Here is a 186,195-nt window from a genome sequence, read left to right as displayed (position 1 = left end):
GGCCCCCGTCAATTCCTTTGAGTTTTAGTCTTGCGACCGTACTCCCCAGGCGGGGTGCTTAATGTGTTAACTTCGTCACGGACCACGTGGAATGTGGCCCACAACTAGCACCCACCGTTTACGGCGTGGACTACCAGGGTATCTAATCCTGTTCGCTCCCCACGCTTTCGCTCCTCAGTGTCAGTATTGGCCCAGAGACCTGCCTTCGCCATTGGTGTTCCTCCTGATATCTGCGCATTCCACCGCTACACCAGGAATTCCAATCTCCCCTACCGCACTCTAGTCTGCCCGTACCCACTGCAGGTCCGAGGTTGAGCCTCGGATTTTCACAGCAGACGCGACAAACCGCCTACGAGCTCTTTACGCCCAATAATTCCGGACAACGCTTGCACCCTACGTATTACCGCGGCTGCTGGCACGTAGTTAGCCGGTGCTTTTTCTTCAGGTACCGTCACTTTCGCTTCTTCCCTGCTAAAAGAGGTTTACAACCCGAAGGCCTTCATCCCTCACGCGGCGTTGCTGCATCAGGCTTGCGCCCATTGTGCAATATTCCCCACTGCTGCCTCCCGTAGGAGTCTGGACCGTATCTCAGTTCCAGTGTGGCCGGTCACCCTCTCAGGCCGGCTACCCGTCGTCGCCTTGGTGAGCTTTTACCTCACCAACAAGCTGATAGGCCGCGAGCTCATCCTTGACCGAAATTCTTTCCACACCTCGGGATGCCCCAAGGTGTCGTATCCGGTATTAGCTACAGTTTCCCGCAGTTATCCCAGAGTCAAGGGCAGATTGCTCACGTGTTACTCACCCGTTCGCCACTAATCCACTAGAGCAAGCTCCAGCTTCATCGTTCGACTTGCATGTGTTAAGCACGCCGCCAGCGTTCGTCCTGAGCCAGGATCAAACTCTCCGTAAAAGTTAAGCAGCTTCTCGAGCAAGCTCGAAAAGCAAACTAGAACGAATGCCCCGGAAAATGGGGCAATCAATTTGATCTGACTAAATCAGATTGTCTGACAATCTGTCTAATCCAATTTGTTCTCTTCACTTCATTTGGCAAGCCAAATAAAGCCAAGAGGTTCTTGGCATCGACATTGTGCACGCTGTTGAGTTCTCAAGGATCGGATGCGCTTGGGAATTTCTAACTAAAGAAATCTCCAGGGCGATATCCAGATTCGTAATCTTCCAGAGTCGAAAAAACTTTAAAAAGTTTTACTTCTTTTTTAGATTACGGACCTTCAATCTTAGAGACGAAAACAGGGGACAAAAATCCCTTATTTCGACTTAGATTGGCTGTACTTGAGCCGGATTTCTATGCAGAAATCCAAGCTTTGGGCAACCTCACAAGATTACGCTGTGGACGGGCTTAAAGTCAAATCAAACCCTTGAAAATAAAGGGTTTCTGGAAAGATTCCCTAGCCCAAAAACACTGCCGCGAGGGTCTTTTTTCCGCGTCTCAAAACAGCGATATTCCCATGCAGCATTTGATCCAATCCTTGGGTTTCGTCGAGCACCTTTTCGTTGTTGAGGTAGACCCCACCCTCACGAATTGCCCTTCTGGCGGCTGAAACACTGGCCTCCAGCCCGCAATCCACCAGTAACTGGGCTATTGAGGACCCAATCGGAGCATTCACGCTGGGAAGCTCAGCTAGGGCTGAACGAAGATCTGCCTCTGAAAGGTCTGTCAGCGCGGCCTGGCCGAACAGGGCCTTGGAGGCCTCGATCGCGGCCAAGGCAGCTTGCCTGGAATGAACAATGGAGGTCACCTCTAGGGCCAAGGTCCGTTGGGCCTCCCGAAGGTGCGGTTCACTCGCCACATTCTTGGCCAGCTCATCAATTTCTTGCTTGGTCAAAAATGTGAACACCTTTAGTCGGTCAACTACATCGGCGTCTTCTACATTCAGCCAGAACTGGTAAAAAGCGTATGGACTAGTCATGGAATCATCCAGCCAAACGGCATTGCCTTCAGACTTTCCGAATTTTTTGCCATCCGAGTTGGTGATCAACGGTGTTGCAAGAAGCTGTGCGCTGGAGCCGGTAACTTTGTGAATCAAATCAGAACCCGACGTTAGGTTTCCCCACTGATCCGAGCCGCCGATTTGCATGGTGCAATTGTGACGCTGGAACAGTTCCAAAAAGTCATAGCCCTGCAGAATCTGGTAGCTGAACTCGGTGTAGCTAATGCCGTGCTCGGAATTCAATCTGGCGCTAACCGCATCCTTAGCAAGCATTTTTCCAACCCTGAAGTGCTTGCCAATTTCACGAAGGAAATCAATCGCGCTAAGCGACTGGGTCCAGTCCATGTTGTTCACAAGCTTGGCAGCGCTAGAACCTTCAAAGTCCACAAACCTCGAAGCCTGCTTAGAAAGTTTCTCAACCCATGCAGTGACAGTTTCTTTATCGTTTAGCACTCGCTCGGCAGTTGGACGAGGGTCCCCCACCAATCCGGTCGAGCCACCAATTAGAACGATCGGCTTGTGACCTGCAAGCTGCAGTCTTCGCATAACCAGAAGCTGAACTAAGTTTCCAAGGTGCAAGCTTGCAGCCGTTGGGTCAAAGCCGATATAAAAAGTAACCGAGGTCGAGTTGAGTTTTTTGGATAGTTCGGCCTCGTCAGTGGATTGCGAGATGAGTCCACGCCACTTCAGTTCTTCCCAAATCCCAGCGAAGGACTTGTCATTGGCTTGATTTGAAAGAGTCATTAGTTTTTGGCCCAACTTCTTTTTAGCTCGGTGATTTGCTCTAGGACTCGAGGAAGCGATGTTCCACCCACGCCCGAGCGAGACTTGATGGACCCAGAAACAGATAGCACTTCTCTTAGCTCACCGGTAAGTGATCTAGAAATCTTTGCAAGATCTGCATCTGGCACCTGGTGTAGTTCAAGATTGTTAGCCTCACAGTAAGCAACTAGCTTGCCGGTGATTTCGTGTGCCTCGCGGAACGGAACTTGCTTCTTCACGAGCCATTCGGCAACATCGGTTGCCAGGGAGAATCCAGACGAGGACAAAAGCTCCATGCGGTCAAGATCAAATTTCATGGTGGCTACCATTCCAGTAAATGCAGGAAGAAGAAGTGCCAGAGTGTCGATCGAATCGAAAACTGGCTCCTTATCTTCTTGCAGGTCTCGGTTGTATGCCAACGGCAGTGCTTTGAAGGTTGCGAGCAGTCCGGTCAGGTTTCCAATAAGTCTTCCGGATTTTCCGCGGGCAAGTTCTGCAACGTCTGGATTTTTCTTTTGCGGCATGATCGAAGAGCCAGTCGAATAGGCGTCGTCTAGTTTGATGTAGCCAAATTCTTCGGTAGCCCAAATCACTATTTCTTCGGCGAAACGAGACAAGTTAATTGAAATCATCGACAAGATAAACGCAAACTCAGCAACAACATCTCTAGAAGCCGTTCCATCAACCGAGTTTTGCGTGGTGCCGGTAAAACCAAGCTCGGTTGCAACCAGTTGTGGATCGAGGCCAAGGCTGGAACCAGCCAACGCGCCTGCTCCATATGGCGATAAGTTCGCTCGCGAGCGCCACTGGCGTAATCTCTCTAGATCTCTAGTTAGTGGCCAGGCGTGGGCCAACAGGTGGTGCGAAAGCAGAACTGGCTGTGCGTGCTGCATATGAGTTCTACCGGGAATTGAGGATCCAAGGTGCTCTTCGGCGCGTGCAATCAAAACCGCAATCAACTCAAGAACTAGCTTTTCGATCACGTTGGATTCCGAAAGAAGATACATGCGAATCAAGGTCGCGATCTGATCGTTTCGTGACCTTCCAGCACGCAGCTTTCCGCCGAGCTCGGCACCTGCGATTTCGATTAGTCCACGCTCGAGCGCCGAGTGGACATCTTCATCCTGTGGCTTTGGTGTGAAGCTGCCGGATTGAACTCTTTCAAGCAGTTGGTTTAGCACCTTGGTCAGCCGCTCTGCTTCATCGTTGTTTAGATACCCTGCAGAAAACAGGGCCTTAGCGTGAGCCTTAGATCCAGCGATATCGAAAGTGGCTAGTCGCCAATCAAAGTGAGTAGATCGTCCAAGGGCTGCGGCAGACTCTGCCTGAGTGCCATTGAATCTGCCACCCCAAAGAGAACCTGGACTATTTTCATTTGCCATTGGCACGCCTTGCCGAAATCTTGCTTGGAAGTGACCAAAGCTCAATAAAGCCCTTGGCTAGTGACTGGTCGAAGCTATCCCCGGTGTCATAGGTAGCCAGGTTGAAATCATATAGGCTCTGCTCGGAGCGGCGCCCGGTAACTACTGCCCTACCGCCAGCAAGTTTGAGGCGAACCTCACCAGTTACGTAGCGCTGAGTGTGGTCAATGAAAACATCGAGCGATCGCTTCAGGTCCGAAAACCACAGGCCTTCGTAAACCATCGTGGCCCACTTATCTTCAATGCCCTTTTTGAAGCGATTCACATCGCGCTCAAGAGTTAGGTTCTCAAGCTCTTCATGGGCCTGAATCAAAGCAATCGCGGCTGGTGCTTCATAGATTTCTCGGGATTTGATGCCCACCAGTCGATCTTCCACAATGTCAATTCTTCCAATGCCGTGGTGGCCTGCCAGCTCATTCATCTTTTTGATCATGGCAATCGGGCTGTATCGAACGCCATCAATTTCAACTGGGATTCCCTCATCAAACTTGATGATTACCTCAGTTGGGTCCCTCACTACATCTGGGTCTTGGGTGTACGTATAGATGTCTGCGATCGGTGCATTCCAAGGGTCTTCTAGTAACCCAGTCTCCACAGCTCGTCCCCAAACGTTCTGATCCACCGAATACGGGCTCTTTTTAGATTGTTCGATCGGCAAATTATGTTTTGCTGCATACTCAATGGCCTTGTCCCTAGTTAGCGCCAAGTCACGGTTTGGGGCAATTGAGACAAGCTCGGGAGCCAATGCTGCAACGGATGCTTCAAATCGAACCTGGTCGTTACCTTTACCGGTGCAACCGTGGGCCACGGTGTCAGCGCCAAGCTCGTGAGCTGTTTTGGCAAGATACTTTGCAATCAAGGGCCTAGAAATCGCCGACACCAGCGGGTACCGCTTTTGGTATAAAGCGTTGGCCTTCAATGACGGCATTATGTAGTCGCTGGCAAACTCTGCTTGAGCGTCGATAACAACGGCTTCAACAGCGCCGCAATCAAGAGCTCTCTGGCGAATAACTCCCATGTCTTCGCCGCCTTGGCCGACATCAACGGCCATGGCGACTACTTCTTTACCGGTAGCATCTTTGAGCCAACCGATTCCAACCGAGGTATCTAGACCGCCCGAATACGCCAGGACAACACGTTGGGCCATTTTGCTCCTACAAGCTCAAGTGATTCCCCAAAGCGGGGAAATCTAGTTCAATCTTAGGCTTTAGCTCGTTGAGCGAGCCAAACCATAAGCGCCTTTTGGGCGTGCAACCTATTTTCGGCTTGATCCCAAACAACCGACTGGCTGCCCTCAAGCACCTCATCGGTAATTTCTAGGCCTCGATAAGCAGGTAGACAATGAAGCACGATGGCTGATGGTTTTGCTATGGCTAGCAATTCGGCGTCTAGTCGGAAACCGTCAAAAGCTTCAATCTTCTCGGCCCTTTGATCTTGCTGACCCATCGATACCCAAGAATCTGTTGCCACCACATCGCTATCGACCAAAGCGAGCTTCGGATCGGTATAGCAATCTACTGAGCCGCCAGTTGTTGCCGCAATCAGCTTTGCCTTCTCCAAAACCTTGGCATTTGGTTGATAAATCGATGGCCCAGCGATTCGCACTTTCATTCCGGCGGTTGCACCAGCAAGCAAGTAAGAGTGTGACATGTTGTTTGCAGCGTCACCGATGTAACTCAAAACTTTTCCTTGCAAGCTTCCAAGTTTTTCGCGAATGGTCATCAGATCCGCAAGTACCTGGCAGGGGTGAAACTCGTCACTAAGGCTATTGATTACCGGCACCTTGGAGTTCTGGGCCATCTCAATAAGTCCACTTTGGGCAAAAGTTCGCCAAACAATCATCGCCACTTGCCGATCAAGAACCCTTGCAGTATCTGCGACCGACTCTTTAGAAGCTAATTGACTTGTTGCCGAGTCAATAACAAGCGGTGCTCCCCCAAGCTCTGTAACCCCAACCGAGAAAGAAACTCTGGTTCTAGTTGATGGCTTGTCGAAAATTAGCGCAACAGTTTGGGGTCCCACAAAAACTTTTGAGCTGAAACGGTCTTGTTTCAGTGAAGCTGCCAGATCTAGAATCTCCGCCTGCTCAGCAGGGCTTAGGTCATCATCACGCAGAAAGTGTCTGGTCATGTGTTTAATCCTTTACCTTTGCCAAATGCGCCTAACGGAACTAGCTAAGCCCTGATCTCAGCCTTGAATCTCTTGCTTGCAAGAGCAACCGCTCTGTCTCTGGCCTCAGAAGCTTCTACCTGAGTAAGAGTCCTATCCATTGCTCTAAAGCGAAGTGCAAAAGTGAGCGACTTAGAGTTTTCGGCGATGTTGCTTCCGCGGTAGTCGTCGGTCAGTGAGACATCTTCAAGAAGCTCGCCGCAACCTTCTCGAACTGTGTTCATAAGCTCCAGTGCTGGAACATCAAGGCCTACGACCAAAGAAAGATCCTGGGTCAAGGCAGGCAATGTGCCAAGTGGTTTTGCAACAACCGATTCAGGGGCTGCGTTTAGCAGCGCATCCAAATCAATTTCAAAAACTCCAACTGTTCTTGGTAAATCGGCTTGCTTAGTAATTGCTGGCGCAATCTCTCCAACAAATCCCACAACCTTGTTTCCTACCAGTAGTTCGGCAGATCTTCCAGGGTGATATCCGGTTGGTTCCGCCTGCTTGATATCAAACGAAACTCCAATTGCCTGGCCAACAAGTTTTGCCGCGTAAAGAGCGTCCTGGACACCAAAGCGAACTTGCTTCTGACCAGGCTGAGCGTCACATCTATTACCAAGGAAGATTCCGGCTAGATGTTTGGGTTGCAATGGAATGCTCGCACTCAACGCCTTTATGTCGGCTTCACTTGGGCGAGAAGACGTATCTGGGAAAGAAACTTTTGTTTGCTTTACGGAAAAGAACACCGAGCCTTGTTCCACCAGAGCCAAATCAGTAAAGCCACGAGACAGGTTCCTCTTAGCGGTTTCAATTAGACCTGGAATCAAGGACAACCTGAGCTGCCCTGCTTCTTCTTGAATTGGGTTCGCAAGGGTTACCGCCTGCTTGGCATCTTGGAACCAGCCATTTTGGTTTGCGGAAACAAACGGGTAACTGAGTACTTCAACGTATCCTGCGGTTGCTAGGGCATCTAGAGCACCAGATCTAAACTGCTGGGCTCGAGAAAGTCCTTTTCCTGGAGGAGCAATTGGCAATCTGCTTGGAATTCTGTCGTAGCCCAAGATTCGGGCGATTTCTTCAACTAGATCTGTCTTGTCAACAAGGTCTGGTCGCCAGCTTGGAGGTGTCACTTTTAGACCCGAAGTGTCTTTGGCTGTCACCGCACCGATTTCTGAAAGCACCTTGGTGATTTCATCATCGCTGTAATCAACGCCTACTAACGCAGCGGCAAAACCCTTTGGTAGCAAAATCTCTGGCTGCTTGGTTAGGTCGGTAAAGGTTGCTCCAAGTTTTCCAGCACTGGCTCCAGCTAGCTGCTCCAGTAGTTGCACCACTCTTGCGGCTGCATACTCTCCCACTTTCGGGTCCACACCGCGTTCATACCGCTTGGATGCTTCCGAAAATAGCTTGTGCCTTCTTGCTGAGCGCGCCACCGAAACTGAATCAAAATGCGCTGCTTCAATCAAAATGTTATTAGTGGATTCAGAAACCTCAGTTGAGAATCCACCCATTACTCCAGCTAGTCCAATTGGCCCGGAGTCATCGGTAATCAGCAAGTCTTCTTCGTGTAGCTTTCTTACCTGTCCATCAAGAGTTTTGAGTGTTTCACCTTTGGTTGCGCGGCGGACAACCAAGCCACCCTTGATCTTGTCCAGATCATAAGCGTGGACCGGTTGACCAAGCTCGAGCATTACGTAGTTTGTGATGTCAACTGCGAGTGAGATGGATCGAACGCCAGACAACTTTAGTCTTGAGCGCATCCAGGTCGGAGTTGCCTTTGTGGCATCAACATTTACTGCAGTGCGAAGCACAAAACTCTGCGATGTTTTTCTGCCTCTAATTGGCGCAGAGTCAGTGATTTTCAGCCCAAAGCCATCGCCCCTGACTAGCGGCGCAAGAGTAATTGGGTCCTTATAACTACTTCCTGTGGCATGCGAATACTCTCTGGCAATGCCACGAATCGAAAGACAATAACCGCGATCTGGCAAAACGTTTACCTCGGCTGCGGTGTCGGCTAGTTCCAACAACTCAATTGCGTCTGTGCCAACTTCTGGATCAAGGCCAATCGATGCAAGTCTTAGGATGCCATCGTGATCATCGCTAAGACCTAACTCTCTTCCCGAAGCGATCATTCCATCGCTTATGTGACCGTAAGTGCTGCGAGCTGAAATCGCAAAGTTATTTGGCAGCACCGCGCCTGGCAAGCTAACAACTACCTTGTCTCCGGATTCAAAATTTGAAGCACCGCAAACAATTCCCCGAACATCCGCGCCGCCATCGGCTGCCTTTTTACCCTTTGGCGCAACTCTTACCTGACACCAGCGAATTGTTTTGCCGTTGGATTGTGGCTCATCGACGAACTCAAGAACTTCTCCAACAACTATTGGCCCAGAAAGATCAAAGCTGTGAACGCCTTCTTCTTCTAATCCAACTTTTACCAAAGCTTCCATTACTGACTCTGCGGTTGAGCCCTTTGGTAAAGATGCGTATTCAGCAATCCAACTAAGTGGCGCTCTCATTAGAGCACCATCCCAAACTGCTTAGAAAAACGAATGTCGCCTTCAACCATGTCGTGCATGTCGGTAACTTCATTTCTAAACATCAGGGTGCGTTCGATTCCCATTCCAAATGCAAAACCTGAATAAACCTCTGGATCAATTCCGCTAGCGCGCAACACATTTGGATTAACCATTCCGCAACCGCCCCACTCCACCCAGCGAGCGCCGCCTTTGGCACCAGGGTGCCAAACGTCTAGCTCAGCCGATGGTTCGGTGAATGGAAAGAATGAAGGACGCAATCTGATTTTTGCTTCTTCACCAAACATGATGCGAGCGAAGTGCTCCAGTGTCCCGCGAAGATCTGCCATACTCAAACCTTTATCAATCGCCAATCCCTCAACCTGGTGAAACACCGGTGTGTGAGTAGCGTCAAGTTCGTCAGTTCTAAAGACTCTTCCAGGGCACAGCACAAAAATCGGTGGCTTGCGATCTAGCATTGATCGCACTTGCACCGGGGAGGTGTGGGTGCGAAGCACTAGCTTTTGATCCATTGGCTCAACAAAGAATGTGTCCTGCATCGCACGAGCTGGGTGGTCTTCGTCGAAGTTCAAGGCATCGAAGTTGAACCACTCGCTTTCAAGCTCTGGTCCCTCGGCTATTTCCCAACCCATGCCGACAAAGACGGAGGATATCTTTTCTTGCAGCAGGCTAAGTGGGTGTCTGGCCCCAAGGCGTGCTGGGCTTGCTAGGGCAGTTACGTCTAGGAACTCCCCCGCCAACTGGAGCTTTTCTTCTTCTAGGGAAAGCGCGCTCTCGCGCTTTTCAAAAGCTTCGGCGATTTGGGCCCTGGACGATCCAACTAGTTTTCCAGCTTCGGCTTTCTGATCAGCTGGCAATTTTCCTAGCCTGGCGCTAAGGCTTGCAAGGGCGGAAGAGTCTCCAGAGACTGCGGCTCGGATCTTCTTCAGATCCGCCATAGAACTGGCTCCAGCTATTTGATCGAGGGCGTTTTTAGTGGCAGATTGAACCTCTGCCGCGGATATTGCCTCTGAGCTTGCCATAAATAATAAGTGTAGCGATTAGCCATTCTGGGCAAAGGCTGACGCGTATAGGCAAACGCTGGCAGCTGTCGCAAGATTTAGTGACTCAGCGGCACCATAAATAGGCACCTGAACCAAAGCGTCAGCAAGAGCTGCTACCTCTGGCTCTAGACCCCAAGCCTCGTTACCAAAAAGCCAAACTGTTGGACTAGCCAAGGAAGATGTATCAACACCCGCAAGAGAGGAGCCATTGACATCGGCTGCCAATACCTGAAGCCCTGCTTGCTTGAGTGAGGCAATGGAGTGCTCGATGTCTGCTTCAACAACAAACGGAAGATGAAACATCGAACCGGTTGTTGATCTAACTACTTTGGGGTTATAGATGTCTACGCTTCCCTTGCTAAACACAACTGCATCCGCGCCCGCAGCGTCAGCTGCGCGCAAAACAGTTCCGGCATTTCCTGGATCACGTATCTGGGCTAGAAAAGCAATCAGCTTTGGCTTGGCCGCCAAGACATCCTCAAGGGATACGTGGAACTGCTGACAAACAGCAACTACTCCCTGCGGAGTTGTGGTGTCACTTAGGGCTTTCAATGCGGCATCCGAAACAATCGTGAGAGTTACTCGAGCCTGTTCGGCGCGCGAAATCAGGTCAGGGTATTTTTCTTGAAATGTTTCAGTCGCAAAGATTTTTTCAATCAACTTGGGTCTTTGAAGGGCTTCTTTGAGACCCTGTGGACCCTCAAGAAGAAAGAGCCCGGTTTCTAACCGGGACTCCTTCTTAGTAAGTTTTGCGACCCCTTTTATTTCCGCTGCCGAAGGGTCTTGAATCACTTTGGGCTAGCTCGCCTTTGGTGCTGAGGTGTCTTTTGGAAGTGCTGCCTTTGCAGTTGCAACCAATGACGCGAAAGTCTTTGGCTCGTTAACTGCAAGGTCGGCAAGAATTCTCCGGTCAACTAGCACACCAGCAAGACCTAAGCCCTGGATGAAGCGGTTGTAAGTCATTCCGTTTGCGCGTGATGCAGCGTTGATGCGCTGAATCCACAGTCTGCGGAAATCACCCTTGCGTGCTCTGCGGTCATTGAATGCATAGACCAGCGAGTGCAGCATCTGCTGCTTCGCCATACGGTAAAGCCTGGAACGCTGTCCGCGGTAACCCTTTGCGCGCTCTAATACAACGCGACGCTTCTTCAGCGAGTTGACTGCGCCTTTTACTCTTGCCATTTTCTAACTCCTAAAAAATTCGAGCCGGTTACTTACCGAGCTGCTTCTTGATGGTCTTGAAGTCGGCAGCCGAAACTACCTGGTCAGCGTTCAAGCGACGCTTGCGTCTAGATGACATGTGCTCAAGGTTGTGGCGCATGTTGATCTGCTGCTTCATGAGCTTGCCACTACCGGTAAAGCGAAAACGCTTCTTGGCACCCGAATGGGTCTTCTGCTTTGGCATTTACTTCTCTCCTGTTTCTTTAGCAGCCTCTAGGACTACTTCCTCGGTTGTTACCGCTTTGGCTTCAGCTTTTGCAGCCTTATCCGCAGCTTTCTTGGCGTCTGCCTTAGCTTCCGCTTTGTTTCTAAGTGGACCAATAACCATCACCATGTTTCGGCCGTCAATCGATGGTGTCGATTCAACTGCGCCAAACTCGGTAACTTCTTCAGCCAACTTCTGTAGCAACTTGATGCCCATCTCTGGTCGAGATTGCTCTCTTCCTCGGAAGACCACCATCACCTTCACCTTGTCGCCGGCTTTCAGAAACTTCTCAATTTGAGCCTTCTTAGTGCCGTAATCATGACCGTCGATCTTCAAACCAAAACGAACTGTCTTTAGAACAGTGTTGACCTGGTTCTTGCGGGCTTCACGAATTTTCTGTGCGGCTTCGTATTTGAACTTGCCAAAATCCATGAGCTTCGCAACTGGAGGGCTGGATTGCGGTGAGACCTCAACGAGGTCTAAGTCTGCTTGCTGCGCCATGCGCAGTGCGTCCTCAATCTTTACAACGCCAACCTGCTCTCCTAGAGCACCCACGAGGCGAACCTCGGGAACTCTGATGCGGTCATTGATGCGGGGATCGCTGATATTTACTCCTATACAGATATGACTTAGGCCACACTAAGGAGCATCTTGCCCAAAGGAGCAGAAACAAAAAAGCTTTACCCGGCAACCTATTTAGCGGAAGACGCGGGTGGGAAACTAATCCACTTCTGACCGAGATACAAGACCTCGGAGCCATGGGATAGCCTAGCATGAGACGCCCTGAAGGAGAATAGTTGTCTGATTACGACGAAATCGACCAGCAGATCACCGAGATTTCTGACCTGCCGGCAGTTGAGGTCATTGGCCGCTACGCCGTAGACCTTCTAAGCGTGGCCGCGGTCCAGTGTGGGCTAGCTGCCGATGGCCGAAAAGGCGACCTCGATGAGGCCAGAAAGCTAATAACTGCGGTGGCTGGACTGATTACCGCAGCCGCTCCTGACCTAGGTGATCACCACGCCAGGCCTCTAAGAGATGCCCTGCGCCAAGTCCAGCTTGCCTTTCGAGAAGCCTCCGTAATCAAGGACGCTCCGGGCCAAGGCCCAGGCGAGAAATTCACTGGACCAGTTAACTAGCCAACAGCTTTATTGAAACCGAGTCCACGGCCAGTGCAAACTCTTCACTTTCTGCCCAGTACTTACTAACTCGCTCCAATAACTGCCTCACATCAGCAGGGCTTGATCCATTTACTAACTTGAGAGCAACTTCTAATTCTGCGCCAGCTAACTTCGCTTCTGGATCTGCAGACCTAAGCTCAAAATCAACTACCTGACTCTCGCTTGCAACTGAGCGCTTGATAACTTCCCTAACTGAAGGTGTCAGCTCGGCTGGTTGCCAAGCAAGTGACTGTGCTATTCGAGCGATTGCGGGACGACGAATCACAAACTCGGTCTCGCTGCCCGGGTCAATAACCACCCTGGTACTTAGCTGCGAGGCAGCAGCTAAGCAAACTCTGATGGCGTCGGTTGGGACTGGTCTGGCACTTGGGTTCCAGCGCTGCATGGCAGCAACTGAAGAAAACACAACGAGCGCATCCTGATCATCCGGTGACTTTACGGTCACGATAGAAAGCTCTGCGCTCTTATCGACTTTGAGACCGTTGGCTCCAATTTCAGATTCACCAAGTTGTGCAAGCAGTGGCACCAGTAGCCTCGAAACCCTAAGGGCATCAACAACATCCGCCTGACCAAGATCACCTGATCGAAAACCTGAAATAGCAGTTACAAATTCTTCTGGTGCTGAGCCGTCATCGCCAGCAAAACGATTTTTTTCAAGCTCTCTACCCTCCCAAGGAACACCAGCCGAATCCGATAAACGATTTGGGTTAATTTCGTAGCTCACGAGTTAACAACCTTTAGTGCCTGCTCGAGGCTAAAGCGCCCCACATACAAAGCTTTGCCAAGGATTGCGCCGGCTAAACCCTTGGATCTCAGGCCCACAAGGGCCTCTAGGTCTGAAAGTTCAGCAATGCCACCGCTAGCAATAACTGGCTTGCCAGTTAGCGAAAGAACTTGTTCCAGCAGTTCAAGATTGGGTCCATTCAAAGACCCGTCTCTTTTGACATCAGTCACGACATATCTTGCGCAACCCAAATCTTCTAGCTGCTGTAGCACGGGTTCTAACTCACCCACGTCGTCGCCACTTCCGCGAGCAACCAATCTTGAACCTGAAACATCTAACGAAACAGAAATCTGCTTGCCATGGGTTGGGATCACAGACTTAACCCAATGCATATCCATCAGCGCAGAGGTTGCAAGATTAATTCTGCTGGCCCCTGTTTGCAAGGCTGCTGTAAGGGATTCCTGGTCACGGATTCCACCGGATACTTGCACATTGATTCCAGTGCAACGCGAAACCACTTCAGAAATTAGCTGTATGTTTTCACCCTTGCCGTATGCGGCGTCTAGATCGACTAGGTGGATCCAGTTGGCTCCCGAGGCAATCAACTCAGAAGCAATGTCCATTGGTGAGCCAAATGACTCATGGGAGTTCTCGTTGCCAGGTCGCACAGACAGGCTGTTGGAAATATCTATTGCAGGTAGCAGTTCGAATGAGGAAAGTTCGGGTGCTCCAGCTGCTCCAGTATCCTGGCGGCTTGAATTGCTATCTTGGCTACTCACCTTTTAACAGTAGCGCCAGGCTTTTACGGTCGCGCCTTGGTTTATCAGCGGCCCGCAGCAAAACCTACTAAGGAAGCGCGAGCCTGTCTCCAGCAACTAGGTCAGCGCTTTGCAGGTTGTTTAGCAAAATAATCTCGGTAACCCAGTCCTGCTGGTTTTGACCTTTGGCGTGAGTCTCAGCTAGCTGCCAAAGACTATCGCCTGGCATTACGGAGATGTAGTTGAAGGCGGTAGCTTGGCTGGAGCCTTGGTCAACCGCAGCGGCACTTTGGTTGAAGATCAGGCCAGCGATCATGATGACTAGGGCACTGAGCACGAACAGGGTCCGGGCTAGGCGGGCTCTACGCTTTGGGCTCATTGGGTGAATCTGGGCAGTTACTGTACTCATTTGGTTCCCTTTCCTGAGGTATTCGAACAAGTGTTCTACTTAGAACAAGATTACAAGGAACCACCGACATTTTGTCAAGAATATTGTCAATTATTCGAAAATATGTTTGATTTTGGGCTATTTTTAGAATACAGTTTCGATAAAGCCCAATAGGGCACCTCTGAAAGGGGCATTATGGACGCCAGCAAGCCTAGCCGCCGCGCCACCACTCTTAGCGCCATGCAGGAACGCATCCTGCAGGCCATCCAAAGATCCAAGACCGAGCGGGGCTATGTCCCCAGCATGAGAGAGATCGGCGATGAGGTCGGATTATCCTCACCTTCGTCGGTTACCCATCAGCTGAACCAACTTGAACTCGCCGGATACATCAGCCGTGACCCCAAGCGCCCAAGAACAATCGATGTGCTTATCGAAGTTCCAGGTTACGAAGGCGATGCCGGCTCAGAACCTGACAATGTAACTCCAATCGGCGATGCCGCGATGGTTCCGATGGTTGGAAGAATTGCCGCCGGTGGTCCAATCACCGCAGAGCAGAACATCGAAGAGATCTTCCCGCTTCCACGTCAACTTGTTGGAAAAGGTGACCTGTTTCTCTTGAAGGTAGTTGGTGAATCCATGATTGACGCAGCCATTTGCGATGGTGACTGGGTAGTAGTTCGCCAGCAACAAACTGCTGACAACGGTGACATAGTTGCTGCCTTGCTAGAGGATGAAGCAACCGTGAAAACCTTCAAGCAGCGCGATGGTCACACTTGGTTGCTACCAAGAAACTCAAGCTTTGAGCCAATCCTTGGAGACCGTGCGGTCATTCTTGGAAAAGTAGTTGCTGTTCTAAGAAGCATCTAACAAAAAGGCATTTAGCTCGCTGGCTAACTGAGGTTTGACGCGAGCTTCCATTAAGGTTCCATCATCTTTATGAATCACGCTAACTATCCGTGCTTCTGAATGGATTCTCGAAACTAGATCTCCTCTTGAGTAAGGAATCAGCGCCCTAACCAAAATCTCCGGCCTTGGCAGCAATCCCTCGATTTTCTCAAGCAGCTCAGGAATACCTTCACCAGATGCTGCGGATACCAAAATTGCTCCGGGCTCCATTCCACGAAGGGCTATCTGCTGCTCTAAATCAACTAAGTCGCACTTATTGAAAACCAGTAGCTCTTTCACGTTTTGAGCATCGACCTCGGCCAAGACATTTCGCACAGTCTGGATCTGCCCAGCAGGATCAGGGTGGGAAGCGTCAACGACGTGCACCACCAGGTCGCTGTTGGCGATCTCTTCAATAGTTGAGCGAAAGGCCTCAACCAGTTGATGCGGCAAGTCCTTTACAAATCCCACGGTGTCAGCAAGCGTGTATTCGCGGCCATCAGCGGTTTGGGTCTTTCGAACCGTTGGGTCCAATGTTGCAAACAGGGCATTCTCGACCAACACTCCCGCTCTAGTGATTCGGTTGAGCAAGGACGACTTACCAGCGTTGGTGTATCCGGCGATGGCGACAGCTGGGATCTCGTTTTTTGACCTGGAGGAGCGCATGGTTGCTCTCGCGGGAGCCATCTCTTTGATTTGCTTTCTAAGCTTTGCCATCCGGGTGTTGATGCGCCTTCTATCTAGTTCGATCTTGGTTTCACCAGGACCTCGCGAACCAATTCCAACTCCGCCACCGACTTGACCACCGGCCTGTCTCGACATCGACTCACCCCAACCGCGAAGCCTCGGAAGCAGGTACTCGAGCTGAGCTAGCTCAACTTGTGCTTTACCTTCTCTTGACTTTGCGTGCTGGGCGAAGATGTCCAAAATGATTGCGGTTCGATCAACCACCTTGACCTTGACAATGTCCTCAAGGTTTCTTCTTTGGCTTGGGGCCAATTCAGTATCGGCAATCACCGTATCTGCTTCGCAGGCAGCAACAATTGCTTTTAGTTCCTGCGCCTTACCCTTACCTAGATAACTTGCCGGGTCAGGAAATGCTCTACGCTGCAATAACCCGTCAAGAACTTGAGCACCTGCTGTTTCAGCCAAGGCTGCAAGCTCACGAAGTGAATTCTCCGCTTCTAGGACAGTGCCCCTTCCCCAGACTCCTATCAGGACGACTTTTTCTAATCTGAGCTGGCGATACTCAACATCGGTGATGTCCTGAAGTTCAGTGGATAAACCACTAACACGTCGAAGCGCTGAACGCTCCTCTAAATCGAGCTGATCACCATCAAACCCTGCGGTGTCGAAGGTGGTCGTGACAGCTTTCTTGTCTCGACCGAGAATGCGGTCAATCATCGACACTGATTGCTCCGATTCTGGTTCCATCCAACTAACACTAGTAATCAGAATTGGGATAAATTGAAGCCATGTCCTCGGATCACTACTTTTCCCAGGAACCTAAAAGCGAATACCAGCCCAAGCAAATTGAGCTCGATGTTGCTGGTGAGGTTTTCAAAGTAAGCACAGCCTCTGGAACCTTCTCTCCCCTGCGCCTCGATGTTGGAACCTCAGTTCTAATCGACCACCTCGAATTAGCTCCCAAAGATGGCAACATTCTTGACTTAGGTTGCGGTTGGGGGCCCATCGCCCTAAACCTTGCCAAGCACAGCCCCAAGGCCAAAGTGTGGGCGGTAGATGTAAACAACCGCTCGCTCGAACTAACAGCCGAAAACGCCAAAATCGTTGGGCTTGAGAACATTGAAACCGCCACACCGGACTCGGTGCCAGAAAAGCTCATGTTCTCTGGAATTTGGTCGAACCCACCGATTCGAATCGGAAAAAAGGAGCTGCACGAGCTGCTTCTATCGTGGCTTCCTCGCTTGGAGAAAAACGCATCTGCATATTTGGTAGTTCAGAAGAACCTTGGCTCCGATTCGTTGCAGAAATGGCTGACCGAAAAACTGGTTGATGGCTTCGAGGTGTCGAGGCTAACCTCGGTCAAGACTTACCGAATCCTAAAGGTACTACGAACCGCCTAAAGGCTTGCTAGATCTATTTCGCCGTCATAGGTAAGTTCCGCAGGACCGCTTATTGATACATGCTCACCGTCTTCAGTTGCAAACATACGAACCGAAACCACCCCACCCAAAGCCTGCACTTGCCACTGATTAGGAGCGGAAGCTCCTGCCCAGTACCTAGTGGCTAGCGCGGTAGCCGCGATACCGGTTCCGCACGACAGCGTCTCTCCAACCCCGCGCTCGTGGACTCTAAAGGAGAAGTAACCAACGCCATCTCTAATCATCGGCTCATTTGGAACCACAAACTCCACGTTCGCTCCATTTGCTGGAGCTGGCTCAACAATTGGTGCTTCAAAGAGCTTTAGTTGCTTCAGCTCTGAATCACTCGATAGGGCGACCACAACATGGGGGTTACCTATCTCGATTCCCTGGCCAGGCCTTGCTACTTCAATTCCACTAGCTTCCACGGTGAACTCACTTGTGAGCTTCCATCTACCAAGATCAACAGCAAACCCATTGGAGCCTTGAGTGAGATCTTTGACGCCTGCTCTGGTGCCAACGGCAAGAGTAGAGCCGCCTTCGATTTTAGCGAGCCCACGATCAAGTAGGTACCTAGCAAACACTCTCACACCGTTGCCACACATCTCAGCGGCACTGCCATCGGCGTTGTAATAGTCCATGAACCAAATGGCCGTCGGTTCAACTTCAAGAATCTCTTTACCTTCTGGAAGTTTTGCTGACTTCACGACCCTGATGAATCCATCAGCACCAATGCCAAAGCGACGGTCGCAGATCTTGGCTATTTGTTTTGAACTAAGAGATAGCTCACCTTCAGCATCTAAAACCAGCACGAAATCGTTTCCGGTGCCGTGACCCTTGGTGAAGTAGATACTTGTCATGCTCCAAGCCTACGGGCGAGAAGCAAGGAGGCCGTGACTTCGAACCAGAGCAATAGCCAAATTGGTTACCTCTGGATCTAAGGCATCGAGCCAGTTGATTCGGGTGTCACGCTTGAACCAAGACATCTGGCGTCTGGCATATTTTTGTGTCAACTTGGTGGTTGATTCAATTGCCTGCTCTTGGCTAAGCTCGCCATCCAATTGAGCTAGTGCTTGTGCGTAACCAATGGCGTAACCGGCGGTGACCGATTCACGCAGTCCCTTAGTAACTAGGCTTTGGGTTTCTTCAACCATTCCCTTACTCCACATCCCCCGCACCCGCTCCGCTAACTTGGCAACAAGTATCTCGCGATCTATTCGTAAGCCAATTTCAAGAGCCTCTTGCCAGGGCTCAATTTCATCTGGCAAAGCTGCGGCAAATGGTTCGCCGGTAAGTGTGACAATCTCAAGTGCCCTAACAATTCGGCGACCATTTTCTGGGTCAATGCGACTGGCAGCACTGGCATCGAGCTCAACAAGCTTTTGATGCATGGCGTTGGGACCTAGTTCAAGAAGCTCTTGCTCGAGGCTCGCGCGCAGATCCTTGTCCCGAACCGGAAACTCAAAGTTATTTAGAACCGCAGCAACATAAAGCATCGAACCGCCAACCAAAATTGGCATAACGCCACGGGATTGAATTTCTAGAATCTTAGCTCGAGCAATCTTTTGATACTCCGCTGCCGTTGACTCTTGCGTAACCTCCAGCACATCAACTAGGTGATGCTCTATTCCTCGTCGCTCAGCAATTGGCAACTTAGCGGTTCCAATGTCCATACCTTTATAGAGCTGCATGGCATCCGCGTTGACTATTTCAGCTTCTTGACCTTCTTGGCGCATGGCTTCAGCAATTCGAATAGCCAGTTCGCTTTTACCAGTGCCGGTCGAACCAACAACAGCAATTAGTTGCGCTGGCATTACTTTCGTTTCAAGGTGGGAAGACCGATGCTCACGCCTTTGCTGGCAACTGGGTCAACGGCGCAGGATGCGGCCTCAAGAAGATCGAATGCATCGCCAGCTCTCGTTGCAACCATTGCGTATCCAGCTGCTGGCTGATCTGCCAGCAAGAAATACGGCTTGGCGTCAGTTACCTGGACGGTGACTAGATCCCCTGGTCTTGGTTCGGTTTCGCCAGCCGGGAGCTCAAAGTGGACCAGTCTGCTATCTCGTGCTCGGCCGCTGAGTCGGTTGTTTTGCGAGTCCTTACGGCCCTCGTGGTTTCCAACCAACACCTCGACGCTCTTGCCAATCTGCTTCTTGTTTTCTTGCCAGGCGATGGCGTTCACGTGCTCGATTAGACGCTCATATCTTTCTTGAGCCACCTCTTTAGAGATTTGATCGGGCATCGTGGCAGCCGGTGTGCCAGGGCGCTTCGAGTACTGATAGGTGTATGCCATCGTGAATCGAGACAAAGTAGCAATTTCCATAGTGTCTTGAAAGTCCTGCTCGGTTTCGCCCGGGAAGCCAACAATGATGTCAGTAGTAATAGATGCTTCTGGCATAGCCGCTCGCACCCGATCCAGAATGCCTAAATACTTATCAGTTCGATAGCTGCGTTTCATGGCCTTCAAAATTGAATTCGAACCAGACTGCAGTGGCATGTGAAGATGTGGCATGACGTTGTGGGTTTCGGCCATGGCCTCAATTACGTCATCGGTGAATGCAGCAGGGTGAGGAGAAATGAACCGAACCCGCTCTAGTCCCTCAATTTCGCCACATGCCCGAAGTAGCTTTGCAAAGGCTCCGCGATCGCCAAACTCAACACCGTAGGTGTTAACGTTTTGGCCAAGCAGCATGATCTCGATAACCCCGTCATCGACCATGGCCTTGATCTCACTAAGGATTTCTCCGGGCCGACGATCTTTTTCCTTGCCGCGAAGGGCTGGGACAATACAAAAAGTGCAGCTGTTATTACAGCCCACCGAAATAGAAACCATGCCCGAATAGGTCGAATCGCGCTTGGTGGGTAGGTCGGACGGAAAAGTCTCCAGCGCCTCGATGATTTCAACCTGGGCTTCGCGGTTATGCCTGGCTCGCTCTAAGAGAACCGGCAGGGATCCCATGTTGTGAGTGCCAAACACCACGTCAACCCAAGGGGCTTTTTTGATAATCAAGTCACGATCTTTTTGAGCTAGACAACCACCAACTGCGATCTGGAAGTTCGGGTCCTCCTCCTTTTTGGCAAGGAGGGTTCCGAGGTTTCCATAGAGCTTGTTATCCGCATTCTCGCGGACGGCGCAGGTGTTGAAGATCACAACATCCGACTCCCCGGTTTCACCAGGCAGGTAACCAGCGTCTTCAAGCAGACCAGAAATGCGCTCAGAGTCGTGAGCGTTCATTTGACAGCCGTAGGTTCGAACCTCGTAGCTGCGAGTTTTGGTAAGCATCAGGCTTACGATTTTACCGCGTGGGACTCCGCTTCCCTAATGGCAGCAAAAACAATGCTGGAGCCAAAACCTCGCCTTTGCAAGAATCCAACCAATCGGCGGTTTCTCACATCGGAATCCAAGTGTGAAAGCTGCCCGTAGCGCTTGATTGCAAGCTCTGTGGCAACAGCTAGCTCGTCCTCGTCAGTTATCTCGGAGGCGACCTGATTGATTAGTTCTCGATCAAGGCCCTTGCTTTCAAGCTTGCGCTTGACCATGGAGCGTGCCAGGCCCTTGGTGCGGCGGCTGGCATCAGCTAAATCCTGGGCATAGACCTGGTCGTTGATTAGCTCTACTTCGGTGAATCGCTCGATTAGAGGCTTGGCGATCTCAATCGGAATCTCATTAGCTTCCAAAACCTCTAGAAGTTGAGCCGAAGACTTAGGGCCTTTTTCAAGTAGCCGCAAGACGATGTTTCTAGCTCGCTCTTCTAAGTTATCCACTGAGGAGAGCATGATTAGCCTGCTGACGCAGCCTTCTTAGGGGCCTCCGGGGCTACTTCTTCAACAGGTAGGTCGGCAACTGCACGAGGAACACCAACGCCAAGCTTGGACTTGATCTTCTTTTCGATTTCGTTAGCAACTTCTGGGTTCTCAATTAGGTAACTTCTAGAGTTTTCCTTACCCTGGCCTAGCTGCTCACCTTCGTAGGTGTACCAAGCACCGGATTTCTTGACCACTTCGTGCTCAACACCAAAGTCCAGCAAGCTACCCTCACGAGAGATTCCAGTTCCATAAATGATGTCGAACTCAGCCTGCTTGAATGGCGCGGCCATCTTGTTCTTGACAACCTTTACGCGGGTACGGTTTCCAACTGCCTCGGTACCGTCCTTTAGGGTTTCGATTCTGCGAATGTCTAGTCGAACCGAAGCGTAGAACTTCAAAGCCTTTCCACCGGAGGTGGTCTCTGGGCTTCCGAAGAACACACCGATCTTTTCGCGTAGCTGATTGATAAAGATCATTGTGGTGTTGGTGTTACTCAGGGCTCCAGTTAGCTTGCGAAGCGCCTGAGACATCAACCGAGCTTGCAAACCAACGTGGGTGTCACCCATCTCGCCTTCGATTTCTGCGCGCGGAACCAAAGCAGCAACCGAGTCGATAACGATGATGTCAACCGAACCGGAGCGAACTAGCATGTCCGCAATCTCAAGAGCTTGCTCACCGGTGTCTGGCTGGCTGACTAGTAGAGCGTCAGTGTCGACCCCGAGCGCCTTGGCATATTCCGGGTCCAAGGCGTGCTCGGCGTCAATGAACGCAGCAATTCCTCCAGCGCGCTGTGCGTTGGCAATAGCGTGTAGGGCAACGGTTGTCTTACCTGAAGACTCTGGCCCGTAAACTTCAACAATTCTTCCTCTTGGCAAACCACCGGTTCCAAGGGCTGCATCTAGTGCGATTGAGCCGGTTGGGATGACCTCAACAGGAGCCCGCTCGTCAGAACCGAGTCTCATTACGGAACCCTTACCAAACTGACGTTCGATCTGGGCTAGAGCAGTGTCGAGTGCTTTCTCGCGATCTGATGCTGATGGCATTTGGGTCCTCTTTCGAATTGATGTGGTTCCGAGAATACTTTTTGCTACCGACAACCTTTGGGTCAAAACACCAATTTGTGTATAACTTCGACCTTTAAACTGCCTTGGTAAGACCCTAGCAGAATTCGAACAAAATTTCGAGTATTTTTCTACTCGGCGTGTTGTTTTTTAGCTTTTTTGTCCAGACCCGCCCAACGCTCCTTTGGGACCTGCTGAACCCGGCAAATAGCCAGCCAGATCTGCTTTGGGTCTTCCCCTAAAGCCAGTAGTGAGGCGGCTGTAAGGTCTCCAAGCTCCATTAGGGCAAGGTCACGGATTAGGACATCGGATTGAGCTTTGCCGAACTCATCGGCCATTAGCTCCTGAAACTGGCTAAGACGCAAGGGTCTAGATGCGACCGCCGAGCAGGTCCTTTTCGAGCTGCTCGTTGAAGTCCTGGACGAAGCCAATTGGGACTATCAAATCAGATACTTCCTTGCCAGGCAGGCTGCTTGCCATGAATTCCTCTGGCAATACGCCTTCAACAAGGGCAATTCGGTCAGAAACCTCGCGCAACACTACAGAGAGCGGAACCTCTAGGGCCTCGGCAACGGAGGCCAAAATCTCGGAAGAAGCCTCTTTTTGGCCTCGTTCTAGCTCGCTCAGGTAGCCCAGGGCAACGCTGGCGCGGGAAGCGACCTGACGCAGGGTCTGGCCCTTCTGCAGCCTAAAGTCCCGCAGTACATCTCCGATTTCAGTTCTAACTAGTGCCACGCGACCCTCCTTTTACTTTCTTGGCTAAATCTACTCGTTGGCTCTGACATGGATAACTAGATTATCCCGCAATTTCATCCCACAGGTGTCCCACTCCCAGCAAAACCGCAGAATTCTGGATTTGGCCCCGCTCCCCAGCTAGCTGGTGGGCAAATACCTTGGTAGCCCCGGCCTGAGACACCGCAATGTACAGCTCCCCCACTGGCTTTTCGCCTTGGGCAGCAGGTCCTGCTACCCCGGTTGTAGATATGGCAATAATTTGATCAGAATCAATTCCAGTTTTGTTGGCAATTCTTGATCTCAGGCCGTCGGCCATTTGGGCAGCAACTTCTGGGTCAACCGGTCCTTGATTTTCCAACAGCTGATTCGAGACCCCGAGTAGCTCGTGCTTCAATCTCGTATCGTAAGCAACGATTCCAGTTAGCAAAACATCCGATGCTCCAGCAATTGCTGCAAACCGTGCGGTTAGTAACCCTCCGGTTAGCGATTCCGCTACGACTAAGTACTTGCTCTGGCTTCGAAGTTGATCCAGAATCTTTTCTGGTGTGGTCATTTTTTTCTAACTGCCACAAAAAACGAAATTCCAGACACCAAAGTTGCGGCAACCGCAAGGTAAATAGTGAATAGCTCGAACAGACTCCAGATCGGGAACCAAACCTCGAACGGTGCCAGCACCACTCCAATTGCAACACCTTGCAAAATTGTCTTTAGCTTCCCAGCCCAGCCCGCGGCAATCACTTCTTTCTTTGCTACCAAAGCGCGATAAGCAGTAACCAAAACTTCGCGAAGCAGGATAACTGCTGTAACCCACCAGTCAATCTCACCGAGAATCGAAAGAGCGACTAGAGCTCCGCCGATAAGAACCTTGTCGGCAACCGGATCCAAAAACTTTCCAAGATCTGTGACCTTGTCGGTTCGGCGGGCAATCATGCCATCGATACCGTCGGTTGAGATTGCTAACACAAACAAGAAAAGAGCCAGGAATCTCTGCCAAGAGGCAGGTTCAGGAAAAGCCAACAGTAAGAACACAAAAATCGGAGCCATCAAGATGCGAAGCATCGTGATGCTATTTGGCAGGTTCAAGGCCTACCCGTTAGCTGCCAAGCGTCTTCGTCGCCTTCGTCGTCATCGTTAGAAACCGTCAAAGTCTGTGGCTTGTCGCCTCGCAGCTGTGCAAGTACCGTGGCGAGCTCTTCGGGCTTTACCAAAACGTCCCTGGCCTTGGAGCCTTCGGAAGGGCCAACTATGTTTCTAGATTCCAGAAGGTCCATTAGCCTGCCAGCTTTTGCAAAGCCAACTCTTAGCTTTCGCTGCAGCATAGAAGTAGAACCAAATTGTGAGTTCACAATCAATTCGGTTGCCTGCAATAGAACCTCTAGGTCATCACCGATGTCAGAATCAACAACCCGTGCAGTTGCGGTAACCGCCACATCCGCTCGATACTCTGGCTCCATCTGGGCCTTCACGTGAGCAACAACCTGGTGTAACTCGACCTCGCCAACCCAAGCACCCTGCACTCGAATTGGTTTATTGGTGCCCATCGGGGAAAACAGCGCGTCACCTTGACCAACTAGTTTCTCAGCGCCGGTTTGATCCAAGATAACTCTGGAGTCGGTAATCGATGAAACTGAGAAAGCAAGTCGCGAGGGTACGTTTGCCTTAATCAAACCAGTAACCACATCAACCGAAGGTCGCTGGGTTGCCAACACTAAATGAATTCCGGAAGCTCGAGCGAGCTGGGTGATTCGAACAATCGAGTCTTCAACATCGCGCGGTGCGACAATCATTAGATCCGCTAGCTCGTCAACTACTACCAACAAGTACGGGTACGGCTGAAGTTTTCTTGTTGAACCTTCTGGAACGCTTAGCTCGCCTGCTACTACCGCCCTGTTGAAATCATCGATGTGCTTGAAACCAAAAGATGCCAGATCGTCGTAGCGCATGTCCATCTCTTTTACTACCCACTGCAAAGCTTCAGCAGCTTTTTTGGGGTTAGTAATGATTGGCGTAATCAAATGTGGAACACCTTGGTAGGCGGCAAGCTCCACTCGTTTGGGGTCAATCAAAACTAGCCTCACCTCAGCGGGCTTTGCCCGCATCAGGATGGAGGTAATCATGGCATTTACGAAGCTGGACTTACCGGCACCGGTAGCTCCAGCTACCAAAAGGTGTGGCATCTTCGCGAGGTTTGCCACCACGTAGCCACCCTCGACATCTTTACCGATACCGATGGTTAGCGGATGAGCTGACAACTTGGCATTTTGCGAGCGCAGCACATCGCCCAAAGAAACAGTCTCACGGTCAGTATTTGGTATCTCAATTCCAATTGCGCTCTTGCCAGGAATTGGAGCCAAGATTCGCACCTCGTTGGAGGCAACCGCGTAGGAAATATTGCTTGCCAGCCTTGTTACCGCCTCCACCTTTACTCCGGCGGCTAACTCCACCTCGTATCGAGTCACGGTTGGTCCTCTAGAAAAACCGGTCACGGTGGCATCGATGTCGAATTCTTGGAATACCGAGCTAATCGATGCAACAACTTCGTCAGTTACCTCGGATTTAAGCTTTGGTATTGTTCCTGGGCCAAGAAGAGATGGGTCGGGAAGCTTGTAAGCGCGTTGGGTCTTGCCAACTGGTGCCACAGGCTCTGAGTCCTGCTCGGGCTCATCAAATAAGACTTCTGGATCTAGCGGCTCTGCATCTAGCTCATAATCCTGCTCGGGTTCATCCTGCTCGAGCATGCCCTCAACCAAATCGATATCCTCAACAAGAGCAGAATCATAAGCGTTGTCGTCTTTTTTGGATCTTCTCCACCAAGGAGCCTTGGTGCCATCAAAGGCATCGTGCAGTTCCAATTCGCTATCGTCTTGGCTTTTTTTCTGAAGCGCGGAACCAAATAGGTACTCATAAAGCTCACCCAGCCGCTCCCCGATCTTGTTAGGAGCGGTTCGGGTCATAATCAAAACAGAACCCAGGCCAAACAGCACCAAAACTGGAACAGCGCCCCAGATCGAGATTGTAGAAACAAAAGGTATGGCAATTAGCCAGCCAAGCAGCCCGCCGGCTTCGCTAAGGGCTACTACCCCATCGGTTGGTTGCGGCTGAGCGCTAAATAGGTGAAAAAACCCTGATGCCACCATTAGTAGCAAAAACAATCCAATTCCAATGCGCGAGTTGTCCCGTGTGGTTGATGGGTGCCTTGCCAAATAGACAGCAAAAACAATCATGATTACCGGCAGCACAAAAGCCACGGGGCCAAAAAGCATCCCGAAGGTCCAGGCATGCAATAGCTGTGCCCAAGGCTCCTGGATCAAAAACCAGCTAAAGACAATCCCCAGAACACCAAGTAACGCCATGAAAAATGGTGGCCCATCACGGCGATCTTCCTTGGCTAACTTCTCATGGGAAAAAGCCCTGGCTGTGGCACCAAAACCGTGGGCTAGGGCCAGATAAAACCTGGTGGCTATAGAAACATTAGGCTTAGCCGACTTAGCCGAGCCAAGAACCTGGGTTTTGGCCGTGGCGCGCTTAGACGCAGGAGTCGATTTTCGAGTTGCCATGACTTTTAAACTACTAGCGGCCTGGCCAAAACCTGCGGAACCTAGGCGGCTAGCCGTGGATAACTACCGGAATGATCATCGGGCGTCTGCGGTGAGCTTTGGAAACCCAGCCTCCGACGCTTCGACGAATCACCTGCTGCAACTGATGGGTATCTTTGATTCCCTCTCTTGCAGCCAATAGCAGAGCCTTTTCTATCTGAGGCTTCACGTCATCAAAGACGTGATCTTCTTCAGCAAATGCCCGAGCTCTAATCTCAGGACCTGCGGTAATCAAACCTGTTCTAGGGTCGATAACCACAAATACCGATATGAATCCCTCTTCAGCAAGAATGCGACGATCTTTTAGGTCTTCCTCAGTGATGGTTCCAACCGTCTTACCGTCTACAAACAGCAACCCACATTCGACCTCTCCGACTACTTTGGCTACACCGTTAGCCAAATCGATCACAAAGCCATCTTCGGCCAAAATAATGTTTTCTGGCTTGACTCCAGTTTGCTCCGCTAGCCTGGCGTTAGCTATCAGGTGACGATACTCACCGTGAACTGGCATAACGTTTTTAGGCTTCAGGATGTTGTATACGTAGAGTAGCTCTCCGGCTGCGGCGTGACCTGAGACATGAACCTTGGCGTTACCTTTGTGAATCACATTGGCGCCAAGCTTGGTAAGCCCATCAATGATTCGGTAGACCGCGTTTTCGTTTCCAGGAATCAAGGAGCTTGCCAAAATCACAGTGTCACCTTCGGCAATTTCAATATCGTGCTCCAGATTCACCATGCGAGACAGAACCGCCATTGGCTCACCCTGGCTACCGGTGGACATAAACACTACCTGGCTTGGATCAAGACTGAGTGCGTCTTTCAATTCAATAAGCGCGCCGTCGGGAACATCTAGGTAACCAAGCTCGCTGGCGATGTGCATATTGCGCACCATCGATCTTCCAACTAGCGCAACTTTGCGGCCGTTATGAACCGCTGCATCAATTACCTGCTGGACTCTATGAACGTGCGAGGAAAAAGAGGCAACAATGACTCGCTTTTTGGCCCGACCAATTACGTCTTCTAAAACTGGTCCGATGTCTTTTTCCAAAGGAGTAAAGCCAGGAACATCAGCGTTGGTTGAATCACACAAAAACAGATCCAGCCCAGCTTCACCGATTCTAGAAAATGCCCGAAGGTCGGTAAGCCTGCCATCAAGTGGAATCTGATCCATCTTGAAATCTCCGGTATGCAAAATCGTTCCGGCCTTTGATTTGATTACAACCGCAAGCGCGTCAGGAATCGAATGATTCACCGCAACGAATTCAAGTTCGAAATCTCCCATGGTCTCCACGTCTCCTTCTGAGACGGTGTGGGTGAAAAGGCTCATTTTGTGCTCTTTGGCCTTGGCTTCAATGAAGGCCAAAGTTAGCGCAGAGCCAATGATTGGAATATCGCCTTTTAGGCGAAGCAGGTACGGCACTCCCCCGATGTGATCTTCGTGGCCGTGGGTCAAAACCAATCCGATGATGTCATTTAGCCGATCGCGAAGATAGCCAAAGTCAGGCAGGATTACGTCCACACCTGGCTGGTTCTCTTCGGGAAACAAGACACCGCAATCAACAATGAGTATCTTGCCGTTGATTTCAAAGACTGTCATGTTGCGACCGATCTCGCCAATTCCACCGAGTGGAATAATTCTCATGACATCTTTTTGAAGCTTTGCCGGTAGCGGCAGGGTCTGAACCACAGGTTCTACTTTCTTGCTTTAGCGGGTTGTGCCTGCCACCTTAGGCAAAGCACCGCCAGCGGCAGCGTTTCTATCTGGTCTAAAGTTCTCAAAAGAAAGTCCTGGCACAGTGCCGACTTTCTCTATTCCATCTTCAATGCGAGCAGCCTCGTCATCTTCTGGTCCAACTAATGGCAATCTAACACGGGCTGATGAAATCATGCCTAGGCCATCTAAGACATACTTTGCAGCCACAGTTCCTGGAACGTGAGTCATGATGGCTCGCTGCAGTGGTTCGAGTGCGTTGTGAACGCTTAGCGCATGGTTGAAATCATTGCGGTTGGTAGCATCAACCAGTTCTCGGTACGCGGCTGGGGCTACGTTTGCTGTCACGCCAATCAAACCGGTAGCGCCAATAGATAAGTGCGGCAATACGTTCGAATCATCGCCTGAGAAATACATCAAGTCAGTTTCATTCATCAATCTGGAAGCTTGAGCTAGGTCCCCCACGGCATCTTTTACCGCGATGATGTTTGGGTGCTTGGCTGCTCTATGAAAAGTTTGCTGCGAAATAGCAACACCGGTTCTACCTGGAATGTCATACAAGATAACCGGCAAATCAGTTGAATCCGCAATCAGGCGGAAATGAGTCAATATTCCAGCCTGAGTTGGCTTGTTGTAATAAGGAGTCACGATCATGACTCCATCGGCACCAGCTTTTTCACTTGCTTTGTAAAGCTGCATGGCGTGTGCGGTTTCGTTTGAGCCACCGCCAGTAATGATCTTTGCTCGTCCCGCTGCCACTGATTTTCCAACTTCAACGAGCTTGATCTTTTCTGGGTCAGTTAGTGTGCTGGTTTCACCGGTAGTTCCAGTCACCACAATTCCGTCTGCACCATTTGAGATCACATAATCCATGTGCTTTTCGACAGAACCCCAGTCGACCTCACCCTCAGGGGTCATGGGCGTCACAAGAGCAACGAGCACTTGCCCGAAGATACCTTGGTTTGTTTTGGCCATGGATAAACCTTAGCCCAGAGCTAAGTTAGGGTGCTACTCGACCGTTTTGGTTGAAGGTCTCGTAGGTAAATGGCATCAGCTTGGCCCAGAAATCTTCCATCTTCTCAGCACACATTTCTATTTCACGCTGTGGGAAAGATGGGAAGTGGGTGCCCTCGCGCTTGGTTCGAAGGCTTAGAAAGTTCATCAGTGCACGTGAGTTCATGGTCACATACATGCTCGAGTAAATGTTAAGAGGCAGCACGATACGAGCCACCTCTCTGGCAACTCCTGCTTCGAGCATTCTCTGATAGGACTCGTAGGCGCTAATTGAAGCAGTTCTAGATTCTTGCTCCACTAGTGCAATCTGTTCCGCTGATCCTGGCAAGAATTCGTAGTGACCAGTTTTGCCGGTTTGGACCAAGTTACGATCTGGTCCTGGAATGTAAAACACTGGAGAAAGCTCTTTGTAGCGACCCGACTCTTCGTTGTAGCTAGCAATTCGGTGGCGCATGAATTCTCTAAATACAAAAATTGGCGCCTGAACATAAAAAGTCATGGAGTTGTGCTCAAACGGAGAACCGTGACGATCGCGCATCAAATAGTTGATTAGTCCTCGGTCGCGAGAGTCAGCCTCAGCGTCCTTGTTGGCTGTTGCCGCCTCTAGGGATTGCTCTCCTTGGGTTGAAACCCTCGCGGCAAACAGCACATCCTGGTCACTGGCGTTGGATCGGACTAATTCGACCGTGACATCGGATCTAAAAACTACTTCGGACATTTGACCAGCTTATCTAGAACCAAGCAAGGAGCTGGCAAGGCCCCTCGTGAGCCCAAAAATTTCTCAAAAATCGGGCATAATCCGAACCGTAACCAAGTTGACTACAGGTGGAGCAAGAACCGACCGAATTGAGGAAGCTTTGGATTTTCGAATCACCATCATTGCCGCGCTGGTGCTGGTAGCCCTCTCGGCTGGATTCTGGTGGCGAGCAAGAACGGGCCGAGCCAAGCTGGTGCGCTCGGGGGAAATTGTCGATCTTGGAAAACTGAAGGCCACTAGGGCCGGCAAGCCCGTTACCAGCTTTGGAAAGAAGGCAACCTTGTTGCAGTTTTCCACCGAGGTTTGTTCAATCTGTGTCCAGACCGCCAAATACTTCAAAGAGCTGGAGTCAAAAAACCCAGATCTAACTCATATAGAGGTTGACCTAACAGACCGCATGGATCTGGCAGCTCACTTCAACGTCATGCAAACCCCCACCACTTTGGTCCTGGATCGAACCGGCAAGGTTCAAGCCCGAATCGGTGGCGCACCAAAACTAAACGTCATTCAACAAGAACTAGCGAAACTGGAGATCAAATGAACACATCAAACCAAACACCTGCGCCCAAAGGAATCGACCCAAGAGGCCCTAGATTTGGAGCCGCAATAACCTCAGTACTTATGGTTTTGGTAATTTACCTAAGCCTTGCTGCCGAAACAATCAACCTAGCTTTGGGAATCATGATTTTCGCGGTAACGATGTTTGTTTTCGGAACCGCATTGGGACCTGCCAAGCACCCTTACTCATACGTGTTCAAGTATCTAGTTCGACCAGCGCTAAAGCCGCCGACAGCACTTGAGAACGCAACACCGGTGCACTTCGCGCAGTTCGTTGGATTGCTTGTCACTGGAACCGGACTAGTGCTGCACCTTCTGGGTGTTGCCTACGCTCTGCCGGTTGCAGCAGCAGCGGCATTCACTGCAGCGTTTTTAAACGCTGTCTTTGCTTACTGCCTGGGCTGCCAGATGTATTTGGGGCTAAAAAGAATTGGTGTAATACCTTCAAAGAGTTAGCTAGTTCGTCCGAGGGCGATTGCTTGTCGCATCGCCTTTCGGGCTCTAGCCCTATCCCCCGCGGCATCATAGGCAAGGCCTAACGCAAACCAGGTTCTCCAATTAGATTCGTCGGCCTCAACTATCTCGCGATACTTGCCAAAGATTGCTTCTGCTGAATCTTTTGTTGGACGACCGCTTGGTTGAAGCTCAAACTCAAAGCGTGGCCAGGCGTTTTCTTGCTTTAGAACTTCGCCAAGTTTTTCAATCCTCAAACCAAATCTAAGCTCAAGAAAAATTCCCCAAGCCGCAACAACTGGAAGAAATAGCATCAAAGATCCAATAGCTACCGCAACTGGCTCACTCGAGCCAATAAGTGCCAAAGAGCGCTCTCCGACAAGGGTGAGATAGACACCCAATAGGCCAGTCATGACAATTGCCCCAAGTTTTGCGGAGGTCAAGCTAGTTCTCTTCCATTAAATCCAGCATGCCAACACTGAGTCCAGAAAGTTTCATGGTCTTATGCATTGATAGCAAGATGCCCTTGGCGTAGACCTCGTGAGAAGTAACTTCGTGGCGAACATATAGAAACTCATCGGGGCCAGTGAGAGTTACTTCTTGCTCAGCGTGCTTGTCTGGAAGCCGAACGCTCTTGATCGGAATTCCGTTGAACAAGGGGTCCTTAACCGCTCCCGTTTGCTCCAAAGCAGGCTTTCCTTTTCTTGCGTCTGAGATTGCAAGGGATGTGTAAAGAGCAGTTCCGGAAGGGGCATCAATCTTTGTGACGTTGTGAGTCTCAATGATCTCAATCCCGTCAAAATACTTTGAAGCGTCCGCGGCAAACTTGGTGGCTAGAACAGAACCAATTGAAAAATTGGGAACAATCGCAACAACCGCCGATGTTCCAGCCATCTTGGCTCTTATGCGATCAATCTTCTCTTTGCTCCAACCACTGGTTCCAACTAAGAGCCGCAAGTTGTTATCGATTGCGAAATCAACTATTCGCTCGGAAACTTCTGGATTCGTAAAGTCAATTACTAAATCAGCACCGATAGCTTCATTCAAGGAGTTTTCAGAACCCAAGGCGCTATGGAGAGTAAAGGAAGGGTCGTTTTCAATCAAGCCGAGCGTAAGTTGACCCATTCGACCGGAGGCGCCTATCAGGCTAACGCTTGTGCTCACGGTTTCAAACTTACCTTGAGCTAACTTACAAATTGATCAAACATGGCCTGATCAACATCGCCAACAGCCACTAGGGATCTTGGCCGGGAGACTAGGTCGGCCGCCAAGGACTGGACATCGTCTAAGCTCACTTGCTCGAATCGAGACAGCGACTCATCAAGGTCCATAAACTCCCCCGAGACAATTTCCGCGGTAGCTAAGCGGGACATTCTTGCTTGGTTGGTTTCAAACTTCAGCGCTAAGCTGCCTGAGATGTTGCCTTGCGCAAGTTCAAGTTCTGCCCTAGTGATGCCAGCGGTTGCGACCTTTTCTAGCTCTTCAAGCATCAACGAAGTCACTTCAACAGCCTTAGCCGCTGAGCAGCCTGCATACAAACCAAAGGTCGCAGCATCCGAGTAACCCTGGTTGAAAGAGTAAACCGAATAAGCAAGGCCGCGCTTTTCGCGAATCTCTTGAAATAGTCTCGAACTCATTCCGCCACCCAAGACAGTATTTAGTATTCCCATGGCGTGACGCCTTGGGTCATCGACCGATAAGCCTTCAGAGCCAACCAAGATATTGACTTGCGAGATTGGACGGTTTATTACCTTGACCTTTAGCCCACGTGAAATCTTGGCCGGGTGAAGTAGCCTTCTTGCTACTGGCTCAGCAGGAATCGATAGATCCCAACCGGCAGCCAATAAACCTTGCTCCACTAACCTCACTAGCTCTTGGTGATCGACGCTTCCGGCTGCTGCGACCACTAGATCTTGTGGGCGATAGTTTTGCTGGTAGTGCTCCCAGACCGCATCGCGAGTCACAGCAGATATGGTCTCTTGGGTTCCACCAATTGGTCTACCGAGTGGGTGATCTCCCAAAACAGCGGTGGAGAACTCCTCGTGCACCACATCGTGTGGATCGTCATCGTTCATGGCTAGTTCTTCAAGAATTACTGGGCGTTCGTTTTCAAATTCTGTTGGATCAATAAGGCTTGAAGTGAGCATATCGGCGATTACATCAACCGCTATCGGTAGGGCCTTGTCCTGAACTCTGGCGTAGTAGGAAGTGTGCTCTTTACCTGTAGAGGCGTTCGATGAGCCACCAACCGAGTCAAAAGCTACTGCGATATCTAGCGCAGTTCTTTTCTTGGTGCCCTTAAACAAAAGGTGCTCTAGGAAATGGGTGCTTCCAAAGTGGTTATTGGTCTCGTCCCTTGAGCCCACAGCTACCGAGAAGGAAACCGAGACGCTCTGAGCACCAGGGACTTGTTCCGTTAAGACGCGAACACCGCTTGGGAGGACACTTCTGCGAACAGAAGTGCCACCCGAAGCGGTGAACGATAAATCAGATTGTCCTAGTGGGAACAATACTTCAGTCATGTATCCCTGGAGTTACTTGTCTTCGGTCTCAACTGGAGAAAGCGATAGCTTTCCACGGTCATCGATCTTCGAAATTTCAACCTGGATGCGCTGGCCAACTTCTAGAACGTCTTCGACGTTCTCAACTCGCTTGCCACCTGCCATTTTCTTGAGTTCTGAGATGTGTAGCAGTCCATCGCGACCAGGAACCAAGGAAATGAAGGCTCCGAAGGTTGCCAACTTCACAACAGTTCCAAGGAATCGCTCTCCGATTTCTGGAACGTGTGGGTTTGCAATCGCGTTGATAGCAGCCTTAGCAGCTTCTGCAGAAGGTCCGTCAACGGCACCGATGTAAACAGTTCCATCGTCTTCAATCGAGATGTCAGAACCGGTGTCATCCTGGATCTGTTTGATCATCTTGCCCTTAGGGCCGATTACTTCACCGATTTTGTCCAGAGGAATCTTCACCGCGATAACTCGTGGAGCGGTTGGTGCCATCTCATCTGGGGTGCTGATTGCCTGGTTCATGACATCAAGAATCTTGAGTCTTGCTTCTTTGGCCTGCAGTAGCGCTCCATCTAGAACCGAAGCTGGAATTCCATCCAACTTGGTATCTAGCTGAATCGCAGTGATGAACTCGCTGGTACCGGCAACCTTGAAGTCCATGTCTCCCAGCGCATCTTCTGCACCAAGGATGTCTGTCAAGGCCGCGTAGCGGGTCTTGCCATCGATCTGATCGGAGATAAGACCCATCGCGATACCTGCAACCGCTGCGCGAAGTGGAACACCCGCGTTAAGCATTGCAAGAGTAGATGCACAAACAGAACCCATCGAGGTCGATCCGTTGGAACCAAGTGCCTCAGATACCTGACGAATTGCGTATGGGAATTCATCTCTAGCCGGAAGCACAGGCACAAGAGCACGCTCTGCGAGCGCACCGTGACCAATCTCACGTCGCTTCGGGGTTCCCACTCTTCCGGTTTCACCGGTTGAGTAAGGAGGGAAGTTGTAGTTGTGCATGTAACGCTTGGTCTTCACAGGTGACAGTGAGTCAATCTGCTGTTCCATCTTCAACATGTTCAAGGTGGTAACTCCAAGAATCTGAGTTTCGCCACGCTGGAAAATAGCAGAGCCGTGAACCCTAGGGATTACAGCAACTTCTGCATCTAGCTTTCTGATGTCGCGAAGTCCTCGTCCGTCAATACGAATTCCCTCTTCCAAAACGCGCTTTCTCATAACCTTCTTGGTTACAGACTTGTAAGCGGCGCTAAACATAGCCATGTCTTCTTCAGAAACAGAAGAAGCAAGCTTCTCTTTGACAGATGCCTTGTAAGCGTCATCTTGATCCTGACGAGACTGCTTGTCTGCAACCTGGTAGATCTTGGCTAGCTCTGCTTCGGTTTCTTTCTCAACCAATGCGTAGAACTCATCTGTGTAAGGCAAGAACACTGGGTAGTCGGCACTCTCGCGAGATGCTACCTTGGCTAGCTCCTGCTGAGCCTTGATTAGCTGCATGATGAAAGGCTTAGAAGCTAGCAGTCCTTCAGATACAACTTCCTCACTTGGAGCAGTTGCACCTTCAGACTTGATCAGATCCCAAGCGTTTTCAGAGGCTTCGGCTTCGACCATCATGATTGCGATGTCTTCTTTACCGTCTTCGATAATCTGACGCCCAGCAACAACCATGTTGAATACTGCGCGGTCTAGCTGAGAGTGCTTCGGGAATGCAACCCACTGGCCATCGATAAGTGCTACTCGCACTCCACCAATTGGACCAGAAAAAGGCAATCCAGCAATCTGGGTAGACATAGAAGCTGCGTTGATAGCTAATACGTCGTAAAGCTCGTCCGGCTCGATGGACATTACTGTCACAACAACCTGAATTTCGTTTCTTAGACCATCAACAAACGATGGGCGAAGTGGGCGGTCAATTAGTCGACATGCCAAAATTGCCTCGGTTGATGGGCGTCCCTCACGACGGAAGAATGATCCCGGGATTCGGCCCGCGGCATACATTCTTTCCTCAACGTCGATAGTCAATGGGAAGAAGTCGAACTGATCCTTTGGCTGCTTGCTTGCGCTAGTTGCCGAAAAGAGCATTGTTTCGCCGTCTAGGTAGATGGCTGCTGAACCTTGCGCCTGTTGCGCGAGTCTTCCAGCTTCAAAGCGAATGGTTCGCTTTCCGTACTTGCCGTTGTCAATTACTGCTTCGGCTGATTTAATTTCTGGACCTTCCATGGTCCCTCCTCTTAGTTCTTGTAATGCGCACTTATTTCACCCAACTGTTGGGTAAATGCGCATAGCGAGAATGAGGCGAGAGATTTTTTGCTTCTCAAGACTTGAAAAGCGTGCCTGATCGTCAGTAGAAAAACTTGGGATTTCCCAAGATCCACCACCGAGGACCAGCAAACCTATCCTCATCGCTCTATATGAGCCTAACAGGGCAGGGCAAAATTGCCTAGGAATCTAGGTCAATAACAGTGTTTTGCTAGTTAGCGGCGGATACCTAGGCGCTCAATTAGAGCACGGTAGCGACCAATGTCAACCTTCTGCAAGTAACCAAGCAATCTACGACGCTGACCTACTAGCAGTAGCAATCCACGACGAGAGTGGTGGTCATGCTTGTGCTCCTTTAGGTGCTCGGTTAGATCCTTTACGCGCTGGGTCAATACAGCAATCTGAACTTCAGGAGAACCGGTGTCACCTGGGTGAGTTGCATACTGCTGAATAATGTCGTTTTTAACTTTTGCATCTAGTGACATGGTGTCTTCCTTCTATTCGCTGCGCGGCGCAAAAACATTGAGTTATTTGCTCTATCTATCCGCGGCCGATACACGGCAACCCCAAAAGCTTACTCTAGGAAGCCGCCCTGACGCCAGCCCAAGAATCTATTCGGCGTAGCGGTTGCCATCTTCCTTAGATTTACTGCGCTTCAGGCACAAAACCAACAGAAAAACTTGCACAGCAAACGCCAGCAAGAGTGCTGGAACGAAGTAGGAAATCAAGGTAACTAAAGTCTCAATATCTGGGGTAACAACGTTTTCAAGATAGCTGATAACTCCAACCACGCCATAGACAAAAGGCACAATTGGCAACAATAGGGACCACAGCCACTTACCCGACCAACCGGCGTCTCGAATTCGTCTGGAAGTTATCGCAAGAGATGGAATCAGTATGACAATTGCGAAGATATTTGAAAAAGGGGTTGGCTGGTTTAGCGCTACCAGCACATCATCGGTTTCAACTGGGGGCCAAATAACCGAATCGATGGTTCCAAGGACAAGGGTCATCAAAACACTGAATAGCACGAAGTACCAATACTGAGCCCTGGTGCTCACACCACGAAACTGTGCGAAGTTCACGAACGCCGATTTCACGGCTCCAGCAAAAGTTACTTTCATTTCATCCCTAACTGTTTTCTGACTACTTCTAAATCTAGATTGATTTGGGCAACAAGTGAGTCAACCCCATCAAATTTCTCCACGGGTCTCACAAAGTCAATAAACTCCAAGGTCACTTCCTTGTCGTAAAGATCAAGCTCGGTTTCGTCCAAGACGTGCGATTCCACAAGCCTCGGTACCGCCTGAAAGGTCTCGTTGATGCCAACCGAGTGGGCTGCCGGATACCTGATGCCTTCAGACACTAACCATCCGGAATAGACGCCATCTAGTGGAAGATAACCTTCTGCCGCGCGCGATAAGTTCGCAGTCGGGAAGCCGATTTTTCTTCCAATCTTCAAGCCGTGCTCCACAATTCCAACCGCCACATGAACTCTTCCGAGCAGCCTGGCTACAGCCGACACATTTCCTTCGTCCAGGAGGTTTCTTACCCTTGTAGTGGATACAGTCTCGCCATCGATTTCAATTGGCTTCACTTCGAAAACACTAAAGCCATAATGCTGTCCTAGCTCTCGTAAGGTCTGGGTGTCCCCCGAACCTTGATTGCCGAATCGAAAACCTTGGCCGACCATAACCACCTGGGCATGCAAAGTATCAACCAAGATCTCTTTCACAAACTGCTCAGGAGTTTTGCTAGCAAGTGCTTGATTAAACTCGAGCTCGACTAAAACCGCTGCGCCGAGAGATTCAATTAAAGAATGCTTTTGAGACTTACCAATAATTGGCAACTTTGCCCGATCTGGGCGAAGCAGATGATCTGGGTGCCTATCAAAAGTCACTACCGTTGGCACCAGTGATGCATCCTTGGCGGCTTGAATCAAGTTTGAAAACAGCGACTGATGCCCCAAGTGGAGGCAGTCAAACTTGCCAATGGTTACGGCTGTTTTTCCGATATCGGATGGAACATCTGAAAGAACTGAATAAGTCTGCAAGCTAGTTGCCTCGTTTTGCTTTTCGAATCCAAATCAAACCAAGAATCGGAAGAACCAGAGGCAAGTAGCCATAGCCGGAGCCAAAGCCTGACCAAACGCTGGCGTGATCAAAAAGCTCTGGCGCAACAAAAGAAAGCGTTCCAACGCCAAGTACTCCAACCAGTTCAAAAACAACAGCCCCAATCGCAACTTTGTTCCAGGTCATTCCAGACCTAGCCAAAGAAACGGTTGCGAGAATGTAAACCAGAGCGCTAAGCAGTGAAAGTGAATACGCCAGTGGCGCCTCTTCAAATTTTGTAACGACCTGAAAGCTAGCTCGAGCGGTTGAGGACACAGCAAAGACTGCATAAACCAAAATGAGCAGCCTGCCAACGCCGAGCGATCTCGAGGATTTTGTCAATCTAGAAGCCTTACTCTTTCTTGGTTAGTAACTGCCGGTCCAGATTTGGTGCATGCGAACTAACATCACGGCAACAGTCAAAGCAGCAACACCCAGAATCATTGTTGACCAGCGGTTTCTTTCCACCAGACCCCAAAATCCTGCTCCGATAGGAACCATGATCGCTACCAACAGGTACGCGAAGTACTCGACGGTATCCAGAGCTGCACTCGCCCCGCCACTAACCACAGCAATGGAAACTACGAACTGGCCTATAAGACCAAGCAAGACAAGAGCCAGCGATCCGATGCTCCACAAACTCGGCAGCTTCTTCATGGCGCCAAGAGTTACGGAAAACATCCCTGCCGCCACGGCAACCCAGAGCTGAGCTAGATAGAACCACTCAATCATTTTTTTCTCCTTGGAAGACCACAACTGATTTTAAGTCAGTTTTCACACCCTCCAGGACAGCAACTAGCTTTCCTGACGTTGAAAGCCCTGCAGCTAGGCCAGTAACCTCTGACTTAGCTGTGATTCGCTTGCCATGAATCAAATCTGTAACTTCTGATTCCGTTAGCTCAATAACTGGAAAGAGTTGCTTGGCGGCCGTCGCTAACTCTGTTAGCCGTAATTCACTGAGTTCTTCAATCGAGTTGGCCTCATTTACATCAAAATGCCCAACCTTGGTTCTGCGAAGTGCCGTGATGTGACCACCAACACCCAAAGAGGCACCAAGATCCCGAGCCAAGGCTCGGATGTAGGTTCCAGAGGAGCACTCCACTTTAACTTCCACATCCAAGAATCCAGAAACTCTGGCTACTGAGAGCATTTCGAAGCGGTAGATGGTTACCTCACGAGCCTTTAGCTCGACCTCTTCACCTGCTCGAACAAGGTCATAAGCTCTCTTGCCGTCTACCTTTATGGCACTGACCGAAGAGGGAGTTTGCATAAGTACACCAGTTAGCTTGGCAATCTCACGGGCAATATCCTCATCGCTAAGTTTTGCTATTTCTTCTGCGCTGAAAGAGGCGATTACTTCCGATTCGGAATCATCGGAAATCGTTTGCTGGCCAAGTCGAATGGTTGCTTCATAGGTTTTGTCGGCACCGACCAAAAAGGTAAGTAATTTGGTTCCAGATTCAATGCCAAGAACTAATAGACCGGTTGCTAGTGGATCAAGGGTTCCGGCGTGGCCGACCTTCTTGGTCCCAACCGCCTTGCGCACTTTGGCAACAACATCATGGCTGGTCCAGCTAGTTGGTTTATCAATCAAAACCAAACCTGGGGTGGCCAAGATTAGTCCTGATCTTCTTGGATCTTTGGTTCCTTGTAAGGGTTTAGCTCCCCCGCATAGTTTGCTGAAGCTGCAATCTTGGCAACCTGAGCGTCTCTGGCTCTAGCTTCTGCCAGTAAATCGTTTAGGTGAGCTGCGTTTTCAGGAAGTTCATCGGCAATGAATTCGAGAGTCGGTGTAAGGCGAATAGAAAGGTTATGACCAACATCGCCTCGAATCCGACCAGTGTTTCTTTTGATAATCTCGTTTGATCTAGCGCGGTCTTCATCGGAGCCGTAGACGGTGTAAAAGATCTGTGCGTGCTGTAAATCTGGAGTCACTTTTACTTCAGTGAGTGTGACAAAACCCAGATCTGGGTCTTTCACGGTTTTCTCCAAAGACTCTGCCACCAAAACCTTGATACGTTCGGCGAGCTTGCGAGCGCGAGCTACATCGACCATTTCTAGACCCTAGGCTTCTCGCGCATCTCGAAGGTCTCAATGATGTCCTCGAGTTGCAAGTCGTTGAATCCAGCAAGACCAATTCCACACTCGAAGTCGGTCTTGACTTCGCTAGCGTCGTCCTTGAATCTCTTGAGTGATTCGACCTTGACGTTGTCGATAATGACCTCGCCACCGCGAAGCACCCTGGCCAAAGCGTTTCTCTTGATTGATCCAGATCGAACAATCGATCCAGCGATTGTTCCCACCTTGGAAGACTTGAATAGTTCGCGAACCTCAGCTGTTCCAAGCTGGAATTCTTCGTATTCAGGCTTGAGCATGCCCTTCAGAGACTTCTCAATGTCTTCTAGGGCTGCGTAGATTACCGAGTAGAAACGGATGTCAACACCCTCACGGTCGGCTCTTTCCTTCGCCTTGTTATCTGGGCGAACGTTGAATCCGATGATGATTGCGTTATCAACAGTTGCTAGGTTCACGTCGGACTCGGTCACGGCACCAACACCACGGTGGATAATGCGAAGCTGAACGGAATCGTCGATTTCAATCTTGAGTAGTGAGTCTTCCAGAGCTTCAACGGCACCGGACACATCTCCCTTGATAACCAAGTTGAGCGATTCGACCTTGCCGTCTTCAAGCGCCTTGCTGAAGTCTTCTAGGCTGACGCGCTTTCTGGTCTTGGCAAGAAGTGCATTTCGATCGGCTGCCTCACGCTTTTCAGCAATTTGTCTAGCCTGACGCTCATCTTCGGTAACAACAAAGGTGTCTCCCGCGCGAGGAACACTCTGAAGCCCCAGTACCTGAACAGGTCTCGAAGGTGTTGCTTGCTCTACCGCTTCGCCATCTTCGTTGAACATCGCACGCACACGACCGTGAGCACTACCAGCAACGATTGAGTCACCGACGCTCAATGTTCCAGACTGAATCAATACTGTTGCAACCGCTCCGCGTCCCTTGTCTAGGTTTGCTTCGATAGCAACACCGCGAGCGTCCTTGTTTGGGTTCGCGCGCATATCAAGTGCTGCGTCAGCAGTAAGAAGCACTGCGTCCAATAGCTCAGTAATTCCCTGCTTCTTCAAAGCAGATACAGGCACAAACATGACGTCACCGCCATACTCTTCAGCAACCAGGTTGAACTCGGTTAGCTGCTGCTTGACCTTGTCTGGGTTGGCACCTTCTTTATCAATCTTGTTTATCGCAACCACAATTGGTACACCTGCAGACTGGGCGTGGTTTAGTGCCTCAATGGTTTGAGGCATAACGCCATCGTCAGCTGCAACAACCAAGATTGCGATGTCGGTTACCTGAGCACCACGAGCTCGCATCGCTGTGAAGGCCTCGTGACCTGGGGTATCAATAAAGGTAATGGCTCGATCTATGCCCTCGTGGGTGGTGTGCACCTGGTAGGCACCGATGTGCTGAGTGATTCCACCAGCCTCACCAGCTTGAACGTTGGCGTTACGAATTGAGTCCAGAAGTGCAGTCTTTCCGTGGTCAACGTGACCCATAACGGTAACTACCGGTGGGCGACTAACCAGGTCTTCTTCTTCGTCGTCGTAATCAGCTGAAACATCCAAACCAAAGCCCTCAAATAGCTCGCGCTCTTCGTCTTCTGGAGAAACAACCTCAATCTTGTAACCAAGCTCATCTCCAAGAATCTGGAAAGTTTCTTCATCTAGCGACGCGGTAGCTGTTGCCATCTGACCAAGTGCAAATAGCACTGTGATTAGCTGACCAGCATTGGCATCAATCTTGTCGGCAAAGTCCTGAATCGACGCTCCGCGGCGCAATCTGATTACTGTTGTGCCATCTCCTCTTGGGACAACTGCTCCACCAAGACTTGGAATACTTCTTTGTTCAAATTCTTCTCTCTTGGCGCGCTTTGACTTTCTGGCCTTAGATTGACCTCTTGCGCCACCTTTACCAAAAGCACCTGCTGTACCGCCGCCAACTCCGCGACCTCTTCCACCCGCTGAAGGACGACCTGGGAAACCTCCCGGTGCTCCGCCACCCAATCCTGGTTTCGCAGATCCAAATCCTGGACGTGCGCCTCCGGCACCACCTGGTCTTGAACCACCTGGTCGAAATTCGCCACCTTCTGGTCTAGAGCCAGGTCGAGCTGAACCCGGTCGAGCTGTTCCAGGTCTTGCCATACCTTGTGAGGCGTTGAATGGATTGTTTCCAGGTCTTGTCATTGGACGAGGAATGCCCATTCCCTGACTGGATGCAAACGGGTTATTTCCAGGTCTTGGAATACCCGGAGTGGTTGGGGAAACTTTTGGCTCTTTCGGAGCATCGGTAATCGAGCTCGGTGCAAGACGAGATGTTTTTGGCTTTACTTCTTTTGCGGTCTCAGCGGGAACAACGGTCTCTTCTTCTGCAACTGGAGCATCGGCTTTTGCTTTTGGAGCGGCTTTGGGTTTGGCAACTTTTTTCTCTTTAGGCTTGGCGTCAGGAAACGCAGCGCGCAGCTTCTTAGCCACTGGAGGTGCGATTGTTGAAGATCCAGATTTGACGTATTCGCCAAGTTCTTCTAATTTGGCCAAAGCCACCTTGGTGTCAATGCCAAGTTCTTTAGCTACGTCGTAAACACGTGGTAGCGCCACTTACTTCTCCTGTCTGGGCCTTCCCAAACAGGGCAGGCCATTAAAGCTGTTGGATACTCATTTCGAGCTACTCATTTATTTGCCAACATCTTTTCTACCCGTTCTAGTTTTTTCGTTTTGAATCAGAAAGTTGGCCATTTGGGACCAAATTGATTCGTTCCCTATTCTAGCCCCAAAGGGCGAAAGCGCTCTAGTCGCCTTCGAGAATACTGTCAGGCTGAATATCTATCTTGGCCCCGGTCAACTTGGCGGCCAAGCGGGCATTTTGACCCTCTTTACCGATAGCGAGAGAGAGCTGGAAATCGGGGACCAGTACCCGCACCTGGCGCTCTTCGGCATTGATCATATAAGCACTCGATGCCTTGGCTGGGGACAAAGCCTGAGTTACAAACTCCGTCAAATCCTCGGAATAGTCCACAATGTCAATCTTTTCGTCGTTTAGCTCCGACTGGACGGCCCTAACCCGCTGGCCAAGTTCTCCAATGCAAGCTCCCTTGGCATTGATGGCAGGGTCCTTTGCTCGAACGGCAATCTTGGTGCGGTGCCCTGCTTCTCTGGCAACCGAAACAATCTCAACTACACCTTCAGCAATTTCTGGAACCTCAAGTGCAAAGAGTTTTCTAACCAATCCGGGGTGGGTTCTAGAAACAGTGACCTGAGGGCCCTTGGTGCCTTTGGAAACGTTGGTCACGTAAACGCGAATTCTTTTGCCGTGGGCATAGTCCTCACCTGGAACTTGCTCTTCTGGGGGCATGATGGCCTCAATTGATCCAAGGTCAACATAGACCATGTATTGGCGCTGACCCTGCTGGATTGTTCCAGCAACTATGTCGCCGTCTTTACCCTTGAACTCACCAAAGACACCTTCGTCGTTAATCTCCCGCAATCTGGTGGCAATAACCTGCTTGGCAGCCCCCGCGGCAATTCGACCAAAGTTTTCCGGCGTGGCTTCGGTTTCTCCAGTTTGATTGCCTTCTTCATCAAGCACGGCTGTGAAGATAAGAACGTGGCCGGTTTGTTGATCCAGGTGGGCGCGGGCTTTATCGGTGTTACCGATGTTGCGGTGGTAGGCGGCTAGCACGGCGGCCTCAATGATTTCAACAAGCTCCTTGAAAGGAATCTCGTTCTCGCGCTCAATGTTTTTTAGAACACTTAGGTCGATGTCCACTTGCAACACCTCCAAAAGTTCTTATTTGACTGCAGACAAAACAGAGTCTAGCTTGATAGCCGCTCTTTCCCCAGTCCTTCTGTTCCACAGTTCAACTTCGCCAGTTTCAAGACCCTTACCAACAATCACCACAGTTGGAATTCCGATCAACTCAGCATCCGAGAACTTAACTCCAGGAGACACCTTGGCTCGATCATCCAACAAAACTGTCTTTCCGGCGCTCTCAATTTCAGCAGCTAGTTTCTCCGCTGCTTGATAAACCGCATCGTCTTTACCGGCTGCAACGACGTGCACATCAGCAGGACTGACCGACTTTGGCCAAATAAGGCCCTTGTCATCGTTATTGGCTTCGGCCAAAACCGCAACCAAGCGGGTCACTCCGATTCCATAGGAGCCCATTGTGACAGTCACAAGCTTGCCGTTTTCGTCCAATACTTTTAGGTCAAGTGCCTCCGCGTATTTTCTACCCAGCTGGAAAACGTGACCGATTTCAATACCTCTTGCCAGCTCGAGTTCCCCAGAACCATCGGGGGCCAAATCACCCGCACGAACCTCCGCGATGTCGGCAACACCATCGGCACTAAAGTCGCGACCCATAACCAAACCAAAAACGTGCTTTTCGTTTTCGTTGGCTCCGGTTACCCAAGAGCTTCCTTTGACTACCCTCGGGTCAACTAGATACTTCATGCCAGCTGTAGCTTTTGCACCAAGGAATTGAGCACCCGCTTTTGTTGGGCCAATGTATCCCTTGACTAGAACTTTGTGCTTGGCAAAATCTTCATCGGTTGCTTGTGCTACCTGGTCGGTTCCAAAGAAAGCTTCAGCTCGTTTTTGGTCAACTTCACGATCTCCTGGAATACCGACAATCACAATCTCTGTCTTGCCTTCGGCTGAGGTGACAGCGAGCACAACATTCTTCAACGTGTCAGCTGCACTCCAACTCGAGCCATCATGTTTTTTGACCTTGGCGTTAGCTAATTCCACGAGAGTCTTAATCGTTGGTGTGTTAGGTGAATCGTGAACTTCGGCTGCAGGTAACTTAGAAAAATCAATCTCCGCAGGTGCAACGCTCTTGACTGCTTCAACGTTTGCCGCGTAACCGCCCGCAGATCGAACAAAAGTGTCTTCCCCGATTGGTGAAGGCGATAGGAACTCTTCCGATTTAGATCCACCCATCGCTCCCGCGTCAGCTTTGACGATCACATACTCCACACCCAACCTGGTGAAGATGCGCTCGTAAGCCGCGCGCTGCGCTTGATAGGCAACTTCCAATCCTTCGTCGTTCACATCGAAGCTGTAAGCGTCTTTCATGACAAATTCGCGACCGCGCAATAATCCAGCACGAGGCCTAGCCTCATCGCGATACTTGTTTTGTATTTGATACAAAGAAAGTGGCAGGTCTTTATAGCTTGAGTAAAGATCTTTCACCAACAGGGTGAATACTTCTTCATGGGTTGGAGCCAACAGATAGTCAGCCTTTTTTCGGTCTTGAAGCCTAAACAAGTTATCGCCATATTCGCTCCAGCGACCGGTTACCTCATATGGCTCTCTTGGCAAAAGAGCCGGAAAAAACACTTCTTGAGAGCCGGCTGCAGCCATTTCCTCGCGGATAATCTTCTCGATTTTGGCCTTGACCATAAGCCCTAGCGGAAGCCAGGTGTAAATACCTGGAGCTGCGCGTCTTATGTAACCTGCTCGAAGCAAAAGTCTGTGACCTTGAACATCAGCGTCAGAAGGATCTTCTCGCAGGGTGCGAAGGAAGAGTTGGCTTAGACGGATAGGCATGGGCTCAATGTTACCGCCAGGAGGCTACTTGTCTTTGACTAAAACCTGCGGTGAGCCAACAAGTGCTGGATCCATCTCAGCTGCCAAGCGGTTGGCTTCCTCAATCAAGGTCGCGACAATCTCGGACTCAGGCACTGTTTTGATAACTTCACCCTTCACAAATATCTGGCCCTTGCCATTACCCGACGCAACACCAAGATCTGCCTCTCGTGCTTCACCCGGGCCATTCACGACACAACCCATAACTGCAACTCGAAGTGGAACAGTTAGTTTCTCAAGTCCTGCAGTTACGTCGTTAGCGAGTTTGTAAACATCAACCTGAGCGCGACCACAGCTTGGGCAGCTAACAATTTCTAGCTTGCGTGGCCTGAGATTCAGTGATTCCAAAATCTGAGAGCCTACTTTGATTTCCTCGGCCGGTGGAGCAGAAAGTGAAACCCTAATTGTGTCGCCAATTCCTTTTGAAAGAAGTGCGCCAAAAGCTACTGATGACTTTATTGTCCCTTGGAAGGAAGGTCCTGCTTCAGTGACTCCAAGGTGAAGTGGCCAGTCACCTCTTTCAGCAAGCAATTCGTAAGCGCGAACCATAACAACAGGGTCGTTGTGTTTTACGGAAATCTTGAAGTCGTGAAAGTCGTGCTCTTCAAACAAGCTAGCTTCCCAAACGGCAGATTCAACCAAAGCTTCCGGGGTTGCCTTGCCATACTTTTCCAAAAGTCTTGGATCTAGCGAGCCTGCATTGACGCCAATTCGAATAGATACTCCGGCGTCCTTAGCAGCTTTTGCAATTGGACCAATTTGGTTATCAAACTGTCTGATGTTTCCTGGGTTCACTCGAACCGCACCGCAACCTGCGTCAATTGCTTGAAATACATATTTTGACTGGAAGTGAATGTCAGCAATCACCGGGATCTGAGATTTTTTCGCGATGATATGTAGCACATCAGCGTCATCTTGTGATGGGCAGGCAACTCGCACGATGTCACAACCAGAGGCAGTGAGCTCCGCAATCTGCTGCAAGGTTCCATTGATGTCAGTAGTTGGAGTCGTCGTCATCGACTGAACCGAGATCGGAGCCTCGCTACCAACTTGCACTTTGCCAACCATGATTTGCCTGGTTTTGCGCCGAGGAGTAAGTACAGGTGGTGGCGGCTTTGGTAGGCCTAGGTTTACAGCTGGCACATTGCTCCTCGAATAAAGGTTCTTAGCCCTTTAAGCATACGCAGGCCAACTGGGTTTACTGAAATAGCCCTAGCCGAATAGGGATATTGGGTTGATTAGGTCCGCGGTAATCAATAAAAGCGATACGGCCATCAGCGCGATAAACACCACCCAGGTAAGTGGCATCAATAAAGCAGTGTCCGCCGGCCCTGGATCTTTTTTGCCCAAGACTTTGTAAACACCGCGCTTTATGCTCTCGTAAACTCCCCCGGCTACGTGACCGCCATCTAGAGGGAGAAGTGGCAACATGTTGAAAACAAAAAGCGCAAAGTTCAAAGATCCAAGAATTGAAATGCCGGTGGCAAGCTTGTCTGAAAAGTCGGTTTGCTCCGACGCGGCAACTTCTCCAGCTATTGCCCCGATTCCGACAATCGAAATTGGTCCATTTGGATCGCGCTCACCGTAACCAAGTGTGGAAGCAGTAACTTCAAAAATCTTTTGCGGAAGTTGCAAAATCAGCTGCCCAATTTGTAGCATCGCATTTCCTGAAGCTTGTAAAGAAGACCCAATTGAAACTGGAATTCTCTCAGGGATCAGAAACACTCCAAGAAATGGCTGCGGAGCAGTTAGCACTTCTCCATTGTCATCAAGAATTGGGGTGCCGAGGTTGTCAAACTGTGGCCGCTGTTGAATTACAGCACTTACCGTCAGAGAAACTAATGCATCTTTTCTTTTGACTTCGAGCTCGACAGTTGGAGTCTCGGTAAGAATCTGCCTTATCTGAACCCAGTCCTCTGCTGGTTTTCCATCAACAGAAACAATTTCATCGCCTGCCTTGAGTCCAGCTATGTGAGCCGGGGTTTGCTCGGAAGCTGTGCAACTGGTTTGGGTGGAGTCTAAGCAAACCGAAACAGCTTCTATTTTTAGTGAAGATTGAAATACCCCAAAGCCCGACAAAGAAATCACCGTAAGCACAATCCCAAGAACCAAGTTCATAAACGGTCCACCGAGCATGATGATCATGCGCTTGCCTACTGGTAGCTGGTAGAACTTGCGGTTTTTGTCCTTAGGGGTTTCTTCCTCGGAATGAGCAAGCCTTGCCTGGGCAATCATGTCTGGAAAGAATCCAGTTTTAGTTTCAGGCTTTTTTGCCGGTGGGTACATACCCAGCATTGCTATGTAGCCGCCTAGCGGAATGGCCTTTACCCCGTATTCGGTTTCGCCTTTTTTCCTCGAAAACAAGGTTGGGCCAAAACCAATCATGTACTTGGTTACCTTTACCCCAAAGGCCTTGGCAGGAATGAGATGGCCAAGTTCGTGCAATCCGATCGAAACTGCAACGCCGAAGATAATGAAAACAATTCCAGCCAGGTACCAAAGAGTTTCGCTCACAAAACCAATCTACTTCACGCTACCGACCAAGCTTGCTGGGCTATTCACATTCTGGGGAAACTAACAGGCCTTAGCAATCTGAGCATCGGTTCTATCCCTTGCCCACGTCTCAGCTGCCAAGACACTTTCTAGACTCAACTGCGAATCCGGTTCGTGTGCATCCACTGCTCTTTCAATCAACTCTGTGATTTGATCAAACGAAATCAGCCCGGCGTGAAATGCTGCGACCGCCTGTTCGTTGCTGGCGTTGTAAACAGCTGGGTAGCTCTTGCCGAGCTTTCCAACCTGCCTTGCAAGCTTCACAGCACTAAAGACATTCTCATCTAGTGGATCAAACTGCCAGCTGTGAGATTTACTCCAGTCAATGGGCGAAGAAACTTCTGCAATTCGCTCTGGCCAACTAAATCCCAGTGCAATTGGAAGTTTCATATCCGGCGGTGAGGCCTGAGCAATAACCGAACCATCAACAAACTCCACCATGGAGTGAATAACAGACTGTGGGTGGACCGTGACTTCGATGCGCTCAAATGGAATGTCAAACAGCAAGTGCGCTTCGATTAGTTCTAACCCCTTGTTCACCATCGAGGCGGAGTTTGTAGTTACCACTTGACCCATTACCCAAGTTGGGTGTGCAAGAGCTTGCGCGGGGGTGACAGCTTGCAGCTGCTGCTTAGTAAAGCCCCTAAAGGGTCCGCCCGATGCGGTAAGGATAAGTTTTTTGACTTCAGTGAAAGATCCCGCACGAAGACACTGGGCAATTGCTGAATGCTCGGAATCAACCGGAACAATCTGACCGGGCTTAGCTAAATCTTTGACTAACTGCCCTCCAACAATTAACGACTCTTTGTTGGCAAGAGCAAGAGTTTTTCCGGTTCGAAGCGCCGCGAGGGTTGGAGCGAGACCAATTGAACCCGTGATGCCGTTTAGGACAACATCGGCGTCAGTTTCTGAAACCAGCTTTGTGGCACCTTCTGCACCCAGCACCGCCTGGGAGGAAGAAAGTCCGAAATGTTCGCGTTGTGCTTCTAGGTCCTTAGAATTGGACCCCGCTGCCAGCCCAACAACTTTGAATTTTTCAGGGTTTTTATTGATTACCTCAATGGCTTGGGTACCAATTGACCCAGTAGATCCAAGGATTATGACGTGGCGCATTTATCAATAATGGCATGCTGGGGCTATCAATTGGGCTGGCGTAGAATTAGGACACCATGGAAATCACCCAAGAACTCAAATTAGTTACCGCTATTCCAGGGCCAAAGTCCCTGGAATTTCACAAAATGAAGCAACAGGAAGTTAGCCACGGTGTTGGCACTATGTTGCCGGTATACATCGAAAGAGCTCACGGAGCTGTTTTGGTTGACGTTGATGGCAATCAACTCATCGATCTTGGAAGCGGAATTGGTGTTGTCACCATAGGTCACACCAACAAACAAGTAGTTGACGCTGTCATGGAGCAGGTTCAAAAACTTACCCACTCTCTTTTCACCGTAACCCCATACCTTCCTTACCTTCAGGTCTGCGAAATTCTGAACCGCAGAACCCCTGGCAAGTTTGAAAAACGTTCCGCCTTGTTTAACTCAGGTGCCGAAGCGGTTGAAAACGCTGTGAAGATTGCTCGCAAATACACCGGCCGAGGCGAAATAGCTGTCTTCGATCACGGTTACCACGGACGCACGAACCTAACCATGGCCATGAACTTCAAATCTCACCCTTATAACAACGGCTTTGGTCCTTTTGCACCTGGTGTGCATCACGTTCCAATGTCTTACCCGTTCCGCGATCCACAAGGCATGACCGGTGAAGAAGCCGCTCGTCGCGCAATTACCTATATGGAAAAGCGCGTTGGAGCCGAAAGCTTGGCAGCAGTAATCATCGAGCCAGTTCAGGGCGAAGGTGGATTTATTGTTCCAGCTCCGGGCTTTTTGAAAACAATTGCTGACTGGGCCGCAAAAAATGGAATTGTCATGGTGGCCGATGAGGTCCAATCCGGTATCGCAAGAACTGGAAAGTGGTTTGCCAGCGAATGGGAAGAAGGCTTCGAGCCTGATCTAGTGATTATCGCCAAAGGTATTGCAGGCGGTATGCCGATTTCGGCAGTAACAGGCCGAGCAGAAATCATGGATGCATCTCACCCGGGAGGCCTTGGTGGAACTTATGGTGGAAACCCAGTTGCTGCAGCTGCAGCCGTTGCTGTTCTAAACCAATTAGAAGCCGGCGGAGTGCTAGAGCAAGCAGAAAGAATTGAAAAGATTCTTTCGGCTCGATTGGCTCAGATGAAGGCTAAGTACCCAGTAATTGGCGATGTTCGCGGCCGCGGAGCAATGCAGGCCATTGAATTCATTGAACCTGGAACTATGAATCCAAACTCCAAAGCTGTAGAGGCGGTATCTAAATACGCACACAGCCATGGTGTGGTGATTCTGAGCGCTGGAACTCACGGAAACGTGATCAGGTTCCTGCCGCCGCTAGCGATATCCGATGCCCTGCTGAACCAAGCACTGGACATCGTAGAAGCTGGCATCGCCTCCCTTTAATTAGGCACAACTCATGACCTCTTTTTACGATCCACCGCGCCTAGAGCAGCTCTTTGCCAAAGAGCTAGAGCAGTTTGTGAAAACTCATCCCGAGTCCAAAAAGCTTCACGACAAAGCGGCCGGACCCATGATGAATGGTGTTCCAATGTCTTGGATGAAAAAGTGGCCAGGACCCTATCCGGTTTATGTAGCTAGCGCCAAAGGAGCTCACTTCACCGATGTAGACGGCAATGACTACGTCGACTTTTGCCTCGGTGACACCGGAGCCATGGTTGGTCACTCCCCCGATGCATCCGTTGCGGCAATAAAGAAGCGACTTGATAAGGGCATCACCTTTATGTTGCCTACCGACGATGCCGCCATTGCCGCACAAACTCTTGCCGATCGTTTCGGTTTAGAAAAGTGGCAATTCACTCTCACCGCTACCGATGCCAATCGACATATCATTCGCTACGCCAGGCACGTCACTGGCCGCAAGAAAATCGTTATTCATGACTACTGCTACCACGGCACCGTGGATGAAACTTTCGCCAACCTCGACGAGCAAGGTAACACCATTAGCCGCGCTAACAACATTGGTGCTCCAGTAGATCTAAGCGAAACTACCTGGGTTGTCCCATTCAATGATCTAGCTGCTGCTGAGAAAGCCTTTGCATCTGGCGAGATCGCAGCAGCCCTAATTGAACCGGCAATGACCAACATTGGAATCGTGCTTCCTGAGCCTGGTTATCTTGAAGGGCTAAGGCAGCTTGCGACAAAGTACGACGTGATCTTGATTCACGATGAGACACATACTCTTTCCGAAGGTGTTGGGGGCATGACTAGAAGACGCAACCTTCGACCAGACGCAGTCATACTTGGTAAAACCATAGGTGCTGGAATTCCTGCTGGAGCTTTTGGCATGAGCACAGCCCTCGCCGAGCGAATCGCAAAAAGTGTTCACCTTGAGCACATCGACGTAGGTGGCGTGGGGGGAACCTTGGCAGGTAACGCACTATCCATGGCTGCTATCCGCGCAACTCTAACCGAGGTGCTTACGGAAGAGGCATTCGAAAGAATGGAGAAAATCTCCATCGAATGGACTAGAGCTGTTCAAGAAGTTATCGGCGAATTCAATGTTCCGTGGCAGGTCAGTCAGCTTGGCTGCCGAGCTGAATACAGCTTTAGATCAACTGCCCCAAGAACCGGTAAAGAAGCAGCAGATGCCGATGATTTCGCGCTGCAGCAGTATCTTCAACTTCACGCCATCAACCGCGGAGTTCTAATGACCCCGTTTCATAACATGGCTCTGATTTCACCTGAAACAACCCTTGAAGATGTGAAGCGTCACACCCTGCACTTCAGGGAAGCTGTTGAAGCTCTATTTGGCTAGTTTTGCAATTCTCTTGCGCTTTAGTGCGCCACCGAGCTGGAATACTAACACCAGCGCAATCGCAAAGATAAACACCGCTGAACCAATAACGTTTGCCTCCGGCGGAATACCACGTAGGGCTGCTGCGTAAACGTACTTCGGGAAAGTAATCTCGGTGCCAGAGTTGAAAGCAGTCACGATATAGTCATCGAAGCTAAGGGCCAGAGATAGCAGCGCCGCAGCCATGATTCCAGGCAACAACAGTGGGAAAGTAATCTTCATAAACACCTGAGTTGGTGGCGCATAGAGGTCCCTGCCAGCTTCTTCAAGCTTTGGATCGAGCGTTGCGATTCGAGCCTTTACAGTTACGACCACAAAGCTCAGGGTGAACAAAATGTGACCGACGATTACGGTACCGATACCTCTTGGGATACCAACGTTGAAAAACTGTGCCGCAAGACCGGCACCCATTACTACCTCTGGGGTAGCAAGCGGCAAGAACAAAAGTAAGTTGGTTGCGGAGCGGAACTTGAACTCGTATCTGGTAACAGCGATAGCAAGCATGGTTCCCAAAATTGTCGAAACAATGGTTGCGGTAACTGCAATCAGGATTGAGTTACCAAAGGCCTCACAAACCGCCTCGTTGTTACATACCCCAGTCCAGTTATCAAAAGTGAAACCCTGCCAGCCCGGGGTGTTCTTGAACGGGTCGTTGAAAGAAAACACGAAGGTGTAACCAATTGGGAACATAAGAAAGATAAATGCCAGCGAGATGTAGGTAGGAAGAAGGTACTTTCCCAGACTGAACTTGTTCAAAGCAGGTCCTCCGTTCCAGTTCGCCTGATGTAAATCGAGACCAGCACCACAATCGCGGCCATTAGCATCACAGACAATGCCGACGCGCTAGGGAAGTCTTGAATTGTGATGAAGTTGGCTTCAATCACGTTTCCAAGCATCGAGGTATTCGGGCTTCCAAGGAAGTTACCGCTAGCGGTTACGTAATCACCTGCGATCGGGATAAACGTCAGAAGAGTTCCAGATGTAATTCCAGGTATGGAAAGCGGGAATGTTACCTTCCAAAAAGTACTCGAGGGCTTCGCGTAAAGGTCATTTCCAGCTTCCAATAATGCAGTGTCTAAGCGTTCCAAGTTTGTGTAAAGAGGAAGTGTCATAAAAGGAATGAAGTTGTAAGTCAAACCAAACACGACCACGAGTGATGATCCGAGCAAGAATTCATTGTCCGCCAATAGCCCTAGGTCTCTCAATGTTGTAGAGATAAAGGAGTCCTGACTAAACACCTGCTTCCATGCAAAGGTGCGAAGCAAGAAGCTAATGAAAAATGGGGCAATAACCAGTGTCAATAACAGCGCCTGCAAGACCGGCTTATTTCTTGCCTTTACCCCGATGAAGTAAGCGATTGGATAGCTAATTGCCAACGCCAACAAAGTTGCCAAGGTTGCGTAGAAAAAAGATCGGATGATCTGATCGAAGTATTCCCCCACCACAAAGGCGTAGTTTCCAAACTCAAGACCTGGCTGATAAACACCAATCCCTCCGCCAAGAACTGGCGCCTGAAGTGAAGTGGTGATTAGAGAGGCAAAAGGTGTAATGAAAAACAGGCCTAAGTAAAACAAACCAGGCAGCAAAAGAATAATCAGAATTTTTGGATTCTTTTTCTTCCCTGGGGTCTTGAATTTCTTGACCGATACCTGGGTTGACATACTGCTAGTTACCTTCAGGCTTCGCTTCAGGAAGATCGGAGAGTCCGTAGCTGTGCTCAACCTTCCAGCTAACCCAAACCTTGGCACCAAGCTCAGTCACAGGAGATTTTCCGATGTTCTGGGCGAACACCGTAACTTCCCCAAGGTTTGGAATCTCGATTAGGTACTGGTTGCTAACACCGGTGAACCTAATGTCAATTATTTCTCCCGGGCCAACTACGTTTAGCCCTGCGCTAGCATCAGGCTCAGCATCTTCGTGGAAGAAGGCCTTCTCGGGTCTAACGCCGATAGCAATTTTGCCAGTGGTCTTTTCTGCACGGTTGGTTGGAACCTTTATCTGTCGTCCCGCAACGCTGATGCTGACAGAGTCTCCAGAAGTTTCAACTACGTCACCAACAAAGATGTTTGATTGACCCAAGAACTTAGATACAAAGAGTGTCTTTGGTCTTTCGTAGAGAGCTTCCGGAGCACCCATCTGCTCAATTCGACCCTTGTTCATAACCGCAACGGTGTCGGCCATGTCCATGGCCTCTTCCTGGTCGTGGGTTACGTGCAAGAAGGTCAAACCAACTTCGATCTGAATAGCCTTTAGCTCAACCTGCATTTGACGTCTTAGCTTTAGATCCAGTGCACCAAGTGGCTCATCCAACAACAGAAGCGATGGGCGGTTAACTAGTGCTCTAGCAAGCGCCACACGTTGCTGCTGACCTCCAGATAGCTGGGTAGGTCTGCGCTCTGCTAGGTGTTCAAGTTCAACCAACTTCAGAGCCTCAGTTGCTTTTGGAAGAGGTTCGCTAACTTTGCGCTGACGAAGACCAAAAGCGACGTTTTCCAAAACTGACATGTGTGGGAACAGCGCGTAGTTTTGGAACACAGTGTTCACTGGTCGTTCGTGAGGCTTGATGTTAGTGACGTCTTGATTACCTATAAGGATTTTTCCCTTAGTTGGTGAGTCAAGACCTGCAACCAATCGCAAGGTCGTTGTCTTTCCGCAACCAGATGGTCCAAGCAGTGCGAAGAACTCACCGGCTGGAATCTTTAGGTCAAGATCCTCAATGGCAACAAAGCCAGGATATTCTTTCCTAATTCCAACTAGCTCTAAATCTGCCCCTCTGGCAACGAACTCGACGGCCAACTAAGCGCCCAGCTGAACTCTGCCCCAAGCGGTTACGAAGGACTGCTCTTCTTGAGCGGTCAAAGCACGGAATCCGTGAGTCGAAGCTAGGAAAGCCTCGTCTGGGAAGATCAACTTGTTTTCGGCCAATTCAGGATCCAACTTGATTGCTTCCTCGTAGGCTCCAACTACCGGTGTGATGTAGTTCACCCAAGCGGCAAGTTCTGCAGCGTTTACTGGGTCGTAGTAGTAGTTCATCAACAATTCAGCGTTCTTCTTGTGGGTTGCACCCATTGGAACGGTGAACATATCTGACGAGATTGTGCCACCTGACTCGGGCATGAAGAATCCAAACTTGTCGAATCCAGCGCCGAAGTTCATCTGAACAACGTCTCCAGACCAAACAATTCCGGCAACATACTCATCGTTGGCAAAGCCATCCATGTATTCGTTACCCGCGAAGGCCTTGATCTTCTTGTCGGCGTAAAGAGCAGCGATGTCGTCGATAACTCCGTTGAAAGCGTCTTCAGTTAGAGAAGAGGCGCTGGTGATGTCGATTCCCTTTGAAAGTGCAATAACTCCAATGGTGTCTCTCATCTCCGAGATAAGCACGATACGTCCATTTAGCTCTGCTTGCCACAGGTCCTCAACGCTTTCCGGTGCGTCTTTTCCGGTTAGCTCTTTGTAAAGTTCCTTGTTGTAAGCGATACCACCCAAGATTCCCTGGTAAGGAAGCGTGTAGTCGCGGTTTGGGTCGTAGGCTGCGCCCAAGTATGCAGGGGCAACATTGGCCTTGTTTGGAATGTTTGCGGAGTCAAGTTTTTGAACCTGTCCATCATTTACCAAACGAGCTGCTAGCCAATCGGTTGGGCAGATAAGGTCTGCTCCAACATCTTTACCTGCAATGAGTTCGTTTCGGTTAATTCCGTACCACTCGTCGTTGTCGTTGTACTCTTCTAGGTACTCAACGGTAATTCCAGATTGCTCTTGGAAGCGGTCAAGAGTAGGACGTGAAAGCTCGTCTTCTGAAAGGTCCATGTAGCCTGGCCAGTTGTACCAAACCAATACCTTCTCGGAATCCGAGACGTCGGTTGCAGGAACCAAAGCTTCTGAAGTTGCGCCGCCGCCATCGCCGGCAGGTGCACAAGCTGCCAAACCAAGAGCGGCTCCAACACCGGCAGCTCCAGCTAGTGCGGTTCTACGAGTTAGTGTCTTGCGACGAGACATCTTTACAAGCTCTGCAAGCATCGGGTCTTGTGGGAGAGAGTTTGGATCTTTCATTATTGGCGACTCCTGGTGTTATAAAAGGCGAACAAGGAAAGAGCTGGGTTGTCCCAGACCCTTGGACTTTATCCTGCCACAAAAATTTCCCGCAAAAGCCAAAAAACCGCCATTTGGCAAGGAGAAATTTGAGCGTGTCCCAGGCCCTAAATTGCCCCTGACACGTGGTCTCCCGAGCGGGTATCCTTCTAAAGGCGCCCATTGAGGTTCCAATTTCGAACTCAGGAGAACCCGATGAAGATCTCAATTCCCAAAGAGGTCAAGAACAACGAATACCGCGTTGCGATTACTCCGGCTGGAGTGCACGAGCTTGTCTCTGCCGGCCACGAGGTCACCGTCCAAGCTGGAGCTGGTCTTGGTTCAGCTATTTCCGACCAGGAATACCAATCGGCTGGAGCCAAGATTGGCGCTTCCGCGAGCGAAACTTGGGCCGCTGGGGACCTAGTACTAAAGGTAAAAGAGCCAATCGAATCTGAGTATCCGATGCTTCGCGAGGGCCTGACACTCTTTACTTTCCTCCACCTCGCCGCAGACCTTCCGCTAACTAACGAGCTGATCAATAAGAAGGTAACCGGAATTGCTTACGAAACCGTTCAGCTTCCTTCTCGCCAGCTTCCTCTTCTTGCACCGATGTCTGAAGTTGCCGGTCGCCTTGCACCACTTGTTGGAGCCAGCACGCTACTGCGTCAAAATGGTGGCAACGGAATGCTACTTGGCGGAGTTCCAGGAACACGCCCTGCCAAGGTAGTTGTTCTAGGTGGCGGCGTTGCCGGCACCAGTGCGGTAGCGGTGGCAGTTGGAATGGGTGCCGAGGTAACAGTTTTGGACACAAACTTGAATAGACTCCGTGAACTTGACGCTCTTTACGCCGGAAGACTAAAGACAATCGCCAGCAACACTTTCGAGATTGAGCGTGCGGTTTTGGAAGCTGACCTAGTTATTGGTTCAGTTTTGATTCCTGGAGCCAAGGCTCCAAAGCTGGTCACTAACGCACTGGTAAAGAAAATGAAGCCCGGTGCTGTTTTGGTGGATATAGCAATCGATCAAGGTGGTTGCTTTGAAGATTCCAAGCCAACCACTCACGCGGAGCCGACTTTCAAAGTTCACGACACTGTTTTTTACTGTGTGGCAAACATGCCAGGCGCCGTCCCCCACACCTCTACCTATGCGCTGACGAATGCAACCTTGCCATACGTGAAAGCAATTGGGAATCAGGGTTGGAAGAAAGCTCTTGCGGCCGATCCAGCTCTGGCTCTTGGTTTGAATACATTTGACGGAGTGCTTGTGAACGAACCGGTTGCGGTTGCTCACTCGATGAAGGCAACTGAGCTAGCAAAGGTTCTGGCCTAACTCCTAAAGGAAAGCCAAAGCTCTCAGCCTGATTGCTACCTAGGTAAACAATCGCACTGGCCCAACCAGCAACATTTATGCTCCTGTGCTTGCCTGGATTGATTCCAAGCTGAACCATATCAATCGGGTCCGAAGATGACATGGCTACCCTGGCTCGCAGGTTTGTCAGCATCGCACGCGACACCCCGCTCAGTGATTGGGTTGCTGCCACAAGGTGAACCCCTAACGACCTGCCACGTGCTGCAATGTCCTCAATGGTGGCAAGGGCCTTTGGTCCACTTGCTAGAGCCGCCACAAACTCATCCACCACAACCACCAAGCGAGAAAGTTTGTTACCCGTAGCAACATAATTTTCAATACTCGAGCACTTGGTACTTGCAAACAGCCGCTCCCGCTCCGCTAGTTCATTGGCTAGCAGGGCATAAAGACCTAGCTGGCTTGCCTGATCTAAATCGGTAGCTATGCCAATTGAAACTTCCGCAAATTCTCCTAGTGCTGCGCCACCTTTGTAATCAAAGAGAGCGAGCTTGAATTCCTGAGTTGCGCGCAGCGAAGTCAATAACAGTCTTAGAAATTCGGACTTACCAGATCCAGTTGGGCCAACAACTATTAGATGCGGCCCATCGCTAACCAAGTCCAGAACCAGGTCCCTGTTTTCGTTCGCGCCAATCCAGCTCACTAATTTGCCCGCCCCTACGCCGTTGACCCTGAAGCGATCCTGTTTGATTCGATCAAGAGCAAGAGCAAAATGGTCGCCTGTTGATGCCTTCGATAGCTCGGCAAGAAGTAGCTGATGCCATTGCGCTTTCCAGAGAAACTGAAACCTTGGTAACACTCGGTTGCCAATGGCAACTGCTGCATTTGATAGATGCACGACGCTGTATTCATCAAACTGCGGATAGCGGTTTTTGTAGCCTTGCGTTCCAATAAGAATCAGCACCATAAGAACGCTTATGAGTGCTAGCTGCCAATAGCCACTTGAAAAACCAAAACCGAGGCCAATGAGCATCGAGGGTAAATACCAAATCCATTGCATAAAACTAAACCTGCCTCAGATTGAGACAGGTTTAGTTAGTACGTTTGCAAGTTGTGGATTAGTCCCCGATGTAGCTCATGACGTGCTTGACGCGGGTGTAGTCCTCAAAGCCATACATCGACAGGTCTTTTCCATAACCGGAGTGACGGAAACCACCATGAGGCATCTCGGCAGCAAGTGGGATGTGGGTGTTGATCCACACGCAACCAAAGTTCAAGCCCTTGCTAAAGCGCATTGCGGTGGTGTGATTCGATGTCCATACGCTGGCAGCAAGACCATACTTCACATCGTTGGCGTTGCGCATAGCCTCATCGGCATCCTTGAACTTCTGAACTGTTACCACTGGACCAAAGATTTCGTTTTGGATGTGCTCGTCTTTTTGCTGCAGGCCAGACAAAACGGTTGCCTCTAGGAAGTAACCATCTCCTGGAAGCTGAGAGCCTCCAGTTTCTAGTTTCGCGTGTGATGGCAAGCGGTCAATAAAGCCCTTGACTCGCTCGAGTTGGTTCGCGTTGTTGACTGGGCCAAACAAGATGTCATCTCTCTGAGGGTCTCCGGTTTGGGCATTCGCCTTCACTTCGGCTACAAGCAGGCCTAAGAACTCATCGTGCACATTCTCGTGCACCAGAATTCTGGTAGCGGCGGTGCAGTCTTGACCGGCGTTGAAGTATCCAGCGACCACAATCTGTGCTGCTGCCTTCTGAAGATCAGCATCTGGGAACACAATTACCGGCGCCTTGCCACCAAGTTCTAGGTGAACCTTCTTGACATCGGCTGCTGCAGATTTAGCAACTTCCATTCCGGCACGAACCGAACCGGTAATGGAAACCATTTGTGGGATTTCGTTTTCGATCATGGCGCGGCCTGTGTCGCGGTTACCTGTCACAACGTTGAATACACCGGGAGGAAGGTGTTCTGCTGCGATTTCTGCCAACAACAGTGTTGAGGCAGGGGTGGTATCAGATGGCTTTAGGACAACGGTGTTTCCAGCTGCAATTGCTGGAGCAAATTTCCAAACTGCCATGTTCAATGGGTAGTTCCAAGGAGTCACCTGACCGATAACACCAATTGGCTCGCGACGAATAGAAGAAGTGTGATCGCGAGCATATTCAGCGGTAGCGCGACCCTCTAGGTTTCTGGCAGCTCCTGCAAAAAATCTAATCTGGTCAACAGAAGGATCCATTTCATACTCAACAAGTGTTGGTCTTGGCTTGCCGGTGTTTTCAGATTCCACATCGGCAGCTTCACCGCTTCTTGCAGCAAGTGAGTCGGCAATTCTAAATAGCGCTAGCTGACGCTCGGATGGTGTGAAGTGGCTCCACACTTCGAATGCAGCTTCGGCAGCTTTGTAGGCACTTGCAACATCAGCTTCCGAAGAAACCGCTGCGGTGGCGTAAGTCTTGCCGGTAGCTGGGTTGACAACATCGGATCTTTCGGAGGAGCTAGCCTCAACGTATTTTCCATTGATGAAGTTTTTTAGTTCGCGAACTGCCATTTGTTCATACTCCTTTGTAGAAGAGGCGGCGAGCCTCTATTTAACTATCGATTCTAACCCCAGAAAATGACCCCAAAATCTCGAGTTTTGTATCGAATTAGTTGCGGTTTGAGCCTTTGGGAACCGATTCGTTTGCTAATTCAATGCTTGGCTGGCAAAATCCATGTATGTCAAGAAGTGGAAGAGCCAAGGCTTCTTCGCTCGACGACGTCTCGAAATTGATCATCGAGCAGCTCCAAGATGATGGCCGAAGGTCCTACTCCGAAATAGGTAAGGCCGTAGGCCTTAGCGAAGCAGCCGTTAGACAACGGGTTCAAAAACTCACCGAAAAAGGCGTCATGCAAATCGTTGCGGTGACCGACCCAGTTCAGCTTGGTTTTTACACCCAGGCAATGGTTGGTATCAAGTGCAGCGGAGACACCAGCGAAATAGCCGACGCTCTTGGCAAGATGACCGAGGTGGACTACGTGGTCATTACAGCAGGAAGCTTCGATATCCTCGTTGAGATCGTTTGTGAAGACGATGACTCGCTAATCAAGATTATTAACTCAAAAATCAGACGGTTGGCTGGCGTAACTTCGACCGAAACCTTCGTATATTTGAAGCTAGCAAAGCAGTTCTACAACTGGGGTACCAGGTAATCCCCTAGAAACGAATGGAATAGAAAAAATGGCAGTTACAGAATCTAGGGCAAAGAAACTTGTTGCCGGGATCAAGTCCCTTCTAAAGCGCACCGTCAAGGTGGGAGCGGCCAAGACTCCCAAGCTCGCACTCGTTGAGGCGCGTAAAGAAGGTAAGAAGATAACTCCTGCCATGCTGGAAAAATCCGCCAAGAAGCATCTTTGGATGCACTTCACCCGTCACGGGTCATTTGCCAACAAAGAGATTCCGATCATGGCTAAAGCCGAAGGTCACTACGTTTACGACGTCCACGGCAAGAAATACATCGATGGTCTATCAGGACTGTTCTCCGTAAACGCAGGCCACGGCCGCAAGCGCCTAGCTGACGCTGCTTCCAAGCAGATCACCGAACTAGATTTCTTTCCGCTTTGGTCCTACGCCCACCCACCAGCTATTGAGCTAGCCGAGCGTTTGATTTCTTATGCGCCTAAAAACATCAGCCGAGTGTTCTTCACCACCGGTGGTGGTGAAGCGGTAGAAAGTGCTTGGAAGATTGCGAAGCAGTATTTCAAGATGACCGGCAAGCCAACCAAGCACAAAGTTATCTCTCGTCACGTCGCCTACCACGGAACCAGCCAGGGAGCACTTTCGATCACCGGTATCCCGGCAATGAAAAAGATGTTTGAGCCGCTAGTTCCTTCGACATTTAGGATTCCAAACACCAACTGGTACCGCGCTCCTTCTTCATTCAAGACCGAAGAGGAATTTGGAATCTGGGCCGCTAACCGTGCCGAAGAAATGATTCTCTTTGAAGACCCAGAGACCGTGGCGGCAATCTTCGTTGAGCCAATCCAGAACTCCGGTGGTTGCTTCACCGCCCACCCTGCTTATTTCAAGCGCCTGCGAGAAATCTGCGACAAGTACGACATCTTGCTGGTAGCCGATGAAACCATCACCGGTTTCGGTCGCTCTGGTGCGATGTTTGCATGTGAAAGATACGGCATCGAACCAGACATGATGATTACCGCTAAGGGAATTACATCTTCTTACCAACCTCTTGGAGCACTTTTACTTACCGAGAGACTGTTTGAGCCCTTCACAACCGGAACCAACATCCTGGCCCACGGATATACCTTCGCGGCTCACCCGGTCGCGTGTGCTGTAGCACTTGAGAACCTAGACATCTTTGATGAAGAGAACCTGGTTGGAAACGTTGCCAAGAACTCGGCGCTGTTCAAGAAGACTCTTGAGAAGCTATACGACCTTCCAATTGTTGGAAACGTAAGAGGAGACGGTTACTTCTTTGCTATCGAGCTAGTCAAGGACAAGAAGACAAAAGAGCCTTTCACCGCTCCAGAGCGTGAGAAGCTTCTTCGCGGCTATCTTGCCGGAAAGCTACTTGAAGAAGGTCTTTACTGCCGTGCCGATGACCGAGGTGACTCAGTTATCCAGCTAGCACCACCGCTTACCATCGGAGCTAAAGAGTTCAATGAGATTGAGCAGATTCTTCGCAAGGTGCTAACCCCAGCGATGAGTAAGTTCTAACAAAAGCTATCTTTACCCCAAGGCCCCAAGTGGGTCTTGGGGTTTAGCTTTTCCACAACCCAAAAAATCGCCTTGACGGAATCAAAAAGCGACAAGAATTGAGGCATGAGCGAATCAGTAATCTCAAGGCGATCATTTCCCTCGCCTTTTGGTTTCATAACCATCACGGCGGAAGACGAAAAAATCACCTCTGTTGAGCTTTGCAAGAAGGCAAACACCATAAGCTCCTCCAAAGTCCTTGACGATGCAGCCAAGCAAATTGATTTGTACCTAAAGGGAAACCTTCCAAAATTTAGCCTTCCCCTCAAAGTCTTGGGCACACCGTTTCAGCTTGCTGTTTGGAAGACAATAGCCAAAGTGCCATTTGGCAAAACTATTTCCTATGGCGAAATTGCCGCAGCTATTGGAAAACCTCAAGCCGCCAGAGCGGTTGGGGCCGCGGTGGGCGCTAATCCAACTCCCCTATTGGTTGGCTGCCACCGGGTGCTTGGATCCAGTGGATCACTAACCGGTTACTCCGGTGGCCAGGGAATCAAAACCAAGAAGCTGCTGCTGGATCACGAAGGTATCTCCTATGAGTGAATTTGTCACCAAGTATCCCGATGGTCTCAAGCGCTGCCGCTGGCCCAAGCAAGATCAGATCTACATCGACTATCACGACACCGAGTGGGGCGTAAAGCTAGAGGGAGAAAATGAACTCTTTGAACAACTAGCTCTTGAGGCTTTTCAAGCAGGGCTCTCATGGATCACTATCTTGAAGCGCAGGCAAGGCTTCAGAAAAGCATTTCACAACTTCAACATCCGCAAGGTTGCCAAGATGACAGATAACGACATCGAGCGGCTAATGCACGATGAAAGCATTATCCGAAATAGGGCCAAAATTCAGGCAACCATCAGTAATGCACGCTTGATTTTGGAACTAGCTGAGCCACTAACTTCCTTGATTTGGTCTCACGCGCCAAAACGAGCCACGTCACCTGCAGCTAACTTTGAATTCAAAGCCACTACCCCTGAGTCAATTGAGCTGAGTAAAACACTGCGAAGTCTTGGTTTTTCATTCGTTGGCCCCACCACCATGTATGCGATGATGCAGTCAATTGGCATGGTGAATGACCATGCACCGGGTTGTTTCAGGAGAAACGAACTTCGCCAGTAGGATTACATTCGTGACCCCTGAAGAATTTACTTCAATCTATCGCCAGCTACTTCCGCAAATCACAAAGTATCTTGTAAGGCGCGTGAGCCCTCCGGATGTTGAGGAAATAGCCTCAAGAATTTTTGAAATCGCTTGGACGAAAAGATCTGAGGCACCCAAGGGCTTTGAACTCCCTTGGCTATACAGAATCGCTGGATTTGTGGTTGCAAATAACCGAAGAAGTCAGAAGGCCAAAGAAAACTTCTTGGTCTTATTCCGGCCAAAGGACTCTGCCCCTTCTGCTGAGGACATCGCTCTAAGCGACTTTAGCCTTTCAGAAGCTTGGGCAAAGCTGACCCCAGCAGAGCGCCAGGTTATATCCCTAAGTAGCTTTGAAGGTCTAGACAATGCGAGCTCGGCCAGGGTATTGGAAATCTCGACTAATGCCTTCGCCCTTAGGCTTAGCAAAGCTAAGGCCAAACTTAGAGGGCTGATTTCCTAGAAATTCTAGACATAATCGCCAACTTGTCTACATAACCTATATATGAATACTCCAGATGAACTAGACGCCCGTCTGCATAAGGCAGACCCCGCAAACAATGCCAAGACTGAGCCGCTCTCAGCTGAAATCTTGGCAGCTGCCTCAAAGTCCAAACTAAGACTTGGCCTTACTCAAAGATTTGAACTTCTATCAGCCAAAGCTAGAGGTTTCGCTTTGGGTGGTTTAGTTTCTGGAACAGCGGCAATACTTGCAGTGGCCGTAGTAGTCAACCCTGTCCAAACTCCACTTATCCAATTAGCGGCTTCCTACCAAAATCCTTCAAATGGATCACCCTCGTCTGAAGCATCAGCAGACAAAATGATGTCTATGCCCTTTTTTAGCTACGAGTATGTGGCTGGACCTAATCTGTCAAATGAGGGTGGATCTGGCCAGATCTATAAGCTCGTGCGGACCGGAACTCCAGAATCCGTGCTCCAAAAAATAGCAAGATTGTTTGAAGTTCAGGGCAGCGTTAAGAAGTTCCCTGACTTCAGTGAAGCAAATCCTGGCTACTTTTTTGGTGAATCCGATGATCCTTGGGGCGTTGACAGTTTGAACCCAATAGTCTCGGTTTGGTGGAGCGGGACAGCTTCTTGGTACTATTCCAATCCTTCTGACTCTTCAATTTCGACTGATTGCAGATCAATCGACGCCGAAGGGTTTTGTGAGGAGTGGATTGACCCTGTTCCAACTCCAGAACTACTCCCAAGCAAGTCTGAAGCCATAGCCAAAGCTCTGGAGATATTCAACGCAACTGGCCTTGCTGTGACTGAATCTGACTTACGGGTTGACTGGTCGGAATGGGGCGGTTCCGTAACCGCCGCCATGGTTGTAGATAATCAGCCGACAAGTATCGAGTGGTACATCGGCTGGGGGTCAGATGGCGAGATTAGCTACGCGCAAGGGCACTCGGTAGTTGCTCAAGCCGTTGGCGCCTACAACACCATTTCCCCTGTCCAAGCTATCGATCGACTCGATCAGTGGATCTGGTACGGATCTCCACCTAGCTATTTGTACGAAAAATACCCAGCAATTTATAGTGACATGAGGGTTCGCAATGAACCACTTGTTGATCCAGAGGTATCAGAAACCGAAGCGACAGCCGAACCTAGTGAACCTATTGAACCTAGTCCATCAGAGACCGCGTCAGCGGAGCCTGAACCTACCGAAACTGAGCCAGCCCCCGTTGAGCCCCAGGTTGTCACTTTGACAATTGTTAGGGCAGAGTCAGCTCTCTTGGGTATTTGGGATGCCGCCGGTGACGTTTGGCTAGTACCAGGATGGATCATGTTCAACGATGAGGGATGGTGGAGCACAGTAATTTCATTGATTGAGGGAATTATTGCCCTTCCAGACCCAGACATGTTTGAAATAGAACCTCTTCCTGCAGATGACTCATCCGTAGGAAACTAGCAAAAGCTTCTTTCCTGAAACTTCTAGTTTCAGATTGGCTAGCTTCGCAACGGTCTTAAGATCTGCAATGGTTTTTGGTGCTGGGCTAATTATTAGTGCCGATCTTAGAAACTGACCTTTGGCCTGTTTGTTGAAATGATTTAGCCTCGTGCGTTTGCCCCTTTTGTCCTCTAGCACTACATCAAGTGAGTAACAGGAAAGGTTTTTTGGAACAGGCGCTAGCTCTACGTATGACTTGGATCTCGTATCGATAATGGTCTCTTTTGAGAACTTCGACCACACCGCTTCGTGTGCTTCCTGCCAAAGCGATTTCAGATTCATCCCAGGAAGTTTTGAGCCGGCAGAAAGGCGATAGTTTGGTATTTCATCCCCGGCTGATATCAAACCAAAAAGCGAAGACTGAATAAACACTGCCTTGCTGGCTCTAGTTCGCATACCCGCAGTGACGCCGCCTTCTTTGAGCGCGTCATACAAAGTGCCGGTGTATCGATCCAGGGCTGGTAAACACTTTGGGTTTGTTAGATCGAGATTGACTTGAATCTCCCCCGATTGCTTGGGCCCTAGCTTGAGAGCCTTGCCCGCAAGACTCGGGGTTTTGCAGATATCAATCAGCGCCTGCTGAAGAACTTTGCGAGTTTTGTCTAGTTCTTTGTGGCTCAGAACCTTGGCCATCTTTTTGCCACCAGGCTCCTTGGTTTCAGACGGTGGGAGCAAAAAGATCATTCCATAAGCCTAGACTTAGACCATGGTCAAACTTACAAAAATCTATACCCGCACAGGCGATGAGGGTTTAACTGGTCTAAGCGATTTTTCTAGAACTCGCAAAACAGACCCTCGAATCGAAGCGTACGCTGACGTTGATGAGGCTAACTCTGCAATCGGTGTTGCTGTTGCACTGGCCCATGGCGAGTTCGACGCCGAAACTTTAGCGCTACTGTCTCAGATTCAAAATGACCTTTTCGATTTAGGTGCAGACCTTTCAAACCCACTAAACGAGCACTATGAGTATGAGCCATTGCGTGTTGACGCAATTTGGATTGATGCTTTAGAAGAAGCCATCGACAAGTACAACAAGCAGCTTGAAAAACTAGATAGCTTTATTCTTCCCGGAGGCTCTGGGCTTGCTGCAGGTCTTCACCTAGCCAGAACCGTTGTTCGCAGGGCAGAGCGCGCCACCTGGCACGCTATCGAAAAGTATGGAACCGATCCTGCAAAGAAGGGTCACAACAACGGTGGTGTGAGCGTTTTGGCTGCCAAGTATCTGAACCGTCTTAGCGATCTATTGTTTGTGCTTGCTCGCTTTGCCAACATCAAGCACGGTGGCGATGTGAAGTGGATTCCGGCTTCGAATAGACGCGAACGTCCTGCAAGCATTCGACCAGAACAGGATTAGGCCAGCGAAGCATTTCTGGCAACAACAGTTACCACGTCATGCTCCACTGACAAGAATCCATCGTCTGCGGTAACAACAAGCACTTCACCCTCGGGTTTGGTAACCCTTACCTCACCGTTAGCCAAGATGGCGAGCATTGGTTCGTGGCCTGGCATTAAACCGATTTCGCCTTCAACTGTTTTGGCTACCACCAACTTGGCTTCGCCAGACCAAACTGCCTTGTCGGCAGCGACTAGCTCAACCCGCAGAGTTTTTTCAGACAAAGTTAGTTACCAGATTCCTTCTGAATCTTGGCCCACTGGCGCTCAACGTCTTCTAGACCACCGACGTTGAAGAACGCCTGCTCCGCAACGTTGTCGAAGTCACCGTTTGCAATCTTGGAGAATCCTTCGATGGTCTCCTTGAGTGGAACGGTGGAACCTGCAACACCGGTGAACTTGGTAGCCATGTAAGTGTTCTGAGACAAGAACTGCTGAATTCTTCTTGCTCTTGATACTGCGACCTTGTCTTCTTCGGAAAGCTCCTCAACACCCAAGATGGCGATGATTTCCTGGAGCTCCTTGTTCTTCTGAAGAATCTGCTTGACCCTAACGGCGGTTTCGTAGTGATCCTTCGAGATGTAACGAGGGTCCAAGATTCTTGAAGTCGAAGAAAGTGGATCCACGGCTGGGTATAGACCCTTGGAAGCAATTTCACGGCTTAGCTCAGTTGTTGCATCCAAGTGAGCAAAGGTGGTTGCTGGGGCTGGGTCGGTGTAGTCATCGGCAGGAACGTAAATAGCCTGAAGAGAAGTAATCGAGTGACCACGGGTTGAAGTAATTCTCTCCTGTAGTAGACCCATCTCGTCTGCCAAGTTTGGCTGGTAACCCACCGCAGATGGCATACGGCCAAGAAGTGTTGACACCTCGGAACCTGCCTGAGTAAAGCGGAAGATGTTGTCAATGAACAACAAAACGTCCTGCTTCTGCACATCACGGAAGTACTCCGCCATGGTCAAAGCAGACAAAGCAACGCGCAAACGCGTGCCTGGTGGCTCATCCATCTGACCGAACACGAGCGCGGTCTTGTCGATAACACCTGACTCGGTCATTTCGTCGATTAGGTCGTTACCTTCACGGGTACGCTCACCCACACCGGCAAACACGGACACACCGTCGTGGTCTTCTGCCACACGGTAAATCATTTCCTGAATCAAAACGGTCTTACCAACACCGGCACCACCGAATAGACCAATCTTTCCACCCAATACATAAGGGGTTAGAAGGTCAATAACCTTGATTCCAGTTTCGAACATCTGGGTCTTTGACTCAAGCTGATCGAACGCTGGTGGCTGACGGTGAATTGGCCAACGCTCGGTTACCTCAATTTTTTCACCTGGCTTAGCGTTTAGAACTTCACCAGTTACGTTGAAAACGTGGCCCTTGGTCACATCACCAACAGGAACTGAAATTGGCGCTCCGGTGTCAGTTACTGACCCGCCGCGAACCAAACCGTCGGTTGGCTTCAAAGCAATGGCACGAACTAGGTCATCACCTAGATGCTGAGCCACCTCAAGAGTTAGAGTCGTGGTTTCTCCCAACAGGTCGATCTGTGTTGTGAGGGCGTTGTAGATCTCAGGGATGGCATCGTGTGGGAACTCGATGTCAACCACCGGACCATTAACTCGAGCAATGCGCCCGGTGCCTGCCTGTGGGGTTGTCTTTGTCTCAGCCATTTCTTATCTTTCTCTTAGTCCTCATCGCCAACGGTGGCTAGTGCATCCGCACCACCGACGATTTCGGAAATCTGTTGCGTAATTTCTGATTGACGTGCCTGGTTGCTCAAACGGGTGTAGTTCAAAATCAGCTTCTCAGCGTTATCGGTAGCTGACTTCATGGCCTTCTGGCGTGCAGCGTGCTCGGAAGCTGAAGACTGAAGCATTGCGTTGAAGATCCTGCTCTCGATGTAAACAGGAAGCAAGGCGTCAAGCACCTTGTTTACATCCGGCTCAAACTCGTAGAGCGGGAAGATCTCGCTCTTGGAAGGCTCTTCAACGCCCTCGACTACCTCAAGAGGAAGCAAGCGAACAACCTCTGGAACCTGGGAGATCATCGAAACGAAGCGGTTGTAGACCATGTGAATCTCATCTACTCCCCCATCCTTGGCATCGGTGTTGAAATCAGCCAACAGCGCATCGGCAATTGATTTAGCGGTGTCAAACTCTGGAAGGTCAGTGCCACCAACCCACTGCTGACGAGAAAGACGTCTGCGGAAATTGAAGTAGCTAACGGACTTTCTTCCAACCAGGTAGTAAACAACATCTTTACCCTGGCCCTTTAGAAGAGTCACTAGCTGCTCAACTTCTTTTAGAACGTTTGAGGAAAAGGCTCCTGCAAGACCACGGTCGGAGGTAAATATAACTACCGCCGCGCGTTCAATAGTTTCTGGCTCAGTAGTCAGCGGGTGATCGATGTTTGAGTAGGTAGCCACGGCAGAAACCGCTCTGGTTACCGCTCTTGAGTAAGGAGTGGAGGCGGCAACGCGCTGTTGCGCCTTGTAGATACGGGAAGCCGAAATAAGCTCCATGGCGCGAGTAATCTTCTTGGTGGTCTGTGCCGACTTGATTTTCTGTCGGTAAACCCTGAGTTGCGCTCCCATATCTCTCCTTCCCTAATCTCGAATTGGCAACTACGCTTTAGCGCTTTTGCTTGACGATCTTTTCCTGGTTCACTTCTTCCTCTTCCAAAGCATTCACAGCTTCGTTGCCCAAAGAAGAAAGTGGGACACCCTGCCCGGTCTGGAAACCCTTCTTGAACTTGTCAATGGCGGCATCCAACTCGCGGATGGTGTCATCTTCTAGATTCTTGGTTTCACGGATGGTCTCAATTACCTTGCTGTTGCGCTTTAGGTAATCCAAGAACTCCGACTCGAAGCGAAGAACGTCTTCAACAGGAACCTCGTCCAACTTGCCTGAGGTTCCAGCCCAAATAGAAACTGTCTGATCCTCAACTGGGTACGGAGAGTACTGTGGCTGCTTTAGAAGCTCCATCAAGCGCGCTCCGCGAGCTAGCTGCTGACGAGATGCCGCGTCCAAGTCGGAAGCGAACATCGCGAATGCTTCTAGTGAGCGGTACTGAGCAAGCTCAAGCTTTAGGGTTCCAGAAACCTTCTTGATTCCCTTTACTTGGGCTGCTCCACCAACTCGAGAAACCGAGATACCAACATCGATAGCTGGACGCTGGTTGGCGTTGAACAGATCCGACTGCAAGAAGATCTGGCCGTCGGTGATCGAGATCACGTTGGTTGGAATGTAAGCCGACACGTCGTTGGCCTTGGTCTCGATGATTGGAAGTCCAGTCATTGAGCCGGCACCCAATTCATCGTTGAGCTTGGCACATCTTTCTAGCAAGCGAGAGTGTAGGTAGAACACGTCTCCCGGGTAAGCCTCACGGCCTGGTGGACGACGAAGCAAAAGGGATACCGCTCGGTAGGCTTCTGCCTGCTTTGATAGGTCATCAAAGATAATCAATACGTGCTTGCCGCCATACATCCAGTGCTGTCCGATGGCGCTACCTGTATACGGCGCTAGGTACTTGAAACCTGCTGGGTCAGATGCAGGGGACGCAACGATGGTTGTGTATTCCAGTGCTCCCGCTTCTTCCAAGGCTGCCTTGATACCTGCGATGGTTGAACCTTTTTGACCAATAGCTACGTAGATGCAACGAACCTGCTTGGTTGGATCTCCGGTTGCCCAGTTGGCCTTTTGGTTAATGATCGTGTCAATCGCAATTGCGGTCTTACCGGTCTGACGGTCACCAATGATTAGCTGACGCTGTCCGCGACCGATTGGAATCATGGCGTCGATGGCCTTGATACCGGTTTGCAGTGGCTCGTGAACTGACTTTCTAGCCATAACGCCAGGGGCCTGAAGCTCAAGGGCACGACGTGCCTCTGCTTTGATATCGCCTAACCCATCAATTGGGTTACCCAGTGGGTCAACTACTCGACCTAGGAAAGCATCTCCAACTGGAACTGAAAGAACCTCGCCAGTGCGCTGCACTTCCATACCCTCTTCGATGCCCTCAAAGTTTCCGAGGATAACGGTTCCGATCTCACGCTCGTCAAGGTTCAGGGCAAGACCTAGAGTTCCATCAGCAAACTTTAGAAGCTCGTTAGCCATCGCGGAGGGAAGTCCTTCAACGTGAGCGATACCGTCACCGGCATCGATTACGTGTCCGACCTCGTTGCGCGAAGCCTTGTCGCTCTCGTAGGAGTTCACGAAACCCTTCAGGGCGTCGCGAATCTCATCTGGGCTGATTTTTAGATCTGCCATTTGCTTCCTCTACTTCTGGGGCGAACCCCGGTTAGATGCTGGCCTAAGCCAGCATCATCTTTGCTTGCTTGAGACGGTTAGCAACGCTACCGTCAATAACTTCTCCAGCTATTTGAACCTTGATGCCACCGAGAATTGCTGGGTCTATCTCGATGTTGAGACGAAGATCATTCCCGTAGTCGCGAGCAAGTGACTTCTCAAGAGCTGCTTCCTGGGAATCGCTCAAGGCTTGCGCAACAGTAACTGTTGCCACCAAGCGCTCCGCGTAAGCGGCCAGCAACTTGCCAAACTGCTCCAAGACAACCGAAATGCGAACCTTGGCCGAGCCAATTACCGCAAACCGAATCAGCAAGCTAGCTTCCTTGCCAAACTTGCCTGAAATCAGTTCGTTCACCATGGTGAGTTTTTGCTCATCGCTTGCTTGCCTTGAAGCTAAAGCGATTTGAAGCTGCTGGTCTGAGTCGACAACCTTGCGGAATTCGAACAACTCGGCTTCCAGGGCTTCAAGGGCTTTGGATCTTGCGGCAATGGCTGCAACCGAATGCACAGCTAGCTGCTCCATGGCACTTACCAAGTCGGATCCTTTAGACCAACGCAGAGCGACGATTTTTCCCGCCAACTCAACTGCCTTGGGCGAAACCGATGCTCCAAACACTGCGCTCAGGGCATTTTTCTTACCCGCGATCTCAGCGGAAGGGTCCGAGAGAATGTTGCGCAGTTGTTTGGATCCAGACATAGCTGAGCTGATCACGAAAATCTCTTCGGCAAATCGAAGGTCAGCGTCGACTAGAAGCGGGGTAAGGATTTCCTTAGCCGCTTTTAGTGCTTGCCTGGTAGAGCTCGACATGATGCTTACTTGCCTGCCTTTTCAGAATTTTCTAGATCTTTCAAGAAATCGTCAACTACCTTGGAGGCAGTGGCACTGTCTTTCAAGCTCTGGCTTACAACCTTGGAGGCCAAATCGATTGCCATTGATCCCACTTCGGAGCGCAAACTAATCAGGGCAGCTTGACGCTCTGCCTCGATTTGGGCCTTGGCGGTTTGAGTGATTCTGGCCGCCTCCGCTTGAGCTTGCTCTTTCAACTCGGCCAGAATCGCAGCGCCTTCGGCACGCGCTTCTTCGCGAATTGCGCTGGCTTCAGCGCGAGTGTTCTCTTGAGCTTTCGATAGTTCGTCGGTTTTTGCAGCAGCCTCGGATTGAGCCTTCTCTGCAGCAGCCAAACGTCCCTCGATAGCTTTAGTTCTTTCATTTAGTACCTTCTTGAAGCTAGGAAGAACCCTTAGCCAGAAGAAGGTAAGCATGATGGCAAAAACGACCGAAGACCAAAGAATGTCGTAGTCGGCTGGCAGAAGAGGGTTTTTAGTCTCTTCTTCCGCCGCTAAGACGATAATCCTTGAAATCATGGTTTAGTCCTTAACTTTTGCTTAAGCGAAGATGAATGGAGTTGCAAGACCGATAAGCGCTAGCGCTTCAGTGAATGCAATACCCAGCCACATGGTGACCTGTAGTTTTGACGCTAGTTCTGGCTGGCGTGCGGTTGCTTCGATGGTCTTAGATACAACTAGACCTACACCGATACCTGGGCCAATCGCTGCGAGGCCGTAGCCAACTACTGCAATGTTGCCGGATAGTTCGGCGATGTTTGTGATGTCCACTTGTTTTTCCCTTCCGTGGTTTATCCCTGACGGTTGTCAGATCCTTTAGTGCTCATCTGCCAGTGCCAACTGAATGTAAACAGTTGTTAGCAGGGTGAACACATAAGCCTGTAAAAAACTCACCAGAATCTCAAAAAGAGTAAAGGCGAATCCAAAAATGAATGTTCCTACCCCAAACAAGCCAAACAGGCCATCGGCGTAGAAGACAAAGAACTGGGTAGCGCTGAAGCAAAGTACCAACAAAAGGTGCCCTGCGAGCATGTTCATGGTTAGTCGAAGAGCCAAGGTAACTGGGCGAAGAATGAAGGTCGAAAGGATCTCAATTGGAACAACCATCACATACAAAGCTGGTGGAACACCCGCTGGAGCCACCGCACTCTTGAAGTAGCCAATGCCGTGCTTTTTGACTCCCGCGTAGATAAAGGTCACATATGCAGCTGCTGCTAGCACGATTGGGTAACCAATTAGTGCATTGGAAGAAATGTTGAGACCTGGGATAATTCCGGTGATGTTTAGACCTAAGACCGTGAAGAAAACGGTGGTGAGAAGAGGTAAGAACCTGTCGCCGTCAACTTTTCCGAGCTGACCGTGAGCAATGCTGGTTCTAACGAAGTTCAGGGAAATCTCACCCATAAGCTGGAACTTGGTTGGAACAAAGACCTGGTTCTTTGTGGCTTTGTCAAACTGTCTAACCCAAAGAGAAAACAGGACGATTAGCAGCAAAACAACTAGTAGTCGCACCAAAATGATTCGGTTTATCGCAAAAGGAGTGCCCTCGAATAACAAAATCTCAGGGTAGAACTCCATGATGGAGGGTCCCTTGTAATTGCCCGAGTCGTCGGTGACCGCAGCCTTGATAATCAGGCTCAGAGCGTTATCTAGCAGGGTGGTCTCCTGTTTCGGGGTGAACGAATTCACGGCGATTTACAGTGTCTCAGTGTCCAACACCAAGCCATTTATCAAAATTCTAGCAAGAAAAAAACTAGCCCTCGACCACGGGAATACGGGCTGAGAGCACGGCAATAGTGTCAATTGCCAGCGATCCAAGGATGGCTGCGACCAGGGTAAAAAACAGCACCGGGCCATTTATGAATTCGGCCCTCGCCAAGAAGCCAACCACAAACGCAAAGCCAATTAGCTTCACGAGCCAGCCTCCCATGACCGCCCCAAAGAACCCGGCCAGAGATAACCTTCTGCCAATCAAGACGCTAGCTAGGGTAAGGCTGGTAAAAACAAGCGCCAGCGATGCTCCGATAAGTGCGCTTGGGACACCCTTCTCGGAATCAACAAAGTATCCAACGACTGAGCCCACCGTGGCAATCAAACCGATCAAAAGTGAACCCTGAGCCAAGACCTTTATGAATAGTTGATCTGCCGAGGAAGTAGTTGTCATTTCGATGCTCTCTTTCTAAGGGCGTTTAGTGCCGGTTGCCTAAGGGCGTTTAGTACCGGCCAAACGGTATAAATAGTGACTGGGATTGCAGCCAGGACAGCAATCAAAAGTGCAAGCTCTGTCGGAATGAACATCAGTGATAAACCACCGAAAGAGATGATGGCCGTCCAAAAATAGAAGACCAAGACGGAGCCGACGTGGCCGTGACCCAAGTCTTGAAGCTTGTGGTGGATGTGACTCTTGTCTGCCCTGAAAGGTGACTTTCCAGCTCTGACTCTTCGAATCACTGCCAGTAGCAAATCAAGTAGCGGAAGCAACAAAATTGCAAGTGGCAAGACAATTGGCAAGAAAGCTGGAGCTAACACCCGACTGGAAACCGCAGCTGGGTCAATTTGCCCCGTAACAGCCAGCGCGGCTGTTGCCATCAAAAGACCAAGCAGCATCGATCCGCTATCGCCCATAAAAATCTTGGCTTTGTGCCAATTGAATGGAAGAAACCCTAAGGCCATTCCCACCACGATTGCTGAGATTAGCGAAGCCAAGTTGAAGTAGTTCGTTGGTGAAGTTTGCTGGGTAACTAGATAGGTATAAAGGAAAAAAGCACTGGTTCCAATAAGAACTACCCCGGCAACGAGACCATCTAGCCCATCGATAAAGTTCACGGCATTCATTATCAAAACGATCAAAAAGATGGTGATTATCATCGAGACCGCATAGCTGCCAATAACCAGTCCCCCGATTGGCAAAGAAACAATCTGGACTCCCTGCCACGCAAGGATTCCAGCTGCTAACACTTGCCCTGCAAGCTTGATGGTCCAGTCCAGATCAAAGAAATCATCCAAAACTCCGACGATTACAATCACTGTGGCGGCGGAAACAATCGCAAGTAGTCTTTGTGGTTCGCTGAAAACAGAGTCGAACCAAGTAAGTGATCCTGCGACCAGTAAAGCGGCAAACATTCCCGCAAGCATTGCCAAGCCGCCAATGCGAGGTGTCGGAGTGGTGTGAGTGTCTCGATCTCTAATTTCTGGCATCACCAGATGCTTACGACTCATCCGGATTGTGAAATAGGTAGCAGAGAAGGTAACTATTGCCGCTATGGCAATAATGAACAAATAAGCTCTCACTTGCTAAGCCTCAAGATGCTCCCCGAGAACTAGTTTTAGTTTGTCAATGCTAAGAGCCCCTCTTCTAACAATCCGAGCCTTACCGGTAGTTTTTAGCTCCCCGGAATCGTCAACCACATCAACAAGGTCAGTCATGTCCAAGATTGTGGACGCCTCGCCCTTCGGGCTAGAACCACCATCCAAATAAACTTTCACCTTTGAGCCAAGGTAGCCTTCGGCTTGCTGGCAAGTTATCGCAGCCGGCTCACCAGTTAGATTCGCACTAGAAACAGCTAACGGGCCAGTTTCTTGGAGGAGTGCAAGAGCAATCTTGTGATCTGGCATGCGAAGTGCGACGGTGCCTTTGGTTTCACCCAGGTCCCAGGTCAGTGAAGGCTGTGCCTTCAAAATCATGGTCAGTGCACCAGGCCAGAAAGTTTCTGCAAGCTTGTGAGCTAGAGCGGGAATGTCTTGGGCAAGTCCATCTAGCGCAGCGACATTACCGATAAGAACAGGTGGCGGTGATTGCCTGTCGCGCCCTTTTGCTGCAAGAAGTTTCTTCACACCCTCATGGGAAAAAGCATCACAAGCCAAGCCGTAAACGGTGTCGGTTGGAACTACAACCAACTCTTTCTGACCGATTGCAACTTTGGCCAATCTCATTCCAGTTAGAAGGTCAGTATCTAGGGAACAGTCGTAGATTCGCTCCATCGTGACCTCCTTCTTGAGCCTTACTAGGCGTTTACTGCTGAAATCATTCGCTCTTTGCCTGCTAGGTCAGCTCTGGCTTCAATTTCTAACCAGCCCCCAGCCAATAATAGTTTACCGATGGCATTTGACTGGCTGTCTGCGTGCTCTAATACGAGCAAACCCCCCGATTTCAATAACTTCTTGGCGCGAATTGATATCTGTCTAATGACATCTAGTCCGTCAACCCCTCCATACAAAGCCATGCTCGGTTCATGAAGCTGGACTTCTAGGTCAATAGGGATTGCATCGTTTGGAATGTAGGGAGGATTCGAAATTACCAAGTCGACCTCTCCGTCTAACTCACTTAGTGAATTTTGCAGATCTTCGTTTCGCAAGTTGACTTTAGAAAAGCCATAGCTCGCTGCGTTTTGCAGCAAGTAGCCAAAAGCTTCTTTTGATTTTTCAACTGCAAAAACTTTTGATCCCAATACTTCAGTTGCCAAGCTAATTGCTATTGCACCACTTCCCGAACAAAGATCAACAATTAGCGGGCTTTGAAAATTTGTGATTTTCTCCATCGCAAAACCAACCACCTGTTCGGTTTCTGGACGCGGGGTGAAAACCCCTGGCCCAACATTGAGCTCAAGGTGTCGAAAAGGCGCAGTGCCTGTGATGTGCTGAAGCGGCTGCCTGGCAACACGTCTGGCAAGTGCCAACTGGAACTTATCCAGTGACTCTTGAGGGAACTCTTGGTTTGTTGCAACCATGAGAGAAAGCTCAGAACGTGAAATTCCAAGGCAGAAACAAATAATCAGTTCTGCATCAACTGTTGCTGAAATTACTCCAGCTTCTTTGAGCTTGCTGGAAGATTCGGATAGAAGTTCCGAAACTAACAATTACTTATCGCCTAGCGCTGCCAGCCTGGCTTCTTCATCGGTTTGGATTGCCGAGCGAACAACTGGTTCCAACGCACCATCCATGACTTGATCGAGATTGTAGGACTTGTAGCCGGTTCTATGATCGGCAATTCTGTTTTCCGGAAAGTTGTAAGTTCTAATTCGCTCGGAACGGTCAACTGTTCTGACCTGAGATTTCCTGGCCGCAGACTGTTCGGCGTCAATAGCCTCTTGCTGTGCGGCTAAAATTCTGGCTCGCAAAACGCGCATGGCGGCTTCACGGTTTTGTAGCTGAGACTTTTCGTTCTGCATCGAAACAACGATTCCAGTTGGAATGTGAGTTATTCGAACAGCAGAGTCAGTGGTGTTAACCGACTGTCCACCAGGACCTGAGGAGCGGAAAACATCCACTCGTATTTCGTTCTGGCTGATCTCGACTTCTTCGGGCTCATCAACTTCTGGAAATACCAGAACTCCAGCTGCCGAGGTATGAATTCTGCCTTGAGTTTCCGTAACCGGCACGCGCTGCACTCGGTGTACTCCACCTTCGTATTTCAGGTGTGCCCAGACTCCCTCGGCAGGATCGTTTGAATTTCCCTTTATGGCAATCTGAACATCTTTGTAACCACCAAGATCAGACTCGGTCTTGTCCAAAATCTCTGTCTTCCAACCCTTGGCGTTGGAGTACTGGATATACATGCGAAGCAGATCTGCTGCAAATAGAGCGGATTCCGCACCACCTTCACCAGCTTTGATTTCCATAATCACATCGCGACCATCGTCGGGATCTCGTGGGATTAGTAGTCTTCGAAGCTTCTCGTTGGCTTCAGTGACCTTGGCCTCAATAGCAGGCAGCTCGGCCGCGAATGCTTCGTCTTCTTTGGCTAGATCTTTGGTGGCAACCAAGTCTTCAGTCAGTGAAATCACCTGGTTGTAGGCGCTAACAATTGCGCTTACTACCGCGTAACGACGGTTGAGTTTTTTCGCCAAGGCAGGATTTTGATGCACAGACGCATCTGATAACTGTTCCTGCAGCGAGGCATGCTCAGCCAGCAGGGGCTGGACTGAATCGAGCATTATTCTCCGTCAGAACCTGTTGGAACTGGCATGGACTTTTGAACCTGCATTAGGAACTCAACGTTGCTCGAAGTTTCCTTCAGTCTGTTCAGAACTAGCTCAAGCGCCTGCTGCTGCTCTAGACCGGCAAGTGCACGACGAAGCTTCCAGATGATCTTGGTTTCGTCTGGGTTCATCAGCATCTCTTCGCGTCTGGTTCCAGAAGCATTTAGATCTACCGCAGGGAAGATTCGCTTGTCGGCAAGTGCACGAGATAGGCGAAGCTCCATGTTTCCAGTTCCCTTGAACTCTTCGAAGATAACCTCGTCCATCTTGGATCCAGTTTCAACAAGTGCTGTTGCAAGGATGGTTAGCGATCCGCCATCTTCAATGTTTCTGGCAGCACCAAAGAAACGCTTTGGTGGATAAAGCGCTGACGAGTCAACACCACCAGAGAGAATTCGTCCAGATGCCGGAGCACTTAGGTTGTAAGCGCGACCCAAACGTGTAATTGAGTCAAGCAAAACTACAACATCGTGACCTAGCTCAACCAGTCTCTTGGCACGCTCGATAGCAAGCTCGGCAACAGTGGTGTGATCTTCCGCAGGGCGGTCGAAGGTGGAGGCAATTACCTCACCCTTGACTGTGCGCTGCATGTCGGTAACTTCTTCCGGTCTTTCATCAACCAAAACAACCATTAGGTGAACCTCTGGGTTGTTGGTTGCGATCGCGTTAGCGATGGCCTGGAGTACGAGTGTCTTTCCAGCCTTTGGAGGAGAAACAATCAGTCCACGCTGACCCTTACCAATTGGGGCAACAAGGTCAATGATTCGAGTCGAAAGCTTGTTGGCTTCGGTCTCAAGACGCAGTCTGGTCTGAGGGTAAAGCGGTGTTAGCTTTCCGAATTCAACTCGGTCTGCCGAAGCTGCCTGGTCCAGGCCGTTGACGGAGTCAACGCGAACTAGGGCGTTGAACTTCTGACGACCCTGGCCCTCGCCTTCGCGAGGCTGGCGAATCGCTCCAACAACAGCGTCGCCTTTACGAAGACCATACTTCTTGACTTGACCCAACGACACGTAGACGTCGTTTGGACCTGGAAGGTAACCACTGGTTCTAACAAATGCGTAGTTATCCAAAACATCGAGGATTCCAGCCACACTGATTAGCACGTCATCTGGAGAGATCTCTGGTTCTGCCTCTTCGCGGTCGTTGTTACCTCCGCGCCTTCCGCGATCACGATCGCGGTAACGATTGCGGTTTCTGGAGTTGCGGCCGCCGCCACGACGGTCGTCGTCGAAGTCGCGGTTTCTTCTGCGCTCACCAGAGTCGGAACTTGATTCTTGGCTTGGAGTATCGCTCGAGCCGGAAGAGTCCCTAGTGGATCTTGTCTCGCCTGAGTCTTGGTTGCCATCGGCTGGCTTGTCTGCCTTCGCCTTGGACTTTCTTGGGGAACTGTCTACATCGGGAGCTGAAGCTTCAGCTACTGCTCGACGAGATTTGCGTTCCGGTTTATCTGCTTGGATTTCATCCATTTATTGATTGCTCTTTCTTGAGTGATTAGGTAATCGGTTGCTAACTCGATTTACCTCAAACGCGATTTGATTGCGTTTTATTGCAGTATTTTCTGCGGGGATTTCACCTAGCGATTTACCCTAAGAGGGTCCAATTACTTCTGGTGTATTGATATGGTAGCACCTTTATTGTCAACAGCCAACAACAGCGGTAGCCATTGTGGATGGGTCTTTTCGGCTAATTCCTTAGCCCGCAGTCTCTGGGCCGGGTCGCTAGCAAGCACCAAAACCGAGGGTCCGGCTCCCGAAACAACCGCGGCGTGGCCCTCAGCGCGCAAAGTCCTGATCAGGGCTTCAGTTTCTGGCATCGCGGTGGCTCGGTATTTTTGGTGAAGTCTGTCTTCGGTTGCTGCAAACAGCAGCTCTGGCGATTGAACCATGGCAGCAACCAGCAGCGCTGAGCGCGAAACATTGAAAACAGCATCGGCATGAGGAACTGATTCTGGCTGTAGGGATCTAGCCAATGCGGTGGACATCTTCGTGGAAGAAACTAAAACCAAAGGAGAAACGCCGCGGTGAACTGAGAGCTTCTTGGTGTGTGGTCCGTGCTCGTCTTCCCAAGCAATACTCAATCCACCAAAAAGTGCTGGGGCGACGTTGTCTGGATGATTCTCAAACTCTGTTGCGATATCCAGCATGGTCTTGTCGCTAATTGTTGCGACTCCATCTAATAGACCCTTGGCTGCCATGATTCCAGAAACAACCGCAGCTCCGGATGATCCCATTCCGCGGCCGTGCGGGATGCGGTTTGTTGCCTTCAGGGCCAAACCAGGCGCGGCTTGGCCAGCGCGCTTGAAAGTCTCAAGGATCGCGCGAACTACCAGGTGCGAGGCATCAAGTGGAACTTGGCCTTCGCCTTCACCGTGGACCTCAATTGAAATGGTTCCAGGCTTTGTGGCGGTAACTTCCAAATCGTCATAAAAAGCAAGGGCGATGCCAAGGGTGTCAAAACCAGGACCCAGGTTTGCCGAGGTGGTTGGCACCCGAACCGACACTGTTCTTCCCTCTAAATTAGTCATTTTCAAGCCAACCCCAACCGCTCAGCCACTTCAGCAGCATTGGCTGATACAGCTTCTGGAGAGATCTCGTTTCCGGCTTCGTCCTTTAGGGCCCACATCGGATCTTTTAGGCCGTGCCCGGTAACGGTTACCACAATCAGTGCGCCGGCAAAACTTTCACCCTGTTGGGACGCTTTGTAAATACCAGCCGCACCGGTAGCCGAAGATGGCTCAACAAATACACCCGCTTCTTGCGATAGGAATCTGTGCATCCATAAAATCTCAGCGTCTGAAACCGCGCCAAACTTACCCATCGAACACTCCATCGCACTCTGGGCAAGATCCCATGAGGCAGGATTTCCAATCCGGATTGCGGTTGCAATTGTGTCCGGGTTCTTGACTGGTCCTCCATGAACAAAAGGAGCAGAGCCTTCGGCCTGGTAGCCATACATCTTTGGAACAACCTTGATGCGGCCCTCGTTGAAATCTTCCAGATAGCCCTTGAAGTAAGCAGAGTAGTTACCCGCGTTGCCAACTGGTAACACGTGGTAATCAGGAGCTCTACCGAGTGAGTCAAAAACTTCAAAGGCTCCGGTTTTTTGACCCTCAATGCGATCTGGGTTCACTGAGTTGACCAAATGAACCGGATAGTTATCCGATAGGTCTCGAGCCAAAGTTAGGCAGTCGTCAAAGTTTCCTTGCACCTGCAATATTTTTGCTTTGTGCGCTACCGCCTGGCTTAGCTTCCCAAGAGAAATCTTGCCCTGCGGAACTAACACAACTGAAGTGATTCCGGCCGCTGCCGCATACGCCGCAGCAGAGGCAGAGGTGTTACCAGTTGATGCACATATAACTGCCTTGGCTCCTTCCCCGACGGCTTTCGAAACCGCCATGGTCATGCCACGGTCCTTGAATGAACCGGTTGGGTTCATACCTTCATACTTCAAATACACCTGGTCGGCACCAACTAGTTTCGCAAGATCAGGTGCTTCAATAAGTGGTGTGCCACCTTCGCCAAGCGTGATGATCGGAGTGCTGCTATCGACATCTAGTCGATCAAAGTACTCTCGTATCACTCCGCGCCACTGGTGTGCCATTACAAGCCTTCCATTCGAATCACAGAAGCGACTTTTTGAACCGCGTCGCTAGCCTTCAGATCCTCAACAACAGCAGCCAGGGCTGCGTCACTGGCCAAGTGGGTTCCAATTTCCAAATAAGCAACGACGTTCTTTCCGGAAAGAACTGACTGCTCCACAGCCTCGATTGATACGCCGTGCTTGGAGAAAGTTGTGGCAATTTTTGCTAGCACGCCCGGCTGGTCAGATACTTCGAGCTGGACCGAGTAGCGAGTTTGAATTCTGCTTATTGGAAGTATCTCTAAATTTGCGTGAGTTGAGTTAGCAAGGCCTGGGCCACCTGCCACGTGGCGCTTGGCTGCAGAAACTACATCTCCCAGAACAGCTGATGCAGTTTGAGTTCCACCGGCACCAGATCCGTAGAACATTAGACTTCCTGCTGCCTCTGCTTCAACGAAAACTGCGTTGTAAGCGCCATTCACGGCAGCCAGAGGGTGTGACCTTGGAACTAGCGCAGGATAAACCCGAACGGAAATTCCCTCCGGTCCCGATGAATCTGCTTCCAAAAATTCGCAAATTGCCAACAGCTTGATGACATAACCATCTCGCTGAGCGGCTTTCATTTGAGCCACGGTTATAGAAGTTATTCCCTCTCGATAGACCTTATCCAGAGGAACCTCGGTGTGAAATGCCAGGGTTGCCAAAATAGCCGCCTTCTGAGCAGCGTCGAAACCTTCAACGTCTAATGAAGGGTCTGCTTCCAGGTAGCCAAGTTCGGTGGCTTCGGCCATAGCCTCTTCCAAGGAGATACCACTTTTGTCCATCCGGTCAAGAATGTAGTTTGTGGAGCCGTTGACGATTCCCATAATGCGCTTTACACGGTCACCGCCAAGAGATTCTCTAAGCGGGCGAATGATTGGAATAGCTCCGGCAACCGCAGCCTCAAAGTAAAGCTGTGCGCCAACTTGCTCAGCAACGTTGAATAATTCAGTTCCATGGGTAGCCAACAAGGACTTGTTGGCTGTGACAACATCAGCACCAGAATTAAGAGCACGCAAAATGTATTCCTTAGCTGGCTCTATGCCACCCATTACTTCGATCACGATATCAGCACCGAGAATCAAGCTCTCAACATCGGTGGTCAATAGTTCTTTTGGAAATCCTTCACGTTTGGCAGTTAGGTCGCGCACCGCAACTCCAACGAGCTCGAGCTCGGCTCCAACGCGGGATTTGAGCTCCTGCTTCTGCTCCAGCAATAGCCTGGCGACCTCGGCACCGACTGATCCGGCACCGAGTAAGGCAACGCGTAGGGGGCGGTATTCGCTCAATGTGTATTCCTAACCAACTACAAAACTACCCTGTCTAAAGGGTTTGATACCCGGGGTCTCTAGAAAGCATGTCCGATTCGGTCTCGGCATTCATCAAAACTTTTACTTTTCCTTCTAGAACAGCAACCATTGCGGGCCTAGGTAGATAGTTGTAATTACTTGCTAGCGAGTGACAGTAGGCACCGGTTGCCGCAACAGCCAGCAAATCGTCAGGGCTAATGTCTTCAGGCAGGTAGCAATCTTTGACCACAATGTCGCCACTTTCGCAGTGCTTGCCCACCACTCGAGAAACAACTGGCGCTGCAGCGGAAGAGCGAGAAACTAGCAGTGCGCTGTAATCGGCGCTGTAAAGACTAGGTCTGGGATTATCGCTCATACCGCCATCGATGCTGACGTACTTTCTTGACTGCTTGGAGTCATCACTGGCAATCTGAACATCTTTGATGGTTCCCACGGTATAAATAGTCACTCCCGCTGGACCTGAGATGACTCTCCCCGGTTCAAAGCAAAGAACCGGTACTTCAATACCTAGCTCCCTGCACTGGCTTTCAACCTCGGAGCAAATCTCAGATGCAAAAAACGAAATCTCAGGGGCTTGGTCTGCGGCTGTGTAATTGATTCCAAAGCCGCCACCAAGATTTAGCTCAGGAACGCTGCCAGTTTCTAGCAACAGCTTATGCAGCGGCATCAATCGTTTCACCGACTCGATGAAGCCCTCGACGCTAAAGATCTGGGAGCCGATGTGAGAGTGCAGCCCAAGAAAGTTCAACTGCGAATGAGATCGAATCTTGGCTACCAGTTCCGGGACATCAGCAATTGCAATTCCAAACTTTTGGTCTTCTCTCGAGGTGGCAAGGTACTCGTGAGTGAAAGCGTGTACGCCCGAGTTAACTCTGACACGCACGTTTTGGATCTTGTTTTGAGCACTCGCAATCGATGCGATTCTTTCAATCTCGATCTCAGAGTCGATGACAATTGCCCCAACTCCTGCTGTGACAGCCTTATCAATCTCGGAAACAGATTTGTTGTTTCCATGCAAACCAATCCGACCAGGCTCAATCCCCCCGGCAAGTGCAAACGCGAGTTCACCGGCGGAGCAAACGTCCATGTTTAATCCATTTGCCGCAACCCACTTGACTACCTCGGTAGTCGAGAGTGATTTGCTCGCGTAATAAACCTTTGCGCTTGTTTGAATCTTGGAGGCTGCGGAATCAAAAGCTTGCTTTACAACTTGAGCGCGGGAGATAAAGTCTGCTTGGTCAATGACCATCAGTGGTGACCCGTACTTGGCAACCAGCTGAGCTACCGATACTCCCCCAACTTGAATCTCTCCGGAAGCGTCTCTTGCAAAGCTCGCCGGCCAGATGTTCTTACTGATTTCATTCACGTCTTTTGGAAGGGATAGCCAACTAGGTGCCAATTCAGCTGCAGTTTTGTCCACGGTTACATCCTCTCTGGGGCAGAAACACCCAGCAGTCCGAGGCCATTACGCAAAACCACTCCCGCAGCGTCATTGAGCCAGAGCCTGGTGCGATGAATTGGCTCCACTGGATTGCCTGATTGAGGGATAACTCGACAGTTGTCATACCAGCGGTGGTAGCTACCGGCTACCTCTTCGATGTATCTAGCGATACGGTGCGGCTCTCTAAACTGGGCCGCCTGGGCTGCAAGCCTTGGAAATTCGCTTAGCTTGGCAAGCAGCTCAGTCTCGGTTGCGTGATCAAGCAAGCTTGGCTCGAACATAAAGTGATCAACTTGCATGCTCTTTGCGTTTACCGCAACCTGCTGCGTTCTGGCATGGGCATACTGAACGTAGAAAACCGGATTGTCGTTGGTCTTTTTTGAAAGCTGCGCGAGATCAATGTCCAACTGTGAGTTAGAAGATGATCTTGCGAGCGCATACCTAGCCGCATCCACCCCAACTGCTTCAACAAGGTCTTCCATGGTCACCACGGTTCCAGCGCGCTTGGACATCCGCACCGGTTCGCCATCGCGCATCAAATTCACCATTTGACCAATAAGAATCTCAAGATTCACACCCGGCTCGTCACCAAATGCTGAACACATCGCCATCATGCGCTGAACATAACCGTGGTGGTCAGCTCCAAGCATGATGATGCACCGGTCAAAACCACGTTCGCGCTTATCTAGGTAATAAGCCAAGTCACCTGCGATGTATGCGGCATTGCCGTCAGATTTGATGATTACACGATCGCGATCGTCACCAAATTCAGTCGAACGTAACCAGACAGCACCGTCTTGATCAAATACGTGGCCCAGTTCACGCAGTCGCTTGATGGCCTTAGCCACCGCATCTGATTCGTGAAGTGAGTTCTCGTGGAAGTAGACATCAAAATCAACACCGAATTCATGAAGGGATTGCTTGATTTGCTCAAACATCAGCTCGACGCCTACCGCGCGAAACTCTTCCTGGGCTTGATCATCGGGTAAAGACAGAATGTCTTTGCCACTTTTGGCAATTACTTGATTGGCTATCTCTTCTATGTAGTCTCCGCCATAGCCATCTTCTGGGGCTGGCAGTTTCTTGGCGCGAGCAATTAGAGATCTGGCGAAGCGATCAACCTGCTCACCGTGGTCATTGAAGTAATACTCGCGCGTTACATCGGCGCCCTGAAACTTGAGCAACCGAGCGAGCGAATCACCGGCGGCTGCCCACCTGGTTCCACCCATGTGTATCGGTCCGGTGGGATTCGCCGAGACGAACTCGAGGTTCATCTTTAGACCCTTTAGAGTCGCTCCCTCACCGTAGCCATGACCCGCTTCAACGATGGTTTTTGCCAGCGCTCCAGCGCTTGCCAGATTCAAGCTGATGTTTATAAAGCCAGGACCTGCAATATCGACTTTGGATACTTCTTCTAGGGCCTGGATCTCAGGAGCTAATAGCTCAGCCAAAGCCCTTGGGGCTAACCCAAATACTGGTGCAAGCTGCATGGCAGCGTTGGTGGCCCAATCGCCGTGCTCCCTGTTTCTTGGCCTTTCGACAACTATCTCCGCAGGCAGTTGGGCACTAGGAAGTGTGCCAGCTGACTGCATCTTTTCCAAGATGCGGCCAATGGCTGCAGCTAGTTCTGCTGGATTCAAGATTTGCCTCGCACGGGATAGATAAAAAAATTCAGAACAATCAGCAAGAATTTATTGCTTCAATAACGTAAATCTTACCGAGAAAGCCCCGTTTGAGGCCACGCTGTTAGGCTGGAAACGTATTGCCCCCATAGCTCAGGGGATAGAGCACCGCCCTCCGGAGGCGGGAGCGTAGGTTCGAATCCTACTGGGGGCGCAAATAGCTTGCTAGCTGTGACAGCGCCATGGAGCGATGACTAATCGAGTTTTTAACTTCTGGCTCAAGCTCTGCAGAGGAAACTTCAAAGCCTTCTGGAATAAAGATCGGATCGTAGCCGAACCCGTTAGTGCCGCTAGCCGAAGCTTTGATGTGACCTGGCAGCACTCCCGTGAAGCTAACCTCACCTGATTCGCCGACTAGAGAAATGGTGCAGACGAAACTTGCTGCCCTATTGCCTGCTGGAACATCTCGAAGCTGCGCCAAGACAAGATTGCGGTTTTTCTCGTCGTCTTTTTCCCCAGACCACCTAGCCGAGAAAATTCCAGGAGAACCGCCCATGATTTCGATTGCTAGTCCAGAGTCATCGGCGATCGAAGTCATGCCGGTATGTAAAAAAGCTGCTCTGGCTTTTATCAAGGAGTTTTCAAGAAAAGAACTGCCATCTTCAATGGGCTCTGGTCCGTCATAACCTAGAAGCTCCAACCCCGAAACCAGTGGCTCCAAAATGGCGGCAACTTCTTTTACTTTGTGAGCGTTATGGGTTGCTAGAACCAGCTTCAAAACTATGACCTTGCTGTTCTGAGAACTTCTTGTTGCATGGCGGTTAGCTCTTTGGTTCCTTTTAGAGCGAGATCCAACAGGGCATCAAGTTCGGACCTGTTGAACGGGGTCTTTTCGGCTGTGCCTTGAACCTCGACAAACGCTCCTGAGCCAGTGACAACAACGTTCATGTCAGTTTCTGCTCTAACATCCTCGGTGTAAGCAAGGTCCAAAAATGGAACAGCGTCAACAATTCCAACCGAGATAGCAGCGATGCTGTCAGAAATTGGCTGCTTCTTTGCTGAGATAAAGCTTTTTTCCTTACCCCACTCGATTGCATCTACCAGTGCGATGTAGGCACCCGTGATTGCGGCGGTTCTAGTTCCACCGTCGGCTTGCAAAACATCACAGTCAATAACAATGGTGTTTTCTCCAAGATCTGAGAAATTGACAACACTTCTTAGTGCGCGACCAATGAGTCTTGAAATCTCATGAGTGCGTCCGCCCATTTTGCCCTTGACTGACTCGCGGTCTGATCGATCGTGAGTGGCTCGCGGCAGCATTGAATACTCAGCCGTGACCCAACCTTCTCCCTTGCCAACTTTCCATCTTGGAACACCAGGAGTGAAAGACGCGGTGCACAAAACTCTAGTTTCACCAAAGCTAATCAGCGCGGAGCCTTCAGCGTGCGAAGACCAACCTCGCTCAACGGTGACTTTTCTAAGCTCGTCTGGTGCGCGACCATCAATTCGTTTCAACTATTGTTCCTATCTTTAGAGTTTCTGAACCTTGGAAACTTCTGGACCAAGGAATCTTTTGGCTAGCTTCTCAAATGCTGCAACGTCACCGGTTGCGCGAAAAGACAATGTAGGCGGGGTTTTATCTGTTCTGAGCAAATCGTTTTCCATTAGCACCTTGTATACATCCTTAGCGGTTTCTTCAGCTGAGGAAACCAAAGTAACTTGATCTCCCATCACAAAAGATAGTGCTCCAGTTAGCAGTGGATAGTGAGTGCAGCCCAAAACCAAAGTGTCAATGCCGCTTTCTTTCAGCGGCATTAGGTAATTTCTGGCTGCCGCAATAATCTCTGGCCCGGAGGTTACCCCAGCTTCGACATACTCAACAAAACTTGGGCAGGCAACGCTTTGCAGGTCGATGTCTACAGCAGCTGCGAACGCATCATCGTAAGCCTTTGAATTAATGGTCGCGGTAGTGCCAATCACGCCGACTTTTCCATTGGAAGTCAAAGCGACCGCTCTTCTTACAGCAGGCTGGATTACCTCAACTACTGGAATGGATTTACCTTTGGTGTATCGCTCTCTGGCGTCTCGCAAAACTGCAGCGGAAGCAGAGTTACAAGCAATAACCAAAACCTTGACGCCCTCATCAACTAGCTTGTCCATCACCGCAAGGGCAAGTTCGCGAACTTCCGAAAGCGGTCTTGGTCCATAGGGAGCGTTTGCTGTGTCTCCAACATATATAACTGACTCGTTTGGAAGCTGATCGATTATCGCTCTGGCAACAGTTAGCCCACCCAAGCCGGAGTCAAAAACTCCAATAGGCGCGTTTTGAAGGGTGGTGGTCACGGTCTTCAGTCTATAACTTGGGTCAATTGCTATCAGGGCTAGGCTTAAGATGTGCTTACCTCCAGTGCATTACTAACCGACCGCTACGAGCTCACCATGCTCCAGGCGGCACTTCGCTCCGGCAAGGCAAACCGTCACGGAATTTTCGAAGTGTTTGCTCGCAGCCTGGCTGGTGGCAGAAGATTCGGTGTGTTTGCAGGTAGCGGAAGACTGCTGGATCTAATTCAAGACTTTCGCTTTGGGACTGAAGAAATTGAGTGGCTGGTAACAAACAAGGTCGTTGATGACGCCACTGCCGCCTGGCTTGCAAACTACAAGTTTTCTGGAAACATCTGGGGATACGCCGAGGGTGAGATCTACTTCCCATACTCGCCAGTATTGGCCGTGGAGGGAACCTTTGCCGAAGCGGTAGTTCTAGAAACTCTGATTTTGTCCGTTTTGAACTACGACTCCGCGGTTGCAAGCGCAGCTTCAAGAATGGTCACCGCAGCCCAGTCGAGGCCGGTATCTGAGATGGGTTCTAGAAGAACCGGAGAAAACTCCGCCGTTGCTGCCGCAAGAGCCGCTTACATTGCCGGCTTTAGCGCAACATCAAATCTTGAAGCGGGTAGAAGTTTTGGTATCCCCACCATGGGAACTGCCTCGCACGCATTTACTCTGCTGCACGATAGCGAACAGCAAGCCTTCGAAGCTCAGCTGGAGGCATTCGGTACCGACACCACTTTTCTTGTTGACACTTACAACATCGAGTCTGGAATCAAAAACGCAATCAGTGTCGCCGGCCCAAAACTAGGCGGTGTGAGAATTGACTCTGGAGATCTTCCAATAGAGGTAGCAAAAGCCCGCTTACTGCTAGATCAGCTTGGAGCCACCGAAACCAAAATCACAGTCACTAATGATTTGAATGAATACGCAATAGCATCTCTAGCCTCTGCGCCGGTAGATAGCTACGGAGTTGGAACCTCGGTGGTAACTGGATCCGGGGTTGCGGCAGCTGGCTTTGTTTACAAAATGGTGGCCTACCAAAACGAATCAGGTGACTGGCACACGGTTTCAAAACGGTCTGCTAAAAAATCGAACCTGGGTGGAAGAAAGTTTGCCATTCGTCGGCACTCAGAAGACACGATTGCAATAGCCGAAGTTATTGGAACTGGAACAACCCCTGAACAAAAACGCGGTGAGCGCTATTTGCTAGTTCAGTTGGTAACTAACGGAGTGCCGGAAAGCAAATACCAGGGCTCAGCTGGAGTTGAGCTAGCACGCTCGCATCACTCAAAAGTAAAGTCGAATCTTCCCGCCAGTGCACTTCGCCTAACTAAAGGCGAGCCTGCAATTCAGACTCTGTTCGTTTAGTCCTTACCCTCATCGCCTGGCTTTAGCTTGGAATGAATTTCCTTGCACTTGGGGCAAATAGGAAAGCTTTGTGGGTCGCGGCCTGGAACCCAAACCTTGCCGCAAAGAGCAACAACCGGAGTTCCCATAACCGCGGACTCGACGATTTTTTCTTTCTTGACGTAATGAGAAAATCTCTCGTGATCGCCAGGCTCGAAAAGCTTTGGCTCTACTAAAGTGTCAGTTCCGTAACCTGAGTCAGGATTGGTTTGTTCGCTCATGATCACTCTTTTCTAGAACGGGTAAATCTAACTACAGCACAACATCGAAAGTTAGACTTTCACCGTCTCGCAGTATCTCGATCTTGACTTCAGTGCCTGCCTTTTCTTGGCGCACTGCAGAAGTAAGCTCACTCGCGCTACTGATGGTCTTGCCATTTAGTTTCACGACTATGTCATCGGGTCTTATGCCAATTCCCTCGGCTGCTCCCCCGGGGGTTACCTCAATAACGAGCGCTCCAACTGGAAATGCAGAACCGTTTTCTGAAGACATTGCATCGCCGATAAGAACTCCCAGAACCCCGTGAGTTGACTCACCGGTTTCAATGATGTCCTTGGCAATTCTGTCTGCAACATTCGAAGGGATAGCAAAACCAACACCGATGCTGCCGCCTTCTACCGCTCCGCCAGCTCTAGCGATTGCAACGTTGATGCCAATAAGTTCGCCACGAATGTTCACCAAAGCTCCACCCGAGTTTCCGGGGTTAATGGCAGCATCAGTTTGAATTACTCCAAGACTTACCGGAGGAACCGAACTACCTGACCAAAACTCAAGTCCGGTTTCATCAGGATTCTCCGAGGAGGCAACTTGAATGGTTCGATTTAGTGCTGAAACAATTCCCCTGGTTACAGTGGCCTCGAGTCCCAGCGGAGCACCGATGGCAACAACCTGGTCTCCAACATTGATTTTGGAAGAATCAGCAAACACCATTGGTATCAATGGTTTGGTAGTTTCGATTTTTATCACCGCTAGATCGTTAGTTGGATCAGTTCCGATAAGGCGCGCTGAATACACCTCACGCTGATTGGTGCGAACCGAAAGTTCAACGTTGGCTGTACTGCCGCCAATTGTGACCACGTGGGCGTTAGTAAGAATGTATCCATCACTTGTTAGCACCACCCCAGAACCATTGCCGCCAGAGCCAGAACCAGAAACTCTGATGGTCACTACCGATGGAGAAGCAGCTGAGGAAGCCGCGGTGACCCAGTTAACGTCTTCAAGATTGTTAACAACAATCGCCGGTGGCCTTGTTAGATAGTTCTGAGCTAAAACTCCTGCTCCAGCGCCAATTGACGCTCCCATCAATACACCCAAAAGGATTGCCGAGGTTGCAGTGAAGAACGTCAGCCTTTTCTCTTTGGTCTTTTTCTGCTTGAGTTTTTTAGGTGTAAGTGCAACCGGAGGGTCAAAAAGGAACTGGCTGTTGTAACTGTTTTTTCTACCGAGACCGCTTGGGTCTTGCGGTTGAATGCTCATGTTAGAGGCCTTTCGTCTTGCCTTAATCATGGCAAACAAGTCTGAGGTTAGGCAGGGAGTTAGCTGACCCTTTGCCTAACTATAAGACTATGACAGACCTACAAGACTATGACAGATGGCAAAAAACAATAGCCGGCTAGGGCAGGCACCCCCAGCTTTTTGGGTTTGTACTGCAATCCCCTCCCACCAGTAAGAGCTTTGGCGGCGTTGGCGGAACCGCTGGAATCTTGATTGAAACGTCAAGGTCGAGAACATTACTCAACACCGAGATTTGGCCAGCAACCGCTTGCCAAGCCGTTTCACCAACTACTCGGTAGCTCACGAAATAGCTTGCGATTGCCCATGCTTGATACTTTCCGGATTGTTCGAAGCTTCGCTTTATCTCCACGCCTTGAATACGATTTCCATCGCTGAATTGCCAACCTAACCCCGCCGGTGAGAACTGAACCTCGGCCTGGCGACCAAGAATCACTTGCGAACCATAGTGAAGCGAAGGGTTTGCGCTAAATGTGAAAGTCTCGCCCGCGGGCAGCTGAGAAGCCGGATATACAGATGCCTTGAGCGGATTTGGCGAGAAAGAAACGGCTGCACTAGCAAAGTTAGTTGCTGCAGGAGTAAAACTCACCGGTGGTGGCGAAGCCGGCTTGGAAGCGGTTGGTTGGCTTGGATTGCAAACGGACTTGACCCAGCGCTCCGCAGCATCTGGGGACTTTGGCATTTGCTTGCGCTGAGCGGCAGTTGGACAAACTGGTTTTGCTACTGGCTTGAGTGTTATTCCGCTAGGAGGTTTTGGTGCGGTTGGAGAAGTTAGCGCTGGGGTGGTTGTTTGAACCCCAACACAAACTGTCACCGAACCCGAATGCATGGCAGATCCATGGGAAACACCAGAACTTCCGGAACCTCCAGTGGAACAAGCCATGGCAACTGGGGCTTCAACAAACACTAGGGCTGAAGTGATAAGCAAACTAGAAAGCGTAACTGCAAGTTGGGAAGTGATCGACATACGCAAAACCATAAGTACATTAATTTTTTAGCGCAGAACTTATGCACAACAAAAAACCCCACCCGAATGGGTGGGGGTTTCTAATTGGTTGCGGGGGCAGGATTTGAACCTACGACCTCCGGGTTATGAGCCCGGCGAGCTACCGAACTGCTCCACCCCGCGGCGAAGTTTCAATCTACCACTTTTGAACACATGCTGCTAGTGCACTATGGAGTTGCTGACAGCGCTGCCTCAATTGCTTTCCGAAGCTTTTCTTCAGCTTCGCCAAATGCGGTCCAGTCACCGGCTGCCATCGCGGCATCCTTTTCCTGGATAGCTTCAAGAGCGTCCTGCAAAGCGGCAGCTAACGCATCCGAACCAGTGGCTGGGGCTTCTGGTTCGGTAGGTTCAGCTTCTGGATCTGCAGGGTCAACTGGATCTGTCTCATCTGGAATTCCAGAGGATCCAAACAGAGCCGTTAGCGCTTCATCAAGAGTGTCTTCGAATGCGATTTGATCACCAAAAGCAACCAAGATCTTTTGCAATAGCGGGTAGCTGGTTTCACCAGTGGACTGGATGTAAACCGGCTGCACGTAAAGCAATCCACCACCAACTGGCAGAGTCAGCAGGTTTCCATTTAGAACTCTGGTTGATCCCTGTCTCAAAATGTTCAGTAGCTGAGAAACCTTGGAATCGGCGCTGAAGTTGTTTTGCACCTGACCAGGTCCTGGAACAATCGTGCTCTTTGGAAGAGTCAGAAGCCTTAGCGTTCCGTAGTCTGCAGACTTCTTTCCTGCGGTTGTTCCAGCATCAGAGTTTGCCACGAAGTAACCAGTTAGCACGTTTCTCGAAGCCTCGCCGGTGGAGCGAGGTATGAATGTCGAATACAACGAGAAATCAGGAGCATCAGTGCCTGGCACCTGCATTGTCAAATAGTAAGGAGGCTGCAGTGTTCCAACTCCTGATCCACCAACTGGATCATTAGGTGTCATCCAAGCATCCTGCTGAGAGTAGAAAGCTCCAGCATCTTCAACGTGGTAGCTACCCAAGATTGAACGCTGAACCTTGAATAGATCAGCTGGGTAACGAACGTGGGAAAGTAGCTCGCCGGACATTTCACTCATTGGGCGAATGGTGTCAGGGAAAGTCTTTTTCCAAGTTTGCAAGATTGGGTCTTTTTCGTCCCATTCATACAGCGTTACTTTTCCGTCGTAAGCATTGACTGTGGCCTTCACGGAGTTTCTGATGTAGTTGGCTTCTCCGCGAAGCAGCACACTCGGTGAGTTAGCGTCGGCAATTGCCTGGGCTAGGTCCTCAGATTTGGAATATGGATAGTTGTTTGAGGTTGTGTAACCATCAACAATCCAAAGAACCTGACCGTCGATGATTGCTGGGTACGGATCTGAATCCAACTCCAAAAATGGTGCGACAGCGGCTACGCGCTCACGCGGGTTGCGGTTGTAAAGAATCTGAGACTCAGCGTTGATGGCATCAGATAACAGAATCTGTTCGCTCTGGAATTTCAGAGCGTAAGCAAGGCGTGGAATGATTCCAGAAATCATTGGACCACCGGAGCCTGAGAAGGTGTTGTAGGTCTGATCGATTTCACCCTCGCCGGCTGGGAAATCAAGCTCTAGAGGTTCGGAACCAGAGGGCGCCCCAACAATCGAATAAGTTGGGGAGCTTTCGCCGAAGTAAACCCGTGGTTCGTAGTCGCCAAGTGCTCCAACCGAAGGAATACCGGATTGCATAAATACTGGTTTTCCATCCGGGGTGCGCTGGTTACCGTAAGCGGCAACAACACCGAATCCGTGGGTGTAAACAACCACGTTGTTATACCAAGACTGAGAGTCTCCAAGACCAGCCTGGTTTAGTTCACGAACCGCCAAAACAGTATCTTGAACCTTGCCGTCGATCTCGTAGCGACCAACATCTAGCTGGTTTGGGAAGTTGTAGTACTGGCGGAACTGCTCGAGCTGTCTAAACGAAGAGCTAACAAGAGCTGGGTCCAAGATTCGAATCGAAGCGGTGGTTTCAGCATCCTCACGAAGAGCTCCTGGCTCGGCGTCAACAACGGCGTTGTATTCAACGCGCTCAACGGTATCGATACCAAAAGCCTTGGAGGTGGCATCTAGGTTTCTTTGAATGTAAGGAGATTCCAAAACTCGCTCATTTGGAATTACCTGAAAAGTCTGTACCGCCCAAGGAAACAAGCCCCCAAGGATCAGCGAGCTAACAACCATCAAACCGGTTGCAACAACAGGTAGGCGCCATTTGCCAACAAAAGCTGCGACCAAGAACAACAGGGCAACTACCACCGAGATAAGTGCCAAGATTTGCAAACCTGGGATTGCTGCGTTGACATCTGAATAGCTTGCGCCAGTAAAGAGTCCTGCTGAGCTAGTCAACGTGCTGTACTGATCCAACCAAAGCGATGCACCTTGAGTAAGAAGGTATAAAAACGCGGTTACTCCAATTTGAATGCGGGCTGCCCTTGAAACTAGGGTTTCGCGACCGTTGAATTTAATGCTTCCGTAAATGATGTGAACACCGGCTGCGAGTAAAAGTGCAATCAAGAATGCGGCGGATAGGAATCCAACCAGGCCGATGTAAAACGGTAGCTCAAAGATGTAAAAAGAAATGTCCAAACCAAACTGCGGGTCGGTGTCGCCAAAAGGAGTTCGGTTCAAGTAGCTAAGTACGATCCCCCAGTTAGGCGCTACTGCCAAACCAGCTAAAGCTCCAAGAGCTAGTGGGACACCAATCATTACCGCTTTTCGCAATTGGTCAATTAGCTGGCGATACTGCTCAAAAGGCGATCTCTCGTCAGCAAACTTGAGGTATACCGGTCTAAACCTAAAAGCTAGCCACAGACCCAATCCGGTGATCAGAGTAAATGCCAAAGCGGAAACAGTAAACAGAGCGCTCTGCGCAAAAATCTGAGTGCTTAGCACACTCAGGAATCCAAGTTGGTCAAACCACAACACGTCGGTGTATAAACCAGCAACGCTTAGCAAGATGGCACCAATAACAACAACTATTCCAATAGCGATTGTCGACGGGGATATCCTCGGTCTTGGAATGCCTTGGTTAGCAGCTTGGGTCATGATTCTCCTGTTTTTCTAGTTCGTGCAACTTGGTAAAGATTCCACTTGCTCATCGGCCGAAAGCTTTTCTAAAGCGTCGAGTGCTTGCTGTAATGTTTCTATTTTAACTACCCTCAGGCCATCTGGGACGTTTCCTACAATTTCCTCGCAGTTAGCCGCTGGAGCCAAAAACACCGTGGCACCGGAGCGTGAAGCCCCATAGAGCTTCTGCACCGCGCCACCAATTGGGCCAACTTCGCCAGATTGGGTAATGGTGCCTGTTCCCGCAACGTGCAGGCCACCTGTTAGATCTCCTGGAGTGAGTCGGTCAATGATCCCAAGAGCAAACATCATGCCACCGGATGGGCCACCGACATCTCCTAGCTGGAGATTTACTTCTATAGGAAAGTCATATTTGTATCCCACCAAAATTCCGAGTCTAAAGTTTCCCTCAGCGTCCTCGACTGGAGACACTTCCTTTGTGACTTCCCGCCCGTTCCTATCCACGACAACTGACAGTGGTGCTTCTTCGTCCCAACTGGTGACTATATCTTTTAGCTGTTCGATGTCTGTGATCGGCTCAGAGTTGATCGATAATACAAAATCGCCAGCAACCAGCTTTCCGCTTGCTGCTGCGTCTGCCACCACCTCGGCTATGTATACCTGCCTTGGAGTTTCGTAGCCCAGGTAATTCAGCGCTGCGGCAATAGCGTCTTGCTGGGAAACTTCCATCATCGCGCTGGATTCAGATCTAATTTCTTCAGTAGTGCGATCATCTGGATAGAGCAGCTCAACTGGAACTACCGCCTGAGATTCGTCTAGCCAAGCAAGTCCGATTTCAATCCAGTTTGGAGTGTTCTCTGGCCTTCCAACGATGCTGACGGTGAGCACCTCTAGCGTTCCTTCTGACTCGTAGCTTTGAGCACCAGAAATTTGAATCACTGGCTCATTATCAACTTCACCCAAAACGTCGTAGGTCGGGCCAGCTCTTTCGATTAGGTAGGGCGTTGGCAGTAGGGCCAAGACGAGAAAACCCGCGGCAAAGGTCACCACAGTAAAAAAGGTGATAGCGCTCTTGGCGCGTTCGCTAGATTTTGAACGAGTTCTGCGTCGCTGGAAAAAAGTCATGCCCGCCTTGATTTGTAAGCCTTCCGATTAGCCTAAGTGAGCCCGCTAGACAACCTGCCCCAAAATTCCACGCTCTCGGCGAACACTCAGTAAGCAAAGCAATTGTTCAGGCAGATTAGGCAACTGGAGGAAGTAGCCTTGAATCAGAGCGAAGAGGTAGTCAAGTGAACGATAACCGGCAAGAGCCCGAAGACTTTGAGGCCATGCTGCGCAAGTTCCTATCCGGTCAACCACTAGATCCTGAGCAACTGGCCAAGGCCGCAGGATTGCCCATTGACCCAAAGGCACTGCAGGAAATGCTAACTCAAATCGGCGCCGCCATTGCTCCAGGTGGTCAAACAGAAGGTGTGAACTGGAATCTAGTTCAAAGCCAGGCTAGAAAAATCTCTGCAAAAAACACCGTTGCTGTTCCAGAGTCAGTTGGCCGATCAATCAATACTTCAACTGCAACTGGAAATCTATGGCTCGATGAAGCAACAGATCTGGGTCCAATTTCTATAGAACCAAAACTTCTTTCAAGGGAACTTTGGGTCGCAGACTCAATTGGGCTCTTCAAAGATCTCGCAACTCCGGTAGCAGAGCGGATGGCAATAGCGCTAACCGAGAACTTTCAAGAAAACCTTCCCGAGGAATTTGCCGGCATGCTCTCACAAGCAAGCGGCATTATGAAATCCGCCGGGTCAGTTATGTTTGCGATGCAGCTCGGCGAAGCTCTAGGAAAGCTATCTGAAGAAGTGCTAAGCGGTGGAGATATCGGCTTGCCAATCTTCCAAGAAGCAAGGCCAGCCTTCGTTGCCCAAAACCTCGCGAACTTTGTAAACTCCCTCGAAGAAGAAGCGGATCAGGTTTACATTTACCTTGCGGTGCGCGAGCTTGCCCACTCCAGGCTCTTCAAGCACAGCAAGTGGCTTCGTGGATACATCGTGAATCTCATAACTTCCTACGCCAGCGAAATCACAATCGACAACACCAAGATTGTTGAGCTCTCAGAAGGATTTGACCCTGCCGAAATCGGCAACATCCAAAAAGCACTGGAATCAGGTGCTCTGATTGCCCCAAGAACCGATTCACAAACCAGAGCACTGGAGCGCATTGAAACAGTGCTTGCACTAATCGAAGGTTGGGTTGACTGTGTTACCCAAGCTGCCACCAAGCGACTTCCAAGATCTTTAGCTATTGCCGAAACCATGAGACGAAAGCGCGCCTCAATCGGTCCCGCCGAGCGAACTTTCTTGACGCTGATTGGATTAGAGCTGCGGCCAAGAAAGATTCGCGAAGCATCTTCGATGTGGCAGCAGGTAACCGATGCGGTTGGTCTAGAAAAAAGAGACGCGATTTGGTCGCATCCGGATCTGCTTCCTACCGAGCAAGACATCAAAGACCCAGCCAAGTTGATTGAACGTGCCTTGAAGAAAAACCCAGATGACGAAATTGATGCGGCGCTTAGGGACTTACTGGGCTAAACCCGATTGCAACAGGGCAATAAACCTCGAAGCTGAGCGTTCTCTACCCTTATCTTGATTCACGAAGGACAGTCTTAGCTGAGCCTTGGCTCTGGTAATCCCCACATAAAGAAGTCTTTTCTCCTCTTGAATTGCGGCGTCTGTCTTCGCGTAAGTAATAGGTAAGTAACCCTCGTTTAGGCCAATTATGAAAACCATTGGCCACTCCAATCCCTTGGCCGCGTGAATGGTGGATAACGTAACGGCTTCCTGGGTTGGCTCATGTTGAGAGTGGGCGCGATCGGCTAGCTCTAAGGCAAACTCTTTGATACCTGATCCTTCTGGGAGTTCATCGACCATGGATAACAGAGCATTCAGAGCTTCCCACTTAGTCGCAACAGCGCCTTGCTGCGTTGGTCTTTGCTGTTGCCAACCAAGAGAGCGAACGATGTCGCTTACTGCGTGATCCAGAGGTTTACCCGAAGGCGAAAGTGCTTCAGCCCGAATCAGCTGCACCGCGGTGCGTATTTCCGGTCTAGCAAAAAACCGTTCGCCTCCTCTTAGTTGGTAAGCAATACCTAAATCATCCAGGGCTCGTTCTAATTCTTCGGACTGACTGTTGATTCGATACAAAACCGCGATGTCGCTTCTTGGAACACCAGCTTGGATAGCTTCGTTGATGGCTTTGGCAACTTCTTTGGCTTGGGCGAGTGTGGAATCAAAGCTATCGATTGTTGGGGCTGTGCCCGCACCTCCAGCTGCTTCGAGGTCGCCGCCCAGTGCCGAATCACTGGTTAGTCGATTGGCAAAGGCAACAATTTGTTTACTGGATCGATAATTGGTGATCAGATCCACAACAGTGGCTTCTGGGAATCGATCTGGGAAGCTACGCAGAAATTCACTGCTGGCGCCAGTAAACGAATAAATTGTCTGGTTCGGATCCCCAACAACACAAAGCTCAGCGTGAGAGCCCAGCCACTGATCTAACAGGGCGTGCTGCAAAGGAGAAATGTCTTGATACTCATCGACTGTGAAAAAGCGATATTGACTTTGAACGTGAGACAGGGCTCTAGGTTCGGCTTTTAGTAGCCCCAGAGTCAAAATCAAAACGTCTTCCCAATCAAGGCGCTGCATCCGAATCTTCTCTTGTTCGTAGCCTTGCTGAATTTCAAGATTCTTGGCAAAGCTAAGCCCTGCTACCTGAGCCCTGGAATCAGCCAGCAGCGCATACTCTTCCATCGAAAGCATCGAATACTTTCGCCACTCAATCTCACTCGCGAGATCTCTAAGGGCTGCCTGATCCAAATTGATTGACATTGCTTTGGCAACTTGACCAATAAGTTTCGCTTTGGAGTCAAGAATTGAAGGTGCTGGCACTCCAACGAGCTGTGGCCAAAAGTATTCCAACTGAGCAAGTGCTGCGGCGTGAAAAGTCCTGACCGAAACAGCTCCCACACCAAGCTGGCGAAGCCTTGCCCGCAACTCCCCCGCTGCGCGATTTGTATAGGTAAGTGCGAGTACGCGATTGGCAGCGAAGTGCCCCGTGGCAATTCCATAGGCAATCCGGTGCGTGATTGTTCTCGTTTTTCCAGTTCCAGCACCGGCCAATATCACCGTCGGGCCAACTAGAGATTGAGCGGCAACTTTTTGATTCGGATCTAGCCCCTCTAGAACCTGCTCCGCGCTACTGTTGGCCATTTTTTGCTTCTTCAATCGCTGAATCAATTGGGGAACCATACCAAAGCTCAATTAGAGATCTAGAGATAGTTGAATCACTTGGTAGCAAAAGTGATTTCACCTCCGTTGCTATTTCAGCTCTAGAGAACCAGCGCAATTTCACTATTTCTTCACCATCGGGCAAGAACTCAATGCTTGAGTCCGCCTTGGCGCTAAAGCCCAGCATTAGTGACTGTGGAAACGGCCAGCTCTGTGAATAGAGATACTGGATATCGAATACCTCCAGGCCACACTCCTCTTTCATCTCTCGAACTACGGCAGCTTCTAAAGATTCTCCGGCCTCAACAAAGCCAGCAAGAACAGACCAGCGATTGTGTTCCCAGGTGCCCTGAGAGCCAAGCAGGATTCGATCCTGCTGATCAGTGATGGCAACAATGATTGCTGGATCGGTTCGCGGAAAGATTTCATTATTGTCTTTGAAGCAGCGTCTGGACCAGCCACCCTGTTCGATAACTGTCGGTGTCCCACACTTGGGACAGTGAGCATTGTTCTCGTGCCAGTTATAAAGCGCCAAAGCTTGAGTGAACAATCCAGCATCTCGATCAGATAGCTGCGCGCCGAGGCTTCGAAGACCAATCCATTTCGAACCATCTGGCTCAATTTGGTTCGCGGAGTTCTCGTTAACAATTGCCAGAACAATTGCAGCCCCGTTGGCTTCATGCGAGGTTGCCGATGTGGTTTTTCCCAGGTAGACCCGAAGGTTCGCTGTGGGGACTTGATCTACTGGCATGAGATTCAGCTTTGGTGTTTCAGAATCAGCTCTTAGGAGAACTCTTCCGCGATGCATCGCAAGTACGCGGGTAGTCTCGAGACTCCAGAGCTCATCGAATAGCTCAGGTCTTGACCTAGATAAGTAGTCTCTATCGAGCTCCCAGCGAGCAAGGGGTGGGAGCTTGATTTCGGTCACTTTATCCTCGCGTGGCGATACTGAATAGATTGGGCAATGTTGTCTAACCTAAATTTATGGCTAGATCACCCTTGATTTTAGCGGCACTGGCTAAAGACGCAGTTCCGCAGTTTGACTTCGCACAGGTAAAGCACTTGGACGCTGGACAATCAGGTGCTTTTGATGCAGCCCTACTAACCGCCAAGAGTGGCGAACACTTCGTGGTGCGGATGGCAAACAGCCCAACCGCTGGCACAGAACTCGAAGCTGAGATAAGAGCCCTAAAGTGCTTTTCGTCCCCAGTTCGACAAAATCTTCCTTTTCAAATTGGACAACTGGTCGGAGACACTAAGGATTCTGATGGTGAGCGTGCCCTGGTTTTTGACTTTGTTTATGGAAATTCAATTGAGCTGTCTCGGGTAGATCCAGTTTCTGGATTGACAGCCAGCATTGCCTTTGCAATTGCCGCAATTCACAACCTGCCACACCAATTGGTGCAAAAATCTGGATTCCCAGAACTTGACCCGCAGCAAAACCTCAAGTACCGCATCATGGAATTGGACCGAGCTGCCCAAACAGGCAAGGTCCCACCAATTCTGTTGCAGCGTTGGGAAACCGCTCTGGAAGATTCCAGTATGTTCCGCTACCAGCCAACCGTGGTGCACGGAGCAATTAATGGTCACAGCGTTCTAGAACTTGATGGCAAAGTATCCGGAGTTCTTCACTGGAGTGGACTTAGAATTTCTGATCCTGCCGAAGACCTTGCCTGGGTATTGGGTGGAGCAACAACTGAGCTTGCCAAGAGCGTGATTGCTCGTTACTTCGAAGCCAGACCAGGTGCCGATGTAAACCTATGGTCACGAGCACTTTTGTATAGCGAACTAGAACTTGCCAGATGGCTACTGCACGGTTACTCGCAGGGCAGCCAAGAGATCATCGAAGACGCCGTGGGAATGCTTTTGGTACTAACCGAAGAAGTCGAATCAGGAAAAGCTGAACGAATTGCCGCTGCTCCCCTAGCTACTGAGATTGCTCAGCAAAGACGTGCAGAACAAGCCACTTCGAACCCCGTCAAAAACGACGAACTGTTCTAGGCAAATAGCTTTTCCCAAAGCTTCATAAGCTCTGCCGGCTCCGGAACTACATCAGGTCTTAGCTCAGTGTTATCAGCCACGAAATAGAAACAAACATCAATTTGGTCTACCGGCACATTTCGAAGCTTCGAGTATGCAAACCGGTAAAGCGCAAGCTGCAAGATCATTTCCTGCTCTTGCTCCTTAGATTCTGGGGGCGAGCCTGTTTTCCAGTCCACGATTTCATAGCGGGTCCCTAGTTTGAAAACCGCGTCTAGCTTGCAAACAAAAGTGTTCACGCCCTGGGTCAGGTTGATTTCTAACTCAATTTCCGAATCCTTGAGGTTTGCAAATCTAGAGTTTTTGAATATCTCTGCCAGTTCGCTAACCGCGGTAGAACTTGTCTGGTCAATCTCAGCTACCAAAAAGTCTTCAACCCAAGAGTGAAACTGCGTTCCGATTCGAGTTGCGCGGTAGGGCTTTGACGGGGTGGGCCTTAGGTACTTGGAAGCAATGGCGTCAACATCCTTGACGAACTCTTTGAATCTGGATGCTGGAATTCGAACCGGCAGATCAACAACCGATAAGCGAGCAATTCGATCGTCTTGTTCTTTTAGTAGCAAGTCGATTTCTTCTTGCACGCTACTTTGTTTTGTTTCACCTGCTGAATCGGCTAACTGCTTTGCCGCCTGCTGAACTTTCTCGGCCGCTTCTTTCAAAACACTTGCGTGTTTCTCACCCACGGGATCAAGTGGCCAGCTGGCTGTTTTTGGTTCCAGGTCAAGAGGATTTGCTTGGATGTTAATTTCCGGAAACTCGAAACCTTCACCGGCTAACTGCTCTAGAAAACGCGAGGGTTTTCTAGATCCCGTGTTTCCTGGTTTCCAATAGGAACCGGTTAGTAGCAGTGCTTGCTTAGTTCTCGTAATTGCAACATAAATGAGTCGATACTCCTCGCGAAGTTGGTGCTCTTTGTTATCTGCGCGGAACTGGTCCTTGGCTACTTTGATATCATTCTGTGTTCTAGTTGCCTCATAATCAAAAACCGGCAATGATCTGGCGTCTCCTCGAAGCGGATACGGCAGCTCCGCTCCAGAAAGCCAGCCCGAAATTGATCGCGGTTTGCTTGGAAAATCGTCCTCAACAAGATTTGGAACAGCAACGTAATCCCACTCCAAACCCTTAGCCGCATGGATTGTCAGCACTTGCACGACTCCTGCTGCCGGGTTGGACTTTGGTAGTTCAAATCTTTCTCTCTTTGCGGCATAGTCCAGCCAGTTCAAAAACGCCCCAAGTTGTGAGGCTGCGCTAGCTTGGCCAAAGCCCGCAACTGTTTCATAGAACGACTCGAGCTGGGCCATCGGGTTTTTGAGCTTTGGGTTGGCTCGAAGCTCAATATCTAACCAAAGCTCTTCGGCAACAACCCGAACAAAGTCAGCTAAAGGCAGTGATGTTGCCGAACGAAGGTTTCTAAACAATACCGCCGCGTCACGCAATCGCTTGAGCGACTCTGCGGAAAACTCAGACAGTAGCTCAAGGCTCTCGCTGGTTACCTCGTCGAGAGCTTCAACAATGGTGAGCTCTTGGCGGAAGACGCCTTCTTGTCTTGGACCAGATAGCTTTCTTCCAATAACAAAGAGTCGATCGATATCCTTTGCCCCGATCCGCCATCTTGCCCCGGTAAGTAACCTGATTAGCTCGCTTCCAGCATCTACCCGTTGAATAACCTTCAAAGCAGATACCAGGTCAACAATTTCTGGAAGTTCCAATAATCCACCGAGTCCAACTACCTCTACTTCAATGCCATTGGACTGCAGTGTCTCAACAAATAGGGCCATAGCTGAGCGCTTGCGCATCAACACCGCACAGCTCGCACCTTTGGCAAGTGCTGGCTTGAACCACTCTGCAATTTCTTGCGCTTCTTGCTCGATGGTTTCCAAGAAGCGAACCTGGACTTGGCCTTCTGGTGCATCAGGCATGGCCTCAAGTTTTACAGGAAGCACTCGCTGCTCCAAAGGCTTTGGAATTTCAAAGCTGGCCTGGTTAGCAAGTGGCGCGGAGATCTCATTGGCTTTTTCTAAAACTTGAATTGGGTTGCGCCAGCTGGTTCTAAGGCTAAAGTTCTTGGCAGTTCCAAAATCAATACCGAACTCGTCAAGGTTTGAAGCACTTGCTCCGCGCCAGCCATAAATCGACTGGTTCGGGTCCCCTACCGCGAACACCGATGTTTGTGCAAACAGGGTTGCTAACAACCTGGTTTGTAAAACCGAAGTGTCTTGATATTCATCGAGCATTACCTGACTAAAGATCTCGCGAATACTGGTTGCAGCATCTGGAAACTCGGTAACTGCCCGAAGAGCAAGTGCCACCTGGTCAGAGTAATCAACCATGGAACGCAGCTTCTTTTCCTTCTGGAAAATTTCCGCAAGCTCTGCAATCAAGGGAGCTGGCTTTAGTTCTTCAACGATGGTGTCGACATAAGCAAACCTGGAACTGACCTCCTCGCCGGCTTTTTTGGGAAGCCTAGAGATGTGATCCACAGTTCGCGAAATTTCACTTTGTAAGTTGCCTGCGGTTTGGCCGTTGTCATTTAGGGCTCTGGCTAACTCGATGACTTTTTCAACCAATGAATCGATGTTTAGCTCCAGATCGCTTAGCGTTCCAGAAACATCTGAGCCATAGCGAACGCAAACCTCACGAGCTAGCTGAAAAGCAGTTGCTTCGCTTATCAGCGTGGCATCTGATTCGTAGCCCAGCGCTAGGGCGTTGTCACGGAAGACCTGGTTGGCAAAAGCGTTGTAGGTAGAAATAGTAGGCGCTTGAAAATCAAACTCCAGACCCTCTGGCCAGAAGCTGGAATCGCGAAGTTTCAATAGCGATTCGTAGATTCTCTTTGAGAGTTCCGTGGCAGCCTTTTTAGTGAAAGTAAGTCCCAGGATCTGTTCGGGTCTTGCAAACCCGTTCGCCACAAGCCATAGAACTCGGACGGCAAGAAGTTCGGTCTTGCCACTGCCAGCCCCAGCAACAACCAAGCTTGGCGAATCAAGGGCAGCTTGTTCGATGGCGTCGATTTTTTCTTGGGAAAGCTCTCTACCTTTTACCACCTTGAAAATCTCAGTCGCCGAGTACTTAGCCGACATAGGACACCGCCCGAGTTAGGTGCAGCTTGCAAGTTCCGTATTCGCGGTCTGCCTCGCAGTGGTTAGAAAGCTGTGCTACAAAAACCTGCTTTGCCATGCCCTGAGTTGTTTCTAAAAGCAACTTCTTGAAATTTGCTGAAGTCTCTTGCGTCATGGGAGGTTGTGAACGTTCGGTGTAGTTGGCTCCACCGACAATTAGTAACTTCGCTCCGGCTAGCTGGTGTTCATTGATCTTGCCAATTTCTTCGAAGCCAGCTTCTAAAAGAGCCATTTGGTAAAGCGCGAGCTGTGGGTTTGATGCGGTGTCAGCTTCAGACGGAGCTTGGCTACTGGTTTTGAGATCAACAATCATGATGGTGCCATTTTCATGTTGTTCGATACGGTCCACCTGACCCTGTACCCTTACGTGATCAAACTCGAAGCGGAAGTTTTGCTCCCTGCCTAAAACAACCGAACCCTGGTCTTCGAACTGCTTCAAATAGCTTGCCAAGTTTGCCAGCATCTTGTTGGCTCGTCTTTTGCCTAGTTCTTCTAACCAGTCAGCTTCAAATTCAAGACTGTGCCAACGTGAGTCGGTAAGTTGTTGTAATTCTGCCCTGTCAGAAGATCTGCTGAGCTCGAAGACCTCATGAACTAAAGTTCCAAGGGAGGCAGAGAAGGAGTCTGTCCGTCCGCCATGGTTTTGTAAGAACCAGTGCAGCGGGCACTTTAGATAACTATCAAGCTGAGAAGGTCTAACCCGAACCAAGTCATTAGCCAGATCCGTTAGTGGCTCCTCGGTGGAGATTGGCAATAGGCCATACCAACTCGATGGGTCGCTTCCTGGAACATTAGCCGAAGCCAGTCTGGCAAGACCCATCGCAAGCTCGAGCGCATCGCCTGATCCGCTAGCTAATTCGCGACGCATGTCCCCCACTAGTGATCTCAGGGTTAGAGATCTAGGAATCGCGCTTTCAGTTTCCGGGATGCTGCCATTGACCAGTGTCAAAAACTGCGAGATCTGCTCTTCTTCCTGATCGGTTGCAGTAACCAACACTTTGGATCTTGCAGCACCTATGGCCTTATTGAACATTCGAAGTTCACCAGATAGCTCGGACTTGGTTAGTTCCGAGGTGTTGTCGATCTCACCGCTAGCCAAAGCATCTAGTGCTTGTGCGCCCAGAAGCGATGACCTGGGCTTTAGATTGGGCCAAACTCCCTCGATAAGACCAGGTAATGCGACAGTGTCGAAAGCTCTGCCAATGAGACCAGAGGGAGTCAGCAACGAAACGTATTCGCCAGATAAGTTGTTTAGCGCCAAGCTATCTTCTGGAATCTCGCGCGCGAGTTGGTCTAACACAAAATCAAGCGGACTACTGTCTGGATTGCGCTCAGTGAATCTAGCAGCGGCTGCAAAAAGCGCCATAACTGAATCAAGATTCTTTCCCGCTTGCATCGCTAACTCAGATACCCCACGCGAGGCCACAACCCAGCGATCCAACAATGATGTGCCAGAAAGAAGATTCCAAAGCACTGCCTCGGTGGTTGACTCTGGCTCCTTGGCTAGTGCTCTAGTTTGGTCAATGAGCTCAATGAATTTTTCCACCTTACGAGCCTCTTGTGATCTAACCTGGGCAATCAGTGCCGGCTCTGAAATTGCTGCAAGCAATATCTCGTCACTAGGTACTTCTAAGTCTTCATGGGCTCTGCGAAGTGATCGCTTGAGGCGAAGTAGCGATAGAGCATCCAGCCCGCAGAATTCCGAAAGAAGCAATTGCTCAGCTTGGGGGAAAGTCAGTGGCTCATCAGATAGACAAACCGCTGCTAGCTGCAGCAGCTGTCCTGCGGCATGATCTGATTTCAAGGCAGTGGCAGTTCCAGTTACTCGAACCGGAACCGAATGTGAACTCAAAAACAGTGCTAGCGCATCAAGTTCAGGCCTGCTTCTTGCAATAACCGCCATGTTCGACCAGGCGATTCCATCAAACAGGTGTCTTCTTCTAAGCACTCCCGCAACATAGGCAAGTTCATCGGTGCGCGAGCGAAAGACTTTGGCGGCCAGGGCCTCACCAGCTACTTGTTCCTTGACGGAAGTGGTCAGGCCTTTGCGCTGTCTGCCAGCTCTAGCAACTTCTATTTGGGAGCTGACTTTAGCCAAAGCTAAAGAAATCTCCGCTGGCCGAACAACGTGTTTAGGCTCCAAATAAATAGTCTCGGCAGTTACGGATTTCGAAGTTGCAATTCGCTCTGCCAGCAAGATCATCGCCTTTGGATTGGCCACCCTAAAGCTAAGTGTTGCTACATCCGGGTCTCCAAAAAAGCTAACCCCGGCACCTTTTTGAGTGAGTGCGAAAATAAACTCGGCGGCAGCTGGAGTTAGCTCCTGTGCATCATCAACTAGCAAAGTCTTGATTGAGCTGAGCGACTCTGGAAGATCTGTCGCACTTGCAACTACCAGGGCTGCTTCTCGAAGCAAAGAAGCTGAATCGTACCTTTGTGATTCGGCTGAGTTTTGTTGCTCTAGGTACTTTTCAAAAACGATGCTGGCTGCTTGCCACTGCGAAACGTTCTGATCTTTGGCGAGCTCGGCTAACTTGGCGGCAGTGATGCCGTGCTCAATGGCAACAGCGATTAGATCTCGAAGTTCAGTTCTGAACCCAGTAAGAGATCTGACCGTGGCATCTAATTGCTTGGGCCAAATTTCAGGCTCTAGATTTTTGATAATTTCTTGCAGCATGGCATCTTGCTCGCTACCGCTTAGCAATGTGGGCTTTGGAGCATTTGATTTGCGCGTTTTATCAACCAGGATCGAAAAAGCCATGCTGGTTAGGGTCTTGGCAACCGGTCCAGCGGTTGCGCTTTGTAATTCGAGCGCTAACTGATCGCGATACAAATTCGCGCTATCTCTAGTTTGAGCAATCACAACCACTTGTTCTGGGTTGGCACCTTTATCAACTAGGTGCAAAAAACGAGCTTTCAGGCAGCTTGTTTTTCCCGAGCCTGGAGAGCCAATAACGGTGACTACCGCTTCGGCAGGCAAGTTCACCGCTTGGAGCTGAGTGTTATCAAGAGAAAGGTCCCTGACCGAGTCAATGTGCGAAAGGGGCACGAACTTCTGTTGGGTCATATCAAACAAGATACCCGAGCCTTCTGACAATAGATGTCTAGCCCACAGTTTTCCTGCCGTAATCTAGTACTAGAAAGGTTGGTCATGGACATCAAAATCGGCATCAAAGACTCAGCTCGCGAACTCAGCTTCGACACCTCCGCTAGCGCTAAGGAGTTGGAGGCATCGATTCGTTCTGCGATGGACTCCGATGCCAAGCTGATCAGCTTGACCGATTCCAAGGGCAACGTATTTTTGATCCCAACCAAGTCAATTACTTATCTTGAGCTTGGTGCGGAGGAAGCAAGAAGGGTTGGGTTTATCGCCTAATGGAGTTTCTGTTTATTGTTTTTTACGCAGCTGTCTTGGCTCTGGTGGCACCAGCTGTGAACATCAGATCTGATCGATATGGTTCTTTTGTGCCAACCGCAATTGCTTTAGCAACCGGTTCTTTTCTTTGGATACTTCTTACTGTCCTTGGCTTTGGCTATACCGATGCATGGATCTGGACCATCGTTATGGTGGCTATGCCAGTAGCGATGTATTTTGGCCCAAAGTTTCTGGAATCAAAAAGAGAAAAGAAAGATCAACTGACCCTTTTAGGCAGCTAGACCGATTGAATCCATTCTCAGCGAGTGAGCCGCAATCATCTCGCTGATAAGTGGCTCAATCTTGGAGTAAGACTCTAGGTTTACTTTTCTTTCTTGCTCAGCACTCAAGCTCGCGCTCTTATCGATACCGGCAAGCTTTCGATTATCGAAAGCGGCCCTAACTTCCAGCAATACATCTCCCATAAGGCGTCTGCCCCAAAGAGCCAGCCTCGAGTCAAGCTCTGGATTCATTTCCTTGCCCTCTGTGATAACTTTCTGAGCAAATTTCTCGAAGGTCTTATCCGAAAGTGCCTTCTCGACCGACTCGCGAAGTTCCGAGTTCAGGCCAACAGCCAACCTCTTATAGAAATCATCCAGCAGTCCAGAAACTAGATAGACCTTGATGATGGCTTCATACCAATCAACGCCTGAAGTCCTGGAGTGAAAAGTGTCGATTCGCTCAGTGAAAGGATCCATCGAGTCGGTGACATCAACACCCAAGCCAGAAAGCTTTTTTGAAACCGTGCGGTATTTTTCAAAACTCTTGGCTGCAGCTTCACTGAGCTCAGCTTTGTATTGAGTGGTAGGAGCGTATTTGAGCTCATTGGTAAGAATTTCAAAATTCGAAAGTAACAAGTACGCAAGCTGACCTAGGTAGGCCTTTGGTTCAGGCGTGTATGGCTTGAGATTGATTTTGGTCTTGTTTCTAGCAGCGCGCTCTTCACGATCAGGCAAAACAAGCTTGCCGACTTTTTTCCGTAAGGATTTCAACCACTCAAACACCTTTCAAGCATAAACGGGATAGCGCCTTGGCAAGTAGAGTAAGAAGAGCATATATAGGAGTAATTTGACTTTCAAAGACTTAGGTATCGATCCAGATATCTATCAGGCCCTAGAGGGCCGAGGAATCACGAGTCCATTTCCAATCCAGGAGCAGGCAATACCGCTTGCCCTAACTGGCCAGGACATTATTGGCCAAGCCAAAACTGGCACCGGCAAGACCTTAGGCTTTGGCCTACCTCTTATTCAATCCCTTGGACTGAATCCAGAAAAAGGTGCAAAAGCACTGGTAGTTGTTCCAACGAGGGAATTAGCCATTCAGGTTGCAGAGGATCTAAAGCACGCTTGCTCTAATCGCTCAACTACCGTGGCCGCAATCTATGGTGGAAAAGCTTACGAGGGACAAATTGCCGAAATCGATGCCGGAGCGCAGATCATTGTTGGAACTCCTGGTCGACTAATTGATCTTTCAAAACAAAAGAAGCTCGATCTCAAACACATCCAGTTCATGGTGCTAGACGAAGCCGACGAAATGCTAGATCTTGGCTTCTTGCCAGATGTTGAAAAGCTTTTTGCTTACACCCCGGAGTCACGTCAGACCATGCTGTTTTCAGCCACCATGCCAGGGGCAATTGTGTCCCTTGCAAGGCGCTACCAAAACAAGCCAGTACACATCAGGGTCAACGACCCCGATGAGGGGCTCACCAAAGCCGACATCAAGCAGTTTGTTTACCGGGCACACGCACTCGACAAAGACGAGGTGGTTGGAAGAATTCTGCAGGCCGAAGGCCGCGGCAAGACAATCATTTTCTGCCGCACCAAGCGCCAGGCTGCCAAGCTAGCCGATGAGCTAATTGACAGAGGGTTCAATGCAAGCGCCTTACACGGAGACATGTCTCAAGAAGCCCGAGAGAAATCGATGGCCAATTTCCGCTCTGGAAAAAAAGACATCCTGGTCGCTACCGAGGTCGCAGCCCGCGGAATTGACGTTGACGATGTGACACATGTTATTAACTACTCAGTGCCAGAAGATGAAAAGGCTTACCTGCACCGCGTTGGAAGAACCGGTCGTGCGGGAAGATTGGGAATTGCCGTCACATTTGTGGACTGGGAAGATCTTGCTCGCTGGACCCACATCAACATAGAGCTAAAGTTTGGCCAACCAGATCCAACCGAAACTTACTCAAGCTCTGAGCACCTATTTACTGACATGAACATCCCTGCTGGCACCAAGGGAAGACTCAAAGCAAGCACCCGAGTGGAAGCTCCAAAGTCTTCCAGGCCACAGGGACAAAAAGGCTCCAGGCCATCAAGAGGATCTGATGCTAAACCTGAGCGCTCCGGTGAGAAAAGACCTGATCGTCCCGCAGCAACTGCTAATAGAACACGGAATCGCACCCGCGGTGGAAACAGCTAAAGCGAAGCTTTAGTTCCTGTTCCAAGCTTCACGATTCGATCTAACATTTCTTGACTTGTGGTGTTCTCACCCAACTGATTCGGCTTTCCGGCAACGCCGTGATAATCGCTCGAACCGGTAACAACAAGATCATGCTTGGAAGCCAAATCAAGCAACCAAGATCTGGCAGCTTCTGGAACATCGCGGTGGTAAACCTCAATACCCGCTAAGCCTCTTTGGATCATTTGCTCGAAATGATCCAGCGGCAGATCTTCTGGGCTAGTGTCTGGCCCAACACCTTTTAGTGGGTGAGCAATTACTGATACTCCCCCGGCCATACCGATTAGTTCAATTGCCTCAACGGTGGAAACCGCCGAGTGCGAAACATAGAAAGGTCCATCAGAAGCTAAGTAGTAATCAAACGCTTCGCTTCGGTCAGAAACTTTTTTCATAGTCACCAAGGTGTCCGCGATAGCGGGGCGCCCAATGGTTGCACCTTTATCTAGGTGATCTAAAACCATCTCCCAGGTAATTGGCATTTCCGTTGCGAGCTTGTCGACAATGGCCCGAGCTCTTGCCTCGCGGGTGGCAACGGTGTCTCCCAGCACCACAGCAAGTGCTTCATGGTTTGGATCAGGTAGGTAAGCAAGTAGGTGGACGCTGATTCTAATTGTGCGGCCAAATCTTTCGATATCTGAAACACTTGTTACTTCGATTCCTGGAACAAAACCCAACCCAAGCTCTAGGGCTTTGGATCTGGCTTCATCCCAGCCCGAGACGGTGTCGTGATCGGTAAGGGCCAAGACGTTGATGCCGGCTTTAGCGGCATTGCTAACTAGCTGGCTGGGGGTGTCTAGGCCATCAGATCTAGTTGAGTGCGTATGGAGGTCTATTTTGACCATGAAAATCCCTGTTCTGTTAGCTCAACACTACCCAACGCCCAAGACAGCGCTGGAATGACACAATAGTTGGATGGCTAGCGAAAAAAAAGAGGTCGCAGGAACAAACCGTTCTAGAACCCCAAACAGCAAAGAGTTTCTTGATTACATTTCAAGCGGCTGGAAAGAAAGTTCCAACAAAGCCATATCTCAAAGCCCCGCAGCTGATTTTGCGAAATATAGGCGCGACAAAGTCGCAGCAGCCTTTGCCAACCAACTGATTGTGATCGAAGCTGGTGCCCCCAAGACCAGATCCAACGACACCGAGTATCGCTATCGACCACACGCAGCCTTTGCCCACCTAACCGGTTGGGGATCACAAACAGTTCCGGACTCTGTGCTGGTTATCGACACCAAAGAATCTACCCAGATTCTGTTTTTGCGCCCAACCGCTGGCAAAGATTCCGACGAGTTCTTCGCCAACCCAGCTATCGGTGAATTCTGGGTGGGAGCAAGACCCACTCTCGAAGATGTCTCCGCACTACTAAAAATAGACACCCGCGATCTAAGTGAACTTGATGCTTACCTAGATAAGAAAAAAACCACAACCCTTGAAGACAGCGATCTGGCTCAGTTTGTTTCTGAGCTGAGACTTATCAAAGATTCCTATGAGATCGACCAAATGCGTCAAGCCGTTGCTAGCTCGATACGAGGTTTCGAAGACATCGTGAAAGCTCTACCAAAAGCTGCGAAGCACCCGCGCGGCGAAAGAATTATTGAAACGGCTTTTTTTGCAAGAGCCAGACTCGAAGGTAACGACCTAGGTTACGAAACCATTGCTGCTGCCGGAAAAAATGCCTGCATCCTGCACTGGATAACCAACCACGGACCAGTAAACAGTGGCGAGCTAGTTTTAGTTGACGCTGGTATAGAGCTGGACTCTTTGTATACGGCGGATATAACCCGAACCTTGCCGATAAACGGCAAGTACTCCGATGCTCAGCTCGAGGTTTACTTGGCAGTGCTGGAAGCTGCCGATGCAGCTTTTGCGGTAGCCAAACCAGGCATCAAGTTCCGCGAAATCCATGAAGCTGCCATGAAGGTGATTGCTCACAAAGTTGCCGGTTGGTCAATACTGCCAGTTAGCGCTGAAGAATCACTTGAAGCGCAAAAGCAGTTTCATAGGCGCTGGATGGTGCACGGCACCAGCCACCACTTAGGAATTGATGTTCACGACTGCGCTCAGGCAAGAAAAGAAATGTATCTGGACGCCGAGCTCAAAGAGGGAATGATTTTCACCATTGAGCCAGGTTTGTATTTCCACGAGAACGACCTACTAGCACCTGAAAGATTCCGCGGAATTGGCGTAAGAATCGAAGACGACGTGCTGGTGACCAAAGACGGTGTTGAGAATCTTTCAGCCAAACTTCCAAGAACTCCAGCGGAGATTGAATCCTGGATGGCTAGTCTTAGCTAGCTTTTTGAAGCTGGCTTTTTTGTGGCAGGCTTCTTGGTCTCAGTTGTCTTACTTGCCTTTATGGCTTTTTTGGCGTCAGCTAATTGACCGGTTGGAACAATCACGTCGTACTTTTTAGCAACCACGGCTTGAGCTGAGATAAAGCTTCTTTTGTTTCGGGTCATGCTAAAACGAATCACGTTTAGCAGCATTCCAACTCCAGCACCGATAACTATTCCAGCACTCAGGTTTGTGATCACCACCTGCTCTGTTGTACTGGTAGCTCCAAAGAGCAGTCCAAAAAATAGTCCGATCCAAGAACCGGTAACGGCACCGGAGAGTGCAACTCTTCCGTAGCCAAGCTTGCCCTTTAGGGTCTCAACTGTTTTTAGGTCAGAGCCAATTATGGAAATAAGTCTTGCCGGGAAACCGTTTTCAACCAGCTTCTCAACTACCTTTACCGCTTCTAGGTAGTTTTTGAACTGGCCAACAACTTCGCCCTCAGGAAGGGTGGATGGTGCATTTTTCTGACTCATGTTTCTATTCTCTCATGCCTGTCCGTAGAGTTAAGGGGTGTCCGAGGCCCTGATCTATCAAGCTCTTTCAAAAGTAATTGACCCTGAGCTTCGCATTGCTTTGACCGAGCTCGATATGGTCGGAAAAGTAAGCTTCCAAAATGGCACCGCAGATGTTGAAATCAAGCTCACCATAACTGGCTGTCCTGCAGCTAGACGCATCGAACAAGAAACCCACGATGCGGTGGCAGCTGTTCCAGGAGTGCAAAAAATCAATGTGAGACTTACGGTAATGACCCCTGAAGAACGGGATGCCCTGAAGAAGAAACTGCGTGGCGGCAAACCCATGCGACACAATCCCTTTGATAAAGACACCCTTACCAATATCTTTTTGATTGGCTCAGGTAAGGGTGGTGTTGGTAAATCCACCTTGACCGCTAACTTGGCGGTAGCTCTTGCTAGCCAAGGTCAAAAAGTCGGCCTTATCGATGCCGACATCTTTGGCTTTTCAATTCCTGGGCAACTGGGCATAACCGAAAAGCCAACCCGGGTAGACGAGCTGATCTTGCCCCCGATTGCATTCGGTGTGAAGGTGATCTCGATTGGCATGTTCGTTGAAGACAACAAACCCGTTGCTTGGCGAGGACCCATGCTGCACCGAGCCGTCGAGCAATTCTTGAGCGATGTCTTCTGGGGCGATCTGGATGTGTTGCTAGTAGACCTACCTCCTGGAACAGGTGATGTGGCAATTAGCCTTGGGCAGTTATTGCCAAGCGCCAAAACTGTCGTTGTGACAACACCGCAGATATCAGCCAGCGAGGTCGCCGAGCGATCGGGAGCCGTCGGCTTACAAACCGGTCAAGCCATCTTTGGCGTTATTGAGAACATGAGTTACCTAGAACAAGATGGCAAGAAAATTGAGCTTTTTGGAGCTGGCGGCGGCGAGCTCGTTGCTAAGTCTTTGAGTGCACTGTCTGGAGTGGCCGTTCCGCTGCTTGGCCAAGTGCCGATATCGGTCGCTTTGCGCGAAGGTTCCGATACCGGAGCACCACTTTGTGCCAGTGAATCACAAGATGCGGCAGCTATAGAGATTCAGAAGATTGCCAGCTTGATAGCCAAACAAGCTCGATTACTTGCTGGTAGAAAGCTGAATCTGGATCCCAAGTAATTATCTATTCGTAGAATGATAACCATGAGCGAATACAGCATCCCGAGCCTTTTATCCCACCTGCCGGAAAGTTCCGACCAGGTCACAATTGTGAACCCGACCACGGGTCAGAAAATCTATGACCTGCCGCAACTAAGCGTTGGCCAGGTAGCAAAAGCAGTTGCCGACTCAAGACTTGCTCAGCCTTCGTTTGCAGCTATGCCGGTCAAGGAACGCGCTGCAGCGCTATTTAGATTGCACGATTTACTTCTAAACAACCAAGACAAGTTGATGGATCTATTGCAGCTTGAAACCGGTAAAGCTCGCGCTCACGCTTTCGAAGAGGTAGCAGGCGCTCTAGGCTCCACTCGTTACTATGCCAAAATTTCTCCTAAGGTTCTAAAAAAGAAGATCACAAACTCAGGTGTGCCATTTGTGACTCGTTCTTATGTCACTTACTCCCCCGTTGGAGTTGTTGGAGTAATCACCCCGTGGAACTACCCGCTTGCTTTGCAGATGCTTGATGTCTTGCCAGCACTTGCGGCAGGAAACACTGTGGTGCAAAAAGCTGACAACCAAACAGCGCTGGTTTCCCTTTACGCCAGAAAGTTAGCCATCGAAGCCGGTATTCCAGATAGTGCCTGGACAATCGTGGTTGGCGACGGTGCAACTGTTGGAAACGCGGTTACTGACTCGGTTGACTACGTTGCCTTTACTGGTTCAACTAAGACCGGAAAGATAGTTGCTGAGCGAGCAGCCAAGAGATTGATTGGTTACTCACTCGAGCTAGGTGGCAAGAACCCGCTCATTGTTCTTCCAGGTGCCAAACTTGGCGACGCAGCCGAGAAGGTTATCGCTGGAGCCTTTGGAAACTCGGGACAGCTTTGCGTATCCATTGAACGCGTCTATGTTCCAAATAACCAAAAAGAAGCTTTTGAAAAAGAGCTTGCATCCCGCGTTAACTCACTCAAGATCGGAAAGAGTGACAACTTCGAGATGGACATGGGAACCCTAACCGGTATCAACCAACTAAAGCGCGTTGAAGAATACGTTTCCGACGCTGTTAGCAAGGGAGCCAAAGTGCTAGCTGGAGCTAAGGCGCTTCCAGAGCTAGGACCTTACTTTTACTCCCCAACTGTGATGACCAATATCAAGCCAGAAATGAGACTCGCTCGCGAAGAAGTCTTCGGTCCATTTATTGCGGTTGTCGGTTACGACAGCATTGATGAAGCGGTTGAATTGGCCAACGACACTGAGCTTGGATTAAACGCCTCGGTGGTGGGACCGTTGAAACTAGCCGAGAAAGTTGCCAACCGCCTAATGGCAGGATCGGTGAACATCAACGAGGGTTACCGCGCCGCTATGGCATCAGTTGACTCCCCCATGGGAGGAATGAAGCTATCCGGGGTTGGAAGAAGAAATGGTCACTACGGCTTGCTGAGATTTACCGAAGCAAGAACTGTTGGAATTGCTACTGGATTGATTAACTTTCCGTCGAGAGCCAAGCAATACAAAAAGATGGCGCCTCTAATGAACGCTCTAGCGAAAGTTATGAAGAAGCTCTAGGTTGCTTCCGAATCAAAAGGGGCAACTTCGCCCACAGCTAACCTTGGCTGCACTCTGGTTGTTGGCTTATTCAGTGTTGCAACTGTTGCTGGGGCATCGGTTTCGGCCAAGGCCTCACGAATGATTCTTCGAGGATCGTATTTTCTTGGATCAAGTTGTTTCCAATCGAGTTCTTCACCGATTTCTGATTGCAACTGACCTTTGGCACCTTCGGCCATTTTCTTCAAAGACTTAATGAAATTCGCCAACTGTTTGGCATAGTGCGGTAACTTATCTGGGCCCAGCACAAAAACAGCTATCAACCCAAGAATTAATAGCTTTTCGCCGGAGAGTCCAAACACCCATATAGGCTACCTCTTTGGCTGCGGCCATTTACACCCGAGCGGCTCTAAGCTTTGAGATTAGGAGAGATCATGGTCGACAAGATATCAAGCTGGAAGTTCACCGAAGACTTTGTTTCGGAGTCGCCAGCCATAATCGAAGCTCGGGCCAGGGCTGAAGAATTAGGAATCGAGTGTGTAACGCCTAGTGTTGGCTCACACCTAGCTTTGATCGCCTCCGCTTTAGGAGCCAAGGCCATCGTTGAAGCCGGAACCGGTGCTGGAGTATCGGGTTTATGGATATTAAGCGCCTCAGAGGATTCAGTTTTAGCAACTATTGATTCTCACCCCGAGTTTCAGCTAGCTGCCAAGATGGCATTCAAGGATGCCAGAATTTCACCTCTTAGAACCAGAGTTATCTCCGGTAAGGCAACCGAGGTTATGTCCAACATGGCCGATGCCGGTTACGACCTAGTTTTCCTAGACGCCGAGCGAGGCGATTTGGAAGATCAGCTCAGGCAGGCATCGCGCTTACTTCGACCAGGGGGTGTGGTGGCTATTTCTCACGCGCTGTGGCGAGATCGAGTACCAGATCCTGCCATGCGCGATGAGGCGACAGTGATTTATCGTGATGTTTTGAGATTGTTTTCTACTCAGCAGGACTTCATTTCTGCTTTATCGCCGGTGGGCGATGGCTTACTGATGGCCAGCAAGAGAGTTACTTCTTCTTAACTACGCCTTCTAGGACTTTGTGAAGGCTCTTGGCTTCTTCTTCGTTTACCGAAACAACTAAGCGACCGCCACCTTCAAGAGGGACTCTCAAGATGATTAGACCGCGAGGTTCGCGTTCTGCTTCCATTGGTCCATCGCCGGTGCGAGGCTTCATTGCTGCCATTTTTACTCCTTGAAATACTTTTGGCCAATGGGCCTAAGTTCCAAGTTTATCAAAGATTTGAGGTCAGAAAATTTCTCAATCCATTTTCACAGGCGTAAATCTGGCTAGCTGGCAGGGATTCATCATCGGCGTGAGCCTTATTGGGGTCCCCCGGTCCATAATTCACCGCTGGAATGCCTAGTTCACTGAATCTGGCAACATCAGTCCAGCCATACTTTGGATGAACTGATGTGCCAACGGCAGCAACAAATGCCTTGGCCTCGGGGCTTTGTAGCCCTGGCCTTGCTCCTGGTGCACTGTCAACAATGTTGATCTCGCAACCGGTAAACAAACTCTTCACGTAATCCCCCGCTTGCGCTTGCGTCTTTGAAGGAGCGAACCGATAGTTCACAGTCAAAATTGCCCTATCGGCAATCACGTTGGTTGCGATACCGCCGTTGACCAAAACAGCGTTCAAGCTTTCTTTGTATACCAAGCCATCAACTTCGACTTCCAAAGGTGTGTAGCTAGATAAAAACTCCAAAGCGGAGCCAAGCTTATGGATTGCATTTTCACCCATCCAAGACCTTGCTGAGTGGGCCTTTTTGCCCGAAAACACTAACTCGGCCCGCAAGGTTCCATTGCAGCCACCCTCAACAATCGAACCAGTGGGCTCGCAAAGCACCGCAAAGCCACCCTTGATCAAATCCGGATGATTTCGAACTAACCTTCCAAGACCATTCTTGGCTGCTTCCACTTCCTCGTTGTCGTAAAACACCCATGTCACATCAACTGTTGGCTCGGTTACGGTTGCGGCGAGCTTTAGCATCACGGCTACGCCTGATTTCATATCCACCGAGCCGCGACCCCAGATAACCTGCTCGCGCTCAAAAGACATCAGTTTGGTTGGAAGATTATCCGCGACCGGAACGGTGTCGATGTGTCCTGCGATAATGACTCTTTTTGATCTGCCGAGATTGGTGCTTGCCACCACTGCGTCGCCGTCTCGAACCACGCTTAGGTGACCAACTAACTTGAGGGCTGATTCGATAGCGTCTGCTATTTCGCGCTCATTGCCCGAAACCGATTCGATGTCACACAGCTCGCGAGTGAGCTCGGCAACGTCAGAATTGAGATTTAGGTTCCTGCTGGACACATTCCAGAGCCTAGCTTGTAATCTTGGAAGATGAGCGAAGAAACAACCAAGGCCTGGGGACATGGCTTGGCAACCAAAGATGCCCAAGGCCATGTCTTGGATGTTTGGTTTCCAGACCCGAAACTCGGCCCCGCTCCAAAAACCGATGCGCTCTGGGTGGTCCCAAAAGAACTTGATGCTCTGGTCGGTTCTGACCCAAGAAGAGCAATCGAAACCCATGTTGTTAGAACCGAGATTGATCTCACACAGCCAGTTAGCTCAACCGAAGATGCCTATCTCAGACTTCACTTACTTTCGCACCTACTGGTAAAACCCAACTCCATCAGTCTCGAAGGACTTATTGGCGCCATGCCAATTGTTGCTTTCACTTCAATTGGGTCTGTAGCGCTAAATGATCTAGACAGATTGCGCCCAGCGCTCACCAAAGCGGGAGTTGTTATTCACGCCATCGATAAGTTCCCAAGACTCGTTGACTATGTAACGCCAAAGAAAGTGAGAATTGCCGACGCCTCCAGAGTGCGGTTAGGCGCGTATTTGTCCCCCGGAACAACAATCATGCACGAAGGTTTTGTGAACTTTAATGCAGGAACTCTGGGAGCTTCGATGGTGGAGGGAAGAATCTCCCAAGGAGTGGTAGTGGGCGATGGATCTGACATCGGAGGCGGAGCCTCGATTATGGGAACCCTTTCTGGTGGTGGAAAACAAGTTGTCAGCATCGGAAAGCGTGCGCTGCTTGGAGCTAACTCCGGAATTGGTATTTCAATCGGCAACGACTGCGTGGTTGAAGCAGGACTTTATGTGACCGCGGGAACCAAATTGACCCTTATTGCTGATGGCAAAGAACAGAATCTAAAAGCTGCTGAGCTATCGGGCATTGACAATTTGTTATTCAGGCGCAACTCGATGACCGGAAGAGTCGAAGCTTTGGTTAGAACTGGTGCTGGAGTGGAACTAAATAAAGATCTGCACCCGTAAATTACTTTCCAGTTATGGAATCCCAGCCCTTGGCTTCTAGTGGCACACCATCAAGATAAAGCTCTGGCTCACCAGCACTAACAACGCCGATGGCCTTGAAAGCCTTTGGCAAAACCGCGTCTTTGGGAAAAGTTGCAACCAGAGCGTGATCTTCGCCGCCGTGTAAGACCCAGTTCTTTGGATCCACGCCTAATCCCAATGCTGGAAGCTCAAGCATGGCTTCGAAGCCTTGCAGTTCTTTGGATGCAAGCTCGATTGCAACACCGGATGCATTGCAAATGCGATGCAAATCCACACTCAATCCATCAGAAAGATCGAGCATGCTGGTAGCACCGGCAATCGAAGCCTCAACACCTTGCTGGATAGGTGGCTCGGGTCGCAAATGATATGAGACCCAATCATCATAAGAATTAATCAGGTCCTTATTTTCTGATTGCAATAGCGCCAGACCGCAGGAAGATTTCCCTAGTGTTCCAGCCACAGCAACGATGTCGCCGGCTTGTGCGCCGGATCGAAGCACGGGCGTTCTGCCTTCCATGCTGCCGTGCACGGTTACCGAAACAACAAGCTGGTCTCCTGCGGCAAGATCTCCGCCAACCACACCAGCTCCTGGAGCCAGCGCTTTGCAGGCGGCATCTAAACCATCGGCGAAGCCTTCTAGCCAGGAGATCTTGGTGGTTTTTGGAACTACCAGAGCAACAACCAACGCTGTTGGTTTTGCTCCCATGGCTGCAATGTCAGCCAGATTGGTTGCTACCGCTTTGTATCCAAGATCAAAGGAGCTCGACCAATCCAATCTAAAGTCATGATTTTCAATCAAGGTGTCGGTGGAAACCACAAAAGATTGATCGGCAACAATCACGGCCGCATCATCGCCCGACCCAACCAACGCGTGAACGCTGGGGGTTAGGCGCGCCACGGTGCGCCTAAGACTTTCTATCTCGCCTAGCTGCTCTAAAGTTTGCTCGTTCACAAATCAAAGGTAGCCTTAATAGCGATGCTAAAAAACCACCTATTACTTCTAACCGCTTCCGTGCTGGTGCTAACTGGCTGCGCTCCGGTGGTTCCTCTGGAGCCTGCCGAGCAGGCAAATGATGCGGTTTGTGCGGAGATTATTGTTCGCCTGCCCGATGAGCTCGCAGGATTACCCGAGCGAAGAGTAAACGCCCAATCAACCGCCGCCTGGGGTGAACCAGCCGCGGTGATCTTGCGCTGTGGCCTAGAACCTGTCGAAGTAAGCTCGCTAGTTTGCGTGACCGCATCAGATATCGATTGGTTACTTGATGAATCCGAGGCTCCGAACTATAGGTTTATTTCATTTGCTCGCTCTCCCGCAACCGAAGTAATTGTTGACTCAACGGTGGTTGCTGGAGTCACGGTGCTCGAAGAGCTAGCGGCATCAATTAGCGTGCTGGATGCAACCAAGCGCTGCACCGAGGTAACAAACTAAGACCAGCCGTGCTCTTTTAAAGCCTCGCGAGCTTCTTTTCTCGCTGAGTACGGAGTTCTAACTCCCTTGATGTCTCGATAGTCCTGGTGTCCTGGCCCTGCCCACAAAATCGCATCTCCGGTTGTTGCTAGCGAGACTGCCTTGCGAATGGCAGCTTCCGGAGGTGAAACGTTATAGATCTCGTGGTTTGGATAAGACTCACGGGCAGATTTTTCTAGACCAGCGCGAATCGAAGTAGGGTCTTCAAATCTTGGGTGGTGATCGGTTATAACCAGAATGTCTGAACCGGCAGCAGCGACCTGCGCCATAGCTGGCCGCTTACTTGGATCGCGATCACCGTCAGCGCCAAAGAGCATAATTACTTTTCCTGAGGTGACTTTTCTCACGGCATCTAGGGTGTGTAAGAAAGCATCCGGGCTGTGTCCAAAGTCAACATAGACCGCAGGTCCAGTGTCACCACTTACTCGCTCAGTTCTACCTGGCAGGTAAGCATCAATTCCGCCTTCGATAGCTTTGGCAATTGCTTTCGGGTCAAACCCAGCCTCAATTAGCATCACGATGGCAAGACCTGCGTTTGCTGCCATGTGGGCACCAAGTAGTGGAACGCGAGATCTAATGGTCACACTGTCTGGACCGGCAAGAACAAAAGATGTGTACTTAGGGTTTTCAGCCGTAACAGCAACGTGCCACTTGGCTTCAACTCCCAATTCGCTAGTGATGGTCACAACCGGAACTTCTGATCTTTCAACAAAGGCGCGGCCGTATTTGGAATCAAGACACACCACACCGCGCTTGGCGCGGTGTGCCGAAAAGAGCGGAAGCTTGGCCTCTAGATAATCCTGCATGTCTTTGTAATCATCCAGGTGGTCATGGCTCAAATTAGTAAAGCCAACAACATCAAAGTGCAATCCATCCACCCGAAGCTGAGAAAGAGCTTGCGCAGAAACCTCAATAGCCACCGAGGTGACTTTCTTCTCGCGCATCCTTGCAATCAGCGCCTGCATCTCGGTGGACTCAGGGGTAGTTAGCCTACTCACGATTGTCTCGCCAGCGATGTGACGCTCAGCGGTGGAAGTAAGCCCAGTAACCTGACCCATTTGGCGCAGGATTGCTTCTAGCAAATAGGTCGTCGAGGTTTTGCCGTTGGTTCCAGTGGTTCCAAAAAGTAGCGGCATCTTGCCAGGAAGATTCCCATAAACATAAGCCGCTAGGTTACCTAGGTGCTGCCTCGGGCTTTCGATTCGAACAACAGGAACTGAGATTGTCTTGGTGTGTGAAAGGCCCGCGGTATCGGTAGCAACTGCGGTTGCGCCAAGTTCAAGGGCTTTTTCAATAAATTCCGCACCGTGGGTTTTCTTGCCAGGCATCGCAACAAATAGATCTCCGGGGCGAAGATCGTTGGTGTTCATGCTGATACCGGTCAGCACGGCATCCTGAGCTGGAGCGTCTAAACCGAAATGTGCTGCGAAATCTTTTAGGGAAACTGGGGTCACAAAATCAGGCCGAAGAAGGGGCGGTATTTGCTCTTTCACTAGCTCAATTTACCATTCGGGACAATTTAGCTTGGGGATTTAGGGAAACTAGCTTGCGCTATCAACAAGAGCTAGTGAAATTAGCTCATCGATTAGGTCCTTATAGCTAAGGCCTGATTCCTGCCAGCATCTTGGGAACATCGAAATAGATGTAAAGCCTGGCATGGTGTTTATCTCATTGACCATAAAGCCCTTGTCGGTCAAAAAGAAATCCACTCTCGCAAGGCCTTTGCAGCCCAAGGCCTTGAAGGCCTTTCTGGCCATTTGTTGCATCTTTGATAATTCGTCAGAAGAGATATCTGCTGGGCAAATAAGTGTCGCCGCATCACTATCGACATACTTGGCCTCGAAGTCATAAAACTCGCGTCCGCGGACAGTGATTTCTCCTGCAACCGAAACCCTAAGTGCTCCGCCATCCAAAGAATCCAAAACTCCGCACTCAATCTCGCGACCGACTACCCCAACTTCAATAATCACCTTGTCATCGTGCTTGAAGGCTTCGGTTAGAGCAGCAGGAATGTCCTTCATCGAATCAACTTTGGTAATTCCAACCGATGAACCCGATCTAGCCGGCTTCACAAAAAATGGCAGCTTGCCTAGATCCTTGATGCGATCAAGGGCTGACTCGGGGTTGTTCAGCATGTCGGAGGCAGAAACAACTGCGTAATCCGGGCTTGGAATACCAGCGGCTTTGAATAGCGCTTTACTGAATTCCTTATCCATTGCAGCCGCTGAGCCAAGCACACCGTTACCCACATACGGAACACCCACAAGTTCTAAAAAGCCCTGCATGGTGCCATCCTCACCAAAAGGACCATGAAGCATTGGCATAACCACATCAATTACCCCAAGAGAGCGCTCTTTGCCTGAAGAATCCGCTTCAAAAAGTTCGCAAGAGCCATCCATTGCAAAACGTATAGTTGAGCCTTCAGGCTCAATGGTTTTGAGTCCATTGCTAAGACTGAGTGTTGCAGGGTCTCCCTTGAAGGGCACAAACACCCCATCGCGAGTAATGCCAACTGGGACAACTTCATACTTCGAAGTATCAATGGCGCTTAGGACCCCAGAAGCAGTGGCTACCGAGATCGAATGCTCGTTTGATTTGCCACCAAATAAGACCGCAACGCGAATTTTTGCCATGTGTTTATTCTCCCTGCGGGGTGTCACTCATGTGAGTTAGGTGAGGTGCGATGTCCTTCGGGTTCATCTTGCCTTCAATCACCAGCTCCACCTGCTCAACAATAGGCATAGCGATGTTCTTGTCTCGAGCTAGTTCCAGCACGGTGGAAACAGAAACCAATGCTTCTGCGGTTTGTGAAAGCCTGGCAAGCACTTCTCGCTTGGAGTATCCCTTACCGAGCATTTCACCTGCCTTGTGGTTTCTAGACAAAGGAGATTCGCTAGTTGCAATAAGGTCTCCAAGACCAGCAAGTCCCACCATGGTCTCTGGCTTGGCACCAAAGGCTTCTGCAAAGCGAGATATCTCTGACAAGCCTCTGGTCATAATCGAAGCCTTGGTGTTTTGTCCGTAGCCAACACCGTTCACGATTCCGATTGCAACCGCGATCAGGTTCTTCAAGATGCCGCCAAACTCAGTTCCAATTACGTCGTTATTGGTAAAAGTAGTGAAGTAAGAATTGGTGGAAGCCTTGGCAACCGCCATCGCAGACTCAGTTGAACTAGAAGCCGCTACCGATGCAGCTGGCTGCTCGGCGGCAATTTCCAACGCCAGGTTGGGACCAGAGATTACAACCACGCGGTCTTCTCCGATGCCGTGCTGGGCAATAACCTGGCTCATGCGAAGTCCGGTTTTTTGCTCAACGCCCTTCATGAGCGAAACCACAATGGCGTCTTTGGGAATGAGCTTTCCCCACTGCTCGAGATTTGATCTGAGGCTCTGGGAAGGAACAGATATGTAAACCTGGCTGGCACCTTCAAGAACTTTTTCGATATCGGTTGAAGCCACAATGCCTGCCGGCAGGTTCACTCCTGGCAGGTAGTCACCGTTTCGGTGTGAGTTATTGATTTCGGAGGCAACTTCTTCACGCCTTGACCACAGCATCACATCGGAGCCGCCATCAGCTAGCACTTTAGAAAAAGTTGTTCCCCAGCTACCTGCTCCAATTACAGCCACCTTGCTCATTTGGAATCTCCGTTTTTGGCGGCCTTTATAAAATTACCCGTCACGGTTTGACCCATAGCTACCGGATCCCACAGTGTTCCTGGTGCCTTTTCGCCGCGAAGTTGTTCCACCAATGAGGTGATGCTTCGCATCACGAGCTCGGTTGCTTCCAACAACTCTTCTGGAGATAAGTTTTCTTTTCGATACTTCGCCAGATCAATTTCATCGCCAACTAGAATCTGAACTTTCTTCCAAAAGCCTGGGCGAAACTTGCTGCTATAGCGACCCATGATCTGCTCACTGCCCCAATGGGCAATTGGATAAACCGGCACACCACTATCTAGAGCTAAGCGAATAGCCCCGGTCTTACCGCGCATTGGCCAAAGGTTAGGTTCTCTGGTGAGCGTGCCTTCTGGGTAGATGCAAATCATGTGACCGGCTTGCAGGTAAGAGTTAGCGATCTTGAACGAGTCATCGTTTCGCTGACCGCCTTTTCTAAATACTGGAATCTGACCGCCTGCAAGCAGTGCTTTACCAACTAGGGGAATGTTGAATAGCGCTTCCTTTGCAAAAAAGTGCGGACCACGCTTGAGGATCATGTAAATGAAATAGGCAACTGCCAAACCATCCATGTTGGTAGCGTGATTTGGAGTCAAGATGAAAGCTCCGGATTTTGGAAGTTTTTCCTTTCCGGTAACTTCAACTTTGAAAAACATCCGAATAACAGGAGCCACAAAAAAAGCAATTATGCGAACAGCTAGTGGGTTCTCGTCCGTTGTTACCTTCGGCATCGGAATAAACTTTTGCTTTTTAGCCATGGCTACTCCGCGTAACTAAAGTCGGCCCCAAGATCTGAAAGCTTCTCAAGGAAGTGCTCGTAACCACGAGAAATTAGCTGCGCATTGCTGACATTAGAAACACCTTTAGCGGTCAAAGCTGCCACCATGTGGCTAAAGCCACCGCGCAGATCAGGAACCACAATGTCCGCCCCGTGCAGTGCAGTCGGACCCGAGATAACCGCCGAGTGGTAGAAGTTCATCTGGCCGAAGCGGCAAGGGTTACCTCCAAGGCACTCACGGTAAATCTGAATCTGTGCACCCATCTTTACCAATGCATCCGTAAAACCAAAACGGTTCTCATAAACAGTCTCATGAACAATCGAAAGACCCTTGGCTTGGGTAAGAGCAACTACCAGCGGCTGCTGCCAGTCAGTCATAAAGCCTGGATGAACATCGGTTTCGATAACTACCGGGTGAAGATCTTCACCTTTTTGGTAGAAACGAATTCCATCGTCTTCGATGTCAAAGCCACCGCCAACTTTCCTGAAAACGTTCAGGAAAGTTGTCATTTCAATCTGCCTTGCTCCCCCAACAAAGATATCTCCACCGGTAGTCAAAGCTGCTGCTGCCCAAGAGGCCGCTTCGTTGCGATCAAATAGTGCGCGGTGGGTGTAGCCATTCAGGCTCTCAACACCTTCAATTCGAATAGTGCGATCCGTGTCGACAGAGATAATCGCACCCATCTTCTGCAGTATGGCGATTAGGTCCATGATCTCTGGCTCAATGGCAGCACCGGATAGCTCGGTTAGACCCTTAGCTCGAACCGAAGTTAGAAGCACCTGCTCGGTAGCACCAACGCTTGGGTAAGGAAGTGACAACTTGGCTCCATGTAGGCCATTTGGGGCGCTCAACCTGGTTCCGTTTTGGGACTTTTCGATAACGGCTCCAAACTTACGAAGCACATCCAAGTGGAAATCCACTGGGCGACCACCGATGTGGCAACCGCCAAGGTCAGGAATAAACGCCTCACCTAGCTGGTGCAGTAGCGGGCCACAAAACAGGATTGGAATGCGAGAAGACCCGGCATGAGCATCGATGTCAACCATGCGAGCTTGCTTGACGCCTCTGGGGTCAAGCTCCATAACTCCCGCGTCGTTGAAGTTGATTGAAACTCCGTGCAATTCCAACAGCCTGGCAACAACTTCAACGTCGCTAATCTTTGGCACATCTTTTAGAACGCTTGGGGAATCTGCAAGTAAAGCGGCAACCATCGCCTTGGTGACGAGGTTCTTGGCACCTTTTAGATCCACGCGACCTGAGAGCGGCTTTCCGCCGTTTACGGTTATGACGCTCATTAGATTCCCTTAGCTGGCAGAGTTAGTGGCTTCCACGCCTCGCGTGATGACTCATAGGAAGTAATTGCTCCCTCGTCCCTCAAACTTAGTGCAATGTCGTCAAGGCCTTCCATCAATCGCCACTTGGTATAGGCATCAATAGCAAAAGAAACAGTCAAATCCCCAACAGTTAGGCTCTGATTCGGCAAATCAACACTTGCCGACACCCCAGGGTCGGCGTCGATGATATCCCAAATCTGCTTGGTTTCGTCCTCGGTAATTACGCCTGTTATCAAACCCTGCTTACCGCTGTTACCAGTAAAGATGTCTGCAAACTTTGCCGAGAACACCGCCTTGAATCCCCAATCACGAAGAGCCCAAACCGCATGCTCTCTCGATGATCCTGTTCCAAAATCAGGCCCTGCAATCAGCACTTCACCGTTTTGAAAAACTGGCTGATTCAATACAAAATCAGGCTCAGCTTTCCAAGAGGCAAACAGCGCATCTTCAAAACCGGTTTTGGTAATTCGTTTCAAATAGCTAGCCGGAATGATCTGATCAGTATCAACGTTTGATCTTTTCAGAGGAACTGCAACACCAGAAAAAGTAGAGATCTTTTCCATTAGGCCATCACCTCTAGATCCGCTGGCGAAGATAGCGTCCCGCGAATAGCGGTAGCCGCTGCAACCAGCGGAGAAACAAGGTGCGTTCTAGCACCTTTACCCTGGCGACCTTCAAAGTTTCGGTTTGACGTTGAAGCGGCCCGCTCGCCTGCGGCGAGCTGGTCTGGGTTCATACCCAAACACATCGAACAGCCGGCGAATCGCCACTCGGCACCAAAGTCTTTGAAAATCTTGTCGAGGCCTTCTTCTTCGGCCTGGATCCGAACCTTTTGTGATCCGGGAACAACCATCATGCGAATGCCATCAGCTTTTTTCTTACCCTCAACGATTGCTGCTGCGGCACGGAGGTCCTCAATGCGCGAGTTAGTGCAGGAGCCCAAAAACACTGTGTCAACACGAATGTCTTTCATCTTGGTTCCAGGCTTTAGATCCATGTATTCAAGGGCACGAAGTGCGGCCGCTTTTTCGTTAGGGTCAGAAATTGTTTCTGGGTCAGGAACACTATCCAAAAGCGAGACACCTTGGCCTGGATTGGTTCCCCATGTCACAAACGGATCCAAAGTATCGGCGTCCAAAAATACCTCAGCGTCAAACTTCGCACCCTCATCGGTAGGAAGTGTTTTCCAGTATTCAACCGCGTCGTCCCAGTCTTTTCCGGTTGGAGCGTGGGGGCGACCCTTTAGATAGGCAAACGTAGTTTCATCAGGAGCCACCATGCCAGCTCTAGCCCCAGCCTCGATAGACATATTGCAAATGGTCATTCGAGCTTCCATGGACAAAGCTCTGATTGCACTGCCTCGGTACTCAAGCACGTAGCCTTGGCCACCACCAGTTGAGATCTTGGCAATAACGGCCAAGATGATGTCCTTGGAAGTTACCCCTGGTCTCAAGGTTCCTTCAACGTTGATAGCCATGGTCTTGAATGGCTTCAAAGGAAGAGTCTGGGTGGCAAGTACGTGCTCAACCTCACTGGTTCCAATACCCATCGCGAGCGCCCCAAAAGCTCCGTGAGTAGAAGTATGGGAGTCCCCACAAACCACCGTGATACCCGGCATGGTCAAACCAAGCTGAGGTCCCACTACATGAACAATTCCCTGGTTCTTGTCTCCTAGGGAGTGCAACCTGATACCAAACTCGGCTGCATTTTTACGCAAAGCCTCAATCTGAGCCCTGGAGGTTAGATCGGCAATTGGCTTGTCGATATCGACTGTTGGAGTGTTGTGATCTTCGGTGGCGATAGTTAGATCGGGCCTTCTTACCTTACGGCCAGCAAGGCGCAAGCCATCAAAAGCCTGCGGAGAGGTAACCTCGTGCACCAAATGTAGGTCTATATAAAGAAGGTCTGGCGCACCATCCTCGCCTTTGGCGACAAGATGGCTGTTCCAAAGCTTTTCCGCCAATGTAAGCGGTGTGGAATTACCCGACATGCCTCACCTTAGATTTGTTGAAGCTCCAGTTTACCTTTGAGCGAGTAGATTGGGGCAGTGAGTATTTCTGGCCTTGATTTCCTTCAAAAACGCACTGTAAGGACACTAGCCCTAGGCCAAATACTAAGCGGATTCGGCCTTGGCTCCACACTTTCTATTGGTGCCCTATTAGCTGCCGATTTATCAGGCACGGTTGCCTGGTCGGGAGCCGCCGCTACCTTTTCTACCCTCGGAACCGCCATCTGGGCTATCCCGCTATCGCGTCTAGCGTTTGCCAAAGGCAGAAGATTCTCACTGGGCCTTGGAGCAGCGCTCGCAATCACCGGAGCGACACTTATCATTACTGCCGCCAGTTTGAAACTCTTCCCGCTTCTTCTTGTTGCGCTGTTTTTTATGGGTGCCGGCTCTGCCGCAAGCTTGCAAGCTCGCTTTGCCGCAACAGATATTCCGGTAGACAAGAAAGTCGGTAAAGATCTTTCACTTGTTGTATGGGCAACAACCATTGGCGCTGTAACGGGGCCAAATCTATTTGGACCAGGAGAAGCAGTTGGCCAATGGCTGGGCTTGCCTGATTTAACCGGTCCGTTTGTTTTCACAATCATCGCCCAGATGCTTGCCACCACCGTGTTCTGGTTTGGCCTTAGACCAGACCCGTTACTGATCGCCAGGCAAATTGATGCTCAAAATGTCAAGGTGCGTAAGAAGCTCTCTATTGCCAGTGCCTTTGGCACCTTGGCTAAGTTCCCAGTTGCGGGATACGCAATTGTTTCAATTGCGCTTTCGCATATGACCATGGTGGCGGTAATGAGCATGACCCCAGTTCATGTCACAAGCCACGGTGGCAGCTTGGTCTTTGTTGGTTTTGTTATCAGCCTTCACATTTTGGGTATGTATGCCTTTGCACCGCTGTTTGGAATCCTTAGCGACAAGATTGGCCCGATGGGAACAATCTTGACGGGCCAGGGAATCTTTGTTGCAGCACTATTGATTGCAGGTCTAGGCTCCGAGCAGGAGCACCTGGTAACCATCGGTTTGTTCCTATTGGGCCTTGGCTGGTCGGCTGCCACAGTTGCCGGATCGGCACTTTTGGTAGTTAGTGTTCCAACCGATCAAAAGACCAACGTTCAGGGCCTTAGCGACTCAATTCAAAACCTGGCCGGTGCTACCGGCGGAGCCGTAGCCGGCTCGATTGTTGCACTGTCATTGTTTACTGGATTGAATATGGCTGCTTTGGTGCCGGTTGCAATAGTTATGGCCTTTTCAGTATTTCTTCGAACTTCCAAAACCAAATCAGCTCGCGCAGAAGCCAACAACTTACCTTTGGATATCTAGCTAGCTCTTAGCCACTTAGCTCGTTCTTTTTCAGTTAGCTTCTCTATTGCATAGCGGAGCATCACCCGAGGCATTGCGGCAGCATGGCTAGCTAGAAAATCACGCAACAAACCAACGTCTTTCTTACCCACTTCTCGAAGCATCCAACCGGAGGCTTTGTGGATGAGATCGTGGGGATGATTTAGGAGCTTTTCCACCTGATCTAAAGTGACTTGAGGCTGACCGGCTCTGATGTGTGCCCAGGTGAACATGACCGAAACTCTCTGTTTCCAAAGGTCGTTAGATTTGGCAAGTTTTGCAAGCAGTGGCTTGCCAGCTGGGTTGTCGACCAAATAGGTCCCAAGATAAGGAGCAGTGACATCCACTAGGTCCCAGTTGTTGACTCTTCCTGCCTCTAGAAGCTCCAAATACAAATCAAAAAGATCCTTCTGATTGCTACTTTGTTTGGCTTTTTTGTACTGAGCCACAAGAATTGCCAGAGCCACAAAGCGGTCTTCATGAAGCTTTGAGCCAGCAAGTTTTTTGATGTCCGCCTGAGATAGGTCTTGATGCTTTTTGGCAACTATTCGAAGTTTTGGAACTTCAATTCCCAGAAACTGGTCACCGTATCCGTATTCGCCCTTGCCGGTTTTAAAAAACGAACTTCGCTGGGCGGCTACTTTGGCATTGGCTAAGGACTTGAGTTCTGCTGAAACAGCACTGTGACTCATGAGCTTTGCCTCCAATATTTGAGAATTCGCCCCCAAGATTTTGTCATCAGGGGCGAATTTCGTGACCCCAGCGGGATTCGAACCCGCGCCGCTGCCGTGAGAGGGCAGTGTCCTAGGCCGCTAAACGATGGGGCCGTAAGCAACCTTTCGATTATGCCACACCCCACCAGAAGGCAACAGTCCCTATAAAGCGGGAGCAATCACCATTAGCGCTGCTGGCACCAAGGTTGCAGTGAAAGGTGCTTGGCCAACATACTCACCATCGGAATAGATAGGCATTCCATCGGCAGCAATTTCAACTTTTGTTGCCTCAAGTAGCTCAACCGCTGGGTCAGTGACGTGCGTTCCCTTGTATACCCGAGGGAAAATTCTCACAAGCTTGAAGCGAGTGATTTTGTTCAAAATCAATAAATCCAGCTTGCCATCAGTGATCGAAGCTTCCGGCACCACCAGCATTCCCCCACCAAAGACTCCCGAGTTACTAACTACGCAAAGCATGGCTTCAAAATCCTTGGCCACGCCATCAATCTTTGAGCCGTACTTGATTGCCTTGAAGCTGGCTAGCTCCAGCAACATAGCCAGGTAATACTTCATCGGTCCTGCTGGCCACGTCATTTTGTTGGCTCTAGCGTTTACCAGTGCATCAAAGCCAGCTGAAGCCGAGCCAATGGCCCAGGTCTTGCCTCCGCTGTGTTCAATCTCGATTGCGTCAATAAATTTTGGTGAAAAAATGTTCTCTAGAATCAACTTCGCGCTGGCAGCAGCATCGTTCATCGGCATGCCAAATATTCCGGCCGAGTCATTGCCTGTTCCAGCAGGAACAATTGCCATGGGCACCCTGGTATTGGCACACACATTCACCCCAAGGTGAGCCATGCCATCGCCGCCAACCAAAACCAAAGCGTCAATTGCCTGATTGGCAATTGCCGTCTTGATTCCTTGCTTTGCTGCCTCATAGCTTTCAGCAGAAAGATCAATCACTTCGTGCGAGGAGGTTGCCAATACAGCGCGAACGCTCGCTCCAGCCACGGCACCCTTATTGCCTCCGGCTGTTGGATTGATAACCAATCCCACTCGCATAAAACACCTTTGTTTGAAGTCAAATTGTTGTTAGAGCGAAAGCTTAGCGAGAACTTAGGGGTTTCAGGCAACGCCATACAATGAACAATATGAAGATCACCAAGCACGGCCACGCCTGCCTCGAGGTCGTGCTCGACTCCCAAACCCTAGTTATTGACCCAGGCTCATACACCGAAGAGCTAACCAATTTGGGCAATGTGGTCGCTGTAGTGATTACCCATAAACACGATGACCACTGCGACGAGGCCAAGATAGCAAAAATCAAAAAAGACAACCCAGCCGTCCAGATCTTTGGCACCAGCGAGGTTGCGGCAAGGCTTTCGGGGATGGGTGTAACTACGGTCTATCACGGCGATTACTACGAAGTTGGCTCTTTCAAGCTGGAGTTTTTTGGAGATATGCACCAGATCATTCACCGGAGCATCCCACTGATTCAAAACACAGCAGTCTTGGTCAACGGAGATCTTTACTACGCGGGCGATAGCTATACCCCGCCGGATGTAAAGGTAAAGGCCCTTGCCTGCCCAACTAGCGCACCATGGCTAAAAATCGGCGACGTGATGGATTACATCCAAGAGGTAAAACCTGCTATTTGTTTTCCAACCCACAATGCTCTTTTGAGCCAACTGGGTCACGATTTGAATAACTCGCGGGTGAAGCAAGTGACTGAAGAAAATGGCGGGGAGTTTAGATACCTAGAGGTTGGCCAGTCCTTAGAGCTGTAGCGCAACTACCAGGCTGGCAACAAACATCAAGATTGTGGTAACTCCCCAAACGGCACGTTCCTTTTTCGACCTGGTGGCATTGTTTGCTAGCGCTGCCAAAGCATTAGACGCAACAAGAACCCAGTTAACAATCGAATTTCCAGCTGGATCAAAAATCGGATCAAAGACACCTAGCTGAGCTAGGTAGTGGCCGGCGAAGGCAATCATGAGAGCAAAAGAAAAAACCGAGCCAATTCGGTAACCCGTTGGTAGCTTTCCCTTGTTGGCACCCCCATAGGAATACTCACCAAGCGGTGCGCCAAAAACTATTGCTAATTGAAAGATTGCTGTAGCGGTGGTAGCTAGAACCATAAAACTAGCGGCGATTGTTAGTAGCATGAGCTCATTTCTTGCTGGGGTACCTGGACTCGAACCAAGAACAAATGAACCAGAATCATCCGTGTTGCCAATTACACCATACCCCAAGGGATTTACTTGGGCCCTGGCCCAGATTTCAATACTAGCTTGCGAACTTAGCCGCGGGCAAATAGTTCTAAACGAGCAAGCGTTTCCGCCTTGCCAAGAATCTCCATTGACTCAAATAGTGGCGGAGAAACTCTCTTTCCAGAAATCGCAGTGCGAAGCGGACCAAAAGCATTTCGAGGTTTTTCACCCATCGATTCAACTAGCACCTGATTCATCAAATCGTGTAGCGCATCGGTAGTAAAACTCTCTAGGCCCTGCAAAGCTTCTAGCGCTGCAGCAACAATCGACTTGGCGTTTTCAGGCAGTGCTTTTTTGGCATCTTCTTCGATTTCAATCTTGCTGCTTTCAACAAACAAGAAAGAAAGCATGTCAACTGATTCACCCAAGACAGTGATTCGCTCCTGAATCAACGGCGCTGCCTTGGAAAGTATTGCCCATTCTGCATCGGTTGCAGGATTAGAAATCACGTTGCCAGCCTGCAAATAAGGAACCAATCGGGCCTGGAAATCTTCGGGTGAAAGCTGCCTGATGTGGGTTGCGTTTATGGCCTCTGCTTTTTTAAGATCAAACCTGGCAGGGTTAGGGTTCACATCAACAACATCAAACGCCTTGGCCATCTCACTGAGGCTAAAGATGTCCTCATCAGCCGAGATACCCCAACCAAGAAGGGCTAGATAGTTGAGCAGTCCTTCGGGGATAAAGCCGCGGTCTTTGTGGTGGAACAGATTGCTTTCTGGATCGCGCTTAGAAAGCTTCTTGTTACCCTCCCCCATCACATAGGGTAAGTGACCAAATTGTGGAATGAAAGTTGTTATTCCAGCCTGGACCATGGCGTTGTAAAGAGCGATCTGTCTCGGAGTTGATGACAATAGGTCCTCACCGCGAAGCACATGGGTCACACCCATCAGCGCATCGTCAACCGGGTTCACCAGCGTGTAAAGGGCTTGACCGTTTGGACGAACTACAACAAAGTCAGGAAAAGACCCTGCTGGGAAAGTAATCTCACCACGAACCAGGTCGGTAAAGCTGATGTCGCTATCTGGAACTCTAAGTCTTAGTGCAGGAGTTCTTCCCTCAGCCAAGTACTTATCTTTGGTGGCCTGGTCTAAATCACGCTCGGAGTTGTCATAACCTAGCTGCTTCGCTCTGCCGGCAGCTTCGTTACGGGCATCAATTTCTTCGCCTGTTAGAAAGCTCTCATAAAGATGCCCTGCATCTTTTAGCTTTTGAATTGCTTCTAGGTAGATCTCAGTTCGTTGAGACTGACGGTACGGCTCATGCGGTCCGCCAACATTTATACCCTCATCCCAGTCCAACCCAAGCCAAGAAAGAGCAGCCAGTAGCTGCTCAAAGCTTTCTTCGCTGTCTCGTTCTTGATCAGTGTCTTCAATACGGAAGATTAGCTTTCCACCGGTGTGACGAGCATAGGCCCAATTAAATAGAGCTGTTCGAATAAGCCCCACGTGAGGAGTACCGGTTGGAGAAGGACAGAACCTAACCCGAACGTTCTGGCCAGTGGCATCGGAAAATGGGGCGGTAATCAAAGAGCTCATTATGTACTAAGTCTAGGCAACAGGGTTAGAGAGGATGCCGATTCCCTCAATTTCACACTCGATCAAATCCCCAGAGTTTACAACGCTGATTCCAGCAGGGGAACCGGTCAAGATGATATCTCCTGGAAGTAGGGACATGTTCCTTGAAACATAAGAAATAATTGCAGGGATCTTGTGAACCATCTCGGAAATAGCCACGTTTTGTCTCACATCGCCATTGATTCTGGACTCAATAACTTGACCATCTGGCACAAACTCAGTTTCGACCCATGGTCCCAGTGGGCAGAAAGTATCAAACCCTTTAGACCTAGCCCACTGGCCATCACCGAACTGCAAATCCCTTGCGGTCACATCGTTAGCAATAGTGACTCCCCAGAGATAGTCCAGTGCCTTTTCTTCGCTCACGTTCTTGGCAAGCTTGCCAATAACCAGGCAAAGCTCAGCTTCCAGCTCAACTTGCTTGCTTTGGGGTGGAATAACAATTGCATCGCCGTGACCGATAATCGCACTCGAGGGCTTAAAGAATATGAGCGGCTCATCGGTTATTTCTTCGCCGATCTCGGCCGCATGGTCGGCAAAGTTCTTTCCTATGCAAACAATCTTGGAAGGAATAGTGGGAGCTAGAAGCTTTACTTCTTTAAGAGGAATTCGCTCATTGGTAGTTTGGTAACCCGCAACCAGTGGGTGACCTTTGAGAACTACAAGTTCTGGTCCGTCAACTATGCCAAATCTTGGTTCAGCGCCGTTACTGAATCTTGCTACCTTCACTCTGAGAGTCTATACATCCAGCCGTGCCTGTCTTCGACCCGCCCGTATTGAATGCCCGTTAGCTGCTCCCGCAGAGAAACAGTTAGCTCCCCTGGCTTACTATCTGCACTACCTATTTCCTCGTTCTTGGACTTTAGTAGACCAATCGGGGTTATCACGGCTGCTGTGCCACAGGCAAAGATTTCTGTTATCGCACCGTTGTTTACTCCCTCGCGAATCTCATCCAGCGTGATCTTGCGCTCTGTAACCTCGTGGCCTCTATCTTTGAGCAAGGTAATGATCGAGTTTCTAGTAATCCCCCGAAGGATAGTTCCATCCAGTCCTGGAGTCATTACCTTGCCATCGGCAAATACAAAGAATAGGTTCATGCCACCAAGTTCTTCGATGTAAGTCCCTGTTTCAGCATCGAGGAACATAACCTGAGAACAACCGTTTTCATAACCCTCGTTTTGAGCCATCAATGAAGCCGCGTAGTTACCACCAGTTTTTGCTTCACCGGTTCCATGCTTGCCAGCTCTAGCTGAATCAAGAGCAATCCAAATCGAAACTGGCTTGACTCCACCGGTGAAATAAGGACCAACCGGGCTAGCAATTACTCGATACTCAGCGCGGTGTGCTGCTCTTACTCCTAAGAAGTTTTCAGCGGCAATCTCAAAAGGGCGGAAATATAGAGTCTTTTCGTTCTCAGGCGCTGGCACCCAGTCGCCATCGACGGCAATCAATTGACGCAAAGATTCAATGAAGATTTCCGTTGGTAATTCTGGAAGCGCCATGCGCTTGGCCGAGCGCTGCAATCTTGCAGCGTTTTCTTGCGGCCTAAAAGTCCAAATCGATCCATCGTCGTGACGGTAGGCCTTGATACCTTCAAAGATTTCCTGGCCGTAGTGCAGCACGGCACTGGATGGGTCCATCAAGATTGGGCCATATGGCTCGACCCTGGCTGAGTGCCAACCCTTGTCTTTTTCCCAAACCACAACAACCTGGTGATCGGTGAAGTGAGTACCAAAAGTTGGGTTAGCGATGATCGCATCGCGATCAGCTTTAGAAACCGGGTTAGGGTTTTTGATCTGCTCGAAAGATATTTCCATCTCTACAACCCCTCGAATATGCTTCTAGCGATTTGCTCGGTCGATAAGCCAGTTGCTGCCTTAGCCAAGTGCTTGGCGATAGCCTGCTCAAGTTTGTTTGCGGCATCTTCTTCCTGGATGTGACGAAGTAGCATCGCAGCCGATGCGATTGCCGCAGTTGGGTCAGCAAGAGCTTTACCTGCAATATCAGGTGCTGAGCCGTGAACAGGCTCAAACATCGACGGGAACTTACCGCTTGGGTTCAAGTTGCCACTTGCCGCCAAGCCAATACCGCCACTGATAGCAGCAGCAAGGTCAGTCAAAATGTCGCCGAACAAGTTATCGGTGACGATGACATCAAATCTCGATGGCTCGGTAACCATAAAAATCGTTGCTGCATCGACATGTAAATAGTCGTGATCCACGTTTGGATACTCCTTGGCCACTTCCTTCACAATGCGCTGGTATAGCGCACCTGAGTGAACAAGCACGTTGTGCTTGTGAACCAGGGTTAGTTTCTTTCTAGATCTAGAAGCAGCTAACTTGAAGGCGTAGCGAACTACCCGTTCAACTCCGTAAGCGGTGTTCACCGAAACCTCGTTGGCTACCTCTTCCGGGGTTCCTTGGCGAATTGATCCACCGGTACCAACATATGGACCTTCGGTCCCCTCCCGAACAACGACAAAGTCGACTTCGCCAGGATCTGCAAGCTTGGAAGCAACACCTGGGAACAGCTTGGTTGGACGCAGGTTCACGTAGTGATCAAAACCAAAGCGAAGCTTTAGAAGTAGTCCTCGCTCCAAGATTCCAGATGGAACATTCGGATCTCCGATGGCTCCAAGCAAAAGCACATCTTGGCCTGCCAGGGATTCCATTTCAGCGTCGGTGATGATGGTCCCGGTTGCAAGGTATCTTCTTGCACCAAAGTTGAAATCGGTTTTTTCAAAATTTACTCTCGGAGCAGCAAGCTCTAGGGCAGCCACGGCATGGCGAATAACCTCTGGACCAATGCCATCGCCTGGAATGACCCCAAGCTTTATTGATTTAGCCAATTTATCTCCACTCGATAAAACAACTTTACTTGCTTAAGCTCAGGAACTACTTGGGAAAGTTTGCCCTTCGATCTTTCAAAGCGGCCTTGATGAGTTTGCCAATTTTAGGGTTTTTTAGGTCCTCTAGTGAGGATATCTTAAGGTGCCTCATGAGTTGACCTGTGCCCTCAAGTAGATCATCAGCACCCAATCGGGATCCGTGAAAGAAACCCAGATTCACATGGCTCTTATAAGCAATTAGGTAACAGTAGGCCTCAGAGTTCTTTTTGGGTCCAAGTCCATAGGAAATCGACCTCTCTCCAAGCCTCGGAACAATGACAACATCAGGATGAATTTCAAGAAGTAACTTGTGAGCTTTCTTGAGAATAGGAAGGGTCTCTTTACTGGCAGCGGAAAATAGGTCGGATAACTTGCCCAGGGACTCATGAATCTCAGCCATGAATCGACTCTAGCGAAAGAATTCCTAGGGCAGAAAGGTTAGCCTCTTGGCGTTCATTAGGACTTTGAGTCTTGCCACGGCAGATTTACCCATGCCGTGAAGGGAATTGAGTTGTGCTAGAGATATTTTTCGAAGGTCAGACACTTTATACAACTTGGCATCCACCAGTGCCCGCCGTGCAGGACCTGAAAGGCCAACTTTTCGCCACTCACCATCAAATGGCTCGTAGCTTGCAGGGTCTTCGGGGTTTGGCTTCGGGGGAATATTCTTACCTGGTTTAGCCATAGGGCCAGTTTAGATAGCTAAAGCTTTATAGCTAAGGCAGTGAGGGTTATTGAGGGCTTGAGTCCTTGTTTGGTTTGAACCTGACCGTCCCGATTGGTAATAAACTCCACCTTCACAGGCAGCGAGCCTAAGATTTCGGTCATCGACTCAACGCTTGGTAAGACATCAGGGTTCTGCGGTCCGCCAAAGCCATCCTTGAGATTTTCTAGAGCATGCCAGACGCCAAAGAATGTCCCGCCAGGGGCGATGCAATCAACCAATCTGGTAATCCCAGCTTTTAGATCTTCTTGATTGATCTGCAGGTATGCAATTACTCCAAGCTCAACTGGGGCTAGTTTCGATTCAAAATCTAAAGCGGAAGCTTGGGTCGTGAAGACCTGCTCTGAAACGCCTCTTTCGGCAGCGAGCTTTTCACACTTAGCTAAACCAACAGAAGACAGGTCTATGTTTTCTGCCTGCCAGCCCTTTTCGGCGAAGAACACGGTGTTACGGCCCTCACCCCCGGCAAGATCAATCATCTTGCCTGGGGTGAGATCCGCTAAATGTTCTTTGACAAAGCGATTTACTTCGGTTGTGTAGATGTATTCGTCAACCGAATACTTCTGATCCCAGAAGAGCTTGTCCATATTCAAAGTATGCCAATACTTGGCGTATTACTTGACTACAGCAAGACCGGTTTCAGCTGCGGCGTTACCTAAAGCTCCACCGTTACGAAGCTCGCCAGTAAAGCCATTAGCCTTCATGGTCTCTATCGCTGCCCCGGAGCGGTTACCGCTTCTGCAGTAAATGTAGTAGTTAGCTGACTTGTCTAGAGTTTCAAGGTTTGCCATAAAAGCAGCATCTTGAACATCAAAAAGCAGGGCACCTTCTAGGTGACCGGCTGATGTTTCTTCAGGGGTGCGAACGTCGATAACTGCTGCATAGGCACTCATGTCCATTGGCTCCTCAGCGCTGCAACCGGTTAGACCAGTAACAGCAAACGCTGCGATAAAGCTAGCAGCAATAAATTTGTAAAACTTCTTCAATTGGTGTTCCTTTCGTATACCCCCTAGGGTATACTAAAAAGCAACCAACTGCAAGGAGCAAAGATGCAAATAGAACCCCAGGACCTCAAGAAAGCCAGAGACCGTCTGGTTCGAGCCCAAGGCCAAATAGCGGGAGTCGTAAAGATGCTCGATGAGGGCAGAGACTGCACCGAGATATTGACCCAGCTCTCAGCTGCTAACTCAGCGGTAACCAAGGCAGGCTTCGCCATTATTGCCACCGGCATGGCGCAGTGTGGCAATGATGCCGCAGGAACCAAAGATCGAGCAACGCTCGAAAAAGCCTTTATGTCTTTGGCCTAATTCCTAGACCTCTTTAATAACTAACTGCTAACCCAAGGAAGCAAATGAAAACAGTAATCATTGGCGGCGTAGCTGGCGGAATGTCAGCTGCGACAAGACTCAGAAGATTGCAAGAAGATGCGCAAATCATCATCTTCGAGCAAGGTAAGAACGTCTCCTACGCTAACTGTGGGCTTCCTTACCATGTGGGTGAGGTCATCAAGAATGAATCCGAGTTACTACTGCAAACCCCAAAGAGCCTAAACGACCGCTTCAACCTAGATGTGCGAGTCAACTCCCGAGTCACCAAGATTGATCCAGCCAAAAAGACCGTCACGGTGCTGAACCTGATCGACAATCAAAGCTACGAAGAGTCCTACGACAAGCTAGTTATCTCAACCGGAGCAAAGCCAAGGGCTTTGCCCACCCCAGGCATTGAAAGAGCCCACGTCCTACGAGACGTAGAGGATGCCGCGGGAATCAAAGCTCTTGTTGACTCCGGCAAGATCAAATCAGCGGCTGTCCTTGGAGCTGGCTTTATCGGCATTGAACTTGCCGAAAACTTTATTCACCGCGGGGTTAAGACCACGGTGGTTGAGATGAGTAAGTCCATCCTCCCCCAGTTCGATGCAGAGATAATCGAACCCTTCCAGGCTCACCTGGTAGCAAATGGCATTGAACTAGCACTTGGCGTGACAGCAGCAACTATCAACGAGAACACCATTACTCTCTCCGATGGCAGGAAGATCGCAGCGGATCTGGTTGTTTCAGCTGCTGGTGTAGTTCCAGATCACCACCTGGCAGTTGAAGCAGGGCTTACTATCGGCGAATCAGGCGGCATCTGGGTCGATAACCACCAAAGAACTTCAGATGAGAACATCTTTGCCGTAGGCGATGCTGCTGAAAAGACCAGCGCTTTTTCCGGCAAGGGTCAGCAGATCTGGCTAGCAAACTTAGCTAACCGTCACGGTCGATTAGTAGCTGACGTTATCGCAGGCGAGAAAGTTGAAGTCAAAAAAGCCATCGGAACAGGAATCATCGGTGCCTTCGGAATGGCCGTTTCGCTAACAGGACTTACCGAAGGCCTAGCTAAGAAGTTGGGTATCACTGCCGAAATCATCCACCTTCACCCAAGCTCACACGCTGGATACTACCCAGGAGCTGAAAGAGTCTCGCTCAAGGTGCTTTTTGACCCCACATCTGGCAAATTACTCGGAGCTCAAGCCGTTGGTCTTGATGGCATCGACAAGAGAATCGATGTAATCGCTACCGCCATTTACGCAGGTCTAACTGTGCAGGATCTCATGAACCTAGAACTTGCCTACGCCCCGGCTTTTGGTTCAGCTAAAGACGCCATCAATCAAAGCGGTTACGTTGGCGATAACGTCTTTACCGGTAAAACCGAAAACGTTCAGTGGCACGAAATCGAAGCCCTGCAGGCCTCTGGAACAGTTTTGGTTGATGTTCGTGACCGAAGCGAGAACCAAGCCGGAGCAATTCCTGGTTCGTTATTGATTCCAGTAAACGACCTACGAGCTCGCCTCGATGAAATCAAAGGCAAAGACATCGTGGTGCACTGCGCCGTTGGACAGCGTGGACACACAGCGGTTCAGCTGCTCAAGGGGCACGGCATCAAGGCCAAGAACCTCTCCGGTGGATACACCACATGGCGAGCTGGAAAGGATGCTAGAGCTAGGGCTAATAGCTAGAGTTTTTTCCAACTACTGGCTTGAATCTAGAATCCAGTCAAATCCTAGATCCAGCACTTTTCGGTCAGAGGTAATCAGCTTTGCTCCATGAGCTCTAGTGGTAGCCAGAATCAACCTGTCAAAGGGATCATGTCTAGTCAGGCTAGGGAAGGACAGTACTTCTAAAGCATCCTCTGCCCTCAGAGGTAAAGCTATAGCGTCAAGCTCACCAATGAATTCGCTGACGCTTCGACCAAGATTGAGCTTGCCCCTCATTTGCTTGACAACAATTTCAAATAGCGAAACTGCTGAAAAGTAAAGATCTGGGGACCTGGTAACAAGTCTTAGGGTGTTTTTACCGATTCGATTTGGAAACAAAATCGCGGAAATAAGGGTGCTGGTGTCTAGCAGCAGCATTAGTCGATGTAGCCGAACTTACGCCAGATCTTTTCCATCTCCCTCTCAGAATCTTCCCATTGCTCCCAAGTGAAATCCGGTGCATATTTGCGACCGTAGCCGAGTTTTCTATTTTTTGCTTTGGGGTTAGCGCCCTCGAGCTCTAGGGCGGTAACCGCTACAAGCTTCATTACCGGTTTGCCGGCTCTTGAGACGATCACTTCTTTGCCTAAGGAAACTTCATCGGCGAGCTTAGACAAGGTCACCTTGGCTTCACTGATTTTCACTGTCCGTGTCATGGCTTTAGCATAACTTGGCGCCTCTGCAGCAGACAAGAGCTCGACTGGAAGTGTTTGAGAGATCCCAGAAATTGTGTTCATGTGAAAAAGCTAGCTCAAACGCAATGAGCTGTTTGAGGTTCGTAAGCAAGTTGTGGATAACTTTCAACGCTTTGTATCACTGGTATGAGTCGAGAATCCAGCCAAATCCCAATTCCAGCATTTTCCGGTCAGAGGTAATCAACTTAGCCCCGTGCGCTCTGGTGGTGGCCAGAATGAAGCGATCGAATGGGTCGTGTCTTTGAAGGCTAGTAAAAGAGAAAAGCTCTCTAACTACCCCACCATCAAAAGGAAGTTCGCGAAACTTCTGCCCTGGAAGGAGTCTATAAACAGGCTGCTCAAGCCGAAGCTTCCCAATCATTTGCTTTATTGCGAGCTCCGCCGAAGATATGGAGGAATAGTGAATCTCAGTTGAATTTTTTAGCAATCTTTGGGTTCTTTTGCCCAATCGATGCGGCATGGTCATCGCCTGGAGAAGTGCGTTAGTGTCCAAAAGGATCACTACTTGAAATCCTCGTAGTCCTTAAATAGTCTTCTGAACTCCTCGTGGGAGGCTTCCCACTCGTCCCAGTCAAAGTCAACCAAGTACTTTGCAGCAAAACCGAGTTCTTGCTTTCCTTGATATTGCTCATTAGCATTCAGAGCTTCTGAAACGAGAGGTACGAGTTGCACAAGACCCTCTCCGTCTTTAGACAGGATCACATCTTGGCCGGCAAGGGCATCTGAAACGAGAGTGGGTAGGCTCGATGCAGCCTCGACGATGTCCACTGTCTTTTTCATGGTTTGAGCATAACTCTCAGTGCTTACAGATGACAATAGATTGTTAGGTGAACTCTTTATATTGTTTGCTGTGGATTTCATAGAAACAAACTAAACCTCTTGATCCGATGCAAGAGGTGCGCGCTAGAAACTGTGGATAAGTCTTCAGGTAAGAATCTGGTTATCTAGCCAACAGAGATAGTAATTGCCTTCATAGTGGAGGCATCAATGTCTTTTTTGAGCTTTTCTAGCACCTTTGGGTCAATCGGTGAGTCAACCGTAACAACAGATAGAGCTTTCCCGCCTTTTTGCTGACGTGCAATTTGCATGGCAGCAATGTTGACATTGGCGTCAGCAAAGGCCTTTCCATAAACCGCAACAATACCCGGGCGGTCGGTATAAACCATGAGCACCATGTGCTCGGCAAAAGCGAGCTCCACTTCGTAACCGTTGATACCGGTGATCTTCTCGTGGCGCTTTGGGCCAATTACTGTTCCAGATACGGAAATCACGTTGCCATCAGATAACACCGCACGAATGGTGGTCATGTTGCGATACTCTTCCGAAACCCGATCTGTACTTAGCTTCACGGCAACCCCGCGGGCTTCAGCCAATAGCGGCGCATTGACGTAGCTAACCTGATCGGTAACGGCGTTCTGGAAAATACCCTTCAATGCCGCTAGCTTCAAGACCGAGACATCATGCACCACAATCTCGCCCCGAACCTCAACCTCAATAGAAACCAAAGAAGCATCGGCCATACCAAACAAGACCTGACCCAACTTCTCGGCCATAGAAATACCAGGCTTTACCGAGTCGTCAATGTTGCCACCTGCAACATTGACCGCATCTGGAACTAGATCCCCCGCCAGTGCAAGACGCACCGACTTAGCTACCGAGATTCCTGCTTTTTCCTGAGCTTCATCAGTTGAAGCTCCCAAATGAGGGGTAACAAGAATATTTGGCAAAGACAATAGAGGCGAGCCCTTAGGGGGCTCATTGTTGAAAACATCTAGGCCGGCGCCAGCAATCCGGCCGGTAGTTAGCGCCTCAAGTAAAGCGTCCTCATCGATGATTCCACCGCGCGAGCAATTAACAATTCTGAGCTCTTTCTTGGCCAAAGCAAATTGGGCAGTACTGATTAGCCCAGTAGTTTCTGGAGTCTTAGGAATATGTATCGTAATGAAATCACATTGCTGCATAAGTTCTTCAAGACTTGCCAGGCTCACACCCATCTGCTCAGCCCTAGCTGGCGTCACGTAAGGGTCATACCCAATCAATCTGGCCCCAAAGCCAGACAAACGCTCTGCAACTAGTGATCCAATTCTTCCAAGACCAACAATTCCTATGGTCTTGTCGTATAGCTCAACACCGGTGAACTTAGATCTTTCCCACTTGTCCTGCTTAAGCGAAGCATTAGCATCTGGAATGTGACGGGCAAGAGAAAGAATGTGCCCAATAGCTAACTCAGCAGCTGAAATGACGTTCGATGTTGGCGCATTAACAACCATCACACCAGCACTGGTGGCTGCCTTGATGTCCACGTTGTCGAGCCCAACACCAGCTCTTGCAATTACCTTCAGCTGCTTAGCAGCAGCTATTGCCTCCGCATCCAACTGGGTAGCAGAGCGAACCAAGATAGCCGAAGCCGTTGCAATAGCAGATAGCAAGACGGCACGATCAGTGCCGTCGATGTTTTTGATCTCAAAATCAGGACCCAAAGCCGATACCGTGGCAGGCGAGAGCTCTTCAGCGATAAGAACAATTGGCTTAGGCACTTTAGGCTCCAGTGGGTTTGCGATGAGACCGCCTCACCGAAACACTAAGTCTAGCCAAAAGTCCCGAATACGCCGGGTCCCCAGGTGAATCTAAGATCTGCCTTTGTTTCTGCGCCTTAGATTCCAGATACCAAATAGCCCAAGTGAGATTGGCACCAAAGCAATGGGAATACCGTTGCCCTCGATCAAAACCCAACCCACCCAAAGACCTGCAGCCACCGATAGTGCTGCAAAGACATAGGTCAGAACTTTGGTAACCGGAGATCTAAACCAGGAGAACACGAAAGCTCCTAGGCCAAAGCTCAATATTGAAACCAGTATTAGAACTACTGTTTGTGCGAGACTTTCCATCTCTTTCCCTTCTTTTGCCGGCTACGCTTTAGGTTTTCTCCCGGAACCTACAAGCCGAAGAACTAGTCCAACCATAGAAACCAGGAACCCAAGTGGCAGCGTTACCAGCAAGTACCACAAAGCCACAGCGCCAGAGCAGGCACTTTCATCAAACGGATTCTCACAACCAATTGAAAAAAGGACCGAAAGAAGAAGTGGAAATAGGGCGACAACCAACCCAGCGAGCATGATCCGAAAGCCCCAAACGCGAGCATCGGGTCCTTTTCCCACAGCCACAATCCAAATAACTAGTCCAACCATAGAAACCAGGAACGCAACCAGGAACGCAAATGGCATTGTTGCCTCAAACAACGGAGCAGCTAGAGCTCCAACGCAGGAGCTTTCATCATCTGGGTTCTGGCAACCAATAAAAAGAAAGAAATTAAGAACTAGTGGGAATATTCCAATAACCAACCCAGCGAGCATGGTCCTAAAGCCCCACACCCTAGCTCTTGGCTTTTGCATACCTCTTAGTATCCACCCAGCCCACCTAAAGGGAGCAATTAACCATTCCTATAGCCCAAACCTGATTACACTAAAACACCATAGGGAGGCCCAAATGGCAAGACCATACACAGCAGAGCGCCCAGTCGAATACCCCGCTAAACCCAAAGCCATCAGATCTAAAAAGGGTCTAACCAATCTCCCCAAAGGTCCAAACTCCCTTGGCGGTCTTCTAACCCTAAAGTTTCTAAGCGACACCCCTAAGTTCTTACTAGATCTTCAAAACAAGTACGGGGACACCGCCTCCTTCTTTCTAGGAGGCGAGCTGTTCATTGCCTTCTTTGGCCCCGAAGGAGTAACCGACGTCCTAGTAAAAAAGCAGCACTCCTTCGTCAAAGGCGTGGGCTTTGAGCGCATGCATAAGGTCCTGGGCAAAGGCTTACTAACAAACGAAGAGCCAGTGCATCTTCGGCACCGCCGAATGATGCAACCGCCCTTTCACCACGGGCAACTAAATGACTACGCCCTAAACATGAGATCAATAACCAAAGATCACATAGCCAACTGGCAACTGGGCCAAGAAGTCTCAGCAAATGAAGAAATGATGAGACTTACCTTCCAGATTGTTGCCAGGTTACTGTTCTCAACCGATATAGATAAGTACGCCGAAGGCGTGCAACACCACATGGGTGTTGCAATAGACCGCATCGAGCGAACCATGCTGCCAGGCCTAGACCGGTTCGATGAGAGTCCACTTCCCTACTTCAAAAAGTTCAAGGAATCAGCCGAGTATCTAGCTGATGTAGCAGAGGACATCATCTCGGAGCGGGTAGCAAGTGGAACCCACGGCACAGACTTACTTGGCCTATTACTTGACGCCAGAGACGATGAAAACCAAGCCCTCAGCCACGATGATGTAAGAGATGAAACCCTAACGCTTATTCTTTCTGGCCACGAAACAACAGCCAACGTAATGACCTGGGCTCTTTCCTATCTTCGAGACCGCGATGATCTCTGGGAAAAGCTAAAACAAGAAGCAGACCAATACTTACCCGATGACTCACCACCTGAAATACGACAGATTCTTTCAGCCCCAACAGCCAAAGCCATCTTCCAAGAAGCCCTAAGACTTGCCCCACCGGTGTGGGTGTCCCCAAGACGTGCCATCGAAGATGTTGAGGTAGCAGGAGTTAAAGTTCCCAAAGGAGCACACGTTCTAGTTAGCCAATACGCCAGCCACCGCAACAAAAACTTCTTTCCAGACCCAGATAAGTTCCAACCAGAGCGCTGGGCCAACGACTTTGAAGATTCCCTGCCTAGAAGTGCTTACTTTCCCTTCCTAGCCGGAACCAGAAAGTGTCTAGGGGATCAGTTTGCCCTTCTAGAAGCGCACATCATCTTGCTCGAGATGGCAAGAACCAAAAGACCAAAACCAATAGATGCCAAGCTCCCCATAGCAGAACCAAGAGCAACCTTTAGACCCAAAGGCGGGGTTCCCTCGCTTGTTGTTGGCTAAAGCCAACAACAAGCCAAGGCAACAAAGTTATTTGTTGCAGGTGCAAAGCTGCTCTGCTGGGTATCCAGCAAGAGCTTCTTCGATGTGCTGGCCACAACCAGACCAAGTGATCTTGTTGCAGCTAGAGCAAAGAGCTGGTGAACACATATGGATCTCCTCAATAAGTAGTGATTTACCTAGAAGATATTGTATACCCTGGGGGGTATAAGGGCAAGCTGAAGACAACTAAGCCAAGCCATTCTGAACTGGTTTCGGTCATTGGGCTAGTCATTTATTAGTGCGTAAACAGCTTTACCAATGACCCTAAGGAACTCTTCGGTGCGGGCTTGTGATCTGAGGATCTGATCCGAAGCGTCGTCAGAGTCCTTTTTTAAGCCAATGAGAGCTCTCACCACTGCATCGCTCAGGTCAGGACTACCAACGAATTGGTCCTCTGTATTGGCCTTAGCCTGAGCCACAACCTGGTCATTCGCCAGCAGTCGCTGATTCACAGACTCGACAATGATCTTTCCTGAAACACTCGAGCCGTCGGAAAAGTCAACTAGCTCATTTACTTTTGAAATTGCCTCCTCCAGAAGTACTAACTTCGGGTCTCTGGCCTCGTGACCGCCGATAGCCGAGAAAGGAGTAAGTGCGCCCTCTTCTCCCAAGATCATGCTGGTTTTGGACTGCTCGATGATTTGGTATCGAACAAGTTCTATCTCACTAAGGTCGATGTAGGACTCGGGAGCAGAATCTGCAATCACCTTGTCGAGCTGCTTCAAGAAGATGTAAAGGCGCTCAAGCTCTGTATCTGCATAGTCATAGACCTGGGATAGGAAGCCATAAGCCTTGATGTATGAAGTGACTGTCTTTCTGAAGTCATCTAACTTATCCACTTCGGCTCCATCCTTCTCGGTCCTAGCGGCATTGAGTTGAGACTTGAACGTGTCCCTGGGTTTTGCAAGAGCAGCTGTCAATGCATTGTTGCCCTTGTCTTTCTTCGTTGTGGTTATCAGATCGCTGACGCGATTCACATCATCCCGATCGTAGATTCCAGCAGAATCAAGCTTTCGCTCCAAGTCAACGACTATGTTCCGATCTGTAATCTCCGTGAGCTCAGCGGTTCGGTAGTAAGGCAAAAACGAAAGCCGTATTTCCTCAGGATCATTGACAAAGTCAAGGATGTAAGTGGTGTCCTTACCGGTCGCAGTTCTATTTAACCTAGAAAGAGTTTGAACCGCGCTCACACCGCTTAGTCTCTTGTCTACATACATTGCAGATAGCAAAGGCTGGTCGAAGCCGGTCTGATACTTATTGGCAACAAGCAGAACTTGATACTCATCGGTCTTGAAGGCTTCAGGGATACTTCGGCGCTTCAAACCAGGGTTCATGTTCAGTTCATTGAAGGCACTTGGCCCAGACTCCGGGTCCTCAACTTCTCCAGAAAAGGCAACCAGGGCCCGCACGTCCTTGTATTTCTTGTCATTCACGTAGCGATCAAAGGCGAGCTTGTAACGAACCGCTTCCTTACGGGAGCCTGTAACCACCATGGCTTTAGCCTTGCCACCTAGCAAATTGGCAACAGAGGAACGGAAGTGCTCAATGATTATCGAAACTTTGGACTCGATGTTTGTGGGATGAAGTCTTAGCCAGTGCATTAATTCTTTGACGGCTTCTGACTGATCAACTAGAGGAGCGTCGGAGTCATACTCTTGGCCGTTGTGGGCTAGGCGGAAAGCAACTTTGTATGGGGTGTAGTTCTGAAGCACATCCAGAATAAACTTTTCTTCAATTGCCTGCTGCATTGTGTATAGGTGGAACGGCTTTGGAGTGCCGTGCTCCCCCATGCGACCAAAGAGCTCTAGAGTCTTAGCTTTGGGGGTTGCCGTAAAAGCATAAAAGGACAAGTTTGTTGCGCTTGCCCGAGCCTCCATCTCAGCAAGCAAAGTAGCCTCAACGTCAATTTCTCCGCCATCATTCAAGTCTGATAGTTCGCTGTCGCTTAGGACAGCCCTTAGCTTGCTGGCTGTTGTTCCGGTTTGAGAAGAGTGGGCTTCGTCCGCAATGATGGCGAAGTTTTTACCCTGTTTCTCGCCCAGTTCATGTAGCTTGTCTAGAACGTAAGGGAAGGTCTGGATCGTCACCACAATTATTGGCTTGTTACCCTGGAGGGCCTCGACGAGTTGCTTGGACTTTGATTCTCCTCCACCCGTGATTGCAGCAACTACGCCCGTTTTGGCGTCAATTTGCTTTATCGCGCTTTGGAGCTGGTCATCCAGGACGGTTCTGTCAGTAATCACAATTACCGAATCAAAAACCTTCTTGCCCTCCTTGTGAAGAGTGGAGAGCTGATGGGCTAGCCATGCGATGGAATTTGTTTTACCTGAACCAGCTGAGTGCTGAATGAGATACCGGCTTCCCGGGCCGTCAGCTTTAGCTGCATCAATGAGGGAAGTCACTGCACTCCACTGGTGAAAACGCGGGAATAGCAAGGTCTCCTTGACCTGCTTCTCTCCAGTCACTGGGTCAGTTTGCTGAATTCTCTCAAGGTGCATAAAGCGCCCAAGAATTCCAAGCCAAGTGTCTTTATGCCAGATCTGCTCCCACATGTAAGCAGTAGGAGAGGTGTCGTCCCTGGAAGGATTGCCCATACCACCGTTATTACCCATATTGAAAGGTAGGAAATAGGTATCGTGACCAGCTAGCTTGGTGGTCATCTGAACCTCGTAGTTAGACATTGCAAAGTGAACCAGCGCTCGATGGCCAAAGGATAAAAGTGGCTCTCCCTTAGGGTCCCTATCCTGCTTGTACTGAGCAACAGCATCGTGAATTGATTGAGTGTGATCGGTTTTCAGCTCAACTGTTGCAACTGGGATACCGTTTAGAAACAGCACTAAGTCGATGCTGAAGTTGTGGTACTCACCATCCAGTCTTCTCTTATTCGAATAATGAACCTGCTGCATGACTCGAAGTCGGTTCTTTGCATAGCGATTGGTAGTTTCTGGGTTTAACCCATCAGCGGGTTGGAATTGACACATCTCAAACTTCGCAGGTGAAACCTTGAATCCTTTTCGAAGCACATCTAGAGTTCCACCGCCATTAGCCAGAGCTGAATCTAAGGTTTTAGCTAGCCTTCGAATCAAGTCTTCTTTGGCTTTTGCTTGGTGGTTGGCCGAATCAGTCGGTTTGACTACCTTGGCGTACTGCTCTGGCTGGCTTTGTTCAAGCCAGGCGAAAACATCTTCAGGGAATAGAGCTAGCTCACGGTTGTATCCCGAGTCGTTTGGGGAGTGCAGCCAGCCTCTGTTATTTAGCTCCGCACAAATCTCTTTTTCAAAGACGTACTCGTTATGAATTGCCACCTGCAAACCCCCTCACGTCTATCTTCCCGGTAACAACTTGGGTGATGAGTGCTTGACGGCGTTCGCTTAAAAGTTGAAGCGATAAGCGAACCTTTTCCAATAGAGAATCCAAGTGATCTACTTCCTTGGTGATGGTAAAGAGCAGATTCTCTAACTCTCTCGTTGGGGGCATGGGCATTCTAATGTTTCGAAGTTCAGAAAGAGAAAGGTTCTTTATGGTCGTTGACAGCGAGTTATCGTTTGCATATTGAAGTGCTATTTGCAGGGGGAAAAGTGCGTACTCAGCGACGGTTGGCTCCGTAAATCGGAGAGAAGCCAGCCTCTGATTTAATGCAGATCTGCTCTTACGCCAAACTATTGCCTTGTAATCTCCTGTCATGCCAAGGACCAAATCCCCTGGAGTTACCCAGACGTTTGAGGGCAGGCTAGAAGGCAAGCCTCGAACGAACACTGGTGATTTTTCTTTAGTCAAGTCGCTCATGCGGATTACAGGAATTTCCCCATCAAGCTCAAAGAGCTTAGAATCAAAAGAGTATCCAGGCTGTATCCTACAAATAGAGGCGACCCTCACAAGCCTCCAGTGACTGGGATATTTGCCCACCCACTCAACCCCAGAGTCCTTCATGGGTGCTTTTGAGTCGAGGCCCTTTGTCACTACCTGGGTAATTAGTGCCTGTCTGCGCTCAAGGAGTTTTTCAATCAACTGCTCCTGCTTGGAAATCAGGTGGTCTATTTGAGAGGTTTCTCTATCTAGATATTGGCGAATGTTTTCTTGTTCAGAAATAGGTGGCACAGGGAGCTTTTGTATTTTGAACTTTTCCCATGGGATAGATGCCCTGTGCTCAAGAATACCCGAGCCTAGGTTTTGTGCGTTGTCACGGAAAGATGTAGTTAAGAATATGTAACGGAGGTAACCTGGATCAGCGCGGGAAACATCAGGGCGAAGAACAAAATAGACTGTGCTGACTATTCCTTCATAATTGGACACCCCAAAGGATCCAATTCCAAAATTCATTGAATTGATAACAAAGTCACCTTTTTTGACTGTTTTGCTGTTTCCAAAGTCTGCAGGGGCCTTATTTCCCACATCCCCCTTCTCCGCATAAGGGATAATTCCCCTATTTGCCATAAGCGAAAGATAGGACTCAATGCCTAGATGTTTGTTCTTCTTCTTTGAATTTTCAAAAAGGAAGTCGAGGCGCTCACTTGTCCAATCCGTGGGTATCTCACCTAACCAACCTGCACCCGAATCTTGCATAGCCCTCATAACTACTTCTCCACCTCTTTGAGTAGCTCACTAATCTCACCAAGTAGCAGGTTGAGCTCTTTATCAATGTCGGCGAGTGGTCTGGGGGGAACATATTTATAGAAGTGTCTTGTGAAAGGAATTTCGTACCCAACTTTGTCTTTGTCTCTGTTGACCCAGTACTCAGCCAGATGTGGTTCGAGCTCAAGCTTGACATACTCCTCAATATCATGAGTCAGTGGAACATTTTCTGTATCACTTAGTTCGGGGTCAGGCATAGGATTACCTTTTTTGTCCAGAACAACCGGGGCTTCATCGTCTCGTTCGGCAAAATGCTTGACTAAGGTGTTCAGCTGCGCTGCAGCCAAGTCTTTGATTTCACCTAGAAGTGATTTGAGGTACGTGGAGAACTCCTCTTTATCTTTGTATTTCTGGTCTGAATTCTGTTTTTCCAGACTTTCCCTTATCTTGAGCCTGTCCTCGGGAGTTAACTTCCTAAGCGCAGCAATCTCGGATAATGTGAGGACCTTTTCCTCGCTTATGACCCAGCTTTGTCTGAGTGGTCGTTCGACCGTAATAGTGGTGTATCCAAAGTCTTCTGTATTAAAGATTTTGCTGTGCTCTCCTTCTTCGAACCCTTCGTAGAGCTTTACAATGTCTTCGATGTTTCTCTCAGAGAACTCAAGACGTTTGCTACCAATGTTTTTTCTGAGTTTTTGGTGGAATCCGGATCCATCGATCAGTTGAACTTTGTTTTTGCGCTCTTTCGGCTTGTCGTTGTCCAGGACCCAAACGTAAGTTGCGATCCCGGTGTTGTAGAACATGTCTTTGGGCATGGCGACAATTGCTTCGACTAGATCCATCTCGAGTAGCCACTTACGGATCTCGCTCTCGCCGCTGCCAGCAGCTCCAGTGAATAACGGGGATCCGTTCAGGACAATACCAATACGGCCGCCTCCTTCGGAGGCTGGCCTCATTTTGCTCACTAGGTGGAGCAGGAAAAGAAGGGATCCATCGCTAACTCGTGGGAGTCCTGGACCAAATCGGCCGCTGAATCCTTGTTGCTCGTGTTCTTTTGTTACTGCCTCCTGAGAAGCTTTCCACTCAACACCAAAGGGCGGGTTGGCTAGGCAGTAGTCAAACTTCTTGTCCCAGTGACCGTCTTCTTTCAAAGTGTCACCGAGAACCATGTTCTCAGCGTTCTGACCCTTAATGATCAGGTCAGTCTTGGAAACCGCATAAGAGGCTGCTCTGATTTCTTGACCGTAGAGGCTTAGTGACGCCTTGGGGTTTCGTGACCTGATGTACTCGTCGGCAATGGCGAGCATGCCTCCGGTTCCGGCTGTTGGGTCGTAAATGTGCCTAACGATTCCAGGTTTTGAGAGTATGTCGCCGTCTCTTGCGAAAAGGAGGTTCACAATCAATCGAACTACGTCTCTCGGTGTGAAGTACTCCCCGGCTTGTTCGTTGGCCGCCTCCATAGACCTGGAAATTAGGTTCTCGAAGACGTTTCCCATTTCGCTGTTGCTTACCTTGTCGGGATGTAAGTCAAGCTTTAGAAACTCTTGGGACACCAATAAAAGAAGGTCATACTCCTCGAGCTTCGCCAATTCGGCGTCAAACTCATACTTTTCAAATACGTCCCTGATGTTGGGTGAGAAACCGTTGATGTATGCCTGAAGATTTAGCCTTAACTGTGAAGGATCGCCTATGGCGGTTTTTAGGTCATACGGTGAGGTGTTGTAAAACTTGTAGCCGGAGGCGTCTTGCAGCAATACGTCTTTTGTTACGCCGTCAAGCTTCCTGCCTTTTGCCAGATCCAGAACCTTGGCCTTGGTTGCCTCAAGTGTGCAGTCAAGTCGCCGAAGAACTGCAAACGGCAAAATAACTTTCCCATAATCGGCTCTTCCATAGGGTCCTCGTAGCTTGTCAGCTACCGACCAAATGAAGCTTGCGTAGTTGAAATTCCCCAACTCGACCCCTATCTATCCAAATACCAAGACTAGCTAATGCCTAGGACATGAAGACACAGACGTTTTGTGGACTAGGTGTGGGTTGAGCCAGGGCTGTATTAGCCTTACCTCAGGATCAATTCAGGGGGCTAAATGTCAGAGACAGTCAGACGCAATTTACCGGTGTGGCACTACTTTTTACGATTCGTGCTAGAGGCTCTGGAATCAGGTAAAACAGTTCACAGAAGAGACTTGAAAACGCAAGCGGTAGAACTTGCCCCCCTTTCCGCCGAGCAAAGATCTTTGACATTTAACGATGGGCAAATAATTGCCGAGCACAGAGCTGGTTGGGCTATGAGTGCGCTAACCAGAGCTGGGTGTGTTGTTAAGCCAGAGCGAGGGTATTTCAAGATTAGTGATGCTGGGCGAGCGTTATTGGCCGCCCACCCAGGAATCATAAGTGACAAAGACTTGCGCAAACTGCCAGCCTGGAATGAGTATGAGCCTTCGAGGCGATCTAATTCGAAAACGACAGGTCTAGAAAACGAAACTGACACTGACGCTGATCCAATCGAAAGAATCTCTTCAGCCGTGGAGGAGATTGAGCAAGTAGTTGGAGCTGAACTTTTATCTAAGCTTCGCCTTGGAAGTCCTGAGTTCTTTGAACGCGCCGTGATTGAGCTTTTGAAGGCTATGGGATATGGAGGTGTTGATAAGAATGCTCGTCACACCGGAAAGAGTGGAGACGGTGGCATCGATGGAGTTCTCGATCAGGATGCATTGGGGTTAAACAGAGTTCACGTCCAGGCCAAGCGTTATGGGGAAGATAACACTATTGGCAGGCCTGATATTCAGCGTTTCGTTGGGGCCTTAGGAGATAGAGGGGCCTCACAAGGTGTTTTTGTCACAACAAGTAAGTTCAGCAGAGAGGCCACTGAAACTGCCGAGCGAGCTCGCGAGAAAATCGCATTGATTGACGGAAGTAAATTTGTTGAGCTCATGATCAAGTATCGCGTAGGGGTTCAAGTCCAAGAAACTCTGCATGTAGTCGAAATTGATGAGGATTTTTTCGAGTAGCTCCATATATTCCTTGCGAATCAATGGTGCCTTGCGCTTTTCAATTTGAAACAATAATTTTGTCAATTCCAGGGGTTACCATCTTTCTATGCCCTCTAACCCCAACCAGCTAATCGAGCTCAAGATAGCCGGCCGCTACCGGATGATTCCGGTGTGGGCTACCAAGCTCTCTTTTGAGGTTAGACCTGGGCAGAAGTTTGATGCCAGGGCCTGGAAGTTGTGGAAGCCATCGTTATTGTTACTCAACGAGATATCGAAGGCTGAAAAGATAAAGGTTTCTTGGGTAAGGATTCACTCTCACTTTGGTCTCAAGGGTGACATCCCCCACGCCATGGGCTGGTGGGATCACGAGCAAAAGGCTATGTTTCTTTGTCACTTTGACAAAGAAACCTTGCTTCATGAATTAGGCCACGCCCTAACTAGTGGTTATCACGGAGACCCTTGGGCCAAGGCAACAGCGAGACTGTATAAGAAGTATCTAAAGGGCAAAGTTCTCAAAGACGCCATGATCCAGTTGGCTCACTATTTGTCTGGAAGACGGGTATACAAAGCACTCTATGGAGAAAGAGCGCCGAAGGCTCCAGAACTACGGAGCCTTTGGAGAGGTTTGAAACCTAACTAAACCCCAGGCCTCTGATCCTTTAGACCCTTATCCATCTTTGCTCTAGCAGCTGTTACCTGTGATCTTTCAGAAACCTCAGGAACACCAACTTGCCAGAAGGCTCCGCCTTCTGTGAAGTCGGCAGCTCTGACCTTGGTGACAATTACTGCTGTTCTATCAGCAGCTCTTGCCTTAACCAGTGCTTCGGAGAATTCTCCAAGGGTTGTTACCTCGAAGGTAACTGCTCCCATGGATTCTGCGTGAGCCTTGAAGTTCACTCGGATATCAGAGCCTGTTCCAACAGAGTCTTTGAGCATATTGTTATAAGAAGCTCCACCTTGGCCTACCTGTAATCTTTCGATAACTGCGTAGCCTTCGTTGTCGCAGACAACAAGAATCATCTTGTGTCCAGACAACAAAGACGAGTAGATATCTGAGTTCATCATCAAGTAAGAACCGTCTCCAACCATGGAATAGACCTCATTGTTTGGCCTTGCCATAGCTGCTCCCCAGGCACCAGAGATCTCGTAGCCCATGCAGGAAAAGCCATACTCGCAGTCAAAGGTCGCAACGCCCTTGCTCATCCAGTTGATGTTTAGCTCCCCTGGCAATCCGCCAGCTGCGGTGAGGATGTAGTCTTCGGAACTAGCAGACTCGTGGACTAGCCCAACAAGCTGTGCGTAGCTCGGAGGCCAAACTCCGTCGTCGGCAGTTCTGCCGTCGACGAAGCTTTGCAAATCTACTCTTAGCTCACGAGATTTCTTGGTCCAAGATGCATCTGCGCTCCAACCAGAGAGTTCTACTGTTAGCTCAGTCAAGCTTTCTTTGGCATCGCCTACCAAAGGCAACGACTGGTGCTTGATGGCATCAAAGCGTGCCGCGTTGATGCCAACAAACTTGGTTTCTGGGTCAAACAGTGTCCAGGAGCCAGTAGTGAAGTCTTCCAATCTGGTGCCAACTGCTAGAACTACGTCAGCTCCACTAACTACCTCGTTGGCGGCTGCTGCACCAGTAACTCCAAGCGGTCCAGAGTAAAGCGGGTGGCTTGCAACAACTGAAGACTTACCAGCAACGGTTTCAACAACCGGAATGCCAAACTTCTCAGCAAAGTCAGCAAGCTCTTTTTCTGCTCTGGAGTAGTGAACACCACCACCTGCGATAATTACTGGTTTCTTGGCAGAGCGAATCAGCTTGGCAGCTTCTGCCAGCTGGTTGGTGTCTGGTCTTGGTCTTGCGATTTCGTGGATCTTGGTTTCAAAAAACGCCACCGGGTAGTCGTATGCCTCTGCGGTTACATCCTGAGGTAATCCAATAAATGCCGGTCCACAGTCAGCTGGATCAAGCATCGTGGAAACGGCTTGTGGCAGAGAGGAAAGAACCTGAGCTGGGTGAGTGATTCTGTCCCAGAACCTAGTCACTGGTTTGAATGAATCATTGACAGTAACACTCGGCATTCCAAAGTGCTCAACCTGCTGCAGCACTGGATCTGGAAGGCGTGATGTGAAGGTATCCCCTGCGATAAACAAGACAGGCAATCTGTTAGCCATCGCAACCCCTGCGGCGGTAACCATGTTGGTGGCTCCTGGTCCAACCGAAGAGGTAGCAACAAGGATCTGCTGACGCCTCGTGGCTTTGGCAAAAGCCGCTGCAGCAAGGCCCATGCCTTGCTCGTTTTGGCCTCGATAGGTTGGCAGTTCATCGCGATGCATCTCTAGAGCGTGGCCAAGGCTGGTCACGTTACCGTGACCGAAGATTCCCATGACTCCTGGAAAAAGTGGCACGTTCTTGCCATCGACCATGATGCGCTGAGCAATTAGGTATCTAACAATTGCTTCAGCGGTAGTTATTCTTACGGTCTTGATTGCCAATTAGCTTGCCTTTCCTAGGTCTTTGACGCTCTCCCAGGTTCTGGAGGTCCAGGAATCAATAAGAGCCTGCTGAACGCTGACTACGTCAACTGCTTCTTTGAAGCTTGGGCTAAAGGCCTTGCCTGTTGCCATTGACTCCAAGAAGGAATAGTCCTCAATGGCAACAAAGTCCTCCAAGCCGATGGAGTTTGCTTGTCCAGGAACGAAGTTGGCGTGGAATGGGAACCTGTCTCCGCCGTATATGGTGGTGTATCCAGAACTTAGGTCATCGGTTAGCTTGTAGTACTGCATCTCATTTAGCTTCTCTAGGTTCCAGCTAAGTGCTCCCTTGGTTCCATAAACCTCAAAGGCGTTCTGGCTTTCAGGACCAACAACAGTTCGGCTTACCTCAAAGGTTCCAGTGGCTCCGTTTTTAAATCTGCAGAGCATCGAAGCGAAGTCTTCGTTTTCAACGTCTCCCTTAGGATCTTCTGGCTTGCCTCGGCCGTAGTGACCTGCGGCACCTGTTGCTATTGGGCGCTTTTTGATTGTGGTGTTTTCCATACCGATAACTTCTTCGATGTCGCCGATTAGGAACTGCGCCATAGAAACGGAGTGGCTAAGGATGTCACTGGTGACACCGTAGCCTGCCTGGCCCATTAAAAAGCGCCAGGTTAGAAGCCCCATCTCGTCGCTTCCATACATCGAGAAGAAGCGGCCGCGGTAGTGAGTGATCTCACCTAGCGCACCCGAAGCAATTAGATTCTTCGCGTGCAATACCAGTGGCGCCCAGAGGTAGTTGTATCCAACACCGGTAGCAACCCCTGCTTTCTTGGCGGCCTGGAAGGCCGCTACTGTTTGCTCTGGCTTTCCTCCAATTGGCTTTTCGCTAAAGACGGCTTTACCTGCAGCGGTCGCAGCCTCAATCATTGGTACGTGCAGCATGTTTGGCGCGGTTACCCAAACAGCGTCAACATCTGGGGAGTTGATGGCATCTTGCCAGTTCTCCACTGAGCGTTCGAAGCCAAAGTCGTTGACTGCGCGGTCACGTCTTGAGGCCTCAGTATCTGCACAAACTACTAGCTTCGGGTCAAAGGAACGCTTTGGGAAAAGGGAAGGGATGCGGAGCATGGATCTGGAGTGTGCCTCGCCCATCCAGCCAAGGCCTAGGACGGCAATACCAATACGTTGGTTCATGATTTATCTCTTTCTTGGGGTGGCGGAGGTCCAAGGAAGTCTTGGATCTTGGGTTTGGGTCTTCCAGTTCTCGCGAATCCAGTGCTTATCTGGGTCATCGCAAAAAGCCATTGTGCGTTCTTCTGCAGGACCAGCCAGCACATTCAAGAAGTACATGGGGTATTCCGGGGTGGCGCTAGTTGGCCCATGGTATCCCTCGGGAACAACGTAGAGGTCACCGTCTTTGATGGTTAGAGTTTCGTCAACAGAACCGGAAACCGTATACATGTGAAACAGGCCAACACCCTCTTGGTCTCCGTGGGGCAATTCGTTTTTGCCAATGCGGAAATAATAAATCTCTTCATTGTTGGCCACGCAGCCATCGATACCATCGTGGCGGTGCGGTGGCCAAGAAGACACATTGCCTCCTGGGGTAATTACTTCACAGACGCTGATCTTGTGAGCTGCGTGGAAAGAATCTGGCGTTGCGTAATTGGTGACCTGCCTAGAGGCAGAACCCGCACCCCTTACTTCCACCACAACATCACTGGCTTTGGTGTAAACAACGGGGAAGACTTCGGTAGCTCGTGCGGTGCAGATGGCAACCTCGCCACTAGCACCACTAAGAGTGATCTTTGAGCCAACCGGTGCGTAGATCCAGTCCGAAACTTGAGCGAAAACTCCCTCGCGACCAGCAAGAGTGAACTCTTCACCGTTTACGGTGACCGTGACATCCCTCGCGGATAGCGAAAGGATTACTCCCTCTTCACCCGATAGCTCAGTACTGTAAGTTTTTCCGGGAGCTAGCGTTGCGACCTGCAACCCGCTGTATTGCCAGCCAGCTTGCTCTGGAGAAATAGAAACTTCGGTTGTTGCGGTAGCAAGGCTGCCGTTGGGGTAGTACCAGCTCATTAGTTTCCTCCAGCGGGGGTTGGTCTTACTACTTGCCCAGCACGTCTAACAGCACTCTCGGAATCTCCGTTGACTGGATACAGCAAGGATCTTCCTGCAACCAAACCTCGAACATTTGGCTCTTTCATTCCTGCGATCCAGCGGTTGAAAAGCTCGTCTGGGTTTGATTCCGGTTCTCCGCCAAGCATCAAAACAGGCAACGAGGTAGCTCCCGCTACCTGTGACATCCGGTCGGTAGCTGGAACCTTGAGCCAAGAATAAGCAGAGCTAGCTCCAAGGCCAGAGGCTATGGCTACTACCTTGATAAGAGCCTCGTCCGAGTCGTCCAGAATGGCCATGCCTTCAGCGTTCTTTTTGTAAGGCAGCGGCTCAATCATGGCCATTAGCTTCCGATCAGCTAGTTGGGTGGTTAGCGCTGCCACGGTTTCAATAGTTCTGGCTACCGAGGGGTCACTGTAATCAATGCGGATAAGCGTCTTACCGCCATCAAGGCCCATGGACTCGATATGTTCAGCATCATAAGAAGTTAGCCGGTCATCTAGTTCCCATTTAGCGCCGATGATGCCACCGCGGTTCATGGTGCCAATAGCTAACTTGTTGTCTAGCGCTCCAAGAAAAGCAAGCTCTTCCAAGATATCCGCGCTGGCAAGTACGCCATCTACTTCTGGAAGTGCGAGGCAGCGGGTAAGTCGATCCAACAGGGTATACCTATCGGACATGGCAATTGGATCAAGACCCAAGGAAATCTTTCCGCGTGCGGTGTGATCGGCCGCAAGAATCAATAAGTTGCCGTCTTTGGTTCTTAGTTTTCTGCGGCGACGACCAACTAGGGTTTTCTGCAATGACGCCGGTTCGAAAACACGGGCATCAAGCAGCCCTTGGTACTTTTCTCTATCTAGACTCATCAGGCACCTTCCAGAATCAAATCTAGCTCGCTAAGAGATGGCATTGCATCTGCGCAGGTCAACCTGGTCGAAACCAGTGCTCCAGCTGCGTTAGCAAAGCGTCCCATTTGTTCTAAGCCCCAGCCCTGCAGGACTCCATAGCAAAGCGCTCCCCCAAAAGCATCGCCTGCCCCAAGGCCGCAGACGACCTCAACAGGAGTGGGTGCAATTCTTACTCGCTCAGAAGCGGTGGCAAGTAGCACACCATCGGCACCGAGTTTGATAACTGCCAGCTTTACTCCAAGAGCAAGCAGTGCATCTGCCGCTTCGTTTTCATCATTGCTACCCAGAGCAACTTCGCACTCCTGCAAATTGCCAACGACGATTGTTGCAAGAGAAATGCTCTCTTGAGCTTTTGCCTTTGCAGCTTCTTTGCTAGCCCAAAGGGTAGCTCGGTAGTCAAGATCGACGATGGTGTGCTGGGAAGGGTTTCTTAGCTTCATCCAAGAAAGCGCTGCCTCGGCGGCTGTGCCAACCGCGAGGGCGCTTTGGCTGATCCAGAGAATCTGGACCTCTTTGATGGCAGCTTCTGGGATATCAGAGGCCAAAAGGGTGGTGTCTGGGGCTTGGTTTCGGTAGAAGGCAATGGTTGGAGTTTCCGGTGGAGTCAGGGCTGCAAAGGCAAGTGGGGTCTGGGATCCGGCCTGGGTAAAGACGTAATCGGTAGCTACCCCAAAGCCAGATAGCTTGTTTCGGACATACTCTCCGAACCCGTCCTCGCCAACCTTGGTGGCCAGGGCTGCCTTGAGTCCTAGCCTTGCTGCGGCAACCGCCACATTGGTTGGGGATCCACCGATTGATTTTTGAAAGGTTTGCTGGCCATCGAATCCGATGTTTGCTTCCTGAGCGTAGAGATCAACACTCACCCGACCTACGCTCAGAACATCCATTTTGATTACTTGTTCTTCGCTGTTAGTTCTTAGCCAAGGTTGGAGCAACAACGTCAGTCAAATAGTCAAGCGAAGTCTTGACATCCTCAACCGGACCTTCGCCTTCTTTAGGCATGCCGGCAGTAATGGCGGTGTCTTGTTCGATGACGTACCAACCCTGATAGCCCTGGCCTTCAAGGGTTTGGATAACTCCCTTGATGTCAACGTCTCCTTGACCAAGGGATGTGAACAGCCCTGCTTGCGTTGCGTTCATCAAAGTCACTTCGCGGCTCATGACTTTTGGAACCATCGAAAGATTGACATCCTTTAGGTGCACGTGACCAACTCGCTCGAATGCATCTTTAGCAAATTCAACTGGGTCTTGGCCGCCGATGGCCATGTGTCCGGTGTCAAGACACCAGCGCACGTCGCAAGAATCCAATACACGGTGCATGTCGTCTCTGGTTTCAACCAGAGTCTGCACGTGTGGATGAAGAACTTGATCTAGTCCGTGCTCGGCACAAATGTCATCAATGACTTTGAACATCTCGGTCATGTGAGTTTTTTCAGAATCTGAAAGTTCTCTTGGGTTGGACCAGTCCCAGTCCTGCACAACTGCCGAAACAAACTTGGTGGCTCCCGCACGCTGGAAAACTTTTGCGGTTGCTGTTGCGCTTTCAATAGTTTCTTGGCGTGCTGACTTGTCGTGAAGAACAACAGGCGTGAAGCCGCCAAGAAGCTTTAGCCCAAAGCTATCTAGCTTGTCGTAAACACCCTGTGGGTCATCGGGTAGAAAACCCGGCGCTCCAAGTTCGGTAGCGGTAAGGCCTAGGCCTCTCATCTCACCTAGAACACGATCGGTAGGAAGCATCGCTCCCCAGCCTGGAACCTCACAGATACCCCAAGAAATCGGGGCCGAAGCCACACGGGAAAGAAAGTTGGACAATTTGGTTCCTTTCGTTGGAGCGTTCCAAAAATTATGACAGACTAGTGGCAGTTTAGCAATTCAGGTCTCAGTTAGAAGGCGGTCAGACATGAAAGTTCTAGTTATTGGCGCAGGGCGCATGGGCGCTATCCGGGTAGAAGACCTGGTTGCTGACAAGAGGGTAACCCAAGTCCTTATTGCGAATCGGAACGAAGATAAGGCCAGATCTCTTGCGGAAAGCTTTGGAGCGAGCGTGCTCCCCTGGTCAGAAATCGAAACCGCTGAGGTAGATGCCGTTGTGGTTGCCGTTGGAACCAGCGCCCACCAAGAAGTGTTGGAAATGGTTGCACCTAAGTCCTTGGCGATTTTATGCGAGAAGCCAATTGCTCCAACTATTGCTGGAACCCTAGAGGCAATCGAACTTGTTGAGAAAAATGGTTCATCATTGCAAATTGGTTTCCAGCGCAGATTCGATGAGCCAATCAAAGCTATGCAGCAAAAGGTTGCTAGTGGTGAGGTTGGAATCATCTACGCCCTGAACATGACAGCTCACGACAAGACTCCAAGCGAGAAAGAGTTCATGGCAGGTAGTGGTGGAATCTTCCGCGACATGCACGTTCATGATTTTGATCTAGTTCGCTGGATCACAGGTAGCGAAGTTGAAAGCGTTTACGCTACCAAGGCTGTTCGCTACCAGATGGACTACAAGGAATTTGATGATGCGGACGTTACTGCAATAAACATCAAAACCGTAAACGGTGTTCAAGTTGTGATTACCGGAACTAGACACGGAGCATTGGGCCACGATGTTCGCATGGAAGTTTTTGGTTCCAAAGATGCGCTATCTGCAGGACTAAACACCAGAACACCGCTGCATGATCTTGAAGGTCAGCTAGAGCTGAACATCAATCCCTATGGCGGTTTTGTTGACCGCTTCAGAGACGCCTTTAGAAATGAAACCGGAAGCTTTGTTTCCTTTGCCTTGGGTGAAATTGAAAACCCTTGCCCGCCAGATTCAGCTCTTGAAAGCCTTCGCATTGCCGTTGCCTGCGAGAAGTCAATTGCCACTGGCAGCGCAGTTATGGTCAAGGACGTTAGCTAAGACACATGTCTAGCTCCAGACCAACCATCTTGGACGTTGCCGCTAAATCTGGCATGTCCAAATCCTTGGTTTCGCTGGCTCTTTCTGGCTCCCCAAAGGTAAGCGATGACAGCAAAAAGAAGATCCTCAAGGCCGCCAAAGACCTGGGTTATCGCCCAAATGCTGCGGCCAGGAGCCTGGCCGCCAGGCGAAGTAAGACCCTCGGGGTCTTGATACTGGATCTTCATAATCCAGTTTCGGCGGAGATTTGGGATGGGGTCCAATCCGAGCTTCGCGAGTATGGCTATAGCTTGATGCTGGTGACAGGCGGTGATGATCCCCTTCTTGAGAAGACCGAAATCGACACTCTGCTGCAATTCCAGATCGAAGGGCTGATCCTTATTTCTCACCGCCTAAGTGCTGAAGACCTAAAGGAGATAGCCGCGGAGGTTCCAACAGTCACCGTAACCCGAGAAGATATTGCCGTATCTCATATGGATACCGTTTGTAACGACGACGTCGCTGGAGCTCAGCTAGCTGTTGATCACCTGGTAGGTCTTGGACACACCAAGATTCTTTGTCTATCAGGTGGCGATAACCCAGTTTCTGTATTGAGATCCGTCGGTTACACCCAAGCCATGAAGCGTCATGGACTAGAGAATCACACACAGGTTGTTGCTGGCGGTCTTACGGATACCGCTGGCTACGCAGCCGCCAAGAAAGCACTGAAACTTGCTCCAACCGCACTGGTTGTTGCTAACGACTTTGCTGCGGTTGGTGCAATTGCAGCAATTGAAGAATCTGGTCTTCAGGTTCCAGAAGACATTTCGGTTGTTGGTTATGACGGTATTCGTCTTGGTGGATTACGAAGTGTGAACCTAACCTCTGTTGCCCAGCCTCTTGCAGAACTTGGCAAGCTGGCGGCAAAAAGAATCATCGAGCGAATTGAGAAACCAAATTCGAAGTCACAGCAGATAAGAGTTACTTCTGAGCTTGTGGTTCGCGGAACAACCCGAGCTATCTAGCTAGCTGGGTTTTGCTTAGTCCAAGTTCTAAAAAACTCTAGGCTTTCTGGGTTAGCAAGGGTAGAGCTATCTCTTTCAGGCTTGCCTGAAACAATGTCTGATACTGCAAGCTCGTTGAGCTTGCCATTTCTGGTTCTTGGTAAATCAGGTGCCTTAGCAATTACGTCTGGAACATGCCTCGGGCTAGCTTGGCTTCTCAAGGTGGAACGGATTTCCTGGGCCAGATCTTCTGTTAGCTCACCTTCGCAAACCAAAAACAAGATAACCCTGGTGTCATTACCTGCCGGTTGGGCTACCGCTAGTGCTCCAGTGATCCCCTTTATTGTGAGCACAACCCGGTAGATCTCAGCGGTTCCAATCCGAACCCCTTTGGAATTCAAGGTGGCATCCAACCTGCCAAGGATTTCAAAGCCACCGGTTTCGGTTCTTCTGGCGTGATCACCGTGAGCCCAGATGCCTTCGAAGCGATCAAAGTAAGCCGAGTGTATTTTGGCTCGGTCGTTATCTCCCCAAAAACCAAGTGGAACAGTTGGAAAAGGTGTTCGGCAAACCAGCTCGCCATCTTCCAGAGGGTCTGCTTCAGAGCCATCAGCTCTAAGCACCACAACATCAAGTCCCAGCGCAGGGCCTTGAATCTCACCGCGTGGAACTTTCTCAGTTGGTACCCCTAGAACCAAACAGCCACAAAGATCAGTTCCACCAGCAATTGAGACAACCGAGACTTGACTTCCAACGGATTCTTCAACCCAGTCGAAACCTGAGGCAGCAAGTGGAGACCCGGTTGAGGCAATAGCGCGCAAGCTACCCAGTTGGTATTTATCTTTTGGCTTTAGACCTTGCTGACGCCAAACATCAATTAGGGCAGCTGAAACTCCAAGAAAGCTCAGCTTCTCGTCGCCCGTGATTTGCCAAAGTCGTTCGACGTTTGGATGACCTGGGCTGCCATCGACAAGCACAATAGTTGCACCTCGGCCCAAACCAAAAACCAACCAGTTCCACATCATCCAACCGCAGGTTGTTGAGTAAAGCACTCGATCAGATTCTCTGATGTCCATGTGATAGCCCTGCTCGGATAAAACCTTTAGTAGCACGCCTGAGGCCGAGTGAATAATGCACTTTGGCTTTCCGGTGGTTCCACTCGAAAACAATATGAAACCCGGCTGATCAAAACCAAATAGTTCTGGTTCCAACTCCGCTCCGCGATGCGGAGCAAGCCAAGTCTCAAAGCTTTGGCCAGGGCCATTTGCTCCAAGAACAATCAAGGTCTTTACCGTTGGAAGCTGACTAGCTACCTCGCCTAGCTTGTCCAGCAGGGAGTGATGCTTGCCACCATAGGAATAGGTAGAAGCAGCTAGCAAGAAAACAGGCTCGATCTGACCGAAGCGGTCCACCAGAGCGGCAGGTCCGAAGTCTGTGGATGCGGTGCTAACAACGGCACCAATAGATAAGGCACCTAGAGCAAAGATCACGCTCTCGACAGAGTTGGTCATCCAGGCCGCCACCCGGTCGTTTTGCTTTACGCCTGATGCTTTCAAAGCAGCAGCACAAGCTGCGACTTCTTGCTTTAGCTCTCCGCGGGTAAGAGAAACTCTCGGACCAGCTTCTGAGTAAGCAACTAGGACTTCTTTGTGTGGGTCCCCTGCCAATAAAGTGTTGACAACATTCAAACGTGCTTCTGGAAACCACTTGGTATCTGCAAAACCAGATCCTGAAAAGTCGATAGCTCCGCTATCGCCAACTATGCCTAGATCTTCCCAAGCCTGACGCCAAAATTTCCCTGGGTTTGCTACCGACCAGCTGTGAAGGTCGCGAAAGTTCTCGCAGCCAGCTTTTTCAATCAGGGTTTGCATCAACACTCGTTCAGCGTAGCCCGAATAGAGCTTCAAGTTCCAACCAAGCAAAAAACCCCCGCCGAAGGCGAGGGTTTTTCTAAAAAGCTAAGAACTCGTTATCTAGCAGCCTTACCCTCTTCGTAGTCGTCAGAGTTTTTCAACCATGAGAAAAGCTTTCTAAGCTTTCTTCCAACTTCTTCGATTGGGTGAGCTTCGCCCTTGGCGCGTAGCGCTAGGAACTCAGGTCCGCCAGCATCCTGGTCGGCAACGAATCTCTTGGCGAAAGTTCCATCCTGTATGTCGGTAAGGACTTCTTTCATTCGGACCTTGACCTCTGGACCAATAACTCGTGGGCCTGAGATGTAATCGCCGTATTCAGCGGTGTCTGAAACAGACCAGCGCTGCTTGGCGATTCCACCTTCGTACATCAGATCAACAATTAGCTTGAGCTCGTGAAGGACCTCGAAGTAAGCAACCTCTGGCTGGTAACCAGCTTCGGTTAGGGTCTCGAAACCGTACTGAACCAGCTGGGAGGCTCCACCACAAAGCACTGCTTGCTCACCGAACAGGTCAGTTTCTGCTTCTTCAGCGAAGGTGGTCTTGATGGTTCCAGCACGGGTACCACCAATGGCCTTGGAGTAACTTAGCGCTAGCTCCATTGCCTTGCCGCTGGCGTCTTGCTCAACGGCAACTAGGTTTGGAACACCGCGGCCAGCTGCGTATTCGCGACGAACGATATGTCCTGGTCCCTTTGGTGCAACAAGGAAAACATCGATGCCAGCTGCTGGCTTGATGTATCCAAAGCGAATAGCGAAACCGTGACCAAAGACAAGTGCGTTGCCTTCAACTAGGTTTGGCGCGATTGACTCGGTGTATAGATCGCGCTGTTTTGGATCTGGCGCCAAGATAACAATTACATCTGCCCACTTCGCGGCTTCAGCGGTGGTCAATACCTTTAGACCCTGCTCTTCGGCCTTTGCCTTGGACTTAGAACCTGCTTGCAAACCAACAACCACGTCAACACCAGAGTCTTTGAGGTTCAGTGAGTGAGCGTGACCTTGAGAGCCAAAGCCAATAACGGCAACCTTGCGCCCCTGGATGATTGCTAGATCGGCATCCTTGTCGTAAAAGATCTCTGCCATTTTTCTCTCCTTGTTTTTAGTTGAAACTTTTTCTTGGGTACTACTTAGAAACCTTGTCACTAATTGCCTTTGAGCCTCGGCCCATGGCCAAGATTCCAGACTGCACTAGTTCTTTAACTCCAAATGGCTCAAGCACCTTGATAAAGGCTTGGCACTTGGAAGAATCTCCGGTGATCTCAATAATCAAAGTATCTGAAACCACATCGATCACTCTCGCCCGGAACAGATCCGCTGCCTCAAGTACCTGAGAGCGGTTACTGGCATCGGTTTTGACCTTGACCAGAATGTGATCACGCTGAACGGCTAGATCTGGCTCAAGCTCAACTACCTTGATTACGTTGATCAGCTTATTTAGCTGCTTGGTTACCTGCTCTAGAGCGTGGCCTTCTACTTGAACAACCACGGTGATCCTGGATAGCCCCTCTACTTCGCTGGTTCCTACGGCTAGGGATTCAATATTGAAGCCCCTTCTAGCAAACAGGCCCGCTACGCGGGTAAGGAGACCTGGCTTGTCTTCAACCAGCAGGGAAAGGACGTGTCTGGACATCTTTACTCCTCACCGTCCCAAACCGGTGCTGCATCCTTGGCGAACTGAACCTCGTCGTTGGAAAGTCCTGCTGGAACCATCGGCCAAACCATGGCGTCTTTACCGACCACGAAGTCAATAACAACCGGACGGTCGTTAGTTTCAATAGCAAGCTTGATGGCGGCGTCGACATCTTCTTTTTTCTCAACTCGGATGCCAAGGCATCCGTAGGCATCAGCTAGCTTTACAAAATCAGGAATCATCAGTGAGTCTGATCCGGTGTGCAAATCTGTGTTGGAGTAGCGGCTGTTGTAGAAAAGCGACTGCCACTGTCTCACCATTCCAAGAGAAGAGTTATTGATAACTGCAACCTTGATAGGAATCTTGTTGATGGTGCAGGTAGCAAGTTCCTGGTTGGTCATCTGGAAACAGCCATCGCCATCGATAGCCCAAACTAGACGCTCAGGTTGTGCAACCTTGGCACCCATAGCTGCAGGAACCGAGTAACCCATGGTTCCGGCTCCGCCGGAATTAAGCCAGCTGTTTGGTCTTTCGTATTTGATGAACTGAGCAGACCACATCTGGTGCTGACCAACACCGGCAGCAAAGACAGCTTCTGGTCCTGAGATATCACCAATGCGCTCGATTACATACTGCGGTGAAAGCATGCCATCTTCTGGTTCGGTGTATCCAAGAGGGTAACGAGTTCTTAGTCCTTCGATGAATTTCCACCAGTCGGCAAGATCTGGCTTCTTGTTTCTTTGCTCTAGCTCGGCGTTTAGCTCAATAAGCACTTCTTTTAGATCGCCAACAATAGGGACGTCAGCGAAGCGGATCTTGCCAATTTCGGCTGGGTCAATGTCGATGTGAATAACCTTTGCTTCTCTCGCAAAGCTCTTCACGTCTCCAGTTACGCGGTCATCGAATCGGGCACCAAGAGTAATAAGTAGGTCTGATTTCTGCAGGGCGGTAACTGCAGGAACGGTACCGTGCATGCCCGGCATTCCAAGGTTTTGCGGGTGAGAATCAGGCAGTGCCCCCCTGGCCATCAGGGTTGTCACTGCTGGAGCACCAGTCAAAGCTGCAATCTTTAGAAGCTCTGGGCTAGCGCCAGAACGAATACTTCCTCCACCGATGTAAAGAACTGGCTTTTTGGAAGCAAGAATCAAATCAGCCGCCGCGGCAACTTGCTTACCGCGTGCCTTGGTCACTGGGTTGTAGCCCGGCAGGTCAATCTTTGGCGGCCAAGAAAAATCAAACTTCTGGTTTTGGGCATCCTTGGCAACGTCAACCAAAACTGGTCCAGGTCTACCGGTAGTTGCGATCTGCACTGCAGCTGCAATGACGCCTGGGATATCTTCTGCTTTGGTAACTAGATAGCTGTGTTTGGTAATTGGCATTGTGATTCCAACAATGTCCGCTTCCTGGAAAGCGTCGGTTCCAATATGAGTCGATGCGACTTGACCGGTAATTGCAAGAAGAGGAACAGAGTCCATGTATGCATCGGCAATTGCGGTAACTAGGTTGGTAGCTCCAGGACCGGAGGTGGCAATACAAACGCCAAGCTTTCCAGAAGCTGAGGCGTAGCCCTCTGCTGCGTGACCGGCACCTTGTTCGTGGCGAACCAGGATATGGCGAATCTTCTTGGAATCCATAAGTGGGTCATAGGTTGGCAAGATAGCTCCACCTGGCAGACCAAAAATAGTGTCTACGCCAAGTAGCTCTAGCGAGCGCACAATGGCTTGGGCTCCTGAAAGAACCTCAGTTGACATCTCGACACATTCCTTTGACTGCTCTAATTGCTGTTCGGGGCAAGGCCCCTAATAGCTCGTTTGAACCAAGTGATCCGCGACTATCCGCAGTAGGCACCTTCCGAAGAAGAGTGCACCAGCTTCAAATACTTCGCGAGTACGCCTCGGGTATAGCGGGGTGGAAGTGGAGTCCAGGCTTTTCTCCTGGTCTCCAGCTCTTGCGCATCAACGAGTAGTTCCAGCGAGCGAGCTGCGATGTCGACTCGAATCAAGTCTCCATCGCGAACCAGAGCAATTGGGCCACCATCGGCCGCCTCTGGAGCAATATGTCCGATACACAGGCCGGTTGTGCCGCCTGAGAATCGTCCGTCCGTCAATAGTAGAACATCTTTACCCAGGCCGGCACCCTTGATTGCGCCCGTCAGAGCAAGCATCTCGCGCATTCCAGGCCCACCCTTAGGTCCCTCGTAGCGAATAACCACCACGTCTCCGGCCTTGATCTCACCTTTGGTTAGAGCCTCCATAGCTGGAGCCTCACGCTCAAAGACTCTGGCTGGGCCAGAAAATTCAGTGAGGTCAAAACCTGCAGTCTTGACTACCGCTCCTTCTGGAGCCAGAGATCCCTTAAGGATCGAGATTCCACCAGTTTTGTGAATTGGGTTATTCATCGCGCGGATAATCTTGCCATCTGGATCAGGTGGGTTAATGCCTTCTAGGTTCTCGGCCATGGTCTTACCGGTTACGGTCAACACGTCACCGTGCAATAGTCCCGCATCTAAAAGTGCTTTCATCAAAACAGGAACACCGCCAACCTTGTCGACATCGTTCATTACGTACTGACCGAAAGGCTTTAGATCTCCAAGATGTGGCACGCGATCAGCAATTGCATTGAAGTCATCGATGGTTAGATCCACTTCTGCTTCTCTAGCAATTGCAAGAAGGTGCAGAATGGCGTTGGTGGAACCACCAAAGGCCATCAAAACCGAGATGGCATTTTCAAATGCCTTCTTGGTCATGATCTGTCGGGCGGTGATTCCCTTTGATAGAAGATTTACAACTGCTTCACCACTTCGCTCTGCCCAAGTGTCTCTTCTGCGGTCAGCCGATGGCGGAGCAGCAGAACCTGGAAGGCTCATTCCGATGGCTTCGGCAATTGAGGCCATGGTGTTAGCGGTATACATACCGCCACATGCACCCTCGCCTGGACAAACTGCTTTTTCGATTCGCTTTAAGTCTTCCTCGCTCATTTTGCCAACCTTGCATGCACCAACAGCCTCAAAGGCGTCAATGATGGTCACTGACTTTTCGGTGCCATCGGTTAGCTTGACCCAACCAGGAGCAATGGATCCGGCGTATAGAAACACTGAAGCAAGGTCTAAACGGGCCGCTGCCATCAACATGCCAGGAAGTGACTTATCGCAGCCGGCTAGCAAAACTGAGCCATCTAGAGCTTCGGCCTCCATGACTACCTCTACGGAGTCGGCGATAACTTCTCTAGAAACTAGGGAAAAGTGCATACCCTCATGGCCCATGGAGATTCCATCAGACATCGAGATGGTGCCAAACTGCATCGGGAATCCTCCCGCGCGCTGAACCCCAACCTTGGCAGCTTTAGCGAGGCGATCAAGAGAAAGATTGCAGGGGGTTAGCTCGTTCCAGCTAGAACCAATACCGATTTGGGGCTTATCCCAGTCATCATCACCCATGCCAATAGCGCGGAGCATTCCGCGGGCTGGAGCCTTCTCAATACCGTCAGTAACGGCGTGGCTGCGGGGTTTCATGATGTTTGCCATGCGGTTAAGTGTACCTATCTATACAGCGCCTAACGAGGGGCAGTTTTGTCCAGACAAGCAGGCAATTGGGCCAATAATAGAAGGGATGACTTCTTCAACTTACCCAAGCTCCTTAGAGCTTTATAGCCATGCCGCCAGACAATCCTCGAATGCGGTAATAGCCTCCTATTCGACTTCATTTGGTGTTGCCACCAAGTTATTGGCTCCGGAGATTCGCCAGCACGTTAGAAATATCTACGCGCTGGTTCGAGTTGCCGACGAAATAGTCGATGGCGCAGCCAATGACGCTAGAACCGAGGGTGGCAACGTCGAACCAGGCTTCGCTCTTGACCAATTGGAAGAAGAGATTTACAAAGCCCTGCGGGCAAGGTTCTCAACCAACTTGGTAGTTCACGCTTTTGCCCAAACAGCGGTTCAGACCGGGTTTGCTAGGGCAATCATTGAGCCCTTCTTTGCTTCTATGCGAATGGATTTATGGCCAAGAAAGCATAACCAAGAGTCTTTCCAAAAATACGTTTATGGTTCAGCTGAGGTAGTTGGGCTGATGTGCCTGCACGCTTTTGTTAAAGAATCTGACTATTCACAAGCTGATTACAAGCAGATCGTCACCAGCGCCAGAGCGCTAGGAGCAGCTTTCCAGAAGGTAAATTTCTTGCGGGACCTAGCAGCTGATTTCAAGAAGCTAGGAAGAAGTTACTTCCCAGACGTGAACGTTCAAAGCTTCAATGAAACTCAGAAGGCAGAGCTGCTATCTGACATTCGCGCTGATCTAAAAAGCGCAGCCATTGGACTGAAGATGCTTCCAAAAACTTCTCGTCCAGCGGTTGCTGCAGCGCAGATGCTATTTACCGAGCTTGCAAACCGTATTGAAAAAACTCCGGCTGCCCAAATGCTTGAAGCCAGAATCTCTGTTCCGAATCCAGTCAAGCTGCTAATTGTTACAAAAGCAGTTCTTGGAGTAGTTCCTAAGTGACCCAAAAAACCGCAGTAGTCATCGGTGGCGGAATTGCGGGTCTAGCGTCTGCTGCACTCCTGGCCAAAGCGGGCATGAAGGTAACTTTGTTCGAAGCCCGGGAAAAAGTTGGCGGAAGAGCTTACGTTTGGGAAAAAGATGGCTTCAAGTTTGACATGGGTCCTTCTTGGTACCTCATGCCAGACGCCTTTGACCAATTTTTCAAACTCATGGGTACAACCTCGGCTAAAGAACTAAACCTCGTGCGCCTTGACCCTGCCTATCAGACCCGGAATGAAGGCAAAAACGACAAGCTGATGATTGTTGAAGACCTTGCCAAGAACAAAGAGCTTTTTGAATCCATTGAGCCAGGCTCAGGTAAGAAGCTGCAGGGATACCTAGATTCTTCCAAGGACACCTACGAGCTTTCAATCAAGCACTTTTTGTATACAAACTTCCAAAACATCTCGATGTTCACAAACAAAGAAGTACTCTCCCGCGCGGTTACCTTTGCCAAGCACCTGGTGACTTCTTTGTATGACTTCAGCGGCAAGTACGTCAAGGACGAACGACTAAAGAAGATCTTGAACTTCCCGGCGGTATTCCTGGGAGCTTCTCCCTACGACACCCCAAGCATGTATCACCTGATGACTCATGTTGATCTAAACGTCGGTGTTTACTACCCAATGGGCGGTCTTTACTCAGTTATCGAAGCCATCGAACGTGTTGCCAAGCAACACGGAGTGGATATCAAAACAGGCTCCCCCGTCAGCAAAATCGAAGTCAACAGCCAAGGTCTTGCTACCGGAGTGGTAGTTGGCGGAGCAACCATTGCAGCCGACGTGGTTGTTGGAACTGCTGATTTGCACCACGTTGAGACCAAGCTAATTGAAGAAAAGTACCAAACCTTCCCAGAGAAGTTCTGGAGCAACAAGGTTCCTGGCCCTTCGGCGATGTTGTTGTACTTAGGCGTAAAGGGCAAGATTCCGCAGCTTGATCACCACACGTTGTTATATACCGAAAACTGGAGCAAGAACTTTGCTGAGGTTTTCCATAAGGCCGACGGAAAACGTCAAGTTCCATCCCCTGCTTCTTTGTATATTTGCGCGCCAAGTAAAACTGATGACTCGGTAGCACCTGCAGGCTATGAGAACCTCTTCGTTTTGGTTCCAATTGCAGCTGACCCAAGCATTGGTGGTTCAGGAGATGAGAAGTTTGAAAAGGCAGCTGACGAGATCATCGAACAGATTTCTAAGTGGTGTGAGATTCCAGATCTTGCCGAGCGCATTGTATTGAAACGCACTTATGGCCCAAGAGATTTCGTAAACGAGCTAAACGCTTGGTCAGGAACTGCTTTAGGTATGGCTCACACCTTGCAGCAGAGTGCTTTCTTTAGGCCAAAGAACAGATCGAAGAAGATCAAGAACTTGTTCTACGCAGGTCACAACACCATTCCAGGAATTGGTTTGCCGATGTGTCTAATTGGTGCCGAGCTGGTTTATAAGTACCTGGTGGATGATAGATCCAACGGTCCAATCGAGGGCGAGCTAACCGCCGTTTCCGAGGGCGGTTGGAAAGGCCTGAAATGATGCTTCCTGCAGGAAGTTATCTTGCCATTCTGATTGTTTCTTTGCTTGGGCTATACCTTTTGGATCGCACCCACAAACTCGCCTTCACGGTTGATGCCAAGCGTTCTTTACTTTCGATGGTTCCGGCATATGTATTGTTCTTGATTTGGGACATCGCTGGTATCGCAACAGGTATTTTCTTCCGGGGTCAAAACACTTTGTTGACTGGCATCCAGGTGTTCCCAGAGTTTCCAATCGAAGAGCTGTTCTTCCTGGCCCTTCTTTGCTACAGCACTCTAATTGTTTTCACCTGGGTTCAAAAGACTCTGACCGCTAGAGAGTCAGGTGGCAGATGAGCTACGCGCTGCTAAATTTGATCTTTATTGTTCCGGTGCTAGTTTTGCTGTTTGCTTACCGTTGGCTAGCTCACTGGGGCACCCTTTGCTACACGCTTGTGGCGCTTTTGTTGATGACCGCGGTGTTCGATAACTTCATTGTTGGATCAGGAATCGTGGCTTATGACCCAGCACTTCTTTCTGGAGTCTTTATCGGCTTTGCGCCTATTGAGGACTTCGCATACACCCTGGTAGCTGCACTCCTAATTCCACTGACTTGGTGGTGGCTCGGTAGTAGAGTCAAAAAGTGAACGCTTTAGTGTCTCTGTTCTGGAGCTCAAGACCAGTTTCTTGGGTGAACACAGCTTTTCCCTTTTTTGCGGCCTACCTATTTGTTTCGGAACGCATTGATCTAACTCTCATTCTCGGAACTTTGTTCTTTTTTATTCCATACAACTTCTTAATGTATGGAATCAACGATGTATTTGACTATGAAAGCGACCTTCGAAACCCCCGCAAGGGCGGTATCGAAGGTGCGCTATTGGATCCTAAGTATCACGTCCTAACCATTTGGGCTTCGGTGGGCTTTGCCGCAGTTTTTGTTGTTTACCTGCTGCTTGTTGGGTCTTTGGAGGCCAATTTGTGGCTCGGGTTCACTCTTTTTGCCGTGCTTGCCTATTCGGTTCCGGGGTTGCGGTTCAAAGAACGCCCCTTCTTGGATTCGTTTACCTCAGCCGTGCATTTTGTTGGCCCAATGGTTTATGGACTGGTGATAGCGGGGTCTTCAATTGCAGATCCGAAGGTGATTGCCGTAATTGCAGCTTTTATGGGTTGGGGTATGGCAAGCCATGCCTTTGGTGCCGTTCAAGATGTTCGGGCTGACAGGGAAGCTGGCATCAAATCGGTAGCCACTCAAATAGGTGCAAGAAATACTGTGCGCTTTGCCTTTGCTCTATACATTGTCTCTGCCTTGGTAGTTATGACAATTGGCTGGCACGGTGTTGTGGCATCACTTGCTGTGGTGCCATACCTTGTAATCATCTCGCCGTATCTGAACATCACTGATGCTGATTGCGAACGAGCTAATGGTGGTTGGAAGAAGTTCATTTGGTTGAACTTCGCAGCTGGTGCGCTAATTAGCTTGGTAGTAATTAATTATTTTCAAGCTAACTAAGCGGCGCGCTTAGTCCACGAGATAACATTTCGTGGATTGAATCCCCTGCCGCAGTAAAGGCAAGAAAGTGTTGCCTTGGGGCTTTTGAATCTGTAGTGCCGGTGTCCGTTACGGCATTCGCCGACCCACTTGGCTGTTTGCTCGGCAATTTCTTTTCCGGTGAATTTCTCAGCACGGTAGCCAATCGACTTAGCGGTGTTTTTCCAGTTCGGTCCATGCCCTGCCGACTTGCCAGCAAGGGCATGGGCAATCTCATGCAAGATAACCTGCTCTGATTGGTCGATGCTGTGATACTCGACGATGTATTTAGAAAGTGAAATCTTGTGATCGCTATAGTTACACAACCCCGCGCGCTGTTTGGCCGAGTCAAAGACAAACTCCCAGTTCGCACTTAGCCCGTGCTCACGCATCTTGTCTATAGCTAGCTGTTCCACAAACCCAAAACGGGTTATCTTCATGCGCTGCAATCTGGTTTTTCCTTTAGAAAAGGATCTGCCAATTACAAAGCCAAGTTCTTCCAGGCTTCTTGTAAGTTCTTGTTCCCCCAGTTCGAGGGCAACTCGAACCTCAACATAGTGATGGTAGGCAAAGACGTCTCTGAGAAACTCCTGATCGATTAGATCAGGCGAGGGAACCTCAAGAATTTGTGATTTGTCAGCCATAACCAAATAACCCTAACCCCGATGAAGATTCTGGCTGGTAGCTAGTGTCCCTTGGGGTGCCAGACGGTCTTGACTTCCATAAAGGCCAGAATTTGCTGAAGCGAGCCTTTGGATCCAGTTCTTACAAACGCACCTGGTCGAACTACTCGCTTTAGAGTCTCAGCTCCGCGGATCTCAAGATCCACTGGATCAGAAGTTCCTTCCAAATCAAGCGCGTTGACGTCCTGGTGAGAAGCAAGCCAAGGAGCCATTTCGGATTCTTTGCCAGTAAGTACGTTTACTACCCCGCCTGGTAAATCACTGGTTGCCAAAACCTCGGTCAAGGTAATTGCAGAAAGCGGTAGCGATTGGCTGGCAACAACAACGATTGTGTTTCCGGTGACAATCACCGGAGCAATTGTGTTCACAAGTCCAACCAATGAACTCTTTTGTGGAGCAAAGGCTGCAACAACACCAGTTGGCTGGTTAGTTGAGATATTGAAGTAAGGTCCTGCAACCGGGTTCATCGAACCTGCAACTGAATCAACTTTGTCGGACCAACCCGCGTGCCAAACCCAGGAATCGATAGCTGCATCAACTTCTTGGTTGGCTTGCTTTTCTGTGACTCCAGTGAGGGTTCTAATCTCTTCGACGAACTGATCGCGTCTTCCTTCAAGCATTTCTGCGATGCGATAAAGAATCTGGCCGCGGTTATAGGCGGTGGCTGATTCCCAGCCGGGCTGGGCAGCTCTAGCTGCAACAACTGCGTCTCTGGCATCTTTTCTAGATGCCAGGCAGACGTTGGCAACGAATTCACCTTTGGAAGAATGTAGCTCGTAGGTGCGACCGGACTCGCTTCTTGGAAACTTACCGCCGATAAAGAGCTTGTATGTTTTCTTGACGTCTAATCTCATTAGTTGTCTCCCTTCAGGTAAGCAAGCAATCCGTGCCTGCCGCCCTCGCGGCCGTAGCCCGATTCTTTGAAGCCACCAAATGGGCTGGCTGGATCAAACTGGTTAAAGGTATTGGACCAGATAACCCCGGCGTTCAATTGATCGGCAACCTTCAGAATTCTTGAACCCTTCTCGGTCCAGATACCTGCCGATAGGCCAAACGGGGTGTTGTTTGCCTTGGCTACCGCCTCGGCTGGGGTTCTAAAGGAAAGTACCGAAAGAACTGGTCCAAAGATTTCCTCGCGGGCAACGGTGTTGGTTGGTGCAACTCCGGTGATAACGGTCGGTGCGTACCAGAAGCCTTTCTTTGGAATCTCGCAGTTAGGAGCCCAGGCCTCTCCACCTTCTTTGACGCCCAGTTTCACAAGCTTCGTGATCTTATCCAGCTGCATCTTGGAGTTGATGGCACCGATGTCGGTGTTCTTGTCCAGTGGATCGCCTAGCTTGAGGGTTTCCATGCGACGCTTGAGCTTCTTTAGAAGCTCATCTTGAATGCCTTCTTGAACCAGCAACCTGCTTCCGGCACAGCAAACATGTCCTTGGTTAAAGAAGATGCCGTTGATAATGCCTTCTACCGCTTGATCAAGCGGTGCATCATCAAAGACGATGTTGGCGGCTTTGCCGCCAAGCTCAAGCGTTACCTTCTTGTTGGTTCCAGCAACCTGCTTGGCAATGAGTCTTCCAACTCCTGTTGAACCGGTAAAGGCAACTTTGTTGACGTCTTTGTGGGCAATCAGATCAGCACCGGTTTGACCAAAGCCAGTGATGATGTTCACAACACCATCAGGCAAGCCTGCCTGCTGGCAGATCTCGGCAAAGATAAGTGCTGTTAGTGGTGTTGTTTCAGCTGGCTTTAGAACAACGGTGTTTCCGGCAGCAAGTGCTGGAGCAATTTTCCAAGCCAACATCATCAGTGGGAAGTTCCAAGGAATTACTTGCGCGGCAACACCGTGGGCTTTTGGATTTACCCCAAAGCCTGCGTAGTCAAGCTTGTCGGCCCAACCGGCGTAGTAAAAGAACCAGGCTGCAACAAGTGGGATGTCGGCATCCCTGGTTTCCTTGATTGGCTTGCCGTTATTAAGGGTTTCTGCAATCGCGAGCTCGCGAGCGCGCTCCTGGATGATCCTTGCGATTCGATATAGGTACTTACCTCGCTCAGCGCCAGATAACTTAGACCAAACTTTTTCGTATGCGTTTCTAGCGGCCTTGACCGCTAGGTCAACATCCTTGGCGGTTGCGGTTGAGATCTCAGCAAGGACCTCTTCGGTAGCGGGAGATATGGTCTTATAGGTATTGGATGGCTTGGTGAACTTACCGCCGATGAAGTGGCCATAGCTGGATTGGAAGGTAACAAGGGCCCTTGATTCTGGGGCTGGCGCGTATTCAAACATTTCTTACCTCTTAGTCCACGGTCACGTAGTCGGGACCGGAGTAGTTTCCGGTCTTTAGTTTTTGTCTTTGCATCAGTACATCATTTAGCAAGCTGGAAGCTCCAAAACGGAACAAATCTGGTGTTAGCCATTGCTCTCCCGCTACCTCTTTTACTACCACCAGATACTTGATGGCATCTTTGGCGGTTCTAATACCACCTGCTGGCTTCACACCTATTTTGATGCCAGTTAGCTCATACCAGTCGCGAACCGCCTGAAGCATCAAAAGAGTAATAGGTATGGTCGCGTTCACAGTTACCTTGCCAGTTGAGGTCTTTATGAAATCTCCCCCGGCAAGCATTCCAAGGTAACTTGCCCTTCGGATGTTGTCATAGGTCTGCAGCTCACCGGTTTCAAGAATTACCTTCAGGTGGGCAAAGCTGCCATCGTTTCTTTGGCAAGCCTGTTTCACAGCCTGAATCTGTTTGTATACCTCGAGGTAGTTGCCAGACAAAAACGCTCCGCGGTCAATCACCATGTCAATCTCATCTGCTCCGGCTTTGACTGCATCCTTGGTGTCTTGCAGCTTTACGCCTATGGATGCCCTTCCGGAAGGGAAGGCGGTTGCAACAGCTGCCACGTAGATACCGGATTTACCAAGTGCCTCTTTGGCAAATGGAACCATATCGCCATAGACACAGATAGCAGCAGGGCTTGGGCAATCTAGATCTGTTGGATCTGGTGTTATAGCTTTCAAGCAAAGTGATCTGACTCGCTCCGGGGTATCCATCCCCTCAAGAGTTGTTAGATCCATCATCTTGATGGCGGCATCCAAGGCCCAGGCTTTTGATGTTGTCTTTATGGATCTTGTTCCAAGTGAGGCGGCTCTAGCTTCAAGGCCTACCTTGTCTACACCGGGTAGAGAGTGCAGCCAACGCCTAAGGCTAAGGTTGGCGATTTTGCCACCAACCATAGCTTCAGGCTCAAATGTTTTGGGCAACTAGCTACTCCTTGAAAGTTACTTGCCAGTCTAAAGCACGCCCCAATTAGGCGCTGAGTTACCTAGTTGGCTGGGCTGTAGAAACCGAGGCGGATTTCCTCGGTGCTCTTGCCGTTGGCGTCTCGACCACTCAGGATGACCTCGTAACCACTCGAAGGAAAAAGGTCTTTGTAAGTGAATGAGCGTGCCGCACCCTCAACTCCAGTTTGTGAGTAAGAAGTGAGCTGACGAACAGTGAAAGACCAAACCGTGATCGGTGAATCACTCGGGTAATCCCAAGCTGCCGTTACCTCCGAAGTGCTAATGGCTGTGATTCGAAGATTGGTTGGGGCAGCGTATTTAGTAGGTGGGGCTGGTGCGGTTCCTGGCGTTCTAATGTATTTAGTGGCTACTTCAGAAAATGAACCATCCGCCATTACAGTCTGAACTCGAATGGCGTAGACGGTTGCGGGATTAATCGAGCCATCCTGGAAGATCGCTTTGGTTGGAGTTAGGTGAGTGTATCCACCGCACTGCACAGAGCTTGCTCCACTTACGTGACAGACGTAGTACCAGCTAGCTCCAACGACTGCGTCCCAAGAAGCAGTGACTGTAGTCTCGGTGGCGGAGAGTTGTAAATTTTTAGGCGCCACCGCCTTGACTGGTTCTTCTGGCCTGCTACCGGTGGTGTGAATATCTAGGCAAGCTCGATTAGATTCAATGTTGTCAACTCGATAATAAACACAGGCCACATAATCAAAATCAGCTCCAAGGTCAGTGAATGTAACTTTGCCATCCGGGCCGACTCCAGTTGCTGTGAATGAGTCGCCGTGACGAATGTAGACCTGGTATAGCGACACGTTTGGAGCAGGTGTAAAGCTCAGTGAAACAAAGTTGTCTCCAAGTGCGGTGATTCTAAAGTTCTGAGGCGCCGAAGCGTTTCCTGTAACCTGTTGCTCCGGCTCCGAAGGATCTGGATATACAACTTCAGGCGAACCACCGGCGTCTGGATCTAGGATCAAATTTGCTAATCGCGACTCAGGAGTTGAACTTTCTATAGTTGCAAGAAAAAGCCTTTGTTCCGTATTTTCAGGAGCTAGTTCTTGCGAATCTGACTGGCTCGAAGCTGAAATCTGGGAAGAAAGTGTCTCTGGCGTTGAGAGAGTTCCTTGAGTTGATCCGTTTGTAACGCTCCAAGAAGCAACCGAACCGCTGGTAACAATTAGGCCAAGGCAGACCGTAAAGGCTAATTGGGAAACTTTGAACTTTGACAATGTCAGTCCTTCCAAGTTGTTGAGATAAACCTATTGCGGAAGGACTCAATTAGCTAGAGAGAAAGTCTCCGTGCCGCTTAGCAAACTAAGCTAGAGCCATGAAATGCACAAACTGCCAGGCAACTATCGCTGAAACTGACCTCAATTGCCCAAGCTGTGACCAGATTACGGCCCGCACTCGCGAGGACCTTCAGAAGATAGACCCCAAGGTCAACAAGGCCATCGCCTGGAGCCTTATAGCCATGGGCCTTTTGGGCCTAGCTTTTGTGATCTCTAATAGCTGGACCGACTGGTACTCAGGACTTGACTACGTTGCTCCGGTTTTCCTGCTAGTTGTCGGCTCTCTAGCTTTGCTTAGTATCAACCGGAAGTAAACTTGACCTAAATAGAACCTATAAAGGGGTATGAATTGGATCACGAACTAGTGCTAGCACTGAACGAAATCACCGTTTTGATGGCCATTAGCTCCGTTGGCATCATGGCCCTGATGGGCATGATGGTTCATCTTTCAATCACTTCACTTCTCGCTGGGGACTCAAAAAAGACCGCTGCCGCAAGGTTCTGATTTGCCCACTAAGAAACAAGCCCTAAAAGCCAAGTTCGAGTCTTGGCAACTAATTGCTGCTGTTGTATCCAGCGTTGCCGTAATTGCAGGTGGCGTTGGGGTCTTCGCCTACCAGCAATACACCCAAGCTCAAATCTCAGCTGCTGCCGATGCTGAATTCGCGGTTGAGTTAGCTCAGCTGCGGATTGGGGAAGTCTCCGCCGCGCTTGATGATTTAGAACTTGCCATACAAAATGCCCAGGAAACCGCAACCCAAGCGGTTGGTCAAACCTTAGACGAGAAAGACATAGAAGCGCTTCTTGCTGAAATCGAAAATGCCAAAGAGATTTGGGTTGAAGAAGCAACCAGACTGCTCGAGTTAGAAGCCGCAGTAAATGCTCTAAAACAAAAAATAGATTTGTCCACTAGTTCTGAAACATCAATTGCAACCCTTTTGAAATCTGTAAACGATGCAGTGTCTTCTAATTGGGACAAAATAATTGTCCAGGTTGTTTCGCTAGGCGAGAAAATAAACTTGGTCCAAGTCGCCCAAGCGATTTGGAAACAAACGCAAGAAGAAATTTCAGCTGAGGAGGTGGCAGCAGAGGCCGCTGAAGAAGCCGAGCGACTTGCCCGCGCGAAGACCATAACGCCTGTTAGCACCCTTACAGACTCCGGAGGTTCCACAGCACCTTCAGCTCCAGCGCCTCCGGCTCAAGAGGTAGTGGTAGCGGAAGTTCAGGGTGGGGAAAATGTCGCGTTTATCACTTCTTACATCGCAGGTCTAGCGCCAAACTCCTTCATAAGTTGGGTTCCTAGTTTGTGTGATGGTTACTACGTTTGCGGTCGCGCCTGGGTGGGTGGTGTCAACTCCACTCCAGTGCGAATCGAGCTGGATCCAGCCCTCTATGAAATTTATGTAAACACTGTGGGAATCTCAGTGCTAGTACACGAAGCTGCCCACGCTCGACAGTGGTTAAAATATGGCTCCAATATCATCACCGCTAATGAGGCTTACACCGGGTTGGTAGGAACCATCGCGGTTGAGCGCATGGCGGATTGTGCAACGATCGTAAAGCTTGGTTACTCGACCAATGTCTATACCAGCAGCTGTACACCGAGTGAGCTCGAGGCTGCCGCAACAATCTGGTAAATCAAAATACCGTTCTTGAGTTGGCTTCCAGTAACTTCGGTGATACCCTGAGGCAACGAGGGTCACCGAGCTAGCTGGTTTAGGAGATAAAACATGGATATCAATCAAATTCACCCAACACTTAGAAAAGCAACTGCCTCCTTTCCCAAACTGCCTGTTACCAGCGGTTTTGGAAGAGTGCTCACCAGATCTTTGCTCCCAATGCTCCTTCCTAAGCCAAAGGCTCCGGCTGGCCTAACAATTGAGCAGGTTAAAACTTCTGATGGTCTGAAACTGAGAATTTACACTCCCGCTGGACAAAAAACTCGTGCGGCTATGCTTTACATTCACGGTGGTGGAATGATGATCGGTTCTCCCGCTATGGATGATGCACTACTAGCTAACACTGCTGCCGAACTCGACATAGTAATTGTCTCTCCGGACTACAGGCTCGCTCCAGAACACCCATACCCTGCCCCAGTTGATGACTGTCACAGCGCCTGGAAATGGATGCACGAAAATCTCTCGCAAAGAGGAATCGATGCCAACCGAATTGCTATTGGCGGCGAAAGTGCTGGAGGTGGCTTAGCTGCTGGATTAGTTCTGCGAATTCACGATGAGGGTGGTGCGCAACCTGCTGCCCAGTGGCTATTTTGCCCAATGCTAGATGATCGAACTGCCCATGATGGATCTCTTGATGATCTAGATCACTTTGTATGGAACAACAAAATGAATCTGGTTGGTTGGAAATCCTACCTTGGAAAAACCTTCGGCACAGAACAAATCTCTTCCTACGCAGCTCCTGCCAGAAGAGAAAGTCTCGAGGGACTTCCCAAAGCTTGGATAGGCGTTGGCGATGTTGAGCTGTTCTTCGAAGAAGACAAGGCCTACGCGAGCAAGCTCACTGCGGCGGGGGTTCCGTGCCAGCTGGATATAGTTACTGGCGCTCCTCATGCTTTCGAGGGTTTGGCTCCAGATTCAGAACTAGCAAAGGATTATTTGGCTAAAGCCAAGAGCTGGCTCAAAGCAGCACTTGGGGCCTGAGCCCAGAAGAGTTGCTACCTAGTTTCCGCGAAGATGTATGCAGCTAGCTCAGTGTTGAGCTCTAGGGCTTCAACAGAAAGCACCTGAGATACTGCTTCATCCCAGCCCTCAGTGCTACTAAGTACTTGCAGCTCGTGCACAGCCAAGAAACTGAAGTTCATATACAGGTACTCATAGCCCAGCATTCCGAGATCGTAAGCAATGTTTGAATCCGACTGGCAGATTTGGTCACTGGTTAGTAGCCCGAGTAACTCGGACTCGGATAGCTGAACAACTCCTGTTGGGCTATCGCTTAAGCGAGCCAGAACTTCAGCTCGGGATCTCGAGCTTGATTCCAAATACGTTTCGAAGAAAGTTGCTTGGCCCTCAGCCATCCAGCACCTTCCACCGTAGCCGAATACAGCTTGGTAGAAGTGAGTTGCTTCGTGTCTGGAGACATAATCAATTCCCCGATTGGTGAAGGCTGTTCCAACAACGTTGTCTTGGTAGTTTTTGCCATTTACGCCGTTACCCGCACCACAAAACACATCCGCACTGAGCCTGCAATGGCCGAGTTCGTTTAGTTCCTTATTCCACATCTCTACCGGAAAGCTAGGCTCCTGCTCAGATCGGAAATCCACCCACCACTGGTAATCATTCTCACTTGCTAATACCCAGTCTTGATCTAGAGACTCAAGTCCAAGGAATTGATACATTTTGAGCTTTTCGGAGAATCTCGCAACCACGCTGTCAACTTTGCTCTGCACTGCGGTTGGTCCTTTGGTGTATTCAATCTCGAAGGGTTCGAGCTGCTTTGCAGCTTCATCGATTGCTTTGTAATGAGCCTTGAGAGCTTCCAGGGTTTTAGCTTCTGGTAGGGAAGAAATCAATTCCGTGATTTGTTCTTGAGTGAGCTCCGCAATTGCTTCTTCACTGGCCTCTGGCGAAGCTGGGATCGAATTGGTTGAGTCTGGGGAAACTGAACAACCAGCTAAGAGGAAAACGCTGCAGGCAGCGATTGAAACCTTCAACAAATTTGGAATAAGGACTCCCCCTGTGTTCTCATGTTCGCTTCAGCTCTAGACTATGGGATTTGGTTCGGACCAAGTAAAGGGCCTTAGCTAAGACCCAAAGACCAAATACAATATTGTCTAGGAGGTGGCTAGTTGACCAAGCGAAGTCCTGAAATAAGTCTAGCAAACGCGCCTGTTAGTTACGGTGCCTTTGAGGTAACGGTCGGAATTGACCCAAACACCCCAGATGGAATCGCAATTCTCGATGAAGTTTCATCTGCAGGGTATGAAGGTATTGACCTGGGTCCAGTTGGTTATCTGGGTCTGGGTAAAGAACTTGGAATGCGCCTTGCTGATCGAAATCTTGGCCTTTCGGGTGCTTATCTAGAATTTCCCTTTGCGGATAAAGCCAGGCTCACTGAATGCCTGAGAGATCTTGATGCCCTGCTCGATACCTTTGACGCCGTGGTGCCATTTATTTCTGGCCCACAGCCACGCCCAACGATTGCAGATAATGGAAGCCCTTTCCGCAATGCCAACCCTGGCTCTGGAATACGCAATCCTTCGAGTGGCCATGATGACCCAACTTGGGAAAAATTCGGTGACGGTCTTCGAATGGTCGTAGAAAGATGCCGCTCACGCGGATACGAACCAACATTTCACAATGAGACTGGAACCTACGTGGAGGCACCAGAAGAAATAGAAAAGATGTTGTCAGTTTCCGATGTTGGCTGGTGTTTAGATACCGGTCACTTCCTTTTGGGAGGCGGTGAACCGGTTGCCGCTCTCAACAAATGGTTTGACCGAATAAACCACATGCACATAAAGGATGCAACGCTAAGCCGCTTTGACAAAATAGTCGAATCCAAGGCACCCACCACAGCAATCTGGGATCAGGAAATCTTCCCGATTCTGGGCCAAGGGGATCTAAACCTAGAGGCTCTCGTTGACAGCATGCACAAGCTTGGTTTCAAGGGTTGGGCAGTTGTCGAACAGGACATTTTCCCTAAGACCGCCGCAAGGTTCCAGCGTGCAGTTGAAGATCAAAGAGAGAACCGCAAGATACTTTCGAAGCTTGGTTTGTAATGAGCACTTTCAACCTTGGACTAGTTGGCGGTGGGCGCATGGGGCAGATGCATCTGCGCGCACTATCTTCTTCAAGTCAGGTCGCTGTGACTTCGGTTGTGGAACCATTTGAAGCCACGGCTGAGAAGATCAGAGGCCTGGGCTATAAGGTGTATTCCAATTTAGAGCAGATGGTTAATGCTGAGAAACTAGATGGGATTCTCGTCGCGGCCCCCACAGATCAACACCTGAAGGTTATAAGTGAAATTGCGGGAACAGGCATATCAATTCTTTCCGAGAAACCATGCGGTTTGAATTCCGATCAGGCCCGCCAAGCCGGTGAAATATGCAGCAAAAATGGGGTCAAGTTACAAGTTGCCTACTGGCGCAGATTCATTCCAGAGTTGCGGGAAGTAGCCAGAAAAATAGCCTCTGGCGAGATTGGTGAGGTGCACTTCATAAACGCTTCCCAATGGGACGAGTCCCCTCCTCGCAAAGAGTTTCGCCTGGCCAGTGGTGGCATTTTTGTTGATATGGCAGTGCACGAAATTGATCAGATTCGTTGGCTCACCGGCCAAGAAGTAATCAAGACAAAGACATCAATTTTTCCTCAGACTGAAGACTCAAAGGGAGACACTGATAGCACTCAATCGATATTGGAAATGTCCGGTGGCGCCATTGGCCTTGTTTCACTTGGGAGATTCCATCCCGGTGGCGATTTAGTCTCTGCTGAAGTCTTTACTTCCAAGGAGCACACCAGAATTGAAATCTTGACTCCCTCCACTGGAGAAAAACCACAGCTTGATGCCCTCAGGCTGCAAGCTGAATCCTTTGCAAACTGGGTCTCAGGCGGCCCACAAGAAGGTGCCACTTCATCCGATGCCGAAGCGGCGCTTGATATCGCAAATCAATTGAAGTCAAACGCTGGATTAGCAAGCTAACCAGTAGACAGAATGGGCTAACTAAGCCTTACGAGTTTTTTTGCGAGGAGAGCTACTTGCCTCTGTTCCCTGATCCGCCATTCGTGTCATGAATATAGCCAGCACCAGGGCTATGACTATTCCACCGTTTACTAGCAATTCAAAAATTCCGCGCTCGAATGCCTCTGGTGTCTTTCCAATCTCGAGGGTCAAAGACGATCCAACAGACAAGATGTGTCTAACCGAGGCAATCACACCAATGACCAGGAATCGAGTCAATTGGTAGAACCCACTGTTAAACCTTGCAATTACTGTTCGGGCGATTTCGAGGATGATCACTACGAACAAGATGTCGTTGATGGCTTGGAGCATTCCGTTTGGATAGAAAGGCGTGGTGTTTAAAAGCCTCAGTACCGTAAAAACAATTGCCCCAAGGGCAACTATGAACAGTAGGGCTGTCAGCACTGCGTGAAAGACATCCTCCACGGTGTCCAGGACCTGGGTAGGAAGCATAGAACGCTTAGCCTGGGTTGAGTCAGTGTCTAGAGCTGCTACTTCTTGTTTTTTAGCCATACTCCAGTTTGCCGTGTTTCTGGATATTTGGAAACCCCCTGCGCTTGGCATATCCAGTAACCCGA

General features: G+C 49.9%; 180 protein-coding genes, 4 tRNA genes, 1 rRNA gene and 3 pseudogenes. 48 read left to right on the top strand and 140 right to left on the bottom strand.

Going from position 1 to position 186,195, the window contains the following annotated elements; genetic code table 11:
* From AC9UCN_RS03275 to infC, 11 genes are all read right to left on the bottom strand, one after another.
* Positions 1-910: ribosomal RNA gene (locus tag AC9UCN_RS03275) — 16S ribosomal RNA — on the bottom strand; the annotation flags it as partial.
* A 496-nt stretch (positions 911-1,406) separates the two neighbouring features.
* On the bottom strand, positions 1,407-2,693 hold the full coding sequence (tyrS, locus tag AC9UCN_RS03270; RefSeq protein WP_509523632.1) for a tyrosine--tRNA ligase: 1,287 nt from the start codon (positions 2,691-2,693) through the stop codon (positions 1,407-1,409).
* Positions 2,693-4,093: an argininosuccinate lyase gene (gene argH, locus AC9UCN_RS03265; RefSeq protein ID WP_509523631.1), complete on the bottom strand. Its 1,401-nt coding sequence runs from the start codon at positions 4,091-4,093 to the stop codon at positions 2,693-2,695. Before argH ends, tyrS begins: the two co-directional genes overlap by 1 nt.
* Positions 4,083-5,279, bottom strand: a complete 1,197-nt coding sequence (locus AC9UCN_RS03260; protein ID WP_509523630.1) for an argininosuccinate synthase — start codon at positions 5,277-5,279, stop codon at positions 4,083-4,085. Before AC9UCN_RS03260 ends, argH begins: the two co-directional genes overlap by 11 nt.
* A gap of 53 nt (positions 5,280-5,332) precedes the next feature.
* On the bottom strand, positions 5,333-6,262 hold the full coding sequence (argF, locus tag AC9UCN_RS03255; protein WP_509523629.1) for an ornithine carbamoyltransferase: 930 nt from the start codon (positions 6,260-6,262) through the stop codon (positions 5,333-5,335).
* Positions 6,263-6,306: 44 nt separating this feature from the next.
* On the bottom strand, positions 6,307-8,805 hold the full coding sequence (gene pheT / locus AC9UCN_RS03250) for a phenylalanine--tRNA ligase subunit beta (protein WP_509523627.1): 2,499 nt from the start codon (positions 8,803-8,805) through the stop codon (positions 6,307-6,309).
* Positions 8,805-9,845 (bottom strand): phenylalanine--tRNA ligase subunit alpha, encoded by a 1,041-nt coding sequence (pheS, locus tag AC9UCN_RS03245; RefSeq protein ID WP_509523625.1) that lies wholly within the window; start codon positions 9,843-9,845, stop codon positions 8,805-8,807. Before pheS ends, pheT begins: the two co-directional genes overlap by 1 nt.
* A gap of 18 nt (positions 9,846-9,863) precedes the next feature.
* The gene (locus AC9UCN_RS03240) at positions 9,864-10,658 is read right to left on the bottom strand and encodes a TrmH family RNA methyltransferase (RefSeq protein WP_509523623.1); all 795 of its coding nucleotides are present in this window, start codon (positions 10,656-10,658) and stop codon (positions 9,864-9,866) included.
* Positions 10,659-10,664: 6 nt separating this feature from the next.
* Complete coding sequence (gene rplT / locus AC9UCN_RS03235; protein WP_509523622.1) at positions 10,665-11,048, bottom strand: 50S ribosomal protein L20; 384 nt, start codon at positions 11,046-11,048, stop codon at positions 10,665-10,667.
* Positions 11,049-11,076: 28 nt separating this feature from the next.
* Positions 11,077-11,271: a 50S ribosomal protein L35 gene (rpmI, locus tag AC9UCN_RS03230; protein WP_506558340.1), complete on the bottom strand. Its 195-nt coding sequence runs from the start codon at positions 11,269-11,271 to the stop codon at positions 11,077-11,079.
* The gene (infC, locus tag AC9UCN_RS03225; protein WP_509523663.1) at positions 11,272-11,898 is read right to left on the bottom strand and encodes a translation initiation factor IF-3; all 627 of its coding nucleotides are present in this window, start codon (positions 11,896-11,898) and stop codon (positions 11,272-11,274) included.
* A 191-nt stretch (positions 11,899-12,089) separates the two neighbouring features.
* Here infC and AC9UCN_RS03220 point away from each other — a divergent pair, with 191 nt between their 5' ends.
* On the top strand, positions 12,090-12,428 hold the full coding sequence (locus tag AC9UCN_RS03220) for a DUF1844 domain-containing protein (protein WP_509523620.1): 339 nt from the start codon (positions 12,090-12,092) through the stop codon (positions 12,426-12,428).
* Here the strand turns inward: AC9UCN_RS03220 and AC9UCN_RS03215 are convergent.
* The 3 genes from AC9UCN_RS03215 to AC9UCN_RS03205 all read right to left on the bottom strand — a co-directional run bounded on the left by AC9UCN_RS03215 (position 12,421) and on the right by AC9UCN_RS03205 (position 14,361).
* Complete coding sequence (locus AC9UCN_RS03215) at positions 12,421-13,194, bottom strand: SseB family protein (protein ID WP_509523619.1); 774 nt, start codon at positions 13,192-13,194, stop codon at positions 12,421-12,423. The genes AC9UCN_RS03220 and AC9UCN_RS03215 overlap by 8 nt on opposite strands.
* A complete protein-coding gene (locus AC9UCN_RS03210; protein WP_509523617.1) occupies positions 13,191-13,973 on the bottom strand; it encodes a HisA/HisF-related TIM barrel protein in 783 nt (260 codons plus the stop codon). The genes AC9UCN_RS03215 and AC9UCN_RS03210 overlap by 4 nt, the downstream gene beginning before the upstream one ends.
* A 67-nt stretch (positions 13,974-14,040) precedes the next feature.
* A complete protein-coding gene (locus tag AC9UCN_RS03205) occupies positions 14,041-14,361 on the bottom strand; it encodes a LysM peptidoglycan-binding domain-containing protein (protein WP_509523615.1) in 321 nt (106 codons plus the stop codon).
* A gap of 174 nt (positions 14,362-14,535) precedes the next feature.
* On the opposite strand from AC9UCN_RS03205, the gene lexA reads away from it, so the two are divergent.
* Positions 14,536-15,207, top strand: coding sequence for a transcriptional repressor LexA (gene lexA / locus AC9UCN_RS03200; RefSeq protein ID WP_509523613.1), 672 nt, complete (start codon positions 14,536-14,538; stop codon positions 15,205-15,207).
* Here the strand turns inward: lexA and hflX are convergent.
* Positions 15,193-16,659 (bottom strand): GTPase HflX, encoded by a 1,467-nt coding sequence (gene hflX / locus AC9UCN_RS03195; RefSeq protein ID WP_509523611.1) that lies wholly within the window; start codon positions 16,657-16,659, stop codon positions 15,193-15,195. The genes lexA and hflX overlap by 15 nt on opposite strands.
* 41 nt (positions 16,660-16,700) lie before the next feature.
* Here hflX and AC9UCN_RS03190 point away from each other — a divergent pair, with 41 nt between their 5' ends.
* Positions 16,701-17,312: a class I SAM-dependent methyltransferase gene (locus AC9UCN_RS03190; RefSeq protein ID WP_509523609.1), complete on the top strand. Its 612-nt coding sequence runs from the start codon at positions 16,701-16,703 to the stop codon at positions 17,310-17,312.
* On the opposite strand, the gene dapF is transcribed toward AC9UCN_RS03190, so the two are convergent.
* The 13 genes from dapF to thyX form a co-directional block, all read right to left on the bottom strand.
* Positions 17,309-18,190, bottom strand: coding sequence for a diaminopimelate epimerase (dapF, locus tag AC9UCN_RS03185; protein ID WP_509523607.1), 882 nt, complete (start codon positions 18,188-18,190; stop codon positions 17,309-17,311). The two genes, AC9UCN_RS03190 and dapF, sit on opposite strands and share 4 nt — an antisense overlap.
* Before the next feature lie 9 nt (positions 18,191-18,199).
* Positions 18,200-19,144, bottom strand: a complete 945-nt coding sequence (gene miaA, locus AC9UCN_RS03180) for a tRNA (adenosine(37)-N6)-dimethylallyltransferase MiaA (RefSeq protein ID WP_509523605.1) — start codon at positions 19,142-19,144, stop codon at positions 18,200-18,202.
* On the bottom strand, positions 19,144-20,613 hold the full coding sequence (gene miaB / locus AC9UCN_RS03175) for a tRNA (N6-isopentenyl adenosine(37)-C2)-methylthiotransferase MiaB (protein WP_509523603.1): 1,470 nt from the start codon (positions 20,611-20,613) through the stop codon (positions 19,144-19,146). Before miaB ends, miaA begins: the two co-directional genes overlap by 1 nt.
* A 5-nt stretch (positions 20,614-20,618) precedes the next feature.
* Entirely contained in the window at positions 20,619-21,107 is a 489-nt protein-coding gene (locus AC9UCN_RS03170; protein ID WP_509523601.1) for a regulatory protein RecX, read from the bottom strand.
* 2 nt (positions 21,108-21,109) lie between these two features.
* Positions 21,110-22,180: a recombinase RecA gene (gene recA / locus AC9UCN_RS03165; RefSeq protein WP_509523599.1), complete on the bottom strand. Its 1,071-nt coding sequence runs from the start codon at positions 22,178-22,180 to the stop codon at positions 21,110-21,112.
* 149 nt (positions 22,181-22,329) lie between these two features.
* On the bottom strand, positions 22,330-22,563 hold the full coding sequence (locus AC9UCN_RS03160) for a DUF3046 domain-containing protein (protein ID WP_509523597.1): 234 nt from the start codon (positions 22,561-22,563) through the stop codon (positions 22,330-22,332).
* Positions 22,564-22,567: 4 nt separating this feature from the next.
* Positions 22,568-22,933, bottom strand: a complete 366-nt coding sequence (locus AC9UCN_RS03155) for a helix-turn-helix domain-containing protein (RefSeq protein ID WP_509523595.1) — start codon at positions 22,931-22,933, stop codon at positions 22,568-22,570.
* 61 nt (positions 22,934-22,994) lie between these two features.
* Positions 22,995-23,486 carry a CinA family protein gene (locus tag AC9UCN_RS03150; RefSeq protein ID WP_509523593.1) on the bottom strand — a complete coding sequence of 164 codons (492 nt, stop codon included), beginning with the start codon at positions 23,484-23,486 and terminating at the stop codon, positions 22,995-22,997.
* Complete coding sequence (gene pgsA / locus AC9UCN_RS03145; RefSeq protein WP_509523591.1) at positions 23,483-24,016, bottom strand: CDP-diacylglycerol--glycerol-3-phosphate 3-phosphatidyltransferase; 534 nt, start codon at positions 24,014-24,016, stop codon at positions 23,483-23,485. Before pgsA ends, AC9UCN_RS03150 begins: the two co-directional genes overlap by 4 nt.
* Positions 24,013-26,490, bottom strand: coding sequence for a DNA translocase FtsK 4TM domain-containing protein (locus tag AC9UCN_RS03140; RefSeq protein ID WP_509523589.1), 2,478 nt, complete (start codon positions 26,488-26,490; stop codon positions 24,013-24,015). The genes pgsA and AC9UCN_RS03140 overlap by 4 nt, the downstream gene beginning before the upstream one ends.
* A gap of 49 nt (positions 26,491-26,539) precedes the next feature.
* Complete coding sequence (locus AC9UCN_RS03135; protein WP_509523661.1) at positions 26,540-28,171, bottom strand: ribonuclease J; 1,632 nt, start codon at positions 28,169-28,171, stop codon at positions 26,540-26,542.
* A gap of 63 nt (positions 28,172-28,234) precedes the next feature.
* On the bottom strand, positions 28,235-29,215 hold the full coding sequence (gene dapA, locus AC9UCN_RS03130) for a 4-hydroxy-tetrahydrodipicolinate synthase (RefSeq protein WP_509523587.1): 981 nt from the start codon (positions 29,213-29,215) through the stop codon (positions 28,235-28,237).
* Positions 29,216-29,240: 25 nt separating this feature from the next.
* The gene (gene thyX, locus AC9UCN_RS03125; protein WP_509523586.1) at positions 29,241-29,972 is read right to left on the bottom strand and encodes an FAD-dependent thymidylate synthase; all 732 of its coding nucleotides are present in this window, start codon (positions 29,970-29,972) and stop codon (positions 29,241-29,243) included.
* A gap of 46 nt (positions 29,973-30,018) precedes the next feature.
* Here thyX and AC9UCN_RS03120 point away from each other — a divergent pair, with 46 nt between their 5' ends.
* Together AC9UCN_RS03120 and AC9UCN_RS03115 are read left to right on the top strand one after the other, a co-directional pair.
* The gene (locus tag AC9UCN_RS03120) at positions 30,019-30,552 is read left to right on the top strand and encodes a TlpA family protein disulfide reductase (RefSeq protein ID WP_509523584.1); all 534 of its coding nucleotides are present in this window, start codon (positions 30,019-30,021) and stop codon (positions 30,550-30,552) included.
* Entirely contained in the window at positions 30,549-31,025 is a 477-nt protein-coding gene (locus tag AC9UCN_RS03115; protein ID WP_509523582.1) for a DUF4395 domain-containing protein, read from the top strand. The genes AC9UCN_RS03120 and AC9UCN_RS03115 overlap by 4 nt, the downstream gene beginning before the upstream one ends.
* On the opposite strand, the gene AC9UCN_RS03110 is transcribed toward AC9UCN_RS03115, so the two are convergent.
* From AC9UCN_RS03110 to dxr, 17 genes are all read right to left on the bottom strand, one after another.
* Positions 31,022-31,465, bottom strand: coding sequence for a hypothetical protein (locus AC9UCN_RS03110; RefSeq protein WP_509523581.1), 444 nt, complete (start codon positions 31,463-31,465; stop codon positions 31,022-31,024). The two genes, AC9UCN_RS03115 and AC9UCN_RS03110, sit on opposite strands and share 4 nt — an antisense overlap.
* A 1-nt stretch (position 31,466) precedes the next feature.
* Positions 31,467-32,186: a 4-hydroxy-tetrahydrodipicolinate reductase gene (dapB, locus tag AC9UCN_RS03105; protein ID WP_509523579.1), complete on the bottom strand. Its 720-nt coding sequence runs from the start codon at positions 32,184-32,186 to the stop codon at positions 31,467-31,469.
* A gap of 20 nt (positions 32,187-32,206) precedes the next feature.
* Positions 32,207-33,544 carry a M16 family metallopeptidase gene (locus AC9UCN_RS03100; RefSeq protein WP_509523577.1) on the bottom strand — a complete coding sequence of 446 codons (1,338 nt, stop codon included), beginning with the start codon at positions 33,542-33,544 and terminating at the stop codon, positions 32,207-32,209.
* A gap of 12 nt (positions 33,545-33,556) precedes the next feature.
* Complete coding sequence (locus tag AC9UCN_RS03095) at positions 33,557-35,761, bottom strand: polyribonucleotide nucleotidyltransferase (RefSeq protein ID WP_509523575.1); 2,205 nt, start codon at positions 35,759-35,761, stop codon at positions 33,557-33,559.
* A 254-nt stretch (positions 35,762-36,015) separates the two neighbouring features.
* Positions 36,016-36,285: a 30S ribosomal protein S15 gene (gene rpsO, locus AC9UCN_RS03090; RefSeq protein ID WP_509523573.1), complete on the bottom strand. Its 270-nt coding sequence runs from the start codon at positions 36,283-36,285 to the stop codon at positions 36,016-36,018.
* A 126-nt stretch (positions 36,286-36,411) separates the two neighbouring features.
* On the bottom strand, positions 36,412-36,924 hold the full coding sequence (locus tag AC9UCN_RS03085; RefSeq protein WP_509523572.1) for a DUF805 domain-containing protein: 513 nt from the start codon (positions 36,922-36,924) through the stop codon (positions 36,412-36,414).
* Positions 36,921-37,853 (bottom strand): bifunctional riboflavin kinase/FAD synthetase, encoded by a 933-nt coding sequence (locus AC9UCN_RS03080; RefSeq protein ID WP_509523570.1) that lies wholly within the window; start codon positions 37,851-37,853, stop codon positions 36,921-36,923. The genes AC9UCN_RS03085 and AC9UCN_RS03080 overlap by 4 nt, the downstream gene beginning before the upstream one ends.
* Position 37,854: 1 nt before the next feature.
* Positions 37,855-38,253 carry a hypothetical protein gene (locus AC9UCN_RS03075; RefSeq protein ID WP_509523568.1) on the bottom strand — a complete coding sequence of 133 codons (399 nt, stop codon included), beginning with the start codon at positions 38,251-38,253 and terminating at the stop codon, positions 37,855-37,857.
* Positions 38,254-38,277: 24 nt separating this feature from the next.
* A complete protein-coding gene (locus AC9UCN_RS03070) occupies positions 38,278-38,643 on the bottom strand; it encodes a hypothetical protein (RefSeq protein WP_509523567.1) in 366 nt (121 codons plus the stop codon).
* Positions 38,636-39,526 (bottom strand): tRNA pseudouridine(55) synthase TruB, encoded by an 891-nt coding sequence (truB, locus tag AC9UCN_RS03065; RefSeq protein ID WP_509523566.1) that lies wholly within the window; start codon positions 39,524-39,526, stop codon positions 38,636-38,638. Before truB ends, AC9UCN_RS03070 begins: the two co-directional genes overlap by 8 nt.
* 2 nt (positions 39,527-39,528) lie before the next feature.
* Positions 39,529-39,966 (bottom strand): 30S ribosome-binding factor RbfA, encoded by a 438-nt coding sequence (gene rbfA, locus AC9UCN_RS03060; RefSeq protein ID WP_509523564.1) that lies wholly within the window; start codon positions 39,964-39,966, stop codon positions 39,529-39,531.
* Positions 39,967-39,968: 2 nt separating this feature from the next.
* Complete coding sequence (gene infB, locus AC9UCN_RS03055) at positions 39,969-42,569, bottom strand: translation initiation factor IF-2 (RefSeq protein ID WP_509523562.1); 2,601 nt, start codon at positions 42,567-42,569, stop codon at positions 39,969-39,971.
* A gap of 190 nt (positions 42,570-42,759) precedes the next feature.
* Positions 42,760-43,737, bottom strand: coding sequence for a transcription termination factor NusA (gene nusA, locus AC9UCN_RS03050; protein WP_509523560.1), 978 nt, complete (start codon positions 43,735-43,737; stop codon positions 42,760-42,762).
* A gap of 21 nt (positions 43,738-43,758) precedes the next feature.
* Complete coding sequence (locus tag AC9UCN_RS03045; RefSeq protein ID WP_509523559.1) at positions 43,759-45,522, bottom strand: proline--tRNA ligase; 1,764 nt, start codon at positions 45,520-45,522, stop codon at positions 43,759-43,761.
* Between the two features lie 24 nt (positions 45,523-45,546).
* Positions 45,547-46,704, bottom strand: a complete 1,158-nt coding sequence (gene ispG / locus AC9UCN_RS03040; RefSeq protein ID WP_509523557.1) for a flavodoxin-dependent (E)-4-hydroxy-3-methylbut-2-enyl-diphosphate synthase — start codon at positions 46,702-46,704, stop codon at positions 45,547-45,549.
* Positions 46,705-46,773: 69 nt separating this feature from the next.
* A complete protein-coding gene (locus AC9UCN_RS03035; RefSeq protein WP_509523555.1) occupies positions 46,774-48,075 on the bottom strand; it encodes a M50 family metallopeptidase in 1,302 nt (433 codons plus the stop codon).
* A 60-nt stretch (positions 48,076-48,135) separates the two neighbouring features.
* Entirely contained in the window at positions 48,136-49,227 is a 1,092-nt protein-coding gene (gene dxr, locus AC9UCN_RS03030) for a 1-deoxy-D-xylulose-5-phosphate reductoisomerase (protein ID WP_509523554.1), read from the bottom strand.
* Positions 49,228-49,283: 56 nt separating this feature from the next.
* On the opposite strand from dxr, the gene gabT reads away from it, so the two are divergent.
* Complete coding sequence (gene gabT, locus AC9UCN_RS03025) at positions 49,284-50,609, top strand: 4-aminobutyrate--2-oxoglutarate transaminase (RefSeq protein ID WP_509523552.1); 1,326 nt, start codon at positions 49,284-49,286, stop codon at positions 50,607-50,609.
* Positions 50,610-50,622: 13 nt separating this feature from the next.
* Positions 50,623-51,981: a transaminase gene (locus AC9UCN_RS03020; RefSeq protein ID WP_509523550.1), complete on the top strand. Its 1,359-nt coding sequence runs from the start codon at positions 50,623-50,625 to the stop codon at positions 51,979-51,981.
* Here AC9UCN_RS03020 and AC9UCN_RS03015 read toward each other — a convergent pair.
* Genes AC9UCN_RS03015 through AC9UCN_RS03000 form a run of 4 tightly spaced genes read right to left on the bottom strand, consistent with a single transcriptional unit; the run spans position 51,970 to position 56,076 of the window.
* Positions 51,970-52,776 (bottom strand): ABC transporter permease, encoded by an 807-nt coding sequence (locus tag AC9UCN_RS03015; RefSeq protein ID WP_509523549.1) that lies wholly within the window; start codon positions 52,774-52,776, stop codon positions 51,970-51,972. The genes AC9UCN_RS03020 and AC9UCN_RS03015 overlap by 12 nt on opposite strands.
* Positions 52,773-53,681 (bottom strand): ABC transporter permease, encoded by a 909-nt coding sequence (locus AC9UCN_RS03010; protein WP_509523548.1) that lies wholly within the window; start codon positions 53,679-53,681, stop codon positions 52,773-52,775. Before AC9UCN_RS03010 ends, AC9UCN_RS03015 begins: the two co-directional genes overlap by 4 nt.
* Before the next feature lie 4 nt (positions 53,682-53,685).
* Entirely contained in the window at positions 53,686-54,816 is a 1,131-nt protein-coding gene (locus AC9UCN_RS03005) for an ABC transporter ATP-binding protein (protein ID WP_509523546.1), read from the bottom strand.
* Positions 54,817-56,076: an ABC transporter substrate-binding protein gene (locus AC9UCN_RS03000; RefSeq protein WP_509523544.1), complete on the bottom strand. Its 1,260-nt coding sequence runs from the start codon at positions 56,074-56,076 to the stop codon at positions 54,817-54,819.
* 234 nt (positions 56,077-56,310) lie between these two features.
* On the opposite strand from AC9UCN_RS03000, the gene ald reads away from it, so the two are divergent.
* Entirely contained in the window at positions 56,311-57,426 is a 1,116-nt protein-coding gene (gene ald / locus AC9UCN_RS02995) for an alanine dehydrogenase (RefSeq protein ID WP_509523542.1), read from the top strand.
* A 352-nt stretch (positions 57,427-57,778) separates the two neighbouring features.
* Here ald and AC9UCN_RS02990 read toward each other — a convergent pair.
* Positions 57,779-58,369 (bottom strand): annotated as a pseudogene (locus AC9UCN_RS02990) (FtsK/SpoIIIE domain-containing protein); the annotation flags it as partial.
* Between the two features lie 151 nt (positions 58,370-58,520).
* Positions 58,521-59,957, bottom strand: a complete 1,437-nt coding sequence (locus tag AC9UCN_RS02985; RefSeq protein ID WP_509523540.1) for a gamma-aminobutyraldehyde dehydrogenase — start codon at positions 59,955-59,957, stop codon at positions 58,521-58,523.
* A gap of 167 nt (positions 59,958-60,124) precedes the next feature.
* Between AC9UCN_RS02985 and AC9UCN_RS02980 the strand changes: the two genes are divergently transcribed.
* The 6 genes from AC9UCN_RS02980 to AC9UCN_RS02955 all read left to right on the top strand — a co-directional run bounded on the left by AC9UCN_RS02980 (position 60,125) and on the right by AC9UCN_RS02955 (position 65,212).
* Entirely contained in the window at positions 60,125-60,598 is a 474-nt protein-coding gene (locus AC9UCN_RS02980; protein WP_509523538.1) for an Lrp/AsnC family transcriptional regulator, read from the top strand.
* Positions 60,599-60,770: 172 nt separating this feature from the next.
* Positions 60,771-62,123 carry an aspartate aminotransferase family protein gene (locus AC9UCN_RS02975; RefSeq protein WP_509523659.1) on the top strand — a complete coding sequence of 451 codons (1,353 nt, stop codon included), beginning with the start codon at positions 60,771-60,773 and terminating at the stop codon, positions 62,121-62,123.
* Positions 62,124-62,228: 105 nt separating this feature from the next.
* Positions 62,229-62,705 (top strand): methylated-DNA--[protein]-cysteine S-methyltransferase, encoded by a 477-nt coding sequence (locus tag AC9UCN_RS02970; RefSeq protein WP_509523536.1) that lies wholly within the window; start codon positions 62,229-62,231, stop codon positions 62,703-62,705.
* A complete protein-coding gene (locus AC9UCN_RS02965) occupies positions 62,698-63,279 on the top strand; it encodes a DNA-3-methyladenine glycosylase I (RefSeq protein WP_509523534.1) in 582 nt (193 codons plus the stop codon). Before AC9UCN_RS02970 ends, AC9UCN_RS02965 begins: the two co-directional genes overlap by 8 nt.
* A 10-nt stretch (positions 63,280-63,289) precedes the next feature.
* Positions 63,290-63,760, top strand: coding sequence for an RNA polymerase sigma factor (locus tag AC9UCN_RS02960; protein WP_509523532.1), 471 nt, complete (start codon positions 63,290-63,292; stop codon positions 63,758-63,760).
* 42 nt (positions 63,761-63,802) lie between these two features.
* Positions 63,803-65,212 (top strand): hypothetical protein, encoded by a 1,410-nt coding sequence (locus AC9UCN_RS02955; RefSeq protein WP_509523530.1) that lies wholly within the window; start codon positions 63,803-63,805, stop codon positions 65,210-65,212.
* Here the strand turns inward: AC9UCN_RS02955 and AC9UCN_RS02950 are convergent.
* Positions 65,195-65,935 (bottom strand): YaaA family protein, encoded by a 741-nt coding sequence (locus AC9UCN_RS02950; protein WP_509523528.1) that lies wholly within the window; start codon positions 65,933-65,935, stop codon positions 65,195-65,197. The two genes, AC9UCN_RS02955 and AC9UCN_RS02950, sit on opposite strands and share 18 nt — an antisense overlap.
* Positions 65,936-65,957: 22 nt before the next feature.
* Here AC9UCN_RS02950 and AC9UCN_RS02945 point away from each other — a divergent pair, with 22 nt between their 5' ends.
* Entirely contained in the window at positions 65,958-66,605 is a 648-nt protein-coding gene (locus tag AC9UCN_RS02945) for a cob(I)yrinic acid a,c-diamide adenosyltransferase (RefSeq protein ID WP_509523526.1), read from the top strand.
* Here the strand turns inward: AC9UCN_RS02945 and AC9UCN_RS02940 are convergent.
* The 19 genes and pseudogenes from AC9UCN_RS02940 to argS form a co-directional block, all read right to left on the bottom strand.
* Positions 66,602-66,868, bottom strand: a complete 267-nt coding sequence (locus AC9UCN_RS02940; protein WP_509523524.1) for a F0F1 ATP synthase subunit epsilon — start codon at positions 66,866-66,868, stop codon at positions 66,602-66,604. The two genes, AC9UCN_RS02945 and AC9UCN_RS02940, sit on opposite strands and share 4 nt — an antisense overlap.
* 2 nt (positions 66,869-66,870) lie before the next feature.
* Entirely contained in the window at positions 66,871-68,319 is a 1,449-nt protein-coding gene (gene atpD / locus AC9UCN_RS02935) for a F0F1 ATP synthase subunit beta (protein WP_509523522.1), read from the bottom strand.
* Positions 68,320-68,333: 14 nt separating this feature from the next.
* Positions 68,334-69,242, bottom strand: a complete 909-nt coding sequence (locus AC9UCN_RS02930) for a F0F1 ATP synthase subunit gamma (protein WP_509523521.1) — start codon at positions 69,240-69,242, stop codon at positions 68,334-68,336.
* A gap of 37 nt (positions 69,243-69,279) precedes the next feature.
* The gene (gene atpA / locus AC9UCN_RS02925) at positions 69,280-70,917 is read right to left on the bottom strand and encodes a F0F1 ATP synthase subunit alpha (RefSeq protein ID WP_509523519.1); all 1,638 of its coding nucleotides are present in this window, start codon (positions 70,915-70,917) and stop codon (positions 69,280-69,282) included.
* Positions 70,918-70,960: 43 nt separating this feature from the next.
* Positions 70,961-71,764, bottom strand: coding sequence for a F0F1 ATP synthase subunit delta (locus tag AC9UCN_RS02920; RefSeq protein WP_509523518.1), 804 nt, complete (start codon positions 71,762-71,764; stop codon positions 70,961-70,963).
* Positions 71,765-71,769: 5 nt separating this feature from the next.
* Positions 71,770-72,321 (bottom strand): F0F1 ATP synthase subunit B, encoded by a 552-nt coding sequence (locus AC9UCN_RS02915; RefSeq protein ID WP_509523517.1) that lies wholly within the window; start codon positions 72,319-72,321, stop codon positions 71,770-71,772.
* A 21-nt stretch (positions 72,322-72,342) separates the two neighbouring features.
* Positions 72,343-72,573 (bottom strand): ATP synthase F0 subunit C, encoded by a 231-nt coding sequence (gene atpE / locus AC9UCN_RS02910; protein ID WP_509523516.1) that lies wholly within the window; start codon positions 72,571-72,573, stop codon positions 72,343-72,345.
* A 45-nt stretch (positions 72,574-72,618) separates the two neighbouring features.
* Entirely contained in the window at positions 72,619-73,443 is an 825-nt protein-coding gene (gene atpB, locus AC9UCN_RS02905) for a F0F1 ATP synthase subunit A (protein WP_509523658.1), read from the bottom strand.
* Between the two features lie 112 nt (positions 73,444-73,555).
* Positions 73,556-73,966 carry a Cg1360 family ATP-synthase-associated protein gene (locus AC9UCN_RS02900; protein ID WP_509523514.1) on the bottom strand — a complete coding sequence of 137 codons (411 nt, stop codon included), beginning with the start codon at positions 73,964-73,966 and terminating at the stop codon, positions 73,556-73,558.
* Positions 73,963-75,093, bottom strand: coding sequence for an MraY family glycosyltransferase (locus tag AC9UCN_RS02895; RefSeq protein ID WP_509523512.1), 1,131 nt, complete (start codon positions 75,091-75,093; stop codon positions 73,963-73,965). Before AC9UCN_RS02895 ends, AC9UCN_RS02900 begins: the two co-directional genes overlap by 4 nt.
* 3 nt (positions 75,094-75,096) lie before the next feature.
* Positions 75,097-75,783 (bottom strand): L-threonylcarbamoyladenylate synthase, encoded by a 687-nt coding sequence (locus tag AC9UCN_RS02890; RefSeq protein WP_509523510.1) that lies wholly within the window; start codon positions 75,781-75,783, stop codon positions 75,097-75,099.
* Between the two features lie 23 nt (positions 75,784-75,806).
* Positions 75,807-76,658, bottom strand: a complete 852-nt coding sequence (gene prmC, locus AC9UCN_RS02885; protein WP_509523509.1) for a peptide chain release factor N(5)-glutamine methyltransferase — start codon at positions 76,656-76,658, stop codon at positions 75,807-75,809.
* Complete coding sequence (gene prfA, locus AC9UCN_RS02880) at positions 76,659-77,735, bottom strand: peptide chain release factor 1 (RefSeq protein ID WP_509523507.1); 1,077 nt, start codon at positions 77,733-77,735, stop codon at positions 76,659-76,661.
* Positions 77,735-78,970 (bottom strand): annotated as a pseudogene (gene rho / locus AC9UCN_RS02875) (transcription termination factor Rho); the annotation flags it as partial. The gene prfA and the pseudogene rho, both read right to left, overlap by 1 nt.
* Before the next feature lie 410 nt (positions 78,971-79,380).
* On the bottom strand, positions 79,381-80,304 hold the full coding sequence (gene thrB / locus AC9UCN_RS02870) for a homoserine kinase (RefSeq protein ID WP_509523505.1): 924 nt from the start codon (positions 80,302-80,304) through the stop codon (positions 79,381-79,383).
* Between the two features lie 2 nt (positions 80,305-80,306).
* A complete protein-coding gene (thrC, locus tag AC9UCN_RS02865) occupies positions 80,307-81,380 on the bottom strand; it encodes a threonine synthase (RefSeq protein WP_509523503.1) in 1,074 nt (357 codons plus the stop codon).
* Positions 81,380-82,687, bottom strand: coding sequence for a homoserine dehydrogenase (locus AC9UCN_RS02860; protein WP_509523502.1), 1,308 nt, complete (start codon positions 82,685-82,687; stop codon positions 81,380-81,382). Before AC9UCN_RS02860 ends, thrC begins: the two co-directional genes overlap by 1 nt.
* A gap of 34 nt (positions 82,688-82,721) precedes the next feature.
* On the bottom strand, positions 82,722-84,128 hold the full coding sequence (gene lysA / locus AC9UCN_RS02855; protein ID WP_509523500.1) for a diaminopimelate decarboxylase: 1,407 nt from the start codon (positions 84,126-84,128) through the stop codon (positions 82,722-82,724).
* A 2-nt stretch (positions 84,129-84,130) separates the two neighbouring features.
* Positions 84,131-85,789 carry an arginine--tRNA ligase gene (argS, locus tag AC9UCN_RS02850; protein ID WP_509523499.1) on the bottom strand — a complete coding sequence of 553 codons (1,659 nt, stop codon included), beginning with the start codon at positions 85,787-85,789 and terminating at the stop codon, positions 84,131-84,133.
* Between the two features lie 124 nt (positions 85,790-85,913).
* Here argS and AC9UCN_RS02845 point away from each other — a divergent pair.
* Positions 85,914-85,985 (top strand) — tRNA-Arg (locus tag AC9UCN_RS02845).
* On the opposite strand, the gene rdgB is transcribed toward AC9UCN_RS02845, so the two are convergent.
* The 3 genes from rdgB to murI are packed head-to-tail and all read right to left on the bottom strand — an operon-like array spanning position 85,974 to position 88,114.
* Positions 85,974-86,549 carry an RdgB/HAM1 family non-canonical purine NTP pyrophosphatase gene (rdgB, locus tag AC9UCN_RS02840; protein WP_509523498.1) on the bottom strand — a complete coding sequence of 192 codons (576 nt, stop codon included), beginning with the start codon at positions 86,547-86,549 and terminating at the stop codon, positions 85,974-85,976. The genes AC9UCN_RS02845 and rdgB overlap by 12 nt on opposite strands.
* A 2-nt stretch (positions 86,550-86,551) precedes the next feature.
* Positions 86,552-87,286 carry a ribonuclease PH gene (rph, locus tag AC9UCN_RS02835; RefSeq protein WP_509523496.1) on the bottom strand — a complete coding sequence of 245 codons (735 nt, stop codon included), beginning with the start codon at positions 87,284-87,286 and terminating at the stop codon, positions 86,552-86,554.
* Between the two features lie 15 nt (positions 87,287-87,301).
* Entirely contained in the window at positions 87,302-88,114 is an 813-nt protein-coding gene (murI, locus tag AC9UCN_RS02830) for a glutamate racemase (protein WP_509523495.1), read from the bottom strand.
* A 51-nt stretch (positions 88,115-88,165) separates the two neighbouring features.
* On the opposite strand from murI, the gene AC9UCN_RS02825 reads away from it, so the two are divergent.
* Positions 88,166-89,467, top strand: a complete 1,302-nt coding sequence (locus AC9UCN_RS02825) for a nicotinate phosphoribosyltransferase (protein WP_509523494.1) — start codon at positions 88,166-88,168, stop codon at positions 89,465-89,467.
* Here the strand turns inward: AC9UCN_RS02825 and AC9UCN_RS02820 are convergent.
* From AC9UCN_RS02820 to AC9UCN_RS02795, 6 genes are all read right to left on the bottom strand, one after another.
* The gene (locus AC9UCN_RS02820; protein WP_509523492.1) at positions 89,464-89,727 is read right to left on the bottom strand and encodes a DUF3039 domain-containing protein; all 264 of its coding nucleotides are present in this window, start codon (positions 89,725-89,727) and stop codon (positions 89,464-89,466) included. The genes AC9UCN_RS02825 and AC9UCN_RS02820 overlap by 4 nt on opposite strands.
* 31 nt (positions 89,728-89,758) lie before the next feature.
* Positions 89,759-90,982: a S1C family serine protease gene (locus AC9UCN_RS02815; protein ID WP_509523490.1), complete on the bottom strand. Its 1,224-nt coding sequence runs from the start codon at positions 90,980-90,982 to the stop codon at positions 89,759-89,761.
* A gap of 136 nt (positions 90,983-91,118) precedes the next feature.
* A complete protein-coding gene (locus tag AC9UCN_RS02810; protein ID WP_509523488.1) occupies positions 91,119-91,985 on the bottom strand; it encodes a hypothetical protein in 867 nt (288 codons plus the stop codon).
* A gap of 85 nt (positions 91,986-92,070) precedes the next feature.
* Positions 92,071-92,147: transfer RNA gene (locus AC9UCN_RS02805), tRNA-Met, on the bottom strand.
* A 44-nt stretch (positions 92,148-92,191) separates the two neighbouring features.
* Positions 92,192-95,071 (bottom strand): UPF0182 family membrane protein, encoded by a 2,880-nt coding sequence (locus tag AC9UCN_RS02800; protein WP_509523487.1) that lies wholly within the window; start codon positions 95,069-95,071, stop codon positions 92,192-92,194.
* 15 nt (positions 95,072-95,086) lie between these two features.
* A complete protein-coding gene (locus AC9UCN_RS02795; RefSeq protein WP_509523485.1) occupies positions 95,087-96,178 on the bottom strand; it encodes a YlbL family protein in 1,092 nt (363 codons plus the stop codon).
* 164 nt (positions 96,179-96,342) lie between these two features.
* On the opposite strand from AC9UCN_RS02795, the gene AC9UCN_RS02790 reads away from it, so the two are divergent.
* On the top strand, positions 96,343-97,641 hold the full coding sequence (locus AC9UCN_RS02790) for a zinc-dependent metalloprotease (RefSeq protein ID WP_509523484.1): 1,299 nt from the start codon (positions 96,343-96,345) through the stop codon (positions 97,639-97,641).
* Here the strand turns inward: AC9UCN_RS02790 and AC9UCN_RS02785 are convergent.
* Both AC9UCN_RS02785 and nudC read right to left on the bottom strand, forming a co-directional pair.
* Complete coding sequence (locus AC9UCN_RS02785; protein WP_509523483.1) at positions 97,630-99,318, bottom strand: ATP-dependent helicase; 1,689 nt, start codon at positions 99,316-99,318, stop codon at positions 97,630-97,632. The two genes, AC9UCN_RS02790 and AC9UCN_RS02785, sit on opposite strands and share 12 nt — an antisense overlap.
* Positions 99,305-100,264 (bottom strand): NAD(+) diphosphatase, encoded by a 960-nt coding sequence (nudC, locus tag AC9UCN_RS02780; RefSeq protein WP_509523481.1) that lies wholly within the window; start codon positions 100,262-100,264, stop codon positions 99,305-99,307. Before nudC ends, AC9UCN_RS02785 begins: the two co-directional genes overlap by 14 nt.
* Positions 100,265-100,320: 56 nt before the next feature.
* On the opposite strand from nudC, the gene AC9UCN_RS02775 reads away from it, so the two are divergent.
* A complete protein-coding gene (locus AC9UCN_RS02775; protein WP_509523479.1) occupies positions 100,321-101,337 on the top strand; it encodes a phosphotransferase in 1,017 nt (338 codons plus the stop codon).
* Here the strand turns inward: AC9UCN_RS02775 and AC9UCN_RS02770 are convergent.
* The gene (locus tag AC9UCN_RS02770; RefSeq protein WP_509523477.1) at positions 101,334-104,456 is read right to left on the bottom strand and encodes an ATP-dependent helicase; all 3,123 of its coding nucleotides are present in this window, start codon (positions 104,454-104,456) and stop codon (positions 101,334-101,336) included. The two genes, AC9UCN_RS02775 and AC9UCN_RS02770, sit on opposite strands and share 4 nt — an antisense overlap.
* On the bottom strand, positions 104,446-107,592 hold the full coding sequence (locus AC9UCN_RS02765) for a PD-(D/E)XK nuclease family protein (RefSeq protein WP_509523475.1): 3,147 nt from the start codon (positions 107,590-107,592) through the stop codon (positions 104,446-104,448). Before AC9UCN_RS02765 ends, AC9UCN_RS02770 begins: the two co-directional genes overlap by 11 nt.
* A gap of 54 nt (positions 107,593-107,646) precedes the next feature.
* On the opposite strand from AC9UCN_RS02765, the gene AC9UCN_RS02760 reads away from it, so the two are divergent.
* Positions 107,647-107,871: a DUF3107 domain-containing protein gene (locus tag AC9UCN_RS02760; protein WP_509523473.1), complete on the top strand. Its 225-nt coding sequence runs from the start codon at positions 107,647-107,649 to the stop codon at positions 107,869-107,871.
* A complete protein-coding gene (locus AC9UCN_RS02755) occupies positions 107,871-108,152 on the top strand; it encodes a hypothetical protein (protein WP_509523472.1) in 282 nt (93 codons plus the stop codon). Before AC9UCN_RS02760 ends, AC9UCN_RS02755 begins: the two co-directional genes overlap by 1 nt.
* Here AC9UCN_RS02755 and AC9UCN_RS02750 read toward each other — a convergent pair.
* Positions 108,141-108,902 carry a ferritin-like fold-containing protein gene (locus AC9UCN_RS02750; RefSeq protein ID WP_509523471.1) on the bottom strand — a complete coding sequence of 254 codons (762 nt, stop codon included), beginning with the start codon at positions 108,900-108,902 and terminating at the stop codon, positions 108,141-108,143. The genes AC9UCN_RS02755 and AC9UCN_RS02750 overlap by 12 nt on opposite strands.
* Positions 108,903-108,978: 76 nt before the next feature.
* Between AC9UCN_RS02750 and AC9UCN_RS02745 the strand changes: the two genes are divergently transcribed.
* Positions 108,979-110,328 (top strand): DEAD/DEAH box helicase, encoded by a 1,350-nt coding sequence (locus AC9UCN_RS02745; RefSeq protein WP_509523469.1) that lies wholly within the window; start codon positions 108,979-108,981, stop codon positions 110,326-110,328.
* On the opposite strand, the gene AC9UCN_RS02740 is transcribed toward AC9UCN_RS02745, so the two are convergent.
* On the bottom strand, positions 110,325-111,209 hold the full coding sequence (locus AC9UCN_RS02740; protein ID WP_509523467.1) for a PHP domain-containing protein: 885 nt from the start codon (positions 111,207-111,209) through the stop codon (positions 110,325-110,327). The two genes, AC9UCN_RS02745 and AC9UCN_RS02740, sit on opposite strands and share 4 nt — an antisense overlap.
* A 70-nt stretch (positions 111,210-111,279) precedes the next feature.
* Between AC9UCN_RS02740 and AC9UCN_RS02735 the strand changes: the two genes are divergently transcribed.
* Complete coding sequence (locus AC9UCN_RS02735) at positions 111,280-112,662, top strand: aminopeptidase P family protein (RefSeq protein ID WP_509523466.1); 1,383 nt, start codon at positions 111,280-111,282, stop codon at positions 112,660-112,662.
* Here AC9UCN_RS02735 and AC9UCN_RS02730 read toward each other — a convergent pair.
* Positions 112,659-113,177, bottom strand: a complete 519-nt coding sequence (locus AC9UCN_RS02730; RefSeq protein WP_509523465.1) for a YflT domain-containing protein — start codon at positions 113,175-113,177, stop codon at positions 112,659-112,661. The two genes, AC9UCN_RS02735 and AC9UCN_RS02730, sit on opposite strands and share 4 nt — an antisense overlap.
* A 37-nt stretch (positions 113,178-113,214) precedes the next feature.
* Between AC9UCN_RS02730 and AC9UCN_RS02725 the strand changes: the two genes are divergently transcribed.
* Both AC9UCN_RS02725 and AC9UCN_RS02720 read left to right on the top strand, forming a co-directional pair.
* Complete coding sequence (locus AC9UCN_RS02725; RefSeq protein ID WP_509523463.1) at positions 113,215-114,324, top strand: P-loop NTPase; 1,110 nt, start codon at positions 113,215-113,217, stop codon at positions 114,322-114,324.
* Between the two features lie 24 nt (positions 114,325-114,348).
* On the top strand, positions 114,349-115,869 hold the full coding sequence (locus tag AC9UCN_RS02720; protein ID WP_509523462.1) for a succinic semialdehyde dehydrogenase: 1,521 nt from the start codon (positions 114,349-114,351) through the stop codon (positions 115,867-115,869).
* Here AC9UCN_RS02720 and AC9UCN_RS02715 read toward each other — a convergent pair.
* Positions 115,866-116,210, bottom strand: a complete 345-nt coding sequence (locus AC9UCN_RS02715; protein WP_509523460.1) for a twin-arginine translocase TatA/TatE family subunit — start codon at positions 116,208-116,210, stop codon at positions 115,866-115,868. The two genes, AC9UCN_RS02720 and AC9UCN_RS02715, sit on opposite strands and share 4 nt — an antisense overlap.
* 72 nt (positions 116,211-116,282) lie before the next feature.
* Between AC9UCN_RS02715 and AC9UCN_RS02710 the strand changes: the two genes are divergently transcribed.
* The gene (locus AC9UCN_RS02710) at positions 116,283-116,921 is read left to right on the top strand and encodes an O-methyltransferase (RefSeq protein WP_509523458.1); all 639 of its coding nucleotides are present in this window, start codon (positions 116,283-116,285) and stop codon (positions 116,919-116,921) included.
* Here AC9UCN_RS02710 and AC9UCN_RS02705 read toward each other — a convergent pair.
* The gene (locus tag AC9UCN_RS02705) at positions 116,908-117,084 is read right to left on the bottom strand and encodes a DUF3117 domain-containing protein (protein ID WP_509523456.1); all 177 of its coding nucleotides are present in this window, start codon (positions 117,082-117,084) and stop codon (positions 116,908-116,910) included. The genes AC9UCN_RS02710 and AC9UCN_RS02705 overlap by 14 nt on opposite strands.
* A gap of 49 nt (positions 117,085-117,133) precedes the next feature.
* Positions 117,134-118,219: a succinyl-diaminopimelate desuccinylase gene (gene dapE / locus AC9UCN_RS02700; RefSeq protein ID WP_509523454.1), complete on the bottom strand. Its 1,086-nt coding sequence runs from the start codon at positions 118,217-118,219 to the stop codon at positions 117,134-117,136.
* A 30-nt stretch (positions 118,220-118,249) separates the two neighbouring features.
* Here dapE and dapD point away from each other — a divergent pair, with 30 nt between their 5' ends.
* Positions 118,250-119,194, top strand: a complete 945-nt coding sequence (dapD, locus tag AC9UCN_RS02695; protein ID WP_509523453.1) for a 2,3,4,5-tetrahydropyridine-2,6-dicarboxylate N-succinyltransferase — start codon at positions 118,250-118,252, stop codon at positions 119,192-119,194.
* A gap of 1 nt (position 119,195) precedes the next feature.
* Here dapD and AC9UCN_RS02690 read toward each other — a convergent pair whose 3' ends face one another.
* Positions 119,196-120,167: a thiamine-phosphate kinase gene (locus AC9UCN_RS02690; RefSeq protein WP_509523451.1), complete on the bottom strand. Its 972-nt coding sequence runs from the start codon at positions 120,165-120,167 to the stop codon at positions 119,196-119,198.
* Between the two features lie 24 nt (positions 120,168-120,191).
* Between AC9UCN_RS02690 and AC9UCN_RS02685 the strand changes: the two genes are divergently transcribed.
* Positions 120,192-120,644 carry a DUF3515 family protein gene (locus AC9UCN_RS02685; RefSeq protein WP_509523450.1) on the top strand — a complete coding sequence of 151 codons (453 nt, stop codon included), beginning with the start codon at positions 120,192-120,194 and terminating at the stop codon, positions 120,642-120,644.
* On the opposite strand, the gene AC9UCN_RS02680 is transcribed toward AC9UCN_RS02685, so the two are convergent.
* Genes AC9UCN_RS02680 through leuC form a run of 7 tightly spaced genes read right to left on the bottom strand, consistent with a single transcriptional unit; the run spans position 120,641 to position 128,461 of the window.
* Positions 120,641-122,176 carry a Mur ligase family protein gene (locus AC9UCN_RS02680; protein WP_509523448.1) on the bottom strand — a complete coding sequence of 512 codons (1,536 nt, stop codon included), beginning with the start codon at positions 122,174-122,176 and terminating at the stop codon, positions 120,641-120,643. The genes AC9UCN_RS02685 and AC9UCN_RS02680 overlap by 4 nt on opposite strands.
* Before the next feature lie 48 nt (positions 122,177-122,224).
* Positions 122,225-123,316 (bottom strand): D-alanine--D-alanine ligase family protein, encoded by a 1,092-nt coding sequence (locus AC9UCN_RS02675; protein ID WP_509523447.1) that lies wholly within the window; start codon positions 123,314-123,316, stop codon positions 122,225-122,227.
* A 4-nt stretch (positions 123,317-123,320) separates the two neighbouring features.
* Positions 123,321-124,319 (bottom strand): NAD(P)H-dependent glycerol-3-phosphate dehydrogenase, encoded by a 999-nt coding sequence (locus AC9UCN_RS02670; RefSeq protein ID WP_509523445.1) that lies wholly within the window; start codon positions 124,317-124,319, stop codon positions 123,321-123,323.
* Positions 124,316-125,116, bottom strand: coding sequence for a lysophospholipid acyltransferase family protein (locus tag AC9UCN_RS02665; RefSeq protein ID WP_509523444.1), 801 nt, complete (start codon positions 125,114-125,116; stop codon positions 124,316-124,318). Before AC9UCN_RS02665 ends, AC9UCN_RS02670 begins: the two co-directional genes overlap by 4 nt.
* A 2-nt stretch (positions 125,117-125,118) precedes the next feature.
* Positions 125,119-126,432, bottom strand: coding sequence for a UDP-N-acetylglucosamine 1-carboxyvinyltransferase (gene murA, locus AC9UCN_RS02660; RefSeq protein ID WP_509523442.1), 1,314 nt, complete (start codon positions 126,430-126,432; stop codon positions 125,119-125,121).
* Positions 126,432-127,034, bottom strand: a complete 603-nt coding sequence (gene leuD / locus AC9UCN_RS02655; RefSeq protein WP_509523441.1) for a 3-isopropylmalate dehydratase small subunit — start codon at positions 127,032-127,034, stop codon at positions 126,432-126,434. Before leuD ends, murA begins: the two co-directional genes overlap by 1 nt.
* The gene (leuC, locus tag AC9UCN_RS02650) at positions 127,034-128,461 is read right to left on the bottom strand and encodes a 3-isopropylmalate dehydratase large subunit (protein WP_509523440.1); all 1,428 of its coding nucleotides are present in this window, start codon (positions 128,459-128,461) and stop codon (positions 127,034-127,036) included. The genes leuD and leuC overlap by 1 nt, the downstream gene beginning before the upstream one ends.
* 57 nt (positions 128,462-128,518) lie before the next feature.
* Between leuC and AC9UCN_RS02645 the strand changes: the two genes are divergently transcribed.
* Positions 128,519-129,793 carry an MFS transporter gene (locus AC9UCN_RS02645; protein ID WP_509523438.1) on the top strand — a complete coding sequence of 425 codons (1,275 nt, stop codon included), beginning with the start codon at positions 128,519-128,521 and terminating at the stop codon, positions 129,791-129,793.
* Here AC9UCN_RS02645 and AC9UCN_RS02640 read toward each other — a convergent pair.
* From AC9UCN_RS02640 to AC9UCN_RS02630, 3 genes are all read right to left on the bottom strand, one after another.
* On the bottom strand, positions 129,790-130,503 hold the full coding sequence (locus AC9UCN_RS02640) for a DNA alkylation repair protein (RefSeq protein WP_509523437.1): 714 nt from the start codon (positions 130,501-130,503) through the stop codon (positions 129,790-129,792). The two genes, AC9UCN_RS02645 and AC9UCN_RS02640, sit on opposite strands and share 4 nt — an antisense overlap.
* A gap of 62 nt (positions 130,504-130,565) precedes the next feature.
* Positions 130,566-130,638 (bottom strand) — tRNA-Glu (locus tag AC9UCN_RS02635).
* A 48-nt stretch (positions 130,639-130,686) separates the two neighbouring features.
* On the bottom strand, positions 130,687-131,583 hold the full coding sequence (locus tag AC9UCN_RS02630) for a diacylglycerol/lipid kinase family protein (RefSeq protein WP_509523436.1): 897 nt from the start codon (positions 131,581-131,583) through the stop codon (positions 130,687-130,689).
* Between the two features lie 80 nt (positions 131,584-131,663).
* Between AC9UCN_RS02630 and AC9UCN_RS02625 the strand changes: the two genes are divergently transcribed.
* Positions 131,664-132,308 (top strand): MBL fold metallo-hydrolase, encoded by a 645-nt coding sequence (locus AC9UCN_RS02625; RefSeq protein WP_509523434.1) that lies wholly within the window; start codon positions 131,664-131,666, stop codon positions 132,306-132,308.
* Here the strand turns inward: AC9UCN_RS02625 and AC9UCN_RS02620 are convergent.
* The 10 genes from AC9UCN_RS02620 to AC9UCN_RS02575 all read right to left on the bottom strand — a co-directional run bounded on the left by AC9UCN_RS02620 (position 132,297) and on the right by AC9UCN_RS02575 (position 138,962).
* Positions 132,297-132,686, bottom strand: coding sequence for a hypothetical protein (locus AC9UCN_RS02620; protein ID WP_509523432.1), 390 nt, complete (start codon positions 132,684-132,686; stop codon positions 132,297-132,299). The genes AC9UCN_RS02625 and AC9UCN_RS02620 overlap by 12 nt on opposite strands.
* A 14-nt stretch (positions 132,687-132,700) precedes the next feature.
* Positions 132,701-132,772, bottom strand: a tRNA-Gln gene (locus AC9UCN_RS02615).
* 48 nt (positions 132,773-132,820) lie between these two features.
* Positions 132,821-134,326, bottom strand: a complete 1,506-nt coding sequence (gene gltX, locus AC9UCN_RS02610) for a glutamate--tRNA ligase (RefSeq protein ID WP_509523430.1) — start codon at positions 134,324-134,326, stop codon at positions 132,821-132,823.
* Positions 134,327-134,338: 12 nt separating this feature from the next.
* Positions 134,339-135,094, bottom strand: coding sequence for a fumarylacetoacetate hydrolase family protein (locus tag AC9UCN_RS02605; RefSeq protein ID WP_509523428.1), 756 nt, complete (start codon positions 135,092-135,094; stop codon positions 134,339-134,341).
* A complete protein-coding gene (locus AC9UCN_RS02600; protein ID WP_509523427.1) occupies positions 135,091-136,182 on the bottom strand; it encodes a branched-chain amino acid aminotransferase in 1,092 nt (363 codons plus the stop codon). The genes AC9UCN_RS02605 and AC9UCN_RS02600 overlap by 4 nt, the downstream gene beginning before the upstream one ends.
* Positions 136,183-136,184: 2 nt before the next feature.
* Positions 136,185-137,213 carry a 3-isopropylmalate dehydrogenase gene (locus AC9UCN_RS02595; protein WP_509523425.1) on the bottom strand — a complete coding sequence of 343 codons (1,029 nt, stop codon included), beginning with the start codon at positions 137,211-137,213 and terminating at the stop codon, positions 136,185-136,187.
* Between the two features lie 46 nt (positions 137,214-137,259).
* Positions 137,260-137,652, bottom strand: coding sequence for a DUF1801 domain-containing protein (locus AC9UCN_RS02590; RefSeq protein WP_509523423.1), 393 nt, complete (start codon positions 137,650-137,652; stop codon positions 137,260-137,262).
* A gap of 24 nt (positions 137,653-137,676) precedes the next feature.
* Positions 137,677-137,937, bottom strand: coding sequence for a helix-hairpin-helix domain-containing protein (locus tag AC9UCN_RS02585; protein ID WP_509523421.1), 261 nt, complete (start codon positions 137,935-137,937; stop codon positions 137,677-137,679).
* Positions 137,938-137,954: 17 nt separating this feature from the next.
* Positions 137,955-138,563 (bottom strand): class I SAM-dependent methyltransferase, encoded by a 609-nt coding sequence (locus AC9UCN_RS02580; protein WP_509523419.1) that lies wholly within the window; start codon positions 138,561-138,563, stop codon positions 137,955-137,957.
* Between the two features lie 27 nt (positions 138,564-138,590).
* Entirely contained in the window at positions 138,591-138,962 is a 372-nt protein-coding gene (locus AC9UCN_RS02575; RefSeq protein ID WP_509523417.1) for a rhodanese-like domain-containing protein, read from the bottom strand.
* A 63-nt stretch (positions 138,963-139,025) separates the two neighbouring features.
* On the opposite strand from AC9UCN_RS02575, the gene AC9UCN_RS02570 reads away from it, so the two are divergent.
* Together AC9UCN_RS02570 and AC9UCN_RS02565 are read left to right on the top strand one after the other, a co-directional pair.
* Positions 139,026-139,283 (top strand): metal-sensitive transcriptional regulator, encoded by a 258-nt coding sequence (locus AC9UCN_RS02570; protein WP_509523415.1) that lies wholly within the window; start codon positions 139,026-139,028, stop codon positions 139,281-139,283.
* Between the two features lie 44 nt (positions 139,284-139,327).
* The gene (locus AC9UCN_RS02565) at positions 139,328-140,971 is read left to right on the top strand and encodes an FAD-dependent oxidoreductase (RefSeq protein WP_509523414.1); all 1,644 of its coding nucleotides are present in this window, start codon (positions 139,328-139,330) and stop codon (positions 140,969-140,971) included.
* A gap of 12 nt (positions 140,972-140,983) precedes the next feature.
* On the opposite strand, the gene AC9UCN_RS02560 is transcribed toward AC9UCN_RS02565, so the two are convergent.
* The 7 genes from AC9UCN_RS02560 to AC9UCN_RS02530 form a co-directional block, all read right to left on the bottom strand.
* Positions 140,984-141,367, bottom strand: a complete 384-nt coding sequence (locus AC9UCN_RS02560) for a type II toxin-antitoxin system VapC family toxin (RefSeq protein WP_509523412.1) — start codon at positions 141,365-141,367, stop codon at positions 140,984-140,986.
* Entirely contained in the window at positions 141,367-141,726 is a 360-nt protein-coding gene (locus tag AC9UCN_RS02555) for a type II toxin-antitoxin system Phd/YefM family antitoxin (RefSeq protein ID WP_509523410.1), read from the bottom strand. Before AC9UCN_RS02555 ends, AC9UCN_RS02560 begins: the two co-directional genes overlap by 1 nt.
* 76 nt (positions 141,727-141,802) lie before the next feature.
* A complete protein-coding gene (locus tag AC9UCN_RS02550; RefSeq protein WP_509523408.1) occupies positions 141,803-142,186 on the bottom strand; it encodes a type II toxin-antitoxin system VapC family toxin in 384 nt (127 codons plus the stop codon).
* Positions 142,186-142,464 (bottom strand): hypothetical protein, encoded by a 279-nt coding sequence (locus AC9UCN_RS02545; RefSeq protein ID WP_509523407.1) that lies wholly within the window; start codon positions 142,462-142,464, stop codon positions 142,186-142,188. The genes AC9UCN_RS02550 and AC9UCN_RS02545 overlap by 1 nt, the downstream gene beginning before the upstream one ends.
* A 164-nt stretch (positions 142,465-142,628) precedes the next feature.
* Positions 142,629-144,221 carry a phosphoglycerate dehydrogenase gene (gene serA / locus AC9UCN_RS02540; RefSeq protein ID WP_509523405.1) on the bottom strand — a complete coding sequence of 531 codons (1,593 nt, stop codon included), beginning with the start codon at positions 144,219-144,221 and terminating at the stop codon, positions 142,629-142,631.
* 90 nt (positions 144,222-144,311) lie between these two features.
* Positions 144,312-144,572, bottom strand: coding sequence for a hypothetical protein (locus AC9UCN_RS02535; protein WP_509523403.1), 261 nt, complete (start codon positions 144,570-144,572; stop codon positions 144,312-144,314).
* Positions 144,573-144,593: 21 nt separating this feature from the next.
* Positions 144,594-145,076 carry a hypothetical protein gene (locus tag AC9UCN_RS02530; protein WP_509523401.1) on the bottom strand — a complete coding sequence of 161 codons (483 nt, stop codon included), beginning with the start codon at positions 145,074-145,076 and terminating at the stop codon, positions 144,594-144,596.
* Positions 145,077-145,170: 94 nt separating this feature from the next.
* Between AC9UCN_RS02530 and AC9UCN_RS02525 the strand changes: the two genes are divergently transcribed.
* Positions 145,171-146,571 (top strand): cytochrome P450, encoded by a 1,401-nt coding sequence (locus AC9UCN_RS02525; protein ID WP_509523399.1) that lies wholly within the window; start codon positions 145,171-145,173, stop codon positions 146,569-146,571.
* A 27-nt stretch (positions 146,572-146,598) separates the two neighbouring features.
* On the opposite strand, the gene AC9UCN_RS02520 is transcribed toward AC9UCN_RS02525, so the two are convergent.
* From AC9UCN_RS02520 to AC9UCN_RS02505, 4 genes are all read right to left on the bottom strand, one after another.
* On the bottom strand, positions 146,599-146,718 hold the full coding sequence (locus AC9UCN_RS02520) for a DUF8730 family Cys-rich protein (protein ID WP_509523397.1): 120 nt from the start codon (positions 146,716-146,718) through the stop codon (positions 146,599-146,601).
* A 116-nt stretch (positions 146,719-146,834) separates the two neighbouring features.
* Entirely contained in the window at positions 146,835-149,915 is a 3,081-nt protein-coding gene (locus tag AC9UCN_RS02515; RefSeq protein WP_509523395.1) for a type I restriction endonuclease subunit R, read from the bottom strand.
* Positions 149,902-151,044: a restriction endonuclease subunit S gene (locus tag AC9UCN_RS02510; RefSeq protein ID WP_509523393.1), complete on the bottom strand. Its 1,143-nt coding sequence runs from the start codon at positions 151,042-151,044 to the stop codon at positions 149,902-149,904. Before AC9UCN_RS02510 ends, AC9UCN_RS02515 begins: the two co-directional genes overlap by 14 nt.
* A 140-nt stretch (positions 151,045-151,184) precedes the next feature.
* The gene (locus AC9UCN_RS02505) at positions 151,185-153,134 is read right to left on the bottom strand and encodes a type I restriction-modification system subunit M (RefSeq protein WP_509523391.1); all 1,950 of its coding nucleotides are present in this window, start codon (positions 153,132-153,134) and stop codon (positions 151,185-151,187) included.
* Between the two features lie 132 nt (positions 153,135-153,266).
* Here AC9UCN_RS02505 and AC9UCN_RS02500 point away from each other — a divergent pair, with 132 nt between their 5' ends.
* Both AC9UCN_RS02500 and AC9UCN_RS02495 read left to right on the top strand, forming a co-directional pair.
* Positions 153,267-154,190 carry a restriction endonuclease gene (locus tag AC9UCN_RS02500; RefSeq protein ID WP_509523389.1) on the top strand — a complete coding sequence of 308 codons (924 nt, stop codon included), beginning with the start codon at positions 153,267-153,269 and terminating at the stop codon, positions 154,188-154,190.
* 88 nt (positions 154,191-154,278) lie between these two features.
* Positions 154,279-154,812 (top strand): hypothetical protein, encoded by a 534-nt coding sequence (locus AC9UCN_RS02495; RefSeq protein ID WP_509523387.1) that lies wholly within the window; start codon positions 154,279-154,281, stop codon positions 154,810-154,812.
* On the opposite strand, the gene iolD is transcribed toward AC9UCN_RS02495, so the two are convergent.
* From iolD to AC9UCN_RS02465, 6 genes are read right to left on the bottom strand one after another with little or no spacing between them, the layout of a single operon-like run.
* Positions 154,809-156,659, bottom strand: coding sequence for a 3D-(3,5/4)-trihydroxycyclohexane-1,2-dione acylhydrolase (decyclizing) (iolD, locus tag AC9UCN_RS02490; RefSeq protein ID WP_509523386.1), 1,851 nt, complete (start codon positions 156,657-156,659; stop codon positions 154,809-154,811). The two genes, AC9UCN_RS02495 and iolD, sit on opposite strands and share 4 nt — an antisense overlap.
* A complete protein-coding gene (locus AC9UCN_RS02485) occupies positions 156,660-157,835 on the bottom strand; it encodes a Gfo/Idh/MocA family protein (protein ID WP_509523385.1) in 1,176 nt (391 codons plus the stop codon).
* Between the two features lie 3 nt (positions 157,836-157,838).
* Complete coding sequence (gene iolB, locus AC9UCN_RS02480; RefSeq protein ID WP_509523384.1) at positions 157,839-158,726, bottom strand: 5-deoxy-glucuronate isomerase; 888 nt, start codon at positions 158,724-158,726, stop codon at positions 157,839-157,841.
* The gene (locus AC9UCN_RS02475) at positions 158,726-159,631 is read right to left on the bottom strand and encodes a Cgl0159 family (beta/alpha)8-fold protein (RefSeq protein ID WP_509523383.1); all 906 of its coding nucleotides are present in this window, start codon (positions 159,629-159,631) and stop codon (positions 158,726-158,728) included. The genes iolB and AC9UCN_RS02475 overlap by 1 nt, the downstream gene beginning before the upstream one ends.
* Positions 159,631-160,560 (bottom strand): 5-dehydro-2-deoxygluconokinase, encoded by a 930-nt coding sequence (gene iolC / locus AC9UCN_RS02470; protein WP_509523656.1) that lies wholly within the window; start codon positions 160,558-160,560, stop codon positions 159,631-159,633. Before iolC ends, AC9UCN_RS02475 begins: the two co-directional genes overlap by 1 nt.
* A 22-nt stretch (positions 160,561-160,582) precedes the next feature.
* On the bottom strand, positions 160,583-161,485 hold the full coding sequence (locus tag AC9UCN_RS02465) for a TIM barrel protein (RefSeq protein WP_509523382.1): 903 nt from the start codon (positions 161,483-161,485) through the stop codon (positions 160,583-160,585).
* 88 nt (positions 161,486-161,573) lie between these two features.
* Between AC9UCN_RS02465 and AC9UCN_RS02460 the strand changes: the two genes are divergently transcribed.
* Together AC9UCN_RS02460 and AC9UCN_RS02455 are read left to right on the top strand one after the other, a co-directional pair.
* Positions 161,574-162,566 (top strand): Gfo/Idh/MocA family protein, encoded by a 993-nt coding sequence (locus AC9UCN_RS02460; protein WP_509523381.1) that lies wholly within the window; start codon positions 161,574-161,576, stop codon positions 162,564-162,566.
* A 5-nt stretch (positions 162,567-162,571) separates the two neighbouring features.
* Entirely contained in the window at positions 162,572-163,570 is a 999-nt protein-coding gene (locus AC9UCN_RS02455; RefSeq protein ID WP_509523380.1) for a LacI family DNA-binding transcriptional regulator, read from the top strand.
* Here the strand turns inward: AC9UCN_RS02455 and AC9UCN_RS02450 are convergent.
* From AC9UCN_RS02450 to ilvD, 5 genes and pseudogenes are all read right to left on the bottom strand, one after another.
* Positions 163,567-165,456: an acetoacetate--CoA ligase gene (locus AC9UCN_RS02450; protein WP_509523378.1), complete on the bottom strand. Its 1,890-nt coding sequence runs from the start codon at positions 165,454-165,456 to the stop codon at positions 163,567-163,569. The two genes, AC9UCN_RS02455 and AC9UCN_RS02450, sit on opposite strands and share 4 nt — an antisense overlap.
* Positions 165,457-165,518: 62 nt before the next feature.
* Positions 165,519-166,544 carry a ketol-acid reductoisomerase gene (gene ilvC / locus AC9UCN_RS02445; protein WP_509523377.1) on the bottom strand — a complete coding sequence of 342 codons (1,026 nt, stop codon included), beginning with the start codon at positions 166,542-166,544 and terminating at the stop codon, positions 165,519-165,521.
* Positions 166,545-166,584: 40 nt separating this feature from the next.
* The gene (gene ilvN, locus AC9UCN_RS02440; protein ID WP_509523375.1) at positions 166,585-167,091 is read right to left on the bottom strand and encodes an acetolactate synthase small subunit; all 507 of its coding nucleotides are present in this window, start codon (positions 167,089-167,091) and stop codon (positions 166,585-166,587) included.
* 2 nt (positions 167,092-167,093) lie between these two features.
* Positions 167,094-168,851: pseudogene (locus AC9UCN_RS02435) on the bottom strand (acetolactate synthase large subunit); the annotation flags it as partial.
* Between the two features lie 71 nt (positions 168,852-168,922).
* The gene (ilvD, locus tag AC9UCN_RS02430; RefSeq protein WP_509523373.1) at positions 168,923-170,614 is read right to left on the bottom strand and encodes a dihydroxy-acid dehydratase; all 1,692 of its coding nucleotides are present in this window, start codon (positions 170,612-170,614) and stop codon (positions 168,923-168,925) included.
* Positions 170,615-170,699: 85 nt separating this feature from the next.
* On the opposite strand from ilvD, the gene AC9UCN_RS02425 reads away from it, so the two are divergent.
* The 5 genes from AC9UCN_RS02425 to AC9UCN_RS02405 are packed head-to-tail and all read left to right on the top strand — an operon-like array spanning position 170,700 to position 174,643.
* Positions 170,700-171,587 carry a phytoene/squalene synthase family protein gene (locus AC9UCN_RS02425; RefSeq protein ID WP_509523371.1) on the top strand — a complete coding sequence of 296 codons (888 nt, stop codon included), beginning with the start codon at positions 170,700-170,702 and terminating at the stop codon, positions 171,585-171,587.
* A complete protein-coding gene (gene crtI, locus AC9UCN_RS02420) occupies positions 171,584-173,155 on the top strand; it encodes a phytoene desaturase family protein (protein ID WP_509523369.1) in 1,572 nt (523 codons plus the stop codon). Before AC9UCN_RS02425 ends, crtI begins: the two co-directional genes overlap by 4 nt.
* Positions 173,152-173,490 (top strand): lycopene cyclase domain-containing protein, encoded by a 339-nt coding sequence (locus AC9UCN_RS02415; RefSeq protein ID WP_509523367.1) that lies wholly within the window; start codon positions 173,152-173,154, stop codon positions 173,488-173,490. The genes crtI and AC9UCN_RS02415 overlap by 4 nt, the downstream gene beginning before the upstream one ends.
* Entirely contained in the window at positions 173,487-173,780 is a 294-nt protein-coding gene (locus AC9UCN_RS02410) for a lycopene cyclase domain-containing protein (RefSeq protein WP_509523365.1), read from the top strand. The genes AC9UCN_RS02415 and AC9UCN_RS02410 overlap by 4 nt, the downstream gene beginning before the upstream one ends.
* A complete protein-coding gene (locus tag AC9UCN_RS02405) occupies positions 173,777-174,643 on the top strand; it encodes a prenyltransferase (RefSeq protein ID WP_509523363.1) in 867 nt (288 codons plus the stop codon). The genes AC9UCN_RS02410 and AC9UCN_RS02405 overlap by 4 nt, the downstream gene beginning before the upstream one ends.
* Here AC9UCN_RS02405 and AC9UCN_RS02400 read toward each other — a convergent pair.
* The 5 genes from AC9UCN_RS02400 to AC9UCN_RS02380 form a co-directional block, all read right to left on the bottom strand.
* Positions 174,640-175,305 (bottom strand): SprT-like domain-containing protein, encoded by a 666-nt coding sequence (locus AC9UCN_RS02400; protein ID WP_509523362.1) that lies wholly within the window; start codon positions 175,303-175,305, stop codon positions 174,640-174,642. The genes AC9UCN_RS02405 and AC9UCN_RS02400 overlap by 4 nt on opposite strands.
* A gap of 41 nt (positions 175,306-175,346) precedes the next feature.
* Complete coding sequence (locus AC9UCN_RS02395; RefSeq protein WP_509523360.1) at positions 175,347-176,198, bottom strand: aldehyde dehydrogenase family protein; 852 nt, start codon at positions 176,196-176,198, stop codon at positions 175,347-175,349.
* A complete protein-coding gene (locus AC9UCN_RS02390; protein ID WP_509523358.1) occupies positions 176,198-177,628 on the bottom strand; it encodes an aldehyde dehydrogenase family protein in 1,431 nt (476 codons plus the stop codon). Before AC9UCN_RS02390 ends, AC9UCN_RS02395 begins: the two co-directional genes overlap by 1 nt.
* A gap of 10 nt (positions 177,629-177,638) precedes the next feature.
* The gene (gene deoC / locus AC9UCN_RS02385) at positions 177,639-178,580 is read right to left on the bottom strand and encodes a deoxyribose-phosphate aldolase (protein ID WP_509523655.1); all 942 of its coding nucleotides are present in this window, start codon (positions 178,578-178,580) and stop codon (positions 177,639-177,641) included.
* Positions 178,581-178,669: 89 nt separating this feature from the next.
* Positions 178,670-179,860, bottom strand: coding sequence for a fibronectin type III domain-containing protein (locus tag AC9UCN_RS02380; RefSeq protein WP_509523357.1), 1,191 nt, complete (start codon positions 179,858-179,860; stop codon positions 178,670-178,672).
* A 98-nt stretch (positions 179,861-179,958) separates the two neighbouring features.
* On the opposite strand from AC9UCN_RS02380, the gene AC9UCN_RS02375 reads away from it, so the two are divergent.
* The 4 genes from AC9UCN_RS02375 to AC9UCN_RS02360 all read left to right on the top strand — a co-directional run bounded on the left by AC9UCN_RS02375 (position 179,959) and on the right by AC9UCN_RS02360 (position 182,580).
* On the top strand, positions 179,959-180,234 hold the full coding sequence (locus AC9UCN_RS02375; protein ID WP_509523355.1) for a hypothetical protein: 276 nt from the start codon (positions 179,959-179,961) through the stop codon (positions 180,232-180,234).
* Between the two features lie 35 nt (positions 180,235-180,269).
* A complete protein-coding gene (locus AC9UCN_RS02370) occupies positions 180,270-180,425 on the top strand; it encodes a hypothetical protein (protein WP_509523353.1) in 156 nt (51 codons plus the stop codon).
* Position 180,426: 1 nt separating this feature from the next.
* Positions 180,427-181,557, top strand: a complete 1,131-nt coding sequence (locus AC9UCN_RS02365) for a hypothetical protein (RefSeq protein ID WP_509523351.1) — start codon at positions 180,427-180,429, stop codon at positions 181,555-181,557.
* A 93-nt stretch (positions 181,558-181,650) separates the two neighbouring features.
* Positions 181,651-182,580: an alpha/beta hydrolase gene (locus AC9UCN_RS02360; protein WP_509523349.1), complete on the top strand. Its 930-nt coding sequence runs from the start codon at positions 181,651-181,653 to the stop codon at positions 182,578-182,580.
* Positions 182,581-182,594: 14 nt separating this feature from the next.
* On the opposite strand, the gene AC9UCN_RS02355 is transcribed toward AC9UCN_RS02360, so the two are convergent.
* The gene (locus AC9UCN_RS02355; protein ID WP_509523348.1) at positions 182,595-183,590 is read right to left on the bottom strand and encodes a hypothetical protein; all 996 of its coding nucleotides are present in this window, start codon (positions 183,588-183,590) and stop codon (positions 182,595-182,597) included.
* A 135-nt stretch (positions 183,591-183,725) separates the two neighbouring features.
* On the opposite strand from AC9UCN_RS02355, the gene AC9UCN_RS02350 reads away from it, so the two are divergent.
* Both AC9UCN_RS02350 and AC9UCN_RS02345 read left to right on the top strand, forming a co-directional pair.
* A complete protein-coding gene (locus AC9UCN_RS02350) occupies positions 183,726-184,658 on the top strand; it encodes a sugar phosphate isomerase/epimerase family protein (protein WP_509523347.1) in 933 nt (310 codons plus the stop codon).
* The gene (locus AC9UCN_RS02345; RefSeq protein ID WP_509523345.1) at positions 184,658-185,578 is read left to right on the top strand and encodes a Gfo/Idh/MocA family protein; all 921 of its coding nucleotides are present in this window, start codon (positions 184,658-184,660) and stop codon (positions 185,576-185,578) included. Before AC9UCN_RS02350 ends, AC9UCN_RS02345 begins: the two co-directional genes overlap by 1 nt.
* A 21-nt stretch (positions 185,579-185,599) precedes the next feature.
* Here the strand turns inward: AC9UCN_RS02345 and AC9UCN_RS02340 are convergent, their stop codons facing one another.
* Positions 185,600-186,130: a phosphate-starvation-inducible PsiE family protein gene (locus tag AC9UCN_RS02340; protein WP_509523343.1), complete on the bottom strand. Its 531-nt coding sequence runs from the start codon at positions 186,128-186,130 to the stop codon at positions 185,600-185,602.
* Positions 186,131-186,195 lie beyond the last annotated feature (65 nt).

The sequence above is a fragment of the Rhodoluna sp. genome (genome assembly GCF_036721215.1).
In the GTDB taxonomy this organism is placed as follows: domain Bacteria; phylum Actinomycetota; class Actinomycetes; order Actinomycetales; family Microbacteriaceae; genus Rhodoluna.
This window is presented reverse-complemented; position numbering and strand designations above follow the sequence as displayed.

What these genes read in the sequence shown, in the direction of transcription:
- tyrS (WP_509523632.1), bottom strand. Translation starts at nt 2,693, where the DNA reads ATGACTCTTTCAAATCAAGCCAATGACAAGTCCTTCGCTGGGATTTGG.
- argH (WP_509523631.1), bottom strand. Translation starts at nt 4,093, where the DNA reads ATGGCAAATGAAAATAGTCCAGGTTCTCTTTGGGGTGGCAGATTCAAT.
- AC9UCN_RS03260 (WP_509523630.1), bottom strand. Translation starts at nt 5,279, where the DNA reads ATGGCCCAACGTGTTGTCCTGGCGTATTCGGGCGGTCTAGATACCTCG.
- argF (WP_509523629.1), bottom strand. Translation starts at nt 6,262, where the DNA reads ATGACCAGACACTTTCTGCGTGATGATGACCTAAGCCCTGCTGAGCAG.
- pheT (WP_509523627.1), bottom strand. Translation starts at nt 8,805, where the DNA reads ATGAGAGCGCCACTTAGTTGGATTGCTGAATACGCATCTTTACCAAAG.
- pheS (WP_509523625.1), bottom strand. Translation starts at nt 9,845, where the DNA reads ATGGCAAGCTCAGAGGCAATATCCGCGGCAGAGGTTCAATCTGCCACT.
- rplT (WP_509523622.1), bottom strand. Translation starts at nt 11,048, where the DNA reads ATGGCAAGAGTAAAAGGCGCAGTCAACTCGCTGAAGAAGCGTCGCGTT.
- rpmI (WP_506558340.1), bottom strand. Translation starts at nt 11,271, where the DNA reads ATGCCAAAGCAGAAGACCCATTCGGGTGCCAAGAAGCGTTTTCGCTTT.
- AC9UCN_RS03205 (WP_509523615.1), bottom strand. Translation starts at nt 14,361, where the DNA reads ATGAGTACAGTAACTGCCCAGATTCACCCAATGAGCCCAAAGCGTAGA.
- lexA (WP_509523613.1), top strand. Translation starts at nt 14,536, where the DNA reads ATGGACGCCAGCAAGCCTAGCCGCCGCGCCACCACTCTTAGCGCCATG.
- hflX (WP_509523611.1), bottom strand. Translation starts at nt 16,659, where the DNA reads ATGGAACCAGAATCGGAGCAATCAGTGTCGATGATTGACCGCATTCTC.
- AC9UCN_RS03190 (WP_509523609.1), top strand. Translation starts at nt 16,701, where the DNA reads ATGTCCTCGGATCACTACTTTTCCCAGGAACCTAAAAGCGAATACCAG.
- dapF (WP_509523607.1), bottom strand. Translation starts at nt 18,190, where the DNA reads ATGACAAGTATCTACTTCACCAAGGGTCACGGCACCGGAAACGATTTC.
- miaA (WP_509523605.1), bottom strand. Translation starts at nt 19,144, where the DNA reads ATGCCAGCGCAACTAATTGCTGTTGTTGGTTCGACCGGCACTGGTAAA.
- miaB (WP_509523603.1), bottom strand. Translation starts at nt 20,613, where the DNA reads ATGCTTACCAAAACTCGCAGCTACGAGGTTCGAACCTACGGCTGTCAA.
- AC9UCN_RS03170 (WP_509523601.1), bottom strand. Translation starts at nt 21,107, where the DNA reads ATGCTCTCCTCAGTGGATAACTTAGAAGAGCGAGCTAGAAACATCGTC.
- recA (WP_509523599.1), bottom strand. Translation starts at nt 22,180, where the DNA reads ATGCCATCAGCATCAGATCGCGAGAAAGCACTCGACACTGCTCTAGCC.
- AC9UCN_RS03150 (WP_509523593.1), bottom strand. Translation starts at nt 23,486, where the DNA reads ATGACCACACCAGAAAAGATTCTGGATCAACTTCGAAGCCAGAGCAAG.
- AC9UCN_RS03140 (WP_509523589.1), bottom strand. Translation starts at nt 26,490, where the DNA reads ATGGCAACTCGAAAATCGACTCCTGCGTCTAAGCGCGCCACGGCCAAA.
- AC9UCN_RS03135 (WP_509523661.1), bottom strand. Translation starts at nt 28,171, where the DNA reads ATGAGAATTATTCCACTCGGTGGAATTGGCGAGATCGGTCGCAACATG.
- dapA (WP_509523587.1), bottom strand. Translation starts at nt 29,215, where the DNA reads ATGGCCAAAACAAACCAAGGTATCTTCGGGCAAGTGCTCGTTGCTCTT.
- thyX (WP_509523586.1), bottom strand. Translation starts at nt 29,972, where the DNA reads ATGTCCGAAGTAGTTTTTAGATCCGATGTCACGGTCGAATTAGTCCGA.
- AC9UCN_RS03115 (WP_509523582.1), top strand. Translation starts at nt 30,549, where the DNA reads ATGAACACATCAAACCAAACACCTGCGCCCAAAGGAATCGACCCAAGA.
- AC9UCN_RS03100 (WP_509523577.1), bottom strand. Translation starts at nt 33,544, where the DNA reads ATGACTGAAGTATTGTTCCCACTAGGACAATCTGATTTATCGTTCACC.
- AC9UCN_RS03095 (WP_509523575.1), bottom strand. Translation starts at nt 35,761, where the DNA reads ATGGAAGGTCCAGAAATTAAATCAGCCGAAGCAGTAATTGACAACGGC.
- rpsO (WP_509523573.1), bottom strand. Translation starts at nt 36,285, where the DNA reads ATGTCACTAGATGCAAAAGTTAAAAACGACATTATTCAGCAGTATGCA.
- AC9UCN_RS03085 (WP_509523572.1), bottom strand. Translation starts at nt 36,924, where the DNA reads ATGAAAGTAACTTTTGCTGGAGCCGTGAAATCGGCGTTCGTGAACTTC.
- AC9UCN_RS03070 (WP_509523567.1), bottom strand. Translation starts at nt 38,643, where the DNA reads ATGATTGAGTGGTTCTATCTAGCTCAGCTCTGGGTTGCCGTGGCGGCA.
- rbfA (WP_509523564.1), bottom strand. Translation starts at nt 39,966, where the DNA reads ATGGTCGATGTAGCTCGCGCTCGCAAGCTCGCCGAACGTATCAAGGTT.
- AC9UCN_RS03045 (WP_509523559.1), bottom strand. Translation starts at nt 45,522, where the DNA reads ATGCCTATCCGTCTAAGCCAACTCTTCCTTCGCACCCTGCGAGAAGAT.
- dxr (WP_509523554.1), bottom strand. Translation starts at nt 49,227, where the DNA reads ATGCGCCACGTCATAATCCTTGGATCTACTGGGTCAATTGGTACCCAA.
- gabT (WP_509523552.1), top strand. Translation starts at nt 49,284, where the DNA reads ATGGAAATCACCCAAGAACTCAAATTAGTTACCGCTATTCCAGGGCCA.
- AC9UCN_RS03020 (WP_509523550.1), top strand. Translation starts at nt 50,623, where the DNA reads ATGACCTCTTTTTACGATCCACCGCGCCTAGAGCAGCTCTTTGCCAAA.
- AC9UCN_RS03010 (WP_509523548.1), bottom strand. Translation starts at nt 53,681, where the DNA reads ATGTCAACCCAGGTATCGGTCAAGAAATTCAAGACCCCAGGGAAGAAA.
- AC9UCN_RS03000 (WP_509523544.1), bottom strand. Translation starts at nt 56,076, where the DNA reads ATGAAAGATCCAAACTCTCTCCCACAAGACCCGATGCTTGCAGAGCTT.
- ald (WP_509523542.1), top strand. Translation starts at nt 56,311, where the DNA reads ATGAAGATCTCAATTCCCAAAGAGGTCAAGAACAACGAATACCGCGTT.
- AC9UCN_RS02985 (WP_509523540.1), bottom strand. Translation starts at nt 59,957, where the DNA reads ATGGCAGTTCGCGAACTAAAAAACTTCATCAATGGAAAATACGTTGAG.
- AC9UCN_RS02980 (WP_509523538.1), top strand. Translation starts at nt 60,125, where the DNA reads ATGTCAAGAAGTGGAAGAGCCAAGGCTTCTTCGCTCGACGACGTCTCG.
- AC9UCN_RS02975 (WP_509523659.1), top strand. Translation starts at nt 60,771, where the DNA reads ATGCTGGAAAAATCCGCCAAGAAGCATCTTTGGATGCACTTCACCCGT.
- AC9UCN_RS02970 (WP_509523536.1), top strand. Translation starts at nt 62,229, where the DNA reads ATGAGCGAATCAGTAATCTCAAGGCGATCATTTCCCTCGCCTTTTGGT.
- AC9UCN_RS02965 (WP_509523534.1), top strand. Translation starts at nt 62,698, where the DNA reads ATGAGTGAATTTGTCACCAAGTATCCCGATGGTCTCAAGCGCTGCCGC.
- AC9UCN_RS02955 (WP_509523530.1), top strand. Translation starts at nt 63,803, where the DNA reads ATGAATACTCCAGATGAACTAGACGCCCGTCTGCATAAGGCAGACCCC.
- AC9UCN_RS02950 (WP_509523528.1), bottom strand. Translation starts at nt 65,935, where the DNA reads ATGATCTTTTTGCTCCCACCGTCTGAAACCAAGGAGCCTGGTGGCAAA.
- AC9UCN_RS02945 (WP_509523526.1), top strand. Translation starts at nt 65,958, where the DNA reads ATGGTCAAACTTACAAAAATCTATACCCGCACAGGCGATGAGGGTTTA.
- atpD (WP_509523522.1), bottom strand. Translation starts at nt 68,319, where the DNA reads ATGGCTGAGACAAAGACAACCCCACAGGCAGGCACCGGGCGCATTGCT.
- AC9UCN_RS02930 (WP_509523521.1), bottom strand. Translation starts at nt 69,242, where the DNA reads ATGGGAGCGCAACTCAGGGTTTACCGACAGAAAATCAAGTCGGCACAG.
- atpA (WP_509523519.1), bottom strand. Translation starts at nt 70,917, where the DNA reads ATGGCAGATCTAAAAATCAGCCCAGATGAGATTCGCGACGCCCTGAAG.
- AC9UCN_RS02920 (WP_509523518.1), bottom strand. Translation starts at nt 71,764, where the DNA reads ATGTCGAGCTCTACCAGGCAAGCACTAAAAGCGGCTAAGGAAATCCTT.
- AC9UCN_RS02915 (WP_509523517.1), bottom strand. Translation starts at nt 72,321, where the DNA reads ATGATTTCAAGGATTATCGTCTTAGCGGCGGAAGAAGAGACTAAAAAC.
- AC9UCN_RS02900 (WP_509523514.1), bottom strand. Translation starts at nt 73,966, where the DNA reads ATGACAACTACTTCCTCGGCAGATCAACTATTCATAAAGGTCTTGGCT.
- AC9UCN_RS02890 (WP_509523510.1), bottom strand. Translation starts at nt 75,783, where the DNA reads ATGGAGCGAATCTACGACTGTTCCCTAGATACTGACCTTCTAACTGGA.
- prfA (WP_509523507.1), bottom strand. Translation starts at nt 77,735, where the DNA reads ATGCTCGATTCAGTCCAGCCCCTGCTGGCTGAGCATGCCTCGCTGCAG.
- thrB (WP_509523505.1), bottom strand. Translation starts at nt 80,304, where the DNA reads ATGACTAATTTAGAGGGAAGAACAGTGTCGGTTCGGGTGCCAACCACC.
- thrC (WP_509523503.1), bottom strand. Translation starts at nt 81,380, where the DNA reads ATGGCACACCAGTGGCGCGGAGTGATACGAGAGTACTTTGATCGACTA.
- AC9UCN_RS02820 (WP_509523492.1), bottom strand. Translation starts at nt 89,727, where the DNA reads ATGAGCGAACAAACCAATCCTGACTCAGGTTACGGAACTGACACTTTA.
- AC9UCN_RS02815 (WP_509523490.1), bottom strand. Translation starts at nt 90,982, where the DNA reads ATGAGCATTCAACCGCAAGACCCAAGCGGTCTCGGTAGAAAAAACAGT.
- AC9UCN_RS02810 (WP_509523488.1), bottom strand. Translation starts at nt 91,985, where the DNA reads ATGTCGATCACTTCCCAACTTGCAGTTACGCTTTCTAGTTTGCTTATC.
- AC9UCN_RS02800 (WP_509523487.1), bottom strand. Translation starts at nt 95,071, where the DNA reads ATGACCCAAGCTGCTAACCAAGGCATTCCAAGACCGAGGATATCCCCG.
- AC9UCN_RS02795 (WP_509523485.1), bottom strand. Translation starts at nt 96,178, where the DNA reads ATGACTTTTTTCCAGCGACGCAGAACTCGTTCAAAATCTAGCGAACGC.
- AC9UCN_RS02785 (WP_509523483.1), bottom strand. Translation starts at nt 99,318, where the DNA reads ATGGCCAACAGTAGCGCGGAGCAGGTTCTAGAGGGGCTAGATCCGAAT.
- AC9UCN_RS02775 (WP_509523479.1), top strand. Translation starts at nt 100,321, where the DNA reads ATGGCTAGATCACCCTTGATTTTAGCGGCACTGGCTAAAGACGCAGTT.
- AC9UCN_RS02770 (WP_509523477.1), bottom strand. Translation starts at nt 104,456, where the DNA reads ATGTCGGCTAAGTACTCGGCGACTGAGATTTTCAAGGTGGTAAAAGGT.
- AC9UCN_RS02760 (WP_509523473.1), top strand. Translation starts at nt 107,647, where the DNA reads ATGGACATCAAAATCGGCATCAAAGACTCAGCTCGCGAACTCAGCTTC.
- AC9UCN_RS02755 (WP_509523472.1), top strand. Translation starts at nt 107,871, where the DNA reads ATGGAGTTTCTGTTTATTGTTTTTTACGCAGCTGTCTTGGCTCTGGTG.
- AC9UCN_RS02740 (WP_509523467.1), bottom strand. Translation starts at nt 111,209, where the DNA reads ATGGTCAAAATAGACCTCCATACGCACTCAACTAGATCTGATGGCCTA.
- AC9UCN_RS02735 (WP_509523466.1), top strand. Translation starts at nt 111,280, where the DNA reads ATGGCTAGCGAAAAAAAAGAGGTCGCAGGAACAAACCGTTCTAGAACC.
- AC9UCN_RS02730 (WP_509523465.1), bottom strand. Translation starts at nt 113,177, where the DNA reads ATGAGTCAGAAAAATGCACCATCCACCCTTCCTGAGGGCGAAGTTGTT.
- AC9UCN_RS02720 (WP_509523462.1), top strand. Translation starts at nt 114,349, where the DNA reads ATGAGCGAATACAGCATCCCGAGCCTTTTATCCCACCTGCCGGAAAGT.
- AC9UCN_RS02710 (WP_509523458.1), top strand. Translation starts at nt 116,283, where the DNA reads ATGGTCGACAAGATATCAAGCTGGAAGTTCACCGAAGACTTTGTTTCG.
- AC9UCN_RS02705 (WP_509523456.1), bottom strand. Translation starts at nt 117,084, where the DNA reads ATGGCAGCAATGAAGCCTCGCACCGGCGATGGACCAATGGAAGCAGAA.
- dapD (WP_509523453.1), top strand. Translation starts at nt 118,250, where the DNA reads ATGAGCGAAGAAACAACCAAGGCCTGGGGACATGGCTTGGCAACCAAA.
- AC9UCN_RS02685 (WP_509523450.1), top strand. Translation starts at nt 120,192, where the DNA reads ATGCTAAAAAACCACCTATTACTTCTAACCGCTTCCGTGCTGGTGCTA.
- AC9UCN_RS02675 (WP_509523447.1), bottom strand. Translation starts at nt 123,316, where the DNA reads ATGGCAAAAATTCGCGTTGCGGTCTTATTTGGTGGCAAATCAAACGAG.
- AC9UCN_RS02670 (WP_509523445.1), bottom strand. Translation starts at nt 124,319, where the DNA reads ATGAGCAAGGTGGCTGTAATTGGAGCAGGTAGCTGGGGAACAACTTTT.
- AC9UCN_RS02665 (WP_509523444.1), bottom strand. Translation starts at nt 125,116, where the DNA reads ATGGCTAAAAAGCAAAAGTTTATTCCGATGCCGAAGGTAACAACGGAC.
- murA (WP_509523442.1), bottom strand. Translation starts at nt 126,432, where the DNA reads ATGAGCGTCATAACCGTAAACGGCGGAAAGCCGCTCTCAGGTCGCGTG.
- leuD (WP_509523441.1), bottom strand. Translation starts at nt 127,034, where the DNA reads ATGGAAAAGATCTCTACTTTTTCTGGTGTTGCAGTTCCTCTGAAAAGA.
- leuC (WP_509523440.1), bottom strand. Translation starts at nt 128,461, where the DNA reads ATGTCGGGTAATTCCACACCGCTTACATTGGCGGAAAAGCTTTGGAAC.
- AC9UCN_RS02640 (WP_509523437.1), bottom strand. Translation starts at nt 130,503, where the DNA reads ATGAGTCACAGTGCTGTTTCAGCAGAACTCAAGTCCTTAGCCAATGCC.
- AC9UCN_RS02630 (WP_509523436.1), bottom strand. Translation starts at nt 131,583, where the DNA reads ATGCGAGTGGGATTGGTTATCAATCCAACAGCCGGAGGCAATAAGGGT.
- AC9UCN_RS02625 (WP_509523434.1), top strand. Translation starts at nt 131,664, where the DNA reads ATGAACAATATGAAGATCACCAAGCACGGCCACGCCTGCCTCGAGGTC.
- AC9UCN_RS02620 (WP_509523432.1), bottom strand. Translation starts at nt 132,686, where the DNA reads ATGCTACTAACAATCGCCGCTAGTTTTATGGTTCTAGCTACCACCGCT.
- gltX (WP_509523430.1), bottom strand. Translation starts at nt 134,326, where the DNA reads ATGAGCTCTTTGATTACCGCCCCATTTTCCGATGCCACTGGCCAGAAC.
- AC9UCN_RS02600 (WP_509523427.1), bottom strand. Translation starts at nt 136,182, where the DNA reads ATGGAAATATCTTTCGAGCAGATCAAAAACCCTAACCCGGTTTCTAAA.
- AC9UCN_RS02590 (WP_509523423.1), bottom strand. Translation starts at nt 137,652, where the DNA reads ATGGCTGAGATTCATGAGTCCCTGGGCAAGTTATCCGACCTATTTTCC.
- AC9UCN_RS02585 (WP_509523421.1), bottom strand. Translation starts at nt 137,937, where the DNA reads ATGGCTAAACCAGGTAAGAATATTCCCCCGAAGCCAAACCCCGAAGAC.
- AC9UCN_RS02580 (WP_509523419.1), bottom strand. Translation starts at nt 138,563, where the DNA reads ATGGACAAGCTCTTCTGGGATCAGAAGTATTCGGTTGACGAATACATC.
- AC9UCN_RS02570 (WP_509523415.1), top strand. Translation starts at nt 139,026, where the DNA reads ATGCAAATAGAACCCCAGGACCTCAAGAAAGCCAGAGACCGTCTGGTT.
- AC9UCN_RS02565 (WP_509523414.1), top strand. Translation starts at nt 139,328, where the DNA reads ATGAAAACAGTAATCATTGGCGGCGTAGCTGGCGGAATGTCAGCTGCG.
- AC9UCN_RS02560 (WP_509523412.1), bottom strand. Translation starts at nt 141,367, where the DNA reads ATGCTGCTGCTAGACACCAGCACCCTTATTTCCGCGATTTTGTTTCCA.
- AC9UCN_RS02555 (WP_509523410.1), bottom strand. Translation starts at nt 141,726, where the DNA reads ATGAACACAATTTCTGGGATCTCTCAAACACTTCCAGTCGAGCTCTTG.
- AC9UCN_RS02545 (WP_509523407.1), bottom strand. Translation starts at nt 142,464, where the DNA reads ATGAAAAAGACAGTGGACATCGTCGAGGCTGCATCGAGCCTACCCACT.
- AC9UCN_RS02535 (WP_509523403.1), bottom strand. Translation starts at nt 144,572, where the DNA reads ATGGAAAGTCTCGCACAAACAGTAGTTCTAATACTGGTTTCAATATTG.
- AC9UCN_RS02530 (WP_509523401.1), bottom strand. Translation starts at nt 145,076, where the DNA reads ATGCAAAAGCCAAGAGCTAGGGTGTGGGGCTTTAGGACCATGCTCGCT.
- AC9UCN_RS02525 (WP_509523399.1), top strand. Translation starts at nt 145,171, where the DNA reads ATGGCAAGACCATACACAGCAGAGCGCCCAGTCGAATACCCCGCTAAA.
- AC9UCN_RS02520 (WP_509523397.1), bottom strand. Translation starts at nt 146,718, where the DNA reads ATGTGTTCACCAGCTCTTTGCTCTAGCTGCAACAAGATCACTTGGTCT.
- AC9UCN_RS02510 (WP_509523393.1), bottom strand. Translation starts at nt 151,044, where the DNA reads ATGGCAAATAGGGGAATTATCCCTTATGCGGAGAAGGGGGATGTGGGA.
- AC9UCN_RS02500 (WP_509523389.1), top strand. Translation starts at nt 153,267, where the DNA reads ATGTCAGAGACAGTCAGACGCAATTTACCGGTGTGGCACTACTTTTTA.
- AC9UCN_RS02495 (WP_509523387.1), top strand. Translation starts at nt 154,279, where the DNA reads ATGCCCTCTAACCCCAACCAGCTAATCGAGCTCAAGATAGCCGGCCGC.
- AC9UCN_RS02485 (WP_509523385.1), bottom strand. Translation starts at nt 157,835, where the DNA reads ATGAACCAACGTATTGGTATTGCCGTCCTAGGCCTTGGCTGGATGGGC.
- iolB (WP_509523384.1), bottom strand. Translation starts at nt 158,726, where the DNA reads ATGAGCTGGTACTACCCCAACGGCAGCCTTGCTACCGCAACAACCGAA.
- AC9UCN_RS02475 (WP_509523383.1), bottom strand. Translation starts at nt 159,631, where the DNA reads ATGAGTCTAGATAGAGAAAAGTACCAAGGGCTGCTTGATGCCCGTGTT.
- iolC (WP_509523656.1), bottom strand. Translation starts at nt 160,560, where the DNA reads ATGGATGTTCTGAGCGTAGGTCGGGTGAGTGTTGATCTCTACGCTCAG.
- AC9UCN_RS02460 (WP_509523381.1), top strand. Translation starts at nt 161,574, where the DNA reads ATGAAAGTTCTAGTTATTGGCGCAGGGCGCATGGGCGCTATCCGGGTA.
- AC9UCN_RS02455 (WP_509523380.1), top strand. Translation starts at nt 162,572, where the DNA reads ATGTCTAGCTCCAGACCAACCATCTTGGACGTTGCCGCTAAATCTGGC.
- ilvC (WP_509523377.1), bottom strand. Translation starts at nt 166,544, where the DNA reads ATGGCAGAGATCTTTTACGACAAGGATGCCGATCTAGCAATCATCCAG.
- ilvN (WP_509523375.1), bottom strand. Translation starts at nt 167,091, where the DNA reads ATGTCCAGACACGTCCTTTCCCTGCTGGTTGAAGACAAGCCAGGTCTC.
- ilvD (WP_509523373.1), bottom strand. Translation starts at nt 170,614, where the DNA reads ATGGCAAACATCATGAAACCCCGCAGCCACGCCGTTACTGACGGTATT.
- AC9UCN_RS02425 (WP_509523371.1), top strand. Translation starts at nt 170,700, where the DNA reads ATGACTTCTTCAACTTACCCAAGCTCCTTAGAGCTTTATAGCCATGCC.
- AC9UCN_RS02415 (WP_509523367.1), top strand. Translation starts at nt 173,152, where the DNA reads ATGATGCTTCCTGCAGGAAGTTATCTTGCCATTCTGATTGTTTCTTTG.
- AC9UCN_RS02410 (WP_509523365.1), top strand. Translation starts at nt 173,487, where the DNA reads ATGAGCTACGCGCTGCTAAATTTGATCTTTATTGTTCCGGTGCTAGTT.
- AC9UCN_RS02400 (WP_509523362.1), bottom strand. Translation starts at nt 175,305, where the DNA reads ATGGCTGACAAATCACAAATTCTTGAGGTTCCCTCGCCTGATCTAATC.
- AC9UCN_RS02395 (WP_509523360.1), bottom strand. Translation starts at nt 176,198, where the DNA reads ATGAGATTAGACGTCAAGAAAACATACAAGCTCTTTATCGGCGGTAAG.
- AC9UCN_RS02390 (WP_509523358.1), bottom strand. Translation starts at nt 177,628, where the DNA reads ATGTTTGAATACGCGCCAGCCCCAGAATCAAGGGCCCTTGTTACCTTC.
- deoC (WP_509523655.1), bottom strand. Translation starts at nt 178,580, where the DNA reads ATGGTTGGTGGCAAAATCGCCAACCTTAGCCTTAGGCGTTGGCTGCAC.
- AC9UCN_RS02375 (WP_509523355.1), top strand. Translation starts at nt 179,959, where the DNA reads ATGAAATGCACAAACTGCCAGGCAACTATCGCTGAAACTGACCTCAAT.
- AC9UCN_RS02360 (WP_509523349.1), top strand. Translation starts at nt 181,651, where the DNA reads ATGGATATCAATCAAATTCACCCAACACTTAGAAAAGCAACTGCCTCC.
- AC9UCN_RS02345 (WP_509523345.1), top strand. Translation starts at nt 184,658, where the DNA reads ATGAGCACTTTCAACCTTGGACTAGTTGGCGGTGGGCGCATGGGGCAG.
- AC9UCN_RS02340 (WP_509523343.1), bottom strand. Translation starts at nt 186,130, where the DNA reads ATGGCTAAAAAACAAGAAGTAGCAGCTCTAGACACTGACTCAACCCAG.